Source organism: Glycomyces tritici, from assembly GCF_030403505.1.
Genome location: NZ_JAUEMJ010000003.1, coordinates 511724 through 742409, shown reverse-complemented (window position 1 = coordinate 742409; position 230686 = coordinate 511724). Strand labels below are relative to the sequence as shown.

At 69.7% G+C, this 230686-nt stretch carries 182 protein-coding genes, 4 tRNA genes, 2 pseudogenes and 1 riboswitch (2 of these 189 cut by a window edge); of the genes and pseudogenes, 109 read left to right on the top strand and 79 right to left on the bottom strand.

Annotation, left to right across the window (positions count from 1 at the left end):
* The 7 genes from QWI33_RS13695 to QWI33_RS13665 all read right to left on the bottom strand — a co-directional run.
* Positions 1-1001, bottom strand: partial view of a hypothetical protein gene (locus QWI33_RS13695; protein WP_289957699.1) — the 5' portion only. 13 nt of this gene lie to the left of the window's left edge; 1001 of the gene's 1014 nt are visible here — the first part of the coding sequence; the start codon lies at positions 999-1001; the stop codon falls past the left edge of the window.
* A gap of 270 nt (positions 1002-1271) precedes the next feature.
* Positions 1272-1505 (bottom strand): hypothetical protein, encoded by a 234-nt coding sequence (locus QWI33_RS13690; RefSeq protein ID WP_289957698.1) that lies wholly within the window; start codon positions 1503-1505, stop codon positions 1272-1274.
* Positions 1506-1527: 22 nt separating this feature from the next.
* Positions 1528-1974, bottom strand: coding sequence for a membrane protein insertion efficiency factor YidD (yidD, locus tag QWI33_RS29585; protein WP_289957697.1), 447 nt, complete (start codon positions 1972-1974; stop codon positions 1528-1530).
* A gap of 904 nt (positions 1975-2878) precedes the next feature.
* Positions 2879-3787, bottom strand: a complete 909-nt coding sequence (larE, locus tag QWI33_RS13680; protein WP_289957696.1) for an ATP-dependent sacrificial sulfur transferase LarE — start codon at positions 3785-3787, stop codon at positions 2879-2881.
* Positions 3788-4040: 253 nt separating this feature from the next.
* Positions 4041-4439 carry a cold-shock protein gene (locus tag QWI33_RS29360; RefSeq protein ID WP_353895454.1) on the bottom strand — a complete coding sequence of 133 codons (399 nt, stop codon included), beginning with the start codon at positions 4437-4439 and terminating at the stop codon, positions 4041-4043.
* A gap of 113 nt (positions 4440-4552) precedes the next feature.
* Complete coding sequence (locus QWI33_RS13670; RefSeq protein WP_353895469.1) at positions 4553-5371, bottom strand: 1,4-dihydroxy-6-naphtoate synthase; 819 nt, start codon at positions 5369-5371, stop codon at positions 4553-4555.
* A 30-nt stretch (positions 5372-5401) separates the two neighbouring features.
* Positions 5402-6016 (bottom strand): futalosine hydrolase, encoded by a 615-nt coding sequence (locus tag QWI33_RS13665; protein WP_289957694.1) that lies wholly within the window; start codon positions 6014-6016, stop codon positions 5402-5404.
* Positions 6017-6321: 305 nt separating this feature from the next.
* On the opposite strand from QWI33_RS13665, the gene QWI33_RS13660 reads away from it, so the two are divergent.
* The gene (locus tag QWI33_RS13660) at positions 6322-7101 is read left to right on the top strand and encodes a DUF3027 domain-containing protein (protein ID WP_289957693.1); all 780 of its coding nucleotides are present in this window, start codon (positions 6322-6324) and stop codon (positions 7099-7101) included.
* A gap of 232 nt (positions 7102-7333) precedes the next feature.
* Here the strand turns inward: QWI33_RS13660 and QWI33_RS13655 are convergent, their stop codons facing one another.
* A complete protein-coding gene (locus tag QWI33_RS13655) occupies positions 7334-7642 on the bottom strand; it encodes a DUF2530 domain-containing protein (RefSeq protein ID WP_289957692.1) in 309 nt (102 codons plus the stop codon).
* 221 nt (positions 7643-7863) lie between these two features.
* Here QWI33_RS13655 and sepH point away from each other — a divergent pair, with 221 nt between their 5' ends.
* From sepH to QWI33_RS13615, 8 genes are all read left to right on the top strand, one after another.
* Positions 7864-8883: a septation protein SepH gene (gene sepH, locus QWI33_RS13650; RefSeq protein WP_289957691.1), complete on the top strand. Its 1020-nt coding sequence runs from the start codon at positions 7864-7866 to the stop codon at positions 8881-8883.
* A 373-nt stretch (positions 8884-9256) separates the two neighbouring features.
* On the top strand, positions 9257-10549 hold the full coding sequence (locus tag QWI33_RS13645; protein WP_289957690.1) for an MFS transporter: 1293 nt from the start codon (positions 9257-9259) through the stop codon (positions 10547-10549).
* A 347-nt stretch (positions 10550-10896) separates the two neighbouring features.
* Positions 10897-11556, top strand: coding sequence for an RNA 2',3'-cyclic phosphodiesterase (gene thpR / locus QWI33_RS13640; protein ID WP_289957689.1), 660 nt, complete (start codon positions 10897-10899; stop codon positions 11554-11556).
* A gap of 141 nt (positions 11557-11697) precedes the next feature.
* On the top strand, positions 11698-13629 hold the full coding sequence (locus QWI33_RS13635) for an outer membrane protein assembly factor BamB family protein (protein ID WP_289957688.1): 1932 nt from the start codon (positions 11698-11700) through the stop codon (positions 13627-13629).
* Between the two features lie 257 nt (positions 13630-13886).
* Entirely contained in the window at positions 13887-15761 is a 1875-nt protein-coding gene (gene glmS, locus QWI33_RS13630) for a glutamine--fructose-6-phosphate transaminase (isomerizing) (RefSeq protein ID WP_289957687.1), read from the top strand.
* A gap of 183 nt (positions 15762-15944) precedes the next feature.
* Complete coding sequence (dacB, locus tag QWI33_RS13625; protein WP_289957686.1) at positions 15945-17513, top strand: D-alanyl-D-alanine carboxypeptidase/D-alanyl-D-alanine endopeptidase; 1569 nt, start codon at positions 15945-15947, stop codon at positions 17511-17513.
* Between the two features lie 184 nt (positions 17514-17697).
* Entirely contained in the window at positions 17698-19263 is a 1566-nt protein-coding gene (gene dacB, locus QWI33_RS13620) for a D-alanyl-D-alanine carboxypeptidase/D-alanyl-D-alanine endopeptidase (protein WP_289957685.1), read from the top strand.
* 167 nt (positions 19264-19430) lie between these two features.
* The gene (locus QWI33_RS13615) at positions 19431-20216 is read left to right on the top strand and encodes a polysaccharide deacetylase family protein (RefSeq protein WP_289957684.1); all 786 of its coding nucleotides are present in this window, start codon (positions 19431-19433) and stop codon (positions 20214-20216) included.
* A 94-nt stretch (positions 20217-20310) separates the two neighbouring features.
* Here the strand turns inward: QWI33_RS13615 and QWI33_RS13610 are convergent, their stop codons facing one another.
* Both QWI33_RS13610 and QWI33_RS13605 read right to left on the bottom strand, forming a co-directional pair.
* Positions 20311-20904 carry a GrpB family protein gene (locus QWI33_RS13610; RefSeq protein ID WP_289957683.1) on the bottom strand — a complete coding sequence of 198 codons (594 nt, stop codon included), beginning with the start codon at positions 20902-20904 and terminating at the stop codon, positions 20311-20313.
* A 152-nt stretch (positions 20905-21056) separates the two neighbouring features.
* Positions 21057-22226: a DUF418 domain-containing protein gene (locus tag QWI33_RS13605; protein ID WP_289957682.1), complete on the bottom strand. Its 1170-nt coding sequence runs from the start codon at positions 22224-22226 to the stop codon at positions 21057-21059.
* A gap of 50 nt (positions 22227-22276) precedes the next feature.
* Between QWI33_RS13605 and QWI33_RS13600 the strand changes: the two genes are divergently transcribed.
* The 3 genes from QWI33_RS13600 (at position 22277) to QWI33_RS13590 (ending at position 24897) form a co-directional block, all read left to right on the top strand.
* On the top strand, positions 22277-22903 hold the full coding sequence (locus QWI33_RS13600; protein WP_289957681.1) for a TetR/AcrR family transcriptional regulator: 627 nt from the start codon (positions 22277-22279) through the stop codon (positions 22901-22903).
* Between the two features lie 121 nt (positions 22904-23024).
* Positions 23025-23396: a holo-ACP synthase gene (locus QWI33_RS13595; RefSeq protein ID WP_289957680.1), complete on the top strand. Its 372-nt coding sequence runs from the start codon at positions 23025-23027 to the stop codon at positions 23394-23396.
* A gap of 28 nt (positions 23397-23424) precedes the next feature.
* Complete coding sequence (locus QWI33_RS13590) at positions 23425-24897, top strand: NAD(P)H-hydrate dehydratase (RefSeq protein WP_289957679.1); 1473 nt, start codon at positions 23425-23427, stop codon at positions 24895-24897.
* Positions 24898-24988: 91 nt separating this feature from the next.
* Here QWI33_RS13590 and QWI33_RS13585 read toward each other — a convergent pair whose 3' ends face one another.
* A complete protein-coding gene (locus QWI33_RS13585) occupies positions 24989-25480 on the bottom strand; it encodes a cysteine dioxygenase (RefSeq protein WP_289957678.1) in 492 nt (163 codons plus the stop codon).
* Positions 25481-25814: 334 nt separating this feature from the next.
* On the opposite strand from QWI33_RS13585, the gene QWI33_RS13580 reads away from it, so the two are divergent.
* Positions 25815-26780: a C40 family peptidase gene (locus QWI33_RS13580; protein WP_289957677.1), complete on the top strand. Its 966-nt coding sequence runs from the start codon at positions 25815-25817 to the stop codon at positions 26778-26780.
* 212 nt (positions 26781-26992) lie between these two features.
* Here the strand turns inward: QWI33_RS13580 and QWI33_RS13575 are convergent, their stop codons facing one another.
* The gene (locus QWI33_RS13575; RefSeq protein WP_289957676.1) at positions 26993-29020 is read right to left on the bottom strand and encodes a SpoIIE family protein phosphatase; all 2028 of its coding nucleotides are present in this window, start codon (positions 29018-29020) and stop codon (positions 26993-26995) included.
* A gap of 655 nt (positions 29021-29675) precedes the next feature.
* Between QWI33_RS13575 and QWI33_RS13570 the strand changes: the two genes are divergently transcribed.
* The 6 genes from QWI33_RS13570 to QWI33_RS13545 all read left to right on the top strand — a co-directional run bounded on the left by QWI33_RS13570 (position 29676) and on the right by QWI33_RS13545 (position 38337).
* Positions 29676-34130 (top strand): HAMP domain-containing protein, encoded by a 4455-nt coding sequence (locus QWI33_RS13570; RefSeq protein WP_289957675.1) that lies wholly within the window; start codon positions 29676-29678, stop codon positions 34128-34130.
* Complete coding sequence (locus QWI33_RS13565) at positions 34127-34681, top strand: response regulator (protein ID WP_289957674.1); 555 nt, start codon at positions 34127-34129, stop codon at positions 34679-34681. Before QWI33_RS13570 ends, QWI33_RS13565 begins: the two co-directional genes overlap by 4 nt.
* A gap of 306 nt (positions 34682-34987) precedes the next feature.
* Entirely contained in the window at positions 34988-35422 is a 435-nt protein-coding gene (locus QWI33_RS13560) for an STAS domain-containing protein (RefSeq protein WP_289957673.1), read from the top strand.
* On the top strand, positions 35419-36771 hold the full coding sequence (locus tag QWI33_RS13555) for a PrsW family intramembrane metalloprotease (protein ID WP_289957672.1): 1353 nt from the start codon (positions 35419-35421) through the stop codon (positions 36769-36771). Before QWI33_RS13560 ends, QWI33_RS13555 begins: the two co-directional genes overlap by 4 nt.
* A 487-nt stretch (positions 36772-37258) precedes the next feature.
* A complete protein-coding gene (locus QWI33_RS13550) occupies positions 37259-37765 on the top strand; it encodes a tRNA adenosine deaminase-associated protein (RefSeq protein WP_270115452.1) in 507 nt (168 codons plus the stop codon).
* Between the two features lie 11 nt (positions 37766-37776).
* Positions 37777-38337 (top strand): nucleoside deaminase, encoded by a 561-nt coding sequence (locus QWI33_RS13545; RefSeq protein ID WP_289957671.1) that lies wholly within the window; start codon positions 37777-37779, stop codon positions 38335-38337.
* A 443-nt stretch (positions 38338-38780) separates the two neighbouring features.
* Here QWI33_RS13545 and QWI33_RS13540 read toward each other — a convergent pair whose 3' ends face one another.
* Positions 38781-40931, bottom strand: coding sequence for a (Fe-S)-binding protein (locus QWI33_RS13540; RefSeq protein ID WP_289957670.1), 2151 nt, complete (start codon positions 40929-40931; stop codon positions 38781-38783).
* A 343-nt stretch (positions 40932-41274) separates the two neighbouring features.
* Between QWI33_RS13540 and QWI33_RS13535 the strand changes: the two genes are divergently transcribed.
* The 3 genes from QWI33_RS13535 (at position 41275) to QWI33_RS13525 (ending at position 51758) form a co-directional block, all read left to right on the top strand.
* Positions 41275-44277 carry an FG-GAP repeat domain-containing protein gene (locus QWI33_RS13535; RefSeq protein WP_289957669.1) on the top strand — a complete coding sequence of 1001 codons (3003 nt, stop codon included), beginning with the start codon at positions 41275-41277 and terminating at the stop codon, positions 44275-44277.
* Positions 44278-44441: 164 nt separating this feature from the next.
* A complete protein-coding gene (locus tag QWI33_RS13530) occupies positions 44442-48050 on the top strand; it encodes an FG-GAP repeat domain-containing protein (protein ID WP_289957668.1) in 3609 nt (1202 codons plus the stop codon).
* 156 nt (positions 48051-48206) lie between these two features.
* Positions 48207-51758, top strand: a complete 3552-nt coding sequence (locus tag QWI33_RS13525) for an FG-GAP repeat domain-containing protein (protein ID WP_289957667.1) — start codon at positions 48207-48209, stop codon at positions 51756-51758.
* A gap of 79 nt (positions 51759-51837) precedes the next feature.
* Here QWI33_RS13525 and QWI33_RS13520 read toward each other — a convergent pair whose 3' ends face one another.
* The 5 genes from QWI33_RS13520 to QWI33_RS13500 form a co-directional block, all read right to left on the bottom strand.
* Entirely contained in the window at positions 51838-52911 is a 1074-nt protein-coding gene (locus tag QWI33_RS13520) for a LacI family DNA-binding transcriptional regulator (RefSeq protein WP_270115458.1), read from the bottom strand.
* A gap of 33 nt (positions 52912-52944) precedes the next feature.
* A complete protein-coding gene (locus QWI33_RS13515) occupies positions 52945-54366 on the bottom strand; it encodes a GH1 family beta-glucosidase (RefSeq protein ID WP_289957666.1) in 1422 nt (473 codons plus the stop codon).
* The gene (locus QWI33_RS13510; RefSeq protein WP_289957665.1) at positions 54366-55298 is read right to left on the bottom strand and encodes a carbohydrate ABC transporter permease; all 933 of its coding nucleotides are present in this window, start codon (positions 55296-55298) and stop codon (positions 54366-54368) included. The genes QWI33_RS13515 and QWI33_RS13510 overlap by 1 nt, the downstream gene beginning before the upstream one ends.
* Positions 55295-56236 carry a carbohydrate ABC transporter permease gene (locus QWI33_RS13505; RefSeq protein ID WP_289957664.1) on the bottom strand — a complete coding sequence of 314 codons (942 nt, stop codon included), beginning with the start codon at positions 56234-56236 and terminating at the stop codon, positions 55295-55297. Before QWI33_RS13505 ends, QWI33_RS13510 begins: the two co-directional genes overlap by 4 nt.
* Before the next feature lie 373 nt (positions 56237-56609).
* Positions 56610-57950: an extracellular solute-binding protein gene (locus tag QWI33_RS13500; RefSeq protein WP_289957663.1), complete on the bottom strand. Its 1341-nt coding sequence runs from the start codon at positions 57948-57950 to the stop codon at positions 56610-56612.
* A 519-nt stretch (positions 57951-58469) separates the two neighbouring features.
* Between QWI33_RS13500 and QWI33_RS13495 the strand changes: the two genes are divergently transcribed.
* Entirely contained in the window at positions 58470-61082 is a 2613-nt protein-coding gene (locus tag QWI33_RS13495) for a glycoside hydrolase family 48 protein (RefSeq protein WP_289957662.1), read from the top strand.
* 336 nt (positions 61083-61418) lie between these two features.
* Here the strand turns inward: QWI33_RS13495 and QWI33_RS13490 are convergent, their stop codons facing one another.
* Positions 61419-61910: a DUF1349 domain-containing protein gene (locus QWI33_RS13490; protein WP_289957661.1), complete on the bottom strand. Its 492-nt coding sequence runs from the start codon at positions 61908-61910 to the stop codon at positions 61419-61421.
* Positions 61911-62437: 527 nt separating this feature from the next.
* Here QWI33_RS13490 and QWI33_RS13485 point away from each other — a divergent pair.
* The 10 genes from QWI33_RS13485 (at position 62438) to QWI33_RS13440 (ending at position 74708) form a co-directional block, all read left to right on the top strand.
* Positions 62438-62872, top strand: coding sequence for a hypothetical protein (locus QWI33_RS13485; protein WP_289957660.1), 435 nt, complete (start codon positions 62438-62440; stop codon positions 62870-62872).
* Between the two features lie 217 nt (positions 62873-63089).
* Positions 63090-64931, top strand: coding sequence for a molecular chaperone DnaK (gene dnaK / locus QWI33_RS13480; RefSeq protein WP_289957659.1), 1842 nt, complete (start codon positions 63090-63092; stop codon positions 64929-64931).
* A complete protein-coding gene (gene grpE, locus QWI33_RS13475; RefSeq protein ID WP_289957658.1) occupies positions 64928-65704 on the top strand; it encodes a nucleotide exchange factor GrpE in 777 nt (258 codons plus the stop codon). Before dnaK ends, grpE begins: the two co-directional genes overlap by 4 nt.
* 40 nt (positions 65705-65744) lie before the next feature.
* Positions 65745-66878 (top strand): molecular chaperone DnaJ, encoded by a 1134-nt coding sequence (dnaJ, locus tag QWI33_RS13470; protein WP_289957657.1) that lies wholly within the window; start codon positions 65745-65747, stop codon positions 66876-66878.
* 544 nt (positions 66879-67422) lie between these two features.
* Positions 67423-68262, top strand: a complete 840-nt coding sequence (locus tag QWI33_RS13465; RefSeq protein ID WP_289957656.1) for a hypothetical protein — start codon at positions 67423-67425, stop codon at positions 68260-68262.
* 56 nt (positions 68263-68318) lie between these two features.
* Entirely contained in the window at positions 68319-68780 is a 462-nt protein-coding gene (locus QWI33_RS13460; RefSeq protein ID WP_353895468.1) for a heat shock protein transcriptional repressor HspR, read from the top strand.
* Positions 68781-68935: 155 nt separating this feature from the next.
* Positions 68936-70306, top strand: coding sequence for a hemolysin family protein (locus tag QWI33_RS13455; protein WP_289957654.1), 1371 nt, complete (start codon positions 68936-68938; stop codon positions 70304-70306).
* On the top strand, positions 70303-71322 hold the full coding sequence (locus QWI33_RS13450; RefSeq protein WP_289957653.1) for a hemolysin family protein: 1020 nt from the start codon (positions 70303-70305) through the stop codon (positions 71320-71322). Before QWI33_RS13455 ends, QWI33_RS13450 begins: the two co-directional genes overlap by 4 nt.
* Before the next feature lie 176 nt (positions 71323-71498).
* Positions 71499-72857, top strand: a complete 1359-nt coding sequence (locus tag QWI33_RS13445; RefSeq protein ID WP_289957652.1) for a coiled-coil domain-containing protein — start codon at positions 71499-71501, stop codon at positions 72855-72857.
* Positions 72858-73076: 219 nt separating this feature from the next.
* Positions 73077-74708, top strand: a complete 1632-nt coding sequence (locus tag QWI33_RS13440) for a beta-N-acetylhexosaminidase (RefSeq protein WP_289957651.1) — start codon at positions 73077-73079, stop codon at positions 74706-74708.
* Between the two features lie 201 nt (positions 74709-74909).
* On the opposite strand, the gene QWI33_RS13435 is transcribed toward QWI33_RS13440, so the two are convergent.
* Positions 74910-75854, bottom strand: a complete 945-nt coding sequence (locus QWI33_RS13435) for a C40 family peptidase (protein ID WP_289957650.1) — start codon at positions 75852-75854, stop codon at positions 74910-74912.
* An 8-nt stretch (positions 75855-75862) separates the two neighbouring features.
* Positions 75863-76034, bottom strand: a riboswitch (cyclic di-AMP (ydaO/yuaA leader).
* 204 nt (positions 76035-76238) lie between these two features.
* Here QWI33_RS13435 and QWI33_RS13430 point away from each other — a divergent pair.
* The 3 genes and pseudogenes from QWI33_RS13430 (at position 76239) to QWI33_RS13420 (ending at position 77202) form a co-directional block, all read left to right on the top strand.
* The gene (locus QWI33_RS13430; RefSeq protein ID WP_270115476.1) at positions 76239-76598 is read left to right on the top strand and encodes a metal-sensitive transcriptional regulator; all 360 of its coding nucleotides are present in this window, start codon (positions 76239-76241) and stop codon (positions 76596-76598) included.
* 53 nt (positions 76599-76651) lie between these two features.
* A pseudogene (locus tag QWI33_RS13425) lies at positions 76652-76867 on the top strand (heavy-metal-associated domain-containing protein); the annotation flags it as partial.
* A gap of 134 nt (positions 76868-77001) precedes the next feature.
* Positions 77002-77202 carry a hypothetical protein gene (locus tag QWI33_RS13420; protein ID WP_289957648.1) on the top strand — a complete coding sequence of 67 codons (201 nt, stop codon included), beginning with the start codon at positions 77002-77004 and terminating at the stop codon, positions 77200-77202.
* Between the two features lie 117 nt (positions 77203-77319).
* On the opposite strand, the gene QWI33_RS13415 is transcribed toward QWI33_RS13420, so the two are convergent.
* Complete coding sequence (locus QWI33_RS13415) at positions 77320-78195, bottom strand: polysaccharide lyase family 20 protein (RefSeq protein WP_289957647.1); 876 nt, start codon at positions 78193-78195, stop codon at positions 77320-77322.
* Positions 78196-78292: 97 nt separating this feature from the next.
* On the opposite strand from QWI33_RS13415, the gene QWI33_RS13410 reads away from it, so the two are divergent.
* Complete coding sequence (locus tag QWI33_RS13410) at positions 78293-78886, top strand: GNAT family N-acetyltransferase (protein ID WP_289957646.1); 594 nt, start codon at positions 78293-78295, stop codon at positions 78884-78886.
* A 243-nt stretch (positions 78887-79129) separates the two neighbouring features.
* Here QWI33_RS13410 and QWI33_RS13405 read toward each other — a convergent pair whose 3' ends face one another.
* The 5 genes from QWI33_RS13405 to QWI33_RS13385 all read right to left on the bottom strand — a co-directional run bounded on the left by QWI33_RS13405 (position 79130) and on the right by QWI33_RS13385 (position 83972).
* Positions 79130-79396: a hypothetical protein gene (locus tag QWI33_RS13405; protein WP_289957645.1), complete on the bottom strand. Its 267-nt coding sequence runs from the start codon at positions 79394-79396 to the stop codon at positions 79130-79132.
* The gene (locus QWI33_RS13400) at positions 79393-80724 is read right to left on the bottom strand and encodes a hypothetical protein (RefSeq protein WP_289957644.1); all 1332 of its coding nucleotides are present in this window, start codon (positions 80722-80724) and stop codon (positions 79393-79395) included. The genes QWI33_RS13405 and QWI33_RS13400 overlap by 4 nt, the downstream gene beginning before the upstream one ends.
* Positions 80725-80914: 190 nt before the next feature.
* Positions 80915-81361: a lactococcin 972 family bacteriocin gene (locus QWI33_RS13395; protein WP_289957643.1), complete on the bottom strand. Its 447-nt coding sequence runs from the start codon at positions 81359-81361 to the stop codon at positions 80915-80917.
* A 184-nt stretch (positions 81362-81545) separates the two neighbouring features.
* Positions 81546-83117 (bottom strand): MFS transporter, encoded by a 1572-nt coding sequence (locus tag QWI33_RS13390; protein WP_289957642.1) that lies wholly within the window; start codon positions 83115-83117, stop codon positions 81546-81548.
* A gap of 93 nt (positions 83118-83210) precedes the next feature.
* Positions 83211-83972: an SDR family oxidoreductase gene (locus QWI33_RS13385; protein WP_289957641.1), complete on the bottom strand. Its 762-nt coding sequence runs from the start codon at positions 83970-83972 to the stop codon at positions 83211-83213.
* A gap of 130 nt (positions 83973-84102) precedes the next feature.
* Here QWI33_RS13385 and QWI33_RS13380 point away from each other — a divergent pair, with 130 nt between their 5' ends.
* Positions 84103-87546, top strand: coding sequence for an AfsR/SARP family transcriptional regulator (locus QWI33_RS13380; protein ID WP_289957640.1), 3444 nt, complete (start codon positions 84103-84105; stop codon positions 87544-87546).
* A gap of 276 nt (positions 87547-87822) precedes the next feature.
* On the opposite strand, the gene QWI33_RS13375 is transcribed toward QWI33_RS13380, so the two are convergent.
* Genes QWI33_RS13375 through QWI33_RS13365 form a run of 3 tightly spaced genes read right to left on the bottom strand, consistent with a single transcriptional unit; the run spans position 87823 to position 91565 of the window.
* Positions 87823-88740 carry a sugar ABC transporter permease gene (locus QWI33_RS13375; protein WP_289957639.1) on the bottom strand — a complete coding sequence of 306 codons (918 nt, stop codon included), beginning with the start codon at positions 88738-88740 and terminating at the stop codon, positions 87823-87825.
* Entirely contained in the window at positions 88737-90284 is a 1548-nt protein-coding gene (locus tag QWI33_RS13370; RefSeq protein WP_289957638.1) for an ABC transporter permease subunit, read from the bottom strand. The genes QWI33_RS13375 and QWI33_RS13370 overlap by 4 nt, the downstream gene beginning before the upstream one ends.
* 39 nt (positions 90285-90323) lie before the next feature.
* Positions 90324-91565 (bottom strand): sugar ABC transporter substrate-binding protein, encoded by a 1242-nt coding sequence (locus QWI33_RS13365; protein WP_289957637.1) that lies wholly within the window; start codon positions 91563-91565, stop codon positions 90324-90326.
* Positions 91566-91717: 152 nt separating this feature from the next.
* On the opposite strand from QWI33_RS13365, the gene QWI33_RS13360 reads away from it, so the two are divergent.
* Together QWI33_RS13360 and QWI33_RS13355 are read left to right on the top strand one after the other, a co-directional pair.
* On the top strand, positions 91718-92716 hold the full coding sequence (locus QWI33_RS13360; RefSeq protein WP_289957636.1) for a LacI family DNA-binding transcriptional regulator: 999 nt from the start codon (positions 91718-91720) through the stop codon (positions 92714-92716).
* A 14-nt stretch (positions 92717-92730) separates the two neighbouring features.
* Positions 92731-94305, top strand: coding sequence for a glycoside hydrolase family 13 protein (locus QWI33_RS13355; RefSeq protein WP_289957635.1), 1575 nt, complete (start codon positions 92731-92733; stop codon positions 94303-94305).
* Between the two features lie 43 nt (positions 94306-94348).
* On the opposite strand, the gene QWI33_RS13350 is transcribed toward QWI33_RS13355, so the two are convergent.
* Positions 94349-94768, bottom strand: coding sequence for a hypothetical protein (locus tag QWI33_RS13350; RefSeq protein WP_289957634.1), 420 nt, complete (start codon positions 94766-94768; stop codon positions 94349-94351).
* A 164-nt stretch (positions 94769-94932) separates the two neighbouring features.
* Here QWI33_RS13350 and QWI33_RS13345 point away from each other — a divergent pair, with 164 nt between their 5' ends.
* Both QWI33_RS13345 and QWI33_RS13340 read left to right on the top strand, forming a co-directional pair.
* On the top strand, positions 94933-95181 hold the full coding sequence (locus tag QWI33_RS13345; protein ID WP_289957633.1) for a hypothetical protein: 249 nt from the start codon (positions 94933-94935) through the stop codon (positions 95179-95181).
* A complete protein-coding gene (locus QWI33_RS13340) occupies positions 95178-95576 on the top strand; it encodes a type II toxin-antitoxin system VapC family toxin (RefSeq protein ID WP_289957632.1) in 399 nt (132 codons plus the stop codon). Before QWI33_RS13345 ends, QWI33_RS13340 begins: the two co-directional genes overlap by 4 nt.
* A gap of 60 nt (positions 95577-95636) precedes the next feature.
* On the opposite strand, the gene fbaA is transcribed toward QWI33_RS13340, so the two are convergent.
* Complete coding sequence (gene fbaA / locus QWI33_RS13335; protein WP_289957631.1) at positions 95637-96659, bottom strand: class II fructose-bisphosphate aldolase; 1023 nt, start codon at positions 96657-96659, stop codon at positions 95637-95639.
* A 187-nt stretch (positions 96660-96846) separates the two neighbouring features.
* On the opposite strand from fbaA, the gene QWI33_RS13330 reads away from it, so the two are divergent.
* On the top strand, positions 96847-97050 hold the full coding sequence (locus QWI33_RS13330) for a hypothetical protein (RefSeq protein ID WP_289957630.1): 204 nt from the start codon (positions 96847-96849) through the stop codon (positions 97048-97050).
* A gap of 64 nt (positions 97051-97114) precedes the next feature.
* Here the strand turns inward: QWI33_RS13330 and QWI33_RS13325 are convergent, their stop codons facing one another.
* The gene (locus QWI33_RS13325; protein WP_289957629.1) at positions 97115-99199 is read right to left on the bottom strand and encodes a S9 family peptidase; all 2085 of its coding nucleotides are present in this window, start codon (positions 99197-99199) and stop codon (positions 97115-97117) included.
* A 150-nt stretch (positions 99200-99349) separates the two neighbouring features.
* Here QWI33_RS13325 and QWI33_RS13320 point away from each other — a divergent pair, with 150 nt between their 5' ends.
* Both QWI33_RS13320 and QWI33_RS13315 read left to right on the top strand, forming a co-directional pair.
* Entirely contained in the window at positions 99350-100465 is a 1116-nt protein-coding gene (locus tag QWI33_RS13320) for a hypothetical protein (RefSeq protein WP_289957628.1), read from the top strand.
* Positions 100465-102321: a YhgE/Pip domain-containing protein gene (locus tag QWI33_RS13315; RefSeq protein WP_289957627.1), complete on the top strand. Its 1857-nt coding sequence runs from the start codon at positions 100465-100467 to the stop codon at positions 102319-102321. Before QWI33_RS13320 ends, QWI33_RS13315 begins: the two co-directional genes overlap by 1 nt.
* Positions 102322-102796: 475 nt before the next feature.
* On the opposite strand, the gene QWI33_RS13310 is transcribed toward QWI33_RS13315, so the two are convergent.
* Positions 102797-103543, bottom strand: coding sequence for a TetR/AcrR family transcriptional regulator C-terminal domain-containing protein (locus tag QWI33_RS13310; RefSeq protein ID WP_289957626.1), 747 nt, complete (start codon positions 103541-103543; stop codon positions 102797-102799).
* An 81-nt stretch (positions 103544-103624) separates the two neighbouring features.
* Here QWI33_RS13310 and QWI33_RS13305 point away from each other — a divergent pair, with 81 nt between their 5' ends.
* Entirely contained in the window at positions 103625-104023 is a 399-nt protein-coding gene (locus tag QWI33_RS13305) for a VOC family protein (protein WP_289957625.1), read from the top strand.
* 84 nt (positions 104024-104107) lie between these two features.
* Positions 104108-104383, top strand: coding sequence for a hypothetical protein (locus QWI33_RS13300; protein WP_289957624.1), 276 nt, complete (start codon positions 104108-104110; stop codon positions 104381-104383).
* Between the two features lie 420 nt (positions 104384-104803).
* Here QWI33_RS13300 and QWI33_RS13295 read toward each other — a convergent pair whose 3' ends face one another.
* Positions 104804-105988, bottom strand: a complete 1185-nt coding sequence (locus tag QWI33_RS13295; RefSeq protein ID WP_353895453.1) for a glycoside hydrolase family 27 protein — start codon at positions 105986-105988, stop codon at positions 104804-104806.
* Between the two features lie 300 nt (positions 105989-106288).
* On the opposite strand from QWI33_RS13295, the gene QWI33_RS13290 reads away from it, so the two are divergent.
* From QWI33_RS13290 to QWI33_RS13275, 4 genes are all read left to right on the top strand, one after another.
* A tRNA-Phe gene (locus QWI33_RS13290) sits at positions 106289-106365 on the top strand.
* A 159-nt stretch (positions 106366-106524) separates the two neighbouring features.
* Positions 106525-107559 carry an SAM-dependent methyltransferase gene (locus QWI33_RS13285; RefSeq protein WP_289957623.1) on the top strand — a complete coding sequence of 345 codons (1035 nt, stop codon included), beginning with the start codon at positions 106525-106527 and terminating at the stop codon, positions 107557-107559.
* A 194-nt stretch (positions 107560-107753) separates the two neighbouring features.
* Positions 107754-109841 (top strand): serine/threonine protein kinase, encoded by a 2088-nt coding sequence (locus QWI33_RS13280; RefSeq protein ID WP_289957622.1) that lies wholly within the window; start codon positions 107754-107756, stop codon positions 109839-109841.
* A 234-nt stretch (positions 109842-110075) separates the two neighbouring features.
* Positions 110076-110552: a MarR family winged helix-turn-helix transcriptional regulator gene (locus QWI33_RS13275; RefSeq protein ID WP_289957621.1), complete on the top strand. Its 477-nt coding sequence runs from the start codon at positions 110076-110078 to the stop codon at positions 110550-110552.
* Positions 110553-110559: 7 nt separating this feature from the next.
* Here QWI33_RS13275 and QWI33_RS13270 read toward each other — a convergent pair whose 3' ends face one another.
* Positions 110560-111939 (bottom strand): aldehyde dehydrogenase family protein, encoded by a 1380-nt coding sequence (locus QWI33_RS13270; RefSeq protein WP_289957620.1) that lies wholly within the window; start codon positions 111937-111939, stop codon positions 110560-110562.
* A gap of 163 nt (positions 111940-112102) precedes the next feature.
* Between QWI33_RS13270 and QWI33_RS13265 the strand changes: the two genes are divergently transcribed.
* Positions 112103-113200 (top strand): calcium:cation antiporter, encoded by a 1098-nt coding sequence (locus tag QWI33_RS13265; RefSeq protein WP_289957619.1) that lies wholly within the window; start codon positions 112103-112105, stop codon positions 113198-113200.
* Here QWI33_RS13265 and QWI33_RS13260 read toward each other — a convergent pair.
* Positions 113197-113982 (bottom strand): TSUP family transporter, encoded by a 786-nt coding sequence (locus QWI33_RS13260; RefSeq protein WP_289957617.1) that lies wholly within the window; start codon positions 113980-113982, stop codon positions 113197-113199. The two genes, QWI33_RS13265 and QWI33_RS13260, sit on opposite strands and share 4 nt — an antisense overlap.
* 92 nt (positions 113983-114074) lie before the next feature.
* On the opposite strand from QWI33_RS13260, the gene QWI33_RS13255 reads away from it, so the two are divergent.
* Positions 114075-114668 (top strand): transposase, encoded by a 594-nt coding sequence (locus tag QWI33_RS13255; protein WP_289957616.1) that lies wholly within the window; start codon positions 114075-114077, stop codon positions 114666-114668.
* Between the two features lie 438 nt (positions 114669-115106).
* On the opposite strand, the gene QWI33_RS13250 is transcribed toward QWI33_RS13255, so the two are convergent.
* Positions 115107-116576 carry a catalase gene (locus QWI33_RS13250; protein WP_289957615.1) on the bottom strand — a complete coding sequence of 490 codons (1470 nt, stop codon included), beginning with the start codon at positions 116574-116576 and terminating at the stop codon, positions 115107-115109.
* A gap of 155 nt (positions 116577-116731) precedes the next feature.
* Between QWI33_RS13250 and QWI33_RS13245 the strand changes: the two genes are divergently transcribed.
* The 3 genes from QWI33_RS13245 (at position 116732) to nhaA (ending at position 120777) form a co-directional block, all read left to right on the top strand.
* Positions 116732-117154, top strand: coding sequence for a Fur family transcriptional regulator (locus QWI33_RS13245; RefSeq protein WP_289957614.1), 423 nt, complete (start codon positions 116732-116734; stop codon positions 117152-117154).
* 256 nt (positions 117155-117410) lie between these two features.
* Positions 117411-118850: an alanine/glycine:cation symporter family protein gene (locus tag QWI33_RS13240; protein ID WP_289957613.1), complete on the top strand. Its 1440-nt coding sequence runs from the start codon at positions 117411-117413 to the stop codon at positions 118848-118850.
* Between the two features lie 43 nt (positions 118851-118893).
* Positions 118894-120777 carry a Na+/H+ antiporter NhaA gene (gene nhaA, locus QWI33_RS13235; RefSeq protein WP_289957612.1) on the top strand — a complete coding sequence of 628 codons (1884 nt, stop codon included), beginning with the start codon at positions 118894-118896 and terminating at the stop codon, positions 120775-120777.
* A 58-nt stretch (positions 120778-120835) separates the two neighbouring features.
* On the opposite strand, the gene QWI33_RS13230 is transcribed toward nhaA, so the two are convergent.
* The 3 genes from QWI33_RS13230 to QWI33_RS13220 form a co-directional block, all read right to left on the bottom strand.
* The gene (locus tag QWI33_RS13230) at positions 120836-121327 is read right to left on the bottom strand and encodes a Rieske (2Fe-2S) protein (RefSeq protein ID WP_289957611.1); all 492 of its coding nucleotides are present in this window, start codon (positions 121325-121327) and stop codon (positions 120836-120838) included.
* Between the two features lie 188 nt (positions 121328-121515).
* Positions 121516-122643: an acyl-CoA dehydrogenase family protein gene (locus QWI33_RS13225; protein WP_289957610.1), complete on the bottom strand. Its 1128-nt coding sequence runs from the start codon at positions 122641-122643 to the stop codon at positions 121516-121518.
* Positions 122644-122690: 47 nt separating this feature from the next.
* Positions 122691-124238 carry an acyl-CoA carboxylase subunit beta gene (locus QWI33_RS13220; protein ID WP_435367578.1) on the bottom strand — a complete coding sequence of 516 codons (1548 nt, stop codon included), beginning with the start codon at positions 124236-124238 and terminating at the stop codon, positions 122691-122693.
* Positions 124239-124684: 446 nt separating this feature from the next.
* Here QWI33_RS13220 and QWI33_RS13215 point away from each other — a divergent pair, with 446 nt between their 5' ends.
* Complete coding sequence (locus QWI33_RS13215) at positions 124685-126820, top strand: acyltransferase family protein (protein ID WP_289957608.1); 2136 nt, start codon at positions 124685-124687, stop codon at positions 126818-126820.
* Positions 126821-126861: 41 nt separating this feature from the next.
* On the opposite strand, the gene deoD is transcribed toward QWI33_RS13215, so the two are convergent.
* Entirely contained in the window at positions 126862-127569 is a 708-nt protein-coding gene (deoD, locus tag QWI33_RS13210; RefSeq protein WP_289957607.1) for a purine-nucleoside phosphorylase, read from the bottom strand.
* A 107-nt stretch (positions 127570-127676) separates the two neighbouring features.
* Here deoD and QWI33_RS13205 point away from each other — a divergent pair.
* The 3 genes from QWI33_RS13205 to QWI33_RS13195 all read left to right on the top strand — a co-directional run bounded on the left by QWI33_RS13205 (position 127677) and on the right by QWI33_RS13195 (position 129846).
* Positions 127677-127767: transfer RNA gene (locus tag QWI33_RS13205), tRNA-Ser, on the top strand.
* Positions 127768-127909: 142 nt separating this feature from the next.
* Positions 127910-128848, top strand: coding sequence for an endonuclease/exonuclease/phosphatase family protein (locus tag QWI33_RS13200; RefSeq protein WP_289957606.1), 939 nt, complete (start codon positions 127910-127912; stop codon positions 128846-128848).
* 281 nt (positions 128849-129129) lie between these two features.
* Positions 129130-129846 (top strand): ABC transporter ATP-binding protein, encoded by a 717-nt coding sequence (locus QWI33_RS13195; protein ID WP_353895465.1) that lies wholly within the window; start codon positions 129130-129132, stop codon positions 129844-129846.
* A gap of 316 nt (positions 129847-130162) precedes the next feature.
* On the opposite strand, the gene QWI33_RS13190 is transcribed toward QWI33_RS13195, so the two are convergent.
* Positions 130163-130720, bottom strand: a complete 558-nt coding sequence (locus tag QWI33_RS13190; RefSeq protein ID WP_289957604.1) for a peptidoglycan-binding domain-containing protein — start codon at positions 130718-130720, stop codon at positions 130163-130165.
* A gap of 584 nt (positions 130721-131304) precedes the next feature.
* On the opposite strand from QWI33_RS13190, the gene QWI33_RS13185 reads away from it, so the two are divergent.
* The 4 genes from QWI33_RS13185 (at position 131305) to QWI33_RS13170 (ending at position 139299) form a co-directional block, all read left to right on the top strand.
* Positions 131305-131586: a hypothetical protein gene (locus tag QWI33_RS13185; protein ID WP_289957603.1), complete on the top strand. Its 282-nt coding sequence runs from the start codon at positions 131305-131307 to the stop codon at positions 131584-131586.
* Between the two features lie 539 nt (positions 131587-132125).
* On the top strand, positions 132126-135908 hold the full coding sequence (locus QWI33_RS13180) for an SGNH/GDSL hydrolase family protein (RefSeq protein WP_289957602.1): 3783 nt from the start codon (positions 132126-132128) through the stop codon (positions 135906-135908).
* Between the two features lie 203 nt (positions 135909-136111).
* Positions 136112-138589: a glycoside hydrolase domain-containing protein gene (locus QWI33_RS13175; protein WP_289957601.1), complete on the top strand. Its 2478-nt coding sequence runs from the start codon at positions 136112-136114 to the stop codon at positions 138587-138589.
* A 44-nt stretch (positions 138590-138633) separates the two neighbouring features.
* The gene (locus tag QWI33_RS13170; protein ID WP_289957600.1) at positions 138634-139299 is read left to right on the top strand and encodes a hypothetical protein; all 666 of its coding nucleotides are present in this window, start codon (positions 138634-138636) and stop codon (positions 139297-139299) included.
* 120 nt (positions 139300-139419) lie between these two features.
* Here QWI33_RS13170 and QWI33_RS13165 read toward each other — a convergent pair whose 3' ends face one another.
* Positions 139420-141879: a penicillin-binding protein gene (locus QWI33_RS13165; RefSeq protein WP_289957599.1), complete on the bottom strand. Its 2460-nt coding sequence runs from the start codon at positions 141877-141879 to the stop codon at positions 139420-139422.
* Positions 141880-142222: 343 nt separating this feature from the next.
* Here QWI33_RS13165 and QWI33_RS29355 point away from each other — a divergent pair.
* Positions 142223-142498 (top strand): annotated as a pseudogene (locus QWI33_RS29355) (WhiB family transcriptional regulator); the annotation flags it as partial.
* A 674-nt stretch (positions 142499-143172) separates the two neighbouring features.
* On the opposite strand, the gene QWI33_RS13155 reads toward QWI33_RS29355, so the two are convergent.
* The 3 genes from QWI33_RS13155 to QWI33_RS13145 are packed head-to-tail and all read right to left on the bottom strand — an operon-like array spanning position 143173 to position 145887.
* Positions 143173-144297 carry an ArsA family ATPase gene (locus QWI33_RS13155; protein WP_289957597.1) on the bottom strand — a complete coding sequence of 375 codons (1125 nt, stop codon included), beginning with the start codon at positions 144295-144297 and terminating at the stop codon, positions 143173-143175.
* On the bottom strand, positions 144290-145258 hold the full coding sequence (locus QWI33_RS13150) for an ArsA-related P-loop ATPase (RefSeq protein WP_289957595.1): 969 nt from the start codon (positions 145256-145258) through the stop codon (positions 144290-144292). Before QWI33_RS13150 ends, QWI33_RS13155 begins: the two co-directional genes overlap by 8 nt.
* A gap of 14 nt (positions 145259-145272) precedes the next feature.
* Positions 145273-145887: a hypothetical protein gene (locus QWI33_RS13145; RefSeq protein WP_289957594.1), complete on the bottom strand. Its 615-nt coding sequence runs from the start codon at positions 145885-145887 to the stop codon at positions 145273-145275.
* Between the two features lie 122 nt (positions 145888-146009).
* On the opposite strand from QWI33_RS13145, the gene sp36 reads away from it, so the two are divergent.
* Positions 146010-146168 (top strand): Sp36 family protein, encoded by a 159-nt coding sequence (gene sp36 / locus QWI33_RS13140; RefSeq protein WP_289957593.1) that lies wholly within the window; start codon positions 146010-146012, stop codon positions 146166-146168.
* 2 nt (positions 146169-146170) lie between these two features.
* Positions 146171-146653, top strand: a complete 483-nt coding sequence (locus QWI33_RS13135) for a RidA family protein (protein WP_289957592.1) — start codon at positions 146171-146173, stop codon at positions 146651-146653.
* A gap of 90 nt (positions 146654-146743) precedes the next feature.
* On the opposite strand, the gene QWI33_RS13130 is transcribed toward QWI33_RS13135, so the two are convergent.
* The 4 genes from QWI33_RS13130 to QWI33_RS13115 form a co-directional block, all read right to left on the bottom strand.
* Positions 146744-147838 (bottom strand): fumarylacetoacetate hydrolase family protein, encoded by a 1095-nt coding sequence (locus tag QWI33_RS13130; RefSeq protein WP_289957591.1) that lies wholly within the window; start codon positions 147836-147838, stop codon positions 146744-146746.
* Positions 147839-147893: 55 nt separating this feature from the next.
* Positions 147894-148745 carry a tetratricopeptide repeat protein gene (locus tag QWI33_RS13125; protein WP_289957590.1) on the bottom strand — a complete coding sequence of 284 codons (852 nt, stop codon included), beginning with the start codon at positions 148743-148745 and terminating at the stop codon, positions 147894-147896.
* Between the two features lie 21 nt (positions 148746-148766).
* On the bottom strand, positions 148767-149225 hold the full coding sequence (ispF, locus tag QWI33_RS13120; RefSeq protein ID WP_353895464.1) for a 2-C-methyl-D-erythritol 2,4-cyclodiphosphate synthase: 459 nt from the start codon (positions 149223-149225) through the stop codon (positions 148767-148769).
* Positions 149226-149322: 97 nt separating this feature from the next.
* Entirely contained in the window at positions 149323-149820 is a 498-nt protein-coding gene (locus tag QWI33_RS13115) for a CarD family transcriptional regulator (RefSeq protein WP_270118284.1), read from the bottom strand.
* Between the two features lie 428 nt (positions 149821-150248).
* Here QWI33_RS13115 and QWI33_RS13110 point away from each other — a divergent pair, with 428 nt between their 5' ends.
* Complete coding sequence (locus QWI33_RS13110; protein ID WP_289957588.1) at positions 150249-150962, top strand: copper chaperone PCu(A)C; 714 nt, start codon at positions 150249-150251, stop codon at positions 150960-150962.
* A gap of 187 nt (positions 150963-151149) precedes the next feature.
* Here the strand turns inward: QWI33_RS13110 and QWI33_RS13105 are convergent, their stop codons facing one another.
* Positions 151150-151842 (bottom strand): exonuclease domain-containing protein, encoded by a 693-nt coding sequence (locus QWI33_RS13105; RefSeq protein ID WP_289957587.1) that lies wholly within the window; start codon positions 151840-151842, stop codon positions 151150-151152.
* 107 nt (positions 151843-151949) lie between these two features.
* On the opposite strand from QWI33_RS13105, the gene QWI33_RS13100 reads away from it, so the two are divergent.
* Together QWI33_RS13100 and recD2 are read left to right on the top strand one after the other, a co-directional pair.
* On the top strand, positions 151950-153488 hold the full coding sequence (locus tag QWI33_RS13100) for an alanine/glycine:cation symporter family protein (RefSeq protein ID WP_289957766.1): 1539 nt from the start codon (positions 151950-151952) through the stop codon (positions 153486-153488).
* A 40-nt stretch (positions 153489-153528) separates the two neighbouring features.
* Positions 153529-155766, top strand: coding sequence for an SF1B family DNA helicase RecD2 (recD2, locus tag QWI33_RS13095; RefSeq protein WP_289957586.1), 2238 nt, complete (start codon positions 153529-153531; stop codon positions 155764-155766).
* On the opposite strand, the gene QWI33_RS13090 is transcribed toward recD2, so the two are convergent.
* Together QWI33_RS13090 and QWI33_RS13085 are read right to left on the bottom strand one after the other, a co-directional pair.
* Complete coding sequence (locus QWI33_RS13090) at positions 155763-155945, bottom strand: hypothetical protein (RefSeq protein ID WP_289957585.1); 183 nt, start codon at positions 155943-155945, stop codon at positions 155763-155765. The genes recD2 and QWI33_RS13090 overlap by 4 nt on opposite strands.
* A 12-nt stretch (positions 155946-155957) precedes the next feature.
* The gene (locus tag QWI33_RS13085) at positions 155958-156449 is read right to left on the bottom strand and encodes a YajQ family cyclic di-GMP-binding protein (protein ID WP_289957584.1); all 492 of its coding nucleotides are present in this window, start codon (positions 156447-156449) and stop codon (positions 155958-155960) included.
* A 199-nt stretch (positions 156450-156648) separates the two neighbouring features.
* Here QWI33_RS13085 and QWI33_RS13080 point away from each other — a divergent pair.
* Positions 156649-156733, top strand: a tRNA-Tyr gene (locus tag QWI33_RS13080).
* Between the two features lie 80 nt (positions 156734-156813).
* On the opposite strand, the gene QWI33_RS13075 is transcribed toward QWI33_RS13080, so the two are convergent.
* Complete coding sequence (locus tag QWI33_RS13075; RefSeq protein WP_289957583.1) at positions 156814-158025, bottom strand: sensor histidine kinase; 1212 nt, start codon at positions 158023-158025, stop codon at positions 156814-156816.
* 235 nt (positions 158026-158260) lie between these two features.
* Between QWI33_RS13075 and QWI33_RS13070 the strand changes: the two genes are divergently transcribed.
* From QWI33_RS13070 to QWI33_RS13060, 3 genes are all read left to right on the top strand, one after another.
* A complete protein-coding gene (locus QWI33_RS13070; protein WP_289957582.1) occupies positions 158261-159232 on the top strand; it encodes an ATP-binding cassette domain-containing protein in 972 nt (323 codons plus the stop codon).
* Entirely contained in the window at positions 159229-161196 is a 1968-nt protein-coding gene (locus QWI33_RS13065; protein WP_289957581.1) for an FtsX-like permease family protein, read from the top strand. The genes QWI33_RS13070 and QWI33_RS13065 overlap by 4 nt, the downstream gene beginning before the upstream one ends.
* 184 nt (positions 161197-161380) lie before the next feature.
* Positions 161381-162244: a siderophore-interacting protein gene (locus QWI33_RS13060; protein ID WP_289957580.1), complete on the top strand. Its 864-nt coding sequence runs from the start codon at positions 161381-161383 to the stop codon at positions 162242-162244.
* Positions 162245-162298: 54 nt separating this feature from the next.
* On the opposite strand, the gene QWI33_RS13055 is transcribed toward QWI33_RS13060, so the two are convergent.
* From QWI33_RS13055 to QWI33_RS13045, 3 genes are all read right to left on the bottom strand, one after another.
* Positions 162299-163402 carry an LCP family protein gene (locus tag QWI33_RS13055; protein WP_289957579.1) on the bottom strand — a complete coding sequence of 368 codons (1104 nt, stop codon included), beginning with the start codon at positions 163400-163402 and terminating at the stop codon, positions 162299-162301.
* 90 nt (positions 163403-163492) lie between these two features.
* A complete protein-coding gene (locus QWI33_RS13050) occupies positions 163493-164590 on the bottom strand; it encodes an LCP family protein (RefSeq protein WP_289957578.1) in 1098 nt (365 codons plus the stop codon).
* Between the two features lie 91 nt (positions 164591-164681).
* A complete protein-coding gene (locus QWI33_RS13045) occupies positions 164682-165833 on the bottom strand; it encodes an LCP family protein (protein ID WP_289957577.1) in 1152 nt (383 codons plus the stop codon).
* Positions 165834-166027: 194 nt separating this feature from the next.
* Here QWI33_RS13045 and QWI33_RS13040 point away from each other — a divergent pair, with 194 nt between their 5' ends.
* Positions 166028-166333 carry a hypothetical protein gene (locus QWI33_RS13040; RefSeq protein WP_289957576.1) on the top strand — a complete coding sequence of 102 codons (306 nt, stop codon included), beginning with the start codon at positions 166028-166030 and terminating at the stop codon, positions 166331-166333.
* A gap of 852 nt (positions 166334-167185) precedes the next feature.
* Positions 167186-168685, top strand: coding sequence for a GGDEF domain-containing protein (locus tag QWI33_RS13035; RefSeq protein WP_289957575.1), 1500 nt, complete (start codon positions 167186-167188; stop codon positions 168683-168685).
* On the opposite strand, the gene QWI33_RS13030 is transcribed toward QWI33_RS13035, so the two are convergent.
* Both QWI33_RS13030 and QWI33_RS13025 read right to left on the bottom strand, forming a co-directional pair.
* Positions 168667-169593, bottom strand: a complete 927-nt coding sequence (locus tag QWI33_RS13030) for a glycoside hydrolase family 191 protein (RefSeq protein WP_289957574.1) — start codon at positions 169591-169593, stop codon at positions 168667-168669. The genes QWI33_RS13035 and QWI33_RS13030 overlap by 19 nt on opposite strands.
* 14 nt (positions 169594-169607) lie before the next feature.
* Positions 169608-170429 (bottom strand): P1 family peptidase, encoded by an 822-nt coding sequence (locus QWI33_RS13025; protein WP_289957573.1) that lies wholly within the window; start codon positions 170427-170429, stop codon positions 169608-169610.
* Between the two features lie 323 nt (positions 170430-170752).
* Here QWI33_RS13025 and QWI33_RS13020 point away from each other — a divergent pair, with 323 nt between their 5' ends.
* On the top strand, positions 170753-170971 hold the full coding sequence (locus QWI33_RS13020) for a hypothetical protein (protein WP_270118310.1): 219 nt from the start codon (positions 170753-170755) through the stop codon (positions 170969-170971).
* A 202-nt stretch (positions 170972-171173) separates the two neighbouring features.
* Here QWI33_RS13020 and QWI33_RS13015 read toward each other — a convergent pair whose 3' ends face one another.
* The 3 genes from QWI33_RS13015 to glyA all read right to left on the bottom strand — a co-directional run bounded on the left by QWI33_RS13015 (position 171174) and on the right by glyA (position 176012).
* The gene (locus QWI33_RS13015; RefSeq protein WP_289957572.1) at positions 171174-172730 is read right to left on the bottom strand and encodes a hypothetical protein; all 1557 of its coding nucleotides are present in this window, start codon (positions 172728-172730) and stop codon (positions 171174-171176) included.
* A gap of 187 nt (positions 172731-172917) precedes the next feature.
* Positions 172918-174486 carry an LPXTG cell wall anchor domain-containing protein gene (locus QWI33_RS13010; protein WP_289957571.1) on the bottom strand — a complete coding sequence of 523 codons (1569 nt, stop codon included), beginning with the start codon at positions 174484-174486 and terminating at the stop codon, positions 172918-172920.
* A 251-nt stretch (positions 174487-174737) separates the two neighbouring features.
* Entirely contained in the window at positions 174738-176012 is a 1275-nt protein-coding gene (gene glyA, locus QWI33_RS13005; RefSeq protein ID WP_289957570.1) for a serine hydroxymethyltransferase, read from the bottom strand.
* Between the two features lie 313 nt (positions 176013-176325).
* On the opposite strand from glyA, the gene QWI33_RS13000 reads away from it, so the two are divergent.
* Positions 176326-177615, top strand: a complete 1290-nt coding sequence (locus QWI33_RS13000) for a hypothetical protein (protein WP_289957569.1) — start codon at positions 176326-176328, stop codon at positions 177613-177615.
* 59 nt (positions 177616-177674) lie between these two features.
* Here the strand turns inward: QWI33_RS13000 and QWI33_RS12995 are convergent, their stop codons facing one another.
* On the bottom strand, positions 177675-179171 hold the full coding sequence (locus tag QWI33_RS12995) for a glutamate-cysteine ligase family protein (RefSeq protein ID WP_435367577.1): 1497 nt from the start codon (positions 179169-179171) through the stop codon (positions 177675-177677).
* A gap of 261 nt (positions 179172-179432) precedes the next feature.
* Between QWI33_RS12995 and QWI33_RS12990 the strand changes: the two genes are divergently transcribed.
* Complete coding sequence (locus tag QWI33_RS12990) at positions 179433-180134, top strand: CDP-alcohol phosphatidyltransferase family protein (RefSeq protein ID WP_289957567.1); 702 nt, start codon at positions 179433-179435, stop codon at positions 180132-180134.
* A gap of 80 nt (positions 180135-180214) precedes the next feature.
* On the opposite strand, the gene QWI33_RS12985 is transcribed toward QWI33_RS12990, so the two are convergent.
* A complete protein-coding gene (locus tag QWI33_RS12985; protein ID WP_289957566.1) occupies positions 180215-181378 on the bottom strand; it encodes a glycosyltransferase in 1164 nt (387 codons plus the stop codon).
* A 226-nt stretch (positions 181379-181604) separates the two neighbouring features.
* Here QWI33_RS12985 and QWI33_RS12980 point away from each other — a divergent pair, with 226 nt between their 5' ends.
* The 5 genes from QWI33_RS12980 (at position 181605) to QWI33_RS12960 (ending at position 186958) form a co-directional block, all read left to right on the top strand.
* Entirely contained in the window at positions 181605-183176 is a 1572-nt protein-coding gene (locus QWI33_RS12980; RefSeq protein ID WP_435367576.1) for a sugar transferase, read from the top strand.
* A gap of 83 nt (positions 183177-183259) precedes the next feature.
* On the top strand, positions 183260-184213 hold the full coding sequence (locus tag QWI33_RS12975) for a UDP-glucuronic acid decarboxylase family protein (protein ID WP_289957564.1): 954 nt from the start codon (positions 183260-183262) through the stop codon (positions 184211-184213).
* A gap of 200 nt (positions 184214-184413) precedes the next feature.
* On the top strand, positions 184414-185553 hold the full coding sequence (locus QWI33_RS12970; RefSeq protein WP_289957563.1) for an LCP family protein: 1140 nt from the start codon (positions 184414-184416) through the stop codon (positions 185551-185553).
* A gap of 224 nt (positions 185554-185777) precedes the next feature.
* The gene (locus tag QWI33_RS12965) at positions 185778-186599 is read left to right on the top strand and encodes an SAM-dependent methyltransferase (protein ID WP_289957562.1); all 822 of its coding nucleotides are present in this window, start codon (positions 185778-185780) and stop codon (positions 186597-186599) included.
* A 191-nt stretch (positions 186600-186790) separates the two neighbouring features.
* Positions 186791-186958 (top strand): hypothetical protein, encoded by a 168-nt coding sequence (locus QWI33_RS12960; RefSeq protein WP_289957561.1) that lies wholly within the window; start codon positions 186791-186793, stop codon positions 186956-186958.
* Between the two features lie 204 nt (positions 186959-187162).
* Here QWI33_RS12960 and QWI33_RS12955 read toward each other — a convergent pair whose 3' ends face one another.
* Together QWI33_RS12955 and QWI33_RS12950 are read right to left on the bottom strand one after the other, a co-directional pair.
* Positions 187163-188047 (bottom strand): Sco1979 family transcriptional regulator, encoded by an 885-nt coding sequence (locus QWI33_RS12955; RefSeq protein WP_289957560.1) that lies wholly within the window; start codon positions 188045-188047, stop codon positions 187163-187165.
* Positions 188048-188163: 116 nt separating this feature from the next.
* Complete coding sequence (locus QWI33_RS12950; protein ID WP_289957559.1) at positions 188164-188409, bottom strand: DUF397 domain-containing protein; 246 nt, start codon at positions 188407-188409, stop codon at positions 188164-188166.
* 487 nt (positions 188410-188896) lie between these two features.
* Between QWI33_RS12950 and QWI33_RS12945 the strand changes: the two genes are divergently transcribed.
* Positions 188897-189208, top strand: coding sequence for a hypothetical protein (locus tag QWI33_RS12945; protein WP_289957558.1), 312 nt, complete (start codon positions 188897-188899; stop codon positions 189206-189208).
* A gap of 390 nt (positions 189209-189598) precedes the next feature.
* Here QWI33_RS12945 and QWI33_RS12940 read toward each other — a convergent pair whose 3' ends face one another.
* Positions 189599-190306, bottom strand: coding sequence for a glycoside hydrolase family 11 protein (locus QWI33_RS12940; protein WP_289957557.1), 708 nt, complete (start codon positions 190304-190306; stop codon positions 189599-189601).
* A gap of 248 nt (positions 190307-190554) precedes the next feature.
* Here QWI33_RS12940 and ku point away from each other — a divergent pair, with 248 nt between their 5' ends.
* Positions 190555-191436 carry a non-homologous end joining protein Ku gene (gene ku, locus QWI33_RS12935; protein ID WP_289957556.1) on the top strand — a complete coding sequence of 294 codons (882 nt, stop codon included), beginning with the start codon at positions 190555-190557 and terminating at the stop codon, positions 191434-191436.
* Between the two features lie 176 nt (positions 191437-191612).
* On the opposite strand, the gene QWI33_RS12930 is transcribed toward ku, so the two are convergent.
* Positions 191613-191685 (bottom strand) — tRNA-Arg (locus QWI33_RS12930).
* Positions 191686-191791: 106 nt separating this feature from the next.
* Here QWI33_RS12930 and QWI33_RS12925 point away from each other — a divergent pair.
* From QWI33_RS12925 to QWI33_RS12895, 7 genes are all read left to right on the top strand, one after another.
* Positions 191792-192523, top strand: a complete 732-nt coding sequence (locus QWI33_RS12925; RefSeq protein ID WP_289957555.1) for a hypothetical protein — start codon at positions 191792-191794, stop codon at positions 192521-192523.
* 60 nt (positions 192524-192583) lie between these two features.
* The gene (gene folB, locus QWI33_RS12920; RefSeq protein WP_289957554.1) at positions 192584-192949 is read left to right on the top strand and encodes a dihydroneopterin aldolase; all 366 of its coding nucleotides are present in this window, start codon (positions 192584-192586) and stop codon (positions 192947-192949) included.
* 46 nt (positions 192950-192995) lie between these two features.
* On the top strand, positions 192996-193517 hold the full coding sequence (folK, locus tag QWI33_RS12915; protein ID WP_289957553.1) for a 2-amino-4-hydroxy-6-hydroxymethyldihydropteridine diphosphokinase: 522 nt from the start codon (positions 192996-192998) through the stop codon (positions 193515-193517).
* Positions 193514-194086 carry a DUF3180 family protein gene (locus QWI33_RS12910; protein ID WP_289957552.1) on the top strand — a complete coding sequence of 191 codons (573 nt, stop codon included), beginning with the start codon at positions 193514-193516 and terminating at the stop codon, positions 194084-194086. The genes folK and QWI33_RS12910 overlap by 4 nt, the downstream gene beginning before the upstream one ends.
* 68 nt (positions 194087-194154) lie before the next feature.
* Positions 194155-195462 (top strand): hypothetical protein, encoded by a 1308-nt coding sequence (locus QWI33_RS12905; protein WP_289957551.1) that lies wholly within the window; start codon positions 194155-194157, stop codon positions 195460-195462.
* 21 nt (positions 195463-195483) lie between these two features.
* On the top strand, positions 195484-196770 hold the full coding sequence (locus QWI33_RS12900; protein ID WP_289957550.1) for an ABC transporter permease: 1287 nt from the start codon (positions 195484-195486) through the stop codon (positions 196768-196770).
* 108 nt (positions 196771-196878) lie between these two features.
* Positions 196879-197208 (top strand): nucleoside triphosphate pyrophosphohydrolase family protein, encoded by a 330-nt coding sequence (locus QWI33_RS12895; RefSeq protein ID WP_289957549.1) that lies wholly within the window; start codon positions 196879-196881, stop codon positions 197206-197208.
* 63 nt (positions 197209-197271) lie between these two features.
* Here the strand turns inward: QWI33_RS12895 and QWI33_RS12890 are convergent, their stop codons facing one another.
* Positions 197272-197859, bottom strand: a complete 588-nt coding sequence (locus QWI33_RS12890) for a DUF1707 SHOCT-like domain-containing protein (protein WP_289957548.1) — start codon at positions 197857-197859, stop codon at positions 197272-197274.
* 46 nt (positions 197860-197905) lie between these two features.
* A complete protein-coding gene (locus tag QWI33_RS12885; protein WP_208498914.1) occupies positions 197906-198691 on the bottom strand; it encodes a DeoR/GlpR family DNA-binding transcription regulator in 786 nt (261 codons plus the stop codon).
* A gap of 167 nt (positions 198692-198858) precedes the next feature.
* On the opposite strand from QWI33_RS12885, the gene QWI33_RS12880 reads away from it, so the two are divergent.
* Complete coding sequence (locus QWI33_RS12880; protein WP_289957547.1) at positions 198859-199989, top strand: N-acetylglucosamine-6-phosphate deacetylase; 1131 nt, start codon at positions 198859-198861, stop codon at positions 199987-199989.
* A gap of 58 nt (positions 199990-200047) precedes the next feature.
* On the opposite strand, the gene QWI33_RS12875 is transcribed toward QWI33_RS12880, so the two are convergent.
* Positions 200048-200839: a DUF4190 domain-containing protein gene (locus tag QWI33_RS12875; RefSeq protein WP_289957546.1), complete on the bottom strand. Its 792-nt coding sequence runs from the start codon at positions 200837-200839 to the stop codon at positions 200048-200050.
* A 513-nt stretch (positions 200840-201352) separates the two neighbouring features.
* Between QWI33_RS12875 and QWI33_RS12870 the strand changes: the two genes are divergently transcribed.
* Both QWI33_RS12870 and hisC read left to right on the top strand, forming a co-directional pair.
* Positions 201353-202240 (top strand): RDD family protein, encoded by an 888-nt coding sequence (locus tag QWI33_RS12870; protein ID WP_289957545.1) that lies wholly within the window; start codon positions 201353-201355, stop codon positions 202238-202240.
* Entirely contained in the window at positions 202237-203292 is a 1056-nt protein-coding gene (gene hisC / locus QWI33_RS12865; RefSeq protein ID WP_289957544.1) for a histidinol-phosphate transaminase, read from the top strand. Before QWI33_RS12870 ends, hisC begins: the two co-directional genes overlap by 4 nt.
* 101 nt (positions 203293-203393) lie before the next feature.
* On the opposite strand, the gene QWI33_RS12860 is transcribed toward hisC, so the two are convergent.
* A complete protein-coding gene (locus tag QWI33_RS12860) occupies positions 203394-203729 on the bottom strand; it encodes a helix-turn-helix domain-containing protein (RefSeq protein WP_289957543.1) in 336 nt (111 codons plus the stop codon).
* A gap of 239 nt (positions 203730-203968) precedes the next feature.
* Here QWI33_RS12860 and QWI33_RS12855 point away from each other — a divergent pair, with 239 nt between their 5' ends.
* The 7 genes from QWI33_RS12855 (at position 203969) to pknB (ending at position 213772) form a co-directional block, all read left to right on the top strand.
* Positions 203969-204682, top strand: coding sequence for an FHA domain-containing protein (locus QWI33_RS12855; protein WP_270117843.1), 714 nt, complete (start codon positions 203969-203971; stop codon positions 204680-204682).
* A gap of 220 nt (positions 204683-204902) precedes the next feature.
* Positions 204903-205391 carry an FHA domain-containing protein FhaB/FipA gene (locus QWI33_RS12850; protein ID WP_289957542.1) on the top strand — a complete coding sequence of 163 codons (489 nt, stop codon included), beginning with the start codon at positions 204903-204905 and terminating at the stop codon, positions 205389-205391.
* 71 nt (positions 205392-205462) lie between these two features.
* Positions 205463-206734 (top strand): PP2C family protein-serine/threonine phosphatase, encoded by a 1272-nt coding sequence (locus tag QWI33_RS12845; RefSeq protein ID WP_289957541.1) that lies wholly within the window; start codon positions 205463-205465, stop codon positions 206732-206734.
* Between the two features lie 54 nt (positions 206735-206788).
* Positions 206789-208768, top strand: coding sequence for an FtsW/RodA/SpoVE family cell cycle protein (locus QWI33_RS12840; RefSeq protein WP_289957540.1), 1980 nt, complete (start codon positions 206789-206791; stop codon positions 208766-208768).
* Positions 208765-210222: a penicillin-binding transpeptidase domain-containing protein gene (locus QWI33_RS12835; protein ID WP_289957539.1), complete on the top strand. Its 1458-nt coding sequence runs from the start codon at positions 208765-208767 to the stop codon at positions 210220-210222. The genes QWI33_RS12840 and QWI33_RS12835 overlap by 4 nt, the downstream gene beginning before the upstream one ends.
* A 252-nt stretch (positions 210223-210474) precedes the next feature.
* Entirely contained in the window at positions 210475-211791 is a 1317-nt protein-coding gene (locus tag QWI33_RS12830) for a serine/threonine-protein kinase (protein ID WP_289957538.1), read from the top strand.
* Between the two features lie 70 nt (positions 211792-211861).
* Positions 211862-213772: a Stk1 family PASTA domain-containing Ser/Thr kinase gene (gene pknB, locus QWI33_RS12825; protein WP_289957537.1), complete on the top strand. Its 1911-nt coding sequence runs from the start codon at positions 211862-211864 to the stop codon at positions 213770-213772.
* A gap of 171 nt (positions 213773-213943) precedes the next feature.
* Here pknB and QWI33_RS12820 read toward each other — a convergent pair whose 3' ends face one another.
* The 6 genes from QWI33_RS12820 to QWI33_RS12795 form a co-directional block, all read right to left on the bottom strand.
* On the bottom strand, positions 213944-214741 hold the full coding sequence (locus QWI33_RS12820; protein ID WP_289957536.1) for an SDR family oxidoreductase: 798 nt from the start codon (positions 214739-214741) through the stop codon (positions 213944-213946).
* Between the two features lie 481 nt (positions 214742-215222).
* A complete protein-coding gene (locus tag QWI33_RS12815; protein WP_289957535.1) occupies positions 215223-217004 on the bottom strand; it encodes an ABC transporter substrate-binding protein in 1782 nt (593 codons plus the stop codon).
* A gap of 66 nt (positions 217005-217070) precedes the next feature.
* Positions 217071-218132 carry an ABC transporter ATP-binding protein gene (locus QWI33_RS12810; RefSeq protein WP_289957534.1) on the bottom strand — a complete coding sequence of 354 codons (1062 nt, stop codon included), beginning with the start codon at positions 218130-218132 and terminating at the stop codon, positions 217071-217073.
* On the bottom strand, positions 218125-219249 hold the full coding sequence (locus QWI33_RS12805) for an ABC transporter ATP-binding protein (RefSeq protein ID WP_289957533.1): 1125 nt from the start codon (positions 219247-219249) through the stop codon (positions 218125-218127). Before QWI33_RS12805 ends, QWI33_RS12810 begins: the two co-directional genes overlap by 8 nt.
* Positions 219250-219254: 5 nt before the next feature.
* On the bottom strand, positions 219255-220169 hold the full coding sequence (locus QWI33_RS12800; protein ID WP_289957532.1) for an ABC transporter permease: 915 nt from the start codon (positions 220167-220169) through the stop codon (positions 219255-219257).
* A gap of 2 nt (positions 220170-220171) precedes the next feature.
* Positions 220172-221254: an ABC transporter permease gene (locus tag QWI33_RS12795; RefSeq protein ID WP_289957531.1), complete on the bottom strand. Its 1083-nt coding sequence runs from the start codon at positions 221252-221254 to the stop codon at positions 220172-220174.
* 312 nt (positions 221255-221566) lie between these two features.
* Between QWI33_RS12795 and QWI33_RS12790 the strand changes: the two genes are divergently transcribed.
* The 6 genes from QWI33_RS12790 to QWI33_RS12765 all read left to right on the top strand — a co-directional run bounded on the left by QWI33_RS12790 (position 221567) and on the right by QWI33_RS12765 (position 229777).
* Positions 221567-222787 (top strand): NADP-dependent isocitrate dehydrogenase, encoded by a 1221-nt coding sequence (locus QWI33_RS12790; RefSeq protein WP_289957530.1) that lies wholly within the window; start codon positions 221567-221569, stop codon positions 222785-222787.
* 271 nt (positions 222788-223058) lie between these two features.
* Positions 223059-223787, top strand: a complete 729-nt coding sequence (locus QWI33_RS12785) for a phosphocholine cytidylyltransferase family protein (protein WP_289957529.1) — start codon at positions 223059-223061, stop codon at positions 223785-223787.
* 1 nt (position 223788) lies between these two features.
* Complete coding sequence (locus QWI33_RS12780; RefSeq protein WP_289957528.1) at positions 223789-224844, top strand: iron-containing alcohol dehydrogenase family protein; 1056 nt, start codon at positions 223789-223791, stop codon at positions 224842-224844.
* The gene (locus QWI33_RS12775; protein ID WP_289957527.1) at positions 224831-226591 is read left to right on the top strand and encodes an ABC transporter permease; all 1761 of its coding nucleotides are present in this window, start codon (positions 224831-224833) and stop codon (positions 226589-226591) included. The genes QWI33_RS12780 and QWI33_RS12775 overlap by 14 nt, the downstream gene beginning before the upstream one ends.
* Positions 226592-226815: 224 nt before the next feature.
* On the top strand, positions 226816-229125 hold the full coding sequence (locus QWI33_RS12770; RefSeq protein ID WP_289957526.1) for an acyltransferase family protein: 2310 nt from the start codon (positions 226816-226818) through the stop codon (positions 229123-229125).
* A gap of 58 nt (positions 229126-229183) precedes the next feature.
* A complete protein-coding gene (locus QWI33_RS12765; protein WP_289957525.1) occupies positions 229184-229777 on the top strand; it encodes a hypothetical protein in 594 nt (197 codons plus the stop codon).
* A 48-nt stretch (positions 229778-229825) separates the two neighbouring features.
* Here the strand turns inward: QWI33_RS12765 and QWI33_RS12760 are convergent, their stop codons facing one another.
* A protein-coding gene (locus QWI33_RS12760) for a glycosyltransferase family 2 protein (RefSeq protein ID WP_289957524.1) crosses the window boundary here: on the bottom strand, positions 229826-230686 show its 3' portion. Its footprint extends 840 nt past the window's final position; the window shows 861 of its 1701 coding nt (coding positions 841-1701); the start codon falls outside the window, past its right edge; it ends in the stop codon at positions 229826-229828.

Here is a 230686-nt window from a genome sequence, read left to right as displayed (position 1 = left end):
GCGTCGAAGTCGGTCGCCAGGAGCGCCTCGACCGCCGGGCCGTACAGGGACTCGGCCGACTCCGAGACGCTGGCGAGGCCGATGAAGCCGTTCACGCCGTCCACGTCTACGACCACGATCGCGGTGTCCTCGAACAGGTCCTCGGTGTCAGGCGACTCGGTCCAGGAGTTGCGCCATTCGGCGAGCACGCCCGGGCGACCGTCCACTTCGACCTCGGTGTACACGATCTCGCTCATCTGGTAGCCCGTGACGGTGTCGAATCCGTCCGCCAGCCACGTCTCCGCGGCGGCGGCCGCGCTCGCGTTCAGGTCGGTCGCGTCGTACGGGGCCACGGCGCCGTTGTACACGCCGACCCCGAAGAAGGAGATCCACTCGTTGCCGTGAGGCAGGAAGTAGCCCTCGGCATCGTCCAGCAGGCCGTACGCCTCACCGGGCCCGAAGTACGGGCCCCAGCCCTCGCCGGGGATCGGCGTGACCGAGCCGAGCGCGGGCACTTCCAGGTGCGTCCCCGAGGGTCCGGCCGGAGCCTCCGGCTCCTCGCCGCCCTCGCCCTCGCCCTCGCTCTCGCTCTCGATCTCGCCATCGCCGCCGCCGGGCGTGTTGTCGGCGGTCGCGGAGTCGTCCCCGGCGGTGATGCTGCCTTCGTCGTCGTCGTTACCGAGGAGGAAGTACCCGCCGAGCGCACCGAGCGCCATGAGCAGGACGACGCCGATGACGAGAAACGCGGTGCTCGCACCGCTCTTGGTGTTCGGCTGCACCGGCGGCGCGCCGTACTGCTGGTACGGGAGCTGCTGGCCGGCGGCCGGGTCGTACTGCGGGTACTGGGCATGGGGGTCGGGCTGGCCCGGGTACTGGGGCTGCGCGGAGTACTGCGAGGTCGCGTAGGCGTCGCCGCCGACCTGCCCGGGGGCGTAGCCTCCCGCGGGCGGCTGGGCGCCGGGCTGGGAAGGCCCGTACTGGCCGCCGGGCTGCCCGGCGGGGTCTTGCGGGGGGTACGTCATGGATCGATCGTATCCGGCACCCGCCGCGCCTGTCGCCCTCAGGTTTTGCCCCCGAGGGGCCCACGGAAGGTGCCAGCGGCCTGCGCCGCATCGCGTGAATAGGCGGACCGGACATTAAACCGGGACGGGTGCCGTACCCGCCCCGGTTTCAGGGATCCGAAACTAATCCCTAGTATTCCCGCCCTGTCAAGAGCGGTTTCGTTAGCGAACCATTACCGTTCTTCAATCCCGTAGGCGAGCACGGCTTGGCAATCGGTGCGACAGGCCGCACTAGTGGCGTTCGTCCTCCAGGACGCGCGTGGCGACCGGACCGGAGTGCTCGTAGTAGACGGTGCGGGCGGGCAGCGGGAACGCCGACGTGCCGAACGGCGAGGAGGCGCCGATGTGGCCGGACGTGAACTCACCGACCTCCAGGTGTCCGGGCTTGACGGCGCGGCTGCGGGTCTTCTCCGCGTCGCGGCCCGCGTTGTCGGACCGGCGGCTGGCGATGTTCGAGTCACTCATGCGCTGGATTTTATCGGGCCCCTCAGCGGACGGGCACCCGATCAAGGGTGCCGGGCGTCACGCCCGGCCGGCAGCGCAGTACCCGCCCGAGCGCGAGCCGCCCGCCGACCCACAGGCCGTACCGGGAGACGGCCCGGTAGCCGTAGCCCGAACAGGTCGGCACGAACCGGCACTCTACCTGCACGCGCGGCGAGAGCCGCCGCCGGTAGCCCGCGATCAGCCGCAGCCCGAACCGCCGGGGACCGGGCCGATGCCGCTCCCGCGCGGTGGCCAGACGCTCGGGCGTGAGCCGACCGAAACCGAAGAGCGCCAACGCGAACGAATGGAACGGCCCGGGATCGGTCGCCCCGCCGCACGCCGCCGCGCACGCATTGCAGGGACCGCCGGGACCGCAGGCCGCGCCCAGCGGCTCGCCGCAGCCGGCCGAGCACCCCGGCTGGTAGGCGCTGGCGCAGCCCGAAACCTCCACAGGACCGTTCTACACGTCGACCGGGCTCGGCAGCGACCGACCGAGGGGAAGGAGTGGCCAAAGTGGCGGGAGTGTACGAGGGGGAGACCGATGGAGTTGCCGAAGCGGCGTAGATGAGCGAGGGAGACCGATCGAGTGGCCGAAGCGTCGGGAATGCGAGCGAGGAGGACCGATCGAGTGTCGATTAGGGATGGTTAGGCGGGCTCCGGCATAGATGCAGATACACCGCCCGTTATGAGGTGAACACCCCTATATCAGGGAATTGCCAGGGACGGTTCAGGGCGCGCTCAGCCTCATGTCCCACGGTGGGGGGCCTCGGGGAATGAGGGGTTCCCGAGGGGTTATGGACCCGGTGAGGCGGATCTTCGGACTCATCCTCCACTGACGATCGCCGCTGGCCCGTCTCACCGGGTACTTCTCCGCCGCAGAAGCGCCCCGAATCCAGCGGCACTCACTCGCGGCCGGTAGTCGCATCACCCACCCGCGGCTTCGCATCCAATGGCCTCGCACCGCACTTGCGTCCAGTGGTCGCGCCACCCACTCGCGGCCATGCGCCCACTGCACCGCGTTCGCGGCCGGTAGTCGCGCCACCCACTTGCGGCCCCGCGCCTCACGGCCTCGCGCCGCACTGGCGGCCGGTAGTCGCGCCACCCACTTGCGGCCCCGCGCCTCACGGCCCCGCGCCTCACGGCCTCGCGCCGCACTCGCGGCCAGTAGCTGCATCGCTCACTCGCGGCTCTGCACCCCACCGCGCCGCGGTAGCAATACCGAGCGTTACTCTTGTCTCACTTGCTGTCACACTCTGATGTCAGGGTTATAGACCGGGGGCCCATCGTGCGGAACATATCCGGAATATCCCGATAATCCTCGCGGCAAACCTGAACAGTCCTCCCGGACTCGCGGCTCAGCGGTAGCGCTCGGGATCCGGCAGCAGTTCGTTCATCGCACCGGACCGGAACCCCTGCTCGTCCAGGCGCACCTCGGCGAAGCCCTCGACAGCCGCGAGCACCTCCGGCCGCCCGGCCACCGCCGCCACCAGTTCGGCGTCGATCTCGACCTTCGCCGTGTCCCCGCCCAAGTCGCGCACCCGCAGGTTACGCACCGGAATAGCGGCCTCGGTGAGCGCACGCCGCAGCGCGTACTCCGCGTCGGCGACGCGCTCGAGCCCGCCCGCCGTCACCTCCACTCCGTACGCGATGCGGCTCGCGAGGCAGGCCGCCGCCGGCTTGTCCCAAGTGGGCAGACCCCACGACAGCGAAGCGGCGCGGATCTCGGTCTTGCTGAGCCCGGCGTCGGCCAGCGGCGTGAGCGCCCCGGCGTTCGCGGCGGCGCGGATGCCCGGGCGGAACCCGGCGCGCACGTCGTCGGCGTTCGTGCCCGTGGCGACCGCGGCGATGCCGCGCTCGGCGGCCAACGGCGCGACGACGCTCATCAGCTCGGTCTTGCAGAAGAAGCAGCGGTCTCCGGCGTTGGCGCGGTAGCCCTCGCGCGAGAGCTCGTCGGTGGCCGGGGCGTGGTGCGCGATCCCGAGCCCGGCCGCGAACTCGCGGGCGCGCTCGAGTTCGATGCGCGGCAGCGAGGGCGAGACGGCGGTCGCAGCCTCGACCCGCTCGGGCCCGAGCGCCCGCACGGCCGCCGCGAGCAGGAACGCCGAGTCGGCGCCGCCCGAGAACGCCACCATCAGGGACGGCAGCGAAGCGAGGCGGCCGAGGAGGGCGTCGACCTGCTCGGCGGGCGGGCCGTCGAGGTCGCGGGAGGCGCCGGCACCGGCGGTGTCGGTCGTCGGGGGAGTCGCCTGAGCCTGGGAGGTCACCTCACAGAGACTATCCCGACGCGCGCACTGGCCCGTTTTCAACGGGCATTCCGGATATGTTCCGAACAATGGGCCCCCGGTCTATAACCCTGACATCAGGGTGTGACATCAAGTGAGACAAGAGCAACGCTCGGTATCGGAATGCGGAATGCGGAATGCGGAATGCGCGGGGCGGGTCCTGCGCCGGTGCTACTCGAGGGCGCAAGGCGACGTTCGGCGTGGGGCGCGGGCGTGCGCGAGGGCGCTGCCGGCGCTACTCGAGGTCGCCTGCGACCGCGCGGAGCAGTTCGGCGATCTTCGCGCCGGTCTTGCGGTCCGGGCGCCGGCCGCGCGCGAGCGGCGGCATGACCTGCTGCTCGAGCACGCCGATGAGGTCCTGCAGGAGGCTGTTCAGCTCCTCGGGCGAGCGCTTCGGCGTCTCCGCCGCGGCGGCCGCACCGGCCTGCGGGGCGGCCACGACGTGTACGCCCATCGCCTGGACCCCGCGGCGGGTGTCGATGATGCTGTACTCGACCTTGGTGCCCTTGGCGAGTTCCTCGACGCCTTCGGGCAGCGCGTCGCGGTGCACGAACACGTCCTTGCCGCCGTCATCGCGGGAGACGAATCCGAATCCCTTCTCGGCGTCGAACCATTTCACTCGACCACTGGGCACCGCTGAACCTCGAACTTCTCGTCTGCAGGGAACTGATGAGTCCGTCAAGCCTAGCGTGACACGAGATGAACCGAATCGAACGCTCGGGTGACCGGGCGGCTACGCGACCGCCCCTACGGGATCGCGATCGTCAGCTTCGGGACCAGCCCGAGCTCGGCCGCGCCGCCCAGCAGCCGCTCGACCGCCGAGCGGCCCTCGGCCCCGAGGTCCCGCGAGAACTCGTTCACATACAGGTCGATGTGCATGCGGCACACCTCGTCCGACATCTCCTGCGCGTGCTCGGCCACATAGGCGCGGCTCGCCTCCGGGCGCTCCCACGCGTAGTCGAGCGAGGCCCGGATCGCGGCGGTGACCGCATCGGTGTCCAGATGGGACTTCGCGACGATCGCGCCGAGCGGGATCGGGCAGCCGGTGCTCCCCTCCCACCACTCGCCGAGGTCCACCAGGGACCGCAGTCCGTACTCGCCGTAGGTGAAGCGCGCCTCGTGGATCACCAGGCCGGCGTCGAAGCGGCCGTCCCGCACCGCGGGCATGATCTGGTCGAACGGCACGACCTCCCACGCCACCTCCGGCGAACCCAGATCGCGCAGCCACAGGTTGAACAGCATGAACGCGGTGCTGCGGTCCGAAGGCACGGCCACGCGCTTCCCGGCCAGGTCGGCGACCGAGGTCCCGGCGACGGTGAGCACGAGCGGCCCGCACCCGCGGCCGAGAGCGCCGCCCGCCGGCAGCAGCCGCCACTCGTCGCCGAGGTACGGCAGGGCCGCGTACGAGACCTTCGCGACGTCGAACTCGCCGCGCGCGCAAGCGGTGTTGGTGACGTCGATGTCCGCGAACGTCAGCCGCGTCGCCGGGGCGCCGTCAATGAGGCCCGAGGTCCACGCGTGGTAGATGAAGGTGTCATTGGGGCAGGGCGAGTGCGCCAGGTGCAGCGGGGCGCCGGTGCTCGATGCGTCCACGCGCTACAGCTCCCTGATCGCGGTGGTGAGCGACTTCAGGGCCGCGCCCCAGTCCCACTTCTCGACCTCGCGGTCGCCGACGAAGTTCGAGACCCCGCGGATCTCCGCGAACGGCAGCCCGGCCTGCTGCGCGGCCGTCGCCACACCGAAGCCCTCCATGGCCTCCCCGATCGCGTCGGGGTAGCGGTTGACGAGATTCGCGGCGAGTTCGTCAGAGCCGGTGATCGACGCCAAGGTGAGGATCTCGCCGCGTACGCCCTCGACCGCGACGGTGAGGACGGTGTTGCAGCCGATCCGGTTGGTGCCGAAACCGAGCTCGTCGATCGGCTGGAAGCCCGAGGGGAGGGCGACGCCGAGCTCGGCGGCCACCGAGTCGGTCGCGATGAGGAGGTCGCCGATCCGGGCCCTGCCGCGGAACGCGCCGCAGATGCCGGCGTTCACGACCACGTCGTACGCGCGGCCCATCTGGCTGTTCTCGGCGATGGTCCGGGCCGTGGCGGCCGCGGCGGCGGCCGGACCGACACCGCAGACGAGGACGTCCAGCTCATGGCGGAGTGAGCGCCCGGCCTCGACGGCCTGGGCTTCCTCGGGGACCGCGCACACGACGAGAATTCGCATGACCACAACGCTACCGGGCGACCGGAGGCCGCGGCGGTGCCGGAGCCGTGGCGAACGCCTCCTGCAGACGCGTCCCCGCCCCTGGGAACACCCGGCCCTGCGGACGGGTCCCGGCGGCCCCCGCGGCCGCCTTCCGGCCCCGCGCCGATGACCTCGTGGGCCTTCCAGCGGCGAGGCGAAGTCGAAGGTCGACTCTGTCCTCGTGCCGATGGGCCCGCGGCCCGCGGCGGAATGTGGCGCATGCCGCTCCCCGCCGGGCGCACCGTCCGCCGGGTCCGGACGCGAACTGACCTATGCTTGCAAGCGTGCCTGACACCTCTACCGCCGCCGCAAAGGCCCGCAGCCGCAAACCGCGCCTGGACCGGGTCCTCGCCGACGCCCTCGACCTGGCCCGCGAGGCCGCCGAAGAGGCCGGCGAGGGAGTCGGTGAGTACCTGGGGGTCGAAGCCGAGACCGAACGGGTCGTCACCCACTACTTCGACTGCACCCTCTCGGGCTACCGCGGCTGGCGCTGGGCCGTCGTGCTCACCCGCGCGCCGCGCGCCCGCGTCGCCACCGTCTCCGAGTCCGCGCTCCTGCCCGGCCCCGAAGCGCTCCGCTCCCCCGCGTGGGTGCCCTGGGCCGACCGGCTCCAGGGCGGCGAGGTCGGCACCGGCGAAGTCCTCCCGACCGAGGACGACGACGACCGCCTCATGCCCGCCTACCAGCTCTCCGACGACGACGCCGTCGAGGACATCACCTTCGAGCTCGGCCTCGGCCGCGAACGCGTGATGAACCGCGAAGGCCGCGCAGAGACCGCGCAGCGCTGGTACGACGGCGACCGCGGCCCGACCGCGCCGATCGCCGAGGCCGCACCGGCCGCCGCGCGCTGCGGCACCTGCGGGTTCTTCCTGCCGCTGGCCGGCTCGATGCGCCTGGCCTTCGGGGCCTGCGCGAACCTGTACTCCTCCGAGGACGCCCGCGTGGTCTCCGCCGACCACGGCTGCGGCGCCCACTCTCAGATCAGCGAGTTCGTCGACACGACCCCGCAGGGCGTGGAGAAGTCCGAGGTCATCTACGACGACGAGGGCTCCGAGCTCCTCTGAGCCGGCGCGATCCAGCCTCCTTCGGCGGCTTCCTCCGCGGAGCGGCCGGATGGTGTCGCGCCGCATGATCGCCCGGATGGTGCCACACCGCATCATCGTGGTCGCGTTGCGGCGATGCGGTGCTTCGGTCTCGCCGTACCGTTCCGCCCGCGCGTCGGTTCGGCTCCGCTCCTCGTGCGCCGCAGACTCGCTCTAGCGTCTGGCTCCGCCGCACGGACGCCGCCACGTTGTTCTAGCTTCGGTGCTTCCGATCGGCCACGGCCATGCCGGCGGTGCCGAGGAGGCCGATGATCACGCCGGCGAGGGCGCAGGCGGCCCACCATTCGCGGCCCGAATCAGCCAGGTCCTCGCGGAAGATCTGCGTCAGCACCAGCGCGACCGCCCACAGTAGAGTTCCGATCGCGGCGATCGGCATCATGCGCAGTTTCACCGCTTCGGGAGCGGGCAGTTCCGGGGTCCGCTTGACGCGCTGGTAGGCCTCGCGAGGGGACGCCGACGAGCCGGACGAGGCCGGTGGCTGGGAAGTTCCGTCGGTGGACACGCTGCCAATGTACGCTGCGTCAGTGCCTGCGACAATCGGTCACGCTGACATGAAACGACGTCGTGTCGACGCGAGCGGGCCGGGGCGCCGCCGGATTCCTTGGAGCAAAGGCGATCCGTTATCGGCACCCCGCCGGTTGTGGTCCGCCGGTAGGGTTGGGCGTACGCTCGGATGAGCTGGCGATGCGGCGCTGACAGACGACACGCGAGGGGTGGAAAGGCATGAGGCCGGTACGGTTCGTAGCCCTCTCAGAGGATGGTCATGCGCTGGTGCTCGCCGACGAACTCGGGAGGCTGCTCGCGCTGCCGATCGACGAGCGTGTCGCCGCGGTGGTCGACGTCCCCGAGGGCGGCAACGCACTCCGGGCCAAAGTAGAGGGTGCGCCGAGCCGGCCCGAGACCTCTCGTCGCCCGGTGCCGCAGCGCCCCGCCGCCGTCAGCCTCTCTCCCCGCGACATCCAGACCCGCATCCGCTCCGGTGAGAGCGCCGAGGACATTGCCGCGTCCGCGCAGGTCGCGGTCGACCGGGTCCTGCGCTACGCCGGGCCGGTGCTCCAGGAGCGCGCGATGCTCGCCCAGGCCGCCCGCCGCTCGCGGCTGGCGACCTCGGAGCGCGGCGAGCGCATGTCCAATGTGGTCGATGTGAAGCTCGGGACGCACGGGGTCGACCCCGAGGCGGTCTCGTGGGACGCCTGGCGCACCGAGGACGGCTCGTGGCTCGTGCAGGCCTCGTGGTCGTCGGGCAAGACGACCGCGCGTGCGCGCTGGAAGCTCGACCGCGCCCGCCAGACGGTGACGCCGGACGACGAGATGGCGCAGTTCCTCTCGACGCCGCTGCCGCAGCAGATGCCCGGACACCAGGAGCCGATGTCGGAGCTCGGGGTGCGCCCGGGCGATCCGGTGCGGCCTTCGCGCGACCCGATGCACGGGATGCGCGACGACGACGTCTCCTCGCACCCGGACCCGCTGCGGCGCGACCGCCTGCGCGAGGTGCTGGAGCGCCCGCTCGACGACATGGCGGGCCGCGGCAAGCGGACCTCGCAGCTGGGCCTGCCGGGCACGTCCGCGCCGGAGCAGCGCGAGACGCCGGAGGTGCCCTCGCTCGCGGTGCTGCGCCCGGGCAAGCGCTCGGCGGCCGAGGACGACATGAACACGCCGCCGCTCGCGGCGGCCGGATCGAAGCCGCGCAACCAGCTCCCGGGCTGGGACGACGTGCTGTTCGGCTCCGCCGACAAGAAATAGAGCGGCTCCGCCAGCAAGAAGTAACCCGGCGTTGCCGGCAAGCAGTAGTCCGGCTCCGCCCACAGCAGCAGCCCGGCTCCGCCGCCAAGCGCCGGATGGCCGGGAGGTCGGCAAAATGCGAAGAAGGCCCGCGATCTGTTCGATCGCGGGCCTTTGTCGTACCCGTATGAGACGGTGTCCTTTTCATTGGTAGTGGTGAAGGTGGGACTGGGCGGGTACCCGGGGCCACCCGTATGCCACCCGCATGACGTGCCACGGGACGGGCCATCAGGGCCGTCCCGTTTTCGCTGCCCCCGGCCCCGCCCCACCGGATTGCGAGAACTCGATCACGGTTACTGGCTAGCCGACCGGTAAGTAGATATCCTTGCATGCAATGTCCCCGGTCATCATCAGTCAGCTGCAGCGCACCTTCCGCGCGCTCGCCTACCCCGGCTTCCGCATCTACGCCGCCGGGCAGCTGCTCGGCACCCTCGGGTTCTGGCTCCAGACCACCGCCATCAGCTGGCTCGTGCTCGAACTCTCCGGCAACTCCGGCACCGCCCTCGGCTGGACCCTCGCCCTCCAGTTCGGCCCCTTCCTCCTCTTCGGACTCCAAGGCGGCAAGATCGCCGACGGCTTCGACAAGCGCCGCATCCTCCTCCTCTGCTCCCTCGCCTCGGCCACCGTCACCGCCGGCCTCGCCGCGGTCGTGCTCACCGGGCACATCGAGCTGTGGATGGTCTACGTCGGCATGTTCGCCTTCGGCTCCGTCTCCGTCATCGAAGGCCCCGCCCGCCAGGCGTTCTACTCCGAACTCGTCGACGTCGAAGCCCTCCCCAACGCCGTCGGCCTCGGCAGCGCCATCTTCAACATGAGCCGCATCGCCGGGCCCGCGCTCGCCGGCCTGCTCATCGCGCTCACCTCCACCGGCACCGTCATCGTCGTGTGCGCGCTCATCTTCCTCGGCCCCGCCCTCGCCTGCGCGGTCCTGCTGCGCCGCAGCCTCTCCAACCCGGTGCGCCGCAACGCCGCCTCCGGCGGCATCCGCGACGCCCTGCGCTACACCGCCGCGCGCCCCGACATCATCGCCGTCCTCATCGTCTCGCTCCTCGTCTCGGGCTTCACCTTCAACTTCGCGCTCACCCTCTCGATGCTCGCCCGCACCGAGTTCGAGACCGGCGCCGACTCCTACGGCCTGCTGCTCACCGCCCTCGCGGTCGGCGCGCTCGCCGGGTCGCTCGCCTCCGGGCGCCGCTCGACCCGCCCCAGCCTCAACACGATGCTCGCCTCCGCCGGCCTGCTCGGTGTCGGCACGCTCTTCGTGGGCTTCGCCCCCACCATCTGGTCCGCGATGGCGCTCCTCGCGCCCACCGGCTTCGCGATGGTCTACTACGCGCAGGCCGCGAACCAGCGCGTCCAGATGGGCGTGCGCGCCGACTTCCGCGGACGCGTGCTGAGCCTCTATATGCTGGTCTTCCTCGGCTCCACCGCCGTGTTCGCGCCCATCGTCGGCGTGTTCATGGAGGTCTACGGCGCCCGCTCGGGCCTGTGGCTCGGCGGCATCGTCGGCATCGCGACGCCGGCCGCGCTGGCCCTGGCCAAGCGCGCGCAGGTCAAGCGCCGCGCGGCGGCGGGGGCCGTCGGGGCGAACGCGCGGCTCGCGAGCGTCCCCGAAGCGGCCGGCTGACGGGGGCACGCGCAACCGGCGGTTCGCGCCAGAGTGCGAGGCCGAGTGTTCATTCACTCTTATCAGGCGATTCCCACTTCATGAAAAGAAGCGGACCCCCTCGCCGCGCAGAGTTGTCCGAGTGCTCCCTCCATACCCGTAACCTCCTGCGCCTCCGCCGTCTCAGGCGTCAACAGGAGTGTTACTTCGACGAAATTACTGTCTCGTCCCGTGGGATTTCACTGAATTAACCGCTCGGCTTGCTGCGAGGATAGGTCACATCGTGACAGCCCCGACCGCGCCGCGCGACACACCTCTCGCCGCAGCGCGTGTCACTGACCCCGAGTAGAGCCCCTGGAGGGAATCCAGTGAGTGCCTCCGCCACCGCGGTCCCGCAGGCCGCGACCCAAGTGCGCACCGAGCGCCTCTTCGCCGCGCTCCCGCTGCCGGACAACGCCGTCGCCGACCTCGCCGAAGTCGTCGCGGACCTCAACATCGCCCGCCGCGGCGCCCCCAGCCGCCCCGGCGCGATCGGCCGCCGCACCCCCTCGACGCGGCTCGTCCGCTCCGAGAACTGGCACCTGACCCTCTCCTTCCTCGGCGAGGTCCCCGCCGACCGCTGCGCCGAGACCGCCGAGGTCATCGCCGCCGCCGCACGCGCATCCGAGCCGATGCGCCTCTGCGTCTCCGGCGGCGGCAGGTTCGGCCGCGGCCGGTACTCCGTCGTCTACGCCGGGCTCGACGGCGACGTCGCCGCGCTCGTGGACCTCGTGCACCGCATCCGCGCCGGGCTCATCGCCGGCGGCCTGCCCGTCGACCAGAAGCAGTACCGCCCGCACGTGACCCTCGCCCGCCCCGGCGACCGCGTCACCAACCAGCAGGCCGCCCAGGACCTGCTCACCCTGCGCCGCTACTACGGTCCGAGCTGGACGGCCGGCGAGGTCGTGCTCTACCGCTCCGACTTCGGCAAGGGCCCCGTGGGCGTGCAGCCGCTCTACACTCCGGTCGCCGTCGCGCCCCTCGGCTGAGACCCGAACGGGCACCGGGCGGGCGGACCACCGCCGCCGCCCGGTGACGCCCCGGACCCGCCGCCCGCGCCCGGGGAGAAACCGCCTCGCGATCTGCTCGAAAGCACCGCTCCGGGCAACCGTGACCGGTAGAAAGAGGGCATGTCCCACAGCGCCAGCGGCACCGGCCGCTCCAGTACCGTCGCGTCCCCGGCGGGCCAGAGCGGCGGCACCTCCCGGTCCGGGCGCCCGCTCGCCCGGGTCTTCCTGCGCGCCTCAGGGATCACCGCCCTCGTCTGCTGGGCGCTGCTCCTGGTCTGGGCCTCCTTCGGCACCGGCCCGAGCTCCGGCTCCTCCGGCGTCTACATGATCATCGGCACCGTGGGCTCGGTCCTGCTCGTCGCCGTCGTCATCGCCACCGCCGCCACGCACGCGGGACTGCGGACGATCATCGCTGCGCTCTTCGCCGCCGTGGTCGCCGCCGTCCTCGGATGGTCGGTGTACTCGTCGATGCCCGAGGCCGGGCCGGGCCAGTTCATCACCCACCGCGCGGGCGTCGCCGCCCTCGCGTACGTCTTCGGCGTCGTCGGCGGCGGCCTCCTCGCCCTCTCCGAGTTCGTCGTCGAGGGCTACTCGGGCGGCCGCGCCCCCGCGCCGAAGCAGTTGCGCCGCAAGGTCGGCGTGCTCGCGTCCGCGATCGTCGTCATGCTTGCCGCCGCCCTCGCCCCCGCGATGCAGCTCTGGGCCGAACTCGCCAACCAGGACGTCCTCGTCGGCGACGCCGCCGCCACCGGCAGCGCCACCGACCCCGGCCTCGACAGCCTCGCCGACCTCGCCGGGGTCGGGCGCTTCACCGACACCCCGTACGGGCTCCTGCGCACCGACCACCCCGCCGAGCCGACCCCGCAGGCCGTCACCATGCTCGACCCGGCCACCGGCGCCGCCGTCTGGTACCACCGCCGCTGGAACTGGCTCTCCTCCCAGCCGCCGGTCCTCTCCCAAGCCCAGGACCTCGTGGCGCTCACCGGCCCCCGCGCCGACAACAACGGCGACTTCCAGACCCGCGTCCTCGGCGCCCGCGACGGCGACGAGGTCGCCACCGCCGACTTCGACGGCTCGCCCGGCGTCCTCCTCGGCCTCGCCCCCGACCGCCTGCTCTACACGAAGGACAAGAGCGAGACGTTCAGCGTCTACGACTTCGGCGGCGGCCTGGAGTGGGAGGCCGCGATGCCCGACGGCTGCGAGGGCACCGCCGCGCAGCTCGCCGGGGGCCGCGCGCTCGTGCTCGCCGACTGCGTGCCCGCGCCCGACCGGTCCGTCGCCCGCGACATCGTGCTCGCCTTCGACCTCGACGACGGCGCCCCCGCCTGGCAGCGGGAGATCGAGCGGGGCGCGGTGGTCGTGCCCGAGTCGTTCCTCGTCACCGAGGACTCGATCGTCCTCGACAGCCGCATCGAGCACCGCGTGACCGACGGCCCGTTCTCCGCGCGCCGCTTCGAGCACCAGCTCATCGCGTACGCGATCGCGGACGGCGCCGAGCGGTGGCGGGTGGAGGACCAGACGTTCGGGTCCACGAACTCCTCGGCGTGCGGCGGGACGCTGCACCTGTCGCAGCCGACGTCGACCGCCGCTTCGGGCGTGACCGCGGGCGGGGAGGCGAAGGCGCAGGTCCCGGCGTCCGAGCGACGCACGGTGCAGATCATCGAGTGCTTCACCGCTAAGGACCGCGAGGGCTCGTGGCTCGGGGTCATGGCCTACGACGCGGACACCGGCGAGCGGCTGTACCGCAGGGCGGTGCGGCTGGGCTTCACGCCGCTGGACCCGGAGGTCGCGCGCGGTTGGGCGGCGGTGCTCCCCGACAACCGGGCGATGCTCGCGGCCGACCTCTCGCTCGACCCGACCCGCCCGGAATGCCGCCTGTACGAGGTCACGGAGGGCCGGGCCAGCGAGGTCCCGTTCGCGGCCGAGAGCGCCGACGGCACGCCGATCCCGGCGAACTGGTGCCACGACGCGCAGCTCAGCCCGCTCGGCACCGGCGCCGCCGTGAGCTTTGTGGACGAGGACGGGACGCGCGGCATCGTCGTGGTGGAGTGAGCGCGGTCGCTCGTGAGCGCAGTCGTGGAGCGGGTGCGGTCCTCGTGCTCGCACTGCGAGGGTCGCGAGCGTGATTCGTGACGGGCGCACTGCGGGCATCGCGAGGGGCGCTCGCGAAGGCCGGGCCGGAGCGCTCGGAAAACGTGCAGTGTCCCGGCGGTGAACGGGCCGCGAACGGCCTGAATGATCAAACAGTGTGATCAGTTCTAGGTCATCCGAGCATGAGTGATGCGCAAAACTGTTGTAGGGTTCTTCGCATGTGTGGAATCGTTGGATACGTCGGGGCGCGCAGCGTCGTCGACGTCGTGATCGACGGCCTTCGCCGTCTCGAATACCGCGGCTACGACTCGGCGGGCGTCGCGCTCGTCTACAACCCCGACGGGGCCGACTCCTACCTGGCGTTCGACAAGAAGGCCGGGAAGCTCGCCAATCTCGAGGCGGTCCTCGCCGAGCAGGACCGCGCGCTCGAGGCCGCCTGCGGCATCGGGCACACCCGCTGGGCCACCCACGGCGTCCCCTCCGACCGCAACGCCCACCCCCACCTCTCCGCGGACGGGCGCATCGCGCTCATCCACAACGGCATCATCGAGAACTTCGGCCAGCTGCGCGCCGAGCTCGAATCGGCCGGCATCGAGTTCCTCTCCGACACCGACACCGAGGTCGCCGCCCACCTCCTCGGCCGCGAGTACGCCGTCGACGGGGACCTCACCGAGGCCATGACCCGCGTCTGCGCGCGCCTGGAAGGCGCCTTCACGCTCCTGGCCGTGGCCGCCGACGACCCCGACACCGTGGTCGGCGCCCGCCGCAACTCCCCGCTCGTGGTCGGCCTCGGCGACGGCGAGTACTTCCTGGCCTCGGACGTGGCGGCGTTCATCGCGTACACGACCGACGCGGTCGAACTCGGCCAGGACCAGATCGTCACGATCAACCGCGAGTCCGGCATCACCGTGCGCGGCTTCGACGGCTCGCCCTCCGAGGGCAAGCCGTTCTCCGTCGACTGGGACATCGCCGCCGCCGAGAAGGGCGGCTTCGAGACCTTCATGCGCAAGGAGATCAACGAGCAGCCAGGCGCCGTCGCCGACACCCTGCGCGGGCGCATCGACGAGACCGGGCAGATCGTCCTCGACGAGGTCCGCATGTCCGACCAGGACTTCCGCGACATCGACAAGGTCTTCATCATCGCCTGCGGCACCTCGTACCACGCCGGGCTCGTCACCAAGTACGCCATCGAGCACTGGACCCGCATCCCCTGCGAGGTCGAGCTCGCGAGCGAGTTCCGCTACCGCGACCCGGTGCTCGACCGCTCCACACTGGTCGTCGCCATCTCCCAGTCCGGCGAGACCATGGACACGCTCATGGCCGTGCGCCACGCCAAGGACCAGAAGGCGCGCGTCCTCTCCATCTCCAACACCGTCGGGTCCACGATCCCGCGCGAGTCCGACGCCGTGCTCTACACGCGCGCCGGGATCGAGGTCGCGGTCGCGTCCACGAAGGCGTTCCTCACCCAGCTCGCCGCCTGCTACCTGGTCGGCCTGCACCTCGCGCAGGTGCGCGGCATCAAGTACGCCGACGAGGTCTCGGCGGTGCTCGACGAGCTCGTGGCCGCGCCCGGCAAGATCGCGAAGGTCATCGAGAACCTCGAGCCGGTCCGCGAGATGGCGCGCCAGTGCGCGGCGCTCGGCACCGACCGGGTCCTGTTCATCGGCCGCCACGTCGGCTACCCGGTCGCGCTCGAAGGCGCGCTGAAGCTCAAGGAGCTCGCGTACCTGCACGCCGAAGGCTTCGCCGCCGGCGAGCTCAAGCACGGCCCGATCTCGCTCATCGAGGACGGCACGCCCGTCATCGCGATCGTGCCGAGCCCGCGCGGCCGCTCGCTCCTGCACGACAAGATCATCTCCAACATCCAGGAGGTCAAGGCGCGCGGCGCGAAGGTGATCGCCATCTGCGAGGAGGGCGACCGCATCACCGCCGCCCACGCGGACTTCGTGTTCGAGACCCCCGCCTCGCCGACGCTCCTGTCGCCCCTGCTCACGGCCGTGCCGCTGCAGGAGTTCGCGGCCGAGCTCGCCACGGCCCTGGGCCGCGACATCGACCAGCCGCGCAACCTCGCCAAGTCGGTGACCGTGGAGTAGCCCCGATTCCTCGACGACGGTGATCTGACCGAACGGCCGATACGGGCGGCCCCGCGTGCAGGCGTCAGCCGCACGCGGACGCCCGGTCGGCCGTTTTTCGTTGCGCCTGAAAACGGTCATTCCGCACACGTTGTGCGAACGCCTGCCATGACCGGCTGAAAGCCTCGTTCTACGCTCTCGCGCATGAAGACTCGTACCCTCATCTCGAGCGCCGTGGCGGTCACCGCCGCGGGCGCCATCACCATCGCGGCCACCGCCGTCGCGCAGGCCCAGGAGACGGGCGGCGAAGCGCTGACCGCCGCGATCGACGCGATCCTCGCCGACCCCGCCCTCACCGACTCCCAGGCCGGCGTCCTCGTCAGGGACGCCGACACCGGCGAGGTCCTATACGACCGCAACGGGAACCAGCGCGGGCTGCCCGGCTCCAACCAGAAGCTCACCACCATGGCCGGCGCGCTCGCCACCCTCGGCGAGGACTTCCGGTACACCACCGAGATCCTCGGCGACCGGCCCGTCGACGGCGTCGTCGCAGGAGACCTCTACCTGCGCGGCTCGGGCGACACGACCATGCTCGAAGCGGACTACGACCGCCTCGCCGCCGACCTCGCGGCGGCCGGAGTGTCCACCGTCGACGGCGATCTCGTTCTCGACGACACCGCCTTCGACGACGTCCGCCATGCCGAGGAGGTCGCTTGGGGCGACCTCCAGTACAGCCCCGGCGCGGAGGTCTCCGCGCTCACCATCGGCTCCGGCGACGACCACTGGGCGGGGACCGCGCGCCTGTTCATGACCGGCGGCGCCGCCGAGGGCGACCCGGTCGAGATCCGCATGGTCCCCGAGAACGGCTACGTGACCGTGGTCAACGAGGCGACCACCGGCGCCGAGACCGACCTGACCGTCAACCGCGACGAGCACGCCAACACGATCCGCGTCACCGGCACCGTCGAAGCCGGGGTCACCCCCGACTACTACAGCCGCTCGGTGATCGACCCGACCGCGCTGGTCGCCGACGTCTTCGCGGACTCCCTGGCCGACAACGGCATCGACGTCACCGGCGGCGTCCGCCTCCACGAGGCCGCCCCGCAGGAGGCCGGCGGCACGCTCGCCCTCCACGAGTCGAAGACGCTCCTCGAGCTCACGCCCGACCTGCTGAAGCCGTCGAACAACTCGCTCGCCGAATCGCTCATGAAGTCCGTCGCCCTCCACAACACCGGGCTCGGCACCTTCGCGGACGGCGAAGACGGCATCCACGCCGCGATCGCCGGGTACGGGGTGGACACCGCCACGCTCCGGCAGGCCGACGGCTCGGGCATGTCCCGCTTCGACCAGGCCACGCCGGAGGCCGTCACCGACCTGCTCATCGGCGTCAGGCAGGAGCCCTGGTACGACACCTGGTTCAACGGGCTCCCCGTCGCCTGCACCGACGGCACCCTCGCGAGCCGCATGTGCGGGACCCCCGCCGCGGGCAACGTGCACGCCAAGACCGGCACCCAGACCTCGGTCTCGGCCCTCTCCGGGTACGTCACCGACGCCGACGGCCGCGAGCTCGTCTTCAGCATCATCCTCAACGACCACCTCGTCGACTCGGTGAAGTACATCGAGAACCAGATCGCCGTCGCGATCGCGAGCCACAGCGCGGATGCCACCGAGGCCGAGATCTCCCGGTCCGCGGAGACGGCGGCGGCGGACGAGCCCGACGCGGCGGTCCCGGGCGGCTTCGAGTGCTCCTGGTACGAACCGGCGGTCTGCTAGAGCGAGGACGCGTCGCCGCCGAGTCGGCGACCGTGGAACCATTGAATCCTCTGCGGCGCGCACGGACTCCGTGCGCGCCGTACATGTGCCGGCGCCACTTCGGTTGTCCTGCGCCCCTGCAAGATGCAGCACTTCGCTCTCGTACCGGGAGTATGCTCCCGACCCACTTGCATAAGCTCGCGCCATGAGAAAACGCACCCTGATATCCAGTGCCATCGCGGTCACCGCCGCCGGTGCGATCACCATCGCCGGCACGGTGGTCGCCCAAGCCCAGGAGACCGGCGACGAGGCGCTCGCCGCCGCGATCGATGCGATCCTCACCGACAAGCGCCTCACCGACTCGCAGGTCGGCGTCACCGTCGCCGACGCGAACACCGGTGAGGTGCTGTACGAGCGGAACGGCGCCAAGCGCGCCATCCCCGGCTCCAACGACAAGCTCACCACCACCGCCGCGGCCCTCGAGCAGCTCGGCGGCGACTTCAAGTACACGACCGAGGTCCTGGGCGACCGCCCGACCGACGGCGTCGTCGCCGGGGACCTGTACCTGCGGGGCAGCGGCGACCCGACGCTCCTGGAAGCCGACTACGACCGGATGGCCGAGGACCTCGCCGACCGCGGCATCTCCACGATCGACGGCGACCTCGTCGCCGACGACACCGCGTTCGACTCGGTCCGCTCCGGCACCGAATGGGGCTGGTCCGACCTCCAGTTCACGTACGCCGCCGAGGTCTCCGCGCTCACCGTCGCCTCCGGCGACGACTACAACGCCGGCTCCGTGCGCGTCTTCATCAAGCCCGGTGCCGCCGAGGGCGACCCCGCGCAGCTGAGCATGGCCCCCGCGAACGACTACGTGGAGATCGTCAACTCCGCCACGACCGGCACCACCACCAGCGTCTCGGTCAACCGCGACCCGCACGACAACGTGATCCGCGTCAGCGGGACCGTGAAGCTCGGGACCAACGGCACCTACGCCACCCGCTCGGTGATCGAGCCGACGCAGCTCGCCGCCGACGTCTTCGCCGACTCCCTCGCGGACGCCGGCATCACCGTCAACGGCGACCTCCGCTTCGGCGAGACCACCCCCCAGGGCCCCGAGACCCTCGCCTCCCACCAGTCGAGGACGCTCACCGATCTGACGGCCGTGATCCTCAAGCCCTCCAACGCCTCCGTCGCCGAGGCCCTGTTCAAGACCCTCGGCTACGAGGCCACCGGCACGGGCACCTTCGCGAGCGGCAAGGCCGCCACGTACGCCGGGATCGAGCCGTACGGCGTCGACACCGGCCCCATCCGCCAGGTCGACGGCTCCGGCATCTCGCGTCACAACATGATGACCTCGAACATGCTCGCCGACCTCCTCGTGGGCGCCAAGAAGGCCGACTGGTTCGGCACCTGGTACGACTCCCTGCCGATCGCCTGCAAGGACGGGACCCTCGCGAGCCGGATGTGCGGCACCCCCGCCGCCGAGAACGTGCGCGCCAAGACCGGGTCGATGACCAGCGTCTCGGCCCTCTCCGGGTACGTCACCGACGCCGACGGGCGCGAGCTCGTCTTCAGCGTCATCGTCAACGACTTCCTGTACTCCACGGTGAAGGACATCGAGGACAAGATCGCCGCCGCGATCGCCGCGCACACCACCGCGGCCACCGAGGCCGAGACGCTCCGCTCCGCGAACGTCGACGACATCGAGATGCCCGCCGAGGACCCGAACCACAGCCTCGAGTGCACCTGGGTCGAACCCGCCGTCTGCTAAGGACACCGCGACACCAGCAGGGCCCGACCGACATCGGTCGGGCCCTTCGTGTTCGGGCGCGACGCGCCCACTAGACGATCCTGCACGAAAATCTTGTCAGCGTTGCAGCGGCGGTCTACATTGCCTATACGCGCCATGGAGGCGCCGGAAAGTGCAAGGGAGATCTCATGTGGATCGCTGATCGGCGCCGGATCCTGTACACCCTGCTGGCCTCGGGAGCCGCCGCGGTCTCGGGGTACGGCACGGCCGCCGCCGCACCGCCGCAGATCACGTCGCTCCAGCCCGGGGCCCCGTCGGACCTCGTGACGCTGGAGAGGGCCGTCTCCGCCGCCCTGGTCACCCGCTCGGCCAACGGCACCGGGATCGCCCTGACCTTCGACGACGGGCCCGGACCCGAGACCGACGACATCCTCGACATCCTGCACGACACCGGCGTCAGGGCCGTCTTCTGCGTCATCGGCCGGCGCGCCCAGGAGTACCCGCGACTGGTGCGCCGGATCGTCAACGAAGGACACCTCCTCGGCAACCACTCCTGGGACCACGACCACGCCAAGTGGAAGCAGGGGACCACCGCCGCCGAGTACGAGCGGGACCTCCTGCGCGCCACTGCGGCGATCCGCCGAGCCGCTCCCGGCGCCCGCATCCCGTTCTTCCGCGCCCCCTTCGGGGCCTGGGGGCCCGATCGCATCGCGGCCCGCGTCGGCGCGGGCATGGGCATGACGCCGCTCTCCTGGTCCCGCTCGGTGGCCGACTGGAGCCCCACCGTCAGCAGGGAGACGATCCTCCAGCGGGTCAGCGCCGCCGGACCCGGGGAGGTCGTCCTGCTGCACGACGCCGACGACCGGGGCATCCAGGACCGGAAGCGGACGGTCTGGGCCACGCGCCGGGCGATCCCGAACATGCGGCAGGCGGGACGCAAGTTCGACGTGCCCATGCGCAACCCCAGGGTCTAGGCGGCCCGGCACGGCGGCCCCACCTGACGCACGGCGACCGATCCCCCATGCGGGGAACCGAAGCCGCGCAAGGCGGGTGCGAACGCGGACCCGCTCAGGTCAGGCCGTGCGCGCGGAAGATCCGCTCGTATATCTCCTGGATCACCGGCTCTTTGCGCCGGTTGTACTCCGTGACGATCTCACCGGCCCCGTTCGCCTCGGCCGCCGCCGCGGTCTTCGCCTCCTGATACCGGCGCAGGTCCTCGGGATGGTCGATGAGCCACCGCCGGAACATGCGCTGGCGTTCGACTTCGGGGCAGCCCGGCCCCCACACGTGCAGGTTCGTGTTCGGTCGCGCGAGTTTCAGGGCCCGGTGCTCGTGCCAGCCCGGTTCGCGGATGACGAGCGCGAACCCCAAGCCCTCGAGTTCGGGCAGGTACGACGGCTCGTCGGCCGGATCGGCCACGGTCAACGCGATGTCGACGACCGGCTTCGCCGCCAGCCCCGGCACCGAGGTCGATCCCACGTGCTCGACGCCCAGGGCCTTGGGGCCGAGCGCCGCACCGATCCGCGCGGCCAGCGCCTCGTACCGCGCGGGCCAGCCGGGGTCGTAGGCGGCGATGGTGATTGCGACCGGCTCGGGCCGCGCGTCGACCCAGATGCTGTCGTCGCCCGGTGTCTCGTGGTGCCGGGTGATGTCACTGCTCATGGCGGTGCCTCCCTTGACCGCCGAATCATCGCATCTCGGGCCGGCTTTGAGCGAGTGGCTCGGTGCCCCTCGTCGGGAGGCCGGCGTGCGCCCGGCTCGGGGGTGCCGGGCACGGCCGCGTCGTCAAGGCGGGTGCGTCGCGTGGCGGTCGTTCACTGCCGGCCGTAGGTGAGCCGGCGCAGCAGGACCTCGAACGGGCCGCGCAGGCCCGCCTTCGACATCCACGCCGCCAGGGCCACGGTCGCGGCCCAGACGAGCACGGCGATGCCGGAGGCCGCCGCGTCTCCCAGGCTCGCGCCGAGGTCGCCGAAGAACGGTGTGAACAGGGCGGTGAACGCGACCGACTGGAGCAGGTAGCAGGTGAGCGAGCGCTGGCCGCATGCGGCGAGGGCGTTCGCGACCGGTCCGGGCGGGCGGCCCGGGAGGGCCGCGCAGAGCACGGCGATGAGGGCCGCGTAGCCGAGCCCGGAGGCGAGGCCGGTGATGCTGTGCAACGCGTAGACGGCAACGGCCGCAGGCGCGTCCGGGTGCCACAGCTGCGTGTCGACGAGCATCAGCGGGAGGCCTCCGGCCACGCCGATCGCGATGCCGCCCAGGGCGACCCGGCGCAGCAGCGGGAGGTGCCGGGAGGGCTCGTCGAGGAGGCGGCGGCGGGCGGCCCAGATGCCGATGGCGAAGGCGGGCACGATGTCGACGACGTAGAACGTCGGGGTGAGGGCCGACCACACGGCGAGTCGCATCCCCGCCGCTTCGAGCGGGTCGGCGATGAGGGTCGGGGCGCTGTTCGCGTGGCCTGCGGCCTCCGCGGAGACGCCCGCGGCGGCGACCACGGCGAGGTGGAGGACGGCGACGATCACGGCGGTGCGCACGAGGGTGCGGTCGCGGGCGGCGAGGAGGCCGGTGAACACGAGGCCGATGAGGCCGTAGGCGGCGAGGATGTCGCCGAAGAACAGGAGCAGCGCGTGGGCGAAGCCGAAGGCCAGGAGCCAGGCGCTGCGGCGGCGCACGAGTCGGCGCGCTACGGGCCAGTCGGCGCCGCCGTCCATGCGCCGCTGGACGAGGCGCGCGAGGCCGTAGCCGAAGAGCGCGGCGAACATCGGCAGCGCCCGGCCGTCGACGAAGAGGACCTGGAGTCCGGCGACGACGCGGTCCGGGACCGTGCCGTCGACGGCGTAGCCGCGCCATCCGGTCGTCTCGTGGGCGAGGAACATGTGGGCGTGCGCGAGGGCGATGAGCAGGAGCATGAGGCCCCTGGCCAGATCGGGTGCGAGCGAGCGCTCCCGGAGCGGGGTGCTCATAATGGCGGGCGGGGAGAGGGTCATCTCGCCTCCAAAACTTTAGGTACACGGCTGTATCTAAAGATGTAAGATACATGACTGTAGCTAACGAGTGGGGGCGGCCCGTGGCCGAAGGACAGACGCGCAGGCGCGGCAAAGCACTCCTCGACGCCATCTACACCGCCGCCGTCGAAGAAGCCGCCGCCACCGGATCCGGCCGACTCACCATGGACGCCATAGCCAAACGCGCCGCCACCCCCCGCTCCACCCTCTACCGCCGCTGGTCCGACCCCACCGACCTCCTCCTCGACGCCCTCGCCGCGCGACACCCCGTCGAGCAGCCCGCACCCAGCGCCGACGACCTCCGCGGCGACCTCATCGCCTCCCTGCGCCTCATGTGCGACTGGGCGTTCAGCCCCGCCGGCCGCGCCGTCATGGGCCTCCTCGCCGACCCCGCCCGCGACCCCGCCGTCGTCGAAGCCCTCTGGGAACGCGTCTTCGACCGCCGCGGCGGCACCTTCACCCAGACCGTCCTGCGCCACTACGCCGAACACGGCCGGATCGACCCCGCCCGCCTCACCCCCGTCGTCCTCGACATCGGCGAAGCCATGGTCGCCAAGCGCATGATGGACACCGGCGCCGACATCGACCACGACTACCTCGAGGCCATCGTGGACCAGGCGATCCTCCCCGCCGTCGGCCACGGCCCCGCGAACACCTGAGCCGATCCGCGGCCCCCTGTGCGAACCGCAACCCCCAAGCGGCGACGGCAAAAGCGTCACCCGTGGCGGTGAACCTCCCGATGAGAGGGCGCCGCGCCCGATCCCGTGGCACTCTTGGGGGGTGATCGTCGCCGTGGGCATAGACGTAGTGGCAGTGGACCGGTTCGAGCGAGTGCTCGAACGGACCCCCCACGTCGCCGAGAAGCTCTTCACCGAAGCCGAGCGCCGCACCCCCGACGGGCGCGCCCGCCGCACCGAATCCCTCGCCGCCCGCTTCGCCGCCAAAGAAGCCGTGGCCAAAGCACTCGGCGCCCCCGGCGGCATGCACTGGGCCGACTGCCAAGTGCTCTCCCTCCCCGACGGCCGCCCCACATTGACCATCACCGGAACGGTGGCCGCAGCGGCCGAACAGCGTGGCGTCTCACGCTGGCACGTGTCGCTGTCGCATGATGGCGGTATCGCTACAGCGGTGGTGATCGCCGAAACGGCATGACGGCCGAGCAGGCCTGAGAGGGAACACCATGGACGGTGCCTGGTCAGCAGCGGCAGTACGCCGCGCCGAATCGCAGCTGATGGCCCAGCTCCCGCCGGGCACCCTCATGCAGCGCGCCGCAGCGGGACTCGCCACCGAATGCGCCCGAATCCTTGGGCGCCAACGCCGCAAGCGCGGCACCGCAGGCGTCTACGGCGCCACCGTGATCGTCCTCGCCGGACCCGGTGACAACGGCGGCGACGCCCTCTTCGCCGCGGCCCGCCTCGCCCGCCGCGGCGCCCGCGTCTTCGCCGTCCCCGTCATGGGCGAACGCGTCCACCCCGTCGCCGCAGCCGCACTCACCAGAGCCGGAGGGCGACTCGTCGCCACCCCGCCCCGCCACTGCGACCTCCTGCTCGACGGCGTCCTCGGCATCGGCGGCCGACCCGGCCTCCCCGGACGCGCCATCGACCAGCTCGCCGCCATCGACGCCGACACCATCGTCGCCGTCGACGTCCCCTCGGGCGTGGACGTCGACACCGGCGCCGTCCCCGCCAGCGCCGTGACCGCCGACGTCACCGTCGCCTTCGGCTCGCGCAAACCGTGCCACGTGCTCGGCCGCGCCGCCCTCCTCGTCGGCCGACTCGTCCTGGTGGACATCGGACTCGGCCCCTACCTCGACCCGCACCCGGCCGTGCGCGTCGCCGACGACGGCGACCTCGCCGCCTGGTGGCACGAACCCGGCCCCGACGACGACAAGTACACGCGCGGCGTCGTCGGCATCGCCGCCGGCTCCGAGCGGTACCCGGGCGCGGCCGTGCTCTCGACCTCGGGCGCGCTGGCCGGGCCCTCGGGGTACGTGCGGTACGCGGGCACCGCGGCCGAGCATGTGCGCCGCCGCCACCCGGAGGTGGTGTGCACGCAGGAGGTGAAGGAGGCCGGTCGCGTCCAGGCCTGGCTCGCCGGGCCGGGGTTCGGGACGGACGAGGCGGCGCTCGCGGAGCTGCGGCACGTGCTCGAGTCGCCCGCGCCGGTGGTGCTGGACGCGGACGCGCTGACGCTCATCGGGGAGTACCCGTCGGTGCTCTCGCAGCGTGAGGCGCCGGTGGTGCTCACGCCGCACGACCGCGAGTACGAGCGGCTGTACGGCTCACCGCCCGCGGAGGACCGGGGCGCTGCGGCGGCCGTGCTGGCGAAGCGGTTGAACTGCACGGTGCTCCTGAAGGGGCATCACACGGTGGTCGCCTCGAGCGACGGCGAAGTGTGGGCGAACCCGACCGGGCGCCCGCAGCTGGCGACGGCCGGTTCGGGGGATGTGCTCGCGGGCTTCATGGCCTCGCTGCTCGCCTCGGGCATGCCGGGCGCGAAGGCGGCGGTGGCGGCGGCGTACCTGCACGGCCTCGCGGGCGGCATCGCCGCCACGGGCCACCGCACGGTGACCGCGTCGGACGTGGCGAGGGCCCTGCCGCTCGCGGTCGGCGCCGCCTTGACGGCGGCCGAAACGCCCGGGAAGCGCGCCTGATCAGGGGCGATGTCGTACCCAGGCGTCAGGGTATAGACCGGGGGCCCATCAATGTCCGATTTGCGCAGACGCTCCGTTCACGTTCGGCGCGTTACCAGTCCTCGCCCGCGCGCAGGATCTTCGACGGGGCCAGGCCGGTCTCGTCGAGCAGGTAGGTGCGCATCGCCTCGAGTCCGGGCGAGTACACGTGGAGGCTCACCGCCGGGGCGTCCGAGAGGTTCCGCATGCCGTGGACCGTGCGGTCGTCGACCACCGAGACGCCGCCCGCCGCGAGGCACTTGCGTTGCAGGCCCGGGAAATCGCCCGGTTGCACGGTGAACTCGGTCAGTTCGCCGGAGACCACCGCGACCGCCGCGGCGGAGGGGCGGCCCGCGCCGCCGTGGTCGTGCAGGTCGGTGCCCTGCCCGGGCAGCCAGGCGAGGAGCCAGGCCTCGTGGCCCGGGCCGGCGAGGACGCGGCGGGCCCAGCGGCTGGCCTTCGTGAAGCGCGGGTTCAGGGTGAGGTTCGCGGCGTAGAACGCGGCGAGCGCCTCGAGGCGCTCAGTGGTGAGGGAAGCGGGCGGCAGCAGCAGGCTGTGGCTCATTGTGGTGATTCGGCCTTCGATGTGTCGGAACGGTTGTCGGCGGAGAAGCGCCGAGCGGCACAGAGCGCTCAGCGCTGGTGACAGCGGCGACAGCGACACATCGAGAAGGTCATGCGGGCAATCGTACCAATTCCCAGTCAACTCACAGGAGCGACACACCATCGGTGGAATGCTCGTTACGCTGCGAATTTGTCACTCCCGGGGTCTACCCGCCCCGAAACGCGCGCGCTAGGCTCATGTTCGGCCTCCCGGCAGCGTCCCAGCGCATCCCTCGGGCGGCCCCGTGCGTGTCTTGAGTGCACCCCGTCTCCCCATCCGAAGGAGCAACCTCCTCGTGAAGCAGTCGCCTGTTCGACGCAAGTGGATGTCAGCCGCCGTGGTCGGCGGCCTCCTGGTCACCGTCGGCTCCGGCCCGGCCTGGGCGCAGGACTCGCCCGACGACATCAACGAGGAGATCGACGCGCTCGACGGCGATCTAGCGGCCGCGGTCGAGGCGTACAACCAGCTCGCCTCCCAGGTGGACGACAACCGCGAGCTCATCGAGGAGACCGAGGTCAACCTCCAGGCCGCCGAGGCCGACCTCGACGTGCTGCGCGACCAGCTCGCCGACTTCATCGGCGAGGCCTATGTGGACCAGGGCATCGGGGACGCGGCGCTGCTGCTCGAATCGGGCACCCCGGACGCGTTCGTCGAGCGCCTGGACCGGTTGAACTCGGCGAACCTGTACAACTTCGACCTCATGGACGACCTGCGGGCCGCCTCCGAGGAGTACTCGGCCCAGTCCGAGCTCCTCATCGACCTCCAGGCCGACCTCGAGAACGAGCAGGCGGACCTGCAGAAGGCCGCCGACGAGCTCACCGCGCAGATGAGCGACCTCGAAGAGGAGTGGAAGACCGCCGCGGGCGAGGAGATCAGCGGCTTCAGCGAGATGGACCTGCCCCACATGGAGGGCGACCAGTACGACGTCGTCAAGTTCGCGCTCGCGCAGCGCGACGAGCCGTACGTGTGGGGCTCCGCCGGTCCGGACTCGTGGGACTGCTCGGGCCTCATGCTCGGCGCCTACGCCGAGATCGGGATCAGCCTGCCGCACAACGCCGCCGCCCAGTGGGGCATGGTCGCGCACATCAGCGAGGACGAACTGCAGCCGGGCGACTTCGTGTTCTACAACGGGCTCGCGCACGTGGGCATGTACATCGGCAACGGCCTGGTCGTGCACGCCCCGAACTCGACCACCGTCGTGAAGGTCGTCGAACTCCACCACGGCAACAGCTACTACGGTGCGGGCACGCTCCTGCACTAAGGCGAGACGGTGAAGGCCCCGCGAGCTCGCTCGCGGGGCCTTTTCCTTCGGCTGCTTCGGTTTTCGTGACGGTCGCCAGCTGCGAATCCGGCCGCTCAGACTCGTGCGGGCCCTCAGGGAGCACTCCGGCGACGCTCGCGAGCCCCTGAACCGGGCCTCCCGGCGCCGCTCGCGGGCCGTGGATTCGGGCTCTCGGCGAAGCCTGCGAGCCGTTAGTTGGGATCGCAGCGGACCACGAGGATCGCGATGTCGTCGCGCGGCGACTCGGGGGAGAACGCCTCGACGGACTCGAGCAGGGCGGTCGCGATCTGCCTGGCGCCCTTGCCCGCCGCGTCCCGCACGGCCCGTTCGATGCGCTCGTGGCCGTACATGGCCGCGCCGTCGCGGCGCTCGGTGACGCCGTCGGTGAAGAACACCAGGGCGTCGCCGTGCTCGAGGCGGACGTCCACGGGGTTGACCTTGACATCCGGGAAGAGCCCGACGGCGGTGCCTTCGCGGCCCACCCAGGAGGTCTCGCCGTCGGCGCGGAGCAGCAGCGGCTTCTCGTGCCCCGAGAGGCAGAGCGTCGCGTTGAGCGAGCCGTCCGGGTCGCGTTCGAGGAGCGCGGAGGCGATGGTCGCGTAGCGCATGTCGCCGGGCTGCTCGAGGAGCGTGGCGTTGAGCAGTTCGAGGGCGCGCGGGAGCGGGCGGCCGTCGCGGGCCATGACCCGCAGGACGTCGCGCACGACGCCGGTGACGGCCGCGGCCTGCGCGCCCTTGCCGCACACGTCGCCGATCGCCACCCACAGGCGGTGGTCGGCGAGCTCGGTCGCGTCGTAGAAGTCGCCGCCGACCTCGGTGCCCGATGCCGGGCCGGGGCCCGACCCGGGCAGGCGGCGGGCCGTGGCGGGCAGGTACTCGGCGGCGAACGAGACGCCGGCGACGTCCGGCAGCGAGCCCGGCATGAGCGCCGCCTGCAGCTCGTTGGCGACGGCCTGGCGCTCGGCGTGGATGCGGGCGTTGTCGAGGGCGAGCGCGCTGCGCTTGGCGAGGTCGGCGACGACCGCGCGCTCCTCGGACGAGTGCTGGCGCTCGACGTGCTTGCCGACGGTGAGGACCCCGATGGTGGCGCCGCGCGCCGAGAGCGGCACGGCGATGCCGTCGAGGCCGCGCGGCACCGGCAGCTCCATGCCGGTCCAGCCGTCGGTGGCCAACGCGGCGGCCAAGGCGGGGGCGGCGCCGTCGAGCTTGCGGCGCAGGTGCTCGAGTTCGGCCTCCTCCGCGTGCGTCAGGGAGGCGAGGCGCAGGTCGCCGCCGTCGCCGGTGAGGTGGACGGCGGCCCAGCGGCCGAGCTGGGGGACGACGAGCTGCGGGATGAGCGCCACGGTCAAGTGCTCCTCGAGCGAGTGCGCGAGGAGCTCACCGGCTTCGGCGAGGTAGGTGAGCCAGCCGGAGCGGCGCTGCTCGTCGGTGCGCATCCGGTCGATCTGGACGGCGAGCGCGATGCGCTCGGCGACGAGTTCGGCCAGGGGCCGCCAGCTCGGCTCGGCGTCGCCGGCGAGCATGAGCTTGCCGCAGGCGGGGGCGGTGAGCGGGAGCGGGACGGCGACCGAGACGCTGCCGACGTCGCCGAACTTGGCGAGGATCTGCGCGCCGGCGCCGTCGCCCGCGTCGTACTCGATCGCGCCGCCCGCGGCGGCCGTCGCGTCGTGGCAGCGGGCCAGGAGTTCGGTGACGAGCTGGTCGACCGGCAGCCGCGACTGGATCGCGGGCGCGACGGTGAGGAGCGCGGCGAGCTGGGCCAGGTCGGGCAGGTGCGCCTCGACGGCGGCGTCCGGGTCGGGCCGGGTGGCCGGCCGGGCGTCGGGGTCGCGGTCGATGCGGAACCAGATCGACTTGCCGGTCGCGTCGTGCGTGGTGCCCCACGAGGACGCGAAGCGGTCGACCAGGAGCAGGCCGCGGCCGCCCTCGGCGGTGACCTCGGGCATGGCCGTGTCGAGGGGGTCGATGCCGCCGGAGCGGTAGTCGGTGACGGTGACGCGCACGCCGATCGGGTCGGCCGCGACCGTGAGGTTGATGTCGGTGCCGGCGTGGACGACGCCGTTGGTCGCCAGTTCGGTCGTGAGCAGCAGGGTCTCGTCGAGCAGCTCGGTGAGTCCTGCCTCGGTGAGCACGGCGCGCACAGCGGCGCGGGCGGCTGCGGGGGAGCGGTCGTCGGCCGGGAGCCGGAGGCGCCGGGCGAACCTCTCGGGGTACGTCACGGGCCCCAGTCTATGCCGGTCGGCCCCCGTGCCGCGGTACCGCGTCGCCGTGCCGCGGGCCGCTTGCGACCGTCGCTTGAACGGCGGGCAGTGCCGTTGCACAGCAGGGGAAACGCGAAGCGGCGGCCGCCCGGAAGGGCGACCGCCGCTCAGGAGTCGATCCGTGCGCTCTCGTACGTCACGGGATCGGTGTCTGTTTACTCCCGGTTCGTCGCGGCCCTGCGGCGGCGCGGCATGAAGAACACGACGGCACCGGCGAGGAGCGCGGCTGCGTCCGAGCTGATCAGGATGATCGAGGAGTCGCCGGTCGAGGGCGGCCGCCCGCCGCCGCGAGCGTGAGGGCCGCCGCGGCCGCTCCGGCACCCGCTGCGCGGGCGCCGGACCTGATGAAGGGGGACATACGTCTCCTATGGGGATCTTCGAGTCGGGGGGTGCGGCGCTCTCGCGGTCTCCACACGATCGTCGAACTCGCCCGCGGGAGCGCTGCAACAATGCACACGCACCACAGGAGACACCGGTTGCGAACATCTGTCAGTTTTCTTTCGATAACAGGAAGTGACGGAACGCATTGCCCTCAGTAACCTGCCTTCACGTTTGCCCGGTTCGTGTGACAACCTGGTACCCAAGCCTGTCTCCGCAGCTGAGGAACCACGCCATGACGGACACCGTTTCCCGTACAGCGAGCCCGACCGACGAGTCGGACCTGCTCCGAAGCCTGGCCGACGCGCTGGGCGCCGTCGAGCGGGGCGACTTCTCGGTGCGGCTCCCGCGCGGCGAGGGACTCGCCGGGGAGGTCGTCGACCGGTTCAACGCCGTAGTCGAGCAGGCCGACCGGCAGACCCGCGACCTCGCGCTCATCGCCCGCGCCGTCGGCCAGGAGGGCTCCTGGAACCACCGGCTCGTCATCGAGCACCTCGACGGCGGCTGGTCCGAGGGCGCGGCCAGCGTCAACCGCCTGGTAGAAGAGCTCGTGCGGCCCACGATCGAGCTCGGCCGCGTGCTCGAGGCCGTCGCCGCCGGCGACCTCACGCAGGAGGCCGTCCTCGAGATCGAGGGCAAGCAGCTCCGCGGCGAGTTCCGCCGCCTCGGCGAGACCGTGAACCAGATGGTCGGGCTCCTGCGCTCCTTCGCAGGCGAGGTCACGCGCGTCGCCCGGGAAGTGGGCACGGAAGGCCAGCTCGGCGGGCAGGCCGACGTCCAGGGCGTCTCCGGCACCTGGCGCTCGCTCACCGACGCCGTGAACACCATGGCCTCGAACCTCACCGAGCAGGTCCGCTCCATCTCCACGGTGACCCGCGCCATCGCCGCCGGCGACCTCGGCCAGACCATCACCGTCAAGGCCTCCGGCGAGGTCGCCGAACTCGCCGACACCATCAACTCCCTCACCGCGACCCTCCAGGTCTTCGCCGGCGAGGTCACGCGCGTCGCCCGCGAGGTCGGCACGGAAGGCCGCCTCGGCGGCCAGGCCTCGGTGCCCGGCGTCTCCGGCACCTGGAAGGACCTCACCGACTCGGTGAACGACATGGCCGCGAGCCTCACCGACCAGGTGCGCGACATCGCGAAGGTCACCAGCGCGGTGGCGCGCGGCGACCTGACGCAGAAGATCGCCGTGCCCGCGCAGGGCGAGATCCTCGAGGTCAAGACCACCGTCAACACGATGGTGGACCAGCTCTCCAGCTTCGCCGACGAGGTCACGCGCGTCGCCCGCGAGGTCGGCACCGAGGGCCGCCTGGGCGGCCAGGCGCAGGTGTTCGGCGTCTCCGGCACCTGGCGCGACCTGACGCAGAACGTGAACCAGCTCGCCTCGAACCTCACCGAGCAGGTCCGCTCGATCTCCACGGTGACCGCCGCGGTCGCCCGCGGCGACCTCACGCAGAAGATCGCCGTCGACGCCCAAGGCGAGATCCTCGAGGTCAAGACCACCGTCAACATCATGGTGGACCAGCTCTCCAGCTTCGCCGACGAAGTGACCCGCGTGGCCCGCGAGGTCGGCAGCGAAGGCCGCCTCGGCGGGCAGGCGAACGTCCAGGGCGTCTCGGGCACCTGGAAGGACCTCACTGAGAACGTGAACCTGATGGCGTCGAACCTGACCGCCCAGGTCCGCAACATCTCCTCCGTGGCCACGGCCGTCGCCACCGGCGACCTCTCCCGCCAGATCACCGTCGACGCGCGCGGCGAGATGCTCGAGCTGAAGTCGACGATGAACTCGATGGTCGCGCAGCTCTCCCAGTTCGCGGACGAGGTCACGCGTGTGGCCCGCGAAGTGGGCACCGACGGCCGCCTCGGCGGCCAGGCCAACGTCCAGGGCGTCTCCGGCATCTGGGAGGCGCTCACCGACAACGTGAACTCCATGGCCTCCAACCTGACCGCCCAGGTCCGCAACATCTCCTCCGTCGCCACCGCGGTCGCGCGAGGCGACCTCAACCGGCAGATCACCGTGGACGCGCAAGGCGAGATGCTCGAGCTCAAGACCACCATGAACACGATGGTCGCCCAGCTCTCCCAGTTCGCCGACGAAGTGACGCGCGTGGCCCGCGAAGTGGGCACCGACGGCGTCCTCGGCGGCCAGGCCAACGTCCAGGGCGTGTCGGGCACCTGGAAGGACCTCACCGAGAACGTCAACTCGATGGCCTCCAGCCTCACCAGCCAGGTCCGCGACATCGCCTCGGTCACCACGGCCGTCGCCCGCGGCGACCTGACGCAGAAGGTCACCGTCGACGTCCAAGGCGAGATGCTCGAGCTCAAGACCACCGTGAACACCATGGTCGAGCAGCTCTCCAGCTTCGCCACCGAGGTCACCCGCGTCGCCCGCGAGGTCGGCGTCGAAGGCAACCTCGGCGGTCAAGCCGAAGTCGCCGGGGTCTCCGGCACCTGGCTCGCCCTCACCCGCAACGTGAACTCGCTCGCCGCCACCCTGACGCTCCAGCTGCGCGCCATCGCGAACGTCGCCCACGCCGTGGCCCGAGGCGACCTCACCCAGTCCGTCGACTTCGAGGCCGCCGGCGAGATCGCCGACCTCACCGAGTCGATCAACCAGATGATCACCGCGCTGCGCGACAAGACCCGCCAGAACACCGACGCGGACTGGCTCAACTCGAACCTCGCCCGCATCTCCTCGCTCCTCCAGGGCCGCAGGGGCGTCGAAGAGGTCACCCGCATGGTCCTCGACGAGGTCACGCCGCTCATCGACGCGCAGACCTCCACGTTCTACGTCCGCCACGAGGACGTCTCCGGGCACGTCACCTACCGGCTCAACGCCGTCTACGGCCACCCGAACCCGGGCGAGAAGAAGCTCATCGAGGACAACGAGGGCATGGTCGGCCAGGCCGCCGCGTCCAAGCGCACCATCCACCTGCACGACATCCCCGAGGGCTACCTGGAGATCTCCTCGGGGCTCGGCCAGGCCACCCCGACCGACCTCATCATCCTGCCCGTCCAGTTCGGCGACAAGGTCCGCGGCGTCATCGAGTTCGCCTCCTTCAACACCTACTCCGGCCTTCACAAGCGGTTCCTGGACGCGCTCGCTCCGAACGTCGGCGTCACCCTCGCCACCATCGAGGGCAACGCCCGCACCGAGGTGCTGCTGCGCGAGTCCCAGCGCATGGCCCAGGAGCTGCGCGCCCAGTCGAACCGGCTGCAGGAGACCAACGTCGAGCTCGAGGAGAAGGCGCAGCTGCTCTCCGCCCAGAACAAGGCGATCGAGCTGAAGAACGAAGAGGTCGAGACCGCCCGCAAGGACATCGAGGAGAAGGCCGAGCAGCTCGCGCAGGCCTCCAAGTACAAGTCGGAGTTCCTCGCGAACGTCTCGCACGAGCTGCGAACGCCCCTGAACTCGCTCCTGCTGCTCGCGCGGCTCCTCTCCGAGAACACGGACGGGAACCTCACCGAGCGCCAGATCGAGTTCGCGCGCACCATCTACAACGCCGGCACCGACCTGCTCACCCTCATCGACGACATCCTCGACCTCTCGAAGATCGAGGCCGGCCGCATGGACGTCTCCGTGCACCCGGTCGACCTCGCCGAGATCCTCGGCGACATCGAGTCCGCGTTCCGGCCCCAGGCCGAGGACAAGGGCCTGGAGTTCGCGGTCGACGTCGGCGCCGGCGTGCCGCAGCTCATGCAGACCGACGGCCAGAAGTTCCAGCAGGTCCTGCGCAACCTCCTGTCGAACGCGGTCAAGTTCACGCGCATCGGCTCGGTGACCCTCGCCGTGCGGCGCGTCCCCGCCGACCTGCGCTTCGACGCCCCGCACCTGAACGCCGCCGGCGAGCGGCTCGCGTTCAGCGTCATCGACACCGGCATCGGCGTCGCCGAAGGCAAGAAGGGCATCATCTTCGAGCCGTTCCAGCAGGCCGACGGCACCACGCGGCGCACGTTCGGCGGCACGGGCCTCGGCCTCTCCATCTCGAAGTCCCTGTCGCTCATGCTCGGCGGCGACGTGTTCATCGAGCACACCGGCGACGCCGGCTCGAAGTTCACGTTCGTCGTCCCCGTCGAGATCGACACCGAAGGCGACTACACGCCGGTCCGCTCCGAGATCCCGCCCGTGCGCGAGCCCTCCCCGGGCATCCTCACCGGCGCGCCGGAGACGCCCTCGTCCTCGGCCGCGGCCCAGCACCTCGAAGGCGCCACGGTCCTCATCGTCGACGACGACATCCGCAACGTCTTCGCGCTCACCGCCGCGCTCGAACTGCACGGCATCGACGTGCACTACGCCGAGAACGGCGCGGACGGGATCGACGCGCTCCAGCACCACCCGGGCATCGACATCGTCCTCATGGACTCGATGATGCCCGGCATGGACGGCAACGAGACCACGCGCGTCATCCGCCGCATGCCGCAGTTCGCGGACCTGCCGATCGTGTTCCTCACCGCGCAGGCCCTCGCCGAGCAGCGCGAGAAGTCCGTGGAGGCCGGCGCGAGCTCGTACCTGACCAAGCCCGTGGACCTCGACCTGCTGCTCGACACCATGTCGCAGTGGATCGTCACCGGGCCGGGCGCGAACGGACGCCACGCTGCGCGAGGCGGCGCACACGAAACGGCCCCCGGGCGGGACGGTGCCGCGTCCGAACGCGACAATGGCGGACCGACCGTTGGAGGCACCGCATGAGCACCGCCCGCGTCCTGCTCGTTGACGACCGTTCCGAGAACCTCCTCGCACTGGAAGCCATTCTCCAAGGGCTGCCGGTGAACACGATCGCGGTCACCTCCGGCGAGGAGGCGCTCAAGCGGCTCCTCTCGGAGGACTACGCGGCGATCCTCCTGGACGCGCAGATGCCCGGCATGGACGGGTTCGAGACGGCGCGGCACATCAAGCAGCGCGAGAAGACCCGGCACACGCCGATCATCTTCCTCACCGCCGCCGACCGCGACGCGCACCTGGCGATGCGCGGGTACTCGGTGGGCGCGGTCGACTACATCACGAAGCCGTTCGACCCGTGGATGCTGCGCACCAAGGTGAAGGTCTTCATCGACCTGTGGGCGCAGGGCCAGGCGCTGCGCCAGACCTCGGAGCGGACCAGGGACCTGCGCGAGCGCGAAGGGCTCCTCACCCGCCGCCTCGACCAGGCGCGGGACGCCCTCGCCGCCTGGCAGGACGGCCGCGACGCGGACCCGGAGATCGACCGGATCCTGGGGCTGCTGGAGCCCGGCCAGGCCTAGGTTCCCGGCGGCGGCATGCAGAGGTTCGACCGCCGATAGGGCCCGGCCTCGGCGAAGCCTGCGAGCCGCCAATCGGCACTGTTCGACCCTGGCCGACGGGTGTGCCATTGCGGCAGCGCGCGGTGTTCGCTACTCGTTCGCATGCTGAAGAGGTTCGACCGCGGCATGGGCCCCCGGTCTCAACCCTGACACGGGGGTGTGACGGCGTCGCGCCGCAGCGTGTTCGAACAGCAAGGGTGACAACGTTTCGCGTTCTATCCGCCGCCAGGTCTCCTGCTTTCGGGGGAAACCGGTTAGGGTTGTCCCGTGACGCACCAGAAGCTCGACATCTCGGTATACCGCGAGGCGAACGAGACGATCGTGGTGCTGACCGGCGAAATCGACCTGCACACCGCGCCCCGGCTCTCCGCCGCAGTGGACGCCGCCCTCGTGGACGACCCCGTGCGGGTCGTCCTCGACATGCAGGGCGTGACCTTCTGCGACTCCCGCGGACTCGGCACGCTCGTCGTCCTCGCCCGCGCCGCGGCCCGCGCCCGGGCCGTGCTCGTCCTCTCCAACCTCGGCGACTTCCTCAAACGCCTCCTCGCCGTCTCCGGCATCGGCGAGCACTTCGTCATCCGCGAACCCGCCCCTGACACCGCAGACGGCCCCGAACTGGGCCTGAGCGACATCGAGGAGACCGGCACCGACAGCGGCCAGAGCTTCGGCAGGCCGGAGTCCGGCCAGGAGCCCCGGCGATGAACCTCACCACCACGGCGCTGGCGATCCTCGGCGCCGCCGCCGTCCTCGCGCTCGGAGGTATAGCGCTCGCCTGGATCGGCCTGGCCCGCAAGACCACCGGCGTCCTCGTCGCCGGCACCTCACTGCTCTTCGCGGGCGGCGCCACCGTCCTCGCCTGGGCCATCGTCGAAGGCGCGGGCGCGCAGGCGTTCGCCGTCGGCCTCGCCGCCGCGATCGTGCCCGCCCCCGTCCTCGTCGGCACGTTCCTGTGGCTCGGCCGCTACCGGCGCCGCCCCTGGCTCGTGCTCGCGTTCTGCTTCGGCTGGGGCGCGTGCGTCGCGACCGCGATCTCCCTGATCGTCAACACGAGCGCCTCGATCCTCCTGGACAAGAACGACCTCGACCCGAACCTCGCGGCCGTCTTCTCCGCCCCCGTGATCGAGGAGATCACGAAGCTCCTCGGCCCCCTGCTGGTCTACTGGACCGCCCGCCGCCACCTCACCGGCACCCTCGACGCCCTCGTCTACTGCGGTCTCGCCGGGGCCGGCTTCGCCGTCGCCGAGAACGTCCTCTACGCCTCCGGCGCGTACGTGAACGGCGCCGAGAACCTCGACGCCGCCGCCGGGATCGCGCAGGTCACCCTCCTCGTCGCCGTGCGCGGCCTCGCCACCATGTTCGCCCACCCCCTCATGACCGGGCTCTCCGCGATCGGCCTCGGCAGGGCCGCCCGCAAGCCCGGCCGCAAGGGCCTCCAGGCCACCTGGATCATCGGCATGCTGCTGTGCGGCATGGGACTCCACGCCCTGTGGAACGGCTCCTCCGTGCTCGGCGTGGAGCTCGACATGCCCGCGCTGTGGTTCGCGCTCTACCCCGCGTTCCTCGCGCCCCTGTTCTTCACCATGGTCGGCGCGGCCCTGTGGCTGCGCGCCGCCGACGCCCGCCGCACCCAGACCGCGCTCGCCCCCATGGTGGCCGCCGGCCAGATCTCGCCGCCCGAGCTGGCGTCCCTCGCGTCGTTCTCGCGCCGCTCCGCCGCCCGCGCCTGGGCCTACCGCCACGCCGGGGAGCCCGGTGAGGACGCCATGAAGCAGTTCCAAAGGGCCGCCTCCGATCTCGCCGAGCAGTACGACCTGGCGTCCATCGGGCGGCCCTGGGACGACCGGCGCATCGAGCACGCCGTCCACCGCATGCACGCCGCCCGAGCCGTCTACGCCGGCGCCGACCCGTACATGCCCCGCGCCCTCTGGGACGGCCGCCAGTACCACGTGACGTTCCCCGACGGCCAGATGCGGCCCCTCGAAGCGCCTGCGCAGCCGGTGATGCCACTACCGATGCCGCCCCCGCCTGCGTACCCTGTCACGTATGCATGAGGGACCCATCGGGCCCACCTCCTGGGCCGGCCCCGCTGAACCGTCCACGACCGTGCCCCCGCCGCGCTCCGGCAGGCCCCGCTGGAGGGAGCCCCATCCCGTCCGTGTCGGCCCTGTAGCGGCCGGCTCGGCCCTCTCCGGCCTGTGGGTGCTCCTGTGGCTCTTGGCGTACGCCAGAAGCACTGGGGAGTCCCTGCCCACCGGGGCGGGCTTCGCCTGGGTGACTTTGGCCGCGAGTACGATCGGGGCGGTCGCCGCTGCGCTGCTGGCGCGCTACGGTGACCGCGGAGCTGCGGTCGGCGTAGCGGCGGTCGCAGGGACGGCCGCTGGCGTCACGGGGCTCTCATGCGAGCTGTATCTTTTGCTGACCGGCGACTGGATCCTGTGGTTACATCAACCGCAGGTCGCCACATCCTTCAGTAGGTCGTATCGAACGGCTGCCCAATCGGGCCGCAGGTTCCATTGAATGAGAAGACGGGGACGGATCGTGTCGTATTTCGCTGTGGCTGTGGGCCGCGAGGGCGACGAGTGGGAGGCCTCCGAGGTCGACCTCGACGCTGTTGCCGACGTCGAAGACGCGGCTGAGGCCATGCGTGAGGCTTTTCCTGACGCCGACCTGACGCTGCTGTTCGTCGATGCCGACGACGAGTACCTGACGGTGATGCGCCTCGACAACGGGGACGACCTGCGCACCTTCGGCTCTGACGCCGAATACGCGTCGCAGTCGCGCCTGGGCGAGGCTCTTCTGGGCGACCTCGAGCCCGAGGGCACCGAGGAGATCGACACCGAGGACGAGGAGTCGATCTCAGCCCGCCCGACCGAGCTCGACGCCGAGCCCGTCGGCGAGGCGGACGTGCTTAGCGACCTGGGCGTGCCCGGTTCGACCCTGCTCGCCCTGTGCGCCAAGGAGGGCATGCTGCCCACCGACGTGGTCGCCGAGGTCGCCAAGACCATCGGCTTCACCGAGGCCCTGGAAGACGCCATCGGCTCCTAGCCCCGATCCCTATGCAGACCCGCCGCGAGGTCCACGAGCACTGGATGCGCCGCGCCCTCGAGATCGCGCGCACCGGAGGCCTCCCGGCGGACCTCGAGCCCCGGCCGGGCGTCCCGGCACACCCGGCCGACACTCCGCTCGCGGAGCACCCCGACGCCCCGGCGGCACCCCGCCAGGACCTGCCCGTGGGGGCCGTCGTCATCGGCCCCGACGGGAGCGAACTCGCCGCAGCCGCCAATGCCCGTGAGGCGCTGGGCGACCCGACCGCGCACGCCGAGGTGCTCGCGCTGCGCGCGGCGGCGATCGCCCACGGGGACGGGTGGCGGCTCGAGGATTGCACCCTCGTGGTCACCTTGGAGCCGTGCACGATGTGCGCGGGCGCGGCGGTGCTCGCCCGAGTGGGTGAAATCGTGTTCGGCGCTTGGGAACCGAAGACGGGCGCAGTCGGCTCCCTCTGGGACGTCGTGCGCGACCCCCGCCTCAACCACAACCCCGACGTCTACGGCGGCATCCTCGAAGCCGAATCCGCAGCGCTCCTCAGGGAGCACTTCGGGCGAAGCCCGAACAAATAGGAGAGCGGGCGGAGCCCGAACAAGTAGCGGAGCGGGCGGAGCCCGAACAAGTAGCGGAGCGGGCGAAGCCCGAACGACTAGCGGAGCAGGCGAAGCCCGAACAAGTAGGGGAGCGGGCGGCGCCCGAACAAGTAGCGGAGCGAAGCCCGAGCGGCTACCGGGTCGGGCGGAGCCCGAACCGCCGGCGGCGTGGGCGGGAATCGGTCCGCCCGCGCGACGGTAGCCGCGCAATTCCGGCGCTAGCCTTCAAATCAGGCACCCCGGGACCCCCCGATTCCATTCTCGCGCGGGGGTGCGACATCACCCGAAGCCTGGGCGTTTCCAGGCGCCGGCCTTCAAAACGGACAAGCGAAGGACCCCCGGCCTCGGTGACGCTTGCGAGCCGTAGATTCGCAAGGCCAAGGGCGGCACGGGGGTCCGAGACTGCTCCGGCGGCTTGAGCGCTAGTCCGCCGCCACCGCCTTCTCCTGGCGCTTCTCCTGGGTCCTCGCGAGCAGCTGGGCGATGTCGATGACCTCGACGTCCTCCCGGCCCGCGTCGTTGACGCCGTCGCGCAGCATCGTGGAGCAGAACGGGCAGCCCACGGCCACGGTCTTGGCGCCGGTCGCGACCGCCTCGTCGGCGCGCTCACGGTTGACGCGCTTGCCGAGCGGCTCCTCGAGCCACATCCGGGCCCCGCCCGCGCCGCAGCAGAACGAGCGCTCCTCGGTGCGCGGCATCTCGGTGATCTCCGCGAACGACCCGAGCAGTTCCCTTGGCGGCGTGAAGATCCGGTTGTGCCGTCCGAGGTAGCAGGGGTCGTGGTAGGTCAGCTTGCCCTCGTGCTCCTCGACCGGCGTGATCTTCCCGGCGTTCACGAGGTCGTTGAGCAGCTCGGTGTGGTGCACGACCTCGTACTTGCCGCCGATGTCCTCGTACTCGTTGCCGATGGTGTTGAGGCAGTGCGGGCAGGTCGCGACGATCTTGACCGCGCCGACCTCGTTCAGCGTCTCGACGTTCTGCTCGGCGAGCATCTGGTACATGAACTCGTGTCCGATGCGCCGCGCCGAGTCGCCCGTACAGGTCTCGGCCTCGCCGAGGACCGCGAACTTCACGCCCGCGTCGTGCAGCAGCGTCGCCACCGCACGGGAGGTCTTCTGCGCCTTGGGGTCGTACGCGCCGGCGCAGCCGACCCAGTACAGGTACTCGAAGTCGCCGCCGGCCTCGGCGATCGGCACCTCGAAGTCGAGCGGCTCGGCCCACTTGAGGCGGTGGGCCGGGTTCTCGCCCCACGGGTTGCCCTTGTTCTCGAGGTTGCGCAGCATGGTCTGCGCCTCCTCGGGGAAGTCCGACTCCATCATGACCATGTTGCGGCGCAGGTCGAGGATGTGGTCGACGTGCTCGATGTCGACCGGGCACTGCTCGACGCACGCGCCGCAGGTGGTGCAGGACCACAGCACGTCAGGGTCGATCACGTTGCCGATGATGTTGATCTTCTCGTGCGGGTCGGCCTCGCCGCCGCCGCGCTCCTTCGCGATCGCCGCGGCCTTGAGGTACGGCGCCTGCTCGTACAGGTGGTCGCGCAGGTCGGTGATGAGCTTCTTCGGCGAGAGCGGCTTCCCGGTGTTCCATGCGGGGCACTGCGACTGGCAGCGCCCGCATTCGGTGCACGTGGAGAAGTCGAGCATGCCCTTCCAGGAGAAGTCGCCGATGGTGGCGACGCCGAACGGCTGCGTCTCGGGGTCGGCGGTCTCGAAGTCGGCGGGCTCGCCGTCGATGAGCATGGGCTTGGCCGCGCCGAGCGAGACCGCGCCGTCCGCGTTGCGCTTGAAGTAGATGTTGAAGAACGCCGTGATCCGGTGCCAGCCGATGCCCATCGAGGGGATGAGCGCGAGCATGAGGAAGAACGTCCAGGAGACGAGGATGTCCAGGCCCGCGGTGAGGGTGATGGCGTTGAGCAGTGCGTCGTGGGACGCGCCGCCCAGGCCGCCCGCGAACAGCGCCGAGACCGGCGAGGACCACTCGGGGACCTCGTCGAGCGCGACCTTGAAGACGCGGACCGCCATGTGCGAGAGGACGATCGTGAAGATCGTCGCCTCGATGTAGAAGGCCATCCACTGCCGGGAGCCCTCGAACCTGGAGGAGGAGCGCCGCTGGCCGGCGTCCGAGGCGGTGCCCTGCGGCGGCACCGGGTTCGCCCGGGGCTGCCTGACCATGCGGACGACGAAGAGCGCGAAGATGGCGAGCCCGGTGAGCACGGTGAGGATCTCCGAGGCCAGGAGCCACGGCCCCCAGTGCCCGACGATCGGCAGGCCCCACTCGGGGTTGAGGACTTCGAAGTACGACTGCGCGAGGGCCGGGGCCAGCAGGAAGAACCCGAAGAACACCGCCCAGTGGGCGAGGCCGACGCCCGTCCACTTGAGCATCCTGGTGTGCGCCAGGGTCTCCCGCAGCATGGTCTTGACCCGCGTCTGGCGCGGGCCCTTGCGGGTCTTGTCGGGCGTGCCGAGCCTGATGAGCTCGAGCATCCCCAGTCCGGCTCGGACGAACAGCCCGATGGCGACCGCGGTGTACGCGAACGCGATCGTGGCCGTGACGATTTGGACGACTCCCATGGCGACCTCTCGACGTGCTGTCTTCACGACAGTGCGGTGTTCCCGATCACGATACATGTTACTGCTCAGTAGCCACCTTGTCGCGGCGGGCTCGGTTGCGCCGACCCCTCTCGCGGTGGCCCCTGTCGTGGCGGGTCCCGTCCCGAGCGATGCTTGTCGCGGTGGCCCCACCCGGCGACGCCGCCGCGCCGACCCGGCCGAAAGTGGAGCGGTCCGGCCGCGCCGCGGGTGACTTCCAGATGAACTGCGTGCAACCGGTCTCCACCGACGCGCGTGTAATCAGCACTGGATCTTTCCGGTTCCCATAACCCCAGCTCAATGGCTAACTGAACAAGGAGCCCCTTTGTCCCCTGATTCTCCCAGGGCCCGCCGGGCAGGCTTGCGCCTGCTCGCTGCAGCGGCGGCGGGATGCACCGCGGCGGCCGCGTTCGCGGTCCCCGCGTCAGCCGCCGACATCCCCGGCATCGAAGGCGACCCGGTCGCCGCCCTGCAGCTCACGCCCGATCTCGACAACCCCGAGATGGCCCCGAGCTCAATGACCGTGGACTACACCCCGGCCACTCCCGGCGACACCGCGACGCACGCGGTGGTCACGGAACTCGTGTTCGACGACCCCTACGGCGTCCTCGACATCACCACCGCCGACCCGGCCTGCGACGTCTCCGCCCCCGCGACGATCGTCTGCGCCTCCGACGCCGGGCCGCACACGGAGTTCCTCTTCGAGGTCCTCCCCGCCTCCAGTGCGGAGGACGACACCATCGACTACACCTTCAAAGCCACGGTCGACGGCACCGACGTCGCGGGCAGCTCCGGCGCCTTCGGCGTCGTGTCCGACTACGACGTCCACAACCCGTACGCCCACGGCGACTTCGCGGTGACCGAGGTCGGCAGTGGCGACTCCGTCAAGGTCAAACCGGTCTTCTACCAGGACTTCGACCTGGCCCCCACGGCGGCCGCCGTGGTCATCTCCTTCACCAACCCGCTCCCCGGCGGTGACTTGAACACGTCGGGCCTCGCCAAACCGGTCGACTCGTACAACAACTGCCGAACCGTCTACGACGGCGCCACCGCCACCGGTGTCGAGTGCGTCATTACCGACTTCACCGACGCGAAGGGCCAGTTCCTGACCCTTGCGACGGGGATGCTCTACGACATCAGCTCCGGCATGGTCGGTCCGCTGGACGTGTGCGACTGCCGCTACAGCGTCTCGACGATCAACGCCGACGCCCTGGCCGAGTACGACGACCTGTCCTGGACGGGAACCACACTCGAGCTCACCACTGCGCCTGCGGGCTGGGACGGCGCCGAGGAGTCCATCGCCTACTACTGGGGCGGCGTCACCCTCACGACGAAGGACAGGACCTACGACCTGGAGGTCTCGGAGACCTTCATCGAGGGCATGGTCGGCAATACCGTCACGGTCACCACAAAGATCGAGAACAACGGTCCGGCCGGGGGCCCCGACTTGAACCCGGAGAGCGACTCGTACCTTGTGCGGGCGCAGCTGCCCGAAGGCACCGAGCTGGTGCGGGTGGACAGCGACAGCGGGAACGCATGGGACTGCTACGGCCCCGACGAGCTCGACGAGGTCTACGCGGCGACCACCACTGCCCTCGAGCGGTTCGACTTCGCCTGCGCGCTCGACAAGTTCGGGTTCGGGGCGCGGCCGGACATCACCTACACCGTGAAGATAACCGACACCACCGCCTTCCAGGGCGCGGTCGAGATCGGCGCGGTCTATGAGGGGGATTTCGAAGGCAACCCCGAAAGCGACTTCGCGCTTATCTACAGCGACGCCTATGAGGCCCGTTACGACTACAACCAGGACGACCACGAGGACCTCCTCGTGATCCGCAAGTCCGACGGGGCGCTCCGCCTCTACCCGGGCACCAGCGCCGGGACCTACGGTTCCGCGCTCACCGTCGCCACCGGCTGGGCCAAGATGGACATCGTCATGGCCGGCGACCTCACCGGCGACGACCTGCCGGATCTCGTCGCCCGCGACAACACGACCGGGACCCTCTACACGTACCCGGGCAACGGCACGGGCGGTCTCCGCGCCCGCATCACCGTCGGTACGGGCTGGGGCAAGGTCGGCCAGATCTCGGTCGGCTACTACGACGGCGACGGCATCCCCGACCTCTACGCGACCTCATACGCGGACGGGAACCTGTACTACTACCCGGGCCTCGGCAACGGCAAGTTCGGCGCCCGCGAGTTCCTCAGCGAGCAGTGGGACGGCATGGACGTCATCACCTCGATCGGCGATGTCGACAACGACGGCTACGACGAGTTCCTGAGCCGCTGGAACTTCGACGGGCACTACTACATCTTCTCCTCTCAGGGCGAGGTCTACGAGCTGAATCAGGCCTTGCACACCTACGGCAACCGTTTCGAGCAGACCGTGGGCGTGGGCGACCTGGATCGAGACGGTTCGCCCGACTTCGCCGCGGCCGATCTCCAGACCGGAGAGCTCCTCGTGCGCTCCTTCGATCCGAACGCTTCCAGCGAGATGCGGAGCACGGTCGTCGGAAAGAACGGCTGGAACACCGTCCGCCTCCCCGTCACTGTGCTCGACCGCAACTACGACATCGACTACGACGGTTACAGCGACTTCTTCGCGCAGCGCAAGTCCGACGGCGACCTCTTCCTTTACTGGGGGACCGGCAAGGGGCACGGCGAGCGCGTGAACATCTGCGACAACTGCAACGGCATCACCATGACGATCCCCGGCGGCGACTACACCTCCGACGGGCGCACCGACATGCTGATCCGCACCTATGCTGGCGAATTGCGCACGATCGCCGGGAGCGACGCGAGTGAACCGGGCTTTCAGTGGGACCCGTACATCGCCGTGGGCCCGGGCTGGAACGCAATGGGCACCATTACCGGCGGGCACGACTACAACAGCGATGGCAAGGACGACCTCATCGCCGTCCACTCCTCGACCGGAAACCTGTACCTGTACCCGGGGCGGGGCGACGGGACGTTCGGCTCGCGTGCTCTGATCGGCAACGGCTGGAGCGCGATGCGCGAAGTCACCGCTGTCGGCGATCTCGACCACAACGGCCACGCCGACATGCTCGCGATCAGCAAGTCGGACAGCTGCCTGTACTTCTACAACGGCACCGGCAGCGGCAAGTTCAAGTCCCGCGTGAAGGTCGGCTGCGGCTGGAAGACCTACGAGGCCATCACGGCCGTCGGCGACTTCAACCGCGACGGGCACGCGGACTTCTTCAGCCGCCGGACCGACGGGATCCTGTTCCTCTACCCGGGCAACGGGACCGGCGGCCACGGCTCGCGCGTCACCATCGGCAACGGTTGGAACGCGATGAACATCGCCTAGCGGCGGTCGCGGTCAGACGCACTGAATGAACAAAGGGGAGCCCCGCTTCGGCGGGGCTCCCCTTCACATTTCCGGTCAACGAGCCGCAACCGCTTCCATATGAGTCGCGTGTAACCGAAGCCGGTACCCGGCTCCACACCCCGCTTGAACCCCAGGACATCTGAATGAACGAAGCTCCCCCCGAGAAGCCCCGCCGCCGCAGGCCCGCCCGGATCGCGGCCGCCACCGCGGCCGCGCTCGGCGCGACGCTACTCGCGTATCCCGGCGGCACCGCCACGGCCCAGACCGACATCAACTGCGACGCACTCGGCGACAACCCCGTGGAGCCCCACGCTCGCGACGCTGTCGAAACCGCGATCGCGTGCGGTGTCGACGTCCGGATCTCCAGCCGCAATGATCCGCACACGACGATCGCCGCCACGCCTGACGGCGAATTCCATCTCGTCGCCACCGTCGAACCGTCGCAACAGGTTCCGGTCGACACCACGCTCGAAGTCGCCGGCGACTCGCTGGTGTCGGCCGAGCCGATCTGGGGCGCCCGACTTCCGCACGCGGCGGACGCGAACTTCCTGCTGTGGACCGGTCTCTCGAAACTCACCTGGGCCGGCGGCGTCCCGACTCCTGAGTACTCCGGCTCCACCGCGGTCTACGACGAACTCGCGACCGGTCTGGACCTCACTGCGGAACTCGGTGCGAACTCGGCCGAGTTCCGGTTCACGGTCGACGATGAGGCGGCCTGGAACGCCCTCTCCACCGGTCTGGGCACCGGCCTCGGCATGGACTCCGGCGACGAGCAGTACGCAGTCGTCGATGGCACGCTGCGTCTGGAACCGTCCTCCTCCACCTACTCCGAATACGGCTCGGAGTGGTCCACGCCGTTCACGATTCGGGATGCCGAAGGAACCGTCGCCACTGCGGGGCTCGCCCTGGAAGCCGACGGCTCGCTGCGGCTCTCGTCGCCCGATGCCGAACCGGCGTACCCGCTGACGCTGTCGACGCAATGGGCAGAGCGAGCCTTCTGGTTGAACGAATGGGGATCGGTCACCTCCGCGGCCCCGGACACCGCCGTCTACCGAGGACGAGCGGGCCTGGACGACGCCTACTTCGCGTCCGCCGGCGCCGATTCCCTGGTCGGCGCCTACTGCGACACCGTGGCCGACCCGTCCTGCACCACTCAATTTGAGGCTGAGGCGTATTGGGGCTTCCAGTGGCCGATGCTCGAGCACGTCTTCAACGACCACTGGGAAGAGCTCTCCTTCCCGGTCTCCTCCGCCTCGTTCACCGTCGACGCCGCTGAAGGTGCCACTTGCACGGCCCCGGAACTGCAGCTCACCGGCGAGTACACCCCCGCTGCGACCTGGAACGCGCGACCCGAGGCGATCGGCGCCGCCGGCGTCGGCGCCTGCCGGGACGGCACCGCCGAGTACGACGTCACCGCAGCGCTCCACGACACCTGGGGCGACTCATACGGCGGGACCGACGCGACCTTCGCCATGACGGACAGTTCGCCCGCGGCCCTGTTCGACGGCGGATCAGCCCGGCTCGACGTCTACTTCGCCGCCGTCGTCTTCCGCTACGACCCACCGACTTCCACATGCTCGACCACGCAGGCGTCGCCAGTGCAGCAAGGGTCCTCGACTCCCCGCTACGGCGGGTTCTACACCCAGGTGATGCACCAGGAGGTCTTCGTCCCTGACCTCACCTGGACCGCGACCTTCGCCGACAGCGAGACCGGTGCGACCATCCTGACGACCGCTCCCGCCGCGCTGGGACCCGAGTTCCGGCCCACCTGGAGACTCGGCGCCGCTGACGCGCTCGCGGACGGGAACTACGAAGTGACCTACGAGTTCACTTCGGTGGAAGGGGAGTTCGCCTACACCTCCGAAACCTGCTATTTCGCAGTTGACACCGCCGCGCCGGACCTGGTGTCGATCGAGGTCGAGAGCGGACTGCACCAAGTCGGCGATGAAGTCGAAGTCACGGTCGAAGTAGCCGACGCCGGCTATCCCGGCAGCGGAAAGTCCCTGCTGGTCCAATGCTGGTCCTCCGGCTGCGAGGTACCGGGCACCACCGATACCGATTCGGTCAGGCTGACCACCGGAACCACCGCCTCGTTCTCAGTGACCCTGCACTCGAGCGCTGCGGAAGTGCCCATCGCAGTGCTGGACGAGGCGAACAACCAGACCGTTGAGTCGGTCTGGATTCACGGCACCGGCAACCACCACGACTTCAACGGCGACGGTTCGCAGGACCTCATGGCCGTCCGCGCGTCCGATGGCGCGCTGGTGTTCCACGCAGGCGGGGGAGACGGGACCTTCGCCCCCGGAGTCTCGAAGGGCACCGGGTGGGGCGGGTTCGACGTCACCATGGCAGGCGACCTGACCGGCGACGGCAAACCCGACCTGCTCGCCCGCGACGCGAAGACCGGCACGCTCTACACCTACCCGGGCGACGGCTCGGGAGGCGTCGGCCCCCGCATCACCGTGGGCACCGGCTGGAACGCCTTGGGCGCGTTCACCTCCGCCGGGGACTTCAACTCCGACGGCAAGCTCGACCTGTACGCCGTGGGCCGATCGGACGGGAGGCTGCACTTCTACCCGGGCCAGGGTGGCGGCACGTTCGGCACCCGGGTCCTGCTCGGTACCGGCTGGGGCGTCATGGACGCCCTCACCGCAGCCGGGGACCTCAATGAGGACGGGAAGGCCGACCTCCTCGCGCACGACTCGCGGACCGGCCAGTACTACCTGTACCAGGGCGACGGCGCCGGGAGGCTCAGCGGCCGCATCGCCGTCGCGGCTTCCCTGGACGGCTCAGGAACCGACCGGTACAGCCAGGTCACGGGCGTCGGTGACCAGGACGGCGACGGCAGGGAGGACCTCCTGGCCGTCGACTCCCGCACCGGCGAGCTGGAGCTCCACTCGCTCAACGGGAACGGCACCGCCGTACATGCCGGCAAGGTCGTCGCAACCGGCTGGGGAGGCAACCGCCTCGCGGTCGTTGACGAGGAACGCACCTACGACTACAACGGCGACGGCGCCACCGACTTCGTAGCCCGTGTCGGTGTGGACGGCACGACCTACCTCTACCCGGGCACGGGCACCGGCACCCATGGCACCCGCGTCTCCTGGGGGACCGCGCTGCAGGGCATGACCCTCATCGCGACCGCCGGGGACCTGAACGGCGACGGCTTCGCCGACGTCCTGGCCCGGACTTCGGGCGGTACCTTGTACCTCTACCCGGGCACCGGTTCGGGCGCGCTCGACACCGCGGGCCGGATCACCGTCGGCACGGGCTGGAACGCGATGGGCGCCATCACCGGCGGGCACGATTACAACGCCGACGGGAAGACGGACGTCATCGCGGTCGCCTCGGACGGCGCCCTCTGGCTCTACCCGGGCACCGGCAACGGCACGTTCGGCGCGCGCAAGGCGATCGGCTCGGGCTGGACCTCGATGAAGGAAATCACCGCCACCGGCGACCTCGACCACGACGGCCACGCGGACGCCCTGGCGGTCAGGTCCTCGGACGGCTGCCTGTTCTTCTACGGCGGCACCGGCACAGGCCTGTTCAAGACGGCTGTGAAAGTCGGATGCGGTTGGAACGCGATGGATGCCGTCACCGGCATCGGCGACTTCGACCGCGACGGCCACGTCGACTGGATGGCCCGCCGCAAATCGGACGGGTCCCTGTTTCTCTACCCCGGCGACGGGGCCGGGAACCACAGCGCCGCCAAATTGGTCGGCACCGGCTGGAACGCGATGACCATCGCCTGACACCACTGAGCTGAGGCCGCGACCGCAGGTGCCGGTCGCGGCCTTCGCCGTCTCCGGACAGGCGCCTGCAACCGGTGAGGCACCGGGTGCGTGTAGTCGATGCCGCGATGCGGCCGACCCCGCCCTATCTCCCTCGAAGCCCCCCAGGACATCTGAATGAACCGAATCCCCTCCCGGGACCGCATGCTGAAGCGGCTCGCGGCAACGACCGCTGCCGCAGTCGGCGCCGCACTCCTCGCCGCGCCCGGCACCGCAGCCGCCCAGCAGGACATTGGGGCCGCCGTCGACTGTGCCTCCCTCGGCGGCAACCCGATCGCCGCCGGGCTCGAACGCGCCCTCGAAGCGGCGGTCGCCTGCGGTGTGGAAGTCCGCATCAACGCCCGCGCCACACCCCATGCCACCGTGTACGCCACCCCGGACAAGCGGCTCCACTACGTCGGCACCGCCGCCCCTGTACAGGACTACCTCGACCGAGGGCCGGCTGATTCGTCGCTCGTCGCCTCCGGCGGCACCCTGGCACAGGCCAACGCCGCCTGGCCGCTCACCCTGAGCCACAGCGACACCACTGCCCCGCTCCTGGCGACCGACGGTGTCAAGTTCGACTGGAACGGGCCCCAACCGGTGCCGACACACAGTGGATCCACGGCCTTCTACGACGAACTCGCACCCGGGCTCGACCTCTCCGTCGACACCGCGGTGTCCTGGGCGGACCTGACGTTCACCATCGCGGACGCGGCCGCGTGGGACGCGCTCGACACGGGCTTGACGGTGACCGCCGGCGGCACGATAACCGTTGCGGAAGACACACTCGTGGCGCCTAAGAACGTCTCCGGCCTCGGCAGGATCGACGTCACCTCACCGTTCCTGGTCCGCGACGCAGCGGGTGGCTCGTACCGCGCCGAACTCACCCGCGCCACGGACGGGAAGCTCACCGTGGCATTGCCGCCGGACATCGGGGCGCGGTACCCGCTGACGCTCACCACCTCCTGGTCGGAGATCGGGGGCGCTTCGGCCTGGTGGGGTGCGTCCACCTCGGCGCAGCCCGACCTCTCGCTGTACCGCGGTGAAGCCGGACTCGACCAGCCCTACTTCGAAGCCGCAGGAGCCTCCGCTCCCACAGTGGTCGGAGCGTACTGCGACGCGCTCGCCGACCCCGACTGCGCGAGCCCGGCACAGGCCGCGGCGAACTGGGGCTTCTTTTCGCCGACGGTGACCTCGCTGGTTCCACCAGGCCTTACGAGCCCGAGCTTCACCTTGATCGAGAGCACCTTCCGAGTCGACGCGGTGGGCGGCGAATGCACGGCGCCTGACCTGAACCGCACCGGCACTTACATTCCCGGGCACAACTGGGACTACCGGCCGAGTGTCGCAGGAGGCGCCATCACCGGCTCCTGCCAGGACGGCGCCGCCGTGTACGACCTCGCCCCCTGGCTGACGCCGAACGTGCTGCCTACGAACCTCGCGATGCTCGCCAGCGCCGAAACCGCGCGCTTCGACGGCGACTCGGCCCGCATGGACGCCTACTACGCGATCAACCACTTCTCGGCGCCCACGTTCCCCTGCCACACCGACCCCGACTCCCGGAACATCAGCGACTCGGCGGACCTCTCCTACGGCAACATGAACGCGAAGCTCTGGCGCCCCGACCTGTTCGGTACCGATATGACCTGGGCTGCAACGGTTAGAAACCGCGACACCGGCGAGGTCCTCGCCGCGACCGAGCCGGTCGCGGTCGTGTCCGGTTGGAGCACCGGAGTCATGCTCAGAGGTCTGCCTGACGGTCGCTATGAGACCCGCTACGAATTCACCGCGAGCGATCCCGCTCTCAGCTTCACCAGGTCCTGCTATGTCGAGACCGACACCTCGGCCCCCGATCTCGAGTTCGCGGTGCTGCCCGGCCCGCGGAACGTCGGGGGCGAGGTCGAGCTGGCGATCACCGTGTCCGACAACGGGTTCCCGAACGGGATCGACTTCCAGGAGATCTCCTACAGCATCGGCGACGCCGACCATGAGACCCACGGCGACTACCGCACGCAGAAGGCCACGAGCACGGTGACGGTACCGCTCTGGAGCGTCGAGTCGAAGGTGTGGGTCCGCGCCATGGACCGGGTGGGCAACTACGCCGAGGACGGCATCAGCGTCTACGCGCATGAGTCCCGCTACGACTTCAACGGTGACGGCTCCCAAGACCTGATGGCCGTCGGCAACGGGAACCTGTACTTCTACCCGGGCAAGGGCGATGGGACCTTCGGCTCCCGAGTCTCGCTCGGCGGCGGCTGGGGGGCGATGGATGTCGTGATGGCCGGCGACCTCACCGGAGACGGCAAGGCCGACCTCCTCGCCCGCGACCCCAAGACCGGGACGCTCTACACCTACCCGGGCGACGGCAAGGGCGGCATCGCACCCCGGATCGCAGTCGGACCGGGCTGGAACGCCATGGGCGCCTTCGCGAGCGCGGGGGACTTCAACGGCGACGGCAAGGTCGACCTCCTCGCGGTCAGGAAGTCGGACACGAAGCTGTACCTCTACCCCGGCACCGGCAACGGCCGATTCGGGACCTCGAAGGCGATCGGTTCGGGGTGGAACGTCTTCGACACCCTCGCGTCGCCGGGGGACATCGACAACGACGGCGATGACGACCTGCTCGCCCGCGACGTCCAGACCGGCGGCTACTACTTGTATCCGGGGAACGGGTCCGGCTCTTTCGGCACCCGCGTCGCGGTGCCCGCCAACCTCGACGGGACCGGGAACGACCGCTTCCGCCAGGTCGCCGGCGTCGGCGACCTCGACGGTGACGGATTCCAGGACCTGCTCGCGATCGACTCGCGCACCGGTGAGCGCGAGCTGCACTCCCTGACGGGCGGCGGCGCGGCGCGGCACGAAGGGATCGTGGGCGCGAGCGGTTGGGCCGGGATCCGCCTTCCGGCTCCTGTTCGCGACAGCGCGTTCGACTACAACGGAGACGGCATCACGGATGCGATCGTCGTCGACAAGGACTCGGCTCTCGGCCCGGGAATGGTCAACGGCGACGGCAGCGGCAACATCAACTCGACCCTGAGCTTCGCAGCTTCCTTCGGAAACTGGAATGACTTGGAGTCGGCGGGCGACATGACCGGCGACGGCCGGGCCGACCTGCTCGTCAGAGGCGCCGATGGCGACCTTCACCTCCACCCCGGCACCGGCCGTGGCGGGTTCACCTCGCCGTCCATCAAGATCGGCGCGGGGTGGAACGCCTTCAGCCTGATCTCCGGAGGGGCCGACTACAACGGTGACGGCAAAGCCGACATCATCGCCCGCGAGACGGCGACAGGGTCGCTGTGGCTCTACCCGGGCAAGGGCGACGGCACGCTCGGCACGCGCGTCCTGGTCGGGAACGGCTGGAATGCGATGCGCGAGGTCGAGGCCACCGGCGATCTCGACCATGACGGGCACGCGGACATGCTCGCGATCCGGATCTCCGACGGCTGCCTCTACTTCTACGGCGGCAAGGGCAACGGGACCTTCAAGCCGATGGCCAAGATCGGCTGCGGCTGGGGTGCGATGAACGCGATCACCGGCGTCGGCGACTTCAACCGCGACGGCCACGTGGACTGGTTCGCCCGCCGCAAGTCCGACGGCGCTCTGTTCTTCTACCCCGGCAACGGGGCCGGGAACCACGGCGCCGCCAAAGTGGTCGCCACCGGCTGGAATGCGATGACCATCGCCTAGCGGCCGCCTTCGATCGCGGGGACACCAATAGGACTGAAAGGGCCCGGCTCCACTGGAGCCGGGCCCTTCTCGTTGTCACTTAAGCGGATTCGCGGACGACGATTCTCGTGCCGAGGATCGTCACCAGCGGTCCGGCCTCCTCGCCGCGGATGCGGCCGCACAGGAGGCGGGCCATCTCGCGGCCCATCGTCTCGGTCGGTTGGTGCACGGTGGTGAGCGGCGGTTCGGCCACCTCGGAGAGCGGCGAGTCGTCGAAGCCGACGAGCGCCAGGTCCTCGGGGACGCGGATGCCGCGCTCGCGGGCGACGCGGAGCGTCGCGATCGCGAGCGGGTCGGAGTGCGCGAAGACCGCGTCGAGGTCGCCGGCGGTGTCGAAGAGGTGCCGGGCGGCCTTGATGCCGCTGGCCTCGTCGAATCCTTCGGCGACCGAGACGAGCGACTCCTCGACGGGCAGCCGGTGGCCGCGGAGGCCGTCCCGGTAGCCCGAGAGGCGGTCGACGCCCACGGCCATGTCCTGCGGGCCGGCGATGAGGCCGATCCGCTTGTGGCCCTTCTCGGCCAGGTACTCCACGGCCTGCCGGGCGCCCGAGCGGTTGTCGCAGTCGACGTACGCGATCGGGCGGAATCCGGCGGGCGTGCCGCACAGGACGATGGGGATGCCGGCGTCTTCGAGCCGCTCCGGCAGCGGGTCGCCGGAGTGGCTCGAGACCATCATGACGCCGTCGACGTGCTGCCCGAGGAGGTACGCCTCGAGGTCGGCCCGGCTGCCGTCGCGCGGGGCGAAGGTCAGCATGAGCCGCATGTTCTCCTCGGCCAGCTGCTCGGTGATACCGCGCAGCACGCCGGCGAAGAACGGCTCCGACCACAGCCACTCCTGCGACTCCGTCACGACCAGTGCCACGGTGTCCGTGCGCTGGGTGACGAGGGTCCGGGCCGCCTGGTTGGGGACGTACCCCAGCTCCTTTATCGCGGCCAGGACCGCCGCCCTCGTGTCCTCGGCGACCTTGGGGGAGCCGTTGATGACGCGCGAGACCGTACCCCGGCCCACGCCGGCGTGGCGGGCGACGGTGTCGAGGGTCGGCCGGCCGCCGGAGCGGCGGCGGCGTTCGCTCTTCAAGGGCTCGCCGGGCGCCTCAAGCTGGGTCTCGGTCATCGTGCATCACCTCGGGCAACGGTTTGTGTGGGTCTATTCTGCCTCACGGTTCGCACGGGCCCGCCGCACCAGGTCGCCGTACCAGCGCCCGGAGTCCTTGACCGAGCGCTCGCCGGTCTCGAAGTCGACGTACACCAGTCCGAACCGCTTCGTGTATCCCCAGGCCCACTCGAAGTTGTCGGCCAGGGACCAGGCGAAATAGCCCACCAGGGGGACACCCGCGTCGACGGCGTCGGCGCAGGCCGCCAGGTGGGCGCGAGCGTACTCGAGCCGTTCGGGGTCGTGGATCTCGCCGTCCTCGATCTTGTCGGGGAACGCCGAGCCGTTCTCGGTCACCGCGAGCCGCACCTGCGGGTGGGCCGCGTGCAGCCGGGTGAGGGTCTCGGTCAACCCGCCGGGGTCGATCTCCCAGCCCATGTCGGTCACCGGGAGCCCGGAGGAGACGAACCCGATGTGCTCGTTGGCCGGCCACGCCGATCCGGCGCCCGTGGGAGCGGCGGAAGCCGAGGTCGCGCCCCCGTTACCGGTAACGGTGAAACGGCTGTAGTAGTTCACCGAGAGCACGTCCACGGGAGCGTTGATCGTCTCCATGTCGCCGTCCTCGATGAACGAGAAGTCCGAGATCGCCTTGAAGTCCTCGACGATGTCCTCGGGGTAGGCCCCGCGCAGCGCCGCCTCGGTGAACCAGCGGTTCTGCACGCCGTCGATGCGGCGCGCGGCGTCGAGGTCGACGGGGGTCTCGGTGGCGGCGTGGATCGGGTAGAAGTTCAACCCGACGCTCACGACCGCCTCCGGGTCCGCGGCCTTGATGGCGCGGGCGGCGAGGCCGTGGCCGAGCATGAGGTGGTGCGCGGCGGCGATGGACGCGGCCGGCTCGCGGCGCCCGGGGGCGTGCTCGCCGGAGGCGTAGCCGAGGAACGCGGCGCACCAGGGCTCGTTCACGGTGATCCAGTGCTTGACGCGGTCGCCGAGGGCCGCGTGGGCGATGGACGCGAACCGGCCGAAGCGCTCGGCGGTGGCCCGCTCGGGCCACCCGCCGGCGTCTTCGAGGGCCTGCGGGAGGTCCCAGTGGTAGAGGGTGATCCACGGGGTGATGCCCTCCGCGAGGAGGGCGTCCACGAGGTTGGAGTAGTACGCGAGGCCCGCCTCGTTGACGCGCTCGTCACCGTCGGGGCAGATCCGGGGCCACGACAGCGAGAAGCGGTACGCGCCCAGCCCGAGGGCCTTGATGGTGGCGACGTCCTCGGGGATGCTGCGGTAGGAGTCGATCGCGGTGTCGCCGTTGGAGCCGTCGACGACCCGGCCCGGCTCGTTCACGAACGCGTCCCAGATGGACGGGCCGCGGCCGTCGGCGCCGGTCGACCCTTCGACTTGGTATGAGGAGGTCGCCGCGCCCCAGGTGAACCCGGTTGGGAACCGCGACGCGAGCGTGGCGGTTTCGTTTTCGTTGGTCATTACTTGCCTGAACCTTCCATGATGCCGTGCACGATCTGCCGTCCGAACACTACGAACAGGATCGCGACTGGGATGATCGAGATCAGAGTGCAGGTGAAGACCAGCGACATGTCCGCGGCGAACATGGCGGTCGAGGCCTGCCGGATCGCGAGCTGCACCGTGGGGTTCTCGTCGCTGAGGACCATGAACGGCCAGATGAACTCGTTCCAGTTCAGCATGAAGGTCAGCAGGCCGAGGACGACCATCGCCGGGCGCAGGGCCGGGAGCACGATCCGCCACCAGATCCCGAAGGTCGTGGCGCCGTCGATGCGGGCGGCCTCGATGATCTCGTCGGGCACGGCCTGCTCGCAGTACTGGCGCATGAGGAACATGCCGAAGCCGTTGACCAGGAACGGCAGGATCACGGCCTGCAGCGTGTCGAGCCATTCCAGCTCGACCATGATCATGAACAGCGGCACCATGCCCAGCTGCTGCAGCGGCACCATCATGGAGAACAGCACCGTTCCCATGAGGATCTTCGAGCCGCGGAACTTCAGCTTGGCGAACGCGAACCCGCCGAGCGTCGAGATGAGCACCACGGAGAGCGTGACGGTCCCGGTGACGATGAACGAGTTCCGCAGCCCCAGCAGCAGGTCGGCCTCAGGGTGGGAGAACACCGTCCGGACGTGCTCGCCGAGGTTGCCGCCGGGCAGGAGCGCGGGCGGGAAGCCCGCGGCGTCCGAGGTGCTCCGGGTGGCGATGACGAACATCCAGTACAGCGGGAAGACCGAGAGGATCGCGACGCCGATGAGCCCGATGCGGGTCATCATGGTGGGCGCGAAGACGCCCTCGGATTCGATGCCCTCTTTGCGCTTCTTCTTGCGCGGCGGCTTCGCGGGGCGCTTCGGCGCGCTGGCGGGGACGGTGCTGCGCGGGGCGGTTGCGGTGCTCATTTGTTCCCCTGGATGCGGTTGACGACGAGGAAGTTGAGGGCCGCGACGACCCCGATGACGAGGAACAGCAGCCAGCCGGCGGCCGACGAGATGCCGTAGTTGCCGTGGGTGCGCAGGATGTCGACGATGACCATCGTGGTGGTCTGGAACTGGCCGGTGGAGCCGCCGCCCAGCTGGCCGACGCCGGGCGCGAACATCAGCGGCTCGGCGAAGAGCGTCATGCCGCCGACGGAGGAGACGAAGACGGTGAAGATGAGGATCGGCTTGAGCTGCGGGATCGTGATCTTCCAGAACTGCTGGCGCGGGGAGGCGCCGTCGACCGTGGCGGCCTCGTACAGGTTCTTCGGGATGGTCTGCATGGCGGCCAGGAAGATCAGCGCGTTGTAGCCCATCCAGCGCCAGTCGACCATGGAGGAGATGGCGAACCAGGAGGAGAGCCGGCCGCCCTGCCAGTTGACCCCTTCGAGGCCGATGAGCTCCAGGGCCCCGTTGACCATGCCGTACTCGTTGCCCCAGATGCGGGCGAAGATGACGCCGACGGCGATCACGGAGGTGACGATCGGGGCGAGGATGAGCATGCGCCAGAGCAGGGGCCGGCGCAGGCGCTTGTTCAGCGCGTTGGCGACCATCATGGCGCACACGATCTGCGGCACCGTGGCGATGACGAACATGCCCAGGGTGTTGACGATCGACCAGTTGAACCGGTCGTACGTGGTGAGCAGGAACGTGTAGTTGTCGAGCCCGACGAACGTGCGGGTGGGGTTGCCCATCTTCCACTCGTGCAAGGACGCGTACAGCGTGTAGCCCATGGGGAAGACGCCGAAGAGCGCGAAGAGGATGAAGTAGGGGGAGACCAGCGCGTACGGCATCGCTTTGACGTCGAGGCGGGTCAACCGCTCGCGCAAGGTCAGGCGCGGTGCGGTGTTCTGGGTGGTCATGAAGGCCTTCCTTGCCGAGTTGCGGCTCGCGAGCGCCGCCGGGGGGACGGTCGCGGCGACGCCTGCCGAGCTGGTCGCGGTCCCGGCGGTGGTCTCCTGCGTGTGCCGGTCGCAGAGGCGGGGACGGTGCGTTTCGGGGAGCCGGCCCGCCGCGGGTTGGGGCGCGGCGGGCCGACATGGTGCCGCCTGGAGGGACCGGGTCCTGGGGGGTTGCGCCGAACGGATGCTGGGAGGCGTTCGGCGCCGGTCCCTCACTGGCGGCACTGGATCCGGGGCGTTTGCGGGCCGCGGCTCGAGAGCCGCGACCCGGGACGGGTCCGGACCTTTGGTCCGGCCCGGCGGAGGCAGGTTCCACCGGGCCGGACCGCCGGGGTTACAGGCCGGCGCCGGCCAGTTCGACGGCGTCTTCAGCGGCGGTCTTGATCGCGTCGCGGGCGTCGGCGAGCGGGATGGACCCGTCGACGATGCCGTTGATGGTCGTCTCGACCGCGCCCTTCACCGGCGGGTGGAAGAACGAGTACTCGAGGGCCGGGAACGACTGGATCGAAGCGGAGAGGATCGCGCCGACCGGGGCCTCGTTGAAGTACGCGCTGGTCTTGTCGGCCACTCGCGGGTCCGCCTGGGCGGCGGGCGAGGACGGGAAGTTGCCGACGGCTTCGTAGACGAGGATCTGCTGCTCGGGCTGGGTCAGCCAGTCAGCGAGGGCGGCGGCCTCCTCGGGGTGCGGGCCCGCGGCGGGAACGGCCAGGAACGAGCCGCCCCAGTTGCCGGCCACGCCGGGCGCGGCGGCCATGTCCCACTTGCCGGCGTTGTCCGGGCCGGAGGTGGGCTCGATGACGGCGGTCGCCATCCAACCCGGGCACGGCATGACGGCGAAACCGCCGCTGGCCATGGCCGCGTTCCACTCCTCGCCCCATGACGGGAAGTTGCCGACGGCGCCCATCTCGGTGAGCTCGAGGATGATGTCGAGCGATTCGGTCGCGGCGGCGGAGTCGAGGGTGAGGTTGCCGTCGTTGTCGACGTACATCTCGCCGTCGCCGGTGCCGGCGAACTGGCTCAGCATGGCGTTCTGCAGCTGGGTGCCGTTGTCGACGAAGGCGGTGCCGGTCTCGGCGTCGACGTACTGCTGGGCGAGGGCCTTGAAGCCGTCCCAGTCGGACCAGGCCGCGGCGACTTCCTCGCGGTCGGTCGGGAGGCCGGCCGCCGCGAACAGGTCGGAGCGGTAGCACATGGCCATGCCGCCGATGTCGGTGCCGAGGCCCACGAGCTTGTCCTCGGGGGTGTGCCCGAGGTTCCAGGTGTTCTCGGTGTAGTCGGCCGAGCGGCTCTCGTACGCGCTCAGGTCGTACCAGAGGTCGCCGTTCTGGAAGAGCTGCGGCGTGGCCTGCTCGTCCATGGCGACGACGTCGCCGAAGCCGGAGCCGGCGTCGAGCGCGGTCTCGAGGGCGGGACGGTACTCGGCGTCGAAGCCGACACCGTCGCCTTCGAAGACGACGTCGATGTTCGGGTTGGCCTCTTCGTACATGGCCTCGAAGCCGGCTTGGACGTAGCCGAAGGTGTTGAAGGTGGAGACGGTCAGCTTGATCTTGCCGTCTTCGCCGGTCGAGTCGTCGCCGCCGTCACCGTCGCCGCTGCACGCGGATGTGACCGCGAGTGCGCCTGCGGCGAAGGCCGCGAGGGCGATCCTGCCGTTCTTGCGATTGAGGAAATGCATCTTTGCTGGTTCCTTCCGGGCGCCTCGGCGGCGCTTTGTGTTTCCAGAGGGGTTTTGAGGGACTGGACTTGCCTTGGCGCCCGCGGCGGCGGGGGGTGCGGGCCGCCGTGGGTGCACGGCGGCCCGCGGCTGAACCGCCGAGGCGATCGCCCTTGGGAGCGATACCAGGATCGTACGGGAGCGTGTTCCACAGCGCAAGTCCGGGTGTGAGGGTCGTTACTCGGTTGTTACAGCGCCGCCCACGGCTCGGAAATCGAAGGTCGCAGATCTATAACTGTGCAGTCGACAAAACGGGCCTCTGAACTGGAAAAATGTTTGCCAACGGGCGACGTATGCGCCGGTCGGGGTAGAAATTTAGAGATGTCAATGTATTGACATTTAGGCCTGCTGGTTGGCAGCATGACTTGGGAGCGCTTCCGCAAATCGGTCCGATTCGTTCCACTCGTGCGGTTCGAAGGGGGCCATCCCGGCATGAGCGCTCCCACGAAAACGGACACACCACCCACAGGAGTAGCCAAAATGGATCTCGACAACCTGGCCCCGCCGCGGCGCGCCAAGCGCCGATGGCGCCGCGCGGCTGCGGTGACGCTGCCGGTCGCCCTCGTGGGCGCCCTCGCGGTAGTGGCCGCCCCTCAGGCCTTCGCCAACCCCACCTGCGGTGGTTTCGAATACAAAGTCGTCTCCACCTGGGGCGGCGGCTTCCAGGCCAACGTGAGCCTGACCGGCGGCACCGCCGGGCTCAACGGCTGGGACCTCGAATGGCAGTTCCCCGCCGGGACCTCGGTCGCCAACGCGTGGAACGTCGACTGGAGCCAGAGCGGCTCCACCTTCAGGGGCGGCGACGTGGGCTGGAACGGCACCGTCGCGTCCGGTCAGAAGCGGGAGGTGTTCGGCTTCATCGGCTCCGGTGCGGCCACCGCCCCCACCGGCGTCAAGGTCAACGGTGAGACCTGCGGCAGCGTCACCCCGGTCGAACCCGAGCTCGAGGTCTCCCGCACCAACGTCGTGATCGACGCCGGCGCCACCGCCTCGATCGACGTCGGCTTCTCCGCCGCCACCACCTCGGCCGCGACCGTGACCACCGCGCGCACCTCCGGCTCGACCGCCATCTCGGTCGCCTCCGGCGGCACGCTCAGCTTCGCGTCCGGCGCGACGGCGACCAAGCCGGTCACCTTCAGCGCCACCGCGAACGCGGCCCCGGGCGACTCGGCGACCTTCACGGTCTCCGCCCCCGGCTTCGACCCGATCCAGGTGGTCGTCACGATCGCCGACCTCGGCGAGGTCACGGAGAACGAAGAGCGCTTCCTCGCGATGTACGACCAGCTCGCGGGCGCGGACTCCCCGTACCTGCACGAGACGGGCGTCCCCTACCACTCGGTGGAGGAGCTCATCGTCGAAGCGCCCGACTACGGGCACGAGACCACCTCGGAGGCCCTGAGCTACCAGATGTGGCTCGAGGCGGCCTACGGCCAGGTCACGGGCGACTGGTCCGGTTACAACCAGGCCTGGGAGACCACCGAGGCCTACGCGATCCCGGACCTCAACCCGACCAACTACAACCCGAGCTCGCCGGCCTCGTACGCGCCGGAGTCGGACGACATCACCGACTACCCGACGCAGCTGAACTTCAACGCGCCCGTGGGCGACGACCCGCTCGGCGCCGAGCTGCGGAACACGTACGGCAACAACCAGGTGTACGGGATGCACTGGATCCTGGACGTCGACAACGCCTACGGGTTCGGCGAGTGCGGCGACGGGACCACCGAGCCCGCGTACATGAACACCTTCCAGCGCGGCTCTTCGGAGTCGACGTGGGAGACCATCGCTCACCCGTCGTGCGAGACCTTCGACTTCGGCGGTGAGAACGGCTTCCTCGACCTGTTCGTGGGCGACTCGGCCTACTCCCAGCAGGAGCGCTACACCGCGGCCCCCGACGCCGACGCGCGCGCCGTCCAGGTCGCGTGGATGGCCCAGCAGTGGGCCACCGAGCAGGGTGCCCAGTCCCAGATCTCCGGATCGCTGGACAACGCCTCGAAGATGGGCGACTTCCTGCGGTACGCGATGGCGGACAAGTACTTCAAGCAGATCGCGGGCGACTGCATCGGGATCAGCACCTGCCCCGACGGCAGCGGCAAGAGCTCGTTCCACTACCTGATGAGCTGGTACTACTCATGGGGCGCCGGCATGAACGGCGACTGGTCGTTCCGCATCGGCGGCTCGGGTGTCCACCAGGGCTACCAGAACCTCATGGCCGCTTACGCCCTCTCCGAGGGCGGCCTGGCCCCCGACTCGCCCACTGCGGACGACGACTGGGCCAAGAGCCTCGACGCTCAGCTGGACTTCCTGGAGTGGCTCCAGGTCCCGGCCGGGTCCGAGGGCGCCGGCGCCATCGCGGGCGGCGGTACGAACAACTGGGGCGGCAACTACGGCAACCCGACGACCAACGCCGAGCACGCCGGCCTGTACTACGACGAGCAGCCCGTGTGGCACGACCCGCCGTCGAACCGCTGGTTCGGCTTCCAGGTCTGGGGCATGGACCGCGTGGCGCAGTACTGCCACGAGACCGGTGACGCCCGTGCCTGCGACATGCTCGACGAGTGGGTCGCCTGGGCGCTCTCGGTGTCCGACATCAGCGCCACCGACTACAGCCTGCCGGGCGACCTCGAGTGGAACGGCGAGCCCGGGGCGGGCCTGTCCGCTTCGGTGATCAACATGTCGAAGGACCCGGGTGTGGCCGGCGCGTTCGCGAAGATCCTGTCGTACCACGCCGCCGCCAGCGGCGACACGGCCTCGCAGACCGCGGCGTCGAACCTGCTCGACAGCCTCTGGGCGATCAACGACGGCATCGGCGTCACGCAGACCGAGGGCCGGGCGGACTACTGCCGCTTCGGCGACGAGGTCTACATCCCCGAGGGCTGGACGGGCACCATGCCGAACGGCGACGTGCTGGAGAACGGGGTCACGTTCATCGAGACCCGCTCCTTCATGAAGGAGTTCGACGGCTGGGACCAGGTCCAGGCGTACATCGACGGTGGTTGCACCGGCCCCGCGCCGGAGTTCGACTACCACCGCTACTGGCACCAGGTCGAGGTGGCGACGGCGTTCCAGACCTACGCCGCGCTCTTCGAGTAGCAAGGAAGTGCGGCCTCGGCCGCACGAGTCCATGGCTCGCAAGCTCCGCCGAGGCGGCTCGTGAGCCGTAGTGAGCGGCGCCCGGTGACCAAACCGGGCGCCGCAACCACCAATACGCAGTGAACGGCGCGATCGGTTGCATGGCATCCGATCGCGCCGTCGTGTTCGTCTCGTCTGCGCCGCTTCGTCTTCGGTGCGGTCCGCTGCTGAGCACACAGGTCGGGTCCGCCGGACGGGGATCGCTGGGCCCACCGGGCCCGACCTCTATGCTCAGCGCTTGCTGGCCCCCACCGCCAGAGCGCTGAATGGAGTTGTGGCAGTCCGAATCCAGGGCATTCAACCGACGTCGATGTCGAGGTCCTGCGCGGCGTCCCAGAAGCTCTCGGAGACGGGACGGGTGCTGGCGATGCCGGCCATGACGGGGACGCCGCCGGGGAGGTAGGTGGAGGCGATGGTGGTGTAGTCGACGCCGTCGTCGGCGTGGGCCACGGTGATGGTGCCGCCGGCGCGGATGAGCCGCAGCCAGATCTCGTCCGATTCGGTGTCTACAGGAGACAGCGACCAGTTGGTGTGCTCGCGGGTGGTCACCGTCGAGACGAGGTGTTGGCCCCCAAGGTATTCGGCTCCGGTCTTGATCCAGTTGGACTCGTCGACGCGGATGGTGAGGGAGGCTTCGGCGTGCTGGTGGCGGTGCTCGGGGCGGAAGCGCATGGCGATCTCGCCGTCGCCTTCGAGCTCGAGTCCGTAGATGTAGACGTGCTCGCGCAGGAGCTCGGCGCCCGCGCTTCGGGTGAAGGTGGTCTTGATCTCGAAGTAGGGAGTGATCAATCCACCGTCAACCGTCCATTGTACTTCTTCTGAAGGAGACTGCATAATCCTATGATGCCACACGTGATCGGGGCGTTTTCGGGCAAAACGGACGTGGTAACCCAAAGTTAATCCAGTCTTCGAGTCCGTCACATTCTTGAAATCCCAGCTCAACCAGGATATGCAGCCCAGAGTGCGGCTTCCGTTACGCTCCTTGGAGAGCGCCGGTCCGCCGCACCGGCCTTGCGCCGGAACGCTTGTCGCCCAACCGGGAGCGTCTTCGCGAGTCTTGCACCGGCTCTGCGCGCGCTTTTCGGGCGATGCGCCCCAGGGTACCTCCAAGGCGCGAGAATGCAAATGCGAAAACGGAAGGGGCATTCGTGTTGCATGTGATCCGGAATGGCTCGCGAGTTCGCACCCGTTCGCATCCGCGCCAGGCGGACTAGAGTGCCGAGTGCTCATACCCGTGTCCTCGCGGCCCGCTCGACCGTTAACCCGTTAGAGAGGCGTACGAAGTGCACGGAAGCGAAGGCGAATGAGGAGATAGCGTGAGCATGCAGCATTCAGCGAGGCAGGCGCCGCACGACACCGACGCGCCGGAGCCGGGCCGCGGCCTCCCGCGCCAGGAGCGCAACGCACCGCCCCGCCGCTCGCGCCACACCGCCGAGGCCGCCCCGGCCGCGACCGACCCGGCCTCGATGGTGGTGCCGATCCCCGCCCGCTCGCGCCGCTCCCGGCGCGAGGAGCCCTCGAAGCTCTTCTCGCTGGAGGAGCCGCCGCCGCTGGACGCGCCCCAGGGGATCACCGAGATCATGGGCTGGTCGCTCGCCGCCGCCATGTGGCGCGACCACCTGCCCGAGCAGCTGCTCGGCATCGACTGCGCCTCCTGCAACCAGGCCTGGCCGTGCGACACGTGGAGGATCGCGGACGACCTCCTCACCGAGTGCTGCGAAGCCGCCGGCGCGGCCGCCAAGGCCCGCTAGGACCCGCTCGACCCCACACCTCCGAAAGTTGAGTCGACCCGACTCAACTTTCGTGCGTTTCATCACAATTCCCGTGATCCACTTGACAGTGGATGCCTGCCGTTCGAACATTGAGTCTATCCGGCTCAACTTGGTTCGGGGTTCCCGCCCGGCCGCTTGAGACAGAGACTCGTCTCCGATCCCGGAGACATCTGTTCGGCTACGTCAGGAGATCAACATGGCACGTGCGGTCGGTATCGACCTCGGCACGACGAACTCCGTGGTCAGCGTCCTCGAAGGCGGGGAAGCCACGGTCATCACCAATGCTGAGGGGGCCAGGACCACCCCGTCCATCGTCGCGTTCGCGAAGAACGGCGAAGTGCTCGTGGGCGAGGTCGCCAAGCGCCAGGCGGTCACGAACCCGGACCGCACCATCCGCTCGGTCAAGCGCTACATGGGCACCGACTGGACCGTCGACATCGACGGCAAGTCGTACACCGCGCAGGAGATCAGCGCGCGCATCCTCATGAAGCTCAAGCGCGACGCCGAGGCCTACCTGGGCGAGAACGTGACCGACGCGGTCGTCACCGTGCCGGCCTACTTCTCGGACGCCCAGCGCACCGCCACCAAGGAGGCGGGCGAGATCGCGGGCCTCAACGTCCTGCGCGTCATCAACGAGCCCACCTCCGCGGCCCTCTCTTACGGCCTGGACAAGGGCGAGGAAGAGCAGACGATCCTCGTCTTCGACCTCGGCGGCGGCACCTTCGACGTGTCCCTGCTCGAGATCGCCGACGGCGTCATCCAGGTCAAGGCCACCTCCGGTGACAACCACCTCGGCGGCGACGACTGGGACGACCGGGTCATCCAGCACCTGGTCAAGACCTTCAACGGCCAGTACGGCGTGGACCTGTCCAAGGACAAGATGGCCATGCAGCGCCTCAAGGAGGCCGCCGAGAAGGCCAAGATCGAGCTCTCCAGCGCCACCAACACCTCGATCAACCTGCCGTACATCACCGCGGGCCCCGACGGGCCGCTGCACCTGGACGTCTCGCTCTCGCGCGCCGAGTTCGAGCAGATGACCTCCGACCTCCTCGACCGCTGCAAGAAGCCGTTCGAGCAGGCCGTCAAGGACGCCGGGATCAACGTCTCCGAGATCGACCACGTCCTCCTCGTGGGCGGTTCGACCCGCATGCCGGCCGTCTCCGACCTGGTCAAGCGCCTCATCGGCCGCGACGCGCACAAGGGCGTCAACCCTGACGAGGTCGTCGCCATCGGCGCGACCCTCCAGGCCGGCGTCCTCAAGGGCGAGGTCAAGGACGTGCTGCTCCTCGACGTCACGCCGCTGAGCCTCGGCATCGAGACCAAGGGCGGGATCTTCACCAAGCTCATCGAGCGCAACACCACGATCCCGACCAAGCGCTCGGAGGTCTTCACGACCGCCGACGACAACCAGCCCTCGGTGCTCATCCAGGTGTTCCAGGGCGAGCGCGAGATCGCGGCCTACAACAAGAAGCTCGGCACCTTCGAGCTCACCGGCCTGCCGCCGGCGCCGCGCGGCGTCCCGCAGGTCGAGGTCACCTTCGACATCGACGCGAACGGCATCGTGAACGTCTCCGCGAAGGACTCCGCGACCGGCAAGGCCCAGTCGATGACCATCTCGGGCGGTTCCAGCCTGGCCCAGGACGACATCCAGCGGATGATGGCCGAGGCCCAGGAGCACGCCGAGGAGGACCGGCAGCGCAAGGAGGAGGCCGAGGCCCGCAACATGGGCGAGTCGCTGGTCTACCAGACCGAGAAGCTGCTGGCCGAGAACGGGGACAAGATCCCCGAGGACCTCAAGGGCCGCATCAACGAGGCCACCGGCTCCCTCAAGGGCGTCTTGGGCGGCAGCGACATCGAGGCGATCAAGACCGCCACCGAGGAGCTCTCCAAGGTCAGCCAGGAGGCCGGGCAGGCCATGTACGCGGCCGCTCAGGCCGAGCAGGGCACCCAGCCCTCCGCCGCGCCGAACGCGGACGCCCCTGACTCCGAGACGATCGTCGACGCCGAGATCGTCGACGACGACAAGGACCAGAAGTGACGGACGAGGGCAACAAGGACGCCGACGACGAGCGCCCGGACGGCTCCGGCGCGGAGCCCGAGGACGCCGAGTCCGAGCTGACCGTCGACGACATCCTGGCGGCGGCTTCGGACGACGGCCAGGCCGCAGACGACGCGGTGGCCGTCCTCCAGTCCACGGTCGAGGAGCGCACGCGGGACCTGCAGCGGGTCACCGCCGAGTTCCAGAACTACCGCAAGCGCGTCGAGCGGGACAAGGCCCGCTCCGGCGAGCTGGCGACGGCCGCGGTGCTGCAGAGCCTGCTGCCGGTGCTCGACGACATGGACCGGGCGCGGGACCACGGGGACCTCAACGGCCCCTTCGGTTCCGTGGCCGATCAGCTGGTCAACGCGCTCGCCAAGCACGGCCTGGAGTCCTTCGGGACCAAGGGCGACGCGTTCGACCCGCAGATCCACGAGGCCGTGGCGCACATGCAGATGCCGGGGGTCGACGGACCGACCTGCATCGACGTGATGCGCTCGGGCTACCGCCTCGGCGACAAGCTCCTGCGCCCCGCCCTGGTGGCGGTCGCGGAGCCGAGCGACGACGCCGAACCCGCAGCGGCCGAAGCGGAGCCGGAGACCATCGAGGCCGAGGCCGACGTGGTGGAGGCGGAAGCGGACGAAACCGCGGGCGACGAGCCCGAGGCGTCCGCCGATGAGGCCGCGGAGACCGCCGCGGCCGAGCCGTCCGGCGGCGACGAGGCCGCGGGCAAGACCAAGAAGAAGAAAGACAAGGGCGACAAGGACTCCTGAAGTCCCGGCCCGATCGATAAGCAAGTAGAGGAGGCGTCCGGTGGCATCGCAGGAATGGCTTGAGAAGGACTTCTACGCCATACTCGGCGTGCCGCAGGACGCCTCCAAAAAGGACATCGAGCGGGCGTACCGCAAGCTCGCGCGCGAGCTGCACCCCGACCACAACCCCGACCCGTCCGCCGAGGAGCGCTTCAAGGGCATCTCGGAGGCCTACTCGGTGCTCCACGACGACAAGGCGCGCAAGGAGTACGACCAGATCCAGTTGATGAAGTCCGGCAGAGGCGGCTTCGGCGGCATGCCGGGCGGCGCCGGGGGCGTCAACCTGGAGGACCTGTTCGGCAACACGGGCGGCTCGGGCGGGTTTACGGACCTGTTCGGGGACCTGTTCCGCGGCGGCGGCAGCGGCGGCGCGCACCGGCGCCGCAGCGGCGCCCAGCGCGGCAACGACCTGCGCACCCACATCACCCTCGACTTCGCCGACGCGGTGAAGGGCACCACGACCGAGCTGCGGATGCGCGCGCCGGGCGAGTGCGACACCTGCCACGGCTCGGGCGCGAGGCCCGGTTCGGCCCCGAGCACCTGCTCCCGCTGCAACGGCAGGGGCCTGATCACGGAGAACCAGGGCGCGTTCAGCTTCGCGCAGCCCTGCCCCGACTGCGAGGGCACGGGCACCGTGGTCACCGACCCGTGCGCCGACTGCGGCGGCACGGGCGCCACGACGCAGGACCGCATCATCACCGTGCGCGTCCCGGTGGGCATCGGCGACGGCCAGTCGATCCGGCTGGCGGGCCGCGGCGCCCCCGGCGAACGCGGCGGGCCCGCGGGCGACCTGCTCGTGAAGGTGGCCGTGCGGACGCACCCGCTGTTCGCGCGCGACGGCGACAACGTGACCGTGCGACTGCCGGTCTCCTTCCCCGAAGCCGCGATGGGCGCGAAGGTGAAGGTGCCGACCCTGGACGGTCCGGTGACGCTGAGGATTCCGGAGGGCACGCCGACCGGTCGGGTGCTGCGCGTCAAGGGCCGCGGCGTGCCGGGCAAGGGCGACCTGCTGGTCACCGTGGACGTCGAAGTGCCGCATGCGCTTTCGCCCGAGGCCCGCGAAGCCCTGGAGAAGTACGCGGCCGCCGCCCCGCCGGCCGACCGCTCGAAGCTGGAAGAGCTGACGGGCCAGTGATCATCCTGCCGCGGAAGGCGAACCGGGACCCGGCGCGAGAGCGCCGGGAGTCTCGGGATGCCGTTCGCGCGGCGCACCCCGGGACGGTCGCCCCTGCGCGGGAAGTGCACCAGCGCCGCGAGGCGGATGCCGACGAAGCGACGACGGCAGCGCCGACAGCGAACCGCGACACGGCACGCGCGAGCGGCGTGCTCCGCGCCGCCGCCTGGGCCGTGCGCCTCTCGGCGGTCGCTCCTGCGCCGAAGGCGGGCGACCGCGCGACGCAACATGCGAACCGCGACGCCGCGCCGCGGCGCCACGCGCTTCGAGGCGCCGCTCGGGGGGTACGCCCCCCAGTGGGTGTTCCTACGCCGGCGGCGGGCGACCACACGGCACCGTCTGCAGCCGAAGAGCCGTCGGCCCGGAACGCGAACCGCGACCCGGCGCGAGAGCGCCGCGTCGCCACACGGCTCGGCCGCCCGGCGGCGGTCCTTCCCGGCTCGCCGCCGAACGGCCCGATGCGGGAAGCGAGGGCGCGACGATGAAGGTGCCAGGAGTCCAGCGAGTGCGGGATCGTTTCGCCCGCGCACCGCACGAGGAAGTCGAGAGCCGGGAGCCCGTGCGCTTCCGCGTCGCGCGGGCGGTCGGCACGGCCGCGAGTGCGATCCCCGAGTCCCGCGCCGTCAAGATGGGGGCCGCCGTGGCCACCATCGTCGCGGCGCACCCCAACATCGTGCGCGCCGGGCTCACCGCCGCCAGCGCCGTCCCGGTGCTGCGCCCGTACCTGAAGGTCGCGGTCGCCGCGACGAGCGCCATCGCGGTGGCGCGGCGCCTCGCGGAGGCGAGGTCCGCGGCGACGGACGTCGTCTCGACGCTGCGCGGCCGCCCCGGTGCGACCACGATCAACTACGCGGGCAACGAGTTCGGCCTCGGCACAGCGGCAGAGCGCATCGTCGAAGACGACGGCGGCGCCGCACCGGCGGCGAGCCCGGCCGCGCTTGCCGTCCCGGCGGCCGTCACCGCCGTCCCGGCGGCACCGGCGCCCGCTCCGGCGCAGGAAGCGAATCCGGCGGCCGAGACCGGCAGGTACGCGAACCCGGCCGCGTACCGCACCCGGTCCGCGAATCCGGCGGCCGACGCCGGTCGCTACGCCAACCCGGCCGCCGTCCGCGCCCGCTCCGCGAGCCCGGCGTCCGTTCCCGCCCAGGCGGCGAGCGGTACCGGCGCCCCTGCGACCGACCCGTCCGCGAGCCCGGCGTCCGTTCCCGTGCAGAGCGGCAGCGCCGAATCCGATCGGGCGGAAGAAGTCGACCGCCCGTCGTTGTTGCAACGGATGCACCGGCGTGCGCCGCGTGCGTCCCGCGGCGCCGACACGGCGACCAATGAGCGAGGGAGGGAACCGTGACCGCCTCGAACCGCACCGGCGGCCCTGACGATCGCACTGCCGGCCGTCCCGCCGACATGAGCGCCCGCCACCAGGTGCGCATCGAGATCGCCTACCACCAGCGCCTCCCCGGGGGCGGCGCCGACGAGATCGACTACGACGCCAAGATCCTCGCGATCTCGGCCGCCGCGGAGATGGCCGGGATGCACCCGCAGACCCTCCGCCAGTACGACCGCCTCGGACTCGTCGAGCCCGCCCGCACGCCCGGCGGCGGCCGCCGGTACTCCGTGCGCGACGTGACGCGCCTGCGGGAGATCCAGCGCCTGTCCCAGGACGACGGCGTGAACCTCGCCGGCATCAAGCGGATCATGGACCTCGAGCGCGAGGTCCAGGCCGTGCGCGCCGAGGCCGGCGCCGCCCTCGAGGAGCTCGCGCGCGAACTCCAGCGCACCCGCGCGCAGCTGGCGGACCTGCAGGCGATGGCCGGGCCGTTCGGCCGCTCCACTGACATCGTCTTGTGGCGGGGCGAACAACGGTGACCGCCTGCCTTCCGTCCCGTTAAGATCGGCCCCATGCGACGAAGAAGACGACGCTCGGTCGTGGCCCGCAAGCCGCGCCGCAGCCGACATCGAAGTCCCCGGCCCGGCGCGGGCGATCCGCTCCGGGCTGCGGCACCGCACCTGAGGTGTGATCGATGCTCATAGTCATCGGACTGGTCATCATCCTGGCCGTCACCGCGGCCACGGGCTTCTTCGTGGCGCTCGAATTCGCGTACACGGCCGTCGACCGGTCCCGCCTCGAAGACATCGCGAACGACGGCGACGCCCGCCGCGCCGCCCGGGCCCGCCGGGCGCTCAAGATCTGCTCGTCCCTGTCGTTCGCCCTGTCGGGCGCGCAGCTGGGCATCACCGTCACCGCGCTGTTCGTGGGCTTCTTCGCCGAGCCGTACCTGGGCCAGGGCCTGGCCGACCTCCTCGGGGTCGCCGGCGTCCCGGCGGGCGTCTCGGTCACCATCGGCGTCACCTTCGCGTTCCTGTTCGCGAACGTCGTCCAGATGATCCTCGGCGAGCTCGGCCCCAAGAACCTCGCGATCGCCCGCACCGAAGCGCTCGCGCTCGCCCTCGCGGCGCCCACCCACGCCTACCTCACGATCTGCGGGCCCATCATCCGCTTCTTCGACGCCGCCTCCACGAAACTGCTGGGGCTCTTCGGCATCCAGCCCGTGGAGGAGCTGGAGCACAACGCCACCCCCGAAGACCTGCACCGCATCATCGACGTCTCCCGCGACGAAGGCGCCCTCGACCGGGGCCTCTCCGAACTCCTCGACCGCGGCCTCGACTTCTCCGCCACCGTCGCCGACCAGGCCATGACCCCCCGCGTCAACGTCCAGACCCTCGCGGCCGAGGCCACTGTGGCCGAAGCCGTCGAGGCGCTCGCCGGAGGCCACTCGCGCTTCCCGGTGGTGGGCGACGACGTGGACGACCTGCGCGGCGTGATCGGCCTCAACCAGATCATCGGCGTCCCGCGCGAGCACCGCGGCGCGGTCCGCGTCGGCGAGATCGCCGACCCGGCCCTGCTCGTGCCCGCCTCGCTGCCGCTGCCGACCCTGCTGGAGCGCATGCGCAGCCAGCACCGCCAGCTCGCGTGCGTCGTGGACGAGTTCGGCGGCTTCGCGGGGATCGTCACCCTCGAAGACCTCGCCGAGGAGCTGGTGGGCGAGATCCGCGACGAGCAGGACCGCTTCGAGGCCGTCCCGGTCTCGCTCGCGGGCGGCGCCTGGCTCATCCCCGGGCGCTGGCGCATCGACGAGGTCGCCGACGCCACGGGCCTCCAGCTCCCCGAAGGCGAGCACTACGAGACGATCGCCGGGCTCGTCATGGCCCAGCTCGGCCGCATCGCCCACCCGGGCGACACGGTCGACGTGGACACCGTGCCCCGGGTCGGCGACGACCCGGGGGCCGACGAGAACGCGCCCCGCCGGGTGCGGATGGTCGTCGTCTCCTGCTCCCGCCATGTGCCGCAAGCGGTCGAGCTGCGGCCCCGACCGGTGGAGGTGGACGCGTGAGCACCGGTCCCGCCCTTCTCATCTCCGCACTCCTGCTGGCCGCCAACGCCTTCTTCGTCGCCGCGGAGTTCGCGCTCGTGGCCTCCCGGCAGCACCGGCTCGAGCAGGACGGCTCCCGGGCCGCCCGGGCCGCCCTGCGCGGCACCAGGAACCTCTCGCTCATGCTCGCGGGCGCCCAGCTGGGCATCACCGCGTGCACCGTGGGCCTCGGCGCGCTCGCCGAGCCGGCGCTGGCGCACGCGATCGAGGTGCCGCTGGAGGCCCTCGGCCTCGAAGGGGCGGCGCATCCGATCGCGTTCACGATCGCGCTGCTCATCGTGGTGTTCCTGCACATGGTCGTGGGCGAGATGATGCCCAAGTCGTGGGCGATCACCCATCCCGAGGCTTCGGCGATGGCGCTGATCTGGCCGTTCACCGGGTACGTGTGGGCGACGAAGCCGATCCTCTTGGGGCTCAACCACGGTGCGAACGCGATCCTGAGGGCGCTCAAGGTCGAACCGGCCGACGAGAAGGCCCAGGCGCACTCGCCCGAGGAGCTGCGGTACCTGCTGCGGTCTTCGGCGGAGGCGGGGATGCTCGGCGAACCGGAGCACCAGATGCTCACGCACGCCATCGAAGTGCAGCGCCGCCCGGTGGGCGAGCTGTCGATCCCGTGGCGGGAGGTCGTGACGATCGCGGCCGGTTCGACTGCGGTGCAGGCGGAGGAGCGCAGCCGCGCCACGGGCCGCTCGCGCCTGGTCGTGGTGGACGCGGACGAGCGCCCGGTGGGCCTCGTCCACGTGCGCGAGGCCGTGCAGGCCGAGCCGGGGGCCGCGGTCGCGGACATGGCCGCCGCGCCGCTCCTGGTGGACGCCGAGACCACGGTGGCCGCGGCGGTGACGCTCATGCGCCGCCAGCGCGCGCAACTGGCGCTCGTCACGGGCCCGGACCGCGAGGTCACCGGCCTGGTCGCCATGGAGGACCTCCTCGAGGAGATCATGGGCGACTTCGAGGACGAGACCGACCGGGCCCGCTAACGGTTCGAACACTGTAGAGGGCCTCGCCGGAATCCCCGTTCCGGTTGAGGCCCTTTCGTATTTGCCGCTCTAGACGTTTTCGGCGCGACACGCGGCGAGGGCGTGTTCATCTCCGGTTTCGGGCCCTTCAGGCGTGATGATGACTCATCAACCGTTTCCTGTGACTCTGGAAGACCATGTCGAAATTCTTCGAGGAATCCGGGCCCGAATTCGCTGTCGCCATGCGCGGCTACGACCGCAATCAGGTCGAAGAGTTCACTTCCCGGCTGTACCAGAACATCAAAGCCCACGAGCAGCACCGCGACGAGGCGTCGCGGGCATTGGAGGCCGCGGAACAGCAGCTGCGCCGCGCCGAGGAGCGCATTTCCGCTCTGGAGCGCCGCGTCACCGACCGTGCGACGCAGATAGCCGAGGCCGAGGCGCCCACCCTGGCGGGGCTCGGCGCGCGCGTCGAGAAGATCCTGCGCGCGGCCGAGCAGGACGCGGGCGTCCAGAAGGCCGACGCGAAGCGCCAGGCCGCGTCGATGCTGAACGAGGCGCGGGCCGAGGCCGAGACGATGATGCGCACGGCCCACTCCGAGGCCGCCGAGATCACCGCGACCACCGACCAGGACGTCACCGAGATCCGCGCCCGCGCGGTGAACGAGACGACCGAGCTGCGCGAGAACGCGCGCCGCAACCACGATCTGGCCCTTGCCGACGCGCATCGTGAAGCGCAGACCGCCCAGGGCCAGTCGCGGTCCGAGGCCGAGAAGCTGCGGTCGCAGGCCGAGCGTGAGATCGCGGTCCAGCGGGCCACGGCCGAGCGCGAGGTCACCGAGCTCAAGGCGCATGCCTCCCGCGAGTCGGACGAGCAGCGCAGCGCCGCCCAGCGCCTGCTCGCCGAGGCGGCCGAGCACCGCAAGAAGAAGACGCAGGAGCTCATCCTCGCCGAGGCCGACCGGCGCGAGCGCGCCCAGAAGGAGGAGGCCGACCGGCACCAGCACGCCATCGCGACCGCGCAGCGGATCGTGTCGGAGGCGGAGGACCGGCTGGCGCTCGCCGAGGAGCGGGCCCGCAGTGCGGAGAACCGCTCGGTGGAGCGCCGCGAGGAGGCCGAGCAGCAGGCGAAGGACGCGCTGCACCGCGCGGTCGAGCAGGCGAAGATCGTGAAGGCCGATGCGGCGAAGGAGGCGGAGCGCCTGCGCCGCACCGCGGAGGAGCGCGCCGCCGAGCGCGTGCAGCCGCTCGCCGAGGAGGTCGAGGCGTTGTCGCGCCAGCGTGACAGCGCGGGCTCGAACCTGACGGACCTGCGCCGCCAGCTCGGCCTGGTCTCGGGGGAGGAGGAGCCGACGCTCGCGTCGTCCTCGTCCTCGTCCTCGTCTTCATCGTCGTCGCTGAGCTCGTCGGGCTTCGACCTGCCTTCGGCGGGCACCGGGTACGAGTCCCCGTCGTCGCTGGGGGTCTTCGAGTCCGAGTCGGCGCCGCTGCCGATCAACAAGCAGCGGGACGGTTCGGACATGGACCGCACGCAGCAGCTGCCGGTGATCCGCTAGGCCGGAGCGTCAGCACCGCATAGGCGAGGCCGCGCGCCGCGGTCGGCCGGGAAGGGAGCGAAAACGCTCTCCGCACTGGCCGACCGCGGCGCGGCCCTATATTATAAATAAACTGAACTAATTCGGTGGGGACGTGAACACCGCCCCCGCGCACCCCCCCGCGGCCCGCGAAGCCACGCGAGCCGGACAGCACCACGACCACCACAGGAGCCCCCGCACATGCAGCGCCGCATCTCGCTGATCCCGCAGCCGCAGCAGCTCACCGCCGCAGACGGCGACCTCGACCTGAGCCTCCTCAGCGCCATCGCCGCAGCGCCCGAGCTGCAACCCTTGGCCTGGCTCCTGTCGGACCTCCTGGGCCGCGGCACCGGCCTGCGCCTCCCCGTCGTCCAGAGCACCGCGAGCGACCCCGTCGACGGCCGCGTCCTGCGCCTCGCCCTCGCCGGCGACCGCCCCGAGGACTTCACGACCGCCGCCGAGGCCTACCGCCTCGACATCACCCCCGACGGCGTCGAACTCACCGCCGCCCACCCCGCCGGCATCGCCCGCGGCATCAGTACCCTCCGCCAGCTCCTCCCCGCCGACGCCCTCCGCGAAGCCCCCGCCGCCGACCCGGTCGTGCCGCTGGTGCGCATCGCCGACGAGCCGCGCCTGCGCTGGCGCGGGGTCATGCTCGACGTCGTGCGGCACTTCCAGCCCAAGGACTTCGTGCTCAAGATGATCGACCGGGCCTGGCTCCACCGGCTCAACGTCGTCCACCTGCACCTCACCGACGACCAGGGCTGGCGCTTCGAGGTGCCCACGCGACCCAAGCTCACCGAGACCGGCTCCTGGCGCGCCGAGACGAAGGTCGGCCACGCCCGCGACGAGGCCGCCGGCTACGAGCCCACCCCGCACGGCGGCTTCTTCTCCGTCTCGGACCTGCGCGAGATCGCCTCGTACGCGCGCGAGCGCCACATCATGATCGTCCCCGAGGTGAACCTGCCCGGGCACGCCCGCGCGGTGCTCGCCGCCTACCCCGAACTCGGTGCGGGGCAGAACAAACCGGTCTGCCCGACGTTCGGCGTGTTCGAAGAGGTCCTGGAGCCGACGCAGGCCGCCCTCGACTTCGCGCTCGAGGCGTACACGGCGATCGCCGAGGTCTTCGACGGCCCCTTCATCCACATCGGCGGCGACGAGGTCCCGATGACCCAGTGGGAGTCCTCCCCGGTCGCCCGCGAGCTCATGGAGCGCGAGGGCATGGAGGACGTGCGCGGCGTCCAGGCCTGGTTCACCCGCGCGTTCTGCGACCACCTCGCGAAGATGGGCAAGCGGGTCATCGGCTGGGACGAGATCCTCGACGGCGGCGCGCCCGCCGAAGCCGCCGTCCAGGTCTGGCGCACCCAGGACTACGTCGCGAAGGCCCTGGAGGCCGGGCACGAGGTCCTGGTCAGCCCGCAGTCGCACGTCTACTTCGACCACTACGAGAGCGACGACCCGAACGAGCCGCTGCGCATCCACGGCCTCACCCCGATCGAGAAGGTCGCCTCGTGGGACCCGGCGCCAGCCGGGATCGACGAGACCCGCATCCTCGGCGTGCAGTGCCAGCTGTGGTCGGAGTACCTGCCGAACCCGCGCGACGTCGAGTACGCCGCGTTCCCCCGCCTGTCCGTCTTCGCCGAGGTCGCGTGGACCAATCCCGATGTGCGCGAAGCGGAACCGGTCCTCGACCGGCTCCCGGTGCACCTGGAGCGCCTGCACGCCATGGGCATCGGCTACCGCCCGCTGGAGGGCGCGAAGCCGTGGCAGCAGGGCGGCACCGGCCGCTACCGCCGCTTCGACTGGGACTTCGTCGAGCCTGAGGCCGAGTAGGGCGCGAACCTCCTTGGAGTGAAACGAAACCCGTGCGGGCCTTCGCGAAGGCCCGCACGGGTTTTCTCTGCCATGCGTCTCAGTCCCCGGCGGCGGCGCCGGCGTATTGCGGGTCAGCAGCAGGGTCAGCAATCGGGATCGCCGGTGCCGCCGCCGGGGAGTATGCGTCCCGGGCCCCCACCGGCCCGGGCGGTACTCGCGTCAGGGACGGCCGTAGCCGTCGATGCCCATGATGTCGATGTCCGCGATCTTCACCACGGTGGTCGAGTTCGGGGCGTGGATGATCTGGCCGTCGCCGATGTAGATGGCGACGTGGCTCAGGCCGTTGTAGAAGACCAGGTCGCCTTCCTGCAGTTCGTCGCGGGAGATCCGCGCCGTCTCGTTCCACTGCATCTCGGTGTTGTGCGAGAGCGAGGTGCCCACCGAGCCCCACGCGCCCTGGGTCAGGCCCGAGCAGTCCCACTCGTCGGGGCCGTCGGCGCCGTACACGTACTGGTCGCCGAGCTGGTCGTACGCGAACTGCACGACGCCGGAGGAGCCGGAGTAGTCGCCCCAGTCCCGCGATTCCTCGGGGTTCTCCTCGGCGTAGGCGTCGTCGTACTCGTCTTCGAGGGCGTCGATCTCGTCCTCGATCGCCTTCTGCTGCTCCTCGATCTCGCCGAGGATGTCGTCGGCGCTCGCCTTGAGCGTCTCGAGCTCCGTCTTGCGGGTCTCGAGTTCCTCGACCTGCGCCAGGTTGGACGCGAGCGCGGCGTTCTCGGCGGCCGTGAGGCTCTCGAGGTACATGAGGCGGTCGGCGAAGTCCCCCGGGTCGCCGCCGAGCACGGAGTTGACCATGGCGAAGTCGCCGCCGGCGTAGGCCGAGGCGGCGTAGTCGGCCAGGGCCTCGTTCGCCGCGACGGACGCGGCCTCGAGCTCGGGCAGCTGCGCTTCGATCTCCTCGATGAGCTTGTTGGCGTCCTCGAGTTCTTCGCGCTTGGCGTTGTAGTCCTCGATGACCTTCTCGAGCTCGCTGTGCCGCTCGTCGATCTCGGCCTGGATCTCCTCGCTCGACTGCGCGTTCGCAGAGGACGAGGTGAACAGGGCGGCGGTCAGCGGGAGCAGGGCTGCGGCAGCTAGGGCGGCAGTGATTCGCCGGGTACGCACCAGGGAGGCGCTCCTTCCTTTGGCCGCCTACCGGGTTAGCTGTCGGGTTCGGGCGGAAGGAAGGGTCGCCCTACGCGTCCGTTCGACGCGATTCACCCCGTCGGCTCTGCGATGAACGCCGACTGCTGGTTCCCCGGTTCAGTGGAGCTGGGGGCTCCTCCGACTCGGCGGTGCCGCGCGGCGGGTGCGGGGTGCCCCCGAGTTTCCGACGCGACGGGTTCACGTTAGAGGCCCTTGTGGCCCTTGACAAGGGCGGGGGGAGAATTTTTCACACAATGGCACGGAATACTACGGGCCGCTTCACCTGGCTAACGAGCAGTTGCCGAGATACCCCAGAGGGGTATACACTGGCGACTGGAGGACCGAGCACACGAAAGGTGTGACATGAGCGAGCAGACCGACCGCACCGGAGTCGCCGGCGACACGCCCCCGGCACCGGAAGCGCACGGCCACGACGGACACTACTGGTACCACGGCGACAAGGCCGCGCTCACGCGCCGCCTCAAGCGCATCGAGGGCCAGATCCGGGGCATCGAGCGGATGGTCGAAGGCGATGAGTACTGCATCGACATCCTGACCCAGATCTCGGCGTCCACCAAGGGGCTCCAGGCCGTCGCGCTCAACCTTCTCGAAGGCCACCTGGCCCACTGCGTCGCGGAGGCGCAGACCTCGGGTGACCCGACCGCCGCCCAAGCCAAGGTCAAAGAGGCCTCGGACGCGGTGGCCCGACTGCTCAGAACCTGAACACCCGCCACCCACAGAGCCGCCGGCAGGCTCGCAAGCTCGCCTTAGGAGTAGCCATGGAAACCGTGTACGAAGTCAAGGGCATGACCTGCGGCCACTGCGTCGGCAGCGTCACCCAGGAACTCTCCGCCCTCCCCGGCGTCGAGTCCGTCGACGTCGTCCTGGAGACCGGCAAGGTCACCGTCAAGAGCGAGGCCGCCCTCACCGAGGACGCGGTCCGCGAGGCCGTGGACGAGGCCGGCTACGAGCTCGTCGGCGTCGCGAACTAACGGTTCGCAAGATCGCCGCCGGCTCCTGAAAGAGCCGAATACAGCAGAGTGCTATGGCCCTGAACACCCGTTCACCGGGTGTTCAGGGCCTCGTCATTGCCGCCGGGGCGACTCGCTGCGTTAAAGTCGAGGGCATGGCAGTCTCCGACGACGAACGCCCCGTCTCCGACGACCTCCGCGCCGTCGAGCTCGACGAGGACTTCTCGGTGCTCCCGGACCAGACCTCCGACGACACCGACCGCGGCTGGGGCGAAGCCCCCGTCCGCCGCCCCCGCAAGGCCGAGTTCTCGGCCCGGGACCTCGACCTCCTGGCCGAGCGCCCCCCGCACTGGTAGCGGCTACCAGGACCGCAGCCGCTTCAAACGCCCGCTTGCCGGGTTCACTGCCGCCCTCACAACGCCCTCCGACCGCCCTTCGACCCGCTTGGGTCGCTCTCCGAGTTCACCGGGGCGTCAAGAACCTCTGGGCCCGCCCTCCGGGTTCACCGCCGTGAACGTGCTGCCGACCGCGATGTTGTCGTGGAACACCGCGCGCGTGGACACATTGGACGGGGCCGTCCGCCACGCCGGCTTGTAGATGCCCCACTTCAGGTACCCGATCGTCGTGGGCACATCGTTGTAGGTGTTCGCCCCCTGCCTATCGGCGACCTTCACCCAGCCCAGGGCCTTCGACGTCTGGTGCCAGACCTGGATCCGGCCGTCCGCGCCCTCGCTCCAGTCGAACTTGAACACGAAGTCGTTCCACTGGCCGGGCTTCACCGCTCCAAGGTCCTGGGCCTGCTTCACCACTGAGGTCTCCGTCGAGCACGCCGCCGAGTCCGAGTTGTACCGCAGTCGCCACTGGCCGTTGGTGTGCACGGACAGGAACGCGCTCGGTCCCCTGTCCTTGAAGTCGCACGAGTCCTTGTAGTTGTGCCACTGGAAGACGATGTCCTCACTGGTCTCGTCGAACACCCATGTGCTGGGGATGTAGACGCTGAACCCGTAGTACACCGAGTCGCCGGAGTCGAAGTGCGTCGCCTCGATCGTCTCGGTGTGGCTCTCGGCGCGCGGCCCGTCCGCTGCCGAGTCGCCATAGCGCACTTCGTGCTTGACCGCGCCGATGCCGTTGCGCGACAGTGTGGTCGTATCGATCGAGTACCCGCAGCACTCGTTCACGCCGAGGCCGGCAACGCCTGAGTCGACCGTTCCGGACTCGTACTCGACGCGCAGCACGGGAGTGTTCTCGTCGGCCACTGCGACCAGCGAAGGGGATACGGCGAGTGCGACGGCCGCGAAACCGGCCGCGCCCAGCAGCGCAAAACGCCGCGAACGGGGTGAGAGGGTCATGCCGCGATCCTAGCGACCCCATGCCGCATGAAACGTGGCTGACAGCCGACGCACCAGCCCTTACCCTGGACGTCCGCCGACCAGAAGGACGGACACCATGCCTTTCACCACGATGGACGACGGCGCCCCCGATGGCCTTGCGACAGAGGATTTCATCCTCCGGCCGATCAGGGCCGCCGATGCCGAGCTGGACTACGCCGCGGTGATGGAGAGCAGGGAGTACCTGCGCGGATGGGAACAGACGGGGTGGCCTGAAGAGGACTTCACCGTCGAGGCCAATCGCGAGGACTTGGAGAAGATGGAGCGATGGCACGCCAACGGTGACGGTTTCTCGTACACGGTGATGAACCCGGCCGAAACAGAGTGTCTTGGCTGTGTCTACCTCAGGTCGACGAACGCACCCGCGTACGCGGGCGCGCGTATCACTCCAGTCGGCGATACTCGGTGGGAAGCCTACGAAGCCACGGTCTCCTACTGGGTTCGCAGGTCGCGACTCGAAACGGCGACCGATCGCGCCTTGCTCGACGCGCTTCGGGCATGGCTGGCGAAGGACTGGAGCCTTCAGGGCCATCTCTTCGTCACCAGCGAACTGTTCACGCAGCAGGTCGACATGATCGACCGCACCGATCTCCAACTTCGTTTCACGGTCGAGAAGCCGAACAAACCCGGCCGATATCTCGCCTACGAATAGACGAACCGGTAAGGCCGAATCCTTCCACGCGTCTCGCGCCCGCAAGGACCGCGGCGGCCACCGCGTCTAGCACCGGCATCCCTGCAGCAGTTCACGACCCGATCTCCCAATGGAGTACTAGGTCAGCCCGGTGCTGGGCCCAGTCTGCGGTCCGCAGCACCCGGGCCGCGATCCAACCGGATCGCGGCCCGAGCGACTTTCAGCGTGAACTGTGTACGTGGGTGTTTGTGGGTTGCGGAGCGGTCAGCCGTTGCATTCGTGGGTGATGGTGGCCCAGACGCGTTGTGCGTGGGCGATGATCGGTTCGTGGTGGTCGGTGGCCCATTCGACGTGGAGTGGTGCCGAGACTCGGAGGCCCGCTTCGGTGGTGTCGAGTCGGATGACCGATCCGAGTGGCTCGGGTTCGGGTCCGGTGATGATCACGCGCAGGCGCGGCTGCTTCAGGACCGGTTCGAAGCGGAGCAGGCGACCGTCGACCCAGGCGGTGGCGATGAACTGCAACCGGTTCACGGCACGGCCACCTCTCCGAACGCGCGGTGCGCGTCGAACATCTGCTCCCACCGGGTGATGTAGGGCAGGGGCGAAGGTCGGGATCGTTCCTGGCGGGGCCGATCGCGCCAGTGCTCAGCACCTTGAGCCTCCCGGTCCGACTGCGCCGCGCTGCCGCTGGACGTTCCGGTCGGCTGTGTGGTGCCGCGATCCGGTTGGGGCGCTTTAGCTTCGCGATGAGTCTCCGCCTGGTGCACCGCCGACTCGGTCGGCCCGGGTTGGGGTTCCCGCGTGTCGCGGGCGGTTGCGGACAGCCGGATTCTCGCGGCTTGCACGCTCCGGGCCGCCTGCGCCATTTGCGCTCCTGGCATCGGCCGCGCCTGCGGCAGCACGATCGGGACGGGCTCCGGTGCCCAATCCGCTTGCGGTCCAGCCTGTCGAGGCAACCTCACCGGCGACTGCGACTGCGACTGCGACTGCGACTGCGACTGCGACCGCTGCGCGCTCGGGGCCGGCGCGATGGCCATACGTTCGTTACGGGTCTTGAAAGGCGCGATGATCCACCGGATCATCCGCAGGACGGCCGCGACCGGTCGCCGGTGCTGGGAGTCCAACGCCTGCCGGTCGACCCAGTGAGCAGCGGCGAGCTCGGAGGACTTGATGACGAACCGGTCCCACGCGTCTTCACGCAACTTCTCGAACCGCCACGGCTCCTCCTGCGCCGCTTCGCCTCCCGCCCGATCCTCGTGTTCCTCCTGCCAGAACCGAGGCCGGCGGCGCGGAGTGGACCGGCCTGAGGAGGCCGGGTACTGCGGCACCTCGCTCGAGTTTCCAGATCCGTGCTTCGGTCGCCGTTCGGGCTCCGTCTCGGCCTGGTCGGCTTCGGCGGCTTCCTCGGTGCCTTGTGCTGCCTCCCATGGCGGGACGGGGTCGGGGAGTTCGTTGCGGCGGTGGCGGCCGGTGCGCCGGTCGGGCCGCCAACCCGGCGAGCCGAACACGCCCGGGTCGTCGGGGTCGTGCGGCCGGTCGCGGTCGATGATCCAGGTGTCGCCGGGCCGGTGGCGCAGGTGCGGGGGCTCGTAGCGGGGGCTCCAGGGGTCGGAGTCGGGGGCGTCGAGGTCGGTGAGGTCGGGCCGGGTCTGGTACCGGTAGGCGCCGGGGGTCATCGGATCGGGTGAGCCGTCGGCCAGGAACAGGCGACGCCCGGCCCAGTCGTACCAGCCGTCGACGTGCTCGAACAGGCCCGGGTTGGCCGGGTGCGGGTAGGCGCGGTTGTGTCGGGGGTCGTCCGATTGCGCGTTTCGGCCTACCGGCTCGCGCCGGTTTCGGCGTACGCTGACAGAGACCATGGAGGGCTTCCTTCCTTGGTTTAGGGAGGGCGAGCCGCGCAAGTTTTAGCGGACGTGAGCGGCTCGCCCATCTGATTCAGTTGTGTCGAAATCCGCCCACTGGGCGGTTCTTTCACATTGACACACACATGCGACTGATTCCAGTCAGCGACACACCCCCGTGCAAAAGCGTCTAGATGGCCGGTGAGCCCTACCTGCTAGGGGCTGAACAAGCTTGAAGGGGACGCGGCCCACGGGCCGCGTCCCCTTTGTAGTCGGCAGGTCTTCCCGCGACCTCCGTTAACGCCGCCTGGAAGTCCGGGTTGTACTTGGTGTAGCAGGTGTGGGCCGTCCCGGCTTCGGTTTCGGCGTACGACCATTGGCCTGCTTCGGCGACGCCTCGCATGGAGCCGCCGCCCATGATCGCGGTCGAGCTGTGGCGGTTGGTCGGGTGGTAGTAGTTCGAAATGCACTTGGTCGACCACCAGTTCGACCCCGATGCGGTGCCTTGGCACCAGGTGCCGCCGTCGACGTCCTTGCAGACCACGCTCTCTTGAACGAACCGGGGCGCCGCGGCGTGGGCGGTCGTGGCGGTTCCGGTGAGGAGCATGGTCGCGGCCGCGAGGACCACTAGGACGCTGCGTGTCGTGCGCTGCATTGCGCGTTCTCCTTTTGATGTCGTTCGCCCCTGTGGCGCAAGCGAATCGAAGCTATCACTTGTGGTGATGCGACATTCACGTTCGGTGAAATTCCGGCTTGACGGTCCGAATTCCGACACTTTCGCAAAGAGCCGAAAAGGGCCGACGCATCGCGTCGGCCCTTTTCGGCAGTTTCCCCTGTGTCTATTTGGCTTCGACCAGTGCCACCTCCTCCTTCTCGGTCTCCTCGGCCGGGGCCGCGTCGGTCGGAGCCACGTGCCTCAGGGTCTTCAGCGTGAGGATGATGGCGACGACCGCGAGTCCGGCGGCGACGAGGCCGACGGTGTTGAGGCCGCTGGTGAAGGCGCTCTTCGCGGTCTCGACGAGCGGTCCGGCGGTGTCGGCGGGCAGTTCGGCGGCGACCTTGAGGGCCCCCGGGAGGGTCTCGGCGGCCTGTTCGGCCTGGTCGGCGGTGAGGCCGTCGACCGCGCCGTCAGCCTTGAGCCCGTAGACGACCGAGCCGATGCTGCCGAGGACGGCGACGCCCAGGGCGGTTCCGAGGTCGCTCGCGGTGGAGTTCACGGCCGAGGCCGCGCCGGCCTTCTCGGGCGGGGCCGAGCCGATGACCAGGCCCGGCGCCAGTGCCATGGCCGGGGCGATGCCCGGGTAGAGGACGTAGAACCCGGCGATGAGCAGCGGCAGGCCGCCCGTGCTGTCCACCAGGGCGATCAGGACGTAACCGACGGCGGAGAGGACGAGTCCGGCGCTGATGACGTACGCCGGGCGCACCTTGCGGGCGATGATCGGCGTGAGCGTCGAGACCGCCACCAGGGCGATCGCGGCGGGCAGGATCCACAGGCCCGCTTCGAGCGGCGACTGGTCGGCGACCAGCTGCAGGTACTGCGTGAACAGCAGGTACACGCCGCCGAGGGCGACCGCGGAGAGCAGGAACATGCCGAGCGCGCCGGAGAAGGTGCGGTTGCTGAACAGGCGCACGTCGAGCAGCGGCTCCTCCAGGCGCAGCTGGCGCCGGGCGAACGCGATGCCGAAGCCGATGCCGGCGAGCAGGGTCACGACCGAGGTGGCGTCGATGCCGGTCTCGGCGAGGTGCTTGACGCCGTAGATGAACGGCAGCAGGGTGGCCAGGGAGAAGACGACGCTGAGCAGGTCGACGCGTCCGGCGTTCGGGTCGCGGTACTCGGGCACCAGGAACGGCACGGTCACCAGGACCAGGGCCATGACCGGGACGCCGATGAGCAGCGCCGCGCCCCACCACAGGGTCTCCAGGAGCAGGCCGCCGACGAGCGGGCCGAGGGCGACGCCGGCGGAGATCGCCGAGGCCCACAGTCCGATCGCGACGCCCTTCTGGCGTGCGTCGGCGAACATGTTGGTGATCAAGGAGAGCGTGGCGGGCATGATCGCCGCCGCGCCGAGGCCCATCAAGGCCCGGCCCGCGATGAGCAGCTCCGGATTGGGTGCATAAGCCGAGAGTGCGGAGGCCGCGCCGAAGAGGGCGGCACCGGCCAGCAGGAGCTTGCGGCGTCCCAGGCGGTCGCCGAGGGTGCCGAAGGTGACCAGGAAGCCGGCCATGATGAACCCGTAGATGTCGTTGATCCACAACACCTGTGCGCCGCTGGGGCGCAGGTCGGCGGCGATGTACGGGGTGGCGAGGAACAGGACGGTCATCGCCAGGAACAAGAGGGTCGTGGGCAGCAGGAGCACTGACAGGCCCAGCCATTCGCGTGTCCCCGCGCGCGGGGCGGTCGTGGTCGTCATGGGAGTTGCCTTTCGATAAATGGTGGTCGGTTTCAGCGGGGCCCTCGCGGGGAGTTATGACGATCACGGCGAGGACCCCGGGCTTGGGGGCGGCTAGTTCGGGACGGCGATGCCTTGGGCGAAGCCGCCGTCTACGGGCAGTTCGGCCGCGGTGGTGTAGGTGGCGTCGAAGGCGAGGAACAGGGCCGCCTTGGCGACTTCTTCGACCGTGCCGTGGCGTTTGAACGGCGTGGTCTCGTTGCCCTCCTGCTCGAACGCGGCGCGTTCGGCGTCGGTGAGCCCGGCGACGCCCATGGTCGGCGTCTTGATGTAGCCGGGCGCGACGGCGTTGACGCGGATGCGGCGGGGCAGGAACTCGGCGGCGAGGACCTTCGCGATCGCCTGCAGCGCTTCCTTGGAGCCGGAGTAGTTCGCGATGCCCGGGTAGACGTGGTCGTTGGCGACGGTGGTGAGGACGAACGCGCCCTCGTCGCGGACCAGCGGGGCGAGCGCCTTGACGGTGAACAGCGCGCCCTTGGTGTTGATGTCGAAGTGGCGGTCGAAGGACGCTTCGGTGATCTGGTCGAGGGTCTCGATCTCGGCGATGCCGTGGTTGAGGAACACCGCGTCGAGCGTCCCGAGCCGCTCGGCGGCGAGCTCGCCGAGCGCGGCGATGTCGGCCAGGCTGGCCGCGTCGGAGCGGACCACGTGGACCGCCCGTCCGGCGAGGCGCGTGCGGGCCGCTTCGAGCTTCTGCTCGTTGCGTCCGGTGGTGATCACCTCGGCGCCGCCGTCCAGCAGCGACTCCACGATCGCCAGCCCCATACCGTGGGTGCCGCCGGTGACGACTGCCTTCCTACCTGCCAGATCGCTCATGGTGCTCCTCCTCTGTGGATCGGGAGTTTCGCTCTCCCGCTTGCCTGAGGACAACCATGGGCCCGCCCGCTTGCGGTCCGCTGGAGCTCTGCTGGAGGCCCGCTTGCGGCCGCCCGGATACGCTTGCCGCATGCGATTCGGAGTGCTCGGCCCGCTGCTCGTGGAGGCCGCGGGCGGCGACCCCGTCACCGTCCCCGAAGCCAAGGTCAGGGCCCTCCTCGCAGCCCTGCTGACCGACCCCGGGCGCACGGTCTCCGTGGACCGGCTCGTCGACCTCCTGTGGTCCGGCGAGCCCCCGGCCGACCCGAGCGGGGCGATCCAGACCCGCGTCTCGCGCCTGCGCAAGGCACTCGCCGCCGCCGGCGGCACCGGCCTCGTCGTCTTCCGCGCCGGTGGGTACGCCCTGGAGGCCGGGCCCGACGCGGTCGACGCGTCCCGGTTCACCGCGCTCACCGCCGAGGCCCGCCGCGCCACCGACGCCCGCGCCCGCCGTGCGCACCTCGCCGCCGCTCTCGACCTGTGGCGCGGCGACCCCTTTGCGGAGTTCGCCGACGACCTGTTCTTCCAGCCCGCCGCCGTCCGCCTCGCCGAACAGCGCCTGACCGCCCTCGAAGACCTCGCGCAGACGCGCCTGGACCTGGGGGAGCACGCCGCGCTGGCCGCCGAACTCGGCGAGCTCGTCGCCGAGCACCCGCGGCGCGAACGGCTCCGGTCAGTCCACATGCGAGCGCTGTATCTCGCTGGGCGCCAGAGCGAAGCGCTCGACTCCTACCATGCGCTGCGCCGCCACCTCGGCGACGAACTCGGCCTCGACCCGGCCCCCGAGCTGGTCGAGCTGTACGGCGAGATCCTGCGGCAGACGCCCGCGACCCGCTTCACCGACAGCCCGGACACCGTGGACGAGGAGCGCCGGGGCAACGTGCCGCGCGCCCTCGTCGACCTGATCGGGCGCGACGAATGCCTTGGCGACGTGCGGGATTCGATGCGCGCCCATCGGCTCACGACCCTCACCGGCACCGGCGGCGTGGGCAAGACCAGCCTCGCGCTCGCTGCCGTGGGGGAGCCGAGCGCCGACCACCCTGACGGCACCTGGCTCGTCGAGCTCGCCGGACAGGCCGAGACTGCCACGCCCGCTCAGATCGCGGATGCGGTGGCGCGGGTGCTGCGCCTGCGCGACGAGCAGGCCGCACCGGTCGGCGACGAGGTCGCTTGGCTGGCGGAGGCCATGCGGCCCAAGCGCATTCGACTCGTCATCGACAACTGCGAGCACGTCGCCGCAGCCGCCGCCGCGGTGGTGGACGCACTGCTTCGTGGCGTACCCGGCCTCACGGTGCTCGCCACCAGCCAAGAGCCCCTCGGCGTTCCGGGCGAGCGGTTGATCGCCGTCCCGCCGCTCGACGACGCGGGCGCGGCGGCCCTGTTCAGGGCCCGCGCCGAGAACGCCGCCCCCGGCCTGACGCTCACTGCGGAGGACGCCGCGGTGATCGCGGAGATCTGCCGCCACCTCGACGGCATCCCGCTCGCGCTCGAACTCGCGGCCAACCGCATCCGCGTGCTCGGCCTGCGTGAACTGGCGCAGCGTCTTGACGACCGCTTCGGCCTGCTCACCGGCGGCCGCCGCGAGGCCCCGGCGCGGCAGCAGACGCTCCGCGCGATGCTCGACTGGTCGTGGGACCTGCTCACCGCCTCAGAGCGGATCGTATTGCGCTGCTTGGCCGTCCATGCCGACGGCTGCACGCTACCGGCGGCCGAGGCCACGTGCGCGGCGCCGGGCGTGGAGCCGCGCGCGGTCCTGGACCTGCTCGCCCGACTGGTCGACCGGTCGCTCGTCACGGTCGTGTACGGGGACCAGGGGCCGCGCTACCGGCTGCTCGAGTCGGTGAGCGTCTACTGCGCCGAGCGCCGCCGGGAACTCGGTGATGATGTTGCGGCGAAGGCCGCGCACGCCGCCTATTACGTCGCGCTGGCCGAGGAGGCCGATGCCGCGCTGCGCGGGCCCGACCAGTTGCGGTGGCGGTGCGTCTTGGACGCCGAGGACGCGAACCTGCGCGCGGCGCTCGACTTCGCGGCGAGCGGTCCTGTAGCCCGAGGCGATGTCGGCAGCGGCGGTGCCCCTGCTGCGAACGGTGCCAATGCACCGCGTGTCTCGGCAGGTCAAGCGGCGGCGAGCGAGGCTGCGGCGGATCCCTTCGCCAGTACTGCTGCCGGTGGTGTGACTGCCGACGGGGTCGTCTTGGGCGGGCTCATGCCGAACCGCATCCCCGTTGTCGCGAGTCCACTCGGCGGCCAGGCGACTGCGAGCGGGGGCGACCCGAACCGCACCGCCGCTGAAGCACTCGCCGCCGCGCCTGGGCCCGAGCTCGAACTCCGCCTGGTCAACGCGTTGAGCTGGCACTGGTACTTGCGCGGGCGGCTCACCGAGCCCAAGCGGCGCATCGCGGGCGCCCTCCGGCGCGTCGCCGAGTCAGAGCCGACCGTGCTCTGCGCGGAAGCGGCCGTCACCGGGACCGCGCTGCGGCTCCTCTCCGGCGACACCGCGGTCCTCACCGAGTCCGTTCGCGCCGAACTCGAAACGCATCTCGAGGCGATCGCGGACCCCTCGCGGCGCGTGCGCAGCCGCTGGTTCCTCGCCCTCACCTTCACCACCTACGGCGATCCGGCGACGGCCGAGCATTTCGCCGCCGCCGTCGATGCGGCCCTTGACGACACCGACGACTGGGGCCGCGCCGCCGCCGACTTCACCGGCGCGTACCTGCGGTTCAACCGCGGCGACCTCACCGCCGCCCGCGACCGTGCCGAACAGTCGCTCGACCGGTTCCGCGAGGTCGGCGACCACTGGGGCCAGGCCCAGGCCGAAGCGCTCCTCGGCCGCCTCGCCGAGGCCCGCGGCGACTACCCCGCGGCCGCCGCGCACCACCGGCGCGGCCTCGATGCCGCCGAGGCGTTCGACTTGCAGGCCATGGCGACCGCCGCACTCAGCGAACTCGGCCGCATCGCCCTCCTCGAAGGCGACTTCGACCGCGCCGACGAGCACCACGGCCGCGCCCAGCGCCGCGCGATCGAGCACGCCGACGTGCCCGCCCAGGAGTTCGCCGAGGTCGGACTCGCTTTGAGCGCCCGCCGCCGCGGGGACCTCGACCTTGCCGAAGCCCTCCTGCGCCGCTGGTACGACTGGAACTCCCGTCTCGACACCGAACTCGGGCTCACCTTCATCGCCGCCGAACTCGGGTTCACCGCCGAGCTACGCGGCGACGCGGACGCGGCCGTGAAGCGCCACACCGAAAGCCTCGAGTCCGGGCAGCGCACGGGCAATCCGCGCGCCGTCGCCCTCGCTCTCGAAGGCCTTGCCGGAGCGCACGCCCTCGCCGGCCGCCACGAGCACGCCGCGCGCCTCCTCGGCCAGGCCACCGCGGCCCGGGCCGCCCTCGGCGCGCCCCTGCCCGCGGCCGAACGCGGCGACGTCGACCGCATCGAGCAGCGCCTGCGCACCGCCCTGGGCGACGAGGAGTTCGCCCGAGTTTCCACAGTGGAGGAACCGGACTTGTTCGCCGCGGACCTCACCGAACCGCGTTAGCGCGCAGAGACCCGGCACTCGCGCGGTGCCCGCGTCCCCGCGGCGAGGACGGCTCGGCCGGACGAGCACCCGGCCGTTCCGTATGGCTTGGCCGCACCGGCAGCCGTGCCGGTCCGGACGAGGACCCGACCTCCGCCCGCATCCCCGTGTCCTGCCGTCCACTGAACGGGCAAGAGGCCCGGACCGCGGAGAGGGAGGCTCTCCTTGGTCCGGGCCCTTTCGTTGCCCGCCTTGACGGCGGACACCAGTGTGTCGAGCAGTGGTCTCTCGTAACCCCTAGCCCTTCACGGCTCCGCCCGTGAGGCCGGAGACGATGTAGCGCTGCAGGCTCATGAACACCGCCACGGTGAGCACCGAGGTCAGCAGCGTGCCCGCCGCGAAGATCCCGAAGTAGCTCGCCGGCGAGTTGTCCGCCGTCAGCGTCTTCAACCCGACCGCGAGCGTCATCTCCGGCCGGTCGGTCAGGAACAGGCTCGCCAGCACGAAGTCGTTCATCGTGCCCACGAACGCGAGGATCCCCGAGATCGCGATGATCGGGGCCGCGAGCGGCAGGATCATGCCGAAGAAGATCTGCGCGTGCGTCGCGCCGTCGATCGTGGCCGCCTCGTCGAGCTCCTTCGGGATCGTGTCGAAGAAGCCCTTCATGAGCCACGTCGAGACGCCGAGCGCCCCGCCCATGTACACGAGCATCAGGCCGAGCCGGGTGTTCAACCCGACGACCGGGTAGTACTCGCCGAGGTTGCCGAAGATCAGGTACAGCGCCACGACGGCCAGGAACGCCGGGAACATCTGGATCAGCAGGAGGAACAGGAGCATCGGGCGCCGGCCCTTGAACCTGAACCGGCTGAACGCGTACGCCGCCAGCGAGGAGATGAAGATCGAGATGAACGCCGCCGGGATGGCGATCATCAGCGAGTTCATGAACCAGGCCCCGAACGGCACGTTGTCGTCGGTGAACAGCTTCTGGAAGTTGTTCAGGCTGAACTCGCGCGGCAGCAGGTTGGTGGAGGACATGGTGCCGTTGGGGTTGAACGCCGCCGAGACCACGTAGATGATCGGGACGAGCCCGAAGACCAGGACCGCGATCGCGACCACGTGCCGCCAGCCGGTGTCCATCGCCCACTTCACGAAGGGCGGCTTGCGCTTGCGTGCCGCGGGCCGCCCCGGGGCGGCGGGTTCGAGTGGCCGCGTCATGAGTACACGTCCTCCTGGTTGCGGGTGAAGCGGAACATGAACGCCGAGATGGTGGCGACGATGAGGAAGATGAACACGCTGATGGCGCTGGCGAAGCCGTAGTCGGCGCTGGAGGAGCCGAAGGCCTGGCGGAACGCGTAGGTGATGAGGATGTCGGTGCCGCCGACCGCGTCGCCGGCCATGAACGGGTTGCCGCCGCTGAGCAGTTCGATCGCGTTGAAGTTGTTGAAGTTGAACGCGAACGAGGAGATGAGCAGCGGGGTGAGGGCGATGAGCAGGAGCGGCAGGGTGATCTTGCGGAACGCGGTCATGCCGGTCGCGCCGTCGATCTTGGCCGCTTCGAGCGAGTCGGCCGGGAGGGCCTGGAGGGCGCCGAGGCAGATGAGGAACATGTAGGGCCAGCCGAGCCAGGTGTTGGCGATGAGGACCATGGCGCGGGCCGACCAGGTGCCGCCGTACCAGTTCACGTCGAGGTTGAACAGGTCGTTGACGAGTCCGAAGTCGCGGTTGAACATCTGCGCCCAGACCAGGAGCATGGCGAAGGACGGCATGGCGTACGGCAGGATCATGAAGGTCCGGTAGAGCTTGGTGCCGCGCATGGACTCCTTGTTGAGGGCCATGGCGGTGCCGAGGCCGATCGCGAAGGTGAAGAGGACCGATCCGGCCGCGAACATGACGTTCCAGGTGAAGACGCCGAGGAAGGGGCCGCGGATGTCGGGGTCGGTGAGGACCGCGAGGTAGTTGTCGGCGCCGATGTTGACGCGCCAGCCGACGAGGGCGGCCTGGCCGTCCTCGGTCTGGAAGGTGCCGGTCTCGTTGTCGGCGGTCCAGACGGTGCCGGTGGCCGAGTCGGTGATGCAGTCGCAGGCTTCGCTGTAGGAGCGGGTGGACTGGCCTTCGAACGCGGAGAGCCCTTGGAGTTTGATGCCGGTCTCGGGTCCGGTGGGGACGGCGAGGTCCGTCAGTTCGGCCTGGCGTTCGCCCAGTTCGGCGAGGTCCCAGACGGTGTAGCCGGGTGCGGCGGTGACGCGGCCGGTGTCGTCCTGGGTGGCGCCGTCGAGTTCGGTGAGGCCCGCTTCCGTTCCGGCCCAGGTGGAGCCGTCCTCCTGGTCGGTGAGGAGGAGGGTGAGTTCACCGGAGGTGGACTCGCCGATCGCCACGAGGTAGGTGGTGCCGCCGGGGGTCTGCTGGACGCCGGCGGCGATGATCGCCTCGGTGGCCTGCTCCTTGTCGACCCGGTGCCCGTCGCCGTAGTTGGTGAAGGAGGTGCCGACGGTCATGACCACCGGCAGGATCTGGAAGGCCAGCAGCAGCATCGTGCCGGGGATCAGGTATTTGAGCTGGATCGCCCGGCGCTGGAGGTAGACGTAGAAGACGACGGCGACGACGGCCGCCTCCAGGGCCAGGCCCCACCAGGCCTCGGCTCGCAGGAGCGGCAACGCCGCCCAGACGGCCAGCGCCGCGACCACCGCGAGCACTGCGATCTTGATGATCAGACCCGCGGCGGTGGCAGAACCGGCCGTCCGGGAACGTTGGTCGAGCACGTGTGCGTTCCTTCGCTCGTCGAGGCTTACCGGTCGGTGCTAGGAGGAGGCGACGGCGTCGCGGATCGCCTGGGCGGCGGTCTTGGCGGCCTCTTCACCGGTGGCGGCCTGGTCGATCGCGTCGGCCTGCGCGCGGCCGAAGGGCTCCCAGACGGCGTTCATGGCGGGGATGTTCGGCATCGGGACGCCGTTCTCGCCGGCGAGGGCGAAGCCCTGGACGTCGGCGTTGTCGGCGGCGTAGGTCTCGGCGGCGGCGGTGAGCGCCGGGAGGCGGCCTCCGGCTTCGGCGAGCTTGAGCTGCAGGTCCTCGGTGAGGACGTAGTTGGTGACGAACTCCTGGGCGAAGACGGCGTTCGCGGCGGTCGCGGAGACGTAGAAGCCCTGGACGCCGAGGAACGGCGAGCAGGGGCCCTGGCCTTCGAAGCCGGGGATGGCGGTGACCTCGTAGTTGAGGCCGGCGGTCTGGACGTCGGTGAGCGCCCAGGGGCCGGAGATCATGATCGCGGTCTTGCCTTCGACGAAGAAGGGGATGGTGTTGGTGGCGTCGATGGTGGTCTTGAGGACGCCGTCCTTGCCGAGTTCGGCGAACTTCTCGAACGCGGCGATGCCGCCTTCGGAGTCGACGCCGACGTCGGTCGGGTCGAGGGTGCCGGTGCCGTCGTCCTTGAACAGGTAGCCGCCGAAGGAGGAGAACAGCGGGTAGGCGTTGTAGGCGTTGCCGTCGACGCCGGTCTCGACGGTGAGGACCTCCTGGGTGCCCGCGGCCTTGCCGGCCTCGACGAGCTCCTCGAAGGTGGCGGGGGCGTCGGGGACCAGGTCGGTGTTGCGGATGAGGCCGATGTTCTCCATCGCGTAGGCCACGCCGTAGACGTTGCCGTCGACGGTGAAGGCCTTGACGGCGGTCTCGTTGAGGGAGGCCTTCTGGGCGTCGCTGAGGGTGACGGGGGCGATGACGCCGTCGGCGGCGAGCTGGCCGGACCAGTCGTGGGCGCCCACGAGGACGTCGGGGCCCTGGCCCTGCTCGGCGGCGGCGAGGAAGTCTTCGCGGAGGGTCTCGACGTGCTCTTCGACGGTGACCTTGACGCCGACCTGGGCTTCGAAGTCCGCGACGAACTCCTTGAGCACGGGGGTGCGGGTCTCGTCGGCCCAGATGACCAGTTCGCCGGAGAACGCGGGGGCGGTCGCGTCCTCGCTGCCGGATCCGCTGTCGTCGCCGCAGGCGGCGGCCGCGCCGAGGGCGGCGGCAGAGACGGCGGTGATACCCAGGGTCCTTCTACGCATGGCTGTTCTCTCCTCATTGAGGGGCCCCGGGGCGGGGGCCGTGACCGGGGGCTCGCGCCCCGAACTCCCTCGAAGGTTAGCAAGATGTTTCAGAAACAGGAAACCCTTGCAACCAAACTGTTGCCAAATTTCAGATAGGCTACGCTGTCATCATGCGGCTTCGACTCTCTGACATCGCCCGGCAGGCCGGGGTCAGTGAGGCCACGGTGTCCCGGGTCCTCAACGACAAACCCGGCGTCGGTCAGCAGACCCGACAGTCCGTCCTCACTGCCCTCGACGTGCTCGGATACGAACGGCCCCAGGCACTGCGCAAGCACGCCATCGGCCTCATCGGCCTCGTCGTGCCCGAACTGGAGAACCCGATCTTCCCGCTCTACGCGCAGACGATCTCCAATGTGCTGGCCGGCTCCGGCTACACCCCCGTCCTCTGCACCCAGACCCCCGGCGGCGTCTCCGAGGACGAGTTCGTCGAAATGCTCCGCGAAAGGGCCGTCGCCGGCATCATCTTCGTCTCCGGCCTCCACGCCGACACCACCGCGAGCACCGAGCGCTACCAGGAACTCAAGGACAAGCGACTCCCCGTCGCCTTCGTCACCGGCCACCCCGAAGGCGTCGAAGCGGCCTCCTTCTCCTGCGACGACGCCGTCGCCGCCCGCATCGCCGTCGACCACCTCGCCGGCCTCGGCCACAAGAGGATCGGCCTCGTCTCCGGCCCCGACCGGTACTGGCCCGTCCGCCGCAAGATCTCCGGCTACCGCGCCGCCATGCACGGCGTCGGCCCCGAGCTCATCGAACTCACCCTCTTCGGCGAGCAGGGCGGCCACGCCGCCGCGTCCCGCCTCATCGACCGCGGCGCCACCGCCGTCGTCTGCGGCTCCGACATGATGGCCCTCGGCGCCATCCGCGCCGCCGAAGAACGCGGCCTGGACGTCCCGCAAGACTTTTCAGTCGTGGGCTACGACGACTCCCCCCTCATCGCCCACACCAACCCCCCGCTCACGACCGTGCGGCAACCGGTGCGCGACATCGCCACCGCCGCCGCCCGGGCACTGCTCGACGAGATCGCCGGGCAACCCACCCCGAACTCGGAGTACCTCTTCCGACCCGAACTCGTCGTACGCGGTTCCACCGGTGCGGCACCCAGAGACTGAAAGGTTTTGCACCGATGAGTGAAGCAGCGCAGCGCGAGCGTTGGTGGCGCGACGCGGTCATCTACCAGGTGTACCCGCGCTCGTTCGCCGACGCGAACGGCGACGGCATGGGCGACCTCGAGGGCATCCGCTCCCGCATCCCCTACCTCGCCCGCCTCGGCGTCGACGCCATCTGGCTCTCGCCGTTCTTCGCCTCACCGCAGAACGACGCCGGCTACGACGTCTCCGACTACCGGGCCATCGAACCGCGCTTCGGCGACCTCGACGACTTCGACCGGATGCTCGAGACCGCCCACGCCCACGGCATCCGCCTCATCGCCGACATCGTCCCCAACCACACCTCGTCCGAGCACGAGTGGTTCAAGGCCGCCCTCGCCGCCGGCCCGGGCTCGCCCGAGCGCGCCCGCTACTGGTTCCGGGACGTCGACCCGGCCCGCCCGGACACGCCGCCGAACAACTGGCAGTCGATCTTCGGCGGCCCCGCGTGGACCAAGACCGACGACGGCCGGCAGTGGTACCTGCACCTGTTCGACGCGACCCAGCCGGACCTGAACTGGGAGAACCCCGAGGTCCACGAGGAGTTCAAGTCGATCCTGCGGTTCTGGCTCGACCGGGGCGTCGACGGCTTCCGCATCGACGTCGCGCACGGCATGGTCAAGGCCGAGGGCCTGCCCGACACCGGCGGCGACGGCACGATCGAGATGATCGGCACCACCTTGGCGCCGTTCTTCGACCAGGACGGCGTGCACGACATCTACCGCACGTGGCGGCCCATCATCGAGGAGTACGAGGGCGACCGGATCTTCGTCGCCGAGGCCTGGACGGACTCGGCCGAGCGCCGCGCCCTCTACCTGCGCCCCGACGAGCTCCACCAGGCCTTCAACTTCGACCTGGTGCTCGCCCCGTTCAAGGCCGCGGACTTCCGCAAGGCGATCGACGCGGAGATCGCGAACAACGCCGGCGTGGGCGCGCCCTGCACCTGGGTGCTCTCCAACCACGACGTGCAGCGGCACGTGACCCGCTACGGCGGCGGCGACATCGGCCTGGCCCGCGCCAAGGCCGCGACGCAGCTGCTGCTCTCCCTGCCGGGCGTCGTGTACGTCTACCAGGGCGAGGAGCTGGGCCTGAACGAGGTCCTCGACCTCCCGGCCGAGGTCCGCGAGGACCCGACGTTCTTCCGCACCAACGGTGAGCAGATCGGCCGCGACGGCTGCCGCGTCCCGCTCCCGTGGACCCGCGACGGCGCCTCGCTCGGCTTCGGCACGGGCGGCTCCTGGCTCCCGCAGCCGACCGACTGGTCCGAGCGCTCCGTCGAGGCCGAGGACGGCGTCGAGGGCTCCACCCTGGAGTTCTACCGCGCCGCGATCAACCTCCGCAAGACCTTGCGCGGGAGCGTCACCGGCCTGACCTGGCTCGCCGACCCCGGCGACGAGGCCTTCGCGTTCGACAACGGCGCGCTGGTGTGCGTGGTCAACTTCAGCGACGAGCCCGTGCCCGTCGCCGGCTACGGCACCGAGGTCCTGCTCGCCAGCACCCCGCTGGAGAACGGCACCCTCCCCGCCGGGTCCGCCGTCTGGTTCGCCAAGTAGCGCAACGCCATCGAAGGGGCGGCGGGCTGCGGGCCCGCCGCCCTTACGCGTGCCAGTAGCCGGTGACGTTCGGCGGCCACCGCTTGTGGATCGCGGTGGAGAACTCCTGCCAGTCCCGGCCCCGCAGGAGGCTCCGGTAGACGGGCACTTCGGTCCATCCCACGTTCGCGCGCCACACGAACAGCTTGTCGTCGTAGAACGCCAACTGGTCTGCGGGCCCGAGCGCGAAGCCGTGGAAGCCCGAGTTGGTGCGGCTGACGAGGTGGTCGGGGGTGACCTTGACCAGCGGGAAGTTACGGAAGGCCACCGCGAGCGCGGCGCAGAGGACACCGATGATCCCGCTGACCGCGTCGGGGCGGTCCCCGCCGGTGATCCCGGTGATGATCTCGAAGACCGCGAACGTCCCGGTGATGCCCGCGAGGAGCAGCGGGAACCACAGGGCCACACGCACGTTGAAGGTCATGATCAACATCTACCAGTCCGCGGCGCGTTCCGCTGTCCCCGAATCCGCCCGTACGCGAAAGGGCCCGGCCGCGATGCGTCCGGGCCCCTTCGCGTGCGCAGAGCCGACACGCCGCGCGAGCGCGGTTCGGGTTCTTCCGGCCGATGCTTTCATATCCTGCCCACATGATCGAGAGTTACGCTCAGACCATGGACATCGTCAAGGGACTGCCGCCCGAGACCCGCGAGTACTGGGAGCGGCGCGCCGCGATCGCCGGCGTCTCCCTTGAGGAGTACCTCCTCCAGAAGCTCATCCGCGAGGCCCGCCTCCCCAGCGCCAAAGAGGTGTTCGACCGCGTCGACCGAGAAGCGACCGGCCACCTGTCGAGCGCCGACGCCGTAGCGATCCTCCGCGACGAGCGGGAGTCCCGTTGATCGTCGTCGACTCCTCCGTGCTCGCCCCGGCCCTGATCGACGCCGACCTCGACGGTGCTGGCCTCCGCGCCCAGCTCACCGGGCACGAACTCGTCGCCCCGCAGATCCTCGACCTCGAAGTCATGTCGGTCTACCGCCGCCACTGCCGCTCGGGGAAGATCACCGCCGCCGAAGCGGATCTCGCCGTGCACCGGCTCGCCGAACTACCGATGGAACGCTTCCCGCACACGCACCTGACCGGGCGGGTCTGGGAACTTCGGCACAACGTCACTGCATACGATGCCGCTTATATCGCGCTGGCGGAAGCGCTGAACGTGCCGCTCTGGACGCGTGACCTGCGCCTGGCGAACGCGCCTGGCATCAAGTGCCGGACGGTCGTCCCGGCAGGGGAATGAATGTGAAAGGGCCCGGCCGCATCGCGGCCGGGCCCTTTCACGTTCGCCTTGCGGCGTGGCTTACTTGATCTTGTTGCCGGCGGAGCGGAGCTGCTGGCAGGCTTCGACGATGCGGGCGGCCATGCCGGCCTCGGCGAGCTTGCCGTAGGCGCGCGGGTCGTAGGCCTTCTTGTTGCCGACCTCGCCCTCGACCTTGAGCACGCCGTCGTAGTTGCGGAAGATGTGGTCGACGACGGGGCGCGTGAACGCGTACTGGGCGTCGGTGTCGATGTTCATCTTGATGACGCCGTGGTCCACCGCGTCGCTGATCTCCTGCGCGGTCGAGCCGGAGCCGCCGTGGAAGACCAGGTCGAAGGGCTTGTCCTTGCCGACCTTGGCGCCGACCGCGTCCTGGATCTCCTTGAGGATCTCGGGGCGCAGGTGCACGTTGCCGGGCTTGTAGACGCCGTGCACGTTGCCGAAGGTCAGGGCCGTCATGTAGCGGCCCTTCTCGCCGGCGCCGAGCGCTTCGACGGTGGCGAGGCCGTCTTCGACGGTGGTGTAGAGCTTCTCGTTGATCTCGGCTTCGACGCCGTCCTCTTCGCCGCCGACGACGCCGATCTCGATCTCGAGGATGATGTTGGCCTTGGCGGTGCGGGCGAGGAGCTCCTGGGCGATCTCCAGGTTCTCCTGCATCGGCACGGCCGAGCCGTCCCACATGTGGGACTGGAAGAGCGGGAGTTCGCCGCGGGCCACGCGCTCCTCGCTGATGGCGAGGAGGGGCCGCACGAACGAGTCGAGGTTGTTCTTCGGGCAGTGGTCGGTGTGGAGGGCGACCTTGACCGGGTAGTTCTTGGCGATCTCGTGGGCGGCGGCCGCGAGGGCGACCGAGCCGGTCACCTTGTCCTTGATCGTCGGGCCGGACAGGTACTCCGCGCCGCCGGTGGAGACCTGGACGATGCCGTCCGACTCGGCCTCGGCGAACGCGGCCAGTGCGGCGTTGAGCGTCTGGGTCGAGGTCACGTTGATTGCCGGGTAGGCGAAGGAGCCGGCCTTCGCCCGGTCGAGCATCTCGTTGTATTCCTCGGGTGTTGCGATAGGCATGCTGCCAGCTCCTTAGACAAGTCGTTGATTGCTCCCCGACCGGGGGCGGGACTCAGACGCCGCTGTCTGATGGCCTCGAAACTATTGCGTCGAGATGAAGTATTGCCCACAGCCGTGTGAAGGCATAACTCAGGCTACCTGGTGGTTCACTGGCCGGACGGCCTTGGGCGCGTCTACGGTGGGTTATATGAACTATCACCAGGAATGGGCGGACGAGTCCGGCGAGTTGTCCGAGTTCGACCTGGCGAATTCGGCGGACCCGCCGGCCGAGGCGGACCCGGAGGAGGCCGTCGAGCCGCCGGAGGGGGCCGTCCCCGACGAGGTCGACCCGGCCGACGCGGCCGAGCAGCGCCGCGAGGTGCCCGACGACGAGGACGAGCGCCCGGAGTAGCCGGGCGGACGTGCCGGAGGCCCGGTCCCGCGGTGATCGCGGGGCCGGGCCTCCGTTCGCATTGCTACGCGATGCCGAACGTGTCGAGCAGCCACGCCAGGTTGAAGGCCTCTTCCTCCCAGGCGCCGTACCGGCCGGAGCGGCCGCCGTGGCCGGCCTCCATCTCGGTCTTGAGCAGCACGTCGGACTCCGGGCTCTCGTGGCGCAGCTTCGCGACCCACTTCGCGGGCTCGTGGAAGCCCACGCGGATGTCGTTCAGGCTGGTCACGGCCAGGATCGACGGGTAGCGAACGTTGGTGACGTTCTCGTAGGGCGAGTACGACTTCATGTACTCGTAGACCTCGGCCGACTCGAGCGGGTTGCCCCACTCCTCCCACTCGCCGGCGGTGAGCGGCATGGTCGGGTCGAGGATCGTGCTGAGCGCGTCCACGAACGGCACTTCGGCGAGGATGCCCGCGAACCGCTCCGGGGCGAGGTTGGCGACGGCGCCCATGAGGAGGCCGCCTGCCGAGCCGCCGCGCGCGATGATCTTGTCAGGGGCGGCCCAGCCGGCTTCGGCGAGGCGGTCGGCGCTCGCGGTGAAGTCGGTGAACGTGTTCTTCTTGTGCAGGAGCTTGCCCTGCTCGTACCACTGGCGGCCCATCTCGCCGCCGCCGCGGACGTGGGCGATCGCGAAGACCACGCCGCGGTCGAGCAGGCTCAGGCGCGGGATGGAGAAGTACGGGTCGATCGAGGCCTCGTAGGAGCCGTACCCGTACAGCAGGCACGGGGCGGTGCCGTCGGGTTCGACGCCGGCCTTGGCGACGATCGAGATCGGCACCTTCGTGCCGTCCGCGGCGACGGCCCATTCGCGGTACTGCCGGTAGTGCGAGGGGTCGAAGTCGCCGAGCACGGCGGTGCGCTTGCGCAGCAGCAGTGCCGCGTTGTCGATGTCGTAGTCGTAGACCGACGCGGGGGTGATCAGCGAACCGTAGGAGAGGCGCAGGTGGCGCGACTCGTAGTCGGGGTTCGCGCCGGTCCCGACGGTGTAGAGCGGCTCGTCGAAGGCGATCTCGTTGAGCACGCCTTCGCGGTCGAGGATCGCGACCTGGGAGAGCCCGGCGCGGCGCAGGGACACGACGACGTGCTCGGCGAAGGCCTCGGCGGATTCGAGCCGGACCTCCGGGTGGTGCGGGATGACCTCGTTGAACTGGGTCGTGTCGTCGACCGGGGTCCAGCCGAGCGTGAAGTTCTCGGCGTTCTTGTTGTGGAGCACCCAGAAGCGGTCGCCCTGGTGGTCGATCTCGACCTCGACGCCCTGCTCGCGGCCGTTGTTGAACAGCGTGAACTCGCCGGTCGGGTCGGTGGCGTCGAGGTACCGGTACTCGGTGGTGGTGGTGGAGCCCGAGTAGATGAACAGGTACCGCTCGGAGCGGGTGAGGCCGATGCCGACGCGGAACCGCACGTCGTCCTCCTGGTAGACGAGCGTGTCCTCGTCCGGCTTGCCCAGGAGGTGCCGCCAGATCTGGAACGGGCGCCAGGCGTCGTCGATCTTCGTGTAGAAGAACGCCGCGCCGTCGGCCGACCACGCGCCGCCGTAGAGGACGCCTTCGATCGCGTACGGGAAGTCCTCGCCGGTGCGCAGGTCCTTGAACTTGAGCGTGAACGTCTCGTTGCCGGTGTAGTTGACGCCGTAGGCGAGGAGGTTCCCGTCGGGGGAGATGTCGTAGACGCCGAGGAGGAAGAAGTCGTGCCCGGCCGCCAGCTCGTTGTCGTCGATGACGACGGTCTCGCCCTGGACGGGGACGCCGGGCTCGACCGTGGGCGGCGTGTCGCCGGTGGCGGCGACGCGGCAGCGGATCGGGTAGTCCTTGCCCTCCTCGGTGCGGCTGTAGTACCACCAGGCGTCCTTGCGGTAGGGGACCGAGAGGTCGGTCTCCTGGGTGCGGTCCTTGATCTCGGCGTAGATCCTCTTGCGCAGCTCGGCCAGGTGGCCGGTGCGCGATTCGGTGTACTCGTTCTCCGCGTTGAGGTATTCGAGGACCTCGGGGGCCTTCTCCTCGTTGCGGTCGTTGAGCCAGGCGTACGGGTCGTTCACGGTGTCGCCGTGGTGTGTGCGCGGGTGGTCGCGCCGGGGGGCCTCTGGTTTCGCTGCTTGCGTTTCCGACATGCCTCAACTGTAAGGGCCGCGGGCGGGACGCGCCGGTCACAGCACGGCCGCCTGACTCCGCACATAAGTTACCCGTGAGTAACATTCTTCTGGTCATCAACCCGTGCAATCGCCCGAAACCGGGCGCACCGGCCTGTGAGGATAGTGACCATGAGCGACAGGAGCGACGAAACGGGGCCCGCGCCCGAAACGCCCGGCGGCGAATACAATGCCGCCCACGGCGAAACGGACCCGGGGCCCGCCCGCCACGAGAGCCCGCCCCCCGGCCCCCCGAGCGCCCCCGACGCGGCCCACGACACCGGCGGCCCGCACCCCGACGACACCATCGCCCTCCCCGCCGACGCCGTCACCGTGCGCCCGACCGACGAGACCACCACCCCGCCGAACGACGCCGCGACCGACCAGGCCGCCGCAACCCGGATCCAACCCGCCGTCCCCGCAACCGAACTCGAACTCCAGGGCGCCACCGCAGCCGACCAAGACGACCAGGCCGGGGCCGACCAGGCCGCCGACCGGATCCCCGACCGCGCTGCCGACGGGCCCGAGCCCGCCACCGCCCCGCCCCAACACACCGCCGTCTTCGACCGGCCCAGCGGCACACCCTTCCTCACCGCCACCGGACTCACCGCCCACGGCCGCCAAGGTCCCATCTTCACCGACATCACCGTCACCGCCGGCCTCGGCCAACTCGTCGCAATCTGCGGCGACGGCGGCGAAGGCCGCACCTCACTCCTCCTCGCACTCACCGGCCGCTTCCCGCTCCGCAACGGCGCACTCGAAGTCGACGGCCAGACCAAACCCGGCCAGATCCGCCGCCGCTTCACCATCGCCCAAGCCGGACCCCCCATCCGCTTCGAGCCCTACGCCACCATCGGCGCCTGCATCAAAGAGACCACCACCGTCTCCAACGGCGCCGCCACCCGCACCAACATCAACGCCTGGCTCGACCGCCTCGCCCTCACCGTCGACACCGGCGACACCTTCGGCTTCCTCCCGCGCATCGACCAGATCCGCTTCGCCATCGCATGCGCCGCCGCGAGCCGCACCCCCGCCATCGCCGTCGACGACGCCGACACCGGCCTCGACCGATGCGGCTCCGAACGCGTCTTCGAAGCCCTCCGCACCGTCGCCGACGCCGGCCAACTCGTCCTCACCGCCTGCACCCGCTCCGACCCGCCCGCCGACACCGTCGTCGACCTCCGCGCCCAACCCGCACCCGACGCCAGCGCGCTCCACCAGAGCGACCGAAACGGAGGCCACCGATGATGAGCCCCTTCAAACTCGCCGCAGCCGAACTGCGCCGCTTCCGCGGCCACCCCATCCGCGCCGCCGCGCTCGTCGCCATCGTCCTCATCCCACTCGTCTACGGCGGCCTCTACCTCTGGTTCGCCTGGGACCCCTACGGCAAGCTCGACCAAATGCCCGTCGCCGTCGTCAACCAGGACACCGGCGCCAGCGTCGAGACCGACGGCGAGACCACCGCCATCAACGGCGGCGACCAGCTCATCCAGCAACTCAAAGAAGACCGCATCTTCGACTGGCGGTTCGTCGACGCCGACGAAGCGGCCCGCGGCCTCCAAGACGGCGACTACTACATGGTCATCACCGTCCCCGAGGACTTCTCCACACGCCTCGCCAGCCTCTCCGGCACCGACCCCGAACAGGCCACAGTCGAATTCGACCTCAACGACGCCAACGGATACGTCGCCGGAATCATGGCCTCCACCGTGGAATCCGAACTGCGCAACCAGATCAACACCGCCGTCTACGTCACCTTCGCCACCACCATCTTCGGCGACCTCACCGAACTCAACCAAGGCCTCACCGAAGCCGCCGACGGCGCCGACCAACTCGCCGACGGCATCGGCACCGCCCAAGACGGCGCCGAAACCCTCGAAAACGGCCTCGGCGACCTCAACACCGGCGCCCAACAGGTCGCCGACGGCGCCGACCAAGTGAGCACCGGCGTCGACCAAGCCGTCGGCGTCGCCCAACCCGTCATCGAGACCCTCGCCGACAACTGGAGCCAGATCCAGACCGGCGCCTCCTCAGCCGCCGACCTCTCCGACCGCGCCAACAGCGACCTCAACACCGTCTACACCACCCTCTGCACCACCGACACCGCCGACGCCGACGCCTGCGCCCAACTCCAGACCTACATCGACGACGCCAACGGCGTCAACGACGACATCCAATCCGCCAACACCACCGTCCAGAGCACCTCCACCGACACCCTCGACCAGGCCTCCAACGACCTCACCGCACTCCAGACCGGCGCCGCCGACGTCGCCACCGGCGCACAACAGGTCGCCGACGGCGCCGCCTCCGCACAAACCGGCGCCGGCGACCTCGCCAACGGCCTCACCGAACTCCAAGACGGCGCGACCACCCTCGCGACCTCCCTTACGACAGCGGCCGAAAGCGTCCCGAGCACCAACCCGGCCGACGACGCCGACAACGCCGAGGCCTACGGCAGCCCCGTCACCGTCGACGAGGAGAACCTCAACGCCGCCGGCACCTACGGACGCGGCCTCGCACCGTTCTTCATCGCCATCGCACTGTGGGTCTTCGGCCTCATGGGCTACCTCGTACTGCGTACGGTGAACAGTCGGGCGCTGGCGGGGCCGCTGCGCTCGGTCCCGATCGCCATCGGCGGTTGGCTCCCGGGCGCGTTCCTCGGCATCCTCTCGGCGCTCGTCCTCTACCTGGCGGTGGAGCTGGGCCTCGGACTCGACCCGCGGGACGCCCTCGACACGGTCGGCCTGTCGATCCTGGTGATCCTGACCTTCACCGCCATGGCGCACCTGCTGAAGCTCGCGTTCGGCACGGCCGGAAGTCTGCTGCTGGTCGTGCTCCTGATGCTGCAGCTGACGAGTGCGGGCGGCCTGTACCCGGTGGAGACGACGCCGAAGTTCTTCCAGGTGCTGCATCCGCTGCTGCCGATGAGCTATGTGGTCGACGCCCTGCGCGTGACCATCAGCGGCGGTGAGTCCTCGCATGTGGTCAAGGCGCTGCTGGTCCTGGCGGCCTACCTGGTGGGCTCATTGGCGCTCTCGTCGCTGGTCGTGGCCGCGCGCCGCCGCTGGAAGCCGGACAGCCTCAACGTGCCGCTCCAGGTCTGAGCGACGGTCGGGCCGGTCAGCGGCACCGGGCGACGGCTTCGCGGAAGGGCGACCATCTGGCGCTCGCTTTCGCCCCCGAGCCGGCTCCCGGAGGGGGCGACCGGCCCGAATACCAGGACGGCCGTGCCAGGAGGGGCGCTAGTAAGCGCAGTCCCAGTCGTGGTCGACGGCGACCGCGGACGGGCATCGCCGGCGTCTTCGGCGCCCGACCTACGCCATCCTCCAGTGAGGCAGGCCAATGTGCCCGCGAATCGCGACATCGCCCTTTCCGAGGCCACGCCCGTCCAAGACCGCACCCTCGCCCTCGCGATCGCCTGGTCGATCGGCATGACCGTCATGGGCTTGGCGCTCACGGCCCGACAGTCCTTCTTCCGGACTGTCGGGCCGGTCGAGTTTCATGGTCGTGTCAACCGCCAAGGGACGCATAGCGGCCGGGCATGGGCCCGTACGGTCCGGTCGCGGACCGGGCGAGGTGCTACCGCTCGATGAGCGCGGCGAGGCCGTCGAGGGTGCGCGCCAGGCCGAACTCGAACGCGTGCTCGGCGTTGTATGCCGCGTCGTGCGCCTCGCCGGCGGCCTGGCCGACGCGGACGGCGGTCGGGAAGCGCTCGGTGTCGAGGACCTTTGCGAGCAGGGGCCCGTTGGCCTCCCACCACTCCTGGTCGTCCATGCCGCTGGCCGCGCGCTCGGCCTCCGATTGGGCCGCGTCCTGCGCGGCGGTGCGCACGAAGGCGAGCAGGTATGCGAGGGCGTCGTCCATCTCGACATCACTGAGCCCCGAGCCTTCCAGGGCCTGGAGCTCGTGCTCGTACTTGGCGCACTGGCCGGGTCCGAGCGGCGGGCGGCTCGGGGAGGCGGCCGCCGCCCACGGATGCGCGCGGTAGAGCCCGTAGTTGTCCCGCGCGACGGCGGCGAGCCGCTCGCGCCAGGCGCCCGCGGCCGGGGTCCGCTCCATGCCGTCGAAGAGCGCGTCGAGCATGAGGGCGACGAGTTCGGTCTTCCCCGGTACATAGGTGTAGAGGGTCATCGGGGCCTTCCCGAGTTCCTGGGCGAGGCGGCGGACCGTGACCGCTTCCAGCCCTTCGGCATCGGCGAGCGTGATCGCGGCGGTGACGACCTCGTCCACGGTCAGCCCTTTGCGCGGCCCGCGCCCGCTCTCGGGCGCGGCCCTCCAGAGGAGTTCGAGCAGATTCGGTTTCGGTGTTTCAGTGGTGGCACTCACAGGAGAATCCTAACGTGCGAACTTGTACGCCGTACGACGTACGTTGTACAATATACAACGTACGAAGAAAAGGAGCCGCACATGCGCATCACCTCATCCGCCGTCTCGCTCAACGTCACCGACCCGACCGCCTCGGCCGAGTTCCTCAAGCGCCACTACGGCTTCACCGAGGACATGGCCGCCGAAGGCTTCGTCTCGCTCTCGCGCCCGGACACCGCCGGCTTCAACGTCATCTTCCTGAAGACGGGCCTGTCCACCTTCAAGCCCGAGAGCGCCAAGGGCCACGCCGACGGCCTCCTCCTGGTCTTCGTCGTCGAGGACATCGACGCCGAGTACGCCCGCGTCCAGGCCGAAGGGGTCGCCATCACCACGCCGATCGAGACCGAGGAATGGGGCGAGCGGTACTTCCAGACCGCCGACCCCAACGGCGTGATCATCCAGCTCGTCCAGTGGATGTCGGACCCGACCGCCGCAGCCTGACCCGCGGCCCTTCCGTGGCCTGACGCGCCACGGCAGCCGCCATCAATCCGCCCCGATCCCACGCCCAACCCTGAGGGGAAACGCATGCGCAAACTCGCCTACGACGCCACCACCACGCTCAGCGAATTCATCACGGGCCCCGGCAACACCGGCCGCCTGTCCGTGACGCCCGACGTCGCCGCGTTCCTCACTGAGCACTTCCCCGAAGCGCTGTCGGGCCCGGCCCGCAAGGCACTGGGCGTCGGTGACCCGGTCCGACGCTTCGACACCGCGCTCAATCGGCGCGCTACGTACGAGCCGCGACCGGGCCGCGGGCACCACCGACGACTCCCGCACCTGCGTCGCCACTGCGATTCGTAGTTATCCACAAGAAGGAAACTCACGGTTGTCGACCGAATGCAACCTGTGACACCGTTGCTGCATGCGCCAAATGAACCGCACCACCAGCGCCGCCGCCTTGATCCACAAGGCTGCGACCAGTGTGGAGTTCGCTGCGGCGGAAGTTATCCACAGGCAGAAACTTTCTGTTGTCGACCAACTACGGCATGTGTCAGCCTTGATACAAAAACGCCACGTGGCCTTGCGGGATGGTGGCGATATAGAGGGAATCGCGAACGCCACCATACCGAGACTGCGCGCGGCAATCCGGCCGCGCGCAGTCCCCGCACGGGCCACACCCCCTCCACGGAGGAACACCAGCGGGCGGCCGGGCAGACCAGCCCGACCGCCCGCAACACGACTATTCACCGGCTCCAGGCCGGCCTAATGAACGATGACCGCTCAGCGCAAGCGGAACAGCGCCGCGCTGTGCGGCTGGAGCTTTGCCCGCAGGTGGTCCCCGGGCACGATGTCCGAGCGGTGCCAGCAGTCGCGCATCCGCTCAGGGCGGTCCAGCCCGAGGTCGGCCCACGGCAGGTGCAGCTCGGCCGCTTCCGAACTCCGGTTGAAGACCGCCGCGAACGCGCCGTCTGCCGAAGCCCAGGCCACGTGCCGGCCCTCGCGCCAGACCTCCTTGGCCCCCGCGCTGTGCCGCTGGGCCGCCAGAACCTCCGGGTTCGTCAGCAGTTCGATCGTTTCAGCGCTCGAGCCGGGCAGGTCCGCGCCGACCATGAGCGGTGACCGGGCGATGCACCACAGGGTGAGCATCGTCCGCTGCTCGTCGGGGGTCAGCAGGCTCTGCCGGGGCTCGCCGACCTCCGCGCGGAGGCCCATGCGGCCCACCGGGAGCATGTCCGCGTCCGGCCAATGGCCCGGGCCCGCGAACGGGGCCCAGTCGCGCAGCAGGTCGAACTGGGTGTCGATGTCGCGCCAGCGGTCCCACAGGTCCGCCGAGATCCGCCACAGGTGCGAGTGCTCCTGCAGGTGCTGCGCGTGCTCGGTGGAAAGGCTCATCCCAGGGGAGAGGCTGAGCACGATGTCCCGGTCGGCGCGGTCGACCGCGTGCCAGAACGCCTCCACCTCGTCCTCCCAGTAAGGCGCGATCATGTCGTCGGCCTTGATGTAGTCGACGCCCCACGCCGCGAACTGGCGCACCAGCGCGTCGTAGTACGCCTGCCCGCCCGGGTGGGAGTGGTCGATGCCCCAGTTGTCGTCGATCCACGAGGAGACCCGCTCGCGGTCGGGGATCTGCGCCGCCGAGTACTCGCTGCCCCTGATCGGGGTGTCCGCCGCGACCGCCTGCCGGGGCACGCCACGCAGGATGTGGACGCCGAACTTCAGGCCCAGGGAGTGCACGTAGTCGGCCAGCGGCTTGAACCCGGCCCCGCCGGCGGACGAGGGGAAGCGGTTCGGGGCCGGCTGGGGGAGGCCGTACTCGTCGAGGGTGAGGCGGGTTCCGAGGTTGTAGCCGCCGGCGCGGGCCGCGGGGTCGTACCACTGGATGTCGACGACCACGTACTCCCAGCCGTGCCCGGCCATGTGCTCGGCGATGAAGGCGGCGTTGGCGCGGATCTCGGCTTCGGTCACCGAAGTTCCGTACACGTCCCATGAATTCCAGCCCATGGGTGGCGTGGCAGCGAGTCGGGTCACAGAAACCTCCTCGGGGGTAGGGTCCCATTACGCTACTCGCGTAGGGCGACGCACGTGATCACGCCTCGGAAAGGGGTTGCAGCCCTTGGCCTCGGCCCCTGCGAGCAGGCGAAAGGGCCGCCGCCGGGCGGCCCGGAGGGGCCGACTCGCCCCGCCGCGGGCCCGGCAATACCGCTTGGAGCAGGTGGCCGGGGGTGCTGTACAGTGTTCACGGCGGTGCGCGCGAACGCACTTCCTGGCCAGGTAGCTCAGTTGGTACGAGCGACCGCCTGAAAAGCGGTAGGTCGCCGGTTCGATCCCGGCCCTGGCCACCACCGAGAATCCCCGGACGCCGCGAGGCGGACGGGGATTTTTCATGCGCCTGTGACTGCGGACATGCCGCCGTCGCGGGAGATGAGCGCCCGCGATGCCTACACTGGTCGCGAATGTCCCCGACACGCGGCGGGCGTCCGCCGAACACCGAGGGAACCGGCATGGCAACACGCAAGACCCTGCTCTCCATGGCGGCCGACTCCTGGCCCGTCGCCAAGGACGAGCTGCTCCGCCACGTCGAGGACGCCGTCGAGGTCCGCCGCGTCGGCGAGGAGTCCTTCGTCCTCGAAGCCGCGCACACGACCGCCGCGGACATCGCGGCCCTCGCCCGCCAGGTCCCGCTCGTCTTCCCCCGGCACCTCACCAACGTCGTCGCCGAGTACGACCACGCCGCCGCCGGGCTCGACACGGTCGTCGACTTCCTCGACACCGCCATCCGCGAGTACAACGCCGGCCCCGAGGTCTCCCTCCAGATCTGGCTCAGCGGCAAGACCGCCTACAAGTTCAGCCGCCACGACGCCTGGGAGAAGGCCGCGCAGGTCCTCACCGACCGCGGCTACCAGGTGACCCGCACCGGCAGCCCCATCGCCGTCTCCATCTGCTTCACGCCCAAGACCGCGATCGCGGGCGTCAACCGCGTCGCCGACAGCCTCTCCTCCTGGCCCGGCGGCGAAGTGCGCCTCTCCAAGACCCCCGAGCAGATCTCCCGCGCCGAGTTCAAGCTCGAGGAGCTGTTCAAGGCCCACCCGATCGACGAGGGCGTCGAACCCAAGGGCACCGCCCTCGACTACGGCGCGGCCCCCGGCGGCTGGACGCGCCTCCTCGCCGAGCGCGGCTACCGCACCACCGCCGTCGACCCCGGCGACCTCGACCCGCGGGTCCTGAAGCTGCCGGGCGTCGTGCACGAGCGGACGACCGCCGGGAACTTCCTGCGCGACACCAGGAGCCGGTTCGATCTTCTCGTGAACGACATGAAGATGAGCCCCGATCGCTCCAGCCGCCTCATGGTCGACTCCGCCCGGCTCCTCAACCCGTACGGCGTCGCCGTCACCACCCTCAAGACCGGCAGCCACCGCGTCCTGGAGCAGATCGACGAGTCCTTCGCGATCCTCGGCACCGCCTACGACATCGAGTTCGCGCGCCAGTTGCGGCACAACCGCAACGAAATCACGGTCGTCCTGCGCCGGTTCGACTGAGCGCACCGGCCCGGACGCGTCGGTACGGGCGCATCGGCCCGGGCACTTCGACCGCAGCGCATCGGCTGGAGCCCGGCCGCCCCTGCAACCTGGCCTGAATTGGGGATATAGACGTCCCGCCGTCATGACAGAGTTGTGACGGGGGGTTCTAGCGTTGCGAATCATTGGGAACCGCCGAATTCAGGAGCCGTCGCATGAAGCCACTCCGCGATGACGAACCGCGGGAGATCGGGCCCTACCGGGTCCTCGCCGAACTCGGCGAGGGAGGCATGGGCCGTGTCCTCCTCGCCGCCGCCGGCGACGGACAGCTGGTGGCGCTCAAGGTCATGCGCCCGCATCTCCTCCACGACCCGCAGTTCCGGTACCGCTTCCGCCGCGAGGTCATCACCTCCCGCGAAGTCGCCGCCAGCCGCTGGACCGCCGCCGTCCTCGCGTCGGACGAGCACGCCCCCGAACCCTGGCTCGCCTCCGAGTTCTTCCACGGCCCCACCCTCGCCGAGGCCCTGAACGCCAACGGCCCCTTGGACGAGGCGTCCGCGCGCCGCCTCATGCACGGCCTCGCCGCCGCGCTCGCCGAGATCCACTCGTACGGCGTGGTGCACCGGGACCTCAAGCCCTCCAACGTGATCCTCACCGAGGACGGCGTGCGCCTCATCGACTTCGGCATCGCCCGCATCACCGAGGAGGCCGGCGGGGACGCCTCGATCACCCAGACCGGCGCGGTCATCGGCGCCCCCGCGTTCATGTCGCCCGAGCAGGTGACCCGCCAGCCCGTCGGCGCCGCGTCCGACCTGTTCTCCCTGGGCACCACCGTCATCACTGCGAGCACCGGCGTGAACCCCTTCGACGCCGAGGCGCTCTACGAGGTCATGAACCGCGTCGTCAACGGCGACCCCGGCCTCGAACGCCTCCCCGAGGCCCTGCGGTACCTCGTCGAGCCGTGCGTGCGCAAGCAGGCCGACCAGCGCGTCAGCGCCGCCGAGCTCGTGCTGCGGATCGGCGAGCCGCTCGCCGCGCCGTGGCCGCCGGCCGTCGCCGCGATCGAGCAGCGGCAGCGCGCCGAGGTCGCCGACCTCGCCCGCCGCAACGGCTGGGACACCATGGTGCGGCCCAACCGGACGGTGGTGATGTTCGGCCCCGGCATCGTGCCCGCCGCGTCGCAGCCGGGCCTGTCGGAGCCGTCGACGATCAACTACACGCCCGAGCCGCCCGCGTCCTACAACATGTCGGCGCCGCAAGGGTATTCGCCCGTTCCGGCCGCGCAGCCCGGCTACGCGCCGTCCGCCCCGGGGTACGCCCCGAGCCCGGGGTACGCGCCCGTGGGCGGGCCGACCCAGCCGGGCGGGCCGGTGCTGCCGCCGGGCGGGCCGTACTACCCGCCGCAGGGCCGGAAGCCTGACCGCACGGTGATGTACGCGGTGCTCGCGGTGCTGGCCGTGGTCGTCATCGCGCTGGTCGTGATCCTCCCCAACCTCGGTGACGGCGACGGCAAGGATCCGGACTACACCGCGGGCGAGGGGACGGCGGACGAGGCCGATACCGGTGACGACAGCGGCCTGGGCGGTGAGGAGACCACCGAGCCGGTCGACACCGAGACGGACCCGATCGCGAATGCGGCGGTCGGCGACTGCTTCTGGGACTACGGCGACGAGGACACCGCCGACCTCGAGACCTCCGCTTGCGAGGACGGGAGCTTCGAGGTGGTCGAGATCGTCTACGACACCACGGATCTGGCCTCGTGCGACGGGGTCGACAATCTGACCACGAGCGTCTCGTCCTCGGACGCGAACCTGGTGCTGTGCCTGAGCTTCCTGCACGCCAACGGGGAGGCGTACCACGCCGAGGTCGGCGAGTGCGTGTTCGGTCCGAACGACAGCGTCTCCGAGTGGTACCCGATCGACTGCCAGGAGGGCGCGTTCGAGGTGCTGGAGCGGCTGGAGGGCGTGAGTGACCCGGCTTCGTGCACGGAGTCGGCGTACTACAACCAGAACTACACGTTCACCACCGGTCAGGCCTATCTGGACGTGGTGCTGTGCCTGAGCATGATCTACCCCGACGACATGGGGTACGCGTCGCAGGATGACTGCATGTCGATGAGCGGCGACCCGGACGCCGGGACGGCGCTGTTCCACTTCGCCGACTGCGACGACGCGAACACCTATGTGACGGGCCGGATCGACGAGTACGAGAACTTGGACTGGTGCGGTGACGACGGGTGGAGCACGTGGGAGAGCTACGACTTCCCCGACCACGCCTACACCGTCTGCTGGCGGTACCTGTAGGTCCGAAATGGACTCAGTGGGTCCGGTGATCGCTACAAAACCCTTGGGAGCGTGGGTGATCCGCGTCCACCTGCCCGCCTATAGCGCGCGCAAGTGGGTTGGTATGATCATGCCAGACTTGTCTTCGAGGGGTATGGGCCCTGGTCGGCGTCACCGCCGGCCAGGGCTCGTTTTCGTTCCCGGGGCGAACGCGCATCGTTAGTCCTGCTAACGCCGTTGCGGTAGGCTGGGCGCATGGAAACCGACGCTGAACTGCGGTTCGACCGGGGCGATGCGACGCCCGAGCGCTTCAAGCGTCAGATCCAGCGCCTCATGGGCATGACCGGCGCGCAGATGGGCAAGGTCTCCGGCGCGGCCCTCGGCGCGATCGGGGCCCGCCGCGACCACTTCCTGGTGCTCGCCGCGCTCGCCGAGTTCGGGCCCGCCAGCCAGTCGCAGCTCGCCGACCGCACCCGCGTCTACCGCAGCGATCTGGTGGCCGTCCTCAACGAGCTCGAAGAGACCGGCCTGATCCGGCGCGCGCCCGACCCGGCCGACAAGCGCCGCAACGTCATCACCCTCACCGACGCCGGGGGCGGGCGCCTCGCCGAGCTCGACGAGGTCCTCGAAGGGGTCAACGAGCGCATCATGGCCCCGCTCAGCCAGGCCGAGCGCCGGGAGCTGTTCCGGCTGCTCGGCCTCATCAACGCCCACCTCGCGGGCGACGCCTAGGCGCCCTCTAGCGCAGGCGCCGCAGCACCTGCTCCTTGATCTGGGTGAACGGCGGGTACACGACTCGCATCGTGTCGGGCGCCAACGGCTTGTCCAGCACCGACTTCGCGTGGCTGAACGTCTCGATCGAGGCCTTCCCGTGGTAGGCGCCGAGCCCGGAGTGCCCGACCCCGCCGAACGGCAGGCCCGGCACGTCGATGTGCGCCATCGGCACGTTGAAGCCGACCGCCCCGGACGCGGTGCGGGTCAGGAGCTTGCGCCGCGTCAGGTCCGAGTTCGTGAAGGCGTACAGCGCGAGCGGCTTCTCGCCCTGGTTGACGAAGGCGATCGCCTCGTCCAGGGTGTCCACGGTGAGGATCGGCAGGATCGGCCCGAAGACCTCCTCGCCCATGACCGCGTCGCCGGGCGTGATGTCGGCCAGCACGGTGGGGGCGATGTACCTCTGGTCGCGGTTGTGCCCGCCGCCGCACACGAGCCGCCCCTCCTCGAGGAACCGCGCGAGCCGGTCGAAGGCGCGCTCTGAGATGATGCGCCCGAAGTCGGGGCTGTCGGCCGGGGCGTGCCCGTACATCTCCCGCACCGCCTCGGCGAGGTGCCTCTCCAGTTCGGGGCCGACGCCGTCGACGGCGAGCACGTAGTCGGGGGCGATGCAGGTCTGGCCGGCGTTCATGAACTTGCCCCAGGCGATGCGCCGCGCGGCCGTCGCCAGGTCCGCGCCCGGCTCGACGATCGCCGGGCTCTTCCCGCCCAGTTCGAGCGTGACGGGCGTGAGGTGCTCGGCGGCGGCCTTCGCGACGACCTTGCCCACGCGGGCCGATCCGGTGAAGAAGATGTGGTCGACCCGCTCCGAAAGGAGGGCCTCGGTCGACTTGGGCCCGCCCTGGATCACCGCGACCGCGTCCGGGTCGAGGTACTCGCCGATGAGCCGCTCGAGGACGGCCGCGGTCGTGTTCGCGGCCTCGCTCGGCTTCACGACCACCGCGTTGCCGCAGGCCAATGCGCCCGCGAGCGGGGCGAGGAGGAGCTGCACGGGGTAGTTGAACGGCCCGATGACGGTGACGACGCCGAGGGGTTCGCGCAGCACGTAGGCCTTCGCGGGCTGGAGGTGCGGCGGCGTGTAGACCCGCTTGGGGCGGAACCAGGTGCGCAGGTGCTTGCGCAGGGCGCGCACTTCGGCGGCCACGAAGTCGATCTCGGCGAGGAACGACTCGGGCGCCGCTTTGCCGAGGTCGGCCCGCAGCGCGTCGGCCAGTTCGTCTCCGGCCTCGCGCACCATCCGGTCCAGGCCCTTGAGCTGCTCGAGCCGCCACGGCAGCGGTTTGGTGCGGCCCGTGGCGAAGTGCGAGCGCAGGCGCTCGACCGTGGAGTGAATCTCGTTGCCGGTCATGCCATGAGCGTAGCCGGATTCCGCTCGGGACGGGAGGACCGCATTCGTCCCGTGACCCTCCCATGCTGCCAGGGACAATGGGGACGATCAACGGTTTGTGGGCGGTTCCATCCGATCCGTGAACTGCACCGACCTGGGGCCCGGGTTGTGAAACCATGCGCCCATGGCCGCCGTCAAGAGCAACCCGCTCCTCTCCTGGACCGTGATCGCGCCGATCCTGGGGATGGCGGTGCTGGCCGGGGTCTGGGGCCGCGAGCTCGGCGCCCCGCTCGTCATCCTCGCCGCGGTCGCCTTGGTCGCGACGGTCCTCGCCGCGGTCCACCACGCCGAGGTCGTCGCCCACCGGGTCGGCGAGCCGTTCGGCTCGCTCGTCCTGGCGGTCGCCGTCACGGTCATCGAGGTCGCGCTCATCGTCACCGTCATGGCCGGCGGCGGTTCCGATGCGGAGACGCTCGCCCGCGACACGGTGTTCGCGGCGGTCATGATCACGACCAACGGCATCGTCGGCATCGCCCTCCTCGTCGGCGCCCTCAAGTTCGGCACGACGCTGTTCAACCCCGAGGGTAGCGGCGCGGCCCTCGCCACCGTGGCCACGCTCGCGACGCTGGGCCTGGTCCTGCCGACCTTCACCACGAGCGAGGCCGGCCCCGAGTACTCGGCGTCGCAGCTGGTCTTCGCCGCGCTCGCCTCGATCACGCTCTGGGGACTGTTCGTGTTCACGCAGACGGTGCGCCACCGCGACTTCTTCCTGCCCGTGACCGAGGACGGGATCGTCAGGGAGGAGGACCACGCGGACCCGCCGAGCGGGAAGACGGCGCTGCTGAGCCTGGCGATGCTCATGGTCGCGCTCGTCGGCGTCGTGGGCCTGGCGAAGGCGGAGTCGCCGGCGATCAAGGCCGGGGTGCTCGCGGCCGGGTTCCCGGCGTCCTCGGTGGGTGTGGCGATCGCGCTGCTGGTGCTGCTGCCGGAGTCGATCGCGGCGATCCGCGCGGCGTCGCGCAACCGCATCCAGACCAGTATCAACCTGGGCTACGGCTCGGCGATCGCGTCGATCGGCCTGACCATCCCGGTGATCGCGGTGGCCTCCTTCTTCATGGACGGCCCGCTGCTGCTGGGCCTGGGCTCGACCGAGATCGTGCTGCTGGGCCTCACCGTCGTCGTCAGCGTCCTGACGATCGTGCCCGGCCGCGCCACGCGCCTGCAGGGCGGCGTGCACCTGGTGCTGCTGGCGGCCTACCTGTTCCTGGCGATCAATCCTTAGCGGACCCAGACGTCCCAGCTCAGGCGGGCCAGGAGCGCGAGGACCACGACCACGAGGACGACGCGCACGAACTTGCTGCCCTTGGACATCGCGGTGTGCGCGCCGAACCAGGCGCCGAGCATCGCGCCCAGGCCCATGACGGCGCCCAGCAGCCACCACACGTTGTCCTGGGCCGCGAAGACGACGAGCGCGCCGAGGTTGGTGGTCACGTTGACCACCTTCGTGTGCGCGGCCGCGGCCAGGAAGTCCATGCCGAGGATGGTCGTGAACGCCACGGCGAGGAAGATGCCGGTGCCGGGGCCGATGAGCCCGTCGTAGAAGGCGATCGCCAGGCCGCACACGACCATGACGGCGGCGCCGCGCCACCGGGTGTGCAGCTCCGGTTTCGGCTCCAGGCCCAGCTGCGGCTTCGCGACGACGAGCACGAGCACGGCCAGCAGGACGGCGATGATGATGGGCTTCAACGCGTCCGAGGAGACCGAGAGCGCGGCGAGCGCCCCCGCGCCGGAGCCGAGGAGCGCGAGCCCGACGGTGGGCCACAGGAGCCGGTGCTCGAGGGTGATCTTGCGGGCGTAGGCGATCGCCGAGGTGGTGGTGCCGAAGACCGACGCCATCTTGTTCGTGCCCAGCATGAGGGCGGTGGGCGCTGTGGGAAACGCCACGAGGAGCACCGGGAGCTGGATGAGGCCGCCGCCGCCGACGACCGCGTCGACCCATCCGGCGAAGATCGCCGCGGCGATGAGCAGGGCGAACAGACCGGGATCGAGGTCGAAGGGCACCACGCCAAGTTACTTGCCGCGCGGCTGGCAGACACGCCGATGAGGTGAGGAACACGTGTCGGAGGGTAATCGTCTGATATCAACAGGTCATGGACATGACGAAGCCTATGACCCACTTGGTGAAACGCGGCTACGAGTATACGTTCGACCCCGATGAGCAGCAGCGGCGGAATCTGGAGGAGACCCTCGAAGCGGTTCGGGCCGTGTACAACTGGTCGCTGGCGGTGTTCCAGCGGGAGTGGCGCGCCAGGGGGGAGAAGATCTCGTACGCCGAGATCTCGGCCCGTCTCACCAAATGGAAGAACCAGCCCGCGAACCGGTGGGTCAAGGTCTATTCGTCGGTGCCGCTCCAGCAGATCGCCCGGCAGCTCCACACCGAGTACCACTCGTTCCTCAACGGCCGCAGCCGCGAGCCGGTGCCGAAGGAGCACGGCGAGCAGACGCAGCTCGTGTACTCCCGCGCCGGCTACTACCTCAAGGGCCGGGAGGTGAAGCTCGCGAAGCACAAGGCGCCGCTGGACATCTCGTGGGGCCTGGAGCGGCCGAGCCGCGACGACATCACCTCGATCACCGTCAACCGCGAATCGGACGGCCGCTGGAAGCTGTGGATCGTGGCCGAGGAGTTCATCGAGGTGCCTCGCCAGAAACCGCCGGAATGCGGCGAGTGCGGGCGCGTCCTGGAGGACTAGCCCCGCGAAGCGGACGGGCCCGGCGTGCTGCACGCCGGGCCGCTTCGCGTTCAGGTCACCTGCGCGCGGGCGCGGAGGAGGAGGACGCCGACCGCCATGGCGGCGGCGAAGCACGAACGGCCGGGCCGAGCCGGTCACCGCGAGCGCCGGCGTGCCGCCGCTGTCGCCGCCCGGGTCCGCGGCGGGTGAGCGTGTTGCGGAAGGCGCATGCGACGAGGTCTTCGGGGACGTCGCCGGGGTGTTGCCCCGGGGACGCGAAACGCCCGGCCGGGGTGCCCTTCCCAAGGCCCCGGCCGGGCGTTTCGCGTCCGGTGCGTCCGCAAGGGACGCCGGACCGGGTCGCTGTCGAAAAGCCGCGGGCCTGGCGGCTACTCCCCGCCCGCGGCTCTCAACGCGTCTGGCGGCTGCGCGCTGCAATCGGCGCAGCGCCGCTCGCTCCTACTTGCGCAGCTCGGCGACGGCGACGGCGAGGCGCTTGCCGTAGTTCTCGTCGGCCTTCGCGAAGTTCGCGATGGCGCGCTGGACGATGTCCTCGCGGGTGACCTTGGCGAGGAACCCGGAGAGGTTCGCGATGAGGCGGTCCTGCTCGTCCTCGCTCATGAGGCGGTAGAGCTTGCCGGCCTGCACGAAGTCGTCGTCCTCGCTGTGGGCCGGGGTCTCCCACTCGCCGGTCGGGCCGTTGACGTGGACGGGCGCCCACAGGGGCTGGCCGGTCTCGTGCGGGCCGCCGAAGGAGTTGGGCTCGTAGTTCTTCTGGCGGCCGTGGCGGCCGTCGTAGCCCAGGCCGTCGCGGTTGCCGTTGCGCGCCTCGGTGGCGTGCGGGCGGTTCACCGGCAGGTGGTCGGCGTTGATGCCGACGCGGTAGCGGTGGGCGTCGCCGTAGGCGAACAGGCGGCCCTGCAGCATCTTGTCCGGCGACGGGCCGATGCCCGGCACGAAGTGCGCGGGGGAGAAGATCGACTGCTCGACCTCGGCGAAGATGTTGTCCGGGTTGCGGTTGAGCTCGAGCTTGCCGATGGTGATGCGCGGGTAGTCCTCGTTCAGCCACACCTTGGTGAGGTCGAACGGGTTGTACCGGTAGCTCGGGGCCTCGGCGGCGGGCATGATCTGCACCTGCACGGTCCAGGACGGGAACTCGCCGCGCTCGATGGACTCGCGCAGGTCGCGCTGGTGGGAGTCGGGGTCCTCGCCGGCCAGCTTGTTGGCCTCGTCCTGGGTGAGGTTCTTGATGCCCTGGTCGGTCTTGAAGTGGTACTTGACCCAGAACTGCTCGCCGGCCTCGTTGACCCACTGGTAGGTGTGGGAGCCGAAGCCGTCCATGTGGCGGTAGGACGCGGGGATGCCGCGGTCGCCGAAGAGCCAGGTGACCTGGTGGACCGACTCGGGGGAGAGGCTCCAGAAGTCCCAGACGTTGTCCGCCTCCTGCGAGCCGGTGTACGGGTCGCGCTTCTGGGTGTGGATGAAGTCGGGGAACTTGATGGCGTCGCGGATGAAGAACACGGGGGTGTTGTTGCCGACGAGGTCGTAGTTGCCCTCTTCGGTGTAGAACTTCAGGGCCCAGCCGCGGGGGTCGCGGCGGGCGTCGGCGCCGCCGAGGGAGTCGGCCACGGTGGAGAAGCGCAGGAAGGTCTCGGTCTCCTTGCCCACCTGGGACAGGAAGTGGGCCTTCGTGTACTTGGTGACGTCGGCGGTCACGGTGAAGGTGCCGTAGGCGCCGGCGCCGCGGGCGTGGACGACGCGCTCGGGGATGCGCTCGCGGTTGAAGTGCGCGAGCTTCTCGAGCAGGACCTGGTCCTGGATGAGCAGGGGCCCGCCGACGCCGGCGGCCTCGCTCTGGTTGTTGTTGGAGATCGGCGCGCCGGACTCGGTGGTCAGCGGCCCGGCAGTGTTGTCGAACTGCTCGCTCATGGGGAGGCCTTCCTAGCTGTTCACGACTCAGTTTGTTTAAGACTAGATCCTAGCTTAGACTATGTCTAAACAAAGAACCAGTCCCAGGTAAGTAGTGCCACAGTGTTTCGCCTGCTAGAGTGGGATTCAATGCCCCGACCGCGTGAGAGAACAGCATGAGCGACCTCGTTACCCGACTCCGGCGCCACAACTGGCGCATCACTCCTCAGCGGCGTGTCATCGCTGAGACGCTCGAGGGCTCCCACGTGCACTTCACCGCCGAGGAGATCCTGGAGCGCGCCGTCGAGCGCATGCCCGAGCTCTCGCGCGCCACGGTCTACAACACCCTCAACGAGATGGTCGCCCTCGGCGAGGTGCTCGAGCTGACCCTGGACGGGCGCTCCAAGCGGTACGACCCCAACGCCGACCACGAGCACCACCACCTCATCTGCGAGGGCTGCGGTCGCATGAAGGACGTGCACGTCATGAGCGATCCGGTGGACTGGCTCCCCGGCGACGAGCGCCACGGCTTCAGCGTCACCCGCGCCTCCATCGCCTACCGCGGCCTGTGCCCCGAGTGCCAGGCGGCCGCCTCCTAAGGGCCGCAACCCGACAGGCGGCATGCGAGCGGCGCGGGCGCGGCCCGACTGTCGCGCTCCAGTCGCGCTTCGGTGACGAAACGGTCTCGCTCATCGTTTTGGCTTGCCTTGTCCCGTTCTGCTCCGATACGGTCGCGGGGCCGCCTCGCCCCGGATTCCCAGCGAGACCCCCGGCGGAACGCTAGGTTCAGGCCACGAGCCTGATCGTCCGTATGCAGGCCACAGGCTTGCGCGCGCCCGACCGAAGGAGTCCGAAGTGGACCAGCTGCTGTCCTGGAACGACCAGTACTGGGCCTGGGTGGTCATCCCGCTCATCGTCCTCACCAGCCTCCTCTACCTGGTCCTCACCAAGGGCGTGCAGTTCCGGCTCTTCGCGCAGATGATCAAGGGCCTGCGCGAGGACCCGGGCGAGGGCACCGAGGGGCACCGCAAGGTCTCGGCGTTCCAGGCGTTCGCGATCTCCTCGGCCGCGCGCGTGGGCACCGGCAACATCGTGGGCGTCTCCACCGCGATCGCGATCGGCGGGCCCGGCGCGGTGTTCTGGATGTGGATCATGGCGATCACGGTGGCCGCCACCGCGTTCGCCGAGTCGACGCTCGCGCAGGTCTACAAGGAGCGCACCCCCGAGGGGTTCAAGGGCGGGCCCTCCTACTACATGAAGCACGGCCTCAAGGCGCCCTGGCTCGGCGCGGTCTTCGCCGTCATCCTCATCTTCACGTACCCGTTCAGCTTCAACATGGTGCAGGCCAACACGTTCACCGGCGCCGTCAACGACTCCCTCGACGGGCTCGGCGTGGCCACCGGCGACACCACGACCTGGATCATCGCCGTGGTCCTCGCGGTGATCACCGCGTTCGTGGTCTTCGGCGGGCTCCAGCGCATCGCGCACTTCGCGCAGCTCGCCGTCCCGGCCATGGCCCTGGTCTACCTCGGCCTGGGCACCGCGATCGTGGTCATCAACGCCGACGAGCTGCCCGGCGCGATCGCGAACATCTTCAACTCGGCCTTCGGCTTCGAGCAGTTCGCGGGCGCCGCGCTCGGCACGGTCATCATCCAGGGCGTGCGCCGCGGCATGTTCTCCAACGAGGGCGGCATGGGCTCGGCCCCGAACGCCGGCGCCACCGCCACCGTCAGCCACCCGGTCAAGCAGGGCCTCACGCAGGCGTTCGGCGTCTACTTCGACACGATCTTCATCTGCTCGATCTCGGCGTTCATCGTCCTCACCACGAACCCGGTGTACGGGGACGCGAACGTCAACCTCGTCACGCGCGGCGTGGACGCCACCCTCGGCGGCTGGGCCCTCCAGGTCATGGCGCTCATCCTGGTGCTCTTCACCTTCACCTCGGTGGTCGGCAACTACTTCTACGGCGAGACCAGCGTCCGGTACCTGCGCGACAGCCGCTGGACCGTCGGCGCGCTGCGCGTCATCGTCGTCGGCCTCGTCCTCCTCGGCTCCGTCGCCTCGCTCGAGACGGTGTGGAGCATCGCGGACGTGACGATGGGCCTCATGGCCACGGTGAACCTCGTCGCGGTCCTCGGCCTCACCGGCGTCACCGTGAAGGTGCTACGCGACTACGACCGGCAGCGCAAGGCCGGCCTCGACCCGGTCTTCACCCGCGAATCCGTGCCCGGCCTCAGTGGACTCCAGGTGTGGGAGCCCGAGACCGCGCCCGCCGTGCCCGCCGCGGAAAAGTGACGACTCGCCGGCCCGGAGCGGGCGCCTCGATAGGCTCGCCGGTATGACGCAGTCGAAGGAACCCTGGAAGTCACCCATCTGGCGCTCCGAGCCGGCGTTCCTCTACTCGCGGCGCCCGCTCGCCCGCTACGTCGGCCGCCCCGCCGCCGAGTTCCTCACGATCGAACCGGCGGCGGGCGTCGTCCTCGTCGTCTGCGCCGTCGTCGCTATGCTCTGGGCCAACTCGCCGTGGGCCGCCTCCTACGAGGCCGTGTGGGGCCTGGACATCACGTTCGCGTTCGGCGACTTCGCACTCCACCACACGCTCCAGGACTGGATCAACGACGGCCTCATGGCCATCTTCTTCTTCGTCGTGGGCGTGGAGATCAAGAGCGAGATCGTCTCCGGCGAACTCTCCAACCCCCGCAACGCCGTCCCGCCCATCGCCGCCGCCGTCGGCGGCATGGCCGCCCCCGCGCTCATCTACGTCGCCCTGAACGCCGGGACGCCGGGCGAGGGCGGCTGGGGCATCCCCATGGCCACCGACATCGCGTTCGCCGTCGGGATCCTCGCCCTCTTCGGCTCCCGCATCCCTTCGGCCGCAAGGATCTTCCTCCTCACGCTCGCGATCGTGGACGACCTGGGCGCGATCGCCGTCATCGCGATCTTCTACACCGACGACGTCTCCATGGCCTGGCTCGGCGCCGCGGGCGCGCTCATCGCGCTCGCCATCCTCCTGCGCGTCCTCAACGTCTGGTCCGGCCCCGTCTACCTGGTGATCGGCGTGCTCCTGTGGGTCGCCATGCTCGAATCGGGCGTGCACGCCACGATCGCCGGCGTCGTCATGGGCCTCATCATCTCCGCCAGGCCGCTTTTGGACCCGCAGATCGCCCACGCCCGCGCGCAGGAGATGGCCAAGGACGGCCTCACCGCCGAGGAGACCGAGCAGCTCGTCAAGTTCGCCCGCGACGCCGTGCCCCCCACCGAACGCGTCCAGGCCCGCAACCACCGGTTCTCCTCGTTCGTGGTCCTGCCGCTGTTCGCCCTCGCCAACGCCGGCGTCGCGCTCTCCAGCGACCTGTTCGCCACGGCGATGACCTCCACCGTGACGCTCGGGATCATCCTCGGCCTCGTCGTCGGCAAGCTCGTCGGCATCACCGCGGTCACCTGGATCGTCGTGAAGCTCGGCTGGGGCCGCATGCCCACCGGCACCACCTGGCCGCTCCTGGCCGCGATCGCGATGGTCGCCGGCATCGGCTTCACCGTCGCCCTGTTCATCACCGAGCTGGCCTTCCGCGGCGGCGACGCCGCGCTCCTCACCGACGAAGGCAAGATCGGCGTCCTCTGCGCGTCCTTCCTGGCCGCCCTCATCGGCGCCCTCGCCGTCCACCTCACCGCCCCGAAGACCCCGCGGACCGAGGACGCCGACGAGGACGAGCGGGCTGTGGAGGACGCCGCGAACGCGGGGTTAGGCTTGGCCCACTGCTGTTCACAGCGACTCGAACCTAGAGTGAGACCCGACCTTTGGAGGGACGCCGTCTTGGCTCCGCAGAATCTCATGTCCCAGCCTCCGGCGACGAAGATGCCCGAGGACACCGAGGCCAGGAAGTTCCTCGACGAGCACACGCCCGAGGACACCGTGCGCCGCTACCCGTGGTTCTGCGCCGCCTGGGCCCGCCTGGCGAAGAACGCCCTGGAGTCGGGCGACGACGTCGCCGCCTACGCCTACGCGCGCACCGGCTACCACCGCGGCCTCGACCAGCTGCGCCGCAGCGGCTGGAAGGGCCACGGCCCGATCCCGTGGGACCACAAGCCCAACCGCGGGTTCCTCAAGTCCCTGCACCAGCTCTCGCGCGCCGCGGCGGCCATCGGCGAATCCGACGAGGCCGCCCGCTGCGCCCAGTTCCTGCGCGACTCGGACCCGGCCGCGGCCGACGCCCTGACGTAGCCGGCAATGCGACAGCGGCCGGGAAGCGCAAGCTTCCCGGCCGCTTCGCGTGGTGCGCCTAGGCGAGTGAGATCTGGCCGTCCTCGACGGTGATCTCCACCGGAGGCAGGTCGACCTCGGCCGGGCCCTCCTCGAGCGCGCCCTCGATCGTCCACGTCGACTGGTGCCGCGGGCAGACGATGTTGCCGTCCGCGTCAGGGGCGGCGACGATCTCGCCCTGGTGCGGGCAGACCGCCGAGAACGCCAGGAACTCGTCCGCCGCCGGCTGCACGATCACGGTCTCGTCCACGACGATCCCGCCGCCCACCGGCACGTCCGAGGTCGCCGCGATCCCGGCGTTCCCGCCGCTCGCACCGGTCGTGCCGCCTTCGGTGGCGGCCTCGCCCGACGTCGCGGCATCGGAGCCGTTCGGGGACTCGGCCGTGCCGCAGGCCGCGAGCGCGCCCGCCGCCCCCAGCCCGGCCAGCCCGCACATCATCCCGCGCCGGGTCGCCGCTGGGCGGCCCGCCGCTCGCTCCGCCGTGTCGGACCCGGTCCTGGTGTCGGTCATCGTTGAGCTCCTTGTGCGCTTCAGCTGCGGCGCCGTGGCCGGCTCCCGCATGGCGAGCCGAGGCCTGCCGTCCCGACCCCTGCGGTCGCAACGCTAACGCCCGGATCCCGAGCTTGGCACGCGATACCGCCCCAGATCAAGCATTTTAGTTGAAGCTTCATCAAGTTCTCAGGAAGCTCACAGCGCCACTACACCCCCAAAGACCTCGCGATCAGCATCCGCTGCACCTCATTGGTCCCCTCACCGATCTCCAGCACCTTGCAGTCACGCCACGCCCGCGCCACCGGCGTCTCGTTCATGAACCCGTACCCGCCGAAGATCTGCGTCGCCTCCCGCGCGTTCTCCACCGCCGCCTGCGACGCGTGCAGCTTCGCCAGCGCCGCATCCGTGCTGAACGGCTCGCCCGCATCCGCCTTCAACGCCGCGTCCTGCCACGCCAGCCGCGACGTGTGCGCCCGCAGCCGCATGTCCGCCAGCATGAACGCGATCGACTGGTTCGACGCGATCGGCCGCCCGAACGCCTCCCGCTCCTTCGCGTGCGCCACCGACTCGTCCAGGCACCCCTGCGCCGAGCCCGTCGCCAGGGCCGCGATCGCCACCCGCCCGCTGTCGAGCAGCTCCAGGAACTGCACGAACCCGCGGCCGCGCTGGCCGAGGAGGTTGGCCTCGGGGACGCGGCAGCCGTCGAAGTAGACGGGCCGGGTGTCGGAGGCGCGCCAGCCGACCTTGGAGTACTCGGGGCCGATCTGGAGTCCGGGGGTGCCGGGTTCGACGGCGATGCAGGAGACTTCGCCGGGGCCGGTCTGGGCGGTGGTGACGATGAGGTCGGTCATCTCGGTGCCGGCGTTGGTGATGAAGCACTTGGCGCCGTCGATGACCCATTCGCCGTTCTCGAGGCGGGCCTTGGTGTCGGTGTGGCCGGCGTCGGTGCCGCCGCCGGGTTCGGTGAGGGCGAAGGCGACGAGGCCCTGGCCGGCGGCGAGGCGCGGGAGCCACTTGTCCTTCTGCGCGGGGGTGCCGTAGCGGGCGATGCCTTCGGCGCCGAGGGTCACGGAGGCTTCGACGGTGACGGCGACGGAGGCGTCGACGCGGGCGATCTCCTCGAGGGCGAGGCCGAGCATGAAGAGGCCGGCGCCGGCGCCGCCGTACTCCTCGGGGAGGGTGACGCCGAGGACGCCGAGCTTGCCCAGCTCGCGGATGAGGTCGGCGGGGAACTCGCCGCGCTCGTAGAAGTCGCCGATGACCGGTTTGATCTGGTCTTGGGCGAAGGCGCGCACGGCGGCGGCGAATTCGGTCTGCTCGATGTCGAGTCGCATGGCTGGCTCCCTGTTGCTGTGTCGGATCGCAGGCGTCGCGGTGGCGGCTACACCGGTGTGATCGGGTGTCTGCGGTCGGAGAACCGGCGGTCCTTGTGGGTCAGCCGGCGGTATCGGGCGATGAGGTCATCGCGGAGGCGGGCGGGTTCGATGATGTCGTCGACGACGAGTTCGCCGGCGAGGCGGCGCAGGTCGACGTCGGCTTCGTATTCGGCGCGTTTGTCGGCGACGTACTGCTCCCGTTGGGCGGGGTCGTCGATGGCGGCGATCTTGTTGGCGTACACGGCGTTGACGGCGGCTTCGGCGCCCATGACGGCGATGCGGGCGGTCGGCAGGGCGAGGCAGGCGTCGGAGCCGAAGGCGGGTCCGGCCATGGCGTAGAGGCCGGCGCCGTAGGCCTTGCGGACGACGACGCAGAGTTTGGGGACGGTGGCTTCGGCTACGGCGGCGATCATCTTGGCGCCGTGGCGGATGATGCCGCCGTGTTCGACGGCGGAGCCGACCATGAAGCCGGGGACGTCGGCGAGGAACAGCAGGGGCACGTTGAAGGCGTCGCAGGTGCTGACGAAGCGGGCGGCCTTGTCGGCGGAGTCGGAGAAGAGGACGCCGCCGCGCACGGCGGAGTTGTTGGCGACGATGCCGACGGGCCTGCCGTCGAGTCGGGCGAACGCGGTGATGAGTTCGCCGGCCCAGCGGGCCTGGACTTCGAGGACCGAGTCGCGGTCGACGAGTCCGTCGAGGAGTGCGTGCATGTCGAACGGCGCGGATTCGCTGGCGGGGATCTGGGCGGCGAGGTCGACCGGGAGCGGAGGGCGGGCGGCGCGCACGGGTGCGGGCTGGGTCCAGTTGGAGGGCAGGTAGGAGAGCCAGCGCCTGACGGAGGCGATGGCTTCGTCCTCGTTGCGGCACAGGAAGTGCCCGACGCCGGACTGCTCGCAGTGGACGCGGGCGCCGCCCATGTCCTCAAGGGTGGTCTTCTCGCCGGTGACCATTTCGACCATGCGGGGGCTGCCGAGGTACATGGAGGCGTTGCCGTCGACCATGGCGACGATGTCGCAGAACGCGGGGATGTAGGCGCCGCCGGCGGCGCTGGGGCCGAAGAGGGCGCAGGCCTGGGGGATCTTCCCGGAGGCGCGGACCTGCTCGTGGAAGATGCGGCCGGCGCCGCGGCGGCCGGGGAAGAGCTGGACCTGGTCGGTGATGCGGGCTCCGGCGGAGTCGACCAGGTAGACGATGGGGTGCTGCTCGAGCTGGGCGGCTTCGACGGTGCGGATGATCTTCTCGACGGTGCGCGCGCCCCAGGACCCGGCTTTGACGGTGGAGTCGTTGGCGATGAGCCGGATGGGGCGGCCCTGCACGGTGGCGGTGCCGACGACGACGCCGTCGGCGGGGAGGGTCGGGTCCGGGTTGGCCCAGAGGGCGTCTTCGCGGAACGAGTCGGGGTCGCAGAGGCGGCGGATGCGCTCGCGCGCGTGGTACTTGCCCGCTGCGGCCGCGGCCTGGTGGTACTTCGCGGCGCCGCCGCGCTCGATGCGCTCGCGTTCGGCCGGGTAGTCCCCGAATTCCACGTTACGGCCTCCTTGCCGAAACAGCATCCCTTAACGATCGTTAAGGCAAGCCTATTGTGTCCCGCCGATCCTTCGCGTGTCAACGCATTCGCCGGACGCGTCATTCAGTTGTTCACCGGCGGGCGCGCACCAGGTACCGGGCGCCGTCCGCGGGCGGTTGGAACCCGGCTCGCTACGGCGCCCACCTGCGGCTTCACTCCGGCCTCGGGAGCCATTCGGCCCGGCGCCGCGACCCCCCGGCCCCGCACCGGTGTCGCACCCGCGGGGGACCATGGATTCGGGGGCGCCTCCGGATGCCCAATTCGCGCCATCCGCCGCGAACCGCCGCACTCGCATCGCCTCCCGCTCGCGTACCGCCGCAACCGCCCCGTTCCCTCCCGCGACCCGCCGCGGCTACCCTCGGGGAGACCACCGGACCGCCACCGCACCGCGCCCCGCCACGTGCCCCCGCACGCCGCCTCCCCCGGAGTTCGATGAGCCACCCCGCGAGCACCAGCGACGCCACGACCGCGCCCCCCGCGACCGCCCGGCCGGCGGCCCGGCCGCCGCGCCTGCGCGAGATCGACGGCCTCCGCGGCCTCGCCATCGTCGTCATCGCCGTCTACCACATCTGGTTCGACCGCGTCTCCGGCGGTGTCGACGTGTTCCTCCTGCTCTCGGGCTTCTTCATCACCGCGAGCCTCCTCCGCTCGGTCGACCGCACCGGCTCGGTCGCCCCCCTTGCCTTCGCCTCCCGCATCGTGCGCCGCATCTTCCCGCCCGCCCTCGTGGTCGTCGCCGCGAGCGTCGTCATGGCGGTCCTCTGGCTCCCGCGCGCCACCTGGCTCCAGCAGGTCGGCGACCTCCTCGCCGCGGCCCTCTACTACGCCAACTGGCACCTCGCCCTCAACTCCGTCGACTACCTCTCCTCCAACAACGGCGCGAGCATCGTCCAGCACTACTGGTCCATGGGCGTCCAAGCCCAGTTCTACGTGCTGTGGCCGATCCTCATCGCCGCCGCGGTCGCGGTCGCCGCCCGCACCGGGCGCAGCCCCCGCCGCACCCTCGCCGCCGCCCTCGCGCTCGTCTTCGCCGCCTCGTTCGCCTTCGCGCTCTGGGAGACCGCCGAGAACCAGGCCTTCGCCTACTTCGACCTCCGCGCCCGCCTCTGGCAGTTCGCCGCGGGCGGCCTCCTCGCCCTCGCCCTCCCGCGCCTGCGCACCGCCTTCACCGACCCCGCTGCGCCGCAAGCGAAATGGACGGCGGCCCTGCTCGGCTGGGCGGGCGTCGCCGTGCTCCTCGGCGCCGGATTCTTCCTCGAGAGCACCCAGTTCCCCGGGCTCGCCGCGCTCTGGCCCGTCGGCGGCGCCTGCGCGGTCGTCACCGCCGCGTCCCTCAGCCCCGGCGCCGGCGCCGGGCGCCTGCTCAACACCGGGTTCGTCCAGTGGCTCGGCGACCTCTCCTACACGCTCTACCTCTGGCACTGGCCGATCCTCATCTGCTACCTCACCGCGACCGGGCGCGACACCGCGACCCTCCCCGGCGGCCTCGGCATCCTCGCCGCCGCGACCGCGCTCGCCGCCGCCACCCACTGGGCCCTGGAGCGGCGCCTCACCCTCGGGCAGCGCACCAAGCGCGGCGCGTTCGCCCTCGGCGCGGCGTCCATGGCGTTCGCGCTCGCCGCCTGCGCCGCCATGGCCGGGTACATCGCGTTCGAGCGCGAACGGCTCGCCGAGGCCGCGCACGACCCGGCCCGCCACCCCGGCGCGGCCGCCCTCGCCGAGGGCCTGGAGGTGGCCGAAGCCGACTTCACGCCGTCGACGCTCGACGCCGCCCTGGACTACGACCCGGCGCTGTCGGGCCGCTGCAACCAGACCATGACCGGCTACGAGCCGGTCCGGTGCGACTTCAGCCCCGGCGACGACCCCGGTGAGGAGTCGGACGGCGACGGGGAGGAGGACGAGGACGGGGCCGCCGACGGCGCGGGGACCGCCGCCACCGTCGTCATGTACGGCGGGTCGAAGATCTGGCAGTGGCTCCCGGCGGTGCTGGACGCCGCCGAGGACCGGGACTGGCACGTCATCGCGTTCACCAAGAACGCGTGCATCATCGAGACCGGCCAGGAAGCGCTCGGCGAGGAGCGGTACCGCTCGTGCGCGGCCTGGAACGACGCGGTCGTCGCCGAGATCGCCGCCATCGGGCCCGACCTGGTGCTCACCTACGGTTCCCGGGTCGGCTACGAGGCGTACGAGACGTTCCCCGAGTACACCGACCGCTACGAGCAGCTCCTCGCCACCGGCACCCCCGTGGTCGCCCTGCGCGACACCCCGAGCCCCCGCTTCGACATCCCGCTGTGCGTGGACCTCAACGGCCCCGACGCGAACGAGTGCACCGTCGACCGCGCCTCGTACTACGACGAGGGCGCGTTCGAGGCCCTGGAGGTCCCCGCGGGCGTCCACAAGGTCGACCTCACCGGCCTCATCTGCGACGGCGACGCCTGCCCGCCGGTGGTCGGCAACGTCCTCGTCTACCGCGACGACGCGCACCTCACCAACACCTACGCCGCGACCCTCGGCCCCTACCTCGGGGACGAGCTCGCCGCGGTGCTCGCGAACCCCGCTGCGGGGTAGGCGAAAGGCCCGGCTCAGCGAGCCGGGCCTGAGCGGGCGCGTTACGCGGTGACGGCGTCCAGCGCGATCTCGACCATTTCGGAGAAGGACTCCTGGCGGTCGGCCGCGGGCAGCTCGGTGCCCTTGAGGATGTGGTCGGAGATGGTGCACAGCGCCAGCGCGCGGGCCTTGAACTTCGCGGCGAGCGTGTAGATCGCCGCGGCCTCCATCTCGATGGCGAGGATGCCGTAGTCGGCGAGCTTCGCCTCGACGTCGGGCGCGTCGGTGTAGAACGTGTCCGAGGAGTACAACTGGCCCACGTGCAGGTTGATCCCGCGCGCGGTCGCGGCGTCCACGGAGGCGCGCAGCAGCCCGAAGTCGGCCACCGGCGCGTAGTCGACGACGCCGTTGAAGCGGATGCGGTTCATCGAGGAGTTCGTGGAGGCGCCGATGCCGGCCACCACGTCCCGCAGCTCGATGTCATTGTGGATCGCGCCGGCCGAGCCCACGCGCACCACGGTCGTCACGCCGTAGACGTCGAGCAGCTCGTGCGTGTAGATCGACGCGGAGGGCTGGCCCATCCCGGTGCCCTGCACGGACACGCGCTTGCCCTTGTACGTGCCGGTGAACCCGAACATGTTCCTGACCTCGGTGTAGCAGGTCGCGTCCGTGAGGAAGTTCTCGGCGATCCACTTCGCGCGCAGCGGGTCCCCGGGCAGGAGGACGCTCTCGGCGATGTCGCCCGGCTTGGCGGAGATGTGTGCAGTCATGACGCCAGCTTCTCATAAACATCCCATGAATTTGCGAGGACCGGCTGTGAGCTGGATCGCCGGGCCCGGTCGGTCGCGCGCATACGCAGTCCGGTAGTGTTCTCGGCGGTGGCGTGTCCGAGCGGCCGAAGGAGCTCGCCTCGAAAGCGAGTGTTGGGTAACCCTCAACCGTGGGTTCAAATCCCACCGCCACCGCCAACGTTCCGGATGCCGGGCCTGTGACCACAGGCCCGGCATTCGCCGTTTCTCGCCAAGGGCGGCTAACCTGTCGGGACCGCGCCGCCACCCGGCGGCGCCGACGGCGCGGCAGCGCCGCTCACACGGAGAAAGGCGGCAGCGGGTGAGCCGATCATCGACGGGCGGGAAGATCTTCAGCGGGGCGCTCATCGTCCTCTCACTGCTCCTCGCCGCGATACTGCTCCTCCACCGGTTCATCCCCAACCGCTGGTTCAACCTCGGCAGCCTCATCGAGACGTTCCTGCCCTGGTTCGGCCTCGCCGTCCCCGTCCTCCTCATCCTCGCCGCCATCCGCCGCCGGCCCCTCGCCATCGTCTGCGCGCTCCTCCCCGGCCTCGTCTGGTTCCAGATGTACGCCGGCCTCATCCCCGACAAGCACACCGGCGACGGCGACTTCCGCGTCGTCGCCCACAACGTCAACGCCAACAACACCGACACCGCCGGCACGGCCGCGACCCTCCTCGCCGCCGAACCCGACGTCATCATCCTCGTCGAACTCACCGAGGACCAGCGCTACGCCTGGAGCGACCTCCTCGACGACCAGTACGAGCACTCGGTCTCCTACGGCACCGTCGCCCTCTGGTCCACCCACCCCGTCATCGACTCCAACGAAGTCGACCTCAACCTCGGCTGGGCCCGCGCCTTCCGCGCCGCCGTCGAGATCGACGGCGAACCCGTCGCCTTCTACGTCGCCCACCTGCTCTCCGTGCGCGTCAACACCGAAGGCTTCACCTCCGCCCAGCGCAACGAGACCGCGCTCCTCCTCGGCGAAGCCCTCGCCGACGAGGAACTCGAACGCGTCGTCCTCGCCGGCGACCTGAACGGCACCTCCCAGGACCGCGCCCTCGCCCCCATCACCTACCAGCTGCACTCGGCGCAGGCCGACGCCGGCAAGGGCTTCGGCTTCACCTGGCCCGCCGACACGCCCATGGCGCGGATCGACCAGGTCCTCTACCGCGGCATGGAGGCCACCGGCTCGGACGTCCTGGACGCGACCGCTTCCGACCACCGCCCGATCATGGCCGACTTCTCCTTCTCCTGAACCGCCGACGGCACCCCGGCCGAGCACCCCGGCCCGGCCGAAGCCCCCGGACCCCGGACCCGCCGGCGCCGCCGGAACGCAAAGTCGCGGCGGCGTGCAACCACTCGCGACGGTCCGGGCGTCTTGGAGACGTGACCGAAGACGACGCGACCATGATCCTGCCGACCGTCAGCGGCGGCGCCGCCAACGGCGCTGCCGACGACACCGCGGTGTTCGCGCGCGTCGCAGGCGAAGGGCCCGCCGCGAGCGGCCGCGCGCTCATCGAGCTCGACGGCGTCGGCATGACCTACCCCGGCCCCCCGCCCGTCGAAGCCCTCAAACCGGTCCAACTGCGCATCGACGACGGCGAGTACGTCGCCATCGTCGGCCCCTCCGGCTCCGGCAAGTCCACCCTCCTCAACCTCCTCGGACTCCTCGACGCCCCCACCACCGGCACCTACCGGCTCGACGGCCACGACACCTCCACGATGAAGGAAGCGCACCGCACCCAGCTGCGCGCCGACAAGATCGGCTTCATCTTCCAGGCGTTCCACCTCATGGCCCACCGCACCGCGACCGAGAACGTCGCCATGTCCCTGGTCTACCAAGGCGTCCCCAAACGCAAGCGGCGCCAGATCGCCCGCGAGAAACTCGAACTCGTGGGCCTCTCCCACCGCCTCGACGCCCTCCCCACCACCCTCTCCGGCGGTGAGCGCCAGCGCGTCGCGATCGCCCGCGCCCTCGCGGCCGGCCCCAGCCTGCTGCTGTGCGACGAACCCACCGGCAACCTGGACTCCAAGACCGCCGACTCCATCATGGCCACACTGGACGAACTCCACGCCGAGGGCCTCACCATCCTCATCATCACCCACGACCACGAAGTGGCCGAGCGCGCCCAGCGCGCCGTCACCATCCGCGACGGCCAACTCCGCGAAGGCAACCACCTCCACGACGACGGCCACACCACCCCCACCGACCGGGTCGCACCCGGCACCCTGGTGATGCCCAAGGCCACCTGACGAACTTCCTTCCTCCCAAAAGGACTGCGGGCCCGCGCCGAAAGGCGCGGGCCCGCAGTTCGCTTGCGCCCAGAAATACTGTGGGATAACCCCGGTCAGATGATGCGTCCTACTTCAAGGGTGGGGTGCTTGTTCGATCTAGCAATTGCCAGAGTTCCTGGAGTGAAGGTATTGCATGGTTCCTGGCTACTAAAGGAGAATGCCATTCCCTGTATTGCCAAATCAGCTGTAATTCAGAAACCGGAACATATAGACAACGAACGATCTAATCACGTTTAAGTGATTGGAAATAGATTCCTCGTGTACGTGAACAACGCTAAAAAGACATCGCTTTCCAGCGGTTGCCGTCACATCGGTCTTTGAAATACCAGGCGCCGCTTGATTGCACTCGATAAAAATAGGTGCTTGAACCCCCATAAACAGGATAGAGACTTGGCAAGGCATACCCAATCGTAGATGGAGTGTCATTTGCGCTGTGTCGAACTAGTCGGCTATAGACCTCACTCCACGTACCTGATCCTACCCAGCCGTCGGAGGTGACACCGATATTGCCTTGATATGCCTTCGTGCCGGCTGTTGAGTTCGAACCGAAAGAGCCATCCACGAACCAGCAGCCGTAAGTGGCATAGCATCCGAGATTACCGCAGTCGTCATAGACGTTGTTGATGACGATCGTCTGCCATGCTCGAACGAGGTTGCCGCTCTTGGTGCAGGCGCTGCTGGGTGCGCATAGTGTCGGATTGTCCGACCATGCATTCGTTACAGTGCCTGCGAAAACGGGGGATTCTGCAGCAATGACAATGGAGATTGTCAAACCCAGTGTCAGAAGAATTCTCTTTAGAAACTGTACGGGCATCGACAACTTATCGTTCAATGGAAAGATTCCTATTACTGGTTTACTTGACATTCCAGATTTCCTAGTCGGTGAGGTTAATGGGCCGGATGGATCCGGATTGGGCGAATATCTTCTTTCGGGCAAGAGTCCTCGCCTTAGAAGCCACTGGCATTGAATAGGCTGTGCGGTACTGTGATGGTTCAGTCGCAACGCAGCGCTATTCGAATACAACCCAAGGTCTCTTACTGAAGGTTAGGAAAGAGCCCAGGATATCTGAGCGCGGCTGAATGAAAGTCGTTGTAGTGTCCGTCCGGATCACGGCCATATGTCCGAAAAATTTTAATTGAGGATCGGGGTTGAATAGTCTAGTTTGCGGCGCGCCGATGATGATACCGGCATCCGCTTACCAGCGCAAGCCCCCAGTTTGAATGTTTTCGGATGGCCTTAGGGGCGCTACCTTGTTTGGTACGCAGGCCGATTCACGGTCTGGGCGGAGCTATGGCCTCACTATCGGCGGCTGCCCGGATGTGCAAGGACAGTGAGTCGGACGCACGCGTCAACGCCGCCTTGGTCGCTTGGGGCGGTGAAGTTGTCGCAAGTCCCAGGCTCCGAAGGTTGTGCGCTTGGCTGAAAGGATCACCGCAGCTCGCGGATTTGGCTGCGGTGATCAGGGTTCAGGCAGTGGAGGGATGGACCCCTGGCAGGACTTTGACCGGATCGATGGCACCCTGCAGGGATGCCAACATAATGAGCTGCAGGTTGTTGTCTACCTCGAAGCGCTCCCGAAGGAGCTTGAGCAGTCGGCGCAGATGCGTTGCGGAGCATCCGAGCCATTCTGCGGCAACTTGATGAGATGGCGCCGCCACGACGCAGTTCAGGATCGCGGCGTCTGCTTCGGAGAATGATGGGGGGATTCTGCGGGGTATGGAGTTCACGTTTGCTCTTCTCGGCTGAGGTGTTGAAAGGGTCGGGAAACGCAGCCTTTGTGATGTATGTCTACAGTACCAAGTCAAGCGCTCAAGCGCTTGCCTGAATCGAGATGATCGTCCCGACTGCCGCGGTTCGCGCATGCCCCAAAGGCCGACCCGTCCCCGGACCAGGCCGGCCCACAGTCGTGTTCGTTTTCGAACATGAATCTTGACGGTCGGTGATGGGCTGCGTAATCTCATGACCGCGGTGTTGAACCCACGTCGCCGAATCCACAGCGGCGCGGGTGCCAGCCTGCACGACCCTTCGCCCCATCTATCCCACGGCGCTACTTCGAAATTTGACGGATCCAACCGCCTTTCAGCGGCTGCCCTTCGATCTGGCGTCTACCAGCTTTTGGCTAAAAATCACGCGATCTGCGATCGCGTCGCGAAGCATGCGATCAAGAGGACAAATGCGCTCTAAGATACTTCTATCCCTGTGTCTGCTGCTGGTCCCAGCGCTGTTTGACGGAGTTGTGGGGACTGCCGCTCACGCGCTGTCCGCTGTCGATGCGACACCAGCAGCCAACCCTCAAGCGGGCGGATCTTCGACAGACATCAGTGTTACGGGTGATGGTGATGCCGCTGGCTTCCATCTACTGGTCGCGAATGCGTCGAATCCGTCAGAGTGGACAGAAGTCGCGACTCTTGTCGAGCCGGGGTTCGAAACTGACCGGTGGCTCGGGCAGTACTGCGTCACCGCCGATGGGCAGCACGCAATGGTCGTTTATGCGCCGCGCGAGTACACGAACTCCCCGGCGGGTATGTACGGCGGCGCATTCGCCGCGGTCGTTCACCTGGAGTCTGGCGAGGTTTCGAAACTCGACGAGCGCACGAGCCTCGCGTACTACAACCCCTCCTGTGGGGCCGAGGGCGTTGTGCTTTCCGCGTTGGTCGGTGACGATGACGTAGCGCAGACACGTCTGCAGCGCGTGGATATTGCGACTGCGACTATCGATGCGATTGAAGTGGAAGGACAGCTGTCTTCCCCTGTTGCATACGGTGACGGCTTTGCTGCAGCAGCCGGCGGACAGATCGTCGTCGTCGAGGACGATGGCACGATCGAGCCCCTGCTGCGCACCGAGGCCATTGCGTTCGATCTTGCTGTCGATGCCGACGGAGGACTGGGTTTCCAGGTGCTCGACGGGGAGGAGACGGTGGCAGTCCGCTTCGCCGATGGCGAGGCCACCGAAATGGCCCGAGCCGACGCCGGGCGGCTCGATCTGCATCGGAACACCGACGGCGAGGTGATCGTCAAGGGCCTCGAAGCGGCGATAGACCTCGGTGACTTGCCCGAGTCGTGGGAGGTCGCCGATGTGCCCGCGAGTGTGGAGCTCTCAACCGAAGGCGGCATGGCAGTCGTCACCTCGAACCTGACTCTCGATGGGGCTGATGTCGAACAGGGAGTGAGCACTTCCGCTGATACAGCCGACGTTCTCATCTACGCCACCGACGACGGCACAGCCGTCGAGGCGACCGTTCCGCTCGGGGCGAACACAGGCGCGGACGAGATCTCGCCGGTCCTCGCCGAGACGCTCACCGAGCAGGAGACGTTCGGTGCGCTCGGCGCAGAGGACCCTGCGGCGGTGCCGTGGGACCCCGACCGGGCTTGTGCGATACCCCGCAACGACCCGAACCTGATGTCCTACCAACCGAATGCGGCCCAAGTCGAGTGGGCAGTAGATCTTGCCGTCCGCGGCGCGCTGACGCAGAGCCGGCCGGCCGATTGGAACAATCTGGGTCTGCCCGCCTTCAGTCCGCAAGTCCAGTTCCCGCCGATCACGCTCGACGGCGGCGGCACCGTGCCCGCGCAGCTCATGCTCGGCATCATCGCCCAGGAATCGAACGGGTGGCACGCTTCAAGCCACGCCGCTGACGGATACTCGGGGAATATTCACCAGGGCGGCTTCTACGGCAACCGAACCGCAGGCGGCGACACCCTCTGGGAGGTGCACTGGGACGACGTCGACTGCGGATATGGGATCGCCCAGGTCACCACGGGCATGCACCGCGACGACACGGTGTACACCGAGTTCCAGCAGCAGCTGATCACTGTGGACTACGCCTCGAACATCGCCGCGGGCCTGCAAATCCTCCAGGAAAAATGGAACCAGACCCGTGAAGCCGGCCTCATCCTCGACGATGGGGACCCTGCCTATCTCCAGAGCTGGTGGTTTGCCCTATGGGCGTATAACACCGGGTTCTATCCCGAGGCGGACAAGGACCAACACCACGGCCAGTGGGGCGTCGGCTGGGCGAACAACCCGGCCAACCCCGTCTACATGCCGGGTCGGGACATGTTCCTGTTCACGCACGACTTCCCCGCCGACTGGGAGGGTCTGCCGGACGACTGGAACGAGTCCCTCGGCTACGGGAACTCCAAACACCCCAACTTGTGGTCCTACCCCGAGCGAGTCATTGGCTTCGCATTCGATCCGCTGCGACGCTACGACTACGGCACCGGTGAGTACCCCGGCGCTTACAATGCGGCGTACGGCACAACCGGTCTAGCAGCGCTGCCCGAGTTCGGGGACTTTTGCACTACATCGGGAAACAACTGCGATGTCGCGGGCGATTGGAACGCGGGGATCTGCGAAGTCGAGACCGACGAGTGCCTGAAGTCTGAGCCCGGCCCGTGCGCCTTGAGCAACTTGCACTGTTGGTGGCATGAACCGGTCGACGCCGGTCTCTGCCCCGTGCGATGCGGCACGGAGGTCCTGGTATACACGGCGGGCGATCCAGAACCGGCAAGGCCCACATACGCTGCGTTCCAGCCAAACTGCGCCTCTCCGAATGTGCCGAGCAACGGGTACATCCGAGTGATCGACAGCGTCGCCGAGACCCAAGGCGGCCCCAGCTCCTGTCCCGGAGTCCCGGTCTCGCAATCCGGTTCGTTCTCGTTCGATTTCCCGACCGCGAACACCAGCCCTGCGACCTACCCCTCCAAAATCGACCTCCACCAGGTCGGCGGAGGATTCCGAGGCCACTTCTGGTTCACCCACGCCCGCAACGACACCCAGCCCGAGATGGAAGTGACCGGCACCTGGGAGCTCGACGAGGCCGACCGCATTAACGGCTGGGCCAAGGTCTACGTCCACGTCCCCTCTCGCCACGCCGCCACCCAGCAGGCCCCTTACGAGGTTCATGGCACGACCCTCGGGACTCGCGACCGGTATCTCAACACCGTGTACCGGGCGAACACCTGGGTCGAGATTGGCGCCTACCAGTTCGACCCGACTCAACCGCAAAAGGTTTCCCTCTCCAATATCACCGCTGACGGGGTCGGGCTTGACGGCATCACCTATGACGCCGTCGCGTTCGCGCCGCTCCCGGCCAAACCGAAGCACATGGTCGTGGCGATGGGCGACTCGTTCATCTCCGGCGAGGGCGTGGGCAACTACTACACCGAGACCGACCGCAACGCCGGGCTGCGCACCTGGAACGCATGCCGCCGCAGCAAGAACGCATGGACCCGCCAGATCGTGCCTCCCGGCTGGACCTACTCCTTCGGCGCCAATGCCGACGCTAACAATAACGGCATCGACTTTCAGAACGTGTCGTGCTCAGGCGCCACGACCAACAACTTCACCCGTCTTCAGCAGCCACTGGACGATCCGGACGGTGGTCAGTTCGGCGAATACCCGCAACTGCACTCCGGCGTCCTCAGCGCCGACACCACACTGGTGTTGCTGTCCATCGGCGGCAACGACGCGAACTTCTCGACGCATGTGGACACCTGTCTCGACTTCCGCAATGGGAACTGCGCCACGGCCGAGAACGAGGCGGCCATGCAAGCAGACGTGGACTCGGCGTTGGCCGAGGTGAGCGACCTCCTGCCACAGATCAGGTCACTTGCCCCGAATGCTGAGATCCTCCTGGTTGGCTACCCCAGCCTCTTCTCAGACGATCCATGGGAACAGTGCTTCTATTCCGGTGGACTGCTCACGGTCGACGACGCTGAATCGGTGATGCTCTACGACATGGCGCAGCGGTTGAGGAGCGGTATGGCTGAGATCGTTGCCGGCCTTGATGCCAATGTGACCTATGTGTCGACCACAGAAACGTTTGCCGGCCATGAGCTCTGCAATGGCGAGGATAACGCCTTCTACTTCAACACTGGCATTTTCGAGAAGACCGGACCGGGAGACACCGGCAGTGTCACGGTTCCCAGCAGGGAGTCGATGCATCCGAACGCACTCGGACTGCAGTACGGATACAAACCTGCAGTCCAGAGTGCGATGGTGGCTGCCGGTGTCTAAGAATCGCCGCCGAGAATTCGACTTCAGCACCTGCGGAATGATCGGATTGATCTTCTCAGCCGCCGTATTCGTGGCCACTCTGGTTCTCGTCATATGGTTCTGGATCTACCTCGATTTTTCAAATTGACGGTACTTCGCTGACTCCTATCGACTGAGTGCCGGAAAATTCTGAGAACGAAGAAGAAAGGATCGCTCTCTTAGCTATGGACATCAAGGTGCAAGAAGCCCAGATTTGGGTAAATGAAACCTTTGCTGACGTTCCGGGGTACATTCGCTGTGAAACGGATGGGGAAGTCGGGCAGGGAACCATGCGGTCTCTCATCATGGGTCTCCAGCACGTGCTTTTCACTTCAGCCGAAAACCCGGCCCAGGTCTCGGGCGTCTTCGGGCCCACCACCCTGTCGCTTCTCGCAGGCTGGGGCGAGATCGGCAAGTCCACCACGAGTGAGCTGCTCTGCAATATCGCGCGGCACGGCCTATGGTGCCACGGCTACACTGGAGGCTGGGTCGACGGCGAGATCGACGATGCCGCCGTGGAGGGCATCCGCGCTATCCGAGAAGACATGGGCATGCTCATCGCGGACTATATTTCACCGAAGATCTTCAAGGGCATTCTCACCACTGATCCCTACAAGTTCAATGAAGAACGCGGCAACGAGAATGTTCGGGCGGCTCAACGATTTCTCAACTATTACTACTCAGATATTCCCGCCTACAGCATGAGCCCGACAGACGGATTGCTTTCCAGGGGCTACCAGCAGGCGCTGATGATGGGAGTCCAGAAGGAAATCGGCATAGCGTCGGCCCAGATCACTGGAATTTTCGGACCCGGGACTCAAGCCGGTCTGAAGACCTCGAAGTTCAAGCTCTCTCAGAACGCTGTGGAATCACAGGTTGCAGCGCTCTATGTGGCTGCCTGTCTCATGAACGAGGGCGAATTCGATGGAACGCGCTACTCTGTTCAGTGGCGCCGCAACTACTCCAGCGAGGTAGTGGAGTTCACGGCTGCGTTTCAAAAATTCTCAGCGCTACAGAATACCACCGGTAACACGGACTTCGACACTTGGGCGCAACTCCTCGTATCATCCGGAAACCCTGACCGTACATACCGACGAATCGCATGCGACTGCATCTCGGAAATCACGCCCTCGCGCGCGGCCGCGCTGTCCTCGGCTGGTTACCGAACCGTCGGTCGCTACCTCGACGAGGACCTGGAACGGATCCCAGAGGACCAATGGAGGTACAAGTGGATCCAGGATGGTGAACTGGAGTCGATTTTCGCCGCAGGATTGAACTGCTTTCCGATTTCGCAGTACTGGGGTGGAGAGCTTGGGGAATTCACGTACGCAAACGGAGTGCACGAGGCTGGAAAAGCTCACGACCGAGCAGTGGAATACGGGTTCGAGGCGGGCACGTGCATCTATTTCGCAGTGGACTATGACGCGCTGGACTCTGAGATGTCGTACATCATCGATTACTTCCGGGGGGTCCGAGACGCCCTGCAGAGCAAGGGTGGCCGGTATATCGCCGGCGTCTACGGTTCGCGCAATGTCTGTATTCGAGTCTCTGCGGCAGGCCTCGCCAAATGGTCGTTCGTTTCAGGCATGTCCTGGGGATTCTCCGGTAACCAGGGTTTCCCTCTACCCCCCAACTGGTCGTTCAACCAGATCAAAGAAGCCAATTTCGTCGTCAATTCGTCGGACTCCTTCGGACTGGACAGCAACATCAGCCGCATAGGAGCTGACTTCGGAGTCGACCACGTCCAGAATCACACCAGCCGGGAAGCGTTTCTTGACCGGTTGGACACGATCTACGACGCCATCTACCGTGGCGGGTGGGTTGCCGACTTTGACCCGGATTCCACGGGGAATGGCGGACAGGCGTGGAACGCCGATCAGTTGGCACACTTCTTCCTGAAGCACCCACAGTTCACCGACGCGCTCTCAGGTGACCCGTGGGCGACCGACGTGAGGAACGCATATCCTAATCTGGATGTTGCAGGATGGATGGAGCACGCGCTGAGCTATCTCGGCAGCGGTAGGTACATGTCGGTGACCGTGTTCGAAGACCTGGATATCAGCACGGCCAAGATGTTCTCAGTCACTAGTCGATTGACGGTGATGCGAACTACTCCGATCACTGGCTGGAATGAGCCGATGATCTCGCCGCGAAGGGGAGCTCTGGGCGATCTCGCGCGTCTCTACAACCAGTGGCGCAACAATCGGAGCGCGTATCCCTCAGGAGCCGATTTCTGCGAAGCCTACATGGGCCGACTCGGGGTTCCATCCTTTCTCACCGTTGAGAATTTCATGGAGACCGCCTACGGAGAACTCATGTCGCACTTCAGCATGCCGACGATGGAAAAGCGGGTCACACATAATGATGCGCTCCGAGCCGCGTGGGAGTACTCGCTCACAGATGCGATCGACCTCTGCAATGGAGAGGTGACCTCGACGGAGGCCTGGGAGAACAACGTCCTCGCCGCGTTGAAAGAGCTTAGCCAGATCGACGACGATGCCACCAACGTGCATGACCTCTGGCGGAAAGAGCTGCTTCTCGAGGTCGGCAGCGCTCCCGGTCAGATTGATATGCTCCCGCATCAACTCCCCTCGGGCGAGTTGTTCGAATTCGTCAGCGGCTACGTCAATCGGCGCATCTACATGGCGAACGGAGAGTTCTAATCCGACGATTCATGCCGACGCATTAGGACGATGAGGAGCATCAGATGAACTTGCATACGAACCAGACTGTTACCCGTCGTGGTCTGCTATATGGCGGCATTGCCGGAGGCGCAGCCGCTCTAACGGGAGTGACCCCAGCGGTCGCCGAACCTGCTTCGAGGTTCGACCTCGAAACCGGTAAGTGGATCGGATTGACCACAGCCAATGGCTGGCCGATCCTGTCCACTGCGCCGCTTCTTCCAGTGGAGGGAATCGAAGGCGCAGAGGTCGCGCTTGCTGAAGGCTGGCCGCAACTTGTTTTGACTCACTTCATCCGCCGGTACGCGTACGAACTCGGAGGGCGTTTCGAAACCGGGGATGTCATGGGTCATCGGAAGTCTCGGCAAATCAAGGCCACCTTCGAATCGAACTACCTGTCCGGGACTGCAGTTGAGATCCGCCCGGCTTGTTACCCGATCGGAGCGGGGGATGGGCTATTTCCCGCCGAGATTACGGTGATCGAAGGCATCCTCGCTGATTTTGAAGGAGTCATCGCCTGGGGCCATCATATGGACCCTGTGAAGGATGCCCACTTCGAGATCGCGGTGGGCCCCGAATATCAGCAGTTCCCCGAGACTTCAGAGGACGCCACCGCCCCCGACCCAGGAGAAGCAAGGTCGTTTGGCTTGAGCATGTCCCGCCGTGATGAGACGATCACCGCGTCAAGCTGATGCCATGTGGGACGTTGAGCGGGGTGGGACCGATATCGGTCCCACCCCGCCCAATGTCTCCGTATTTCCTGTGGGCGACAGTTCGCCTATATGCCGCCAGGCGTTGCGTACGGGAGTGCGTCAGTCCCGGTCGGGTGGGGTGGACGTGCTTTGCGACTCCCCGTCCTCGGGCTTCTCGGACTCTTCCTTGTAGTCTTTTCCGTTCGAGATGAGGATGTAAACGGGCGCGCCGCTGGGTGCCGATCCGGTCGGCGTGGTCGTGAACGCCTGCCCTTCCTTGCAATCGGAGTCGTACTGGCCGCTTGCGATCTCGGCTTCGAACCCGGCGCTGGAGACGCGGGAGCGGGCCTCGTCGGCGTCCATGCAATCAATCGACGGGATCGAGACAAGGTTCTTGCCGTTGATCATGTCGCTGGTGGGCTTGGGCCAGTTCTCCTCTTCGAGGTCGTGGACAGCGTCCTTGAGGATCGCGACGCCGGCGGCCTTCACCGAGTCCTTCAGGGCTGAGGTGGCGACGTTGTCACGGTGGGTCGCATCGGGGTCGCCGACGAATGTGGCGGTGGCGGCGTTCGGAGTTGCGCCGATGAACCAGTACGACCGGTTCGAGTCGGCGGTCCCGGTCTTACCGAACAGCGGCCGCCCGAAGTCCCCGGTGTAGCTCGCGGCGGTGCCGGTGCCGGAGCATTGGGATCCCTCGGGGCTCTGGCCGACCACACACCGCCCAGCGCTGACAGCCGCGTACGCGACGTCCTCGGAGAATGCCTGGTCGCACTGCGGTGCAGCGGCATCGGTCCACTCCTTGCCGTCAGAACCGATCACCTTCATGACCGGAAGCGGCTCGCAGTGGACCCCGCCTGCGGCGACCGTGGCATATGACTCCGCCATCTCCAGCGGTGTGGTCGAGTGGAGGCCGAGTGTGAAGGTGCCCTGGGACTCGTCGATGGTGCCGTCCTCATACGCCTCATTCAGCGGGGAGTTGTAGAAGTCGACACCAGACGCGACGGCCGCCTCGTAGGCCGCGCTGACGCCGACCATCTCCTGTAGCCGCACGAACGCGGTGTTCGAGGAGCGGCCGAACATGCCCCACATATTCAGCGGCGACGAGGACCAGTTGTTGTCGTTCGTCGGACACCAGTGCGCATATTGCACGTCGCCTCGTTGGAACGGTTGGCAGTCGGATTCGGATTCGGCAAGCGAGCCACCGCTCATGAGGTACTGGGAGGTGTACCTGCCAGGCGAGGGGATGCGTGTCTCCAAGGGCCAGCCTTTGTCAAGGGCTGCGAGCATAGTGAACATCTTGAACGTCGAACCGCCTGGGTAGCCGGAGACCTCGTCGTTGCCGCTGAGGAGCGGGATCGTCGTGTTCGGGTAGTTCGACGGCTTGGAGTCGTCGCCGTCGGTCCGCGGTTTGTTCTCGGTCTGGTCGAGACTGTAGTTGCGGTTCACCGCCATCGCGCGCACGTGCCCGGTGCCGGGGGTGATGGTGACCGACCCGAGTGCGGCGGGGTTGTTGACGCTCACCTCTTCGGTGAGGCGCTCGGTGGCCTGGTCCTGGAGCTCCGCGTCGAGGCTGGTGACGATCCTGAAGCCGCCGCGCTTGAGCAGGCTCATGCGCTCGCGCTCGTCGGCGCCGAAGGCCTCCTGACTGGTCCACCACTCCTTGAAGTAGTCGCAGAAGAAGCCCCAGTTGGGGGTCGCGACGTCGACGCACTCGCTGCGGACGGGGCGCGGGTTCAGGCCGAGCGGCAGTTCCTTGGCCTCGTCGGCTTCGGCTTGCTCGATGGTGCCGAGACCGACCATGCGGTCGAGGATCCAGTTGCGGCGGTCGATGATCTCCTGGTCGTCGCCTTCGCCGTCGAGCAGGCCGTCGGCGAGCGAGGGGAACTTCGGCAGCGAGGCGAGGGTCGCGGCCTCGGCGGCGGTGAGCTCGCTCGGCGGCTTGTTGAAGTACGTGTACGCCCCGGCGTGGACCCCGTAGGCCTGGTTGCCGAGGTAGATCACGTTCAGATAGCCCTCGAGGATTTCCTCTTTGGACATCGTCTCTTCGATGCCCATGGCGTACCGGGCTTCTCGGAGCTTGCGCTCGTACGTGTCCTCGGATGCGGCGATCACTTCGTCGATGGTTGAAGCGGAGTAGATCAGGGTATTGCGTACGAACTGCATGGTGAGCGTCGACGCCCCCTGGGAGTCGCCGCCCTGGTTCGCCACGGCGGCCCGGATGATTCCGGCCCAGTCGACGCCGTTGTGCTCGTAGAACTTTGAGTCCTCGGCCGCCAGCAGCGCGTCGATCATGACAGGAGAGACCTCGTCGAGGGCGACCTCGCGGCGGTTCTCCTCGTAGAAGGAGGTGATGAGCGTCTCGCCATCGGAGGCGTACACATAGGTCGTCTGCGGCAAGGTGGGTTTGGTGAGTTCTGTCGGCAGCGACTCGAATGAGTTGACGCTGTTCTCGGCAACGAGGCCGCCGAGTCCGACGAGGGGGAAGGCGGCCGCAGCCGCGAGCACCCCGGCGAGCACGCCGCAGATCAGCAGCGCGATGCCGTCCCTCAGGGGACTCCGGTCGCGTTTCAAGGTCTCCACCGCCTCAGATTAGAACGAATGTCGGGAAGTACGAAGCGGCAGCTTCCGCGAACCGGAAGGCGACTCGCATGCAAGGCGACATGTATGCCCGCAATTGATACGCCCCAGTCCGGAAGAGGAGATGCGCTCGTATCGGAATCGTTATTATCGCGAGCTGCCATCGCGTAGTGAACCGTAGGGGTGAAGCCGTCCCACGGAGTCCGATTTTCGTCTCGGAGAGTAGTCAAACCCTTACGAGAGGTGTAAGGTCCGTTCTGACGGCCACTTTGAGTGATCGAGAGGTCACTCGAATTCGGTCGTCGGGGGGTATGAAGGGGAAAGATCTCACGGGGAGGTCATGCGGATGGGACTGCTGATCGACTGGACGACCAAGGCGCTATGTCAGGAAGGTGATCCTGACGCCCTGTTCGTGCAAGGAGCAGAGCAGAACAACGCCAAGAAAGTGTGCCGCGGCTGTCCGGTACGGCTGGAATGTCTTGCTGACGCGCTCGATAATCGCATCGAGTTCGGCGTCTGGGGCGGCATGACCGAGCGGGAGCGGAGGGCACTGCTGCGAAGGCACGCAGACGTCCGCTCCTGGAGAGCGGTCTTCGAGGTGGCGCTTGAGGAGGAGCAGCGAAGCGCCCGCAAGGGCAACCGGCGCCGGATACCGGTAGACGTGAACTTCTTACCGGCGAGCCTCTCGATGAAAGGCATGAGCACCGCGCCTGGACGGCATCCCCGTCCGGGCGCGTTTTTTCTTGCCCTAGGCGGCCACGGATCCTGTGGATAACTCTACGCCTCACGAGCAGGCGAAATAAGCAATTCTCGCAAAGTTATCCACAGGTGGAAAACAGTGCTTGGCGTTCGGTACCGGACATGTGATTGTTGATTGAAAAAACGGCTGCTTCGCCGGTGGAGGCGGAAGTGCGGAGTGGCGGTCCGGTCCTGGCAGGACTGGCGGCGAATGTGGGAACCCCGGGGGCCGCCCCCGAAGACCGCGCGGGAGTGCACTCCCGCGCGGCTCCTGCCAGGAGACCTCGCGAGGGTACGAACGCGGGCGCACCGGCAACGACGCCGGTGCGCCCGCACCAAAACCTCACCGACCAGCGCACCAACTCGGCCACGGCCGGCAGCAAGACCACGGCCGAGCCGACACCGCATCGGGCACCCGCCCGAAACGGCCGCCACCATGCAGCCGTGGCCGCAACGCCGAAATGCCGGCCGCCCGGCCTATGAAACAGCCGCCGCATCAGCGGCCACAGCGCCGAAACACTGGACGCCCCCTGGACGCCCGCGTTCGCAAAACGGCCGCTACACGCCCGCGGCCACCGCGCCGAAGGCACGCAGGTCATCCAGATCCACGACCTCGACACCGAGCGTCGGCAGCCGCCGCTGCGGGACCTCCGGGCACGCCGCGGCATACCGCGCCGCGACCCGCTCCTCGGCGGCCCGCCGCCGGGCCAGGTCCGCGTGGGTCCGCAGGACCGCCGCGACCGGGTCGTCCGCGTCGGCCTCCTCGAGCGCCGCGGCCGCACCGAGGGCCCGCTCCGCCGTCAGGTCGGCCGCGACCGGGGTCAGGCGGTTGAGGATCATCCCGTCGAGCGGCATCCGCTCCTCGGTGAGCCGCCGCGTGAAGTACACGGCCTCGCCCACCGCCGCCGGCTCCGGGGCCGCGATCACCAGGAACGAGGTCTGGTCGTCCTGCAGGGTCCGGAAGGTCGCCTCCGCGCGCTTGCGGAAACCACCGAAGGTGTCCTCCAGGCTCGCGGTGAACTCCGCGACGTCAGTGAGCAGATGCCCGCCGAGGACCTTGTTGAACACCCGCGTGAACACCGCCGCGCTCGCACCCATGAGCGACAGCATCGACCGCCGCGCGCCGGGCGTCGAGGCCGACAGCAGCCGGATGACCCGGCCGTCCAGCAGCCGCGCGAGCCGGGCGGGGGCGTCGAGGAAGTCCAGGGCCGACCGCGAAGGCGGCGTGTCGAGCACGATGAGGTCCCACTGCCCGGTCGCGCGGAGCTGGCCGAGCTTCTCCATCGCCATGTACTCCTGCGTGCCCGAGAACGTCGACGACACCGCCTGGTAGAACGGGTTCGCGAAGATCTCCGCCGCCCGCTCCGGGGTCGTATGCGAGGCGACGACCTCGTCGAACGTGCGCTTCATGTCGAGCATCATCGCGTACAGGGAACCGCCGCGCACCGCCTCGACCGCCTTCGGGACATTGCCGAGGGCCTCCATGCCCAGCGACTGCGCCAGCCGCCGGGCCGGGTCGATCGTCAGCACCACCGTGCGCCGCCCGTGGACCTCCGCCGCGCGCAGCGCGAGCGCCGCCGCGGTCGTCGTCTTCCCGACGCCTCCCGAGCCGCAGCAGGCGATCACATGCTTGCCCTCGTCGCCCAGCAGGGCGTCGATGTCGAGCTCAGGGACCTCAGCCATGGTGCCGTCCTCCGATGATGCCGGGCCGCAGGACGCGGGCGAGCTGGTAGAGACCCGAGAGGTCCACCCCTTCGGGAAGCAGCGGCAGCTCGGCGACAGGGCGGCCGAGCCGCTCCAGGCGGTCCCGGTACGCGTCCACCGACTCGATCTCCGCCCGCGCGGCCGTGTACTCCTCGACCAGGCCCGACACCAGGGCCTCGTCCGGGTGCAACCCCGCCCGCTCCAAGCCCGCCTTGATCTGCGCCGCATCGACCTCCACGGCCTTCGCACCGGCGACCTTGTTCAGCACCAGATGCCCCACCGGCAGATCGGCGGCCATCAGCTCCTTGTACGCGTCCACGGTCTCCTGCACCGGCATCGCCGCCGGCGTCGTCACCACATGCACCGCCGTCAGCGACGAATGCAGCATCCTCGCCACCGACCGCGAGTGCTTCCCGATCGGGCCCGTCTTCGCCAGCCGCCCGCTCTCCACCGTCACGTTCAGGAACTTCACCACCCGGCCGGTCGGCGGCGCATCGAGCACCACCGCGTCGTAGGCCATCCGCCCCGACTCGGTGCGCGACGCCGCCTCCTTGAGCTTCCCGGTGAGCAGGATGTCCCGCAGACCCGGCGCGATCGTCGTCGCGAAGTCGATCGCCCCGAACTTCTGCAGCGCCTTCCCGGCCGACCCGAGCCGGTAGAACATCGTCAGGTAGTCCAGCAGCGCCTCATCGGCGTCCACCGACTGCCCGAAGACCTCCCCGCCGTCGAGCCCCGCGGCCAGGTGCCGCTCCTCGTAACCCAGCGACGGCGCCTCGAACAGCGGCGCGATGCCTTGGCGCCCTTCGACCTCCACCAGCAGCACCCGCCTGCCCGCGCCGGCCAGCGCCAACGCGAGCGCGGCCGCCACCGAGGTCTTGCCCGTGCCGCCCTTCCCGGTGACGATGTGCAGGCGCGGCACCGGGAACGCTGAGGCAGTCATTCATCGAAGTCTAGTCATTCCGCGGTGATCCCGCAGATGAGCCATTGCGGCTCGCCTTCCTCGGCCACGAGCGAGAACGCCCACGTGGCCGGGTCGGAGTAGGCGCCGTCGTGGCCGCCGCCGATGCGGATCTCGGCCGTGACCGTGGCCGCCCCGACCGAGCGGCCGGTCTCTTCGACCGCGCCCCATTCGAAGTCGCCGGGGCCGTCGGTGAACGACAGGGCCGCGACGGCCTCGCTGAGGTCGCGGTCGGCCTTGTCCGCGCAGAGCCAGGTGGCGGCGGCTTCGGCGTCGCGCTGGTCGAGCAGCGCCTCGAGGAACGCGTCGACGGTGCGTTCGGGTGTGTCGGTGACGTCGCCGACGTCCACGAAGAGGCGCATCGCGCCGAGGACGAGCGCGACGCAGAACGCGGCGACGGCGGCTGCGATGATCCACGTCCACAAGCGGTTCGACCGGTCGCGCGGCGGTTCGTGCCGGCCGGGCGCCGCGGTGGCCGGGGCGCGCTGCTCGGCGGTCTCGGGCGGCTGGGCGCCCGCCCCGGTGGACGGTTCGTCATGGGGCGCGGATGCCGAGAACGGCGCAGTCGAAGATGGCGCGGTCGAGGACGACGCACTGGTGTCTGACGACACGGGGACTCCCTGGTTCGACTGGTGCGGTCCGGGACGCGCACCGTAAGGACTTCGGGGGAGGCGACGCACTCTTGAGCGTAGCGGTGCGACGCCGTCTGATCAAGACGCCGTACTGTGGGCGCATGGAGAAATGGGAGTACCTCACCGCGCCGCTGCTGATCCACAACACCAAGATGATCCTCGACAATTTCGGGGACGAAGGCTGGGAACTGGTGACCGTCCTGTCCGGCCAGAACTCGGAGCAGCTCGTGGCGTACTTCAAGCGCAAGAAGGAGCAGTAGCGGTGACCGATGTGGACAAGGCGCTGGCGCGCCTGGGACTCTCGCTGCCGGAGGTCGTGAAGCCGCTGGCCGCGTACCAGCCGGCGGTCCGCTCCGGGGATTACGTGTACACCTCGGGGCAGCTGCCGATGGTCGACGGCTCGCTCGTGGCTGCCGGCAAGGTCGGCGCCGAGGTCGACCCTGAGCAGGGCTACGAGCTGGCGCGGATCTGCGCGTTGAACGCGCTGGCCGCGGTGGCTTCGATCGCGCCGCTCGACCAGGTCGTGCGGATCGTGAAGGTCGTGGGCTTCGTGGCTTCGGCGCCCGGGTTCACCGGTCAGCCGAAGGTGCTCAACGGCGCTTCGGAGCTGCTCGGGGAGGTCTTCGGCGAGGCCGGGACGCATGCGCGCAGCGCGGTCGGCGTGGCCGAGCTGCCGCTGGGCGCCCCGGTCGAGGTCGAGCTGATCGCCGAGCTCGCTCCGAGCGGGAAGACCGTCCTGGTCTGATCACTCGTTGCCCGGCCGGTACCGCATCAGCGGTACCGGCCGGTTTCGCGTTCCGGGCGTCCGGGACGCGTCGCCCGTGGCCGCCGTCGGTCAGCTGATGGACGGCAGGACGCGGGTCGCGACCTCGCCGAGGGCGATGGTGGTGCCGCGCGGGCCCGGGGCGGTGGCGGTGACCCTCACCGTGTCGCCGTTCTCGAGGTTGAACTGGCCGGTGACGGCCTCGCCGGAGCCGTACAGCAGGCCGGGGCGCAGGAGGGCGCCGCCGGAGGTGAGCTGGGCGAGCTGCTGCGCGGGGGTCCAGTAGGACTCCGCGAAGTCGGCCCCGGCGACGGCGACGCCGTTGACCTCGATGCTCAGGTGCAGGTCGAACCCGTACCGGTCGGATTCCTTCAGGTAGGGCGCCATGTCCGCGTTGGGTTGCGGCGCGGTGGTGCGGGCGGCGTTGAGCGCTTCGATGGGGGTCACCCACGCGCTCATGGAGGTCGCGAAGGACTTGGACGCGAACGGGCCGAGGCCGTCGGTCTCGAGTTCGGCGAAGTCGCGGGCGGTCCAGTCGTTGAGGAGGACCGCGCCGAAGACGTGGTCTTCGAACGCGTCGGGGGACACGGGGTGCCCGAGCTCCGATTCGCCGCCGATGATGAAGCCGACTTCGGCTTCGATGTCGAGGGCGCGGGTGGGCCCGAAGACGGCGTGGCCGTCGTCGCCGCGGCGGTGCCCGGCGGGGCGCACGAGGTCCATCCCGGAGGGGATGATCGTGGAGGCGCGGCCGTTGGACGCGCGCGGGTGGACGCGGGCGGCGTGGGGTGTGCGCATGGTGAAGTCGACGTAGTCGGTCACCAGGAGCGGGGCGTGCATGATGGCGTCGCTGAGCGGCGTGAGCCAGTTCGTCGCGGTGTCCTGGATGCTCGATTCGGTGAGGGCCTCTTGGGCCTGGGCCCGGATCTGCTTCCACGCCGGCCTGCCGAGCAGCAGGAGCCGGTTGAGGGCGGGGTCGCGCAGGGCGGTGCAGGCGGCGCAGGTCTGGCAGTCGCCCGAGAGGACCGCTTTGTGCATGTCGAGGATCTGGTCGCCGATGCGGACGCCGATGCGAGGCAGCGTCTCGTCGGCGGTCGAGAAGACCCCGAACGGGAGATTGTGGATGTTGTAGGGACTCTCGTCGGCCCCGGGAACCCAGCAGGTCGTCACTAGCTCGTCCTCCAAAGATCGTGGTGAAGGAGTAACGAGCGCCGCGCGGGAAAGGTCACTCGGGGTTGCGGTGCCTGCGCAGAACTGTGAACCATCCCACCCATGCGGCGACGGCGACGATGGCGAGGAACAGCCGCGGCCCGGTGTCGATCTCGCTGCCGAGCAGGGCCGGGACGGCGAAGACGACGGCGATGCCGAGGAGGACGGAGCGTCCGAGCGCGCCGCGGAAGAGGCCGCCTCCGTAGATCTTGTCGCGCCAGTGCGGGTCGTTCGGGTCGGCGTCGACGAACCGGCGCGGTACGCGGCGGGCCTCGGGCGGGAGGCGGTCGCCGGGGGCGAAGCCCGGGAGGACGTCGTCGGTGCCGGCGACGCGGTCGGGTTCGAGGTCCTCGGCGGCTTGCCGCGAGCGTTTCGCGAGGTCGTCCATGTCGAGGCTCTCGGCGATCGCGGCCAGCGCCAGGTGGGTGCGGGGCTGGTCGGGCGCGAGGTTCACGGCGTTCCAGGCGGCGTCGAGGGCGGGTTGGGCGGCGCCGGCGCGGCGGGTGATGAGCGCGTAGTGGACGTGGTGCTGCCAGGAGCGGCGGTCGAGTTCGAGCATGCTGGCGGCGGCTTGGAGGGCTTCGTCGCGTCTGCCGGTGTCGGCGAGGGCGTAGCCGCGGGTGATCATGGCCCGGGGGTGCTCGGGCTGGTGGGCGAGGGCGGCTCCGGCGTAGGTGAGCGCCTCGTCGGGGTCGTGGTCGGCGAGCGCGCAGGCGGCGGCCATGGCGTTCGCGTCGGGGTCGAGGGGGTCGACGCGCAGGGCGGCGTCGACTTCCGCGCGGGCGTCGGCGACCTGGCCGAGGTCGTACAGCAGGTCGGCGCGTTGGAGGTGCTCCGCGACGGTGCGGCGGGTGGGGTCTGCGTCCATGGGATAACTTCCGAATGGCGGTCAGTGCTGGTACAGCAACGCTACCGCGGTCGCGGCGAGACCTTCGCCTCGTCCGGTGAAGCCCAGGCCGTCGGTGGTGGTCGCGGAGAGGCGCACGGGGGCGCCGACGGCGTCGGCCATGGCGGTCTCGGCTTCGGTGCGGCGGGGGCCGATCTTGGGGCGGTTGCCGATGACCTGCACGGACACGTTGCCGATGGACCAGCCCGCGGCGCGGACGCGGCGGGCTGATTCGTGGAGGAGGGCGGCACCGGAGGCTCCGGCCCATTCGGGCCGGGCGGTGCCGAAGTTGGAGCCCAGGTCGCCGAGGCCGGCGGCGGAGAGCAGGGCGTCGCAGGCCGCGTGGGCGGCCACGTCGCCGTCGGAGTGTCCTGCCAAACCGGCCTCGCCCGGCCATTGCAGGCAGGCGAGGCGGCATGGTTGGCCCTCGTCGAAGCGGTGCACGTCGCTGCCGTGCCCGATGACGAAGGGCGTATGGGGACTCGCGTTCGCGCTGTCGCGCTCGTGGGAGTCCGCGGTGTGATCGAAGCTCACGCTGATGCGGCTCTTGGGGGACCGGCTACTTGACCGGGGCCTCCGAGAGCAGGACCTTGTCGAGGATGTTGTCGGCCTCGGTCTTGATGCAGTCCTCGGCGAGGGCGATCTCGCCGGTGAGGATCTCGCGGGCCTTGGAGAGCATGCGCTTCTCCCCGGCGGAGAGTCCGCGTTCGCGGTCGCGCCGCCACAGGTCGCGAACGACCTCTGCTATTTTCAGCGGGGAACCGGAGGCGAGCTTCTCGACATTGGCCTTGTAACGCCGCGACCAGTTCGTGGGCTCCTCGGTGTGAGGGGCGCGCAGCACTTCGAAGACCTCTTCGAGGCCTTCGGCGCCGACGACTTCCCGGACGCCGACGAGCTCGACGTTCTTTGCTGGAACCTTGACCGTGAGGTCACCCTGTTCGACGCGCAGCACGAGGTATTCCTGTTCGATACCGCCGATGGTGCGAGTCTCTACAGCTTCAACGAGTGCGGCCCCGTGGTGGGGGTAGACAACGGTCTCGCCGACACTAAAACCCATAGGATCGAAACCCCTTTCGCTGTGTCCAGCTTAACACGGGATCGGGGGTTTCCCCGACAGCGGATCGCCGCGAATTCCCTGGTCAATTGGTATGTGACTGATTACTCTACGGCACCTTGGGCTTCCACGCGGCGGGCAGAGGAGACAAATGAGGCCTGCGTCCCTCTTTCGTGTCCGACCCGTCCGATCGGGCCGCCGGGCCGCTCCTCAGTGGCGCCCGCTCGCGGAGCGCCGGCCGGACGGCGGGTGCGGCGACCTGCCGTGATGGTCGATTCGGCGGCTGTTTTCGTTGCGCTGCAACGGAATCGCCTTCGCGCGGGGCCGGGGTGAGATCCAGGGCTCGCCTCGCGCCCGGCCAAGGGAAGCGAGGAGTGCTCGTCGTCTAGGCTGTCGGCAGCATGCCTGTCGGAACTCAGGGAGGACCAGCAGTGGTCAGGGGAATCAGCACGGCGATCACGGTGCGTCGCGCGGCCGCTATCGCGATCGCGGGGACCGCTGCGACCGCTCTGTCCGCATGCGGCGCGAGTCTGGGCTCCCAGACCGAGGTCAAAGACAGCGCGATCGCCGGCGTCAACATCGACCAGGGCACGATCGCGCTGCGCGACCTCCAGGTCGAGTTCAGCTCCGCCGAGGGCTACGCCGCCGGTGACGACGCGGCCCTGCGGCTGTGGATCGGCAACGAGGGCGACGAGGAGATCAGCCTCGCGAGCATCACGTCCACGGCCGGCACGGTGACGTACGTCGACCCCGCCGCCCAGGCCGCCGAGGCCATGGAGGAAGCCCGCGAGGGCGCGGACGAGAGCCCCGCCGGCGAGGAGACCACCGGCGACGGGTCCTCCGAGGAGCCCAGCGCCGACGCGACCAGCGAGGCCCCCGCGGCCGAGGAGTTCGACGGCGAGGAGGCCTACGAGCCCATCGTCATCGCCCCGGCCGGCTACGTGCGCCTCGACCAGGCTTCCGAGGCCGGCGCCTACTTCCTGATCGAGGACCTCCAGGAGGAGCTCGTCTCCGGCGAGACCGTCACGGTGACCTTCACGTTCTCGGACGGCACCGAGTTCGACGCGGAGCTTCCCGTCGGCCAGTCGCTCGACGCTGAAGAGCGCGAGTACTACGAGCCCGAAGCACCGGCCGAAGGCCACTAGAACGCGAACCGCACTTGCGCTGAGGGCCCCGATCGAGTGAATCGGGGCCCTCAGGCGCTTGTTCGACCGGTTTCCTGTCGGACCCGGCTGCCACGATCGGCGCAGTGCTTTCCCCTCTAGTGGTGGGTGGGGGTTTGTGGACGGTAGAACCGGCCGCCGACCGAACCGACCTGAGCCGAGTCGGGGTTCAGCGGCACAGCGGCCAGCGGCGGTCCACCGCCTCCTCGCGGCCCTTGCGGCGGAAGTACGCCTCCAGGCTCGCGGCGTCCTCGGCGAACCACCGCACCTGCGACGCGTGCAGCTCCTGCGCCGTGATGCCCCCGACCTCCGGGTACATCGCGCCGATCGCGCGCGCCAGCGCCACCGTGGCGGCCGCGTCGCCCGCCGCCGAGTGGGCCTCCGCAAGCGGCACACCGTAATGCGCGGCCGTGACGCCCAGGGTGCGCTTGCCCTTGCGGTAGCGGTCCACGCGCTTGTCCAGGACCGAGGGGTCCACGATCGCCATCCGGGCCCAGTCGGGCTGCTCGATGCCGTGCCGCTCCAACTCGTAGGACAGGAGCGTGCAGTCGAAGCCGGCCCGGAACGCGACCACCGGCACGCCGGCGTCGACGGCGCCGCGCAGGGCGGCCGCGATCTCCGCGAGGGCTTCGGCGGGGGCGCGCCCGTCGGCCTGCACCCGCTCGTCGGTGATCCCGTGGACCCGCGTGGCGCCCGGCGGGATCGGCACGCCGGGGTCGATCAGCCAGGTGCGGGGCGTCTCGACGCCCGGGTGCGGGCCGCTCACCAATGCCGCCTGGACGATCCGGTCCCGGTCTGTCGCAACACCGGTCGTCTCGGTGTCGAAGCCCAGGAGGGGTCCCTCAAACCATCGTTCGCTCATGGCCACACCGTACCGGGAGGGGCCGACAATCCCCTATATGCTCTGCGGGCGCGGGATCAGAACGACTTTTCTGTGCTTACCGCCCTTGAAAGGAGCATGTGGACTTCATGGACTTCCTCGACCCCGTAACGGATGCCGTCCAGTCGTGGGCGGACGGCCTGAACGAGGAGTACGGGTCGGCGATCGCGACCGTGGGCGGCGTCGTGTGGGGGCCGATGCTCATCTTCACCCTGTTCGGGGTGGGCCTGATCTTCACGATCCAGCTCAAGGGCATCCAGTTCCGCCGCCTCGGGTACGCGCTCTGGCTGGCCCTGTTCAAACGCAACGAGAACAGCGACTCGAAAGGGGACCTCAGCCATTACCAGGCCCTCTCGGTGGCGCTCGCGGCGACGGTGGGCGTGGGCAACATCGGCGGTGTGGGGGCGGCGATCGCGATCGGCGGCCCCGGCGCGCTGTTCTGGATGTGGGTGACCGGCTTCCTCGGCATGGCCACCAAGTACTCCGAGGCGCTGCTGGGCGTCAAGTTCCGGGTCACGAACCAGCACGGCGACCAGTCGGGCGGCCCGCAGCGGTACCTTTCGGACGGCATCCCGGGCCCGATCGGCAAGCTGCTCGCGTTCCTGTTCGCGGTGTTCGGCGTCATCGCGTCCTTCGGCATCGGCAACGCGGTCCAGTCCGGGAACGTCACGAGCGCGATCGACGCGCAGCTGCCCGCCGACTCCTGGTGGACCCCGCAGCTCACGGGCCTGGTCATCTTCGTGCTCACCGGGGTGACGATCCTCGGCGGCATCAAGTGGATCGGGCACGTCTCGGCGGCCCTGGTGCCGTTCATGATCGTGTTCTACGTGGCCGGTGCGCTCGCGGTGCTGGCGTTCAACTGGGACGAGCTCGTGCCGGCCCTGGCCATGATCTTCGAGCAGGCGTTCACAGGCGGCGCGGCCGTGGGCGGGTTCACCGGTTCGGCGATCATGCTGACGATCCAGATCGGCTTCGCGCGGGGCATCTTCTCGAACGAGTCGGGTCTGGGCACCGGCGGCTTCGCGGCGGCCGCCGCGAGGACGGACCAGCCGGTGCGCCAGGCGATGGTGTCCATGACGCAGACGTTCATCGACACCATCATCGTGGTCACCATGACGGGCCTGGTCATCGTCGTCACCGGCGTGCTCGGCACCGTGGACGAGAACGGCGACCTCGTCACCTCCTCGGCGCTGACGCGGCTCGCGTTCGAGGAAGGGCTGGGCGGTCCCGGCACGACGGGCGGCGCGATCGGCGGCTTCATCGTCGCGGTCGGCCTCGCCACGTTCGCGTTCTCGACGATCATCGGCTGGTCCTACTACGGTGAGAAGTGCCTGGAGCGGTACACGGGCCGGGCGCTGATCCTGCCCTACCGGATCGTGTACGTGCTCGTGTCGTACCTCGGCGCCGTCACGAGCCTCGACCTGCTGTGGGGGCTCTCGGACATCGCGAACGGCCTCATGGCCCTCCCGAACCTCATCGGCCTGATGATGCTGACCCCGCTGGTGTACCGGGAGACGGTGGAGTTCTTCGCACGCCCGGACTGGCGCCTGCTGCCCGCGAACGCGGTGGAGGGCGCCACTGACGACCCGCCCGCGGCCACGCACCGCCTCGTGCTCGACAGGGACTGACGCGGCGGGGAGTGACACACCCGCCGTCTACCGTGGTCCCATGGCGGAACCCCGAAGCGGTGGGACGGAACTGGAGGCGGTCCTCGAGCGCGTGACCTACGCGAACGAGGAGACCGGGTACACCATCGCCCGTGTCAGCCCGGCGCGCGGCGGCGGCGACCTCGTCACGATCGTCGGCCCGCTCCTGGGCGCCCAGGTCGGCGAGTCGCTGTCGCTCACGGGACGCTGGTCGAGCCACCCGAAGTACGGCCGCCAGTTCGAGGTCTGGTCCTACCGGACCGTGCTTCCGGCGACCGTCCAGGGCATCGAGCGGTATCTGGGGTCCGGCCTCATCAAAGGGGTCGGGCCCAAGACCGCCGCGAAGATCACGGCCCACTTCGGCGTCCGGACCCTCGAGGTCATCGACGCGGACGCCGCCCGCCTCGTCGAGGTCCCCGGCCTCGGCCCCAAGCGCACCAAGCTCATCGCAGCCGCCTGGGAGGAGCAGCGGGCGATCAAGGAGGTCATGGTCTTCCTCCAGTCCGTGGAGGTCTCCACCTCGCTCGCCGTGCGCGTCTACAAGCAGTACGGGGACGCCGCCATCGGGGTCGTCAAGAACGAGCCGTACCGCCTCGCGAACGAGGTGTGGGGCATCGGGTTCCGCACCGCCGACTCGATCGCCCGCGCGGTCGGCATCCCCCACGACGCCCCCGAGCGCGTCAAAGCGGCCCTCCAGTACACGCTCTCGCAGGCGTCGGACGCCGGGCACTGCTTCCTGCCCGCCCCGAACCTCGTCGCCGACACGGTGGAGCTCCTCGGCCTCGAACCCGGGCCGGTCGCCAGGGCGCTGGAAGAGCTTGCCGCCCAAGGCGAGCACGTGATCGCCGACGACGTGCCCGCGAAGGACTCCACGGTCCCCGCCCGCTACCTGGCGCCGTTCTTCCACGCCGAACGCGGCCTCGCCGCCGGGCTCACCGCGCTCCTGCGCGCCGACGAGGACCGCCTCCCGGCCTTCGCGCACGTCGACTGGGACAAGGCCTTCGCGTGGCTGGGCCGCCGCTCCGACGCCGAACTCGCGCCCGAGCAGGCCGAGGCCGTGCGCCTCGCGCTCACCGAGAAAGTGGCGGTCCTGACCGGCGGACCCGGCTGCGGCAAGAGCTTCACCGTCGCCTCGATCGTGGCCCTCGCGAAGGCCAAGGGCGCCAAAGTCATGCTCGCCGCCCCCACCGGCCGCGCCGCGAAGCGCCTCGCCGAGCTCACCGGCTTCGAGGCCCGCACCCTCCACCGGATGCTCGAACTGCGGCCCGGCGGCGACGCCGCCTACGACCGCGAGCACCCCCTCGACGTCGACCTCCTCGTCGTCGACGAGTCGTCCATGCTCGACACGATCCTCGCGAACAAGCTCGTGAAGGCCGTCCCGCCCGGCGCGCACCTCCTGCTCGTCGGGGACGTCGACCAGCTCCCCAGCGTCGGCGCCGGCGAAGTCCTCCGCGACCTCCTCGCCGCGCCCGCGATCCCGCGCGTGCGCCTCACCCGGATCTTCCGGCAGGCCGCCGAGTCAGGCGTGGTCGCCAACGCCCACAAGGTGAACCACGGGGTACTGCCGGAGCTCGAGGGGTACCCCGACTTCTTCTGGTTCGCGTGCGACGACAACGAGCAGGTCGCCGACCGCGTGGTCGAGATCGTCGCCCACCGCATCCCGAAGCGGTTCGGCATCCACCCGGTGCGCGACGTGCAGGTCCTCACCCCCATGCACCGCGGCGGCCCCGGCGCCGGGAACCTCAACGCCCGCCTCCAGGAACACCTCGCGCCCGCGAAGGAGGGGCTCCCCGAGCGCCGCCACGGCGGCCGCGTGTTCCGCCTGGGCGACAAGGTGATCCAGATCCGCAACAACTACACGAAGGGCAAGGCGGGGGTCTTCAACGGCACCGTGGGGCTCGTCCAGGCCATCGACGCGGTCGCCCAGACCATGACCGTGCGCACCGACGAGGACGAGGACGTCGACTACGAGTTCGCCGAACTCGACGAGCTCGTGCACGCCTACGCCATCACCGTCCACCGCTCGCAGGGCTCCGAATACCCCGCCGTCGTCATCCCGGTGACCACGAGCGCGTGGACCATGCTGCAGCGCAACCTGCTCTACACGGCGATCACGCGAGCGAAGCGCCTCGTCGTGCTCGTCGGCTCGAAGCAGGCCCTCGCAGTCGCCGTGCGCACCAAAGGGACCGGCAAGCGCCACACGGGCCTCACACACCGCCTCGGCGGTCAGGGCCCTCCGGGCGCACCGGTCCGGCCCTAACGCTCCGGCGCCGGCTCGATCGGCTTCTCGCCCTTCGCGGTCGGGTAGACCACCCAGAACTCGGACTTCTCGTCCTGCTTGTAGCTGCGCTGCGTGATCGTGACCATGAGCGCGACGAGGCCCCCGCCCACCACGAAGAGGGCGAGGACCAGGACGTTCATGAACGACATGCCGAACACGGCGTTCGCCTCCTAGCGGTAGTTCGTGAACTGGAGCGCGACCTCGAGGTCCTTGCCCTTGAGGAGGCTGATGACCTCCTGCAGGTCGTCGCGCTTCTTCCCGGTGACGCGGAGCTTGTCGCCCTGGACCTGGGGCTTGACGCCCTTGGGGCCCTCGTCGCGGATGATCTTGCCGATCTTCTTCGCGTCCTCGGTCGAGATGCCCTGCTTGAAGGTCACGTCGATCTTGGTCTCCTTGCCCGACTGGCGCGGCTCGCCCGCGTCCAGGGCCTTCAGGGAGATCCCGCGCTTGATCAGCTTCTCCTTGAGCACTTCGAGGGCCGCCTTCACGCGGTCCTCGGTCTCGGCCGTGATCAGCGCCGCCTCGTCGCCGGAGCGCTCGACGCTCGCGCCGGTGCCGCGGAAGTCGAACCGGGTGGCCAGCTCGCGCTGGGTCTGGTTGATCGCGTTGTCGAGTTCGGCCAGGTCGATTTCGGAGACGATGTCGAACGAGGCGTCAGCCATGGCAGTCCGGTCCTTCCTTGCGGTTTCAAGGCTCAGCGTGGGGGTGGTGCGAGGGGCGCGACCGCCAAGCTTAGTCCTGTCCCACCGGCCCGGGCGGGCGCATTGCGGCCCGGCCGCAGTGAACGCCGTCTCAACTGGGGATAACCCGCTTGCGCGGGCCCGTGGAGGAGAGGTTATTCTTGCTCTCGCTACAAGCCACGGCAGGTTACCCAAGTGGCCAAAGGGAGCTGACTGTAAATCAGCCGTCATCGACTTCGCAGGTTCGAATCCTGCACCTGCCACCAGTAGCGGCGAGGCCCGCGACCACCAGGTCGCGGGCCTTCCTGCTGCGTCCGGATCCCGCACCGAACTTCCTACCGGACCGCTAGTGCTGCGGCTGGGCCTCGGCCGCCGCCCGCGGGAGCCAGGCGGCCGTCTCCCACCCGCCCTCCGGCCTCGGCTGGGCCCTGAGCTGGCCCCCGACCGCCTCGACGCGCTCGCCCAGGCCGAGCAGGCCCAGGCCGCCCCCCGAGTCCGCGAGCCTGCCGCGCGCGGCCCGGCCGTCGTCGCGCACCGACACTTCGAGGCCGTTCCCGCTCGCCGCCGCGACCACGACGCGCACGCGGGTCGCCCCGCGGGCGTGCTTGCGCACGTTCGTCAGCGCCTCCCGCACGATCCGGTGCGCCGTCGCCGCGATCTCCGGCGCGACCGTGCTCCCCGCCAGCTCCGGCGAGATGAAGCAGGTCGTGTCGGTGCCTTCGCGGTTGAACCGCTCCACGAGGTCCTCGATCTGCGCGAGGTCCCCGAGCGGGTTGGTGCCCGCGCCCGCGTCGTCGTTGCGGAGCATCTTCACCATGCGCCGCATCGAGGTCAGGGCCGCGAGCCCGGCCTCCTCGATGTCCGCGAACGCCTGCTTCGGGTCCGTGTTCGTCACCTGCGCGGCCTGCGCGAGCACCACCATGCCCGTGACGTGGTGCGCGACGAAGTCGTGCATCTCGCGGGCCAATTCGAGCCGCTCGGCCTGCCGCACCTCCTCCTGCGTCTCGCGCCGCAGCTTGTCCATGCTGCGCAGGTACGAGCCGAAACCGATCACCGTGGTCAACGCCATGCCGGTCAGCAGCGTGCCGCCGATCGCGGCATCCTGGAGCTCGTTGCCGTACAGGCGCGCCACGCCGATCAGCATCGCCGCGGCGCCGGTGGCGTAGGCGACCCACCGCCCGGGCGGGGCGTCCCAGTGGCGGACGGCGAAGAGCATGAGCAGGCCCAGTGCCAGCAGCTCGGCCGTACCGACCCCGCGAATGCCCTGGTCGTAGAAGAGATCGAGCACGGTGGCCACGAGCGACGCGATCGAGGCGGCCGCGATCCAGCGCTTGCGGCCCGGCTGGTACCAGAAGTACACGAAGATGACGAACAGCGAGACCGCCACTTCCACCCAGGCCACCCACGAGAAGATCGGCGGCTTCCTCTCCGGGGCGTGCGAGACCATCTCCATGGCCAGGACCAGCAGCAGCAGACCGATGATGCCGATCTTGAGCAGGCGCATGGTGAACCGGTTGAAGCGGCTGCCCCAAGCGGGCCGGGTGGACGTCGAGGTCATGCCCCGACGGTAACCGTCTTTCCAGGACCCTCGGTCGAACGGCCGACCCGTGCCGCCCGAAACCGGCCCGCGAGCCGAGGCGGCGGGCTCCCGGTCCGGGCGAAGCTGGCTCCATGAACGAATTCCTTGAGATCAGCATGGTCGTGAGCCTGGTGCTCACCCTCGCGTTCCTCATCGCGGGCACGGCCCTCCCCTTCGTCTCCCACGAAGAAAAGGCCCGCCGATGAGGCCGCCGATGCTCACCGCCCGCGCCCTCACCAAGCGCTTCGGCACCGCCCCCGCGCTCGACGGCGTGGACTTCACCATCGGCCCCGGCGAGTCCGTGGCCGTGACCGGGCCCAGCGGCTCCGGCAAGTCGACGCTCCTGCACTGCCTGGCCGGGATCATGCGGCCCGACTCGGGCGAGGTGCGCCTGTTCGACGAGCGCATCGACACCCTCTCCGAGCGCCAGCGCAGCCACCTGCGGCGCACCCGGTTCGCGTTCCTGTTCCAGTTCGGGCAGCTCCTGCCGGAGTTGCCGGCGGACGAGAACGTGGCGCTGCCGCTCATGCTCGGCGGTACGCCGCGCAAGACCGCCCTGGAGCCGGCCCGCGCGGAGCTGCGGCGGCTCGGCCTGGAAGGCAAGGAGGACCGGCGTCCCGGCGAGCTGTCGGGCGGCGAGGCCCAGCGGGTCGCGCTCGCCAGGGCGCTCGTGGTGCGCCCGGCGGTGGTGTTCGCGGACGAGCCGACCGGTGCGCTCGACCGCGCCACCGGCGACCAGGTGATGGGGATCCTGCTCGACACGGTCCGGGAACTGGACGCGGCGCTGGTCGTGGTCACGCACGACCCGCGGATCGCGGCGCGCTGCACCCGGACCATCGAGATCCGCGACGGCCGCCTCAGCGGCACGCCGCGGACCGGGGACGGCGAAGCGGTGCACGAGCCGGCCGGCGCGGGCCTGCGGGCCGGTTCGGCCCCGCAGGGTGCGAGCGCGCTCCCGGTGCGCGGCGGCGAGGCCGCGGCCGGCTCGCTTGGGGCGCAAGACGGTTCGGTGGCGGGCCCGGTCGCGTTCGCGGCGGGGTCGGTCCCGGTCGGCGGCGTCTCGGATGCTGACCGTACGCAGGCCCGCATCATCGGCCGGGGCGGTGACGCGTTCGCGTCCGGCGTTCCCGCCCGTGCCGCGGGCCCCGACTTCGGTCCCGAATCCGTCGTCGAGGTGTGGCGATGACCGAGCTGGCCTGGCGGCTCACCCGCCTCGGGGGCCGCAGCGCCCTCCTGAGCACGGGCCTGACCGCGCTTGCCGTCGCCGTCGCGACGCTGCTGCTCCAGTTCGCCGTGGCCGGGAACTTCGCGTTCGACGAGCGCGCCGACCGCACCGCCTGGCGTGATCCGGCCGCCGCGTCCGGCAGCGGCGACGCGGTGATCGCCACGGCCGCCGACCACTTCGGCGGCGACTCGGTCAGCCGCGTGGACCTCGCCGCCTTGAGCGCCGACGCGCCGGTCCCGCCGGGCATGGAGGCGTTCCCGGCACCCGGCGAGGTCTGGCTCTCGCCGGCGGCGGCCGACCTGCTCGAAGGCGTTCCGGACGCCGACTTCCTCGCCCGCTACGGCGACGCGCACCTCGCCGGTGAACTCGGCCCCGAGGCGCTCGCCCACCCGAACGAGCTGGTGGCCGTGGTCGGCCGCGACGCCGCCGACCCGGCGATGACCGCCGAGCGGACCAGCGCGGACGGCGTGTCGCCCAGGGAGATCGACTCGTTCGCCGTCGGGAGCGCCGACACGGTGTACGGCTTCTACATGATCCTCATGGTGCTGGCCGCGATCCTCATGGCTGTGCCCGCCGCGGTCTTCGGCGCGGCTGCCGCGCGGCTCACCGTGGCCCGTCGCGACGAGCGGCTCGCCACGCTGCGGCTCATCGGGGCGACCCCGGGCCAGGTCATGCGCCTGACGTTGATCGAGACGACGCTGGCGGCCGCCGCGGGTGCGATCGCGGGCACGCTCGCGTGGATGGCGGTGACGCCGCTGGTGGCGCTCATCCCGATCGACGGCGGGCGCTGGTACGTGAGCGACCTGTGGGCGGGCGCGCCGTGGATGCTCGCGGTGGCGGCCGCGGTGCCGGTCCTGGTGGCGGTCTCGGCGCTCATCGGCCTGCGCGGTGTCGTGATCAGCCCGCTCGGGGTGGCGCGGCGCGTGAAGACCAAGGGGCTCAAGGCGATCCGCCTGGTGGTGTTCGCGGTGCTCGCGGCGGCGTTCATGGTCGGCACGAACCTGGTGGGCGGCGACATGATCGCCGTGGTGGTCCTCATCGGCCTGTTCGCCGGGACGCTCGCGGCGGTGAACCTCGTGGGGCCGTGGATCGTGCAGAAGCTCGGCCGGATCCTGGCCCGCACGGCGCGGGGCCCGTCCCGGCTGCTGGCGGCCCGGCGGCTCGCCGACGATCCGAAGTCCGCGTGGCGCGCGGTGGCCGGGGTCGCGATCGCGGGGTTCGTGGCCGGTTCGGTCGCGATGTTCCCGATGCTGCAGGTGGACACGAGCGCGCAGGAGACGGAGTCGGTGGCCGTCCTGGTCCCCGAAGCCGAGGCGGAGGCCCTGGCGGCCGACCTCTCCGGCAGGCTCGGTGACGCGGCCGAGGTCGCGGTGGTCGAGTCCAGCGGGTACCTCACCGGTGGCGAGGGCCGGGCGGTGCTCGAGGCGACCACGTCGGGCGCGCAGCTGGAGGCGGTGCGCAGCACCATGACCGCGGCCCTGCCCGGCGACCCGCCCGAGCGGGAGGTCGATTCGAGCATCATGTCGAACCGGCTCGTCGGGTCCGTCCGCACCGGCGTCACCGTGGTGCTCGCGGTCGTGTTCCTGACGGCGGCCGTCTCGGCGGCGATCAGTGCGATCGGCTCGGTCCTCGACCGCCGCCAGACCTACCGGCTGCTGCACCTGGCCGGGACCGAGCAGCGGGTCCTCGACCGGGCCCGCCGCCAGGAGACCCTGCTGCCGCTCGGGATCATCGGCGGCGCGTCGATCCTGACCGGGATGGTCCTGACCTCGCCGGTCATCGGCGGGATGGGCTTCGACGCGAGCGGCGCGCTCATCCTCGGCGCCACCGTGGGCGCGGGCGTCGCCGCGGTGATCGCGGCCGGGGCCCTGTCGCGGCCGCTGCTGCGCTCGGTCATGCAGGACGTGAGCCCTCGACCGGATTGATCCGGATGCTCCGGGGCCGCCACGCCGGGGGTGTGGCGGCCCCGGCCCGTGTCCCCCCTCACTGGCGGCGGCTGGTTTCCGGATGTGATAGTTAGGGAAACCTAAGTTGCTCGCGTTGAGGTCTCCGGACGGCCCGCAGGCGCCGACCGTTCGAGGGCGCGAGCCGAGTACCGGAGGAGCGGACATGGCTGAAGCCCGAGGACGCCGGACCCCCAGGGTCACGACCGCCGAAGTGCTGCGCACCGAGCGGATCACCCCGCACATGATCCGCGTGGTGCTGGGCGGCGAGGGCCTCGCGGAGTTCGACTGCGCTTCCACGGACAGCGGCGAATGCACCGACAGTTACCTGAAGCTCCAGTTCCCCGCCCCTGGCGTGACCTACCCCGAGCCGTTCGACCTGGCCCGCATCCGCGAGGAGTACCCGCGCGAGCAGTGGCCGGTCACCCGCACCTACACGGTCCGCAAATGGGACAAGGCCGCCCGCGAGCTCTCGATCGACTTCGTCTACCACGGCGACGAGGGCGTCGCCGGCCCCTGGGCCGCGAACGTCCAGCCCGGCGAGCCGGTGCGCTTCGCCGGACCCGGCGGCGCGTACGCGCCGGCCCACGACGCCGACTGGCACCTCCTCGCCGGTGACGAGAGCGCCCTCCCGGCGATCTCGTCCGCCGTCGAGCGCCTCGCCCCCGGCGCCCGCGCCCACGTCTTCCTCGAAGTCGCAGGGCCCGACGAGGAGCTGCAGTTCAAGTCGGCCGCCGACCTCACCGTGACCTGGGTCCACCGCGGCGGCGCCCGCGTCGGCGAGCGCCTCGTGGAGGCCGTGCGGGCCTTCGACTTCCCCGCCGGCGACGTGCACGCCTTCGTCCACGGCGAGGCCGGATTCGTCCGCGACCTGCGCCGCCTGCTGCGCTTCGAACACGAGGTCCCGAAGGAGCGCATGTCGGTCTCCGGCTACTGGCGCCTGGGGCACGACGAGGACGGCTGGCAGTCCAGCAAGATGGAGTGGCGCAAGGTCGACGACGAGGACGAGGCGAAAGCCGCAGCGCGGTAAGCGAACACGGAAACGGGGGCCGCGCGCGAGCGCGGCCCCCGTTCCTGTGGCCTGTTAGTCGACGGTTGCGCTCGCGTCCGCCGTCGGCGTCTTCCCAGGGGTCTTGACCCACTCGGGGTACTGCGTCATCCACTGGTCGAGCGTGTCGTCCTGCAGCGCGGCCCACAGGGCGTCGGCGGCCTCCTGCTCGGCGCCTTCGTGGGTCATTACGATCGAGACCGCTTCACCGCCGAGGAAGGTCTGGTCGGCCGTGGACGGCACCTGGACGCTGGTGATGCTCTCGGGGTCGATGTCGCGCAGGTTCACCGCGAGGTCGGTGATGGTCCACTCCTCGGGCTTGTCGATCGTGAGCGAGTCCCCGAAGCCCTCCAGGATCTCGGTCAGCTTGCCCGGGTCCGTGAGGTACCCCTCCTGCTTGAACGCCTTGAGGAGGGCCTTGATGGCCTGCTGCTGCATGGCCTGGCGCCCGTAGTCGCCGCCGCGCCCCTCTTCCCAGTCCGAGTCCCAGTCCCAGCCGTACCGCTGGCGGATGAGGTCGAGCGACTCGTCCTTGTCGTACATCGCGCAGCCCTCGGGGAAGACCCGCTTCTCGCCGTGGATCGACTGGATCTCGTGCCAGGGGCAGAGTTCGATCTCGCCGACCATGTCGACCAGGCCGAGGAAGCCCTCGAAGTCGACGGTGGCGCCCATGTGGAACTGGACGCCGGTCAGGTCGTAGATCGTCTGCACCACGTTCGGGCGCGTCACCTCCCAGTCGCCGCTGATCGACGCCGAGTGGTTGATCTTGTTCTCGCACGGGTTGTTGCTGTACCCGGGCCCGCAGTCGGGGATCTCGACCCACAGGTCGCGGGGGAGCGACACCATGGTGGTCTCGGTCAGGTCCTCGTTGATGTGGACCAGGATCATCGTGTCCGAGCGGGTCGAGTCGCCCTGCTTGTCCACGCCGAGCACCAGGATGTTCAGCGGGCCCTTGATCTCCTCGACCTCGGCCTGCGCGTCCCCGAGGATGTTCTCGGTGGGGACGGCGTTCTCGGCCGCGCTGGAGGCGAACTGGGCCACGCCTGCAGTCCCGCCCGCGATGACCATGGTGAGGCCGCCCGCGTACATCATCAGGTGCGCCCACCAAGGCGCTCCGCTCTTGCCGGCCACGTGTTTCATGGGGTCTGGACTCCTGGGGTCAGATACGCATTGCCGTAGGAGTCACGTTCGAACGGGTGCCCGCGGTTGCATCCGGGCCCTGTGGTCTTGTCAGTCGGTGGTGGCGGTCTCGCCGGCCGGCTCGGCGGCGGTCTCGGTCGCGGCGTTCCCGGTCTGCTTGACCCATTCGGGGTACTGGGCGATCCACTGGTCCATGGTGTCGTCCTGGAGGGCGCTCCAGAGGGCGTCGGCCGCGATCTGCTGCTCGCCCTCGGCGATCACCTCCGAATCGCCGACCTCGGTCTTCAGCGAGGTCGCCGGCACCCGGATCGAGGTGATGTCCTCGGGGTTGAGGTCGCGGAGGTTCATCGCCAGGTCGACGGCGGTCAGGCCGTCGGGGAGGTCGAGCGTGAGCTTGCCGTCCAGGCCCTCGAACAGGTCGGTGAGCTTCCCGACGTCCTTGTGGTAGCCGTCGGCCTTGAGTTCCTTGATGAGCGCCTTGATCGCCTGCTGCTGCATCGCCTGGCGCCCGTAGTCGCCGCCGAGGCCGTTCTCCCAGTCGGTCCAGCCGTACCGCTGCCGGATGAGGTCGAGCGACTCTTCCTTGTTGTAGTAGTTGCAGCCCTCGGGGAAGAAGCGCTTCTCGCCGTGGATCGAGGTGATGTCCTCCCACGGGCACAGCTCGATCTCGTCGACGAGGTCCACCAGGTCCATGAAGCCGTTGAAGTCGACGGTGGCGCCCATGTGGAACTCGACGCCGGTGAGGTTGTAGATCGTGTCGACCACGTTCGCTCGGGTCGTCTCCCAGTCGTCGCTGATCGACGCCGCGTGGTTGAGCTTCTGCATGCAGGTGTCGTTGCCCCAGTCGGGGCCGCAGTCGGGGATCTCGACGTACAGGTCCCGCGGCAGCGACACCATCGACACGTCGGTCAGGTCCTCGTTGACGTGCACCATGATCATGGTGTCCGAGCGGGTGGAGCCGCCCTGCTTGTCCACGCCGAGCACCAGGATGTTCAAGGGGCCGGAGATGTTCTCGACGTCCATGTCGGCCTGCGCGTCGCCGAGGATGTCCTCGTTCTCCAGCGCGTTGTTGGCGGTGCTCACACCGATCTGCGTGACCGCCGCCGCACCGCCGGCGATGACCATGGTCACCCCGCCCGCGTACAGCATTACGTGTGCCCACCAGGGGGCGCCGCTCTTGCCAGCCATGCTCCTCCAAGCGTCAGGTCAGCATTATTCACTATGCATAACGCTTTGATAAACGCGAGGGGTTGCGCCGATCGGGTTTCGCGAAGGCACCTCAGTTCGCCGTGGGTGCGTCGCCCGCCGGCTCCTCGCCGGCGGCCTGCCCCCCGTCGGCCGGGACGGCCGCGCAGTCCGGCTCCGAGTCGCCGCTGAGCCACTGCCCGTTCCCGCACGCCCACTCGTTGATGGCGTCGTCCGCGATCGCCTCCCACAGCGAGGCGGCCGCGGTCTCCTCGTCGGTGCCCTCGTGGATCAGCACGTACGAGGTGCCGTTCAGGTCGCCCACCGAGGAGGGCGTGCCGATCGAGATGATCTCGTTCGGGTCCACGTCGCGCATCTGCGTGATCAGGTCGATGAGGTTGTAGCCGCCCACGTCCAGGGTCAAGGCGTCCCCGAAGCTGCCCAGCAGCTCCACGGCCTTCGTCGGGTCGGTCGCGTAGCCCTTCTCCTTGGCCCGCTCCAGGATCTTCTTGATCGCCTGCTGCTGCATCTTCTGGCGGCCGAAGTCGCCCCAGACGCCGTTGGCGTAGTCCTCGTCCGTGTCCCACCCGTACCGCTGGCGCACCAGGTCCAGGGCGTCCGCCTTGTTGTACTCGGCGCAGCCCTCCGGGTAGGTCTTCTTGTCGCCGTGGATCGAGGTGATCTCGTGCCAGGGGCACAGCTCGATCGTGCCGAGCTCGTCGACCATGTCGAGGAATCCCTCGAAGTTCGCGATCGCGCCGCCGTCGAACTGGATCCCGGTCAGGTGCGTGATCGTCTCGGCGGTGTTCTGGAACGACTCGCCCCAGTCCTCGGAGTACGCGAACGCCTCGGTCAGCTTCGTCTCCGACGCCGGGACGCCCGAGGGGATCTCCACGTACAGGTCGCGCGGCAGCGAGATCATGCTGACCTGCGTGAGGTCCTCGTTGACGTGCACGATGATGTCGGCGTCCGTGCGGGCCTCGCCCCCGGCGCCCACGCGCTCGTCCGTGCCGAGCACCAGGAAGTTCAGCGGGCCCGTGATCTTCGCGCCCTCGTCGCTCTCGATCCGCTGGTCCCCGAGGAGGTCGGCCTGGTTCACCGAGTCCTCGACGACGTTCACGCTCACCTGGGCGGCGATCGCCCCGCCGCCGGAGACGACCATGACCATGGAGCCGGTGACGACCATGGCCTTCGCCCACCAGGGCGACGACGCCTTGGCGACGGCGTGCTTCATCGGGCTGCGCATTGCCTCTCCCGGAACGGTCTGCGGGGTGTCGAGGCGCCCGCGGGGGAGGCCGGCGCGCTCGGGGGACGCACGCGCAGGTCAGTCGGCGCGTGGCGTTCCAGGAACCATAGAGCATGAGCATCGCGTACATGCTTCCTCTACGGTCCGGCAGCCTTGCGGGACAGGATGAAAGGGATAAACGGCAGAAATAGAGTATGGCTCCCGCCACAACCAGCGTGAGGGCCGTTGCAATTGCCAGTTTCGCCGCGCTCAGTGGCCGCTCGCCCACCACCCGGCCGCTCTCGCCGTGCACCGCGACCATCCGCCGCCGCCCCCGGTGCGCGTGCGACACCAGCCACACCGGCAGCAGCACCAGCCGGTACCCCAGCCCGGAGTACGACGTCTCGATCGTCGGCACGTGCTGCTCGTCCCCGCCCACCCGCGCCCGCACCTCGCGCTCCACCTCGGCCGCCATCCGCGCCTTCGCCAGCTCCAGGCCCACCTCCGGCTCCAGCTCGTAGCCCTGCGTCCAGTACCCGTCGAGCATCCCCGGCTCGAACCACACCGCCGCGTCGAGCGACCAGTCCCGCAGCAGGTCGGCCAGGGCCGTCCCCTCCAGCCGCACCGTCGCCGCCACCGGCACCGCCGCGAAGTCCCGGTCCACCAGGCCCGCCGCCGGCGACCACCGGATCCCGCGTACCCGGCCGCTGCCGCCCTTCGCCCACTGGTAGTCGCCCCGCGCCGCCCGGTACCGCGACCGCGTGCGCGCCCCCCACACCCAGAACGGCAGGTACGCGCCCCGGAACGACTCCGACTCGTCGATCCGCCGGAACGCCCGCGGCGAGAACCAGGACCGCCGCGCCCAATCCCTCAGGATCAGCCGCGCCGCGGCCCGCTCCACCCGGAACGGCACGATCGCCTCCGGCGCGATCAGCGCCTCCGGGGTGTCGTCGGCGTACCGCAGCCGCGGCTTGGGCGCCAGCGCGGCCCAGTCCGGGTCCACGAGCCGCCGCGAGGCCGGGCGCCCGTGCAGCTCCGTGCCGCACGCGTCGCAGGCGAGGACCGTCGCGCCGGGGGCCGCCTGGAGCGGCTCACCGCAGGCGCTGCATGGGAGCACACTGTGCGGACTTCGAGGGAGCAAAGCCCACCATCCTTCCATTTCGGGCACTGCCTGTACTTTATGCGGCGCGGCCTGGGCTCGGAGGAAAACGGTTCGGGCGCTTGACTCTTCGAGAGCACAAGGCGAATGCGGTCACGGCGTGCGCCACTGGATATATCGGCTCCGCGGTGGCAGGATAGAGCGCGTGACGCCACGGAGGGGGATCACGTCTGCGCGTGATTATGCCGATCAGTACCGGCGTCTGCGCGCCCTGATGCGGTCGGGGCAGGTCGCCGAGGCCGTCGCCGAGGCCACCTGGATCGTCTACAACTCCGACACCGTGCACCAGCGGGCCCAGGCGTGGCTCTTCATCCTCCAGGGCCAGATCTCGCAGCGCGCGACCGACAAGATCCCCGGCACCATCGACCAGGCCGGGGCCGCGGTCTCCCGCTGCCAGGACCCCCGCCTCACCGGCAAGTACCACGCGCTGGCCGCCTGGTACTACCACCACTACATCAAGGCCCTCGGCCTCACCGCCGAGCAGCTGGTCCTCTCGCGCCGGGCCCTCCAGGCGATGACCGAGGAGAGCCAGGCCGCCGTCGACGCCTGGTACGACCTCGCGGTGATCCTCTCCAACTGCGGCTACCAGCAGCAGGCCTCGCACGCGCTGGACGAGTGCCACACCCTGGCCGAGCGCACCGGTGTGGGCCGCTCCTCGGTCGAGGGGGTCGAGGTCCGCGTCCGGGACGCCCTGCTGCGCTACTACACCGGTGACGCGCGGGCCTGCAACTACCTGCTGCTCAAGGAGTTGCGCCGGGTCAAGCCGAGCCTGCACGAGCTGGATGCGCGCGAGATCGAGTGGATCCACTACGCGCTGGCCCGGGTGAGCCTGCTCGGGGTGGGCGAGAACTGGACGGTCGACCACCTGCTGCCGGACGAGACCTCGTCGGTGGAGGCGATGGACCTGCGCACGCTCGCGCAGGCGTCCCGGCTCATCGCGCAGGCGCGGGGACTGGAGGCCCTCGAGGTGCTGGAGGCGCGCGACATCGGGGACGAGACCCTGGGCGTGATGGAGCCGCAGCACTTGAAGTCGCTGGCGCTGGTCGCGAAGGGCGACCATGCGGCGTCGATCCTGGCGGCGCACGCGACGACGTACGCGTTGTACAAGCAGATCAACGAATTCCATTCGATCTACCTGGACTCGGCCGGGGCGCTGGTGGACCGGGACCAGTTGCGGCGGGCGGTCGCGGGCTGGGCGGACCGGGCGAACACCGATGAGCTGACGGGTCTGCCGAACCGGCGCCGCCTCGACGAGTTCCTGTCCGGTGTGGACAGTGACGGGATGATCGCGGTGCTGGACCTGGACGGGTTCAAGGCGGTCAACGACACGCACGGGCACCAGGCGGGCGACACGATCCTGCAGCGGGTCGCCGCGCTCCTGTCGAGCGTGGTCCGCACGGGGGACCTGCTGGCGCGCACCGGCGGTGACGAGTTCATCCTGGTGCTGCCGGGCGCGACGGAGTACGACGCGGACGCGGTGTCGCAGCGCATCCGGGTGGCGGTGTCGAGCGAGAACTGGGAGTACTCGGTGCCGGGCACGCCCGTGGACGTGTCGATCGGGTGGGCGCGGCTGGCGGCCGGGGGCAACCCCACGCAGACGCTGTGGGCCGCCGACCAGGCGATGTACCAGATGAAGCGGTCGCGCAAGAGCTTCTGGGAGGGGAGCGGCTTAATGGCTCCCCGGCAGGGCCTCGGTCAGGGGCACGGCGCGTAGACCGCGTCGAGGTCGACGCCCGCGACGGCCCCCGCGAAGCCCTCCTCCGCGTAGTGCGCGCAGGCGGCGGCGACGTTGCCCGGATCGGCGGCGTAGTCGACGGCGAGGACGAGCTTCCCGGCGTCGTGGATCGCGCGCGTGTCGTCCAGGTTCTCGGCGCACCACTCCTCGGTGCAGGGCTCGTCGGCGTTGAGGAAGAACAGCTCCTCGATGCCGATGCCGTCGATCGCGTCGAGGTAGCCGGGGTACTCGCGCAGCTCGGGGGAGTTCTGCGGCAGGACGGCCAGGTGCTCGCCCGCGTAGGCGTCGACGGCGATGATCAGGTCGACCATCTTCTGCGCCAGCGACTCCCGGGTCTCGCCGGGGACGAGCGCGAGGTCGATCTCCTCGTAGGCGTTCGGCACGTCGAGGTACACGCCGTCGAATCCGGCGGCCATGGCCTGGTCGAGCCGCGGGCGCATGACGAGGTCCCACCAGCGCTGGTCCCAGTACTGGACGAAGTACTCGTCGGGCCAGTCGCCCCACTGGTTGAGGACCATGTCGGTGGCGGCGACGGCGTCGTGCTCGGGCCGGTAGGTCTCGATGGAGCCCATGGTGAAGTACGCGTAGACGCGCTTGCCGGAGTCCTTGAGGGCGGTGATCTCCTCGGCGGTGAAGTAGCCTTCGCCGCCGTCGCGGGCGAGGTCGATGACGGCCGCGTCGTGCGGGGCCGCGATGAGCGCGCCGAGCCCGTCGTCCTCGTAGCCGGAGAGCTGGTAGATCCAGGTCGCGGGCGCGTCGGCGGTGGGGGGCCCGACCGAGCCCGCGTCGGTCGGCGTCCCGGTCACCGACTCGATTCCCACGCCGCCGCCGGAGCAGGCGGCGAGCAGCAACGGCAGTGCGAGCAGCGCGGCACGGAGTCGTCTCATGCTGCGCAGGATAGTCAGTACGCGCTGATGGCCTCGGCGACCGCTTCGACGGCGAGGGCCCGCACCACGTCGACCGAGGCCTCCAGGTCGCCCGTGGAGGCCGCGACGAACGCGTCGCCGTCCATGCGCGTGTGCACCGGGCTGATCGCCTTCGCGAGGCCGTCGTGCGCGCCCTGCGCGACCAGGGCGCATTCGACCTTGTCGAGCCGGGCGTTGGTGACGACGACCCCGATGGTCGTGTTCCGCCCGAACGCGCCGGTCGCGAACCCCTCGGGCCGCAGCAGCTCCCGGTCGAGCGGCCCCGGTTCGCCGAACGCGTTCACCGCGGCGAGCGCGCACACCGCGACGGGCCCGGCCGACACGGTGGCCGTGCGCAGGCCTGACGGCAGTGTCACGCCTCTCCACTGGCCGACCGTCGCTCCCCGGCCCGCGCCGATCGGCCCGTCCAGGGCCGGTTCGAACGGCGCCATCGCGGCGTCGCACGCCTCGTAGCCTTGGGCCGCACCGGGAACGTTGCCCGAGCCGTCGAGGTCGAAGAGTCCGAGGGTCGGCACGATCGGCACCGGCCCGCCGGTGGTGAGGACGCCGCGGTCGTGCTCGGCCAGCCACTGCATGACGCCGTCGGCGGCGGCCAGCCCGAAGGCGGAACCGCCGGTGAGGAGCACCGCGTCGATGCCGGTGTTCGCGCGCAGGGGGTCGAGCAGCTCGATCTCGCGGCTGGCCGGGGCCCCGCCCCGCACTTCGCCCGAAGCGGTGGTGGCCTCATCGAACAGCAGCACCGTGCAGCCGGTGTGCTCGCCGGTCCAGTGACCGACGCGAACTCCCAAGTCCCGCATCCGGAAAGAGTACCGCCACGTCGCCGCGAACCGCCCCTCGAATTCAATAACCAAACGGTAACTAAGCTCTTTGTGGACAGTGTTGCGGGACACCTGTGACCCACGCAAAATACCTGGATTTACCGGACGCGCACGCCTTAGCATTGAATACGAAGCCGAGGGAAGCAGGAACGGGGCGGTGAACCCGCAAACGTTCTCTGAGCCCCGGCCCCGGAGGCGGTCCACCGCGATCGCACCGGATCCCGCCGTCGACAATGGCGTCATCGACGAGCGGTTCCCCAAGAAATACCAAAACCGGCTCACCCTGCCGGGAAGGAATCATCATGAACGAGCTCGTAGGTGCATACCTCGCAGTCGACGCCGCCAACACCGTTGCCACCTCGGCCCTGCCGAACGCCCCGGTCGTTGACGACGGGCGTGCCGACAAGCCTTACGCTTTCGGCGTCACCCGCCCGGAGAAGGTCCGCCTCTCGACCGCCGGCGTGCTCCGCCGGGCGGCCGACCGCCTCGAGGGCCGCGCCCTCGCCGGTCTGGCCCGCTAAGGAACCGAGGCGAGCGCGCCCACAAGGCGCCGGCCGAAGACTGAACTCGAAACCCACTAGAACGCGACGCGCTGCGGCTCCCCGAGAGTCGGGCGCGTTTCGCTTTCACCAGGCGGGCCCTGCCGCGAGGCGGGGCCCGCCTGCGGTGTTCCCGCACGCGAACGGGCCCCGGCCGCCCGGCCGGGGCCCGTTCACGTCAGGCCTACTCCTCGGCGCCGGCCTTGCGCTTGCGGGCCGTGAGGACCATGAGCACGATGCCGACGACGAGCACCAGCGCCGCGGCGCCGATGATCAGCCCGAGCGAGGCGCCGGTGTTCGGCAGGTTCCCCGAGCCGGAGCCCTTGGCGTTGAAGGTGAGCTTCGCCGTGTTGTTCGTCAGGTCGGCGTCGGTGAAGACGCTCTCCTGCACGGCCACGACGATCGTCCCGTCAGTGGCCTTTGCGTTGCCGGTGATCTTGACTTCCAGCGGGAACGTCACCGTCTCGCCCTGCTCGAGGTCGCCGAGGTGGCAGACGACGTCGGCGTCGTCGATCACGGCCTGGTCGACCTGGGGGAGGAAGTGATCCCAGTTCACCTCGTCGTAGCAGCCCCAGACCTGCTCGGCGCCGGGGACGAGCTCGACGCCCGTGGGCAGCGACACCAGGACGGCGCCGTGGCCCGGCCCGTCGGAGTGCGCGATGAGGTCGGCGGGCCCGTCGTTGTGGAACTCGACGTTCAGCGTGGTCGTGGTGCCCTTGGCGCCCTTGAGGTTCGTGTCCTCGACGAAGAGGTCCACCGGGTTCGCGCTGGTCTCGATCGTGATCGGGCCCCAGCTGTCGCTGCCGAACTCGGACTCGGGCTCGGTGACCTCGCGCAGTCCGAGGACGTCGTCCGAGTCGTCGAGGCCGCCGAAGCGGTCCTCGTACTCGGCCGCGTCGATCGGGTAGGCGTAGTAGGAGCAGTTGCAGACCTCGAACGGGCCGGGGGCGTCCTCGTCGACCTCGTAGAGGGCCGGGAGGGTCGGCGTGAAGACCGTGCCGGGCTCGTCCGGGGGATCGGTGACCGCGCAGGAGACGACCCATCCCGTGTCGATGCAGTTGGCGTAGTCGGCGACGACTTCGGCGCTCTGGTTGAACTCGGAGTCGGAGAACTCGATGACCACGGCCTCGGTGTAGTCCGGAAGCGGGTCCTCCTGGAGGATCTCGGGCCAGACCTCGACGGTCGTCCCGGGTGCGACGCCGGTGTACTCGACGGCGCCGTGGTCGTAGGGCAGGTCGGGGTCGCTGCCGTCCAACGCGAGGATCCGGACGTTCTTCGACTCGCTGGCGACCACTTCGCCGTCGACCGCGAGCTCGGCCGTGTACGGGTACGAGCCGGCGTTGGACGCGTCCGGCACCTCGACCTGGAACTCCCACTCGACGACGTCGGGGGCCTCGGTCTGGATGCAGTCGACCTCGGTGTGGGTCGAGTTCACGGCGCACAGCTCCCCGAGGTCGCCGCCGGTGAACCGGAAGGCGTCGTCGGGGGTGCCGATCGACAGCGACATGGTGACGGTGTGGTCGCCGGGGACGAAGTCGTCGCCGAAGACGGCGTTGAACTCCCGCAGGACCGGGCCCTCTTCGGACGGGAACGGGCCTTCGAAGTCGAGGTAGACCGAGGTGGGCGCGGGTACCTGGGCGGCGGCGGGCGCCGCGAGTCCCAGGGCGCCGAGGCCCGCGGCGACGGTGGCGGCGGTCAGGCGCGCGGCGACGCGTCCGGCCCGGGTGCTGCTTGGTTTCATGGGATCGTCCTTGCTGTGGTTCGGGGCGGTCCTCACGGGGCCGTGCGTCCGAAGTGGTGTCAATCACTTCACGCGCCCGTTTGGGGGCGCTTTGCAACCCGCACCCGGAAACTTCACGACCCGTTCACCTCGGCACACGGCAGGGGCGCCCGTCCGGCCGGACGGGCGCCCCTGACTCGCTTCGGTGCTACTCCTCGATCGCCCCAGCGGCGCCGGCCTTGCGGCGGCGGGCCGTGAGGGCCGTGAGCACGATGCCCGCGACCAGGACGAGCGCGGCGACGCCGACGATCATCCCCATCGAGGTGCCGGTCTTCGGGAGCTTCCCGGAGCCGCCCCCGTTGCCGTTCCCGTTCCCGTTACCGCTTCCGGTGCCGTTGACGGTGATGTCGGCGGTGTCGTTCTTCGCGTCGGCGTCGGCGATGCCGGGGTAGCCCTCGTCGTCGATCGCGGCGACCGTGAGCGTGCCCTTCGCCTTCGAGGCCGCGTCGGTGATCTTCACCGTGAACTCGAAGTCGAACGACTCACCGGCGCCGACGCTCCAGAAGAAGCAGACGAAGTCGGTCTTCGCCGGGTCGACCTGCGGGAAGGAGTGCTCGACCATCGGGTCGTCGGGCTCGAAGCAGGAGAGGTCGTCGCCGTCGCCGCCGGCCTCGACGAGTTCGAGGCCCTTCGGCAGCGAGCCGATGATCCCGTAGGAGCCGGGCCCGTCGAAGAACGAGGCGGCGTCGGCCGGGCCGAGGTTCTTCACCGGGACGGTGAGGGTGACCTCGTCGCCCTTCTTGCCCTTGGCGTTCGCGTCGGCGACGGACAGGTCGAACGGGTTCTCGGTGGTGCGGACGTCGATGTAGCCGGCCCAGCCGAAGTCGTCCGGGTCGTCCCCTTCGGACACGGTCTCGAAGCCGAGCTGGTCGCCCGTCTCGGTGTCGACGTCGCCGTACTCGTCCTCGAGCTCTGCGGCGGTCAGCGGGCGGACCTCGAAGCCGCACCCGCAGACGTCGAACGGCCCGGGGACCGTCTCGCCGACGCTGAACGAGATCGGGGAGTCGGGGGCGAAGGTCGTGCCCGGCTTGTCCTCGAAGTCGGTGACGATGCAGGTGACCCCGCCGTCGCCGTTCCAGTAGCCGTCGACGCAGTTCTCGTACGGGGCGCTCGCCTCGGCCAGGCCGGACATGATGTAGCCCGGCTCGGACACGCCGTAGGCCAGGGCCGCGGTGCCCGCGGGCAGGGCGTCGGTCTGGATGAAGGAGGGCGCCGTGTCGGCGGTGCCGCCGGGCTCGACCTCGACCTGGCCGTGGCCGTAGCGGAACGACTCGACCGAGTGCGCGCTGACCTCGATCACGTCGTCGGCCGTGGCGACGGTCGTGCCGTCCACCTTGAACTCGACGGTGTACTCGTAGTCGCCCGGTTCGGCTTCGAGGACGGCCGCGTAGTTGTAGTCGAAGGAGACGCTCTCGGCCGCGTCCGCGGTGCATTCGACGACCGTGCCCGCCGCGTTCGGCGCGCAGTCGTCGTCGTCATCGTTCTCGATGGCGAAGGTGCCGTCAGGCGCGTCGATCGTGATGAGCGCGGTGAGCGTGTGCCCGGCCGGGAACGCCTCGGTGAAGATGATCTGCGCGATGGCGAGCGTCGGCTCGTCGCCGACGGTGACCGGCGAGTAGTCCTCGACGATCGTCGATTCGACCTCGGGGGTCTGGGCGGCGGCGGGGGAGGCGAACGCGGCGACGGCGAGGCCGGCCGCCCCGGCAACGGTGAGCAACCGTTTTCCGGCTTGCTGAGGGTATGGCGAATGCATGGGTGCTTTCCTTTTTGGAGAGACCGCAGCGCCGTGGTCAGGGGCGATACCGGTCGAGGGTCCTATGAAAACAAGACGCAGCCCGTGACTCACCGGTTGCAAACCGCTCCGCGAATTTTTGCCGACGTGTGCAGGGCCACGCGAAAGGGCGCCCGACCCGCAGGCCGGACGCCCTCATTCGCTGATGCCGCAAGGCCTTCCGGCCAGGCTGCGTCCTACTTGTTCCACCCCGGGATCGGGAACGCCCGCGTGTGCTCGCGGATCTCGCCCGCGACCACGTCCAGCTCGGAGTCCTTGCCGTCCTTCGCCGCCGCGACGGCCCGGTCGATCCAGCCCGCGATGAGGTCCATGTCGCCCTCGGTCATGCCGCGGGTCGTCACCGAAGCGGTGCCGATGCGCAGGCCCGACGGGTCGAACGGCTTGCGCTGGTCGAACGGCACCGAGTTGAAGTTCAGCTCGATACCGGCCGCGTCCAGGGCCTTCGCCGCCGGCTTGCCGGGAATGTCCTTGCTGGTGAGGTCGACCAGGATCAGGTGGTTGTCGGTGCCGCCCGAGACCAGGTCGAACCCGCGCGAAGTCAGGCCCGCCGCGAGCGCCTTCGCGTTCTTGACGATCTGCGCCGCGTACTCCTTGAAGGAGTCCTTCGCGGCCTCCTTCAGCGCCACCGCGATCGCCGCGGTGGTGTGGTTGTGCGGGCCGCCCTGGAGGCCCGGGAAGACCGCCTTGTCGATGGCCTTCGCGTGCTCCTCCTTGGTGAGGATCATCGCGCCGCGCGGACCGCGCAGGGTCTTGTGCGTGGTGGTGGTGACGACGTCCGCGAGCCCGACCGGGGTCGGGTGCGCCCCGCCGGCCACGAGGCCGGCGATGTGCGCGATGTCGGCCATGAGGACCGCGCCGACCTCGTCCGCGATGGCCTTGAAGCCCGCGAAGTCGACGGTGCGGGGGATCGCGGTGCCGCCGCAGATGATCATCTTCGGGCGCTCGGCCCGGGCGATCTCGGCGACCTCGTCCAGGTCGATGCGGCCGGTGTCGCGGCGGACCCCGTAGTGCACGGCGTCGAACCACTTGCCCGTGGCCGAGACCTTCGCCCCGTGGGTCAGGTGCCCGCCCGCGGGCAGGCCCATGCCGAGGACCTTGTCGCCCGGGTTCAGGAACGCCATGTAGACGGCCAGGTTCGCCGGCGAGCCGGAGTACGGCTGGACGTTCGCGTGGTCGGCCCCGAAGAGGGCCTTCGCCCGGTCGATGGCCAGCTGCTCGACGACGTCGATGAACTGCTGGCCCTCGTAGTAGCGCTTCCCGGCGTACCCCTCGGAGTACTTGTTGGTCAGGATCGACCCCGTCGCCTCCATGACCGCCTGGGACACGTAGTTCTCGGACGCGATGAGACGGATCTTCTCCGACTCGCGTCGCCCCTCGTTCTCGATGGCCTGTTCGATCTCGGGGTCGATGGCCGCGAGCGAAGCGGTGAGGGCCTCGTAGGCGTCGGACATGCAATGCTCCTCGCTGATCGGCATGATCTCGCACGGCGACCGGGCAGGTGGCCTTGATGATGCGAGCATAGCCGGGCCTTCTGAGCTGGGCACCCCGCATTTCCTCACCTGTGAGACGGCCCGGCTTCGGGGCGGCGCCGGCCGGCGGCCCGCAGGCGGCCCCGGGGGCGTCGGCGGGCCGCGCAGGGACACCGCAGAGGCATGCCCGCAGGCCGCGCAGGGACATCGTCGGGCCCGCCGGCGCGCACCTCGCGCGACCTCACCCGATCGCCCGTCCGAGACTCCATTGCGTACACGCAGTACGGTGCGACGTATGTCACCTAGATACGCCGCGAAGACCGTCGGCGCCGGGTTCGCGGTCGCGGCGCTCGCCGCGCTCGCGCAGCTCGGGCTGGCCTACGGCTTCGGGCTCCTCTCCTGGGCTGACGCCGCCCCCGGCGCCGCCGACCCCGTCCTCGAGTTCCGCTGGAACGCCAACCTCGCATGGGTGGCCTGGTTCTCGGCCGCCTCGTGCCTGATCGGAGGCCTCGCCTCGGGCGCGATCGGCTCCCGAGCCGCGCGGCTCGGGACCGCAACGCGAGTCGGCGCCGTCTTGGCGGGCGCTGCGGGGGCCTTTCTCGTCGGGCCGCTCGTGTCGCTCTCAGCCGAGCAGGGCGCCGGGTTCGAGGCCTTCCCGACCGACCCGCTCATCGCCGCCGGGCTCGGCTCCCTGGTCGGCTTCGCCCTGGCGCTCATCGGACTGAGCTCGCGCTCGGTCGCGGTGAACGTCGGCGCCTCGGTCGCTCTGGTGTGGCTGCTGGCGATCCTGTCCGTGTTCATCGACGTCGGCGACCGCGTCTCCCCCGTCCACGAACTCGCCGTCTGGGGATCCTGGGCGGGCCCGGACACCATCCTGGGGCGGCGCGGCCTCACGATCGCGGTCCCGTTCATCATCGGCTCGGCCGTCATCGGCGTGGTCGTCGCCTTCCTCGCCCGGCGCGGGCCGATCACCAGCTCCGGCTACCGCATCGCCGCGGCCTCCGGGATCGCCGGGCCGCTCATCGTCACCGCCGCGCACATGGTCGCCGGGCTCACCCCGGTCGACGACGCCCAGTCGATGTCCGTCCTCCTGGTCGGCCCTTACGCGGCCATCGCCGGGCTCCTCGGGTCGCTGGTCGTGTGCGCCCTGCCGAAGGCCGGCGGGCAGATCGACGACCGTCCCGAGGATCGCGAGCCGGTGCCGCCCGGGCTGGTCGAGTCGGTGCCCGGCTGGACGGTGCCCGAACCGGCTTCGGCCTACGACGACGCGCAGTTCGGCGACACGAAGGATCTGCCGGCGAAGTTCCCGCCCGAGCAGCCCAAGCGCCCTTCGCGGCGCGAGGCCCGGGCCGCCAAGCAGGCCGCGAAGCACGACGAGCAGAAGCGCGCCGACTGGGAGCCGCAGGAGGGCGACGACGAGCCGAACGCGGACGTCGACTGGGTCCAGGAACTCAAGGCCGTCGACATGAGCGACACCGAGCCCGAGCCGGAGAAGCCCAAGCCGGCGCGGCGCGCCAAGAAGGCCGTCGGCCGCACCCGCCGCAAGATCGACTCCGGTGAGGCGACCGATCCGGACGAATCCTGACCACCACCCCCGGAAACGGGAGCGGCCGGGCCCTGTCGGGCCCGGCCGCTCTCATCTGCTCATACCTCCCAGTCGTGCACCGGCCTGCCGTCGGCGGATCGGGCCGCGTAGTCGAGCACCATGGCCCGCAGCGCGTCCCGCCGCTCCAGCCGCTGCCGGTGCTCGGCCACCTGCACGCGCGCGACCTGCCAGGTCGAGCCGTTCACGCCCCGGCGGCACCGCGCCTCGATGACCCCGAGGTAGCGCCCGATGTCCCGGCTCACCACGCCCATCGCGGCGAGCCCTTCGGCCGCGGCGGGCAGCAGCTCCTCCAGGACCAGCGCCCGCACCGGGACGAGCCCGCGCCCGGGCCACCACTGGTCGGCCTGGATGCCGTGCCGCGCCGCCGAGCGGAAGTTCGCCGCCGCCCGGTCGAAGTCCATCCGCTCGCTGAGCGGGACCGGCGCGTTCGCGTAGTGCACCACCAGGCCGTAGAACAGCGCCATGTTCGCGCAGATGTCCACGGCTGTCGGCCCCGCCGCGACCACCCGGTTCTCCACCCGCACATGCGGGCGGCCCGAGCAGACGTCGTAGACCGGGCGGTTCCACCGGTACACCGTCCCGTTGTGGTACCGCAGTTCGCGAAGCGACGGCACCCCGCCGGCCGCGGTCACCGCGAGCGGGTCCTCCTCGTCGCAAAGCGGTAAAAGCGGCGCGAAATGCCGGTAGTTCTCGTCGAACAGCTCCAGCACCCCGTCGATCCACCGCTCCCCGAACCACGCCCGCGGTTTCGCGCCCGCCTTGCGCTGGTTCGCCCGCCGCGTGTCGGTGCCCTGCTCGAACAGGATCACCCGCGTCTCGGCCCACAGCTGCCGCCCGAACAGGTACGGCGAGTTCGCACCCGTCGCCACCTGGACGCCCGCGATCGCCTGCGCCGCGTTCCAGTACCGCGCGAAGTCCTCAGGGGACACCTGCAGGTGGAACTGCACCGACGTGTTCGCCGCCTCCGGCGCGATCGTCGACGACGTGTAGTCGACGGACTCGGCCCCGCGGATGTCGATCCGCAGGTCCTCCCCGCGCTGCGACATGATCTCGTCGTTGAGGATGCGGTACCGCTTGGTGCGCGAGAGCGCGTCGACGCCCATGTGGTCGGTGTACAGGGTGGGCATCGTCCCGATGGGGCAGACCTGCACTCCGGCCTTGTCGCCGGCCTCCCGCACCTCCGACAGCACGGCCGCCAGATCGCTCTCGTACCAGGAGATCCCGGCCCCGTCGAGGAGCCGCGGCGGCAGGTTCAGCTCGATGTTGAAGGCGCCCAGTTCATGTTGAGCGCCGTAGAGCGCGTCCTCCTCGCCCGAGGTGTGCAGGTGCTCCAGCACCGAATCGTTCGCGAACGCCGGGTCCCCGTTCGGCTCTACCAGGTCGAGCTCGAGCTCGAGTCCCGTCATGGGCCGGTCCCGGTCGAGACGCCGGTCGGTCAGCAGCTGCGCGAGGGCCGTCCGACCTGCCTGGAGTCTCGCCGTGTACGCGGGATGATCCCAGTGCCGCAGGGCAGAACCGGTCACCTCGTCCCCCATATTTTCCTCCCCAGGAATGAAAGGTCCATCAACCTTAAGACTTTCGGTCATGTGCTGGCTACCAAGGGAGAAGCACTTTCGTCCCAAATGGTGTGGATCGCGCTCATATTAGGGACCGGGGTTCGGTTGTAGTGTCGGGATCTTGACACAACAGGGTTTCGGAAGTTCACTATCTGTATCAAGGCAGCTCACGCCTTGCGTCATCCAGAACACGTTCCGCGGCCGGACGGAGACGCTTCGTGCGCCCTATAGGATGCCCGCGTGACCGACCAGCGCCCGCCCCACCGGCCCGCCGACTTCCTCGCCGCCCACCGCGGCGGAGGCCTCGCCACCCTCCTCGACCAGCGCGGCGCCGCTTACTTCGCTTACGCCGCTTGGCGAATGGGTCTCAAGCCCACGCACCTCTCGTTCGCGAACCTGCTGCTCGGCGTGGGCATCAGCGTCGGCGTCATCGCCTACATCCCGGCCGCGCAGGACGGCGCGCCGTGGTGGCCGGTGGCCGTCGCCGCGCTGGTGGTCTGGCAGGTCGCCTACATGCTCGACTGCGCCGACGGCCAGCTCGCGCGCGTCACCGGCACCGGCTCCGAGGCGGGCGCGCGCGTCGACATCCTGTGCGACATCGCGATCCAGGCGTCGGTGGTCTCCGTGGTGGTGGCCGTGACCAGTGCCTACACGCCCGAGCTGCCGGCATGGTGCGGCGCGGCCTTCGCGGCCCTGTGGATGACGAACCTCGTCACCGCGGTGATGGCCAAAGAGGACGACGGCGTCTCGATGGTGAAGAGCACCAGCATCATCGTGCGGCTGATCAAGCTGGTGCGCGACTACGGCTTCATCATCGTGGTGATCGCCCTGGCCCTGATCTGGCCCGAGCTCATGGCGGTCGTGCTGCTCGGCTTCGGCGCGGTGAACGCGCTGTTCCTGCTGGCGAGCATCGCGAGCAACGCCCGCGCGTCCCTGCGCTAGATCCCGTCCCGCGCTCGGGGGTTCGCCGCCTCGCGGCAGCGCCTGCGCGTCCCTGCGCTGAGCAGGGTGCGGAATCGGCCTCAGTCCGCGGCGATCAGTTCCTCGTAGATCTCGACGAGCCGCCGCAGCGTCACCTCGGGCGCGAACACCGCTTCGTAACGCGCCCTTGCATTCGCGGCGTACGCAGGGTCATTCGCGACCGCTTCGAGTCCGTGCGCGAGCGCTGCCGCGTCGGGTGCGACCGCGACGCCGGCAGGCGCGTCGGTGTCGGCTCCGGCGATGAACGGCGCGCCGCCCATCCTGGTCGCCACGATCGCGCGGCCCGCCGCGAGCGCTTCGATGCCGGTGGTCGGCAGGATGTCCTGCCAGATCGAGGGCACCACGACCGCCGCCGAGGCGGCCAGGGCCGCGTCCCGCTCGGCGGGTTCGAGCTGCCCGAGGTACTCGATGTCGTCGCGTTCGGCCGCGGCCGATTCCACGAGGGGCCGCAGTGGCCCGTCGCCGGCGATCCGCAGCACCCGGCCCGGCAGGTCCGCGCGCGACCAGGCGTCGAGCAGCAGCGCGACGCCCTTCTCCGGCACCAGCCGCGCCCCGAACAGGAAGCCCTCCCCGAGCGGCACCGCGCCGGGGTCGGCGACCGCGTTCGGCTTCACCCGGATCTGCTCGTCGCGGATGCCGATGCTCCGCAGGTACTCGGCCATCGCGTCGGTGAGCGCGATGAAGCGGTCCACGCCGCGCCACGTCCCCTGGTGCACCCCGAGTGCGACCGCCATCACGGCGCTCTGCGCGCGCGACCCCCGGTAGCAGGCGTGCTGCACGCCCGGCCCGTTCCAGCGCTTGCCGTGGCAGTCGCGGCAGTCGTGGCCGTCCCTGAAGTAGAGCCCGTTCATGCAGTCGTGCCGGTAGTTGTGAATGGTCTGCACCACTTTCACCCCGTGCTTGTGGGCGGTGCCCACGACCGAAGGGGACAGCAGCGGGTACGGGTTGTGCAGGTGCAGCAGGTCGGGGCGCTCGCGCTCCAGGAGCGCGGCGAGTTCGCGCTGCGTCCCGGCCGCGTGGATCGGGGACGCGGCGAGCGCTGCTTTCTTATGCGCGGGAAGCGAAGCGATCTCGTCTGAGGAGCGCAGGAACGGCACGACCTCGACACCGGCCTCGCGCAGCGCCCCGATCTCGTAGTCCACGATCGTGTTCTCGCCCGAAGGCTGCGCGGAGGAGTACCTGTTGTGGGCGATGACGATCTTCACTGGGCGCGGTCCTTAAGCGGTGCGGTCTCGTGCGGTGCTCTCCGGGGGTGGCGCGGGCTGCTTTCCGCTCGGGCGAACATACCGCAGGAGCGGAATAGGTGTAGGTTGTCGGGTACCGTGTCGGCGGGCCGCCCAGCTCGAGAAAAGGCGCAGTCGGAGACGCAGCGCTGATCTCCGCCCGCGGACACTCACCTCCACCGTAAGCTGACGACCGCAGGGATGTGCAGTGGCTACGAGCCTGGAACGCCCAGCAAAGGATCTCCACGGAAGTGGGGGTGCTCCGTACGGACGGACGGGGACGCCGGTGGCCAGAACTCGCGAATCCGGTGACCCGCAGCTCGTCACCAACGGAGTCACCCGCTCCACCTGGCGCCGCCTCGTCCGCGCCTCCAACTGGCACCGGTACTACCAGGCCGCGCTGGTGGGCGCCGACCTCCTCGCCGTCGTGCTCGCCACCGTCATCACGGTGAACTTCACCGCCTCCCCGAGCGCCGGCTTCGACACGAACAACCAGCAGCACTTCTTCTACCTCACGGTGTGGCTGCTCCTGCCGCTCGCGTGGCTGCTCGCCCTGTGGGGCACCGGCTCCTACGACCGCCGCTACTTCGGCATGGGCAACGAGGAGTTCAAGCGGGTCATCCGCGCCTCCATGTTCATGCTGGCCCTCGTCTCCTTCGCCGCGCTCACCTTCAAAGCGGACGTCTCGCGTGTCGCGGTCGCGGTGATCCTGCTGGCCGCGGCAGTGCTCGTCACCACGTTCCGCTACGGCGCCCGCTACGGCCTGCACCGGATGCGCGCGAACGGGCGCGGCGTGCAGCGCGTCCTGCTCATCGGCTCCTACCCCGAGGCCCTCGAGGTCTACCGGACGGTGCGCCGCGCTTCCGCGGCCGGCCTCGTCCCCGTGGGCATATACGTGACCGAGGGCGCCTCCTCGGTCCGCAACCTCGACACCCCGGTCCCGGTCTTCGCCGGGACCGACGTCGTCACCTGCGCCGAGCAGCTGGAGGCGGACACGCTCGCGGTGTGCGGTTCGGCCTCGGCCGACGCCTCCGACCTGCGCCGCCTGGCCTGGCAGCTCGAGGGCACCGGCCGCGACCTGGTGGTCGCCCCGCAGCTGACGGACATCGCGGGCCCGCGCGTGCACATCCGCCCCGTGGAGGGCCTGCCGCTCCTGCACGTGGAGGAGCCGAAGATCTCCGGCATCGGCTGGCTGATCAAGAACGTCCTCGACATCTCCTCCTCGGTGCTCGGCCTCGTGCTGCTCTCGCCGCTGTTCCTGGGCGTGGCGATCGCCATCAAGATGGACAGCCCCGGGCCGGTCTTCTTCCGCCAGAACCGGGTCGGCCGCGACGGCGAGACCTTCTCCTGCTGGAAGTTCCGCACCATGTACATCGACGCGGAGGAGCGCCAGGCCGCGCTCATGATGCACAACGAGACCGACGGCCTGCTGTTCAAGATGAAGGACGACCCGCGCATCACCAACGTCGGCAAGTGGCTCCGCCGCACCTCCATCGACGAGTTCCCGCAGCTCATCAACGTGGTCCGCGGCGAGATGAGCCTGGTCGGCCCCCGCCCGCTCCCGGCCGAGAACGGCGACTTCCTCGGCGACGTGCGCCGCCGCCTGCTCGTGCGGCCCGGCATCACCGGCCTGTGGCAGGTCTCGGGCCGCTCGGACCTGTCGTGGGACGACGCGGTCCGACTCGACCTCTACTACGTCGACAACTGGTCGCTCACGACCGACCTTCAGATCCTGTTCCGCACTGTCGCTGTAGTGTTGCGCCGAAAGGGCGCGTACTGACCGGGCACAGCGGCGTGCGTTGAGGGAACACTCAGCTTGCGCCCAGGTGAACACCGGGCCAACCCTGATATTCTTGGATCTTGATGACTACTTACGGAACCGGCAGCCGCATCCTCGTCACGGGCGGCGCGGGCCTGGTGGGCAGCCACCTGGTCGACGCGCTCCTGGCGAAGGGCTGCGAAGTGACCGCTGTCGACAACTTCGTCACCGGGTCCCGCGAGAACCTCGCCGAGCACCCGCGACTCACCGTGGTCGAGGCCGACGTCACCGAGGGCCTGCCCGTCGGCGACGCGCCCTTCGACGCGGTCCTGCACTTCGCGTGCCCGGCCAGCCCGGTCGACTTCGCCACGCTCCCCGTCGAGATCCTCCGCGTCGACTCGATCGGCACGTTCCACGCGCTCGACCGCGCCCTGGCCGACGGCGCCCGCTTCCTCATGGCCTCGACCTCCGAGGTCTACGGCGACCCGCTGGTCCACCCGCAGCCGGAGTCCTACTGGGGCAACGTGAACCCGATCGGGATCCGCTCCTGCTACGACGAGGCGAAGCGCTTCAGCGAGGCCGCCGTCGCGGCCTACCACCGCCACAAGGGCCTCGACGCGGCGATCGTGCGGATCTTCAACACGTACGGCCCGCGCATGCGCCCCGACGACGGCCGGGTCATCCCCAGCTTCGTCTCGCAGGCCCTCGCGGGCGACCCGCTCACCGTCGCCGGCGACGGCTCGCAGACCCGCTCGCTGTGCTACGTCGACGACCTGGTGAGCGGCCTGATCCTGCTCCTGGAGTCCGGCGAGTACGGCCCGGTCAACCTCGGCACCGAGTACGAGCTCTCCGTCCTGGAGATGGCCGAGATCATCCTGCGGCTGACCGGCTCGTCCTCGAAGATCGAGTACATCGACCGCCCGGCGGACGACCCCGAGCGACGCCGCCCCGACCTCACCACCGCCCGCGAGCTGCTCGGCTACGAGCCGCAGGTGCACTACGAGGCCGGCCTCAAGGCGACCATCGACTACTTCGCGACGAAGTCGCGTTCCGAGTAGAACACCACGACGTCGCGAACCTGAGCGGAGTGCGGCGAAGTCGCGTTCCAGAGCGCCACGGAGCCGCGAACCTCAGTAGAGCGCGGCGAAGCCTGCGGGTTCGTAGGGTGCGCGGACTCACCGTCACCTCAGAGGATTCCGAGACACGTGCCGGGCTTCCACGCCTGAGGGCGCTAGCGGCCACCACGTAAGCTGGGGCCATGACGCAATATGGCTCCAATTACCGCGGCAGCGCCTCGGTGCCGCCCGGAGGCGGCAGCGGTGGCGGAGCCGGGGTCGCACAGGCGGCCGCCGGCGGCCCCACCCGCCGGGGCCTCATCGGCTCCGGGATCGGCCTGGTGGCCTCGATCGCCGCGGCCGGCGGCGGGTTCGCCGTCTGGTCGACCGCGAACAGCACCAACGAAGACCTCGACCGCGCGTTCGACCTCGACGCCATCCCCGAAGAGGACCGTCCCGAGCGCACCAACCAGGCGCTGAACCTCCTCGTGATCGGCTCGGACCACCGCGAGGGCAACGACGAGTCGGACGCCCGCTCGGACACCACGATCCTCATGCACGTCAACGAGGACGGCAATGCCGCGTACGGCATCTCGATCCCGCGCGACCTCTACGTGTACATCCCCGAGGACCCCGACGCGGAGGTCTCCGACACCTTCGACAAGTTCAACGCGGCCTACGCGTGGGGCGGCGTGAACCTCACCGTGCGCACGATCGAGAACCTCACCGGCGTGCGCATCGACCACATCATCGAGATCGACTTCAACGGCCTCGTCGCGGTCGTGGACGCCCTCGGCGGCGTCACGCTGGACGTCCAGGCCGCCGACGCGGACGGCTACATCACCGACCCGCCCGGCGTCGAGTCGATCCACGGCGAGCACACGTTCTTCGAGGCCGGGCCGAACCAGATGGACGGCGAACAGGCCCTGGACTACGTGCGCCAGCGCTACCAGTACAACGAGGGCGACTTCGCCCGCATGCGCCACCAGCAGGACCTCATCAAGGCGATCATGGACTCCGCGCTCAGCGCGGGCGTGCTCACCAACGAGGACAAGCTGACCTCCTTCATCTCGTCCACTTCGGATGCGGTGAAGGTGGACACGAACTTCAACGCGGTGTCCACCGCGATCAACCTGATGGACATGCGCAGCGACGACCTGGTCTTCATGACCACGCCGCACCTGGGCACCGGCGAGCAGGGCGGCCAGTCGGTCGTCGTGTACGCCGAGGACCCCGAGAACCCGGAGGGGAGCAACCCCGAGGCCGTGAGCCTCTGGGAGGCCGTGCGGGACGACAAGGTCGCCGACTGGATCGAGGCGAACCCCAAGGACGAAGAGGAGTAGACCTCCTCGTCGAAAGGGCCCGGGCGTTGCGCTCGGGCCCTTTGACGTTCCCTCGCATTCGAGCGACCGCAGTGGACCGTTGTCGTCTGAAGTGGTTGGTGCGCCTGATGATTCGATTGAATCAAATGTGAGCACTGTGGCCCGATGGGGTGATCCCGAAGTTCGGCAGTGTGATCAAGGTCGTAGGATATTTTCACCGTTCCTTCGACGAAGAGGCTGAGCCGATGGCTGAGAACGCAGAAGACTACGTGCCCGACTTCGACATCTCCAGGCCCTCCATTGCCCGCGTCTACGACGCGACCCTCGGCGGCAAGGACAACTTCGCGGTCGACCGCGAAGGCGCCGCCATGATCGCGAAGCACGTCCCGAAGATCCGCGAGGCCAGCCAGGACAACCGCCTGGGCCTCAGCAAGGGCGTGGCGTTCGTGGCGAAGCAGGGGATCGACCAGTTCCTGGACATCGGGGCGGGTCTGCCGACGATGGAGAACACCCACCAGGTGGCGCAGCGGATCAACCCGAACGCCAAGGTCTGCTATGTGGACAACGACCCGATCGTGCTGGCGCACGGCCGGGCCCTGCTGGCCACCAACGAATCGACCACGATCGTCACGGCGGACCTGCGCGACCCGCAGAGCATCCTGGAGCACCCCGAGGTCAACAAGTTCATCGACTTCACCCGCCCCGTCGGGCTGATGGTCGTGGGCCTGATGATGCACTTCCACCCCGACGAGGACCCGGGCAGCTGGATCAAGACGCTGCTCGACGCCTGCCCGAGCGGGTCGTACCTGCACATCACCGACTTCGCCGACACCGGCTACCCGGAGCAGAAGGCGATGGAGAAGTCCTGCATCCAGGCCCTCGGCAACGGCTGGATCCGCACCCCGGAGCAGATCGAGGCGCACTTCCAGGGCCTGCCGCTCGTCCCGCCGGGCCTGGACTACCCGACCCGCTGGTTCCCCGAGGAGCCGGACCGGGAGGTCCCGGCCGCAGATGACCTCGAAGAGCACGAGCGGATCATCATGGTCGGCGTCGGCTACAAGGCGTAACGCCCCCAACGACTTCGCTGGCGCGGCGGGCAGGTTCGCGCCCGCCGCCCGCGTCGCTTCGATGGAGCGGAAGATCGACTTCGACCGTCCGATCGGCCTCATCGTGGTGGGCCTGTTCATGCACTTCCACGACGAGGAGCACCCCGGCGACGGTCAAGACGCTGCTCGACGCCTGCCGAGCGGGTCTGCTCATGTCCGACTTCACCGACACCGGTGGGCCGCAGCAGAAGGCGATCGAGAACGCCGGCCTGGAATCCCTCGGCGACGGGTGCGTCCGCAGGCCCGAGAAGAACCTCGAGCACTTCCACGGGCTGCCGCTCGTCGAGCCGGAAGCGGGTCCAGCGCTGGTTCCCCGGTGAGCCCGGCCGCGAGCTCCCGGCGGCCGAGGACCTCGAGCCGCACCACCGGGTCATGATGGCGGGCCTGGGCTACAAGGAGTGGTCCGCGAGAACAGTGAAGGCGCGCGGTGGGTAAGTCGCGCGCCTTCGTCGTGCCCGGGAGCCTCACTCGATCGAGTGAATTTTCGTTCTCGGTGCCGTGGCGTCTAGAGACGCCGATCGTCACTAGCTGTAATGATCCTTGAGGACCTTGTGCAGGAAGTCCTGGGTCTTGCCCGGTTGCGTGGCCTGGACGCAGAGGTGCTCCATGGCCGCCTGGTAGGCGTCGATCTCGTTGTCGCGCTCCAGGTACAGGCCGCCGGTGAGGTGCTCGAGGTAGATGACGTCGCTCAGCTCCTCGTAGGCGAACCGCAGCCAGGTGAAGGGCGCGCCGGCGCCGGAGTGGGCGCCGGAGATGAACGGCACGACCTGGATGCGCACGTTCGGCTTGTCGCACATGTCGATGAGGGCCTTGATCTGGCCGTGCATGACGTTCGCGCCGCCGAAGGGGCGGTGCAGTGCGGCCTCGTCGATCACGGCCCACAACTGGGGCGCCTGCTCCTCGCGGTCGAGGATCTCCTGGCGCTTGAGGCGCACCTCGATGCGCTTGTCGATCTCCGTCAACGGCGTGTGGCCGTAGCCGAGCATCATCACCGCGCGGGCGTACGCCTCGTGCTGCAGCAGACCGGGGATGACCTGCACCTCGTAGGTGCGGATCATGGAGGCGGCGCCCTCCATCTCCAGGTAGTTGCTGAACCAGTCGGGCAGGAAGTCGTTGTACCGCTTCCACTTGCTCGGCCGGTTGGCCTCGCGGGCCATCTCGACCACGCGCTCGATCTCGTCGTCGTCCGTGACGCCGTACATGACCATGAGGTCGCGGACGTCGCGCAGCCGGAAGGAGACGCGCCCGAGTTCGAGGCGGCTGATCTTGGAGGCGTCGGCGCGGATCTCGTAGGCCGCGTCCTCGCGGGAGATGCCGGCGTCCTGGCGCAACTGCCGGAGTTTGCCGCCGATCATGACGCGCAGGGTCGTCGTTCCGCTCGGCAGGTCTTCGGGGTTCATCTTCGCCATTGCTCACCTCCCTCCGGATCAGTCGCTGTGGACGAAAAACTCACCCTGACAGGGTAGCCGCTCGGCCTGTCCCGCCAGGGTGAGTGTGCTGCCCAAGGGCTCTCGCCCGAAAGCCGTTAAGCGATCATGTCGTCGAACTCGCCGTCCTTGGCGCCTTCGACGAGCGCCTTGATCTCGGCGATCGTGTAGATGAGGGCCGGGCCCTCGGGGAAGCGCGAGTTCCGCACTGCGATCTCCTCGCCGCCGGGAAGCGTGGCCAGCTCGACGCAGTTGCCGCCGTTCGGGCCGCTGCGGGTGCTCTTGCGCCACACCAACGCCGAGGGGAGTTCCCCTGCCGGGATGCCGTTGCGTGCCTTGTCCATTCGAGATCCTTCCACCAGTGGCCGGCGTGTCCGACCGGATCTTTCGGAAATACGACCGGGTTCCGGGGGGTCGGGTGATTCCGGGCACGGCCCTACCAGAGCGGCCGCGCAGAGGAGTTTTGCGACATCCCCATCGCTGGTCGGACCAAGTGTCCCACATTACACAGAGTGAGTGCACATGAGGATGCTCGCGCGGATGCACGTGCATCTGCCCGGTGTTGATGCATGTTAAGATTCATGTGAGAATGCACATAGACACGGACGCCGAAAGTGTGCGACCGTGGTCACGGACTCGAAAAGCCGTCAAACCGGCGCTCGTGTGCGCGACGGCGCAGGGTCGACCAAGGGACGCAAATCCCTCGGATCGGCAATCGTCTTCGCCGCGCGGCGACCTGCATCGCACAACCGGAAACGCCAGTGGTTTTGCAGAGCCTGACCGGGCCAGTTCCGGTGAGGACCGATCGTCGCCGGAGAGGGGTTGGGTGCCATGGAACGTCTTGAGGCCAAGACGTTGCTGGGGGCAGCCGCGGCAGGCAAGCTGCGGAGCTCGATGTGCCAGCAGGTTATGGCGATCGAATACGACCGCAGCGGTCATGTGCTCTACCGCTGCGCCCGCTCATGCGGGAAGCACATCGCGGATGCGGCCCAGGTCCAGGCAGGACTCCTGTGGCACTTCCGCGGCCGGAGCCTCGGCGAGCACTACGGGCTGCCGGATGAAGAGATCGTCGACGACATGTTCGCGTCGCTCCAGCTCGCCTGGATCCGCGACGGGGACATCTACACAGCACGGTTTCGCTGAGGCGAAACACAAGGCGCGGCGACCTGGCAGGGACCGTCGCGCTCCCGGGACTTTGTTCTGTTTGGTGGGATAGAGCCTCGGGGAGGCCGGTGGGGGCCTCCCCGAGCTCTGCAAATGAATCTTGGAAGTTCGCGAACAGTGCTGACACACTGAGATACAGCGGGCGGGACCTCGGGCCCCGCCCGCTTCCGCGTTGCTGGGCCTGGTGGCGCTGCTCGCTCAGCGCCGCCCTTGCTGCGGTGAGAACGGCGCGGCGGGGGGGGCCCCCGGGGGGGGGGGGGCCCCCCCCGGGGGGGGGGGGGGCCCCCGGGGGGGGGGGGGGCGGGGGGGGGCGGGGGGCCCCGGGGCGGGCCGACCCGGTCCTCGGGTCGGCCCGCCGCGGGCGTCGGATCAGCGGACGGTGATGTTGGAGCTGCCGGTGGACTGGTAGCCCTCGGTTGCCATGATCATGTAGTAGCGGAAAGCGCCGAGGTTCATGCCGGCGCGGGCCCACGCGTCGAAGTGGGCGCCGGTGTCGATGGTGCCGGAGCTGCGGAGGTTGTGGCGGACGCTCCAGTACTGCGCGAACGTCTTGGTGCCCTCCACCGACGGGGCGTTGTAGCGCATCGAGTGGCCGAGGCTGTAGTTGCTGCCGTTGATGTAGGCCGTCCCTCGGCCGGAAGCGCCGCTGCTGGGGTTGTACGGGCCGTGGGATTCGACGATGTAGTACTCCACCAGCGGGTTCGAGGTCCAGCCGTAGAGCGCCAGGTAGCCGTTGCTGCCGTGGTTGACCCAGCCGTTGTAGTTGACGGTGCGGCGCCCGCCGTTGGCCCAGCCCTTGCCGCCGACCCAGTTGTTCGCGCCGTTCCACTGCGAGCTGTAGTTCCCGCCCGAACCCAGGGTCATCGAGGCCCGGCCCTGGGAGTCGGTCCAGAACGAGTAGTAGTACCCGTTGTGGGTGCCCGTCGCGTTCTGCGTCAGGGTCTGCGCGTTCGCGACACCGGGCACCGCGAGCGCCGAGGCCGCACCGAGCGCGAGCGCCCCGCCGCCGAGCAGGAGTCCCCGGCGGCTGAACGGGTTCGCCTTGGGCGCTTCGATGGGGGAGTGTTCTTCTGACATGCGTCCTCCAGATCGCATAGAAGGATATCGATGTCAGAAGTATGCGTATTGCATCGAGGCGCGTCAATGAGTTTCGGAGAACTTTCGATACTTTATCCGGAAGTTTCGGGATTTGGCCGGCATGTATCCCTGTCGAAGTATGAGGAGATGCCGCCGAGGACGATGGTGCCCCTGTTGAGGAGGTCCGCCGTCTGATGAAAACTCATGTTTCACCTGTGCCCCGGCGGCCCCGCTGGCATCCTGGGTTCATGCGGTCGATGCTGAACACCACGATCGAAATGGGCCTCGTCCGGATACCGGTCAAGGTCTACGCGGCCACGGGCTCACATGACCGCACCATGCGCCAGTTCCACGCCGACGACGGCGGCCGCATCCGGTACGAGAAAGTCTGCGAACTCGACGACGAACCGGTTGACGCCGATGACATCCGCAAGGGCATCGAGGACCGGGACGGAAACGTGGTCCTTCTCGATGACGACGACCTCGCCAAGCTCCCGGTGCGGTCCTCGAAGCACGTCGACGTGCTCGCGTTCATCCCCGAGGGTCAGGTCGACCCGATCTTCTACGACAAGGCGTACTACCTCGGCCCCGGCGCCGAGGGCAGCGCCCCCTACCTCGTCCTGCGGGACGCGATGGCCGAAAAGGGCCTCGTTGCGCTCGTGACGATCACGCTGCGCCAACGAGAATCGCTCGCAGTAATCCGCCCTGCCGGCAAAGTCTTGGTCCTGGACCGGTTGCTGTGGGCTGATGAGGTTCGCATCCCCGAGGTCACCGGTGCCGACGCGAAGGTCGACAAGGCCGAACTGGACATGGCCCACCTGCTCATCGACACCCGCACAGGCGACTGGGACCCCGAGCAGTACACCGACGAATACCAGGAAGCCCTGGACGAGCTCATCGAAGCGAAAGCCGAGGGCCGCCCCGCGCCCAAGGGCAAGGCCGAACGCCCGGCGAAGGTCACGAACATCCTTGAGGCGCTGCAGAAGTCGGTCGAGGCCGCCGACCCCGGCCGCAAACCGCCGGCGACCGCGCGGAAGCGGACGGCCAAGAAGGCGGCGAGGAAGGCCACGAGGAAGACGCCTGCGAAGAAGACCGCAAAGGCCGCTGCCCGCAAGCGAACCAGCTCCTAGTCCTACCGGCAGCGACTTGAACCTGCGACACCTGTCACGGCGACCGCGTCCTTCGAGCCGGAATCGGCCGTCCCGGGCCGGAATCAGCCGGACCACAACCCTAGACACGACAACGGCCCTTGACCGGGAAAAGCCTGGCCAGGGACCGTTTTGCTGGTGATCGCGAGTGAGGAAAGTGCCCCCGGCAGGATTCGAACCTGCGACGCACGGTTTAGGAAACCGACGCTCTATCCCCTGAGCTACGGGGGCGGCAGTGCACGATTCTAGCCGACCCGCCCGGCGGCGGCGCCCGGCCGGTCCTGTGGCCGGCCGAGGCGGTCTTCCCTCTCGCGCACGGACCTCGTAAATTGGAAGTGTGAGCCCACACCCCCCGAAACGGCCCGACAAGCTCACCGTCTTCGCCCGGTTCGCCCAGTACAAACTGCGCATACCGGTGATCGTCGCGGTGTGCGCCTCAGTCCCCGCCGTCTTCCTCACCGTCTGGACCGACGGGAACCTCGCGCTGACGGGCAAGGTCATCGGCTGGGCCGCCGGAGCCGTGCTGTGGTTCGAGTCGGTCATCCTCCTGCTCGCCGCCGAGCACAAGCGCGAATGGCTGTGGCGGCACAAGTGGATGCTGGTCGTCTGTGCGCTCACCCTCGTCAGCCTCGTCGCCGCCGCCGGCGGCGCGCAGGTCCTGCGCCTGGCCTACCTCGTCGGCACCATCCGGGCCCTGCGCGCCAAGCGCATCATCGACGCCGCCGGCGTCCTCGTGCGCCGCTTCAGCCTCGGCATCTGGTGGAAGTCGGGGCTGTTCACGGGCGCGGGCGTCGTCGCCGCCGCGGTCGCCGCGGTCCTCCTGCTCGACCCCGACGCCGAATACCGCGAGCTCCTCCACTGGCTCGACGCGAACCTGCGGCTCCTGCCGATCCTCCTCGCGGGCGCGATCCTCGCCGCCGCCACCTGGTTCGTCGTGCGCTCGCGCGCGACCGCCCGGAACACGTTGGGCCGCACGGTATTGCCTGAGCAGCGCCAGGCCGCCGAGGCCGCGCCGCTCGCCGAAGCGGCGCGACTGCTCGACCCGGCGGAGCCGGCCGAAACCTCCTGAACGCCCGGCCTCCCGATCGTCCTTCCTCGACCCACCCGTCCGTTCGAGTAGGCTCGGCGCGTGGACACCGACCTGATCACCTTGACCGGCCTGCGGGTGCACGGGCGCCACGGCGTGTTCGACCACGAGCGGGAAGCGGGGCAGGACTTCATCATCGACGTCTCCCTGCGCACCTCGACCGCCGAAGCGGCCGCCAGCGACGACCTCGCCCACACCGTCGATTACGGCACCCTCGCCGACACCCTCGCCGACATCGTCGCGGGCGAACCCGTCAACCTCATCGAGACCCTCGCCGAACGCCTCGCCGACGCCTGCCTCGCCATCGACCGCGTCCGATCGGCCGTCGTCACCGTCCACAAGCCGCAGGCCCCCATCGCCCAGCACTTCGCCGACGTCTCCGTCACCATCGAAAGGCCCGCCAAGTGACCACTCGCAGCCAGCCGCGCAGGCCTCGTCGAGAAGGAGGCGGCAGATGACCCGCGTCGTCTTCAGCATGGGATCCAACCTCGGCGACCGCCAGGCCGCCCTCACCGCCGCCATCGAAGCCGTGAACCCCGACGCCGTCTCCGAGGTCTACGAGACCCCGCCCTGGGGCGGCGACGACGACCAGCCCACCTACTACAACATCGCCGTCATCGCCTCCGACCCCGAACGCAGCGCCGAGGACTGGCTCGCCCTCGGCCAGCGCCTCGAGGCCGAGGCCGGGCGCGTCCGCGACCCCGAGCGCCCCTACGGTCCGCGCACGCTCGATGTGGACCTCATCGCCGTCACCGGGGACGACGGCGCGCCCGTCCTCTCCGACGAGCCCCGCCTCACCCTGCCCCACCCGCTCGCCCACCAGCGGGCGTTCGTGCTGGTCCCGTGGTTCGCGATCGACCGCGAAGCGGAGCTGCCCGGACGCGGCCGGGTGAGGGAGCTGCTACGCGACGAGTCCGTGGCGGCGGACGCGCGTGCACTCCGCAGGCTCCACCCGATATGGTCGAAGCCATTATGAGAAGTGACGACGAGCACGGTCCCCGACCGAGTCTGAAGCCGACCGCGCCGTCCACCCTCGCGGTGGTCGGACTGGTCGGGGCGGCACTGACACTGCTGCTCGTCGCCCGCTACTACCAGCAGGCCCCCGACCTCGCCTGGTACAACTCCCTGGTCCTGTTCGCGCTGGCGGCTCTGCTGGCGTGGATGGCCTGGACCACGCGGCAGACCCTGCGCCCCAGCCGAAAGCGGGCGCAGGCGGTGAGTGCGGACGGCCTGCCGTCCCGCGCGCCCGGCAGGCTGGAGGGTCCGGAGCACGCGCTCCAGATCGCCCGCTTCGCGGTGCTGGCCAAGGCCGCCGCGATCGCCGGTGCCGCCTTCTTCGGCGCCTACCTGGGATTCACCGTGTGGCTCGCGGTCCAGTCCGGGCGCCTGACCGCCGCTGCCGAAGACCTGCCCTCAGGGGTCCTCGGCACTGTCGCGTGCGCTGCGCTCACTGCGGCCGCGCTCTGGCTCGAGCACTCCTGCCGCATCCCCCCGCAGGACGACGAGCAGCCCGGCGACGGCTCCCGCGAGCCGACCCGTCCCTGACCGACCCCGACAGCTCGACCCATCCCCCCATATCCCCCCATATGTACGCGCGTTTAGAGGTGCGCCCCATGAAGTTTGACTCCCGCAGTGAAAGCACGGGTCGAAACGACGACTCGACCACGCTGATCAGAACTGACGCAGGGAAGTCGGCGCCGTCGGGCGACGACGAGACTCCCTCCGACCGCATGGCCGTCCACCTGGTCTGGGAGATCGGCCTCCTGCTCCTGGCGGGCGGCGTCGTGTTCGCCCTCACCCAGTCCGGCGGCGGCCCCTTCGCCGAAGGCTCCTGGACCGGCTTCTTCGCGGCCCTGGCACCCCTGACCATGCTGGCCACCGCGATGGCCGTCTCCCTGCGCATCGGCGCGGTCAACCTGGCAGTGGGCCCCATCGCCCTCATCGCCGCGTGGATGTTCGTCGACGCCTCCGGTTCCGGTTCGGCCATGGCGCTGGGCGTCGGCCTCGGCGTCGCGGCGTTCATCGGCATCGTCCTCGCGACCCTCACGGCCTGGCTCCGCGTTCCCGGCTGGGCCGCGAGCGGCGCGGTCGGCGGCGCGATCGGCCTCTGGGCCGGCTCCGCCGGCGACCCTTCGGCGTTCATGCTCGCCGAACTCCCGTCCACGGGCGTGCTCGCCGCGCTCGGCGCCGCGATCGGCGTCTCCCTGTTCCTCGGTCTCGTCGGCGCGTTCGGCGGTGTCCGCGCCCGCCTCGCGCCCATCCGCGAGACCCCGGCGGGGGAGCGGCACGGCAGAGGCGGACTCGTCTTCTTCGGCGTCCTCCTCTCCTCGACCCTCGCCGGCGCCGCCGGTGTGGTCGCGGCCTGGACCGCCGTCCCCGACGGCGGCGCGGCCGCGCTGCCGGACCCGATCCTGCTCACCGTGGTCGCCCTCGGTGCGGCGCTGGTCGGCGGCACCAGCCTCATGGGCCGCCGCGGCGGCGTGTGCGGCACCGCGTTCGCCGCCGCGCTCGTGCTCGGCCTGATGTGGCTGGCCGAGGGGCGCGGCTGGTCGTTCGACCCGAGTTGGATCGCGTTGGGCGCCATCGTCGCCGGGTTCCTGGTGACCCGTCTGGTCGAGGTCATGAACGCCGCGGACGAGGCGGAGGCGGCCTCCACGCGCCGCGCCGGGTCCATCGAGGACCTCCGCGAGGACGACCCGCCCGCCGAGCGCGAGCGCACCGACGCCTTCGACCAGTACGACGAGGACTTCGCGGGACTCGGGTCCGGCGGCGACCCGTGGACGAACACCGGCGGCATCCGCACCACCGGGGGCATCCCCAAGCAGGGCGCGACCGCCGACCCCTTCGGCGCCTCCGGCGTCTTCGACGACCTGCGCGACACCCCCCGCGACGGCTTCGGCACGCCGCGCCACGGCCGCTGACCTCCCACAAAGGATGCACGCATGACCTACATCCCCCCAGAACGCGACGACGCCCTCGACCAGACCCGCCAGCTCGAGTTCACGCCGCCGCCGATGCCGACCACCGGCGACGGCGGTCCGGTCGACCCGTTCGCCGGCCAGGGGCCCGAAGCCGCGGCGCCCGCCGAGCCGGCGGCGACCCGCGACCGGGTCCTCTTCCAGTTCATCTGGGAAGCGATCCTGCTGCTCCTGACCTTGAACGCGCTGTTCATGGTCTACCGGGACGAGGACGCCCTCTTCGGCGACGAGTTCGGGACCCTGGTGGACGCCCTTGACCCGCACGCCCTCTACCTGACCCCGGTCCTGTTGGCGGCCTTGGCGATCGGGCTCTCGCTGCGGCTCGGCGCGGTGAACCTCGCGGTTCCGGCGGTCGCGATCACGGTCGGATGGATCGCCGGGCCGGTCGACGCGAACCTGTGGGTCCACGCCGGATTCGTCGCGGCGGCGGCCGTCGTGGCCGCACTGGTCTACGTGCTGCTCGTGGCGGTCTTCCGCGTCCCCCCGTGGTTCGCCGGTCTCGCATTGGCGGCCGCGTTCATGGCCTCGGCGCAGGCGCTCGAGCGGCTGTCGGAGTCGCGCGTGGCGGACTCGGTCGCGATGTGGGACCCGCCGAACGGGGTGTACGTGTTCGCCGGTGCGGCCGTGCTCGCGGTGGCGGGCGGGCTCATCGGCCTCGTTCCCGGTGTGCGCGACGGCTTCAGTGCGGTGAAGCGGATGGCCGACGGCGGCGAGCGCGGCGCGGGCGCAGTGTTCCTGCTCCTGGGCGGCACGGTCCTGTCGATGCTGCTCGCGGCGGGCGCGGGCTTCCTGATGTTCGCCTACACGCTTGCGCCGACCACGGAGCCGACCTCGCTGGGATTCGGCCCGTACGGGTTCGGCTCGGCCGGCGTCGACCTGCAGCTCCTCGCGTTCGTCGCGGCGCTGCTGGGCGGCACGAGCCTGTGGGGCCGCCGCGGCGGCGTGCTCGGCACGGTGCTCGCGGTCCTCGCGGTGTGGGCCGGGATGGTCCTCTGGAACCACGACATGACCGCGGCCGGAGAGGCTTCCTGGCAGGATGACTACGCGCCGCTGATCGACGTCGGCATCCTGTTCGTCGCCGTCTTCGTGTCGTTCGCGCTCGACCGCCTCGGCCAGCCGAAGGACGCGGTCGACCCGGACGAGGGCGTCTACACGCAGGAGATGCGCCCCTTCGAGCCCACGTCGAACGGCCCGGAGGGCACCGGCCTGTTCGAGCCGACCCTCCCGGATGCGAACGCCCACCAGCGCTGATCGAACGAGGCGAGCGGCCGGCCACCCGGGAGGGCGGCCGGCCGCTGCTCTCGCCCCGGGGCCGGAACCGGCGAAGGGCGCCGCGGCGGTGCTTCATAGGGTTGCGGCATGGACATGGACGAGTACCAGCAGGCGGCGCTGCGGACCGCCGCGCCGCGAGACAAGTTGAACGAGCTGTTCCACCTCCTGCTCGGGCTCGTGGGCGAGACGGGGGAGATCGCCGAGAAGGCGAAGAAGATCGTCCGCGACAAGGGCAGCGACTTCTCGCAGTGGGACACCGAGGACGTCAAGAAGGAACTGGGCGACACGCTCTGGTACCTGGCCGTCATCGCCGACCACTTCGACCTGTCGCTCGACGATGTCGCCAAGCACAACATCGCCAAGCTCGCCGACCGTCAGCGGCGGGGCGTGCTCGGCGGCAGCGGCGACGACCGCTGACCGCGACGTCAGGTCGGACGACCCGGGTCGGCCGGCGAGGGCGCTACTGCTGCGGCGCCGCTACTACCAGCGCCGCCAGAGGAAGCGGCGTTCGTAGCGGATCCTGACCCGGGCGTAGTGGATGCGGCCGGTGAGGCGGACGGTCGGGCCGTCGCCCTTCGCCAGGCTCCGGTTGACCACGCGGCCCCCGTGCAGTTGGACGTTGTCGTCGATCGCGGTGGCGCCCTTGGGAAGGATGATCTCCAGTCCCGAGTACTGGAGGTCGAGGGCGATCTCGGTCTCGCGGCCCGTGAACCGGGCGTGCCGGAAGTCGAGCACGGTCCGGCCGTACTCGGGCCTGACGGTGATGCGCGCGGGGACCTTCCAGGCGCCCTCTTTCCGCACCCTCGTGTAGGCGTGGGTGAGCTCGAGGTCCGGGACCGCGGGGTCTGCCGCGCGGGCGATGGGGACGGCGAGCGCGCCGCCGGTCTTGGGGAGGTCGGCGAGGAGGTGCTCGACCTCGGCGAAGGTCCTGGCCTCGTAGACCTTGCGGGAGCGCTCGGCGAACTCGTCGAGTTCGAGGCGGCCCTCTTCGGTAGCGGCGTGCAGGAGGCCGATGACGGCCTCGCGCTCGGCGTGGGAGATGCGGACGTTCGGATCAGGGGTCGCCATCGCTCGTAACCTTCGCTTGCGCCGGTGGGCCCGTCAAGCCTAGCGGCTAGACGACGATGACGCGGATGCCCGCTTCTTCGAAGCCGCGCAGCTGCTCGGGCGGGGCGTTGCCGTCGGTGACGAGCGTGTGGACGCGGTCGGTCGGGCAGATGCGCGCGAAGGCGTGGCCGCCGATCTTGGAGCCGTCGGCGATGACCACCACTTTGCGCGCGCGGGCGGCCATGAGGGCGTTGATCGCCGCTTCGCCTTCGTGGTGGCTGGTGGCGCCGAGCTTCATGTCGATGGCGTCGACGCCGAGGAACGCGATGTCGAGGGTGATCTCGCGCAGGATCGGGGCGGCGAGCGGGCCGATGAGCTCGTAGGACTGGGGCCGGACCACGCCGCCGACGACGACCACTTTGAGATGGGGCCGGACGATGAGCTCGTTCGCGATGTTGAGGGCGTTGGTGACGATCGTCAGGCCCGTGGAGCCGGGGGTCGCGACCAGGTCGGTGCGGGTCGCCAGGGCCCGCGCGACCTCGGTGATGGTGGTGCCGCCGTTCAGGGCGATCACCTGGCCGGGGCTGACCAGGCCCGCCGCGGCGGTGCCGATGCGGTGCTTCTCCTCGACGTGGCGGGCGGTCTTGTAGCGCAGCGGGAGGTCGTAGGAGATGCCGCCCGCGACGGCGCCGCCGCGGGTGCGGGTGATCATCTGCTGCTGGGAGAGCTGGTCGAAGTCGCGCCGGATGGTGGCCTGGGAGACGCCGAGCCGTTCGGCCGCTTCCTCCACTGTGATGCGTCCGGTCTCTGCGAGGATCTCCAGCAGGGTGTTCCACCGGGCATAGCGGTCCACGTCGCTCCTCGGGTCGGGATCGCGGCGGGCGGGCCGCGGTCTGCGCGATAGTGTTCGTTGTACGTCTTTCGGCGCTCGAGCGATGCTCAAGTCATGCTCGTGCGCTCACGATCATTGTGCCGCACCGGGGTGGGCCCATACACGCCGGATCGATTGGAAGGAGCGCCGTGGACGGCGTCTTGCTGCCGGCCGTGGGCCGAATCGTCACTCCCGACGGCATCGTCAACGGGACCCTGATCGTCGACGGCGACCGGTTCGAAGGGGTCCTTGAGCGGGAGGGCGAGCCCACGGGCTGGGTCCTGCCGGGGTTCGTGGACGTCCACTGCCACGGCGGCGGGGGCTTCTCGCTGGCGAACGGGGACCCGGAGTCGGCCCGGGGGGCCGCGGCGTTCCACGCCTCGCGGGGGACGACCACGCTGGTCGCCTCGCTGGTGTCGTCCACGCACGGGTTCCTGCTCGACGCGACGAGGGCGCTCAAGCCGCTGGTCGCGGAGGGCGTGCTCGCCGGGGTCCACTTCGAGGGGCCCTACATCTCGGCCGCGAAGTGCGGCGCGCACCGCGTCGAGGTGCTGCGCGACCCGGACCTCTCGGAGCTGACGGAGCTGATCGAGGCCGGGCGGCTGGACGGCAAGACCGGCGCGGTCAAGATGGTGACGATCGCCCCCGAGCTCGAGGGCGCGCTGGAGGCCATCGAGTTCCTGGACCAGCGCGGGGTCGTGCCCGCGATCGGGCACACGAACGCGAGCTGGGAGCAGACCGTCGCCGGGATCGACGCGGGCGCGCAGGCGGCCACGCACCTGTTCAACGCCATGCGCGCGTTCAACCACCGCGAGCCGGGCCCGATCCCGGCGCTGTTGGACGACGAGCGGATCTTCTCCGAGATCGTCGCCGACCCGGTGCACCTGCACCCGGGCACGATGCGCTTCGCGTTCGACACGTCGCTGCCGGCGTGGACGCTGCTGGTCTCGGACGCCATGGACGCGGCGGGCCTGGACGACGGCCGCTACATGCTGGGGCGCCACGAGGTCGAGGTGGCCGGGGGCGTCGCCACCGTGGCGGGGACCGACATCATCGCGGGTTCGACGATCACGCTGCTGGACGCGTTCCGCAACGCGGTCCGCCTGGCCGGGCAGTCGGTCGAGGCCGCTTCGCAGATGGCCTCGGCGACGCCCGCGGAGCTGCTGGGGCTGGGTGACGTCGGCGCGATCGAGACCGGGAAGCTCGCCGACGCCGTGGTCCTCGACGAGTACTACAAGCTGTTGTGGGTGTGGGGGCGGGGGGCGGGGCTGCTGGTCTGACACACGGAACACGGCGGGCCGGGCGCGAATGCGCCCGGCCCGCGTCTTGCCGAGGCCTCTAGAGCATCGGGGCCGCGTCGTACTGCATCCCGCCGCCCGCGCCGATGAGGACGTAGATGAGGCAGAACGTGAAGAACGAGGCGATCCCCAGCACCAGGCCGGTGATGGCGAACGGCTTGTTCGTGGCGATGCCCTTGTTCGCGCGGCTCCAGCCGACTGCGCCGAAGACGATCGCGAGGACGCCGAGCGGCCACGTGAAGGTGTTGAGCACGGGGATGAACGACAGGATGATCGCGATGATGCCGCAGATCAGGGCCGCCGTCCCGAGTCCGTTGCGCGGCTCCTGGCCCCGCAGCGGCCCTTCGGCGTTGTAGGCCGGCGGCGGCGGTGGCGGCGGCGGGACCGCGCCGCCGGAGTACGGGCTGTACCCGCCGCCGGGCGGCGACGTGCCGGGCCGGTCGGGCGGCGTGGCTCCGGGCCCGCCTGGCGGCGATGCGCCGGGTTCGGCGCCGGGCGGCGGGGGAGCGGGCGGGATGCCGCCGAACGGCCGGTCGGAGGGCGGCCCGGGTGTGTCACCCGGGGTCGATCCGGACGGCCTCTCCGGCGTCTCCCACTGCGATCGGTCGGGCCTCGTCTCATCCGGGGCCCTGTCGGGCTCCGTTTCGTGCGTCGGGTGCGGGACCCCTTCGGGGTCGGCCCCGGGCGGGTGCCAGCCCGGATCGGGTCCCGTCGGCTCGGGGCCCGGCTGGTTCCCCGAGAACGGGGTCGCGCCGTCCTCGGTCTCGCCGCCCCGTTCCGGTTCGGGCGGTTCGGGTTCGGATGGCCCCGGGGTCGGCGGGTACGTCGTCATGGCGGCCTCCTCGGCTGGTGGGGGCGCTCGGCCCCGATGTCCCGCAAGGTAGACCACATCCCACGTGTCCCGTGGGGATTCAGGGGAACCGGTGGTCCCGCAGGCCTCGCCGGTCGCGGACGGATCGGGCATTCGAGAACTCTGCTCGGATTTTTTGGGGTTAGGGGTTTACTACCCGTCAGTAGACGAGTAGAAATGAGTTACGGATCCGGAAGGACTTCCCGGGGACAAGCTCTCCGCAGATCGGAAGGATTCGTGCACCGCCGCCGAGCACCCACGTGCGACCTGAGCCGTCGGGAGGCACAGCGGGACCAGCCACCATGGGGCCAGTCACCGCTATAAAGACACCACGCTTGGTAACTCGGTCGGAAGTGCAGTACGTTGCGAGCGGCCCAGTCGAGGCAGTAACCGACTGGGCCGTGTCGTTGCCCGCAGCCCGGTCCCGGCCCACCGCGATGCCGCTGTGGGCGAACTGACTGGGAATGTCGAGGCGAGGCTGCAAGAATGGCCTCGATGACCACGATCGAACCCGGCTGGTACCCGGACCCCGCCGACCCGGCCACGCAACGCTACTGGGACGGCGGCGCCTGGGTCGGCAAACCCGTCCCCGCCGACGCCGAGCCCCCCGCCGAACCCGAACCGGTCGACCCCGAACCGGAACCCCTCCCCACCTCCATTAAGGACGCGGCAACGCCGGACCCCCCGGTGCAGACGCTCCCCGTCGACGGCCGCTACGGCTCCGGCCCCCCGCCGCGCATCATCCAGCGCGTCCCCGGCGGGGTGCAGCCGCCCGACACCGTCCCGATCCGCTCCCTCGGCGTCACCGTCGGCTGGATCACCCGCCACGACATCCACCGCATCCTCAGCGGCCGCGTCCTGGCCCACCCCGGCCAGCGCTTCGTCGCCCGGATCGTCGACGTCCTCTGCATGCTGGTGCTCAACGCCGTGGTGAACGGCTACTTCATCTACCAGATGTGGCAGACCTTCTGGCCCTACTTCCTGGACGTCGCCGCGTCCGCGGAGCCCGGGGACGTCCCCGTCCCCTCGCGCCTCTCCGACCAGCTGTGGGTCGTGCTGCTCATCGCCCTGGGCCTGTGGTTCGCCTACGAGGTCCCCGCGACGCTCAACACCGGGCAGACGATCGGCAAGCGGCTCATGGGGATCAAGGTCGTCTCGCTCGCGCCCGTGGACCTCGGCTGGGGCCGGCTGCTGCTGCGGTGGTCGTACTTCGCGCTGCCGCTGATCTGCTTCCCGTTCGGCGCGGTGCTGTGGATCCTCGACGGGATATGGTGCATCCGAGACCAACCCTTCCGCCAATGCCTGCACGACAAATCCCCTGGCACCGCCGTCGTCGAGGTGGGCGGCGAGAAGGCCGACACTGAGAAGGAGCCCTCACGATGAGCGACCCTCTGCGTGAAGACCTCGCGTCCATCCCCCGCTACGTTCCCGGCAAGGCGATCCCTGACGCCGTGAAACTCTCCAGCAACGAAGTGCCGTACGGCCCGCTCCCCGGCGTGGTGGAGGCGATCACCGACGCCGCCGAGAACGTGCACCGCTACCCCGACCTCGGCGTCGTGCGGTTGCGCGGCGTGCTCGCGGAGCGGCTCGGACTGCCCGTCGAGCGCATCGTGACCGGCACCGGCTCGGTCGCCCTCATCGGGCACCTCATGCAGGCGATCGCCAAGCCCGGCAGTGAGGTCGTCTACTCGTGGCGCTCCTTCGAGGCCTACCCGATCGCGGCCACCGTCGCCGGGCTCAAGAGCGTCCAGGTGCCGAACACCCCCGACCACCGCCACGACATCGACGCGATGCTCGCCGCGGTCGGACCCGACACGCGGGCCGTCGTGATCTGCAGCCCCAACAACCCCACGGGCCCCGCCGTCACGGCCGACGAGCTCGACCGGGTCTTCGCCTCGGTCCCGGAGGACGTGCTCGTCGTGGTCGACGAAGCCTACCGCGAGTTCGTGACCGACCCGGCCTGCCCGGACGCGATCGAGCGCTACGCGGATCGGCCGAACGCGGTCGTCTTCCGCACCTTCTCGAAAGCCTGGGGCCTGGCCGGCCTGCGCGTGGGCTACATGGTGGCCCGGCCCGAGGTGGCCGACGCCGTGAGCCGGTGCGTGATCCCCTTCGCGGTCAACGCGGCCGCGCAGCGGGCGGCGCTCGCGGCGCTCGAAGCCGAGGGCGAGATGCGCCGCCGGGTCGCACTGGTGACCTCGGAGCGCAAGCGCATGGCCATGGCCGCAAGGGAACTGGTGCCGGACGTGCCGGACACGCAGGCGAACTTCTTCTGGCTGCCCCTGGGTGAGCGCGCGGTCGCGTTCGCCGCGCACTGCGAGCAGCGCTCGATCCTGGTGCGGCCCTTCGCGGGCGACGGCGTCCGGGTCACAGTCGGTCTCCCCGAGGAGAACGACGCACTGCTCGAGGCGCTGCGCGCGTTCGTCGAGGCGTAAGCGGAGAACCGTTGCACGGCAAGGAGAATGCGGCACCGTTAGCGGTGCCGCATACGACGGTTCCGGAAGAGACCGGGCGCCCCACCGGCGCCCGGCTCCGTCTACTTCGCCGAGCGCTCGTTCTCGCTGCAGAACGCCTCGTACATCTCGGCGAGCGTCTGCTTCTGCTTCGAGGTGAGCTCGCGGTCGGTGGCGATGGCCAGCGGCATCGCGGAGCCGTTCTCGGGCGTGAAGTTGGCCCTCAGGTACATGATCGGGGTGGTCATCCGCAGCGCCAGTGCCAGCTGCCGCAGGACCGCGCCGCTGGGGCGGCGCACGCCGCGCTCGCCCTGGAGGTAGGGGTTCGAGACCCCGGCGGAGTCGGAGAGCTCCCGCGTCGCGACGTGGGCGCGTTTGCGCACGTCCCGGACGAATGAGCTGAAGTCGCGATCTGTCACCCGCGTCACCCTACGCGCCTTCACCCCGGACCGCCACCCGACCCTGCCTGGCCTTACCGGCATTCGGTACTACCGGCTGACAGGGCACTCACCCGATCAGACGATATGAACCGGACTCGGGGAAGGGTTGCGTCTCAACCGCTCGCCGTCGCTGGAACCCAGCCGATACCATCGGGAGACGACGCGGCTATTCAAGGGAGCGTCACGGTCCGGATGGCGTCTGACGAGGAGGAGAACCGGTGAGCGTTCTGCAACGCTTGGAGAAACAACTGGAGGGCCTGTTCGAGGGCACCTTCAACAAGATGTTCAAGGGCGTTGTGCACCCGGTCGAGATCGCCAGCGCCATGCAGCGCGAGGCGGAGACCCACAAGGCGGTCCTCGCCGGCGGGCGCGTACTGGTGCCGAACCGCTACGTCATCGACCTCTCCCCGCCCGACCACGACCGCCTCGCCCCGTACGCGGCGGCGCTGGCGCAGGAGCTGGCCCAGTCCCAGGCCGAGTTCATCGGCGAGAACGGCTGGACCGTCTACGGCGACGTGATCGTCGAGATCGAGCGCGGCGAAGGCCTCGACACCGGCATGTTCCGCGTGACCGCCGAGGTCGCGGCCCTCAACGAGGGCGTGGACCAGCCGGTCTCCGGCGGCGGCTACGGCCCCGCCCAGCAGCAGGCCCCCACCGGTCCGGTCCTGGTGACGGCCGACGGCCGCCAGTTCACCGTGGCCCACGGCGCTACGACGATCGGCCGCGGCGAGCAGGCCCAGATCCGCCTCCCCGACGTCGGGATCTCGCGCCGCCACGTGCGCGTCGACTTCGACGGCCGCCAGGTCTCGGTCACCGACCTCGGCTCCACGAACGGCACCCTGGTCAACGGCCAGCGGATCGCCACCGTGAGCATGCAGCCGGGCGACGTGATCCAGATCGGCACTACTTCTCTTACGCTCCAGGCCGGTTAGCGCCTGCGACCACGTGAAGCCCCGGTCCGGGCGGCCGGGGCTGCGTGCTGCCCAGGCCGCTGCGGCCCGGGCCCGCAACCGTTGCGGGCCCTCTTGAAAGCTCTGGGCCCCTTGCCCGTAGCGGGTGGGACGACCGGCTCGGCCCGGCGGCTCGCCTCTGCATCCGTGCCACGGTGGGCTACCGTGTCTGGGACCGATCGTTCATTCGCTGGGAGCGCCGATGCCTGAGATAGTCCAGACCGTCGCCCGGTTCGGGTTCCTCGTGCTGCTGTGGCTGTTCGTGTTCGCCGCCGCCCGGACGATCACTCGGGACCTCCTCGCCCAGCGCCGTCCCGCGACCGCCGGGCCCGGCGCCGCCGGCCCGGTCTCGGCCCCGCCCGCCTCCGGCGGCCGCGGTGCGAGGCCGCAGGCCGCGCATGCGGCGCAGTGGCTGGTCGTGACCACCGGTGAACTCCAGGGCCGCCGGTTCGTGCTCTCCGGCCAGCCCATCTCGATCGGTCGCGCCGCCGACTCCACGATCGTCATCCGCGACGACTTCGCCTCCAACCGGCACGCCCGCGTGCGCCCGCAGGACGGGCAGTGGGTGGTCGAGGACATGGGCTCCACGAACGGCACCTACCTGGGTCGCGCTAGAGTCACTGCACCCACGCCGGTCCCGCTCGGGGTGCCCATCCGGATCGGGCGTTCCTCCTTCGAGCTGCGTCCCTAGCAGCGCGAGGAACGAGAGACGGCGATGTCGACATCGAACAGCGGGCGTGCCCGCGCTACGGCGGTTGATTCATGAGTTTGCACCTGCGATACGCGGCCATCTCCGACCGCGGGGTGGTGAGGCAAGGCAACCAGGACTCGGTGTTCGCCGGGGCCCATTTCATCGCCGTGGCCGACGGCATGGGCGGCATGGCCGCCGGTGACCTCGCCTCGGCCATCGTCATCAACACCGTCGCCCGGCTGGACGTGCCCCCGCCCGCCGACTCGGTCGTGGACGAACTCGCCGACGCCGTCGCCGACGCCAACCGCGCCATCCGCCGCTGCGTCGCCGACGACCCGCAGAAGGAGGGCATGGGCACCACGCTCACCGCCCTCTGGTTCGACGGCGAGTGGTTCAACCTGGTGCACATCGGCGACTCCCGCGCCTACCGCCTCCGCGAGGGCGGATTCGAGCAGATCACCGTCGACGACACGTACGTCCAGATGCTCGTCGACGAGGGCCGCATCACCGCCGAGGAGGCCGAGCGGCACCCGCAGCGCTCCCTGCTGCTGCGCGCGCTCGGCGCGGCCGAGGTCGAGCCCGCGTTCCAGACCATCAAGGGCGTCCCGGGCGACCGCCTCGTCCTGTGCTCCGACGGCCTCTCCGGGCCCGTCTCGGACGCCGACATCGCCCGCACGCTGCAGAACGCCGAGACGCCGCAGGAGGCCGCCGAGACCCTGGTGCAGCAGGCGCTCGACGCCGGCGCCCCGGACAACGTCACGGTCCTCGTCGCCGACGTCGTCACCGAGCACCCCGGGGAGCAGCGCCAGATCATCGGCGGCGCCGCCGCCGACGCGCGCCTGGCCGAATCCGACACGGCCGTGCTCCGCGCCGTCAGGGACGCCGAGGACACCGAGGACCCGGACGGCGAAGCCGAGTCGGACGAGGCCCAGCCGAAGGCCCGCAAGAAGGGCCGGGTGTGGCGCACGATCCTGGTCACGTTCATCGTGCTCGCCCTCGTCGCCGGCGGCGGCGTGTGGTGGGCCCGCACGCAGTACTTCATCGGAGTCTCGGAGGCGGGCACCATCAGCCTCTACCGGGGCCTCCCTTTTGAGGTGGCGGGTTACCGGATCGCGTGGCTCGACACGGACTCCGGCCGGCCCGCCGAGGACGCCGTGGACGCTGTGGAGTCCGACCTCGAGAACGGCAGGACCGTCGACGGCGGCGCGAACGCCGCGGAGGACGCGCTGAGCGCCCTGGTCGACCCCGCCGCCGGCAACGAGAACCTCGACCCGCTGTGCGCTGCAGCGGAAGGCGAGACCGAGGCCGTTCCGGCGGCCGCAAAGGACTGTCGCGACGACTGAGCGCGGCCGATATAGGCTCGCAACGCACTCTGGACCGAGACGCAAGGGGAACTGATGGCCCAGCCGATGTCGGCGACCGCCCGGCCGGCGGGACCGTCCGAGCCGCCGCTCACTCCGCTGACGGGCATGCCCAAGCGCGTCTTCCGCGAGATCGTCATGCTCCTCATGGGCGGCGTCGCGGTGTTCCTGCTGCAGCTCACCATCGACGTGGCGCTCACCGACACCACCACTTCGGTGACGTACACGCTGCCGCTGCTCATCTTCATCGTCTCCATGTGCGCGTGGACCTCGGTGAAGATCCTCGCCCCGTACGCGGACCCGCTGTTCGTGCCCATCGCCGCGTTCCTCACCGGCATCGGCATCGTCTACATCCGGCGCATCGACCGCACCGCCCGGACCGACGACCCGCTGCCCGCCGACGCGGGGATCTTCGCGGGCCAGGGCGGGCGCCAGCTCATGTACTACATGGCCGGCGTGGTCCTGCTGACCGTGCTGCTGATCGTGGTGCGCAACCACCGGGTGCTGCGCGGGTACGCCTACATCCTGCTGTTCGCGGGCATCTTCCTCGCGGCGATCCCGGGCTTCCTGCCCGCGTCGATCTCGTCCTCGGGCGGCTCCAAGAACTGGATCCGCTTCGGCAGCTTCTCGGTGCAGCCCAGCGAGTTCGCGAAGCTGATGCTGCTGATCTTCTTCGCGGTGTACCTGGTGCGCAAGCGGGACATGCTCTCGGTGGCGGGCAAGAAGATCCTGGGCCTGCAGCTGCCGCGCATGAAGGACCTCGGCCCGATCGTCATCGTCTGGGCCGCCAGCCTCGTCATCCTCGTCATGGAGCGCGACCTCGGCACCTCGCTGCTGCTGTTCTCGATCTTCCTCTCGATGCTGTACATGGCGACGCGTCGCGCCTCGTGGATCGTCATCGGCCTCACCATGTTCGTGGGCGGCTGCATCGCGATCTACCCGTTCTTCGGCCACCTCCAAGTGCGCGTGGCGATCTGGCTCGACCCGTGGAAGTACGAGTACGTCTACAGCGACGGGACGACGCCGTCGTCGTGGCAGCTCGTGCAGGGCCTGGTCGCGATGAACTCGGGCGGGCTCATCGGCAACGGGCCGGGCTCGGGCAACCCGAACATGATCCCGGCGTCCGAATCGGACTTCATCCTCGCCGCGATCGGCGAGGAGGTCGGGCTCATCGGCCTCATCGGCATCCTGATGCTGTACGCGATCCTCGTGCAGCGCGGCTTCAAGACCGGCATCATGTCGCGCGACCTGTTCGGCTCGCTCATGGCCGGCGGCCTGGCGTTCCTGGTGGCGTTCCAGCTGTTCGTGGTGCTCGGCGGCGTCACCGGGCTCATCCCGATGACCGGCCAGACCACGGCGTTCCTCGCCGCGGGCGGCTCCTCGCTCGTCGGCTCCTGGCTGCTGATCGGGCTGCTCGTGCGCGTCTCCGACGACGCCCGCAAGCCCTGGCAGGCCTCGTTCGGCCTGATGAAGACCGAGGCCCCGCCGGAGTTCCTCGCCGAGCAGGCCGCCAAGCGCGCCGCCGAGCAGGCCGAGCTCGCGGGGGTCATGGACTCCGGTCCGATCCCCGGCGGCGACCAGCCGACCGAGCTCATCATCCCCGCGAACCTCCAGGGCGGCGGCGCGACCGGGGGGACGACCATGGAGGAGGACGTGCTCAGCCCGCCTCCGGGCGGCCCGGTCTCCGGCCCGCCGATGTCCTCGCCCCCGCAGGGAGGCGGCTACCAGAGCCAGCCCGGCGGCCCCACCGGTTACCAGGGCCCGCCCGGAGGCCCGACCGGTCACCAGGCCCGGCCCGGAGGCCCGACCGGCCACCCGAACCCGCCCCCCGGCCCGCAGTACCCGCCGCAGTCGCCCCCGCCGCCGCCCGGTTCGGCGTACGGCAGCCCGCCCCCCGGCGGCAACACGACCCGACCCGCCCCGCAGACGCCGCCACCGCCGCCGAGCTCTGCGTTCGACTACCGGCCCGAACCCCCGAACGGCTACGACGACAAGAGGAAAGAGGGCGGCGAATGAACCCGGCCCTGCGCCGCATGGGCGTCATCGCGCTGGTCCTGCTGGCCGCCCTCATGGTCCAGTCGACCTGGGTGGCGTTCTTCCACCACGAGGACTACGAGGGACTGGCCAACGCCCGCACCCTCATCGCCGAGTACGAGGTGCCGCGCGGCCAGATCCTCGCCGGCGACACGGTGATCGCCGAGTCGATCCCGACCGACGGCGGCACCTACGGCTACAAGCGGAACTACCCCGAAGGCGACTACTTCGGGAACATCACCGGCTTCAAGTCGATCAACTACGGTGCCTCCAACCTGGAGGCGTACGAGAACTCGCTGCTCAACGGCACCAGCTCGCTCCTGGCCTTCGACGACTTCTGGGCCACGGTCCTCAAGGAGAACAAGACCGGCGGCAACGTCGTCACCACCGTCGACCCGGACCTCCAGAAGGCCGCCTACGACGCCATCGCGGACGCCGACGTCAAGGGCGGCGCGGTCGTGATCGACCCCCGGACCGGCCGCATCCTCGCCCAGGCCTCCTACCCGGGCTGGAACCCGACCGAGGTCTCCTCGAACAACGGCGACACCGCCAAGGCGGCCAAAGAGGCCCTCGACGCGTCCGGCGACATGCTCGACCTCACCCGCCAGGAGTTCTTCCCGCCGGGCTCGACGTTCAAGACGATCGTGTCCGCCGCGTACATCGAGAACGGCGGCAAGGCCGACGACATGGTCCCGGCCGGGAACGGCTACACCGCCCCCGACACGAACCACGAGATCACCAACTCCTCCGACCAGTGCCCCAACGCGGAGTACACCCTCGAAGAGGCCTTCGCGAAGTCCTGCAACACCACCTTCGCGAAGCTGTGCGTCGAAGAGCTGACCACCGAGCAGATCACCGACATGACCGAGGCGTTCGGCTTCGGCGAGGAGTACGAGACCCCGCTGGCCACCGTCGCGTCGAAGACCGGCGACCTCTCGGAGGAGGCGTTCCGCGCGCAGGCCTGCATCGGCCAGCAGGAGGTCCGCGAGACCGTCCTGCAGAACGCGATCATCGCCGCGACCATCGCCAACGGCGGGGACCGGATGGCCCCGCAGATCGTCGCCGAGCTCACCGACTCCGAGGGCAACACCGTCCAGAACTTCGCCGAGGACAACCTGGGCCGGGCGATCGACCTCGACACCGCCCAGGAGCTGCAGATCCTCATGGAGGCGGTCGTGGACTACGGGTCCGGCAAGACCGCGCAGATCGACGGCTACACCGTCGGCGGCAAGACCGGCACCGCCGAGCACTCCGAGGACGGCGAGAACCCCGACCCGGACCACGGCTGGTTCCACGGCTGGGCGATGGACAAGGACGGCGAACCCGCCGTCGCCGTCTGCGTGTTCCTCGACTCATACGGCGAAGGGGCCTCCGCCAAGGCCGCCGAGATCTCCGGCGACCTCATGGAGCAGGTCCTCGACGGCGGTGAGGAATGACCGGGTGCCTGCGGCCGTGTCGCCTTCCTCCGGGTTGCAGCCGGGAATGATTGCGGCAAAGACACAGTTTCCTCACGATCCCCTGACGTAGCAACCGAACGGCGCGCCCGAACGTGGATCTTCAGAGAGGTCGGACCGAGGTGTCGCGCGGCAGTGCCGCCGCACGACGAACCAGGTGCTGAGCGGCCTGCCAGTAGACTGAAGCGTCGATCCCCCCGGAGCTGATCCCTCCCCAAGCGATGAGGAGACGCCGTGTTGAGCCCCGAAATGCTGCTCGGGCAACGCTATCGCCTGCGCGAACGCATTGCCGTGGGCGGCATGGGCGAGGTCTGGCGGGCCGAGGACACCGTGCTCGAACGCACCGTGGCCGTCAAGGCGATGCTCCCTGCGCTGCTGAGCGAGCCCGGCTTCGCCAAGCGCTTCGCCGCCGAGGCGAAGATGGTCGCCGGCCTCACCCACCCGCACATCGTCAACGTCCACGACTTCGGCAACGCCGACCTGCCCAGCGGCGAGACCACCGCCTACCTGGTGATGGAGTTCATCGAGGGCAAGTCCCTCGCCGACCTCATCGCCGAACGCGGCCGGATCGACGCCCGCGAGCTCATGCCCATCATCGCGGCCACCGCCGAGGCCCTCCAGCAGGCGCACGAGCGCGGCATCATCCACCGCGACATCAAGCCCGGCAACATCCTGGTGCGCGACAGGGACGGCCAGGCCGTCCTCACCGACTTCGGCATCGCCCGCTCCGGCGCCTCCGGGGACCTCACCGCCACCGGCTCCGTCATGGGCACGGCCTCCTACATCGCCCCTGAGCAGGCCGAAGGCACCGGGGTGCTGCCCGCCTCGGACATGTACTCGCTCGGCGTCGTGGCCTTCCACGGCCTCACCGGGCACCGGCCGTTCCAGGCCGAGAACCCCATCGAGCTCGCCCTCCACCACGTGCGCACCCCGGCCCCGCCGCTCCCGCAGGACATCCCGCCGGGCGTGCGGGCCTTCGTCGAGCGCTCCCTGGTCAAGAACCCGCACCAGCGGTTCGCCAGCGCCACCGAGATGGCCGCGCTCGCGCGCATCGCCGTCGACGCCAACCCGAACTCGACCTCGGTCATGCCGCCGGTCGGCCAGCTCCCGCGCCGCGCGGGCGTGGTCAGCATGGGCGGGCCGCCCGCGGGCGTCGCCGACCCGGCGACCGCTTCCCCGCAGATGCCCATGGGAGGCCAGGTCCCGCCCGGTTCCACTCCTCCGGGCATTCAGCTGGGAGCAGTGCAGCCGCCTTCGGGGTCCAAGCCGGGCATGAACCGGAACCTGGTCAAGGTGCTCGCAGGCGTCGTCGCGCTCGTCGTGGTCGGCGGTATGGTGTTGCTGCTCCTCAACATCGTGAACGGCGGAGGCACGCCGTCGGACGACGGTGGCCAGAGCGGCCAGATCGAGCAGAGCGCCGACGAGGAAACGCAGTCCGACGAGTCCGACGAGTCCTCCGAACCTGAGGAAGAGCCCACGTCGAACGGCCTGGAAATGCCCACGATGAGCGATCGGACCTGCAACCAGCAAGCGCAGGGCTGTGACCGATAGCGGGCTTTCGGGCCTGCCGCTGCCATTAGAATCAAGCCGCGATGAACGGAACACGAGGACGTAAAACGCGATGACGACAGAGCCCCGCCTGCTAGGCGGCAGATACGAGATCGGCGAGGTCGTCGGCTACGGGGGGATGGCTGAAGTCCACCGTGGCCGTGACCTGCGACTCGGCCGCGATGTGGCGGTGAAGCTGCTGCGGGCCGACCTCTCTCGCGACGAGTCCTTCCTCATCCGGTTCCAGCGCGAGGCCCAGAACTCGGCGTCGCTCAACCACCCGAACATCGTCGCGGTCTTCGACACCGGCGAAGACGGCGGCATCCCGTACATGGTGATGGAGTTCGTCAACGGCCGGACCCTCAAAGAGGTCCTGATCGCCGAGGGCCGCTTCGACGCGGCGACGGCCTGCGAGGTCGTGGCCGACATGTGCTCGGCCCTGGACTTCAGCCACAAGCACCACATCATCCACCGGGACGTCAAGCCCGGCAACGTGATGCTCTCGGACACCAACCAGGTCAAGGTCATGGACTTCGGCATCGCCCGGGCCCTGGCCTCGAACCAGGCGACGATGACGCAGACCAGCGCGGTCATCGGCACCGCGCAGTACCTCTCCCCGGAGCAGGCGCGCGGCGAGACCGTGGACGCCCGCTCGGACGTGTACGCGGTCGGCTGCGTCCTCTACGAACTGCTCGTGGGGCACCCGCCGTTCACCGGCGACAACCCCGTCTCCGTGGCCTACCAGCACGTGCGCGAGGAGGCCCGGCCGCCTTCGGAGCTCAACCCGAACGTGCCGGACTCCGTCGACGCCGTGATCATGAAGGCGCTCGCGAAGAACCCCGAGAACCGGTACCACTCGGCCGGGGCGATGCGCGAGGACCTGATCCGCGCCGCCCGCGGGCAGGCCGTGATGGCCCCCGCCGTGATGAGCGCGGGCGACCGGACCCAGCTCCTCGCCGGCGGCGCCGACTCGACGGCCCCGATCACGCCGATCGCGACCTCCTCGAGCAAGCGCCGCCCGTGGCTGATCGCCCTGGGGGTGATCCTCGCGCTCGTCGCGGTCACCGCGGCCTCGTGGGGGATCATGAAGATGCTCGAGGAATCGGCGACGGTGACCGTGCCGAACGTGGTCGGCCAGGAGCGGTCGGTGGCGGAGCAGACGCTCACCGATGAGGGTTTCACGGTCGACTTCAAGGAGGAGATCGCGAAGGACCCGAACGATACGGACATCGGTCATGTCACCGCGCAGACCCCTGAAGCGAAGGCGGAGGCCCCCGAGAACTCCGAAGTGACGCTCACCGTGATGATCGCCCCGGAGGACGTCAAGGTCCAGGACGTCGTCGGCGACAATGTCGAAGAGGCCACTGAGAAGCTCGAAGCCCAGAATCTCAAGGTCAAGATCGTCCAGGAGGAGAGCACCGAGCCGGACGGCGAGGTGCTGTCGCAGAGCCCCGAGGGCGGGGAGTCGGTGCCGCCGACCACGGAGATCACGCTGACCGTCTCCGAGGGCGGCCGGGCCACCGTGCCGGACGTGTTCGGCATGACCGTCGACCGGGCCACCACCACGCTCGACGATGCCGGGTTCCAGGTGCTGGTCGAGTACGGCAACGGAGGCGAGCAGGAAGGCGTCGTCTACGCGCAGGATCCGGGCCAGGGGTCGAACGAATCGCAAGGCACCACCGTGACCATCACCGCCCGGGGCGTGGTGATCACCTGGGACGCCTCCACCACCCCGGCCGATCTGCAGGCGACGCTCCAGGGGATGGGGCTCACCGCCACCATCGACGGTGACGCGACCGCGACGACCATCGAGGCCGTCACCAACGAGGACGGGCCGATCACCAGCGGCTCGGCCGTCGCCCCAGGCACCACGGTGACCATCACCGCCGCCGAGGAAGACGGCGGCGGAGGCGGCGACGAGACCTCCACACCGCCGGACGACACCTGCAGTCCGCTGGACCCGACCTGCGACAACGAGGGTTAGCGCACAGCGAGCAGTGGGGGCCCGGACGCGGTAGCGTCCGGGCCCCCACTGCTCGCTGCCTCTTGCCCGCCGATGACCTGGAAAGCGTCATAGACAGCGGTCCTCCCCATTGGAATACCGGCCACGCGCCCCACCGAATCCCATGCGCGGGAACGGAACCCGCGTGCCGTGTTACCCGAGACCGCCGTTGCTCTGGAGCAGTTGGGCGTTGATCCACCCGCCCTCGGCCGAGCACAGGAATGTCACCAGGTTCGCGCAGTCCTGCGGCATACCAAGGCGCCCGAGCGGTGTGAAGCGGGAGAAGTCGGCCTTCTGCTCCTCGGTCATCCATCCGGTGTCGGTCGGCCCGGGGTTTATCGCGTTGGCGGTCACGCCCCGGTCGGCGAGCTCGCCGGCGGCGGCCAGGACGATTCGGTCCATGGCGCCCTTGCTCGCGCCGTAAGGGAGGTTCCCGACGGTGTGGTCGCTGGTCAGGCTGATGATCCGGCCGCTGCCGTGGGGTCCGCGGAAGCGCAGCCCGAACTCCCGGATCAGCAGCCACGTTGCTCGCGCGTTGACCGCGAAGTGCCGGTCGAAGCTCTCCACAGTGGTGTCCAGCAGGCCGGAGTCGACCGACTCGCAATGGCACAGCACCAGCGCGGTGACGCCTCCAAGCTCGCGCTCGACGCGGTCGAAGAGCTGGGCCGGCGTCGTCTGGTCGTGCAAGTCCGCCTCGACCGCAACTGTTCTCGCCCCGAGAGCAGCCACCTGCCGGCGCAGTGCTGCGGATGCCTCCGGCTCAGCGCCCCAGGCCATCCGCGTGTCATACGGGGTCCAGTAGGTGAAGGCGACGTCCCAACCGGACCGGGCCAGGTTCAGCACGACGGATGCGGCGATCCCCGCCGAACGGCCCGCCCCGGTGACCAGGGCCAGCGGACGCCGCGCCGTGCCCTCGTCCTGCGGTCCTTCCATGCCCATCTGTTCGCTCATGGGCCTCATCCTGACGGGCCGTCCCTCGATGGGCAACCGATTTCATCGGTGCGCTCCCTGATCCGACCTGCTGTCCGCCGGTGTTCTCGCCGGTGCCGGCCTGGCGGGCGAGCCGGATCGAACCTGCTGTCGCATTGCGCAGCACCTGGACTGGTGCGTCTGCGCGCGCAGCGGGGCCCCGACCGAAATGGCCGGGGCCCCGCTTCTCTTGATCGCCGCGCGTCGACCCGCCTCGGTCCTGCGCGGCTCCGGGCCGGGGTTGCAGACCCGGTCCGAGCTTTGTATGCAGTTGGGAGCCAAGGAGAAAGGTGCTCCCCGGGCGCGAGCAGGTCGCCCGGGGAGCCGGACCGGCCGGGGAGCCGGGCCGCGGGACCGTTCCGGGCCGGTACGCGGTCGACCGTCCGTCCCGAAGTCGGCACGGTGTCGACCGTCCGGAGGCAGGTCCGGGGTGAACCGGCCCGGGTGCGGTCCCAGGTGGGTGTTACTTGGGCTCGATGCCGCCTTCGAGGAGGCGGACCATGATCGGGTTGTCGAAGTAGACGTCGTTGAGCGCGTACGCACCCGGGTCGATCGCCTTCACGCGGGCGCCCTCGACGCCGTAGCTCACACGCTGGTTCAGGAACAGCGGCAGGCGCGGCAGGGTCTCGTTGAACACGATGCCGAGCGTCTTGTTCGCCTCGGCCTGCTCCTCCTCGGTGCCCTGCTGGGCTTTCATGTACACGTCGTTGACGTTCACCTTGCCGAGCGTGGGCGAGTCGACCTCGTCGGTCGGGATGCCCATGCCCGCGGCGTCGGCGGTGCCGGCGTTGTCGGTGAACCACGCCATCTGCCACGAGCCGTAGGCGTAAGGCACGAACGGGTTCGCCCACTGGCGCACCGCGATGTCGTAGTCGCCCGCGCCCCAGATGCCCCACGGGTTGTCCTCGGGGACGCTCTTGTAGGCGACCTCGATGCCGAACTCGGTGAGCTGGGCCGCGGCCTGCTCGCCCGAGAGCACGAAGTCGGTCCAGCCCTCGACGCCGGTGATGGCGTACTTGGCCTTGTCGCCGGCCGGGGTGTGCCAGCCGTCGGACTCCTTCTTCCAGCCCGCTTCGGTCAGCAGCGTCTCCGCCTTGGCGTGGTCGGGCGTGTAGTACTCCAGCTCGACGCCCTCGAACAGGCCCTCCGCGTGCGGGTCCGGCAGGCCCGAGTAGGTCGCCGGGATGTAGTAGCCGCCGTTGCCCTTGGCGATCTCGCCGATGGACTCGCCGTCGAGGATGTACATGAACGCCTTGCGCACGCGCGCGTCGGCGAACTCGGGGAACCGGCCCTGGTTGAGCATCAGGCCGATGCCGTCGAAGCCCGGCGTCGAGAGCTCCTTGAGCCCCTCCACCCCGGCGATGGTCTGGCGGTCGGTCGCGCCCAGCACCTGCGTGCAGTAGTCGATCTCCCGCGAGAGCAGCATCTGCACGGCAGCGGCGTTGTCGCCCGCCTGGACCTCGACCTTCGCGAACTTCACCTTGTCGGCGAACAGCCCGTCCGGGTGGACCTTGAAGCTGATGACCGTCTCGCCGATCTGGTCGAACTGGTACGCGCCGCTGGTGATCGGGTCCTCGTCCTTGAAGTCGACGGCCGCGATCTTCTCCGCCAGCGCCGACTGCTCCGGGCTGCCCTGGATCACGCCGGCCTCGACCAGGCCCTGGGCCTCGTCCATCCACTCGCCGTAGCGGGCGTGCGGGAGGATCTGCGCCTTCAGCGCGCCGTGCTCGACGCCGGGGAACGCCGCCGAGTACGTGACGGTGACGGTGGTGTCGTCATCGGCCGTCGCCGTGAGCAGCTGGTCCCAGCCGACGGTGCCCTGCGCGGCGTTGAGCTTCTGCAGGTAGATGGTGCCCACGACGTCCTTCGCGGTGACGGCGTTGCCGTCGGTCCACTTGACACCCGAGCGCAGCTTGATCGTCAGGGTCTTGTCGACCAGCTCGACCGACTCGGCCAGCTGCGGGATCCACTCCAGGGTCTCCCAGTCGAGGATCGCCGGGCGGGGGAGGAACAGCTCCGCGACGGGCGCGGGGACCAGCAGGGCAGCGTTGTTGATCGCCGCGTTGTGGTGCTGGGTGGTGATGTCGAACGGGTAGACGTAGATGAAGGTGCCGCTGGCGCCTTCGCCTTCCGAGCCTTCGGCCTGGCAGGCGCCGAGGACGCCTGCGGTCGCAACGGCGCCGGCGCCGAGGCCGACCGCCTGCATGAGGTTGCGTCGGCTGAGCTCGAATCGCTGAGAGGTCATCGCCGTTTCCTTTCAATCAATGTAAGAGGGCAGTGATGTGTGAGTGGTGGTGCAGGGGTACCGAGGTCAGATGGCTGATTCGGGTTCGGGCCGCCTTGAGGCGGGGACGGCGTCGAAGGTGAGCGTCCGGTCGTCGGCCCGCACGCGGTCGCGGGCGACCACGTGGCAGGCCACGTTCCTTCGCGACGCGAGCTGCAGCAGGGGCCGCTCGCCGTCGCACAGGCCCGGCTCGAAAGCCGGGCACCGCGGGTGGAAGGCGCACCCGGCGGGCAGGTCGTGGAGGCTCGGGATCTCCGCCGAGCGGAGCTGCTCGGTGGAGCGGTTGGCCTTCGCCAGGTCCGGGTCCGGCTCGCACACCGCGCCGATGAGGGCCTTGGTGTACGGGTGCTGGGGGTTCCCGATGACCTCCGGGGTGGGGCCGTGCTCGACGACCTTCCCCAGGTACATGACCGCGATCTCGCCGTCCCACGCGAAGTACTTCGCGACGGCCAGGTCGTGGGTGATGAACAGGAAGCCGACGTCGAGCTCGTCGCGCAGCCGCCCGAGGGTGTTGAGCAGGCTCACCCGGATCGAGACGTCCAGCATGGACGTCGACTCGTCGCAGATGAGCAGCTTCGGGTCCATCGCCAGCGACCTGGCGACGTTCACGCGCTGGCGCTGGCCGCCCGACAGCTGGTGCGGGTAGGCGTCCAGGTAGGACTCCGGCGGCGTGAGGTCCACGAGCCGCAGCAGGTCGGCGGCCTTCGCGCGCGCCTCGGCCCGGCCCTTGACCAGGCCGTGCCGCTTGAGGCCGGCGGTGAGCGTCGAGTAGACGGTGCGGGTCGGGTTGAGCGCGGCGTACGGGTCCTGGTGGATGTACTGCACCGAGCGCCGGTACTCGGTGCGCTCGGCCGCGTTCATCTCGGTCAGGGACTTGCCGCGGAACTCGACGGCGCCGCTCGTGGGCCGGGTGATCCCGGCCGCCGCGCGGGCGGTCGTGGTCTTGCCGCAGCCGGACTCGCCGACCAGGCACAGGACCTTGCCGGCCTTGACCTCGAGGTCGACGCCGCCGACGGCGGCGACCGGGCCCTTGCGGGTGTCGAAGACCTGCTCCAGGCCCGACAGCTTCAGCAGCGGTGTCTCAGACATCGGCGGTCTCGCTTTCGACGGTGCTTCGGGCGTCGCCTGCGACAGTGCTTCGGGCGTCACTTTCGACGGTGCCCGCGGGTCGGTCGTCGCACTTGCGCTCGAAGCGGACCTGGTCGTGGTGGAGGCACGCGGCCGTGTGGCTCATGCCGAGCGGGCGCTCGGCGAGCAGGTCGAGGTCGATCCGCTCGCGCTTGCACTCGTCCGTGGCGAACGCGCACCGCGGGTGGAACGCGCAGCCGCTCGGCATCGCCTTGAGGCTCGGCGGGTAGCCGGGGATCGACTCCAGCCGGGGCCGGAGGCCCTTGACGGGCATGACCGCGTTGATGAGCCCGGCCGTGTACGGGTGCTTGGGCTCGTAGAAGATGTCGCGGGCCGAACCGGTCTCGATGATCCGCCCGGCGTACATGGTGGCCACCCGGTCGGCGAGCTCGGCGGCGAGGCCCAGGTCGTGGGTGATGAACACCATCGTGAACCCGAACTTCTTGCGCAGCTCGTGGAGCTGCTGCACGATCGAGCGCTGCGTCAGGAGGTCCAGTGCCGTGGTCGGCTCGTCCAGGACGAGCACCTGCGGGTCCAGGGCGATCGCGAGCGCGATGAGCGCGCGCTGCTTCATGCCGCCCGACAGCTCGTGCGGGTAGGACTGGAGCACCCGGTCGGGGTCGAGCCGCACGGTCTCCAGGAGCTCCCCGGCGCGGGCGTCGACGGCGGCCTTCGTCCACTTCTTCTTGCCGTCCGAGTGGTCCTTGAGGGTGTCGGCGAAGTGGTCGCGGATCTTGATCACCGGGTTGAAGGCGTTCATGGCGCCCTGGAAGACCATCGCGGCCTCGGCCCAGCGGAAGCGGCGCAGCTGCTCCGGCTTCATCTTCAGGAGGTCCGCTGTGGAGCCGTCCTTCAACCGGTAGGTGAGCGAGCCGGAGGTGATCTCGCCCAGGCCCGGCAGGAGCCGCAGCAGGCCCAGCCCGAGGGTGGTCTTGCCGCAGCCGGACTCGCCGACGAGCGCGAGGGACTGTCCTTCGTAGAGGTCCAGGTCGATGCCGCTGACGGCGGTCACCGACTCCTTGCGGCCGGTGCGGTACGCGATGGAGAGGTCGCGGACGCTGAGAATCGGGTCGGTCATCGTTCTCACCTTTCCCTCAGGCGCGGGTTGAGGGCCTGGTCGAGGCCGCGTCCCATGGTGACGAGGCCGATCGTGAAGAGCACGATCATGAGCAGCGGCGCGAGCACGAACGGCATCGCGACCGGGAGGAGGAAGAAGTTGTTCTGCCACGAGAGGTGGATCATCAGGCCCCAGTTCGGCGTGCCCGAGGGCATGAGGCCCAGGATGTAGAGGCCGACGATGGCGTAGATCGCCTGGTTCACGGCGATCACGAAGTTCACGAAGATGAACCCGGCCATGTTCGGCAGGATCTCCCGGAACACGATCCGCATCGGACCGAGGTGCTGGAGCTTCGCGGCCTCGACGAACTCGCGCTCCTTGAGGGACATGACCTGCGCCCGGATGGACCGGAACAGGAACGCCCACATGGTGGAGCCGACCACGATCGCCACGCCCCACGGCGGGATGTCCTCGAAGAACGCGACGACCGCGATCATCAGGAGGAACTGCGGGATCGTCACCGTGACGTCCGTGAGCTGCAGGAGGATCGCGTCGATCCGGCCGCGGAAGTAGCCCGCGATCGAACCGAGGACGACGGCCACGAACACGGCCATGACGGCCGCCATGCCGCCGACCCAGATCGGCTCCGCCCCGGAGTTCACCAGGATCGTGAAGGTGTCCTTGCCTTCGTACTGGGTGCCGAGCCAGTGCTCGCCTGAAGGCGCGGTCCAGATCTTGGTGGTGTCGGTCGGGTTGTCCTGGTCGACCACGAGCGGGCCCACAAAGGAGAACAGCACGATCCCGAGGACCAGCACGGTGCCGGCGAACCCGGCGGGGGAGCGGGTGAGACCGGTCCAGATCTGCCCGAACGTGCTCTCCCGGAACGTGCGGCGCGGCTTCGCGGCCGGCGCTTCGACGGCGCTCGTGTCGACGGCGGTCATGCTCACGCCTCCTGGCTCTCGGACTTGATGCGCGGGTCGATCTTCACCAGCAGGAGGTCCACGATGAGGCTCGTGATGACTACCGAGGTGGCGAGGATGATGACGGCGGCCTGCACCACCGGGTAGTCGCGGTTGCCGATGGCCTGCATCAGCATCTGCCCGACCCCGGGGTAGTTGAGGATCTGCTCGATGACGATCGAGCCGCCCACGAGCATCCCCAGCTGGAGCGCGATCTGCGGGACCACCGGCAGGAGGGCGTTGCGGCCCACGTAGTTGCGGCTGATGCGGCCCGGCTTCAGGCCGCGGGCGCGCGCCACCGTCACGTAGTCCTCGGTGAGCACCTCGGTGGTGGCGGCCTTCATGTTGAGCATGAACGCGCCGGTGGAGGTGAACGCGAAGGCGATGATCGGCAGGATCGCGTGGAACAGCGCGTCCCCGAAGAACACCGGGTCCAGGCCCGGCTCGATGCCCGCGGTCACGCGGCCCCGCATGTCGAGGAACGGCAGGATGCCCAGCACGGTGTAGCCGAGGACGACCACCGCGGCGATGAGGATGTAGTTCGGGACGCCCGTCAGGAACGAGCCCACCGAGGTCATGGTGTGGTCCAGGACCGAGCCGCGCCGGTAGGCCGTGGCCATGCCGACCGAGAGCCCGATGACCGCCGCCAGGACGATGCCGGCGCCGACGGCGAACAGCGTCCAGGGCAGGTACTCCATGACGTGCTCGAACACCGAGGTGCTGGGGCTGGTGAGCGAGTTGCCCAGGTCCAGGGTGACCAGGCCCTTGAGGAACTCGAGGTACTGCGACCAGGCGCTGGCGTTGGGGTCGTAGGCCACGATGTTCGCGGCGGTGGCCATGGCCTGGTCGTGCGACATGCCCGAGCTGTTGAGGCGCCCGGCCATGATCTCGATCGGGTCGCCCGGCATGAGCTGCATGAGCATGAAGGTGATGGTCGCGACCAGCCAGATCACGAAGACCGACTGGAGGATGCGGCGGAAGACGTAGGAGGTCCAGACGCGCCGCACCACGCGGGCGGCGGTTCGGGGCGGCGCGTCGCCCGGCGGGGGCGCGGCAGGTGCGGTCACCTCGGTGCACTCCTTCGTGCGCTAGTCGGGCACCGGTTCTCGGAAGAAGCGGTGGGCCTCGAATGACGGGGGGCGAAACAAATTGGAAAGATTGTTTCTAGTTAAAGAAGCTACCTGCCGTGACCCGGCGCACGCCAGCCTTGAGACGGAATCGTTATCGGTGCGTCCGTGCTGTGACCATTGACTCCCGGGGCCGGGCGCGGGCTTCCACGGTAAAGCCAGTACGCTCGTACTGTTAGGGGCGGAAGCCTCGGCGCCCTCAGCGGCGCAGTCACACCAGGCGCAGGTGAGCGCAGGAGAGGTAGCGAGACTATGGCGAAGATCAAAGTTGCGAACCCGGTCGTCGAGCTCGACGGCGACGAGATGACCCGCATCATCTGGAGCAAGATCAAGGACGAGCTGATCCACCCCTACCTGGACGTGGACCTCAAGTACTTCGACCTCTCCATCGAGCACCGCGACGCGACCGATGACCAGGTCACCGTGGACGCCGCCAACGCGATCAACCAGTACAACGTCGGCGTCAAGTGCGCCACCATCACCCCCGACGAGGCCCGCGTCGAGGAGTTCGGCCTCAAGAAGATGTGGCGCTCCCCGAACGGCACCATCCGCAACATCCTCGGCGGCGTGGTCTTCCGCGAGCCGATCATCATGAGCAACGTGCCGCGCCTCGTCCCGGGCTGGACCAAGCCGATCATCATCGGCCGCCACGCCCACGGCGACCAGTACAAGGCCACCGACTTCAAGGTCGACCGCCCCGGCACCCTCACCGTCACCTTCACTCCGGCCGACGGCTCCGAGCCGATCGAGATCCAGGCCGCCGAGTACCCGGAGGGCGGCGGCGTCGCCATGGCGATGTACAACTACAAGAAGTCCATCGAGGACTTCGCGCGCGCCTCGTTCCGCTACGGCCTGGCCCGCAACTACCCGGTCTACCTCTCGACCAAGAACACCATCCTGAAGGCCTACGACGGCATGTTCAAGGACGTGTTCCAGGAGATCTTCGACAACGAGTTCAAGACCGAGTTCGACGCGGCGGGCCTGACCTACGAGCACCGCCTCATCGACGACATGGTCGCCGCCGCCATGAAGTGGGAGGGCGGCTACGTCTGGGCCTGCAAGAACTACGACGGCGACGTCCAGTCCGACACCGTCGCGCAGGGCTTCGGCTCGCTCGGCCTCATGACCTCCGTGCTCATGACCCCCGACGGCAAGACCGTCGAGGCCGAGGCGGCCCACGGCACCGTGACCCGCCACTACCGCGCCCACCAGCGCGGCGAGAAGACCTCGACCAACCCGATCGCCTCGATCTTCGCGTGGACCCGCGGCCTGGCCCACCGCGGCAAGCTCGACGGCACCGCCGAGGTCACCGGCTTCGCGAACGAGCTCGAGAAGGTCGTCATCGACACCGTCGAGAGCGGCAGCATGACCAAGGACCTCGCCGCGCTCGTCGGCAAGGAGCAGGCGTGGCAGACCACGGACGAGTTCCTCGACACCCTGTCGGAGAACCTCGCCAAGTCGGTCGCCAAGTAGCGCTGCCAAGTGACGGCTCGGAAGCTTCACCAAGGGCGCAAATTATGCGAACTGGGGCGTAACCGGGCCGATCGAGGCTCGTTGTAGAAGGCAGCGGCGCCCGTTTCGGCGACCGAGCGTCATGAACCGCTCGCGAGCTTCGCGGATGCCGCCCCTTCCCAGTTGGAGGCCCCGGCCCACGTGTGCAGGCGCACACTCGGCAGGGGCCTCCCCCCTTTCGGGACTTGTAAACTAGGCGGGTTACAGCCGTCGATCGGAAGGCCGCAATCTCGTGAGAGGCGTCATCCTCGCCGCCGGACAGGGGCAGCGCCTGCGCCCTGACACCGACGCGCTCCCCAAGACCCTCCTACCGGTCACCGCGACGGAGACGATCCTCGACACGATCGTGCGCGGCCTGGCCGAGGTCGGCGTCCTCGACCTCGCGATCACCGTCGGCCACGCCGCCGAGAAGATCCGCGAGCACGCCCCGGTCCTCCAGGAGCGGTACGGCGTCACCGTCGCCATCGTCGACAACGACAAGCCGCACTGGAACAACGCCTACTCGCTGTGGACCGCCCGCGAGCACTACGCGCAGGGCGCGGTGCTCGTCAACGGCGACACCGTGCACCCCACGAGCATCGAGCGGAACCTCCTCGCCGCCTCCGCGACCGATCCCCGGCTCCTGATCGCCCTCGACGACCACAAGGAGCTCACCGACGAGGCCATGAAGGTCCGCGTGGGCGAGGGCGGCGTCGAGCTGATCCACAAGCAGCAGCCGATCGCGACCGCCGCGGGCGAGTACATCGGCGTCGGCCTCATCCCCGCGGGCGTCGCCGACGACCTCACCAAGGCCCTCGAGGCCACGTACACGCGCGACACGACCCTCTACTACGAGGACGCCTTCCAGCTCCTGGCCGAGGCCGGCCAGATCGGCACCGTCTCCACCGGGCCCGTGGCCTGGACCGAAGTAGACGACCACGCCGACTGGGCGCTCGCCAAGACCATCGCCGAGGGCCTGTAGGTTGCCGACCTTCGCGCGCACCGTCCTGGCGCCGATCACCGTCGAGGTCTCGGCCGGGGCGCTCAAGCGCCTCCCCGAACTGCTCGCCGACTCCCGGATCTCCTCGGGCGGGCGCGTCGCCGTCGCGCTCGGACCCGGCCTCGGCGAGAGCATCGCGGCCGAGCTCGACCACCTGCCGGACGCCACCGTCCACACCGTCGCGCCCGGCAGCCTCCACAGCGCCAAGGAGCTCACCAAGAGCCTGCGCGCCGACCACCGGGTCGACGCCCTGGTGGGCATCGGCGGCGGCAAGCTCCTCGACACCGCGAAATGGGCCGCGTCCGACCTCGGCCTGCCCATGGTCTCGGTCGCGACGAGCCTCGCCCACGACGGCCTCGCGTCGCCGACCGCCTCGCTCGAACGCGACGGCGTCTCGGTCTCCTACGGTGTCCATCCGCCGCTCGCGGTCCTCGCCGACCTCGACTTCATCCGCCAGGCGCCCGCGCACCAGCTGCAGTCCGGCATCGGCGACGCGCTCACGAACCTCTCGGCCGTCGCCGACTGGCACCTCTCGCACGAGGTGAACGGCGAACCCGTGGACGGCCTCGCCGCCGCCATCGCCCGCACCGGGGCCGAGGCCGTGCTGCGCCACCCCGGGACCATCAGCGACGAGTCGTTCCTGGCGACGCTCGCGGACGCGCTGATCCAAGGCGGCCTCGCGTCCAGCATGGCCGGATCGTCCCGGCCCTGCTCGGGCGGCTGCCACGAGATCGCGCACGCGCTCGAAGCGCTCCACCCCGGACTGGCCACCCACGGCGCGCAAGGCGCGCTGGGTGCGCTCGTCTGCACGTGGCTGCGGGGCGACACGCCCCTGTTCAAGGAATTGTCGGCCGCCATGAAGCGGCACGGCCTGCCGCGCACGGCGAACGAACTCGGACTGGAGACCGCGGAGCTCGCCACAGCGGTGGCCTACGCTCCGAGGACCCGGCCAGGCCGTTATACGATTCTCGAACATCGTGAACTGGACTCGGTGGCGCTGGAGCGACACCTGACGGAGATGATGCATGAGCTCGATTAGCCCGCACCCCGACGGAGTCCCCGGCCCAGCCGGGAACAACGACGGGAGCCCGGACAACTCCGATGCGACCGCCCCCCAAGGCGGTTTCGGTCCCGGGCCTTCGGCCAACCCCGCGGGATACCCGCCGGGGTCCATGAGCTCCGGTTCGGCGGCTTTCGCGAGCCCGCCTCCGTCAGCCGCGCCCGGCATCACCCCCGGACACCAGGGCCCCGCCGCGGCCTCGCCGCCGCGCGCCCACGCTCCGCAGCCCCAGCAGGGCTACGGGCCCTCCTCCTACGGCGCGCCCGCAGGGCAGCAGCCGCAGGCCTACGGCGCCCCGGCGCACCACCAGCCTCCGCCGAACCCCGGTTACGGTGCGCCGCAAGGGCAGCAGCCCTACGGCTCGCCGCCCCCGCCGCACGGTCCCGGACAAGGCCAGGGTCAGGGTCAGGGTGCGCCCTACGGCGCCCCGCAGCCCCACGGCCCCGGCCAGCCGAACCCGTACGGCCAGCCGCAGGGTCAGCCCCAGGGGCAGCCGCAGAGCCAGCCGAACCACGGCGGCGGCGGCAGCGGCCACTACCAGCCGCAGCAGCCCCCGCCGCCCCCGGCGACGGCACCGGCCCCCCACGGCCACACCTCGCCTCCGCGCGCGACGGCTCCGGCCCCGCACACCCAGACCCCGCCGCCTCCGGCCTCGGCGCCCCCGGCGCCGGCCTCCCAGAACCAGCAGCAGCAGTCCGGCCAGGTCCCGCAGGCGCCCTACGCGACCCGCAACGAGCCGAGCCGCGACATGCCGGTGGCCGGGGCCTCCCCGATCCGCCGCAACCTCGACGACACCGCCGAGCTCCCGGCCTTCCTCGACTCGGCCCGCAGCGACGAGACCGGGCCCATCTCGCGGCCCGTCGAAGTCAAGCCGCTCAAGCGGAAGTTCCCGCTGACCACCGGCTTCACCGCGCTGGTGCGCCACCGCAACGCGCTGTCGGTCCTGGTGCGCCGCGACCTGGCCGTCAAGTACCAGTCGACCGCGATGGGCTACCTCTGGTCGCTCATCGAGCCGCTGGGTCTGACGCTCATCTACTGGTTCGTGTTCGACCTGGTCTTCGGCGGCGGCAAGTCCATCCCGAACTCCGACCCGGACAGCCCCCAGGCCGGCTACCTGCTCTTCATCGTCTCGGGCATCTTCGCCTACCAGTGGTTCTCCATGGCGGTCAACCAGGGCGCCGGCTCGCTCGGCGGGCAGGCGGCGCTCATCACCGTCATGAAGGTCCCCCGCGAGGTCTTCCCGATCTCGAAGGTGTTCGCGCGCTTCGCCGAATACCTGGTCGGCTTCCCGATCATCCTCATCGTCGCCATCATCGGCGGCGGCACCTGGGGACTCAACCTGCTGTGGCTGATCCCGGCCATCCTGGTCCAGACGATGCTCCTGGCGGGCATGACCTTCATCCTCGCCGCCGCCAACGTCCTCTACAAGGACGTCGAACGCTTCCTCGGCCTGTTCATGCGCGTGCTCTTCTACGCCTCGGCGATCATCTTCCCGATCACCAAGGTCGCCGAAGCGCAGACGATGAAGGACAACCCCTGGCTGTACGACATGTACTCCTCGAACCCGCTCATCGGCATCTTCCTGATGCACCGCGCGGCCTTCATCCCCGAGCTCGCGCCGAACACGTTCCAGCTGTGCACCGCAGTGGGCATCTCGGCGTTCCTCATGTTCTTCGGCCGCTGGATCTTCTACCGGATGGAACCGCAAGTCCTCAAGGCGCTCTAGCAGTATGAGACGGCCCCGACCTGTGAGCAGGTCGGGGCCGTCGCATTGCTCGGTACGACCGCGCGACCGTTCCCTCGGTACGATGGGCACGAGTGGACTCGCGGTTCCCCTTCCCAAGTGCCCGAACCGACCGGCCCATCACACCGGACCGCAGGGCGGGGACGGGACGCCTAGTATGGGGCGACTCGAAGCGCCCGGCACCCCTAGACGGAGAATCCAGCACCATGACCTCGCCCCAGCCCCCCGGGCCCCCGCCCCGAGCCGAAGCCGGGAACGGTGTCAACGAGGAGACCCTCCACCTGCCGTCCGTCGCGACAGCCGCCGCGCGGCCGTCCCCCGCTGCCGCGCCGCAGCGCACCGCTCCGAGTCCCTACCCCGTGCGGCCGCCCTTCCGCGCTCCCTCGCCCCCCGCACTGCACCCGGGTCCGCCGCCGGCGACCACCGGCGGCCACCCGCGCCCCGCCCAGGCGCCCCCGAACCACGTCCCCATCGCGTGGGAGGGCGTCGGGTTCCGACCCGATATCCAGGGCCTGCGAGCCGTGGCAGTGCTCCTGGTGCTGCTCTCGCACGCCGGCTTCGGTTTCGCCGCAGGCGGTTACATCGGCGTCGACGTCTTCTTCGTCCTGTCCGGCTTCCTCATCACCTCACTGCTGGTGAAGGAGGTCTTCGACACCGGCAAGATCTCCCTGGCCGGGTTCTACGCCCGCCGGGCCCGCCGCATCCTGCCCGCCGCCAGCCTCGTCACCGTCGCGACGGTCGTCGGCGCCTGGCTGTGGTTCCCCGTCACCCGCCTCGAAGCGGTCATGCAGGATGCCTTCACCGTCATCGTCTACGTCGTGAACTACCGGTTCGTGACCGAGCAGACCGAGTACCTGAACGCCGACCAGATGCCGTCCCCCTTCCAGCAGTTCTGGTCGCTGGCGGTCGAGGAGCAGTTCTACCTCCTCTGGCCGCTGCTCCTCATCGGACTGATGTTCCTGGCCGGGCGGTCGCCGCGCAAGTTCGTCAGCGCGGGCGTCGCCGCCTGCGCCGTGGTCATCGGCATCTCGCTGGTGCTCTCGGTCCTGGTCACCGAGCAGTCGCAGCCGACCGCCTACTACGCCGCCCACACCCGGGCCTGGGAACTCGCGGCGGGCGCTCTGCTCGCACTCGCGCTGCCCGCCTGGAGGAAGACCCCGAAGGCGGCCGCCTGGGGCCTCGGCATCATCGGCCTCGCCATGGTGCTCACCGCCGGGTTCATGTTCGGCGAGGCGACCCCGTTCCCCGGCTACTCGGCCATGCTGCCGGTCACGGGCACCATGCTCCTCATCATCGCCGGCACGAGTGCCGCGGGCCATCCTGTCGGGCGGCTCCTGAGCACCGGGCCGTTTCAGTTCTTCGGGAAGATCTCCTACAGCCTCTACCTGTGGCACTGGCCGATCCTCATCCTGATCCCGCTGGCCGTCGGCGCCGAACCCTCGATTCTCCTCAACGTCGTGCTCCTCATCGGCGCGGTAGCCGTGGCGCAAGTCTCGTACCAGTACATCGAGGAGCCGGTCCGCAACGCGCGCTTCATCAAGGCGAACAAAGTGTGGGGCCTGCTCACCGGCCTCGCCTGCTCACTCGTGGGGATCGCGGTGGTCATCGCCTTCACGGTCGTCTTCGTTCGGGCTCCGAGCGGTGATCCCGTTCCCGCAGCGGAGGTCGAGCAGTCCGAAACCGTCGCGCAACTCCAAGAGCAGCTGGCCGCAGCCCTCGAAGTGAACACAGTGCCGGAGAACCTGACGCCCTCGCTTCTGGAAGTCGAGAACGACCAGCCGGCCATCTACGACAACGACTGCCATCTGCGAAAGGTCGAGACCGTCCAGCCGGACAACTGCACCTACGGCGTCATCGACGGCGACAAGACCGCAGTGCTGTTCGGCGACTCCCATGCCGCTCAGTGGTTCCCGGCCCTGGAGCCGATCATGGAGCGCAACGGCTGGCGCCTGATCATCCGGACCAAGAGCGCTTGCACGCCGGTGTCGGTCTCGGTCGAGGACGAGGAGATCGACGATTACTACGCGCAATGCGACGAATGGCGCGGCAACGTGTTCGAGGAGCTCGACTCCATCGCCCCCGACCTCGTGATCCTCAGCTCGTCTGAGGGCCCGGTGCTCCATGGCGTCGACGACGCCGACAGCGCCTGGCTCGACGGCTGGCAGGAGACCCTCGATCGCATCCAGGGAGCGGGCGCGCAGGTCGTCACCATCGCCGATACGCCGCGTTCGACCGAGTCGATACCTGAATGCGTCTCCTTGCACATGGACTCGCTGCAGGATTGCAGCATCCCCCAGGCCGAAGGCATCAGGCTCCCCGAGCGCCGGGCGGACACGATGGCCTTGCAGGAAGCGGCCGGCGCGGTCGTCATCGACCCCGTCGACTGGTTCTGCACGCAAGGTACCTGTCCCGTGATCGCGGGGGATATCCTGATGTACAGGGACGCCCACCATATGACCACGCACTACGCGGCCTCGCTGGAAGGGCTTCTTGAAGACGCGCTCCCCGAGCTCTGAACCCCGCCGCCGGCCCCACGCGAGCCGGTGGTCTCCCCGAAGTCTTGAAAGGAACACGATGAGGACAGTAGTACCACTGATCGGTGCAGCGGTCCTGCTGCTGCTGGCCGGGTGCACCGGTGAAAGCGGCGAGCCCGACGGCTCGGCCGAGTCCGAAGGGCCCCAGGGGTGGGACCAGCCGGCCGAGGTGCAGATCGCCGCTCCCGCGGGTTTCGTCCCGGTCGCTGACGAGGAGCGCACCGATCTGATGGCGCCGACGGAGGTCACCCAGATCTTCGGCCTCGACGGCGACGAGTTCGCCAACGACCGTCTCATCGTGACCAGTTACCTGCTCGACGAGGGCGTCGACACGTCGACGTACGAGTCGCAGCTCGAACTGGTCCTCGCCTACGACGAGGCCCGCGGCGTCGGCAGCGACCTGGAGGGCTACTACCCGACCCTGGTGCACCGCGCCGACGGCATTCACCGGTACGTCGAGTTCCCGGTCGACGACGGGGACACCGAGCGCCCGGTCGTCAAGCAGAGCAACTACTACCTGTTCTCCGGCAATCGGGCCATCCAGATCACCTGCCAGTGGCGCTACCACTTCGAGGACGTCAGCACCGCGTGCAGCGACCTGACGCAGAACTTCACCCACGCCGAGGACTGGTAGGAGCGTACGGAGCCGACGGCTGATCGCCGTCGGCTGCTCAGGCCGCGTTCAGCGCCGCCGCAACCGGTCCTTGACGCGGCGCAGGAACGGTCGTTGCGGTTTCTGCCGCGGCGCCGGCTCCTGTTGCCATGCTTCCGCGGCGCGCTGCCAGTGTCGGGTGGCCAGCTCCCATTTCTTGGCCTCATCGCGCGCGGCGTTCCCCGCGCGGTTCCACCTGGTGACCCGCTTGCGCAGCTCTGCTTCTTTCACTTCGAGCCGCTTGACCGCAGCGGTCAGCGAAGCGGTGCGCTGCAACAGGTGCATCGGAGTCACGCCGAGGTCCTCGTCCTCCCAGTGGGCGAACCACTCGCCGCCGTCGGCCCAGCGCAGGCCCCAGGCCTCCTCCACCGCCTGGTCGAGATCCTCGTCAGGGCGCAGGGTGGCCAGGGCGCGGGAGACCGCGGCCGTGCGGTCGAGCACCGCACGGGGCGTGCCGCCGTGTGCGTTGGTCAGGAATTTGATCCGGCCTGCGCGCTGTTTGTCCGCAGCGGCCAGGACGTCCCTGAGACCGTCCGGGCGGAGCACGGTGCCGGGAACGAGTTCGAGCCTGAACGGTGCGGGAGCCGCCGTCTCCGGCCACTCCTCTACATAAGACACGCGATGGTCGGCCGAGAACACTTCTCGCAGGAGCCGCAGTTCCAGCTGCGGGTCGTCCAGCGGGCGGACCCGGTCGCCGGACAGCTGCGACCAGGGGCCCTTCAGCAGGACCCGGAAGTCCTGCAGACTGCCGGACAGGGCGGAGGCGACGCTCGCGGTGGCCTGCTCGAACGTCGCCTCTGCGACGTCGACGGTCACCTCGACCAGCGGCACTCTCCAAGTGATCCCCGGCTGTGTGCGCAGGTGGCGCAGCGTTGGGACCCGGTTGGCGAC

What these genes read in the sequence shown, in the direction of transcription:
- nhaA (WP_289957612.1), top strand. Translation starts at nt 118,894, where the DNA reads ATGACGCAGTCGAAGGAACCCTGGAAGTCACCCATCTGGCGCTCCGAG.
- QWI33_RS13040 (WP_289957576.1), top strand. Translation starts at nt 166,028, where the DNA reads ATGGCTCCCGCCACAACCAGCGTGAGGGCCGTTGCAATTGCCAGTTTC.
- recD2 (WP_289957586.1), top strand. Translation starts at nt 153,529, where the DNA reads ATGGCGGAACCCCGAAGCGGTGGGACGGAACTGGAGGCGGTCCTCGAG.
- QWI33_RS12955 (WP_289957560.1), bottom strand. Translation starts at nt 188,047, where the DNA reads ATGGCGAAGATGAACCCCGAAGACCTGCCGAGCGGAACGACGACCCTG.
- QWI33_RS13380 (WP_289957640.1), top strand. Translation starts at nt 84,103, where the DNA reads ATGCGATTCGGAGTGCTCGGCCCGCTGCTCGTGGAGGCCGCGGGCGGC.
- QWI33_RS12805 (WP_289957533.1), bottom strand. Translation starts at nt 219,249, where the DNA reads ATGACCGACCCGATTCTCAGCGTCCGCGACCTCTCCATCGCGTACCGC.
- QWI33_RS13545 (WP_289957671.1), top strand. Translation starts at nt 37,777, where the DNA reads ATGCAGACCCGCCGCGAGGTCCACGAGCACTGGATGCGCCGCGCCCTC.
- QWI33_RS13320 (WP_289957628.1), top strand. Translation starts at nt 99,350, where the DNA reads ATGAGCGACAGGAGCGACGAAACGGGGCCCGCGCCCGAAACGCCCGGC.
- QWI33_RS13585 (WP_289957678.1), bottom strand. Translation starts at nt 25,480, where the DNA reads ATGAGCCACAGCCTGCTGCTGCCGCCCGCTTCCCTCACCACTGAGCGC.
- pknB (WP_289957537.1), top strand. Translation starts at nt 211,862, where the DNA reads ATGACGACAGAGCCCCGCCTGCTAGGCGGCAGATACGAGATCGGCGAG.
- QWI33_RS12870 (WP_289957545.1), top strand. Translation starts at nt 201,353, where the DNA reads ATGACCACGATCGAACCCGGCTGGTACCCGGACCCCGCCGACCCGGCC.
- QWI33_RS13000 (WP_289957569.1), top strand. Translation starts at nt 176,326, where the DNA reads ATGTCACCTAGATACGCCGCGAAGACCGTCGGCGCCGGGTTCGCGGTC.
- glmS (WP_289957687.1), top strand. Translation starts at nt 13,887, where the DNA reads ATGTGTGGAATCGTTGGATACGTCGGGGCGCGCAGCGTCGTCGACGTC.
- QWI33_RS12820 (WP_289957536.1), bottom strand. Translation starts at nt 214,741, where the DNA reads ATGAGCGAACAGATGGGCATGGAAGGACCGCAGGACGAGGGCACGGCG.
- QWI33_RS12905 (WP_289957551.1), top strand. Translation starts at nt 194,155, where the DNA reads ATGAAGTTTGACTCCCGCAGTGAAAGCACGGGTCGAAACGACGACTCG.
- QWI33_RS13155 (WP_289957597.1), bottom strand. Translation starts at nt 144,297, where the DNA reads ATGGCTGAGGTCCCTGAGCTCGACATCGACGCCCTGCTGGGCGACGAG.
- QWI33_RS13270 (WP_289957620.1), bottom strand. Translation starts at nt 111,939, where the DNA reads ATGACCGGCAACGAGATTCACTCCACGGTCGAGCGCCTGCGCTCGCAC.
- folK (WP_289957553.1), top strand. Translation starts at nt 192,996, where the DNA reads ATGACCCGCGTCGTCTTCAGCATGGGATCCAACCTCGGCGACCGCCAG.
- QWI33_RS13590 (WP_289957679.1), top strand. Translation starts at nt 23,425, where the DNA reads ATGGACGGTGCCTGGTCAGCAGCGGCAGTACGCCGCGCCGAATCGCAG.
- QWI33_RS13265 (WP_289957619.1), top strand. Translation starts at nt 112,103, where the DNA reads ATGGCCGCCGTCAAGAGCAACCCGCTCCTCTCCTGGACCGTGATCGCG.
- QWI33_RS13105 (WP_289957587.1), bottom strand. Translation starts at nt 151,842, where the DNA reads ATGAGCGAACGATGGTTTGAGGGACCCCTCCTGGGCTTCGACACCGAG.
- QWI33_RS12940 (WP_289957557.1), bottom strand. Translation starts at nt 190,306, where the DNA reads ATGTCAGAAGAACACTCCCCCATCGAAGCGCCCAAGGCGAACCCGTTC.
- QWI33_RS13555 (WP_289957672.1), top strand. Translation starts at nt 35,419, where the DNA reads ATGAACCTCACCACCACGGCGCTGGCGATCCTCGGCGCCGCCGCCGTC.
- QWI33_RS13385 (WP_289957641.1), bottom strand. Translation starts at nt 83,972, where the DNA reads ATGAGCGATCTGGCAGGTAGGAAGGCAGTCGTCACCGGCGGCACCCAC.
- QWI33_RS13610 (WP_289957683.1), bottom strand. Translation starts at nt 20,904, where the DNA reads ATGAGCAGTGACATCACCCGGCACCACGAGACACCGGGCGACGACAGC.
- QWI33_RS13495 (WP_289957662.1), top strand. Translation starts at nt 58,470, where the DNA reads ATGGATCTCGACAACCTGGCCCCGCCGCGGCGCGCCAAGCGCCGATGG.
- QWI33_RS13410 (WP_289957646.1), top strand. Translation starts at nt 78,293, where the DNA reads ATGCCTTTCACCACGATGGACGACGGCGCCCCCGATGGCCTTGCGACA.
- QWI33_RS12790 (WP_289957530.1), top strand. Translation starts at nt 221,567, where the DNA reads ATGGCGAAGATCAAAGTTGCGAACCCGGTCGTCGAGCTCGACGGCGAC.
- QWI33_RS13690 (WP_289957698.1), bottom strand. Translation starts at nt 1,505, where the DNA reads ATGAGTGACTCGAACATCGCCAGCCGCCGGTCCGACAACGCGGGCCGC.
- QWI33_RS13280 (WP_289957622.1), top strand. Translation starts at nt 107,754, where the DNA reads ATGAAGCCACTCCGCGATGACGAACCGCGGGAGATCGGGCCCTACCGG.
- QWI33_RS13075 (WP_289957583.1), bottom strand. Translation starts at nt 158,025, where the DNA reads ATGACCTCGACGTCCACCCGGCCCGCTTGGGGCAGCCGCTTCAACCGG.
- QWI33_RS13420 (WP_289957648.1), top strand. Translation starts at nt 77,002, where the DNA reads ATGGCAGTCTCCGACGACGAACGCCCCGTCTCCGACGACCTCCGCGCC.
- QWI33_RS13440 (WP_289957651.1), top strand. Translation starts at nt 73,077, where the DNA reads ATGCAGCGCCGCATCTCGCTGATCCCGCAGCCGCAGCAGCTCACCGCC.
- QWI33_RS13515 (WP_289957666.1), bottom strand. Translation starts at nt 54,366, where the DNA reads ATGACCAACGAAAACGAAACCGCCACGCTCGCGTCGCGGTTCCCAACC.
- QWI33_RS12810 (WP_289957534.1), bottom strand. Translation starts at nt 218,132, where the DNA reads ATGTCTGAGACACCGCTGCTGAAGCTGTCGGGCCTGGAGCAGGTCTTC.
- QWI33_RS12800 (WP_289957532.1), bottom strand. Translation starts at nt 220,169, where the DNA reads ATGACCGCCGTCGACACGAGCGCCGTCGAAGCGCCGGCCGCGAAGCCG.
- QWI33_RS13300 (WP_289957624.1), top strand. Translation starts at nt 104,108, where the DNA reads ATGCGCAAACTCGCCTACGACGCCACCACCACGCTCAGCGAATTCATC.
- fbaA (WP_289957631.1), bottom strand. Translation starts at nt 96,659, where the DNA reads ATGCCTATCGCAACACCCGAGGAATACAACGAGATGCTCGACCGGGCG.
- QWI33_RS13065 (WP_289957581.1), top strand. Translation starts at nt 159,229, where the DNA reads ATGACCGAGCTGGCCTGGCGGCTCACCCGCCTCGGGGGCCGCAGCGCC.
- QWI33_RS13170 (WP_289957600.1), top strand. Translation starts at nt 138,634, where the DNA reads ATGAACTTGCATACGAACCAGACTGTTACCCGTCGTGGTCTGCTATAT.
- QWI33_RS12945 (WP_289957558.1), top strand. Translation starts at nt 188,897, where the DNA reads ATGGAACGTCTTGAGGCCAAGACGTTGCTGGGGGCAGCCGCGGCAGGC.
- QWI33_RS12770 (WP_289957526.1), top strand. Translation starts at nt 226,816, where the DNA reads ATGACCTCGCCCCAGCCCCCCGGGCCCCCGCCCCGAGCCGAAGCCGGG.
- QWI33_RS12835 (WP_289957539.1), top strand. Translation starts at nt 208,765, where the DNA reads ATGAACCCGGCCCTGCGCCGCATGGGCGTCATCGCGCTGGTCCTGCTG.
- ku (WP_289957556.1), top strand. Translation starts at nt 190,555, where the DNA reads ATGCGGTCGATGCTGAACACCACGATCGAAATGGGCCTCGTCCGGATA.
- dnaK (WP_289957659.1), top strand. Translation starts at nt 63,090, where the DNA reads ATGGCACGTGCGGTCGGTATCGACCTCGGCACGACGAACTCCGTGGTC.
- QWI33_RS12910 (WP_289957552.1), top strand. Translation starts at nt 193,514, where the DNA reads ATGAGAAGTGACGACGAGCACGGTCCCCGACCGAGTCTGAAGCCGACC.
- QWI33_RS13175 (WP_289957601.1), top strand. Translation starts at nt 136,112, where the DNA reads ATGGACATCAAGGTGCAAGAAGCCCAGATTTGGGTAAATGAAACCTTT.
- QWI33_RS12950 (WP_289957559.1), bottom strand. Translation starts at nt 188,409, where the DNA reads ATGGACAAGGCACGCAACGGCATCCCGGCAGGGGAACTCCCCTCGGCG.
- sp36 (WP_289957593.1), top strand. Translation starts at nt 146,010, where the DNA reads ATGGAGAAATGGGAGTACCTCACCGCGCCGCTGCTGATCCACAACACC.
- QWI33_RS13030 (WP_289957574.1), bottom strand. Translation starts at nt 169,593, where the DNA reads ATGAGACGACTCCGTGCCGCGCTGCTCGCACTGCCGTTGCTGCTCGCC.
- QWI33_RS13060 (WP_289957580.1), top strand. Translation starts at nt 161,381, where the DNA reads ATGGCTGAAGCCCGAGGACGCCGGACCCCCAGGGTCACGACCGCCGAA.
- QWI33_RS13315 (WP_289957627.1), top strand. Translation starts at nt 100,465, where the DNA reads ATGAGCCCCTTCAAACTCGCCGCAGCCGAACTGCGCCGCTTCCGCGGC.
- QWI33_RS13100 (WP_289957766.1), top strand. Translation starts at nt 151,950, where the DNA reads ATGGACTTCCTCGACCCCGTAACGGATGCCGTCCAGTCGTGGGCGGAC.
- QWI33_RS13285 (WP_289957623.1), top strand. Translation starts at nt 106,525, where the DNA reads ATGGCAACACGCAAGACCCTGCTCTCCATGGCGGCCGACTCCTGGCCC.
- QWI33_RS13330 (WP_289957630.1), top strand. Translation starts at nt 96,847, where the DNA reads ATGAACTATCACCAGGAATGGGCGGACGAGTCCGGCGAGTTGTCCGAG.
- QWI33_RS12850 (WP_289957542.1), top strand. Translation starts at nt 204,903, where the DNA reads ATGCCTGAGATAGTCCAGACCGTCGCCCGGTTCGGGTTCCTCGTGCTG.
- QWI33_RS13540 (WP_289957670.1), bottom strand. Translation starts at nt 40,931, where the DNA reads ATGGGAGTCGTCCAAATCGTCACGGCCACGATCGCGTTCGCGTACACC.
- QWI33_RS13215 (WP_289957608.1), top strand. Translation starts at nt 124,685, where the DNA reads ATGAGCCACCCCGCGAGCACCAGCGACGCCACGACCGCGCCCCCCGCG.
- QWI33_RS13275 (WP_289957621.1), top strand. Translation starts at nt 110,076, where the DNA reads ATGGAAACCGACGCTGAACTGCGGTTCGACCGGGGCGATGCGACGCCC.
- glyA (WP_289957570.1), bottom strand. Translation starts at nt 176,012, where the DNA reads ATGTCCGACGCCTACGAGGCCCTCACCGCTTCGCTCGCGGCCATCGAC.
- QWI33_RS13250 (WP_289957615.1), bottom strand. Translation starts at nt 116,576, where the DNA reads ATGAGCGAGCAGTTCGACAACACTGCCGGGCCGCTGACCACCGAGTCC.
- QWI33_RS13115 (WP_270118284.1), bottom strand. Translation starts at nt 149,820, where the DNA reads ATGGGTTTTAGTGTCGGCGAGACCGTTGTCTACCCCCACCACGGGGCC.
- QWI33_RS12775 (WP_289957527.1), top strand. Translation starts at nt 224,831, where the DNA reads ATGAGCTCGATTAGCCCGCACCCCGACGGAGTCCCCGGCCCAGCCGGG.
- hisC (WP_289957544.1), top strand. Translation starts at nt 202,237, where the DNA reads ATGAGCGACCCTCTGCGTGAAGACCTCGCGTCCATCCCCCGCTACGTT.
- QWI33_RS13045 (WP_289957577.1), bottom strand. Translation starts at nt 165,833, where the DNA reads ATGCGCAGCCCGATGAAGCACGCCGTCGCCAAGGCGTCGTCGCCCTGG.
- QWI33_RS13445 (WP_289957652.1), top strand. Translation starts at nt 71,499, where the DNA reads ATGTCGAAATTCTTCGAGGAATCCGGGCCCGAATTCGCTGTCGCCATG.
- QWI33_RS12900 (WP_289957550.1), top strand. Translation starts at nt 195,484, where the DNA reads ATGACCTACATCCCCCCAGAACGCGACGACGCCCTCGACCAGACCCGC.
- QWI33_RS13500 (WP_289957663.1), bottom strand. Translation starts at nt 57,950, where the DNA reads ATGCATTTCCTCAATCGCAAGAACGGCAGGATCGCCCTCGCGGCCTTC.
- QWI33_RS13025 (WP_289957573.1), bottom strand. Translation starts at nt 170,429, where the DNA reads ATGCGGGACTTGGGAGTTCGCGTCGGTCACTGGACCGGCGAGCACACC.
- QWI33_RS13415 (WP_289957647.1), bottom strand. Translation starts at nt 78,195, where the DNA reads ATGACCCTCTCACCCCGTTCGCGGCGTTTTGCGCTGCTGGGCGCGGCC.
- QWI33_RS12840 (WP_289957540.1), top strand. Translation starts at nt 206,789, where the DNA reads ATGGCCCAGCCGATGTCGGCGACCGCCCGGCCGGCGGGACCGTCCGAG.
- QWI33_RS13505 (WP_289957664.1), bottom strand. Translation starts at nt 56,236, where the DNA reads ATGACCACCCAGAACACCGCACCGCGCCTGACCTTGCGCGAGCGGTTG.
- QWI33_RS13510 (WP_289957665.1), bottom strand. Translation starts at nt 55,298, where the DNA reads ATGAGCACCGCAACCGCCCCGCGCAGCACCGTCCCCGCCAGCGCGCCG.
- QWI33_RS13365 (WP_289957637.1), bottom strand. Translation starts at nt 91,565, where the DNA reads ATGCGTAGAAGGACCCTGGGTATCACCGCCGTCTCTGCCGCCGCCCTC.
- QWI33_RS13355 (WP_289957635.1), top strand. Translation starts at nt 92,731, where the DNA reads ATGAGTGAAGCAGCGCAGCGCGAGCGTTGGTGGCGCGACGCGGTCATC.
- QWI33_RS12765 (WP_289957525.1), top strand. Translation starts at nt 229,184, where the DNA reads ATGAGGACAGTAGTACCACTGATCGGTGCAGCGGTCCTGCTGCTGCTG.
- QWI33_RS13035 (WP_289957575.1), top strand. Translation starts at nt 167,186, where the DNA reads ATGCGGTCGGGGCAGGTCGCCGAGGCCGTCGCCGAGGCCACCTGGATC.
- sepH (WP_289957691.1), top strand. Translation starts at nt 7,864, where the DNA reads ATGAGGCCGGTACGGTTCGTAGCCCTCTCAGAGGATGGTCATGCGCTG.
- QWI33_RS13225 (WP_289957610.1), bottom strand. Translation starts at nt 122,643, where the DNA reads ATGCGACTCGACATCGAGCAGACCGAATTCGCCGCCGCCGTGCGCGCC.
- QWI33_RS13050 (WP_289957578.1), bottom strand. Translation starts at nt 164,590, where the DNA reads ATGGCTGGCAAGAGCGGCGCCCCCTGGTGGGCACACGTAATGCTGTAC.
- QWI33_RS13305 (WP_289957625.1), top strand. Translation starts at nt 103,625, where the DNA reads ATGCGCATCACCTCATCCGCCGTCTCGCTCAACGTCACCGACCCGACC.
- QWI33_RS13635 (WP_289957688.1), top strand. Translation starts at nt 11,698, where the DNA reads ATGTCCCACAGCGCCAGCGGCACCGGCCGCTCCAGTACCGTCGCGTCC.
- QWI33_RS13345 (WP_289957633.1), top strand. Translation starts at nt 94,933, where the DNA reads ATGATCGAGAGTTACGCTCAGACCATGGACATCGTCAAGGGACTGCCG.
- QWI33_RS13570 (WP_289957675.1), top strand. Translation starts at nt 29,676, where the DNA reads ATGACGGACACCGTTTCCCGTACAGCGAGCCCGACCGACGAGTCGGAC.
- QWI33_RS13645 (WP_289957690.1), top strand. Translation starts at nt 9,257, where the DNA reads ATGTCCCCGGTCATCATCAGTCAGCTGCAGCGCACCTTCCGCGCGCTC.
- QWI33_RS13245 (WP_289957614.1), top strand. Translation starts at nt 116,732, where the DNA reads ATGAGCGACCTCGTTACCCGACTCCGGCGCCACAACTGGCGCATCACT.
- QWI33_RS13520 (WP_270115458.1), bottom strand. Translation starts at nt 52,911, where the DNA reads ATGACCGAGACCCAGCTTGAGGCGCCCGGCGAGCCCTTGAAGAGCGAA.
- QWI33_RS12890 (WP_289957548.1), bottom strand. Translation starts at nt 197,859, where the DNA reads ATGGCGACCCCTGATCCGAACGTCCGCATCTCCCACGCCGAGCGCGAG.
- QWI33_RS13085 (WP_289957584.1), bottom strand. Translation starts at nt 156,449, where the DNA reads ATGGCTGACGCCTCGTTCGACATCGTCTCCGAAATCGACCTGGCCGAA.
- QWI33_RS13220 (WP_435367578.1), bottom strand. Translation starts at nt 124,238, where the DNA reads ATGCTGTTTCGGCAAGGAGGCCGTAACGTGGAATTCGGGGACTACCCG.
- QWI33_RS13125 (WP_289957590.1), bottom strand. Translation starts at nt 148,745, where the DNA reads ATGGACGCAGACCCCACCCGCCGCACCGTCGCGGAGCACCTCCAACGC.
- dacB (WP_289957685.1), top strand. Translation starts at nt 17,698, where the DNA reads ATGAGAAAACGCACCCTGATATCCAGTGCCATCGCGGTCACCGCCGCC.
- QWI33_RS13525 (WP_289957667.1), top strand. Translation starts at nt 48,207, where the DNA reads ATGAACCGAATCCCCTCCCGGGACCGCATGCTGAAGCGGCTCGCGGCA.
- QWI33_RS13600 (WP_289957681.1), top strand. Translation starts at nt 22,277, where the DNA reads ATGACTGTAGCTAACGAGTGGGGGCGGCCCGTGGCCGAAGGACAGACG.
- QWI33_RS13615 (WP_289957684.1), top strand. Translation starts at nt 19,431, where the DNA reads ATGTGGATCGCTGATCGGCGCCGGATCCTGTACACCCTGCTGGCCTCG.
- QWI33_RS12895 (WP_289957549.1), top strand. Translation starts at nt 196,879, where the DNA reads ATGGACATGGACGAGTACCAGCAGGCGGCGCTGCGGACCGCCGCGCCG.
- QWI33_RS13605 (WP_289957682.1), bottom strand. Translation starts at nt 22,226, where the DNA reads ATGACCCTCTCCCCGCCCGCCATTATGAGCACCCCGCTCCGGGAGCGC.
- QWI33_RS12965 (WP_289957562.1), top strand. Translation starts at nt 185,778, where the DNA reads ATGGCTGAGAACGCAGAAGACTACGTGCCCGACTTCGACATCTCCAGG.
- QWI33_RS13460 (WP_353895468.1), top strand. Translation starts at nt 68,319, where the DNA reads ATGAGCGCCCGCCACCAGGTGCGCATCGAGATCGCCTACCACCAGCGC.
- QWI33_RS13325 (WP_289957629.1), bottom strand. Translation starts at nt 99,199, where the DNA reads ATGTCGGAAACGCAAGCAGCGAAACCAGAGGCCCCCCGGCGCGACCAC.
- deoD (WP_289957607.1), bottom strand. Translation starts at nt 127,569, where the DNA reads ATGACTGCACACATCTCCGCCAAGCCGGGCGACATCGCCGAGAGCGTC.
- QWI33_RS13070 (WP_289957582.1), top strand. Translation starts at nt 158,261, where the DNA reads ATGCTCACCGCCCGCGCCCTCACCAAGCGCTTCGGCACCGCCCCCGCG.
- QWI33_RS13230 (WP_289957611.1), bottom strand. Translation starts at nt 121,327, where the DNA reads ATGACCGACACCAGGACCGGGTCCGACACGGCGGAGCGAGCGGCGGGC.
- QWI33_RS13395 (WP_289957643.1), bottom strand. Translation starts at nt 81,361, where the DNA reads ATGCAGCGCACGACACGCAGCGTCCTAGTGGTCCTCGCGGCCGCGACC.
- QWI33_RS13020 (WP_270118310.1), top strand. Translation starts at nt 170,753, where the DNA reads ATGAACGAGCTCGTAGGTGCATACCTCGCAGTCGACGCCGCCAACACC.
- QWI33_RS13665 (WP_289957694.1), bottom strand. Translation starts at nt 6,016, where the DNA reads ATGCGAATTCTCGTCGTGTGCGCGGTCCCCGAGGAAGCCCAGGCCGTC.
- QWI33_RS12960 (WP_289957561.1), top strand. Translation starts at nt 186,791, where the DNA reads ATGTCCGACTTCACCGACACCGGTGGGCCGCAGCAGAAGGCGATCGAG.
- QWI33_RS13390 (WP_289957642.1), bottom strand. Translation starts at nt 83,117, where the DNA reads ATGACGACCACGACCGCCCCGCGCGCGGGGACACGCGAATGGCTGGGC.
- QWI33_RS13400 (WP_289957644.1), bottom strand. Translation starts at nt 80,724, where the DNA reads ATGGTCTCTGTCAGCGTACGCCGAAACCGGCGCGAGCCGGTAGGCCGA.
- dacB (WP_289957686.1), top strand. Translation starts at nt 15,945, where the DNA reads ATGAAGACTCGTACCCTCATCTCGAGCGCCGTGGCGGTCACCGCCGCG.
- QWI33_RS13350 (WP_289957634.1), bottom strand. Translation starts at nt 94,768, where the DNA reads ATGACCTTCAACGTGCGTGTGGCCCTGTGGTTCCCGCTGCTCCTCGCG.
- QWI33_RS12815 (WP_289957535.1), bottom strand. Translation starts at nt 217,004, where the DNA reads ATGACCTCTCAGCGATTCGAGCTCAGCCGACGCAACCTCATGCAGGCG.
- QWI33_RS13255 (WP_289957616.1), top strand. Translation starts at nt 114,075, where the DNA reads ATGACGAAGCCTATGACCCACTTGGTGAAACGCGGCTACGAGTATACG.
- QWI33_RS12975 (WP_289957564.1), top strand. Translation starts at nt 183,260, where the DNA reads ATGACTACTTACGGAACCGGCAGCCGCATCCTCGTCACGGGCGGCGCG.
- QWI33_RS13375 (WP_289957639.1), bottom strand. Translation starts at nt 88,740, where the DNA reads ATGACGCGGCCACTCGAACCCGCCGCCCCGGGGCGGCCCGCGGCACGC.
- QWI33_RS13055 (WP_289957579.1), bottom strand. Translation starts at nt 163,402, where the DNA reads ATGAAACACGTGGCCGGCAAGAGCGGAGCGCCTTGGTGGGCGCACCTG.
- QWI33_RS13530 (WP_289957668.1), top strand. Translation starts at nt 44,442, where the DNA reads ATGAACGAAGCTCCCCCCGAGAAGCCCCGCCGCCGCAGGCCCGCCCGG.
- QWI33_RS13195 (WP_353895465.1), top strand. Translation starts at nt 129,130, where the DNA reads ATGACCTACCCCGGCCCCCCGCCCGTCGAAGCCCTCAAACCGGTCCAA.
- QWI33_RS12845 (WP_289957541.1), top strand. Translation starts at nt 205,463, where the DNA reads ATGAGTTTGCACCTGCGATACGCGGCCATCTCCGACCGCGGGGTGGTG.
- QWI33_RS13150 (WP_289957595.1), bottom strand. Translation starts at nt 145,258, where the DNA reads ATGACTGCCTCAGCGTTCCCGGTGCCGCGCCTGCACATCGTCACCGGG.
- QWI33_RS13430 (WP_270115476.1), top strand. Translation starts at nt 76,239, where the DNA reads ATGAGCGAGCAGACCGACCGCACCGGAGTCGCCGGCGACACGCCCCCG.
- QWI33_RS12995 (WP_435367577.1), bottom strand. Translation starts at nt 179,171, where the DNA reads ATGGGGGACGAGGTGACCGGTTCTGCCCTGCGGCACTGGGATCATCCC.
- QWI33_RS13015 (WP_289957572.1), bottom strand. Translation starts at nt 172,730, where the DNA reads ATGAAACCAAGCAGCACCCGGGCCGGACGCGTCGCCGCGCGCCTGACC.
- QWI33_RS12970 (WP_289957563.1), top strand. Translation starts at nt 184,414, where the DNA reads ATGACGCAATATGGCTCCAATTACCGCGGCAGCGCCTCGGTGCCGCCC.
- QWI33_RS13360 (WP_289957636.1), top strand. Translation starts at nt 91,718, where the DNA reads ATGCGGCTTCGACTCTCTGACATCGCCCGGCAGGCCGGGGTCAGTGAG.
- QWI33_RS13565 (WP_289957674.1), top strand. Translation starts at nt 34,127, where the DNA reads ATGAGCACCGCCCGCGTCCTGCTCGTTGACGACCGTTCCGAGAACCTC.
- QWI33_RS13455 (WP_289957654.1), top strand. Translation starts at nt 68,936, where the DNA reads ATGCTCATAGTCATCGGACTGGTCATCATCCTGGCCGTCACCGCGGCC.
- QWI33_RS12875 (WP_289957546.1), bottom strand. Translation starts at nt 200,839, where the DNA reads ATGACGACGTACCCGCCGACCCCGGGGCCATCCGAACCCGAACCGCCC.